This window comes from Janibacter sp. Y6 (genome assembly GCF_040900765.1).
Classification (GTDB): Bacteria; Actinomycetota; Actinomycetes; order Actinomycetales; family Dermatophilaceae; genus Marihabitans; species Marihabitans melonis.
In genome coordinates, this window is sequence record NZ_JAKLYZ010000001.1 from 1 (window position 1) to 230,686 (window position 230,686).

210 protein-coding genes, 2 tRNA genes, 2 rRNA genes, 2 pseudogenes and 1 riboswitch (1 of these 217 cut by a window edge) are annotated in these 230,686 nt (G+C 73.0%); of the genes and pseudogenes, 149 read left to right on the top strand and 67 right to left on the bottom strand.

The annotated features are described in order from the left end of the window. The 17 genes from L6241_RS00005 to L6241_RS00085 all read left to right on the top strand — a co-directional run. Positions 1-110, top strand: a 23S ribosomal RNA gene (locus tag L6241_RS00005); the annotation flags it as partial. Positions 111-216: 106 nt separating this feature from the next. Continuing rightward, positions 217-333 (top strand): 5S ribosomal RNA (gene rrf, locus L6241_RS00010). A 469-nt stretch (positions 334-802) separates the two neighbouring features. Next, positions 803-1,546, top strand: coding sequence for a hypothetical protein (locus tag L6241_RS00015; protein WP_368244287.1), 744 nt, complete (start codon positions 803-805; stop codon positions 1,544-1,546). Next, positions 1,543-2,550 carry an HAD-IIA family hydrolase gene (locus tag L6241_RS00020; protein ID WP_368244288.1) on the top strand — a complete coding sequence of 336 codons (1,008 nt, stop codon included), beginning with the start codon at positions 1,543-1,545 and terminating at the stop codon, positions 2,548-2,550. Before L6241_RS00015 ends, L6241_RS00020 begins: the two co-directional genes overlap by 4 nt. 1,100 nt (positions 2,551-3,650) lie before the next feature. Beyond that, on the top strand, positions 3,651-3,866 hold the full coding sequence (locus tag L6241_RS00025) for a hypothetical protein (protein ID WP_354588194.1): 216 nt from the start codon (positions 3,651-3,653) through the stop codon (positions 3,864-3,866). Next, a complete protein-coding gene (locus L6241_RS00030) occupies positions 3,859-4,710 on the top strand; it encodes a TlyA family RNA methyltransferase (protein WP_368244289.1) in 852 nt (283 codons plus the stop codon). Before L6241_RS00025 ends, L6241_RS00030 begins: the two co-directional genes overlap by 8 nt. After that, complete coding sequence (locus L6241_RS00035) at positions 4,707-5,621, top strand: NAD kinase (RefSeq protein ID WP_368244290.1); 915 nt, start codon at positions 4,707-4,709, stop codon at positions 5,619-5,621. Before L6241_RS00030 ends, L6241_RS00035 begins: the two co-directional genes overlap by 4 nt. Then, the gene (gene recN, locus L6241_RS00040; protein ID WP_368244291.1) at positions 5,618-7,363 is read left to right on the top strand and encodes a DNA repair protein RecN; all 1,746 of its coding nucleotides are present in this window, start codon (positions 5,618-5,620) and stop codon (positions 7,361-7,363) included. Before L6241_RS00035 ends, recN begins: the two co-directional genes overlap by 4 nt. 71 nt (positions 7,364-7,434) lie before the next feature. Beyond that, entirely contained in the window at positions 7,435-8,619 is a 1,185-nt protein-coding gene (gene steA, locus L6241_RS00045) for a putative cytokinetic ring protein SteA (protein WP_123091598.1), read from the top strand. Then, positions 8,616-9,581 carry a copper transporter gene (locus tag L6241_RS00050; RefSeq protein ID WP_123091599.1) on the top strand — a complete coding sequence of 322 codons (966 nt, stop codon included), beginning with the start codon at positions 8,616-8,618 and terminating at the stop codon, positions 9,579-9,581. The genes steA and L6241_RS00050 overlap by 4 nt, the downstream gene beginning before the upstream one ends. Next, a complete protein-coding gene (locus L6241_RS00055) occupies positions 9,578-10,429 on the top strand; it encodes a hypothetical protein (protein ID WP_191563661.1) in 852 nt (283 codons plus the stop codon). Before L6241_RS00050 ends, L6241_RS00055 begins: the two co-directional genes overlap by 4 nt. After that, complete coding sequence (locus L6241_RS00060) at positions 10,426-12,015, top strand: lipid II flippase MurJ (RefSeq protein WP_368244292.1); 1,590 nt, start codon at positions 10,426-10,428, stop codon at positions 12,013-12,015. The genes L6241_RS00055 and L6241_RS00060 overlap by 4 nt, the downstream gene beginning before the upstream one ends. Continuing rightward, a complete protein-coding gene (locus tag L6241_RS00065) occupies positions 12,012-13,136 on the top strand; it encodes a glycosyltransferase family 4 protein (RefSeq protein ID WP_368244293.1) in 1,125 nt (374 codons plus the stop codon). The genes L6241_RS00060 and L6241_RS00065 overlap by 4 nt, the downstream gene beginning before the upstream one ends. A gap of 11 nt (positions 13,137-13,147) precedes the next feature. After that, positions 13,148-14,881: a CTP synthase gene (locus L6241_RS00070; RefSeq protein ID WP_251720212.1), complete on the top strand. Its 1,734-nt coding sequence runs from the start codon at positions 13,148-13,150 to the stop codon at positions 14,879-14,881. After that, positions 14,878-15,522: an NUDIX hydrolase gene (locus L6241_RS00075; protein ID WP_251720214.1), complete on the top strand. Its 645-nt coding sequence runs from the start codon at positions 14,878-14,880 to the stop codon at positions 15,520-15,522. Before L6241_RS00070 ends, L6241_RS00075 begins: the two co-directional genes overlap by 4 nt. Then, entirely contained in the window at positions 15,519-15,950 is a 432-nt protein-coding gene (locus L6241_RS00080) for a YchJ family protein (RefSeq protein ID WP_368244294.1), read from the top strand. The genes L6241_RS00075 and L6241_RS00080 overlap by 4 nt, the downstream gene beginning before the upstream one ends. A 78-nt stretch (positions 15,951-16,028) precedes the next feature. Beyond that, positions 16,029-16,529 carry a PadR family transcriptional regulator gene (locus L6241_RS00085; protein ID WP_123091604.1) on the top strand — a complete coding sequence of 167 codons (501 nt, stop codon included), beginning with the start codon at positions 16,029-16,031 and terminating at the stop codon, positions 16,527-16,529. A 24-nt stretch (positions 16,530-16,553) separates the two neighbouring features. Here the strand turns inward: L6241_RS00085 and L6241_RS00090 are convergent, their stop codons facing one another. After that, entirely contained in the window at positions 16,554-18,098 is a 1,545-nt protein-coding gene (locus tag L6241_RS00090) for a hypothetical protein (RefSeq protein ID WP_368244295.1), read from the bottom strand. Positions 18,099-18,267: 169 nt separating this feature from the next. Here L6241_RS00090 and aspS point away from each other — a divergent pair, with 169 nt between their 5' ends. Genes aspS through L6241_RS00105 form a run of 3 tightly spaced genes read left to right on the top strand, consistent with a single transcriptional unit; the run spans position 18,268 to position 21,432 of the window. Next, positions 18,268-20,091 (top strand): aspartate--tRNA ligase, encoded by a 1,824-nt coding sequence (aspS, locus tag L6241_RS00095; RefSeq protein WP_252974349.1) that lies wholly within the window; start codon positions 18,268-18,270, stop codon positions 20,089-20,091. Then, entirely contained in the window at positions 20,088-20,711 is a 624-nt protein-coding gene (locus L6241_RS00100; RefSeq protein ID WP_252973845.1) for an HAD family hydrolase, read from the top strand. The genes aspS and L6241_RS00100 overlap by 4 nt, the downstream gene beginning before the upstream one ends. A gap of 4 nt (positions 20,712-20,715) precedes the next feature. Continuing rightward, the gene (locus L6241_RS00105; protein WP_252973846.1) at positions 20,716-21,432 is read left to right on the top strand and encodes a thiopurine S-methyltransferase; all 717 of its coding nucleotides are present in this window, start codon (positions 20,716-20,718) and stop codon (positions 21,430-21,432) included. On the opposite strand, the gene L6241_RS00110 is transcribed toward L6241_RS00105, so the two are convergent. From L6241_RS00110 to L6241_RS00125, 4 genes are all read right to left on the bottom strand, one after another. Beyond that, on the bottom strand, positions 21,398-22,237 hold the full coding sequence (locus tag L6241_RS00110; RefSeq protein WP_229298827.1) for an alpha/beta fold hydrolase: 840 nt from the start codon (positions 22,235-22,237) through the stop codon (positions 21,398-21,400). The genes L6241_RS00105 and L6241_RS00110 overlap by 35 nt on opposite strands. Positions 22,238-22,348: 111 nt before the next feature. Further along, positions 22,349-23,110: a GNAT family N-acetyltransferase gene (locus L6241_RS00115; RefSeq protein WP_251720221.1), complete on the bottom strand. Its 762-nt coding sequence runs from the start codon at positions 23,108-23,110 to the stop codon at positions 22,349-22,351. After that, the gene (locus L6241_RS00120; RefSeq protein ID WP_368244296.1) at positions 23,107-25,329 is read right to left on the bottom strand and encodes an MMPL family transporter; all 2,223 of its coding nucleotides are present in this window, start codon (positions 25,327-25,329) and stop codon (positions 23,107-23,109) included. The genes L6241_RS00115 and L6241_RS00120 overlap by 4 nt, the downstream gene beginning before the upstream one ends. Positions 25,330-25,402: 73 nt before the next feature. Next, positions 25,403-25,852: an NUDIX domain-containing protein gene (locus tag L6241_RS00125; RefSeq protein WP_368244297.1), complete on the bottom strand. Its 450-nt coding sequence runs from the start codon at positions 25,850-25,852 to the stop codon at positions 25,403-25,405. A 112-nt stretch (positions 25,853-25,964) separates the two neighbouring features. Between L6241_RS00125 and L6241_RS00130 the strand changes: the two genes are divergently transcribed. Further along, entirely contained in the window at positions 25,965-27,368 is a 1,404-nt protein-coding gene (locus L6241_RS00130; RefSeq protein ID WP_368244298.1) for a replication-associated recombination protein A, read from the top strand. A gap of 19 nt (positions 27,369-27,387) precedes the next feature. Here L6241_RS00130 and L6241_RS00135 read toward each other — a convergent pair whose 3' ends face one another. After that, entirely contained in the window at positions 27,388-28,260 is an 873-nt protein-coding gene (locus L6241_RS00135; protein ID WP_368244299.1) for a hypothetical protein, read from the bottom strand. A 48-nt stretch (positions 28,261-28,308) separates the two neighbouring features. Here L6241_RS00135 and L6241_RS00140 point away from each other — a divergent pair, with 48 nt between their 5' ends. The 10 genes from L6241_RS00140 (at position 28,309) to aroB (ending at position 39,478) form a co-directional block, all read left to right on the top strand. Then, positions 28,309-28,686, top strand: a complete 378-nt coding sequence (locus L6241_RS00140; RefSeq protein ID WP_368244300.1) for a VOC family protein — start codon at positions 28,309-28,311, stop codon at positions 28,684-28,686. A 28-nt stretch (positions 28,687-28,714) separates the two neighbouring features. Further along, positions 28,715-29,359, top strand: a complete 645-nt coding sequence (locus L6241_RS00145) for a LysE family translocator (protein WP_368244301.1) — start codon at positions 28,715-28,717, stop codon at positions 29,357-29,359. Positions 29,360-29,471: 112 nt separating this feature from the next. Next, positions 29,472-31,136, top strand: coding sequence for an HNH endonuclease (locus L6241_RS00150; protein WP_368244302.1), 1,665 nt, complete (start codon positions 29,472-29,474; stop codon positions 31,134-31,136). A 215-nt stretch (positions 31,137-31,351) separates the two neighbouring features. After that, positions 31,352-34,039: an alanine--tRNA ligase gene (gene alaS / locus L6241_RS00155; RefSeq protein WP_368244303.1), complete on the top strand. Its 2,688-nt coding sequence runs from the start codon at positions 31,352-31,354 to the stop codon at positions 34,037-34,039. After that, positions 34,036-34,566 carry a Holliday junction resolvase RuvX gene (gene ruvX, locus L6241_RS00160; RefSeq protein WP_229299533.1) on the top strand — a complete coding sequence of 177 codons (531 nt, stop codon included), beginning with the start codon at positions 34,036-34,038 and terminating at the stop codon, positions 34,564-34,566. Before alaS ends, ruvX begins: the two co-directional genes overlap by 4 nt. After that, complete coding sequence (mltG, locus tag L6241_RS00165) at positions 34,563-35,711, top strand: endolytic transglycosylase MltG (protein WP_368244304.1); 1,149 nt, start codon at positions 34,563-34,565, stop codon at positions 35,709-35,711. Before ruvX ends, mltG begins: the two co-directional genes overlap by 4 nt. An 8-nt stretch (positions 35,712-35,719) precedes the next feature. Further along, positions 35,720-36,586, top strand: a complete 867-nt coding sequence (locus tag L6241_RS00170; protein WP_368244305.1) for a shikimate dehydrogenase — start codon at positions 35,720-35,722, stop codon at positions 36,584-36,586. Between the two features lie 47 nt (positions 36,587-36,633). Further along, positions 36,634-37,875, top strand: coding sequence for a chorismate synthase (gene aroC / locus L6241_RS00175; protein WP_368244306.1), 1,242 nt, complete (start codon positions 36,634-36,636; stop codon positions 37,873-37,875). Then, on the top strand, positions 37,872-38,411 hold the full coding sequence (locus tag L6241_RS00180) for a shikimate kinase (RefSeq protein ID WP_368244308.1): 540 nt from the start codon (positions 37,872-37,874) through the stop codon (positions 38,409-38,411). The genes aroC and L6241_RS00180 overlap by 4 nt, the downstream gene beginning before the upstream one ends. After that, positions 38,408-39,478 (top strand): 3-dehydroquinate synthase, encoded by a 1,071-nt coding sequence (gene aroB, locus L6241_RS00185; RefSeq protein ID WP_368244309.1) that lies wholly within the window; start codon positions 38,408-38,410, stop codon positions 39,476-39,478. The genes L6241_RS00180 and aroB overlap by 4 nt, the downstream gene beginning before the upstream one ends. Before the next feature lie 2 nt (positions 39,479-39,480). Here the strand turns inward: aroB and L6241_RS00190 are convergent, their stop codons facing one another. Next, positions 39,481-40,152, bottom strand: coding sequence for a response regulator transcription factor (locus L6241_RS00190; protein WP_191563668.1), 672 nt, complete (start codon positions 40,150-40,152; stop codon positions 39,481-39,483). Further along, a complete protein-coding gene (locus L6241_RS00195) occupies positions 40,149-41,378 on the bottom strand; it encodes a sensor histidine kinase (RefSeq protein ID WP_368244310.1) in 1,230 nt (409 codons plus the stop codon). Before L6241_RS00195 ends, L6241_RS00190 begins: the two co-directional genes overlap by 4 nt. A 141-nt stretch (positions 41,379-41,519) precedes the next feature. Here L6241_RS00195 and L6241_RS00200 point away from each other — a divergent pair, with 141 nt between their 5' ends. Both L6241_RS00200 and L6241_RS00205 read left to right on the top strand, forming a co-directional pair. Further along, complete coding sequence (locus tag L6241_RS00200) at positions 41,520-42,446, top strand: ABC transporter ATP-binding protein (RefSeq protein WP_368244311.1); 927 nt, start codon at positions 41,520-41,522, stop codon at positions 42,444-42,446. After that, the gene (locus L6241_RS00205) at positions 42,443-43,165 is read left to right on the top strand and encodes an ABC transporter permease (protein ID WP_191563642.1); all 723 of its coding nucleotides are present in this window, start codon (positions 42,443-42,445) and stop codon (positions 43,163-43,165) included. Before L6241_RS00200 ends, L6241_RS00205 begins: the two co-directional genes overlap by 4 nt. A gap of 123 nt (positions 43,166-43,288) precedes the next feature. On the opposite strand, the gene L6241_RS00210 is transcribed toward L6241_RS00205, so the two are convergent. Beyond that, positions 43,289-44,872: a glutamate synthase-related protein gene (locus tag L6241_RS00210; RefSeq protein ID WP_368244312.1), complete on the bottom strand. Its 1,584-nt coding sequence runs from the start codon at positions 44,870-44,872 to the stop codon at positions 43,289-43,291. A gap of 75 nt (positions 44,873-44,947) precedes the next feature. On the opposite strand from L6241_RS00210, the gene L6241_RS00215 reads away from it, so the two are divergent. The 4 genes from L6241_RS00215 (at position 44,948) to L6241_RS00230 (ending at position 48,950) form a co-directional block, all read left to right on the top strand. Continuing rightward, positions 44,948-46,189, top strand: a complete 1,242-nt coding sequence (locus L6241_RS00215) for a lipase family protein (RefSeq protein ID WP_368244313.1) — start codon at positions 44,948-44,950, stop codon at positions 46,187-46,189. 128 nt (positions 46,190-46,317) lie between these two features. Continuing rightward, on the top strand, positions 46,318-46,878 hold the full coding sequence (gene efp / locus L6241_RS00220; RefSeq protein ID WP_068276228.1) for an elongation factor P: 561 nt from the start codon (positions 46,318-46,320) through the stop codon (positions 46,876-46,878). Next, on the top strand, positions 46,879-47,292 hold the full coding sequence (gene nusB, locus L6241_RS00225) for a transcription antitermination factor NusB (protein WP_201466672.1): 414 nt from the start codon (positions 46,879-46,881) through the stop codon (positions 47,290-47,292). 131 nt (positions 47,293-47,423) lie between these two features. Further along, the gene (locus L6241_RS00230; RefSeq protein WP_368244314.1) at positions 47,424-48,950 is read left to right on the top strand and encodes an AI-2E family transporter; all 1,527 of its coding nucleotides are present in this window, start codon (positions 47,424-47,426) and stop codon (positions 48,948-48,950) included. 35 nt (positions 48,951-48,985) lie between these two features. Here the strand turns inward: L6241_RS00230 and L6241_RS00235 are convergent, their stop codons facing one another. The 4 genes from L6241_RS00235 to L6241_RS00250 all read right to left on the bottom strand — a co-directional run bounded on the left by L6241_RS00235 (position 48,986) and on the right by L6241_RS00250 (position 52,687). Continuing rightward, positions 48,986-49,834, bottom strand: coding sequence for a MetQ/NlpA family ABC transporter substrate-binding protein (locus L6241_RS00235; RefSeq protein WP_068276219.1), 849 nt, complete (start codon positions 49,832-49,834; stop codon positions 48,986-48,988). A gap of 85 nt (positions 49,835-49,919) precedes the next feature. Continuing rightward, on the bottom strand, positions 49,920-50,621 hold the full coding sequence (locus L6241_RS00240; RefSeq protein WP_068276216.1) for a methionine ABC transporter permease: 702 nt from the start codon (positions 50,619-50,621) through the stop codon (positions 49,920-49,922). Beyond that, positions 50,618-51,616, bottom strand: coding sequence for a methionine ABC transporter ATP-binding protein (locus L6241_RS00245; protein ID WP_368244315.1), 999 nt, complete (start codon positions 51,614-51,616; stop codon positions 50,618-50,620). Before L6241_RS00245 ends, L6241_RS00240 begins: the two co-directional genes overlap by 4 nt. Positions 51,617-51,730: 114 nt before the next feature. Further along, positions 51,731-52,687 (bottom strand): pirin family protein, encoded by a 957-nt coding sequence (locus tag L6241_RS00250; protein WP_251720245.1) that lies wholly within the window; start codon positions 52,685-52,687, stop codon positions 51,731-51,733. Positions 52,688-52,828: 141 nt separating this feature from the next. Between L6241_RS00250 and pyrR the strand changes: the two genes are divergently transcribed. From pyrR to rpe, 18 genes are all read left to right on the top strand, one after another. Continuing rightward, positions 52,829-53,419, top strand: a complete 591-nt coding sequence (gene pyrR, locus L6241_RS00255; protein ID WP_368244316.1) for a bifunctional pyr operon transcriptional regulator/uracil phosphoribosyltransferase PyrR — start codon at positions 52,829-52,831, stop codon at positions 53,417-53,419. Next, positions 53,416-54,429 carry an aspartate carbamoyltransferase catalytic subunit gene (locus L6241_RS00260; protein ID WP_251720246.1) on the top strand — a complete coding sequence of 338 codons (1,014 nt, stop codon included), beginning with the start codon at positions 53,416-53,418 and terminating at the stop codon, positions 54,427-54,429. The genes pyrR and L6241_RS00260 overlap by 4 nt, the downstream gene beginning before the upstream one ends. After that, positions 54,426-55,745: a dihydroorotase gene (locus L6241_RS00265; protein WP_123091629.1), complete on the top strand. Its 1,320-nt coding sequence runs from the start codon at positions 54,426-54,428 to the stop codon at positions 55,743-55,745. The genes L6241_RS00260 and L6241_RS00265 overlap by 4 nt, the downstream gene beginning before the upstream one ends. Next, the gene (gene carA, locus L6241_RS00270) at positions 55,742-56,920 is read left to right on the top strand and encodes a glutamine-hydrolyzing carbamoyl-phosphate synthase small subunit (protein WP_251720248.1); all 1,179 of its coding nucleotides are present in this window, start codon (positions 55,742-55,744) and stop codon (positions 56,918-56,920) included. The genes L6241_RS00265 and carA overlap by 4 nt, the downstream gene beginning before the upstream one ends. Continuing rightward, positions 56,920-60,225, top strand: a complete 3,306-nt coding sequence (gene carB / locus L6241_RS00275; RefSeq protein ID WP_368244318.1) for a carbamoyl-phosphate synthase large subunit — start codon at positions 56,920-56,922, stop codon at positions 60,223-60,225. The genes carA and carB overlap by 1 nt, the downstream gene beginning before the upstream one ends. Then, positions 60,222-61,133, top strand: coding sequence for a dihydroorotate dehydrogenase electron transfer subunit (locus L6241_RS00280; protein WP_368244319.1), 912 nt, complete (start codon positions 60,222-60,224; stop codon positions 61,131-61,133). The genes carB and L6241_RS00280 overlap by 4 nt, the downstream gene beginning before the upstream one ends. Then, on the top strand, positions 61,133-62,158 hold the full coding sequence (locus tag L6241_RS00285; protein WP_308222085.1) for a dihydroorotate dehydrogenase: 1,026 nt from the start codon (positions 61,133-61,135) through the stop codon (positions 62,156-62,158). The genes L6241_RS00280 and L6241_RS00285 overlap by 1 nt, the downstream gene beginning before the upstream one ends. Beyond that, positions 62,155-63,075 carry an orotidine-5'-phosphate decarboxylase gene (gene pyrF, locus L6241_RS00290; RefSeq protein ID WP_368244320.1) on the top strand — a complete coding sequence of 307 codons (921 nt, stop codon included), beginning with the start codon at positions 62,155-62,157 and terminating at the stop codon, positions 63,073-63,075. The genes L6241_RS00285 and pyrF overlap by 4 nt, the downstream gene beginning before the upstream one ends. 46 nt (positions 63,076-63,121) lie before the next feature. After that, positions 63,122-63,439, top strand: a complete 318-nt coding sequence (gene mihF / locus L6241_RS00295) for an integration host factor, actinobacterial type (RefSeq protein ID WP_123091635.1) — start codon at positions 63,122-63,124, stop codon at positions 63,437-63,439. Further along, complete coding sequence (gmk, locus tag L6241_RS00300) at positions 63,436-64,047, top strand: guanylate kinase (protein WP_251720253.1); 612 nt, start codon at positions 63,436-63,438, stop codon at positions 64,045-64,047. Before mihF ends, gmk begins: the two co-directional genes overlap by 4 nt. 8 nt (positions 64,048-64,055) lie before the next feature. Next, positions 64,056-64,412 (top strand): DNA-directed RNA polymerase subunit omega, encoded by a 357-nt coding sequence (gene rpoZ / locus L6241_RS00305; protein ID WP_068276183.1) that lies wholly within the window; start codon positions 64,056-64,058, stop codon positions 64,410-64,412. Positions 64,413-64,422: 10 nt separating this feature from the next. Continuing rightward, the gene (coaBC, locus tag L6241_RS00310; protein ID WP_368244321.1) at positions 64,423-65,676 is read left to right on the top strand and encodes a bifunctional phosphopantothenoylcysteine decarboxylase/phosphopantothenate--cysteine ligase CoaBC; all 1,254 of its coding nucleotides are present in this window, start codon (positions 64,423-64,425) and stop codon (positions 65,674-65,676) included. Between the two features lie 121 nt (positions 65,677-65,797). Beyond that, on the top strand, positions 65,798-67,021 hold the full coding sequence (gene metK, locus L6241_RS00315; RefSeq protein WP_123091638.1) for a methionine adenosyltransferase: 1,224 nt from the start codon (positions 65,798-65,800) through the stop codon (positions 67,019-67,021). 47 nt (positions 67,022-67,068) lie between these two features. Then, positions 67,069-69,156 carry a primosome assembly protein PriA gene (locus L6241_RS00320; RefSeq protein WP_368244322.1) on the top strand — a complete coding sequence of 696 codons (2,088 nt, stop codon included), beginning with the start codon at positions 67,069-67,071 and terminating at the stop codon, positions 69,154-69,156. 23 nt (positions 69,157-69,179) lie between these two features. Then, positions 69,180-70,127 (top strand): methionyl-tRNA formyltransferase, encoded by a 948-nt coding sequence (gene fmt, locus L6241_RS00325; RefSeq protein WP_368244323.1) that lies wholly within the window; start codon positions 69,180-69,182, stop codon positions 70,125-70,127. Beyond that, positions 70,120-71,610: a transcription antitermination factor NusB gene (locus L6241_RS00330; protein WP_354588154.1), complete on the top strand. Its 1,491-nt coding sequence runs from the start codon at positions 70,120-70,122 to the stop codon at positions 71,608-71,610. The genes fmt and L6241_RS00330 overlap by 8 nt, the downstream gene beginning before the upstream one ends. Continuing rightward, positions 71,610-71,993, top strand: coding sequence for a VOC family protein (locus tag L6241_RS00335; RefSeq protein ID WP_068276167.1), 384 nt, complete (start codon positions 71,610-71,612; stop codon positions 71,991-71,993). Before L6241_RS00330 ends, L6241_RS00335 begins: the two co-directional genes overlap by 1 nt. 14 nt (positions 71,994-72,007) lie before the next feature. Continuing rightward, entirely contained in the window at positions 72,008-72,667 is a 660-nt protein-coding gene (gene rpe / locus L6241_RS00340; RefSeq protein ID WP_368244324.1) for a ribulose-phosphate 3-epimerase, read from the top strand. A gap of 1,089 nt (positions 72,668-73,756) precedes the next feature. Here the strand turns inward: rpe and L6241_RS00345 are convergent. Further along, positions 73,757-74,629 (bottom strand): hypothetical protein, encoded by an 873-nt coding sequence (locus tag L6241_RS00345; RefSeq protein WP_368244325.1) that lies wholly within the window; start codon positions 74,627-74,629, stop codon positions 73,757-73,759. Positions 74,630-74,706: 77 nt separating this feature from the next. Beyond that, positions 74,707-74,832: riboswitch (FMN riboswitch) on the top strand. A gap of 12 nt (positions 74,833-74,844) precedes the next feature. On the opposite strand from L6241_RS00345, the gene L6241_RS00350 reads away from it, so the two are divergent. The 4 genes from L6241_RS00350 (at position 74,845) to L6241_RS00365 (ending at position 77,178) form a co-directional block, all read left to right on the top strand. Next, on the top strand, positions 74,845-75,609 hold the full coding sequence (locus L6241_RS00350; protein ID WP_368244326.1) for a nicotinamide riboside transporter PnuC: 765 nt from the start codon (positions 74,845-74,847) through the stop codon (positions 75,607-75,609). A gap of 10 nt (positions 75,610-75,619) precedes the next feature. Beyond that, on the top strand, positions 75,620-75,883 hold the full coding sequence (locus L6241_RS00355) for a phosphoribosyl-ATP diphosphatase (RefSeq protein WP_068276158.1): 264 nt from the start codon (positions 75,620-75,622) through the stop codon (positions 75,881-75,883). A 15-nt stretch (positions 75,884-75,898) separates the two neighbouring features. After that, entirely contained in the window at positions 75,899-76,738 is an 840-nt protein-coding gene (gene hisG / locus L6241_RS00360; RefSeq protein WP_368244327.1) for an ATP phosphoribosyltransferase, read from the top strand. Between the two features lie 62 nt (positions 76,739-76,800). Continuing rightward, the gene (locus tag L6241_RS00365) at positions 76,801-77,178 is read left to right on the top strand and encodes a PH domain-containing protein (protein WP_368244328.1); all 378 of its coding nucleotides are present in this window, start codon (positions 76,801-76,803) and stop codon (positions 77,176-77,178) included. A 23-nt stretch (positions 77,179-77,201) separates the two neighbouring features. Here L6241_RS00365 and L6241_RS00370 read toward each other — a convergent pair whose 3' ends face one another. Together L6241_RS00370 and L6241_RS00375 are read right to left on the bottom strand one after the other, a co-directional pair. Further along, positions 77,202-78,293, bottom strand: a complete 1,092-nt coding sequence (locus tag L6241_RS00370; RefSeq protein ID WP_368244329.1) for an aromatic acid exporter family protein — start codon at positions 78,291-78,293, stop codon at positions 77,202-77,204. Next, the gene (locus L6241_RS00375; RefSeq protein WP_251720264.1) at positions 78,290-78,850 is read right to left on the bottom strand and encodes a hypothetical protein; all 561 of its coding nucleotides are present in this window, start codon (positions 78,848-78,850) and stop codon (positions 78,290-78,292) included. Before L6241_RS00375 ends, L6241_RS00370 begins: the two co-directional genes overlap by 4 nt. Positions 78,851-78,887: 37 nt before the next feature. Between L6241_RS00375 and hisF the strand changes: the two genes are divergently transcribed. Then, on the top strand, positions 78,888-79,676 hold the full coding sequence (hisF, locus tag L6241_RS00380) for an imidazole glycerol phosphate synthase subunit HisF (protein WP_368244330.1): 789 nt from the start codon (positions 78,888-78,890) through the stop codon (positions 79,674-79,676). 15 nt (positions 79,677-79,691) lie between these two features. Here hisF and L6241_RS00385 read toward each other — a convergent pair whose 3' ends face one another. Further along, positions 79,692-80,330 (bottom strand): TIGR03085 family metal-binding protein, encoded by a 639-nt coding sequence (locus L6241_RS00385; RefSeq protein ID WP_251720267.1) that lies wholly within the window; start codon positions 80,328-80,330, stop codon positions 79,692-79,694. Positions 80,331-80,423: 93 nt separating this feature from the next. Here L6241_RS00385 and L6241_RS00390 point away from each other — a divergent pair, with 93 nt between their 5' ends. The 16 genes from L6241_RS00390 (at position 80,424) to L6241_RS00465 (ending at position 100,399) form a co-directional block, all read left to right on the top strand. Next, the gene (locus L6241_RS00390) at positions 80,424-82,322 is read left to right on the top strand and encodes an ABC transporter ATP-binding protein (RefSeq protein ID WP_368244331.1); all 1,899 of its coding nucleotides are present in this window, start codon (positions 80,424-80,426) and stop codon (positions 82,320-82,322) included. Next, complete coding sequence (locus L6241_RS00395; RefSeq protein WP_368244332.1) at positions 82,319-84,130, top strand: ABC transporter ATP-binding protein; 1,812 nt, start codon at positions 82,319-82,321, stop codon at positions 84,128-84,130. Before L6241_RS00390 ends, L6241_RS00395 begins: the two co-directional genes overlap by 4 nt. 84 nt (positions 84,131-84,214) lie before the next feature. Beyond that, a complete protein-coding gene (hisI, locus tag L6241_RS00400; protein WP_123091651.1) occupies positions 84,215-84,595 on the top strand; it encodes a phosphoribosyl-AMP cyclohydrolase in 381 nt (126 codons plus the stop codon). Further along, complete coding sequence (locus L6241_RS00405; RefSeq protein WP_368244333.1) at positions 84,592-86,169, top strand: anthranilate synthase component I; 1,578 nt, start codon at positions 84,592-84,594, stop codon at positions 86,167-86,169. Before hisI ends, L6241_RS00405 begins: the two co-directional genes overlap by 4 nt. Next, a complete protein-coding gene (locus tag L6241_RS00410; protein WP_251720272.1) occupies positions 86,166-86,747 on the top strand; it encodes a Trp biosynthesis-associated membrane protein in 582 nt (193 codons plus the stop codon). The genes L6241_RS00405 and L6241_RS00410 overlap by 4 nt, the downstream gene beginning before the upstream one ends. A gap of 43 nt (positions 86,748-86,790) precedes the next feature. Then, complete coding sequence (trpC, locus tag L6241_RS00415) at positions 86,791-87,573, top strand: indole-3-glycerol phosphate synthase TrpC (protein ID WP_251720273.1); 783 nt, start codon at positions 86,791-86,793, stop codon at positions 87,571-87,573. After that, positions 87,570-88,850, top strand: a complete 1,281-nt coding sequence (gene trpB / locus L6241_RS00420) for a tryptophan synthase subunit beta (RefSeq protein ID WP_251720274.1) — start codon at positions 87,570-87,572, stop codon at positions 88,848-88,850. The genes trpC and trpB overlap by 4 nt, the downstream gene beginning before the upstream one ends. A 2-nt stretch (positions 88,851-88,852) precedes the next feature. Next, a complete protein-coding gene (gene trpA / locus L6241_RS00425; protein WP_368244334.1) occupies positions 88,853-89,662 on the top strand; it encodes a tryptophan synthase subunit alpha in 810 nt (269 codons plus the stop codon). Further along, positions 89,662-90,168, top strand: a complete 507-nt coding sequence (locus tag L6241_RS00430; protein ID WP_368244335.1) for a DoxX family protein — start codon at positions 89,662-89,664, stop codon at positions 90,166-90,168. The genes trpA and L6241_RS00430 overlap by 1 nt, the downstream gene beginning before the upstream one ends. 48 nt (positions 90,169-90,216) lie before the next feature. Further along, positions 90,217-90,987 (top strand): DsbA family protein, encoded by a 771-nt coding sequence (locus L6241_RS00435; protein ID WP_368244336.1) that lies wholly within the window; start codon positions 90,217-90,219, stop codon positions 90,985-90,987. Continuing rightward, positions 90,987-91,898, top strand: coding sequence for a prolipoprotein diacylglyceryl transferase (lgt, locus tag L6241_RS00440; protein WP_368244337.1), 912 nt, complete (start codon positions 90,987-90,989; stop codon positions 91,896-91,898). Before L6241_RS00435 ends, lgt begins: the two co-directional genes overlap by 1 nt. Before the next feature lie 173 nt (positions 91,899-92,071). After that, a complete protein-coding gene (gltB, locus tag L6241_RS00445) occupies positions 92,072-96,625 on the top strand; it encodes a glutamate synthase large subunit (RefSeq protein WP_368244338.1) in 4,554 nt (1,517 codons plus the stop codon). Continuing rightward, entirely contained in the window at positions 96,618-98,075 is a 1,458-nt protein-coding gene (locus tag L6241_RS00450; RefSeq protein WP_368244339.1) for a glutamate synthase subunit beta, read from the top strand. Before gltB ends, L6241_RS00450 begins: the two co-directional genes overlap by 8 nt. 98 nt (positions 98,076-98,173) lie before the next feature. Beyond that, a complete protein-coding gene (pyk, locus tag L6241_RS00455) occupies positions 98,174-99,619 on the top strand; it encodes a pyruvate kinase (RefSeq protein ID WP_368244340.1) in 1,446 nt (481 codons plus the stop codon). Between the two features lie 37 nt (positions 99,620-99,656). Next, positions 99,657-99,739, top strand: a tRNA-Leu gene (locus L6241_RS00460). A 51-nt stretch (positions 99,740-99,790) separates the two neighbouring features. Beyond that, complete coding sequence (locus L6241_RS00465) at positions 99,791-100,399, top strand: ANTAR domain-containing response regulator (RefSeq protein ID WP_123091662.1); 609 nt, start codon at positions 99,791-99,793, stop codon at positions 100,397-100,399. Positions 100,400-100,445: 46 nt separating this feature from the next. Here the strand turns inward: L6241_RS00465 and L6241_RS00470 are convergent, their stop codons facing one another. Further along, a complete protein-coding gene (locus tag L6241_RS00470) occupies positions 100,446-101,198 on the bottom strand; it encodes a DUF554 domain-containing protein (RefSeq protein ID WP_229298867.1) in 753 nt (250 codons plus the stop codon). Between the two features lie 8 nt (positions 101,199-101,206). Beyond that, positions 101,207-101,563 carry a hotdog fold thioesterase gene (locus tag L6241_RS00475; RefSeq protein ID WP_368245116.1) on the bottom strand — a complete coding sequence of 119 codons (357 nt, stop codon included), beginning with the start codon at positions 101,561-101,563 and terminating at the stop codon, positions 101,207-101,209. A gap of 208 nt (positions 101,564-101,771) precedes the next feature. On the opposite strand from L6241_RS00475, the gene polA reads away from it, so the two are divergent. From polA to L6241_RS00490, 3 genes are read left to right on the top strand one after another with little or no spacing between them, the layout of a single operon-like run. Continuing rightward, positions 101,772-104,447 carry a DNA polymerase I gene (gene polA / locus L6241_RS00480; protein ID WP_368244341.1) on the top strand — a complete coding sequence of 892 codons (2,676 nt, stop codon included), beginning with the start codon at positions 101,772-101,774 and terminating at the stop codon, positions 104,445-104,447. Positions 104,448-104,500: 53 nt separating this feature from the next. Beyond that, a complete protein-coding gene (locus L6241_RS00485; protein WP_368244342.1) occupies positions 104,501-106,057 on the top strand; it encodes a hypothetical protein in 1,557 nt (518 codons plus the stop codon). A gap of 23 nt (positions 106,058-106,080) precedes the next feature. Further along, complete coding sequence (locus L6241_RS00490; RefSeq protein ID WP_191681176.1) at positions 106,081-106,239, top strand: hypothetical protein; 159 nt, start codon at positions 106,081-106,083, stop codon at positions 106,237-106,239. 45 nt (positions 106,240-106,284) lie between these two features. On the opposite strand, the gene L6241_RS00495 is transcribed toward L6241_RS00490, so the two are convergent. Next, complete coding sequence (locus tag L6241_RS00495; RefSeq protein ID WP_318240831.1) at positions 106,285-107,442, bottom strand: glycosyltransferase family 4 protein; 1,158 nt, start codon at positions 107,440-107,442, stop codon at positions 106,285-106,287. 34 nt (positions 107,443-107,476) lie between these two features. On the opposite strand from L6241_RS00495, the gene L6241_RS00500 reads away from it, so the two are divergent. Both L6241_RS00500 and L6241_RS00505 read left to right on the top strand, forming a co-directional pair. After that, positions 107,477-108,256, top strand: coding sequence for a bifunctional 2-polyprenyl-6-hydroxyphenol methylase/3-demethylubiquinol 3-O-methyltransferase UbiG (locus tag L6241_RS00500; RefSeq protein ID WP_251720288.1), 780 nt, complete (start codon positions 107,477-107,479; stop codon positions 108,254-108,256). After that, positions 108,253-112,356, top strand: coding sequence for an alpha-(1->3)-arabinofuranosyltransferase family protein (locus L6241_RS00505; protein ID WP_368244343.1), 4,104 nt, complete (start codon positions 108,253-108,255; stop codon positions 112,354-112,356). Before L6241_RS00500 ends, L6241_RS00505 begins: the two co-directional genes overlap by 4 nt. Before the next feature lie 56 nt (positions 112,357-112,412). Here L6241_RS00505 and L6241_RS00510 read toward each other — a convergent pair. Then, a pseudogene (locus L6241_RS00510) lies at positions 112,413-113,447 on the bottom strand (acyltransferase family protein); the annotation flags it as partial. Beyond that, on the bottom strand, positions 113,444-115,156 hold the full coding sequence (locus L6241_RS00515) for a hypothetical protein (protein WP_368244344.1): 1,713 nt from the start codon (positions 115,154-115,156) through the stop codon (positions 113,444-113,446). The gene L6241_RS00515 and the pseudogene L6241_RS00510, both read right to left, overlap by 4 nt. 144 nt (positions 115,157-115,300) lie before the next feature. On the opposite strand from L6241_RS00515, the gene L6241_RS00520 reads away from it, so the two are divergent. Continuing rightward, positions 115,301-116,359 (top strand): DUF3068 domain-containing protein, encoded by a 1,059-nt coding sequence (locus tag L6241_RS00520; RefSeq protein WP_368244345.1) that lies wholly within the window; start codon positions 115,301-115,303, stop codon positions 116,357-116,359. A 75-nt stretch (positions 116,360-116,434) separates the two neighbouring features. On the opposite strand, the gene L6241_RS00525 is transcribed toward L6241_RS00520, so the two are convergent. Beyond that, on the bottom strand, positions 116,435-117,241 hold the full coding sequence (locus tag L6241_RS00525; RefSeq protein WP_368244346.1) for a class I SAM-dependent methyltransferase: 807 nt from the start codon (positions 117,239-117,241) through the stop codon (positions 116,435-116,437). A 211-nt stretch (positions 117,242-117,452) separates the two neighbouring features. On the opposite strand from L6241_RS00525, the gene rpsA reads away from it, so the two are divergent. Both rpsA and coaE read left to right on the top strand, forming a co-directional pair. Further along, positions 117,453-118,946 (top strand): 30S ribosomal protein S1, encoded by a 1,494-nt coding sequence (rpsA, locus tag L6241_RS00530; protein ID WP_068276069.1) that lies wholly within the window; start codon positions 117,453-117,455, stop codon positions 118,944-118,946. Between the two features lie 89 nt (positions 118,947-119,035). Continuing rightward, positions 119,036-119,968, top strand: a complete 933-nt coding sequence (coaE, locus tag L6241_RS00535; protein ID WP_368244347.1) for a dephospho-CoA kinase — start codon at positions 119,036-119,038, stop codon at positions 119,966-119,968. Here the strand turns inward: coaE and L6241_RS00540 are convergent. Then, positions 119,917-120,540, bottom strand: coding sequence for a CHAP domain-containing protein (locus L6241_RS00540; protein WP_368244348.1), 624 nt, complete (start codon positions 120,538-120,540; stop codon positions 119,917-119,919). The two genes, coaE and L6241_RS00540, sit on opposite strands and share 52 nt — an antisense overlap. 53 nt (positions 120,541-120,593) lie before the next feature. Here L6241_RS00540 and L6241_RS00545 point away from each other — a divergent pair, with 53 nt between their 5' ends. Next, on the top strand, positions 120,594-120,944 hold the full coding sequence (locus tag L6241_RS00545) for a hypothetical protein (RefSeq protein ID WP_368244349.1): 351 nt from the start codon (positions 120,594-120,596) through the stop codon (positions 120,942-120,944). Here the strand turns inward: L6241_RS00545 and L6241_RS00550 are convergent, their stop codons facing one another. After that, positions 120,945-121,958, bottom strand: a complete 1,014-nt coding sequence (locus L6241_RS00550) for a LacI family DNA-binding transcriptional regulator (RefSeq protein WP_368244350.1) — start codon at positions 121,956-121,958, stop codon at positions 120,945-120,947. A gap of 264 nt (positions 121,959-122,222) precedes the next feature. Between L6241_RS00550 and L6241_RS00555 the strand changes: the two genes are divergently transcribed. The 4 genes from L6241_RS00555 to L6241_RS00570 all read left to right on the top strand — a co-directional run bounded on the left by L6241_RS00555 (position 122,223) and on the right by L6241_RS00570 (position 127,367). Then, positions 122,223-122,912 carry a hypothetical protein gene (locus L6241_RS00555; protein WP_368244351.1) on the top strand — a complete coding sequence of 230 codons (690 nt, stop codon included), beginning with the start codon at positions 122,223-122,225 and terminating at the stop codon, positions 122,910-122,912. Then, positions 122,885-123,946, top strand: coding sequence for a glycoside hydrolase family 43 protein (locus tag L6241_RS00560; protein WP_368244352.1), 1,062 nt, complete (start codon positions 122,885-122,887; stop codon positions 123,944-123,946). Before L6241_RS00555 ends, L6241_RS00560 begins: the two co-directional genes overlap by 28 nt. 51 nt (positions 123,947-123,997) lie before the next feature. Beyond that, a complete protein-coding gene (gene uvrB / locus L6241_RS00565) occupies positions 123,998-126,088 on the top strand; it encodes an excinuclease ABC subunit UvrB (RefSeq protein WP_368244353.1) in 2,091 nt (696 codons plus the stop codon). 295 nt (positions 126,089-126,383) lie between these two features. Further along, positions 126,384-127,367: a TerC family protein gene (locus L6241_RS00570; protein ID WP_368244354.1), complete on the top strand. Its 984-nt coding sequence runs from the start codon at positions 126,384-126,386 to the stop codon at positions 127,365-127,367. Positions 127,368-127,605: 238 nt separating this feature from the next. Here L6241_RS00570 and L6241_RS00575 read toward each other — a convergent pair whose 3' ends face one another. The 3 genes from L6241_RS00575 to L6241_RS00585 all read right to left on the bottom strand — a co-directional run bounded on the left by L6241_RS00575 (position 127,606) and on the right by L6241_RS00585 (position 131,062). After that, positions 127,606-128,496: a DMT family transporter gene (locus tag L6241_RS00575; protein WP_229298889.1), complete on the bottom strand. Its 891-nt coding sequence runs from the start codon at positions 128,494-128,496 to the stop codon at positions 127,606-127,608. Beyond that, positions 128,493-129,179: an MBL fold metallo-hydrolase gene (locus L6241_RS00580; protein ID WP_368244355.1), complete on the bottom strand. Its 687-nt coding sequence runs from the start codon at positions 129,177-129,179 to the stop codon at positions 128,493-128,495. Before L6241_RS00580 ends, L6241_RS00575 begins: the two co-directional genes overlap by 4 nt. Positions 129,180-129,268: 89 nt before the next feature. Further along, positions 129,269-131,062 (bottom strand): glycoside hydrolase family 15 protein, encoded by a 1,794-nt coding sequence (locus tag L6241_RS00585; protein WP_252973930.1) that lies wholly within the window; start codon positions 131,060-131,062, stop codon positions 129,269-129,271. 75 nt (positions 131,063-131,137) lie between these two features. On the opposite strand from L6241_RS00585, the gene uvrA reads away from it, so the two are divergent. Together uvrA and L6241_RS00595 are read left to right on the top strand one after the other, a co-directional pair. Next, entirely contained in the window at positions 131,138-134,359 is a 3,222-nt protein-coding gene (gene uvrA / locus L6241_RS00590) for an excinuclease ABC subunit UvrA (protein ID WP_368244356.1), read from the top strand. A 113-nt stretch (positions 134,360-134,472) separates the two neighbouring features. Next, positions 134,473-134,802, top strand: coding sequence for an FAD-binding oxidoreductase (locus L6241_RS00595; RefSeq protein WP_368244357.1), 330 nt, complete (start codon positions 134,473-134,475; stop codon positions 134,800-134,802). Positions 134,803-135,025: 223 nt separating this feature from the next. Here L6241_RS00595 and L6241_RS00600 read toward each other — a convergent pair whose 3' ends face one another. Then, positions 135,026-135,982, bottom strand: coding sequence for an IS481 family transposase (locus L6241_RS00600; RefSeq protein WP_368245117.1), 957 nt, complete (start codon positions 135,980-135,982; stop codon positions 135,026-135,028). Between the two features lie 152 nt (positions 135,983-136,134). Between L6241_RS00600 and L6241_RS00605 the strand changes: the two are divergent. The 4 genes and pseudogenes from L6241_RS00605 to L6241_RS00620 all read left to right on the top strand — a co-directional run bounded on the left by L6241_RS00605 (position 136,135) and on the right by L6241_RS00620 (position 139,012). Beyond that, positions 136,135-136,649, top strand: a pseudogene (locus tag L6241_RS00605) (FAD-binding oxidoreductase). 155 nt (positions 136,650-136,804) lie between these two features. After that, positions 136,805-137,317 (top strand): MFS transporter, encoded by a 513-nt coding sequence (locus L6241_RS00610; RefSeq protein ID WP_368244358.1) that lies wholly within the window; start codon positions 136,805-136,807, stop codon positions 137,315-137,317. A 542-nt stretch (positions 137,318-137,859) separates the two neighbouring features. Next, positions 137,860-138,135, top strand: coding sequence for a hypothetical protein (locus tag L6241_RS00615; protein WP_368244359.1), 276 nt, complete (start codon positions 137,860-137,862; stop codon positions 138,133-138,135). 688 nt (positions 138,136-138,823) lie between these two features. Beyond that, entirely contained in the window at positions 138,824-139,012 is a 189-nt protein-coding gene (locus L6241_RS00620) for a hypothetical protein (RefSeq protein ID WP_368244360.1), read from the top strand. A 137-nt stretch (positions 139,013-139,149) separates the two neighbouring features. Here the strand turns inward: L6241_RS00620 and L6241_RS00625 are convergent, their stop codons facing one another. From L6241_RS00625 to L6241_RS00645, 5 genes are all read right to left on the bottom strand, one after another. Then, positions 139,150-139,863: an ABC transporter ATP-binding protein gene (locus L6241_RS00625; protein ID WP_123091692.1), complete on the bottom strand. Its 714-nt coding sequence runs from the start codon at positions 139,861-139,863 to the stop codon at positions 139,150-139,152. Then, a complete protein-coding gene (locus tag L6241_RS00630) occupies positions 139,860-140,780 on the bottom strand; it encodes an ABC transporter ATP-binding protein (protein ID WP_368244361.1) in 921 nt (306 codons plus the stop codon). The genes L6241_RS00625 and L6241_RS00630 overlap by 4 nt, the downstream gene beginning before the upstream one ends. Next, positions 140,777-142,498, bottom strand: a complete 1,722-nt coding sequence (locus L6241_RS00635) for a branched-chain amino acid ABC transporter permease (protein WP_368244362.1) — start codon at positions 142,496-142,498, stop codon at positions 140,777-140,779. Before L6241_RS00635 ends, L6241_RS00630 begins: the two co-directional genes overlap by 4 nt. After that, positions 142,495-143,478 (bottom strand): branched-chain amino acid ABC transporter permease, encoded by a 984-nt coding sequence (locus L6241_RS00640; RefSeq protein ID WP_368244363.1) that lies wholly within the window; start codon positions 143,476-143,478, stop codon positions 142,495-142,497. Before L6241_RS00640 ends, L6241_RS00635 begins: the two co-directional genes overlap by 4 nt. 140 nt (positions 143,479-143,618) lie before the next feature. Further along, positions 143,619-144,857, bottom strand: a complete 1,239-nt coding sequence (locus tag L6241_RS00645) for a branched-chain amino acid ABC transporter substrate-binding protein (RefSeq protein WP_368244365.1) — start codon at positions 144,855-144,857, stop codon at positions 143,619-143,621. Positions 144,858-145,060: 203 nt separating this feature from the next. Here L6241_RS00645 and L6241_RS00650 point away from each other — a divergent pair, with 203 nt between their 5' ends. The 10 genes from L6241_RS00650 to L6241_RS00695 all read left to right on the top strand — a co-directional run bounded on the left by L6241_RS00650 (position 145,061) and on the right by L6241_RS00695 (position 154,353). Beyond that, complete coding sequence (locus tag L6241_RS00650) at positions 145,061-145,492, top strand: Rieske (2Fe-2S) protein (protein ID WP_251718781.1); 432 nt, start codon at positions 145,061-145,063, stop codon at positions 145,490-145,492. Between the two features lie 44 nt (positions 145,493-145,536). Continuing rightward, entirely contained in the window at positions 145,537-147,549 is a 2,013-nt protein-coding gene (gene uvrC, locus L6241_RS00655; RefSeq protein ID WP_368244366.1) for an excinuclease ABC subunit UvrC, read from the top strand. Next, complete coding sequence (gene rapZ, locus L6241_RS00660; RefSeq protein ID WP_123091697.1) at positions 147,546-148,463, top strand: RNase adapter RapZ; 918 nt, start codon at positions 147,546-147,548, stop codon at positions 148,461-148,463. Before uvrC ends, rapZ begins: the two co-directional genes overlap by 4 nt. Before the next feature lies 1 nt (position 148,464). Continuing rightward, positions 148,465-149,475, top strand: coding sequence for a uridine diphosphate-N-acetylglucosamine-binding protein YvcK (gene yvcK, locus L6241_RS00665; protein WP_123091698.1), 1,011 nt, complete (start codon positions 148,465-148,467; stop codon positions 149,473-149,475). A gap of 9 nt (positions 149,476-149,484) precedes the next feature. Beyond that, entirely contained in the window at positions 149,485-150,465 is a 981-nt protein-coding gene (gene whiA, locus L6241_RS00670; protein WP_068276011.1) for a DNA-binding protein WhiA, read from the top strand. Positions 150,466-150,637: 172 nt separating this feature from the next. Further along, entirely contained in the window at positions 150,638-151,645 is a 1,008-nt protein-coding gene (gene gap / locus L6241_RS00675; protein WP_368244367.1) for a type I glyceraldehyde-3-phosphate dehydrogenase, read from the top strand. A 30-nt stretch (positions 151,646-151,675) separates the two neighbouring features. Continuing rightward, positions 151,676-152,890: a phosphoglycerate kinase gene (gene pgk / locus L6241_RS00680; protein ID WP_368244369.1), complete on the top strand. Its 1,215-nt coding sequence runs from the start codon at positions 151,676-151,678 to the stop codon at positions 152,888-152,890. Then, a complete protein-coding gene (tpiA, locus tag L6241_RS00685) occupies positions 152,887-153,678 on the top strand; it encodes a triose-phosphate isomerase (protein WP_368244370.1) in 792 nt (263 codons plus the stop codon). Before pgk ends, tpiA begins: the two co-directional genes overlap by 4 nt. Before the next feature lie 65 nt (positions 153,679-153,743). Beyond that, a complete protein-coding gene (gene secG / locus L6241_RS00690) occupies positions 153,744-153,989 on the top strand; it encodes a preprotein translocase subunit SecG (protein ID WP_123091700.1) in 246 nt (81 codons plus the stop codon). 10 nt (positions 153,990-153,999) lie between these two features. Next, positions 154,000-154,353: an RNA polymerase-binding protein RbpA gene (locus L6241_RS00695; protein WP_083968861.1), complete on the top strand. Its 354-nt coding sequence runs from the start codon at positions 154,000-154,002 to the stop codon at positions 154,351-154,353. A 12-nt stretch (positions 154,354-154,365) separates the two neighbouring features. Here the strand turns inward: L6241_RS00695 and pgl are convergent, their stop codons facing one another. Genes pgl through tkt form a run of 6 tightly spaced genes read right to left on the bottom strand, consistent with a single transcriptional unit; the run spans position 154,366 to position 162,751 of the window. Continuing rightward, complete coding sequence (pgl, locus tag L6241_RS00700) at positions 154,366-155,109, bottom strand: 6-phosphogluconolactonase (protein ID WP_368244371.1); 744 nt, start codon at positions 155,107-155,109, stop codon at positions 154,366-154,368. Next, on the bottom strand, positions 155,106-156,233 hold the full coding sequence (gene opcA / locus L6241_RS00705; protein ID WP_368244372.1) for a glucose-6-phosphate dehydrogenase assembly protein OpcA: 1,128 nt from the start codon (positions 156,231-156,233) through the stop codon (positions 155,106-155,108). The genes pgl and opcA overlap by 4 nt, the downstream gene beginning before the upstream one ends. After that, the gene (gene zwf / locus L6241_RS00710; RefSeq protein WP_368244373.1) at positions 156,230-157,771 is read right to left on the bottom strand and encodes a glucose-6-phosphate dehydrogenase; all 1,542 of its coding nucleotides are present in this window, start codon (positions 157,769-157,771) and stop codon (positions 156,230-156,232) included. The genes opcA and zwf overlap by 4 nt, the downstream gene beginning before the upstream one ends. After that, positions 157,768-159,384: a glucose-6-phosphate isomerase gene (locus L6241_RS00715; protein WP_368244374.1), complete on the bottom strand. Its 1,617-nt coding sequence runs from the start codon at positions 159,382-159,384 to the stop codon at positions 157,768-157,770. The genes zwf and L6241_RS00715 overlap by 4 nt, the downstream gene beginning before the upstream one ends. Then, positions 159,381-160,508, bottom strand: coding sequence for a transaldolase (tal, locus tag L6241_RS00720; protein ID WP_368244375.1), 1,128 nt, complete (start codon positions 160,506-160,508; stop codon positions 159,381-159,383). Before tal ends, L6241_RS00715 begins: the two co-directional genes overlap by 4 nt. Positions 160,509-160,513: 5 nt before the next feature. Continuing rightward, positions 160,514-162,751 carry a transketolase gene (tkt, locus tag L6241_RS00725; RefSeq protein ID WP_368245118.1) on the bottom strand — a complete coding sequence of 746 codons (2,238 nt, stop codon included), beginning with the start codon at positions 162,749-162,751 and terminating at the stop codon, positions 160,514-160,516. Positions 162,752-162,953: 202 nt separating this feature from the next. Between tkt and L6241_RS00730 the strand changes: the two genes are divergently transcribed. Beyond that, a complete protein-coding gene (locus tag L6241_RS00730) occupies positions 162,954-163,940 on the top strand; it encodes a heme o synthase (protein WP_123091707.1) in 987 nt (328 codons plus the stop codon). Here the strand turns inward: L6241_RS00730 and L6241_RS00735 are convergent. The 6 genes from L6241_RS00735 to L6241_RS00760 all read right to left on the bottom strand — a co-directional run bounded on the left by L6241_RS00735 (position 163,864) and on the right by L6241_RS00760 (position 169,032). Next, a complete protein-coding gene (locus L6241_RS00735; protein ID WP_368244376.1) occupies positions 163,864-165,243 on the bottom strand; it encodes an MFS transporter in 1,380 nt (459 codons plus the stop codon). The two genes, L6241_RS00730 and L6241_RS00735, sit on opposite strands and share 77 nt — an antisense overlap. Continuing rightward, positions 165,240-165,836, bottom strand: a complete 597-nt coding sequence (locus L6241_RS00740; RefSeq protein ID WP_123091709.1) for a helix-turn-helix transcriptional regulator — start codon at positions 165,834-165,836, stop codon at positions 165,240-165,242. The genes L6241_RS00735 and L6241_RS00740 overlap by 4 nt, the downstream gene beginning before the upstream one ends. Before the next feature lie 87 nt (positions 165,837-165,923). Then, positions 165,924-166,850 carry a heme A synthase gene (locus tag L6241_RS00745; protein WP_368244377.1) on the bottom strand — a complete coding sequence of 309 codons (927 nt, stop codon included), beginning with the start codon at positions 166,848-166,850 and terminating at the stop codon, positions 165,924-165,926. A 58-nt stretch (positions 166,851-166,908) separates the two neighbouring features. After that, positions 166,909-167,331 carry a hypothetical protein gene (locus L6241_RS00750; RefSeq protein WP_368244378.1) on the bottom strand — a complete coding sequence of 141 codons (423 nt, stop codon included), beginning with the start codon at positions 167,329-167,331 and terminating at the stop codon, positions 166,909-166,911. 232 nt (positions 167,332-167,563) lie between these two features. After that, positions 167,564-168,331, bottom strand: a complete 768-nt coding sequence (locus L6241_RS00755; protein WP_368244379.1) for an ABC transporter permease — start codon at positions 168,329-168,331, stop codon at positions 167,564-167,566. Continuing rightward, positions 168,328-169,032 (bottom strand): ABC transporter ATP-binding protein, encoded by a 705-nt coding sequence (locus L6241_RS00760; RefSeq protein WP_368244380.1) that lies wholly within the window; start codon positions 169,030-169,032, stop codon positions 168,328-168,330. The genes L6241_RS00755 and L6241_RS00760 overlap by 4 nt, the downstream gene beginning before the upstream one ends. Positions 169,033-169,145: 113 nt before the next feature. On the opposite strand from L6241_RS00760, the gene L6241_RS00765 reads away from it, so the two are divergent. The 11 genes from L6241_RS00765 (at position 169,146) to L6241_RS00815 (ending at position 179,603) form a co-directional block, all read left to right on the top strand. After that, positions 169,146-169,892 carry a metalloregulator ArsR/SmtB family transcription factor gene (locus L6241_RS00765; protein ID WP_068275972.1) on the top strand — a complete coding sequence of 249 codons (747 nt, stop codon included), beginning with the start codon at positions 169,146-169,148 and terminating at the stop codon, positions 169,890-169,892. Continuing rightward, a complete protein-coding gene (sufB, locus tag L6241_RS00770; RefSeq protein ID WP_123091714.1) occupies positions 169,889-171,310 on the top strand; it encodes a Fe-S cluster assembly protein SufB in 1,422 nt (473 codons plus the stop codon). Before L6241_RS00765 ends, sufB begins: the two co-directional genes overlap by 4 nt. Before the next feature lie 2 nt (positions 171,311-171,312). Beyond that, positions 171,313-172,512 carry a Fe-S cluster assembly protein SufD gene (gene sufD, locus L6241_RS00775; RefSeq protein ID WP_368245119.1) on the top strand — a complete coding sequence of 400 codons (1,200 nt, stop codon included), beginning with the start codon at positions 171,313-171,315 and terminating at the stop codon, positions 172,510-172,512. Further along, positions 172,509-172,862: a non-heme iron oxygenase ferredoxin subunit gene (locus tag L6241_RS00780; RefSeq protein WP_123091716.1), complete on the top strand. Its 354-nt coding sequence runs from the start codon at positions 172,509-172,511 to the stop codon at positions 172,860-172,862. The genes sufD and L6241_RS00780 overlap by 4 nt, the downstream gene beginning before the upstream one ends. A gap of 50 nt (positions 172,863-172,912) precedes the next feature. Beyond that, complete coding sequence (sufC, locus tag L6241_RS00785; protein ID WP_368244381.1) at positions 172,913-173,671, top strand: Fe-S cluster assembly ATPase SufC; 759 nt, start codon at positions 172,913-172,915, stop codon at positions 173,669-173,671. Next, positions 173,671-174,975 carry an aminotransferase class V-fold PLP-dependent enzyme gene (locus tag L6241_RS00790; RefSeq protein ID WP_368244382.1) on the top strand — a complete coding sequence of 435 codons (1,305 nt, stop codon included), beginning with the start codon at positions 173,671-173,673 and terminating at the stop codon, positions 174,973-174,975. Before sufC ends, L6241_RS00790 begins: the two co-directional genes overlap by 1 nt. After that, positions 174,975-175,442, top strand: coding sequence for a Fe-S cluster assembly sulfur transfer protein SufU (sufU, locus tag L6241_RS00795; RefSeq protein WP_123091718.1), 468 nt, complete (start codon positions 174,975-174,977; stop codon positions 175,440-175,442). The genes L6241_RS00790 and sufU overlap by 1 nt, the downstream gene beginning before the upstream one ends. Next, positions 175,439-175,765 carry a metal-sulfur cluster assembly factor gene (locus L6241_RS00800; protein WP_123091719.1) on the top strand — a complete coding sequence of 109 codons (327 nt, stop codon included), beginning with the start codon at positions 175,439-175,441 and terminating at the stop codon, positions 175,763-175,765. The genes sufU and L6241_RS00800 overlap by 4 nt, the downstream gene beginning before the upstream one ends. A gap of 39 nt (positions 175,766-175,804) precedes the next feature. Next, the gene (locus tag L6241_RS00805; protein WP_368244383.1) at positions 175,805-176,956 is read left to right on the top strand and encodes a serine hydrolase domain-containing protein; all 1,152 of its coding nucleotides are present in this window, start codon (positions 175,805-175,807) and stop codon (positions 176,954-176,956) included. After that, positions 176,949-177,500 carry an acVLRF1 family peptidyl-tRNA hydrolase gene (locus tag L6241_RS00810; RefSeq protein WP_368244384.1) on the top strand — a complete coding sequence of 184 codons (552 nt, stop codon included), beginning with the start codon at positions 176,949-176,951 and terminating at the stop codon, positions 177,498-177,500. Before L6241_RS00805 ends, L6241_RS00810 begins: the two co-directional genes overlap by 8 nt. Positions 177,501-177,587: 87 nt before the next feature. Beyond that, entirely contained in the window at positions 177,588-179,603 is a 2,016-nt protein-coding gene (locus tag L6241_RS00815) for a BNR-4 repeat-containing protein (protein WP_368244385.1), read from the top strand. 40 nt (positions 179,604-179,643) lie between these two features. On the opposite strand, the gene L6241_RS00820 is transcribed toward L6241_RS00815, so the two are convergent. Next, positions 179,644-180,546, bottom strand: coding sequence for a neutral zinc metallopeptidase (locus L6241_RS00820; protein ID WP_368244386.1), 903 nt, complete (start codon positions 180,544-180,546; stop codon positions 179,644-179,646). Between the two features lie 169 nt (positions 180,547-180,715). On the opposite strand from L6241_RS00820, the gene L6241_RS00825 reads away from it, so the two are divergent. The 7 genes from L6241_RS00825 (at position 180,716) to L6241_RS00855 (ending at position 188,694) form a co-directional block, all read left to right on the top strand. Then, positions 180,716-182,314, top strand: a complete 1,599-nt coding sequence (locus L6241_RS00825; RefSeq protein ID WP_191681759.1) for an ABC-F family ATP-binding cassette domain-containing protein — start codon at positions 180,716-180,718, stop codon at positions 182,312-182,314. Positions 182,315-182,391: 77 nt separating this feature from the next. After that, positions 182,392-184,050: a nitrite/sulfite reductase gene (locus L6241_RS00830; protein ID WP_368245121.1), complete on the top strand. Its 1,659-nt coding sequence runs from the start codon at positions 182,392-182,394 to the stop codon at positions 184,048-184,050. Continuing rightward, positions 184,047-184,229 carry a hypothetical protein gene (locus L6241_RS00835; protein WP_191681761.1) on the top strand — a complete coding sequence of 61 codons (183 nt, stop codon included), beginning with the start codon at positions 184,047-184,049 and terminating at the stop codon, positions 184,227-184,229. The genes L6241_RS00830 and L6241_RS00835 overlap by 4 nt, the downstream gene beginning before the upstream one ends. Further along, positions 184,226-184,972 carry a phosphoadenylyl-sulfate reductase gene (locus tag L6241_RS00840; protein ID WP_368244387.1) on the top strand — a complete coding sequence of 249 codons (747 nt, stop codon included), beginning with the start codon at positions 184,226-184,228 and terminating at the stop codon, positions 184,970-184,972. The genes L6241_RS00835 and L6241_RS00840 overlap by 4 nt, the downstream gene beginning before the upstream one ends. Continuing rightward, the gene (gene cobA / locus L6241_RS00845) at positions 184,969-186,072 is read left to right on the top strand and encodes a uroporphyrinogen-III C-methyltransferase (protein ID WP_368244388.1); all 1,104 of its coding nucleotides are present in this window, start codon (positions 184,969-184,971) and stop codon (positions 186,070-186,072) included. The genes L6241_RS00840 and cobA overlap by 4 nt, the downstream gene beginning before the upstream one ends. Beyond that, complete coding sequence (locus L6241_RS00850; protein ID WP_368244389.1) at positions 186,069-186,752, top strand: sirohydrochlorin chelatase; 684 nt, start codon at positions 186,069-186,071, stop codon at positions 186,750-186,752. The genes cobA and L6241_RS00850 overlap by 4 nt, the downstream gene beginning before the upstream one ends. 70 nt (positions 186,753-186,822) lie before the next feature. Beyond that, positions 186,823-188,694 (top strand): ABC transporter ATP-binding protein, encoded by a 1,872-nt coding sequence (locus L6241_RS00855; protein WP_368245122.1) that lies wholly within the window; start codon positions 186,823-186,825, stop codon positions 188,692-188,694. Between the two features lie 69 nt (positions 188,695-188,763). Here L6241_RS00855 and L6241_RS00860 read toward each other — a convergent pair whose 3' ends face one another. From L6241_RS00860 to L6241_RS00870, 3 genes are read right to left on the bottom strand one after another with little or no spacing between them, the layout of a single operon-like run. Further along, positions 188,764-189,603 (bottom strand): SURF1 family protein, encoded by an 840-nt coding sequence (locus L6241_RS00860; RefSeq protein WP_368244390.1) that lies wholly within the window; start codon positions 189,601-189,603, stop codon positions 188,764-188,766. Further along, the gene (locus L6241_RS00865; RefSeq protein WP_368244391.1) at positions 189,600-189,830 is read right to left on the bottom strand and encodes a hypothetical protein; all 231 of its coding nucleotides are present in this window, start codon (positions 189,828-189,830) and stop codon (positions 189,600-189,602) included. Before L6241_RS00865 ends, L6241_RS00860 begins: the two co-directional genes overlap by 4 nt. Next, complete coding sequence (locus tag L6241_RS00870; RefSeq protein ID WP_123091731.1) at positions 189,827-190,105, bottom strand: DUF3099 domain-containing protein; 279 nt, start codon at positions 190,103-190,105, stop codon at positions 189,827-189,829. Before L6241_RS00870 ends, L6241_RS00865 begins: the two co-directional genes overlap by 4 nt. Positions 190,106-190,255: 150 nt before the next feature. Between L6241_RS00870 and fabG the strand changes: the two genes are divergently transcribed. Together fabG and fabI are read left to right on the top strand one after the other, a co-directional pair. Further along, positions 190,256-190,978, top strand: a complete 723-nt coding sequence (fabG, locus tag L6241_RS00875; protein ID WP_229298910.1) for a 3-oxoacyl-ACP reductase FabG — start codon at positions 190,256-190,258, stop codon at positions 190,976-190,978. Between the two features lie 57 nt (positions 190,979-191,035). Then, the gene (fabI, locus tag L6241_RS00880) at positions 191,036-191,791 is read left to right on the top strand and encodes an enoyl-ACP reductase FabI (protein WP_368244392.1); all 756 of its coding nucleotides are present in this window, start codon (positions 191,036-191,038) and stop codon (positions 191,789-191,791) included. A gap of 107 nt (positions 191,792-191,898) precedes the next feature. On the opposite strand, the gene serB is transcribed toward fabI, so the two are convergent. Beyond that, positions 191,899-192,573, bottom strand: coding sequence for a phosphoserine phosphatase SerB (serB, locus tag L6241_RS00885; RefSeq protein ID WP_368245123.1), 675 nt, complete (start codon positions 192,571-192,573; stop codon positions 191,899-191,901). A gap of 77 nt (positions 192,574-192,650) precedes the next feature. Beyond that, the gene (glgC, locus tag L6241_RS00890; protein WP_368244393.1) at positions 192,651-193,901 is read right to left on the bottom strand and encodes a glucose-1-phosphate adenylyltransferase; all 1,251 of its coding nucleotides are present in this window, start codon (positions 193,899-193,901) and stop codon (positions 192,651-192,653) included. 66 nt (positions 193,902-193,967) lie between these two features. On the opposite strand from glgC, the gene glgA reads away from it, so the two are divergent. Continuing rightward, entirely contained in the window at positions 193,968-195,158 is a 1,191-nt protein-coding gene (gene glgA, locus L6241_RS00895; RefSeq protein ID WP_368244394.1) for a glycogen synthase, read from the top strand. Between the two features lie 13 nt (positions 195,159-195,171). Here glgA and L6241_RS00900 read toward each other — a convergent pair whose 3' ends face one another. Further along, positions 195,172-195,918, bottom strand: coding sequence for a hypothetical protein (locus L6241_RS00900; RefSeq protein WP_368244395.1), 747 nt, complete (start codon positions 195,916-195,918; stop codon positions 195,172-195,174). Between the two features lie 30 nt (positions 195,919-195,948). On the opposite strand from L6241_RS00900, the gene L6241_RS00905 reads away from it, so the two are divergent. From L6241_RS00905 to L6241_RS00930, 6 genes are all read left to right on the top strand, one after another. Continuing rightward, positions 195,949-196,734, top strand: a complete 786-nt coding sequence (locus tag L6241_RS00905) for an ABC transporter ATP-binding protein (RefSeq protein WP_191564882.1) — start codon at positions 195,949-195,951, stop codon at positions 196,732-196,734. Between the two features lie 40 nt (positions 196,735-196,774). Continuing rightward, positions 196,775-197,227: an NfeD family protein gene (locus tag L6241_RS00910; protein WP_123091738.1), complete on the top strand. Its 453-nt coding sequence runs from the start codon at positions 196,775-196,777 to the stop codon at positions 197,225-197,227. Between the two features lie 61 nt (positions 197,228-197,288). Further along, positions 197,289-198,551 carry an SPFH domain-containing protein gene (locus tag L6241_RS00915; RefSeq protein ID WP_368244396.1) on the top strand — a complete coding sequence of 421 codons (1,263 nt, stop codon included), beginning with the start codon at positions 197,289-197,291 and terminating at the stop codon, positions 198,549-198,551. Positions 198,552-198,612: 61 nt separating this feature from the next. Then, positions 198,613-199,383 carry a sulfite exporter TauE/SafE family protein gene (locus L6241_RS00920; protein WP_368244397.1) on the top strand — a complete coding sequence of 257 codons (771 nt, stop codon included), beginning with the start codon at positions 198,613-198,615 and terminating at the stop codon, positions 199,381-199,383. A gap of 13 nt (positions 199,384-199,396) precedes the next feature. Further along, positions 199,397-200,110 (top strand): TSUP family transporter, encoded by a 714-nt coding sequence (locus tag L6241_RS00925; protein WP_368244398.1) that lies wholly within the window; start codon positions 199,397-199,399, stop codon positions 200,108-200,110. 9 nt (positions 200,111-200,119) lie between these two features. Continuing rightward, positions 200,120-200,926 (top strand): TrmH family RNA methyltransferase, encoded by an 807-nt coding sequence (locus L6241_RS00930; RefSeq protein ID WP_368244399.1) that lies wholly within the window; start codon positions 200,120-200,122, stop codon positions 200,924-200,926. 141 nt (positions 200,927-201,067) lie between these two features. Here L6241_RS00930 and L6241_RS00935 read toward each other — a convergent pair whose 3' ends face one another. The 3 genes from L6241_RS00935 to L6241_RS00945 are packed head-to-tail and all read right to left on the bottom strand — an operon-like array spanning position 201,068 to position 202,829. Then, complete coding sequence (locus L6241_RS00935; protein WP_368244400.1) at positions 201,068-201,628, bottom strand: YbhB/YbcL family Raf kinase inhibitor-like protein; 561 nt, start codon at positions 201,626-201,628, stop codon at positions 201,068-201,070. A gap of 50 nt (positions 201,629-201,678) precedes the next feature. Beyond that, positions 201,679-202,059: a DUF3037 domain-containing protein gene (locus tag L6241_RS00940; protein ID WP_368244401.1), complete on the bottom strand. Its 381-nt coding sequence runs from the start codon at positions 202,057-202,059 to the stop codon at positions 201,679-201,681. After that, positions 202,056-202,829, bottom strand: coding sequence for a HipA family kinase (locus L6241_RS00945; protein ID WP_368244402.1), 774 nt, complete (start codon positions 202,827-202,829; stop codon positions 202,056-202,058). The genes L6241_RS00940 and L6241_RS00945 overlap by 4 nt, the downstream gene beginning before the upstream one ends. Positions 202,830-202,970: 141 nt before the next feature. On the opposite strand from L6241_RS00945, the gene L6241_RS00950 reads away from it, so the two are divergent. Further along, positions 202,971-203,056, top strand: a tRNA-Leu gene (locus L6241_RS00950). Between the two features lie 69 nt (positions 203,057-203,125). On the opposite strand, the gene L6241_RS00955 is transcribed toward L6241_RS00950, so the two are convergent. After that, the gene (locus L6241_RS00955) at positions 203,126-204,262 is read right to left on the bottom strand and encodes a serine hydrolase domain-containing protein (RefSeq protein WP_368244403.1); all 1,137 of its coding nucleotides are present in this window, start codon (positions 204,260-204,262) and stop codon (positions 203,126-203,128) included. Positions 204,263-204,409: 147 nt separating this feature from the next. Here L6241_RS00955 and L6241_RS00960 point away from each other — a divergent pair, with 147 nt between their 5' ends. Further along, a complete protein-coding gene (locus L6241_RS00960; RefSeq protein WP_368244404.1) occupies positions 204,410-205,732 on the top strand; it encodes a M20/M25/M40 family metallo-hydrolase in 1,323 nt (440 codons plus the stop codon). Here the strand turns inward: L6241_RS00960 and L6241_RS00965 are convergent. Then, positions 205,716-205,928, bottom strand: coding sequence for a DUF5703 family protein (locus L6241_RS00965; RefSeq protein ID WP_123091748.1), 213 nt, complete (start codon positions 205,926-205,928; stop codon positions 205,716-205,718). The two genes, L6241_RS00960 and L6241_RS00965, sit on opposite strands and share 17 nt — an antisense overlap. Positions 205,929-205,965: 37 nt before the next feature. On the opposite strand from L6241_RS00965, the gene L6241_RS00970 reads away from it, so the two are divergent. Next, complete coding sequence (locus L6241_RS00970; protein WP_368244405.1) at positions 205,966-206,298, top strand: primosomal protein; 333 nt, start codon at positions 205,966-205,968, stop codon at positions 206,296-206,298. A 9-nt stretch (positions 206,299-206,307) separates the two neighbouring features. Here L6241_RS00970 and L6241_RS00975 read toward each other — a convergent pair whose 3' ends face one another. Continuing rightward, a complete protein-coding gene (locus tag L6241_RS00975) occupies positions 206,308-207,351 on the bottom strand; it encodes a magnesium and cobalt transport protein CorA (RefSeq protein WP_191564737.1) in 1,044 nt (347 codons plus the stop codon). A gap of 31 nt (positions 207,352-207,382) precedes the next feature. On the opposite strand from L6241_RS00975, the gene L6241_RS00980 reads away from it, so the two are divergent. Genes L6241_RS00980 through mshC form a run of 4 tightly spaced genes read left to right on the top strand, consistent with a single transcriptional unit; the run spans position 207,383 to position 210,724 of the window. Then, positions 207,383-208,090 (top strand): MSMEG_4193 family putative phosphomutase, encoded by a 708-nt coding sequence (locus tag L6241_RS00980; protein WP_368244406.1) that lies wholly within the window; start codon positions 207,383-207,385, stop codon positions 208,088-208,090. 9 nt (positions 208,091-208,099) lie between these two features. Then, complete coding sequence (locus tag L6241_RS00985) at positions 208,100-208,645, top strand: DUF3090 domain-containing protein (RefSeq protein WP_368244407.1); 546 nt, start codon at positions 208,100-208,102, stop codon at positions 208,643-208,645. A 29-nt stretch (positions 208,646-208,674) separates the two neighbouring features. Continuing rightward, the gene (locus tag L6241_RS00990; RefSeq protein ID WP_368245124.1) at positions 208,675-209,454 is read left to right on the top strand and encodes an SCO1664 family protein; all 780 of its coding nucleotides are present in this window, start codon (positions 208,675-208,677) and stop codon (positions 209,452-209,454) included. A gap of 19 nt (positions 209,455-209,473) precedes the next feature. Further along, a complete protein-coding gene (mshC, locus tag L6241_RS00995; RefSeq protein WP_368244408.1) occupies positions 209,474-210,724 on the top strand; it encodes a cysteine--1-D-myo-inosityl 2-amino-2-deoxy-alpha-D-glucopyranoside ligase in 1,251 nt (416 codons plus the stop codon). 142 nt (positions 210,725-210,866) lie between these two features. Here the strand turns inward: mshC and L6241_RS01000 are convergent, their stop codons facing one another. Together L6241_RS01000 and L6241_RS01005 are read right to left on the bottom strand one after the other, a co-directional pair. After that, positions 210,867-211,391 (bottom strand): putative immunity protein, encoded by a 525-nt coding sequence (locus L6241_RS01000; RefSeq protein WP_368244409.1) that lies wholly within the window; start codon positions 211,389-211,391, stop codon positions 210,867-210,869. A 17-nt stretch (positions 211,392-211,408) separates the two neighbouring features. Continuing rightward, a complete protein-coding gene (locus L6241_RS01005; protein ID WP_368244410.1) occupies positions 211,409-212,266 on the bottom strand; it encodes a PAC2 family protein in 858 nt (285 codons plus the stop codon). Positions 212,267-212,355: 89 nt separating this feature from the next. Here L6241_RS01005 and L6241_RS01010 point away from each other — a divergent pair, with 89 nt between their 5' ends. The 3 genes from L6241_RS01010 (at position 212,356) to L6241_RS01020 (ending at position 215,176) form a co-directional block, all read left to right on the top strand. After that, complete coding sequence (locus L6241_RS01010; RefSeq protein ID WP_368244411.1) at positions 212,356-213,027, top strand: HAD family hydrolase; 672 nt, start codon at positions 212,356-212,358, stop codon at positions 213,025-213,027. Positions 213,028-213,066: 39 nt separating this feature from the next. Beyond that, entirely contained in the window at positions 213,067-214,164 is a 1,098-nt protein-coding gene (locus L6241_RS01015; protein WP_368244412.1) for an alpha/beta fold hydrolase, read from the top strand. Positions 214,165-214,312: 148 nt separating this feature from the next. Further along, on the top strand, positions 214,313-215,176 hold the full coding sequence (locus L6241_RS01020) for a class I SAM-dependent methyltransferase (protein ID WP_368244413.1): 864 nt from the start codon (positions 214,313-214,315) through the stop codon (positions 215,174-215,176). 7 nt (positions 215,177-215,183) lie between these two features. On the opposite strand, the gene L6241_RS01025 is transcribed toward L6241_RS01020, so the two are convergent. Both L6241_RS01025 and metH read right to left on the bottom strand, forming a co-directional pair. Then, complete coding sequence (locus L6241_RS01025) at positions 215,184-216,020, bottom strand: RecB family exonuclease (protein ID WP_368245125.1); 837 nt, start codon at positions 216,018-216,020, stop codon at positions 215,184-215,186. An 18-nt stretch (positions 216,021-216,038) separates the two neighbouring features. Next, entirely contained in the window at positions 216,039-219,707 is a 3,669-nt protein-coding gene (metH, locus tag L6241_RS01030; protein ID WP_368245126.1) for a methionine synthase, read from the bottom strand. A gap of 116 nt (positions 219,708-219,823) precedes the next feature. Between metH and L6241_RS01035 the strand changes: the two genes are divergently transcribed. Genes L6241_RS01035 through arc form a run of 3 tightly spaced genes read left to right on the top strand, consistent with a single transcriptional unit; the run spans position 219,824 to position 223,761 of the window. Beyond that, entirely contained in the window at positions 219,824-220,966 is a 1,143-nt protein-coding gene (locus L6241_RS01035) for a site-2 protease family protein (RefSeq protein WP_368244414.1), read from the top strand. Positions 220,967-221,009: 43 nt separating this feature from the next. Next, a complete protein-coding gene (locus L6241_RS01040) occupies positions 221,010-222,044 on the top strand; it encodes a tRNA (adenine-N1)-methyltransferase (RefSeq protein ID WP_123091759.1) in 1,035 nt (344 codons plus the stop codon). A gap of 46 nt (positions 222,045-222,090) precedes the next feature. Then, positions 222,091-223,761, top strand: a complete 1,671-nt coding sequence (arc, locus tag L6241_RS01045) for a proteasome ATPase (RefSeq protein ID WP_368244415.1) — start codon at positions 222,091-222,093, stop codon at positions 223,759-223,761. A 167-nt stretch (positions 223,762-223,928) separates the two neighbouring features. Here arc and L6241_RS01050 read toward each other — a convergent pair whose 3' ends face one another. The 4 genes from L6241_RS01050 to L6241_RS01065 are packed head-to-tail and all read right to left on the bottom strand — an operon-like array spanning position 223,929 to position 227,587. Beyond that, entirely contained in the window at positions 223,929-224,498 is a 570-nt protein-coding gene (locus tag L6241_RS01050) for a DUF3054 domain-containing protein (RefSeq protein WP_368244416.1), read from the bottom strand. Then, positions 224,491-225,474 (bottom strand): ribose-phosphate diphosphokinase, encoded by a 984-nt coding sequence (locus L6241_RS01055; protein ID WP_191680560.1) that lies wholly within the window; start codon positions 225,472-225,474, stop codon positions 224,491-224,493. Before L6241_RS01055 ends, L6241_RS01050 begins: the two co-directional genes overlap by 8 nt. Beyond that, positions 225,471-226,583 carry an alpha/beta hydrolase gene (locus L6241_RS01060; protein WP_368244417.1) on the bottom strand — a complete coding sequence of 371 codons (1,113 nt, stop codon included), beginning with the start codon at positions 226,581-226,583 and terminating at the stop codon, positions 225,471-225,473. The genes L6241_RS01055 and L6241_RS01060 overlap by 4 nt, the downstream gene beginning before the upstream one ends. After that, a complete protein-coding gene (locus L6241_RS01065; RefSeq protein WP_083968853.1) occupies positions 226,580-227,587 on the bottom strand; it encodes an alpha/beta hydrolase in 1,008 nt (335 codons plus the stop codon). Before L6241_RS01065 ends, L6241_RS01060 begins: the two co-directional genes overlap by 4 nt. 36 nt (positions 227,588-227,623) lie before the next feature. On the opposite strand from L6241_RS01065, the gene dop reads away from it, so the two are divergent. The 3 genes in view from dop to pafA are tightly spaced (at most 42 nt apart) and all read left to right on the top strand, a layout consistent with a single transcriptional unit that may run on beyond the window. Continuing rightward, complete coding sequence (dop, locus tag L6241_RS01070) at positions 227,624-229,114, top strand: depupylase/deamidase Dop (RefSeq protein ID WP_368244419.1); 1,491 nt, start codon at positions 227,624-227,626, stop codon at positions 229,112-229,114. 36 nt (positions 229,115-229,150) lie between these two features. Beyond that, positions 229,151-229,351, top strand: a complete 201-nt coding sequence (locus L6241_RS01075) for a ubiquitin-like protein Pup (RefSeq protein WP_068275815.1) — start codon at positions 229,151-229,153, stop codon at positions 229,349-229,351. A gap of 42 nt (positions 229,352-229,393) precedes the next feature. After that, positions 229,394-230,686 carry the 5' portion of a Pup--protein ligase gene (pafA, locus tag L6241_RS01080; protein WP_368244420.1) on the top strand. Its footprint extends 102 nt past the window's final position, so only the first 1,293 of its 1,395 coding nucleotides appear in the window; it begins with the start codon at positions 229,394-229,396; its stop codon lies off the right edge, out of view.

A 230,686-nucleotide genomic window follows, 5' to 3' on the forward strand; every position in this document is an offset into this window, starting at 1 on the left:
GAGCGCAAGCTCTGAGAGGCTCCCAGTAGACTACTGGGTTGATAGGCCAGATGTGGAAGTGCAGCAATGCATGGAGCTGACTGGTACTAATAAGCCGATAACTTGATACACACCCCCACCCCTCGTGGGTGGGCGTAAAAGAAGAAGTCTTCGCGTCCACTGTCCAGTTCCCGAGATACGGTCGGGAAACAAACAACCGATACATCTCCATAGAGTTTCGGCTGTCATAGCGAAGGGGAAACGCCCGGCTCCATTCCGAACCCGGAAGCTAAGCCCTTCAGCGCCGATGGTACTGCACTGGTGACGGTGTGGGAGAGTAGGACGCAGCCGGACAACCATTCACCACCCCTAATGTGTGGGTGGGCAAGAAACGCCCCGCGAGACCCCTTCTTCTTCACGAAGAAGCGATGGTCTTGCCGGGCGTTTCTTGCATGTCCGGGCCACGGCTAGTCTGAGGGCCCCCGGTAGACGAAGGAGTGAGCTGGTGAGCGATCAGCGGCGTGAAGGCGGTCCCGAGCGCGGTCGAGGCGATCGGGACGGCGGGCCGCGCGGAGCCGGCGGCGGTCGACCCAGCAGCGGCCGACCCGGAGGCGGACGACCTGGCAGTGGTCGACCCAGCAGTGGTCGTCCCGGAAGCGACCGACCGGGCTCGGATCGTCGCGGACGCGACGACCAGGGCCGGGGTCGTGACAGCCGCACGGGCGCAGACCGCCCGGGTGGCCGTGACGCCCAGCGTGATCGCGACGGTCGTCCCTCTCGCGGAGGGGCGGACCGCGACGCACGGGAGAGCGGCCCTCGTCTGGTGCCCAAGCAGGGGCGCAGGCCCGAGCCGGCGATCGACGACGACGTCACCGGTGGGGAGCTCGACCGCTCCGTGCGCGGTCAGCTGCGCACCCTGAGCAAGGAGAACGCCGAAGGGGTGGCCCAGCACCTCGTCATGGTGGCCCGTCGCCTCGAGGAGGAGGACTACGTCGGAGCTCTCGCGCACGCCGAGACGGTCGTGCGTCGTGCCGGCCGGGTGCCCGCGGCTCGTGAGGCCCTCGGCTTCGTCGCGTACCGCTCCGGCGACTACGCTCGTGCGCTCACCGAGTTCCGCACGGTGCGCCGGCTCAGCGGGTCCTCCCACCTCCTGCCCCTCATGGTCGACTGCGAGCGTGGTCTCGGACGGCCCGAGCGAGCCCTGGAGCTGCTCCGCTCCCCGGAGGCTCGTGCGCTCGGCCCGGAGGACCAGGTCGAGATGCTCATCATCGGCTCCGGCATCCGTCGCGACATGGGCTCGCCCCAGGCTGCGGTGCTCGCCCTCCAGGGCAAGCTCGCCGGACCGCCCCGCCCGTGGTCGGCCCGTCTCTACTACGCCTACGCGGACGCCCTGCTCGACGCCGGCCGTCGTGACGAGGCTCGTGAGTGGTTCGGCAAGGCAGCCGTCGCCGACGCCGACGGCGAGACCGACGCCGCGGAGCGCCTCGACGAGCTCGACGGCATCCAGGTCATCGAGGACGGTGTCGAGGCTGGCATCGAGGTCGACGAGGACAGCCCGCCGGCATGACCGACGCGCGTCCCCTCGTCGAGCGGTACGACGCACTCATCTGCGACCTCGACGGGGTGGTCTACAAGGGCGCGGTCGCCGTGCCGCACGCGGTGGACGTCCTCGAGTCGCTGCGCCAGCCGGTCGTCTACGCGACGAACAACGCCTCGCGCACACCGGCTGACGTCGCGGCGCACCTGCGGGAGCTAGGGCTCAGCGCTCTGGACGACGCCGTCGTCACGAGCTCCACCGCCGCCGCGGGAGTGCTGGCCGCAGAGCTCGATCCGGGAGCCCTGGTGCTCGCGGTCGGGGGTCCTGGGGTCGCGGACGCGCTGACCGCTGCCGGGCTCGTCCCCGTGGCGCCGTCGGCTCGTGCAGGACGGCACGTCGCCGCGGTCGTGCAGGGCTACGGCCCCGACGTCACGGCCGCGGACCTCGCCGAGGCTGCCTACGCGATCCAGGACGGCGCACGCTGGGTCGCGACGAACGTCGACCGGACGCTGCCCACCGATCGCGGTGTCGCCCCGGGCAACGGCTCGCTCGTCGGTGCCGTCCGTCTGGCCGTCGACGTCGAGCCCGAGGTGATGGGCAAGCCCGCCGGCCCGATGTACACGATCGCTGCCCGGTCCCTCGAGATCTCGCCCGACCGGGTGCTCGCCGTCGGCGACCGGCTCGAGACAGATCTCGGCGGGGCCGTGGCTGCTGGTACGGCTGGTCTGCTCGTCCTCACCGGTGTCCACGGGTGGGCCGATGCCGCTGCAGCCGGGCCGTCCACCCGGCCGGACCACGTCGTCGAGGACCTGCGCGGCCTGCTCGATCCCTACCCCTACGGACGCGTGGAGGACGGCCGGCATCACCGGGGCTCGGCCGTGGCTGCCGTCCACGGCGGCGAGCTGCACGTCGAGGGCGACGGGGTCGACGCGCTCCGCGCCGCGCTCGACGCGATCTGGGCCGCTCGAGACGCAGGAGCGAGCGAGCAGTGGTGCCGGGACTCCATGGCCGAGCTCGTCGGTACCGCGGGGTAGCGTGATCGCACGACGTGCCCGCCCGGGTGCCGCGACCGACGAAGGAGATGACCGGTGGATCCCGCTCGACAGCTCGTACACCTCTCGCTGACGGTGGCGGACGGGGTGCTCTCCCGCACCCTCGACGTCGTCCGACTCGTCGACGGCCTGCTCGTCTCGGGCGCCCAGGCCAACGCCGCCTCGTCCCGGGAGCAGTCCGTACGACGCTGGCCGGAAGAGGAGCAGGGCGACCTCGCGGGTGCGTCGGCCGCCTTGCGGACCCGCCGCGAGCCGTCCTCGGCCGGTGGCGACGGGTCGGTGCGACCGGCCCGACCGGTCCGCACTCCTGCACGCCGCCCCGCCACGGCGACGACGAGCTCTGACACCCCCCGGCGGGCTCGGTCTGCAGCGACCACCCCGGCGACGACGGCGAGCACCGCGAAGAAGAGCACGCCGAAGAAGACGACGCCGAAGACGACGACGCCGAAGAAGAGCACGGCCAGGAAGAGCACGGCCCAGAAGAGCGCTGCGACGACGACGACCAGCCCGGCCACGTCGTCGAAGAAGAGCACCGCGAAGACGACGACCAGCCCGGCCACGCCGTCGACGAAGAGCACCGCGACGAAGAGCACAGCGACGAAGAGCACCGCGACGAAGAGCACAGCGACGAAGAGCACCGCGACGAAGAGCACCGCGAAGAAGAGCACCGCGACGAAGAGCACCGCGACGAAGAGCACCGCGAAGAAGAGCTCTGCCACGAAGAGCACTGCGAAGAAGGCTCCGGCGTCGGCGACCACCCCGGCGAAGTCCACCCCGGCGAAGTCCACCGCCTCGAAGTCCACCCCGGCGAAGTCCACCCCGGCCAAGCGCTCCGCCTCGAAGGCGTCGGCGACGACGTCCACGGCGAACCGTCCCGCGAAGAAGGCTCCGGCGACCAAGGCCGCCTCGACGAAGGCCACCTCCACGAAGGCCTCGACGTCGACGGCCCCCACTACGAAGACCGGGGCGGGCGCGCCCCCTTCGTCCGCCGCGGCGACGGCCTCCTCCGCACCCAGCACCCCCAGCACCTCCACGACCACGACCTCGTCGGCCGCCCCGTCGACGGGTGCCGACAGCCAGGCATGAGCTCGCACCCGGTGCCGGGGCCGCCGACGCCACGGCCGCCCGGCGTGCCGAGCCCGGCCGACGTCGCCCCGCCCGGCGAGGGAGACGCCGCCGTCGACGCGGCGCTGGCCGAGCTCGACGCCGCCGACCCGGCCGATCTCGACGCGGTGCTCTCGAGCGCCGAGTCGGTGCTCGCGACCCTGCAGCACCGGCTGCGCGACATCGGTGACTGAGCCGACGAGCCCCGCCGACGCGCGGCTCGACGTCGCGCTCGTCGCCCGGGGGCTGGCCCGATCCCGCGGTCAGGCGGCTGATCTCGTCGCCCGCGGCGCCGTGACCGTCGCCGGTCGGCCCGCCTCGAAGGTCTCCCTGCGGGTCCGCGCCGACGAGGAGATCCTCGTCGAGGGCGACGACGCGCGCCTCGTGAGCCGAGCCGCGCACAAGCTGCAGGGCGCCTTCACCACCTTCGGGCCGCAGGGCTGGCAGGTGACCTCGGCCCGCTGCCTCGACCTCGGGGCGTGCACCGGGGGCTTCACCCAGGTGCTCCTCGAGCAGGGTGCCACCGAGGTCCTCGCGCTCGACGTCGGGCACGACCAGCTCGACCCCGAGATCGCCGCGGACCCCCGGGTCGTCGACCTCAGCGGGACCACCGTGCGCGGCCTCGTCCCCGCGGACATCGACGGACGGGTCGACCGGGTCGTCGCCGATCTCAGCTTCATCTCCCTGCGCCTGGCGCTGCCCGCCGTCCGTGACTGCCTGGACGGCGCGGGCGAGGCGATGCTCCTCGTCAAGCCGCAGTTCGAGGTCGGACGCGCCCGGCTCGGCAAGCACGGGGTCGTCACCGACCCGCGAGCACGGGCCGACGCCCTGCACGGCGTCCTCACCGACGCCGCGGAGCTCGGCCTGGGCGTCCTCGGCATCGCGCAGAGCCCGATCGCCGGGGGAGTGGGCAACGTCGAGTACCTGCTGTGGCTGAGCGCGCGGGCCGACGTCGGCATGCCGTGGCAGGCTCAGCTCGAGCAGGTCGCCGCCCTCACCGGCACCCGTACCCGCACCGACACGAAGGGAGCCCGATGAGCACGCGCCGCATCCTCCTCGTCGCCCACCCCGGCCGGCCGGAGGCGCTCGAGATCGCCGGCCAGGTCATCGACCGCCTGCGCGAGGCGGGCATCGAGGTGGCCCTGCCCACGGGAGAGCTCCTCGACGGACCCCTCGGCCGTGACCACGACGTCGTGCCAGCCGATGCCGACCAGCCCGGGGGCTGCGCGGCCGGCGTCGAGCTCGTCGTCGTCCTCGGCGGCGACGGCACGATCCTGCGCGGCGCCGAGATCGCCCGGGGGAGCGAGGTGCCCCTGCTCGGGGTCAACCTCGGCCACGTGGGCTTCCTCGCCGAGGCCGAGCGCGACGACCTCGAGGCGACCGTCGAGCACATCGTGCGACGGGCCTACACCGTCGAGGAGCGGATGGCCCTCGAGGTCACCGGGACCCTCGACGGCGAGCTGCTGTGCAGCAGCTGGGCGCTCAACGAGGTGACGGTCGAGAAGGCGTCGCGCGAGCGGATGCTCACCCTCACGGTCGAGATCGACGGTCGTCCGCTGTCGACCTGGGGCTGCGACGGCGTCGTCATGGCGACCCCCACGGGCTCGACCGCCTACGCCTTCAGCGCCGGCGGTCCGGTCGTGTGGCCCGGCGTCGAGGCCGTCCTCGTCGTGCCGATCAGCGCCCACGCCCTCTTCGCCCGGCCGCTCGTCCTCGCCCCGCAGGCCCACCTCGCCGTCGACCTCGTCGCCGGCACCGAGGGGCACGGGGTGCTGTGGTGCGACGGCCGGCGGGCCGTCGACCTGCCCCCGGGCGCCCGGGTCGAGGTGACCCGCTCGAGCGTGCCGGTGCGACTCGCCCGCCTCACGAGCTCGCCCTTCACCGACCGGCTCGTCGCGAAGTTCGACCTCAGCGTCGCCGGCTGGCGAGGACGGCAGAGCGCGCAGTGATCGAGGAGATCCGCATCCGTGACCTCGGGGTCATCGAGGAGGCGACGGTCTCGCTCCACCCGGGGCTCACCGTGCTCACCGGTGAGACCGGGGCCGGCAAGACGATGCTCGTCTCGAGCATCGAGCTGCTCCTCGGCTCGCGCGCCGACGCGGCCCTCGTGCGCACCGGGGCGCAGGAGGCCGCGATCGACGCGGTCCTCGAGGTCGCCGACCCCGAGCTGGCGCGCGCCGCGGACGACGCCGGCGCCTCGGTCGAGGACGGCGAGCTCACCGTGAGCCGTGTCCTGCGCTCGACCGGACGCAGCCGGGCCTACGCCGGCGGGCGGACCGTGCCCGTCGGCACGCTCGGCGAGATCACCCAGGGCCTCGTCGCCCTGCACGGCCAGGCCGACCAGTGGCGGCTGCGCCAGAGCGCCCAGCACCGCGAGGTGCTCGACGCCTACGGCGGCGACCCGGTGCGGGAGGCAGCGGCCGCCTTCGCGAAGGCGCGGCGGGCCTGGGTCGACGCGCGCCGTGAGCTCGACGAGCTGACGACGAGCGAGCAGGCCCGGGCGCAGGAGCTCGACGCCCTCACCTACCAGCTCGAGCAGGTCGACGGCGTCGACCCCCGCCCGGGCGAGGACCTCGAGCTGCGCGCCGAGAGCGAGCGCCTGGCCCACGCCGACGACCTGCGTCTGGGCTCTGCCCGGGCCCACGCCGCCCTCGCCGACGGCGAGCTGCCGGAGCGACCCGACACCCTCGCCCTGCTCGCCACCGCGGAGCAGTCGCTCGGCCCGCTCGTCGACGCCGACCCCGGGCTGGCCCCCTTGCGCGACCGTCTCGTCGAGCTGCGCGCGCTCGTCGCCGACGTCGCCGCTGATCTCAGCTCCTACTCGGCCTCCATCGAGGTCGACCCCGCCCGGCTCGACGCCGTGCACACCCGCCGGGCCGCCCTCACCGAGCTCACCCGGCGCTACGGGGGAGACGTCGACGCGGTGCTCGCCCGTCGTGACCGCTCCCGCGCCCGCGTCCTCGAGCTGCAGCAGGCCGACGACCGTCTCGGTGGCATGGCCGAGCAGGTCGAGTCCGCGGCCGCCGAGGTCGCCCGCCGCGCTGCCCACCTCACCGCGGCTCGCACGGCCGCGGCCGAGCGGCTCGGCGCCCGCGTGCAGGAGGAGCTGCGCCGCCTCGGCATGCCCCAGGCGGTTGTCGAGGTCTCGGTGACGCCGACGACGGGCGACGGGCCGGACAGCGTCCCGGCCGCCGATCTCGAGCCGGGGGATCGGGTTGTCGTCGGCGCCCACGGCGTCGACGTCGTCGAGATCCGCCTCTCCGCCAACCCCGGCAGCCCGGCCCGTCCAGTCACCCAGGCCGCGTCGGGCGGGGAGCTCTCGCGGATCATGCTCGCCCTCGAGGTCGCCGTCGCCGACGCGGGCGCCAGCGTGCCCACCTTCGTCTTCGACGAGGTCGACGCCGGCGTCGGCGGCAAGGCCGGGATCGACGTCGGCGCCCGCCTGCAGGCCCTGGCCCGCAACGCCCAGGTGCTCGTCGTCACCCACCTCGCCCAGGTCGCCGCCCACGCCGACCGCCATCTCGTCGTGCGCAAGTCGACCGACGGCGAGGTGACGTCGAGCGACGTCAGCGAGGTGAGCGGCGAGGACCGCCTCGCCGAGCTCGCGCGGATGATGGGCGGGGCCGGCACCTCCGCCGGTCTGCGCCACGCCGAGGAGCTGCTCGACGCCTGCCGCCGTCCCGCAGGGTGAGGCCGCACACCCTCGCCCCGCGCGCGCGAGCCTGGACGGGCACGGTCCCCCTTCGTGGGACGATGCCCGGGATGACGCTGCGCCCGAACCGATCTCGCTCCCGTGACGTGGACCCCTCCGGTCTGCACGGCACGGTGCGGGTCGACCGCCGCACGAAGAACCTCACGAAGCGGCTGCGCCCCGGCGACATCGCCGTCATCGACCACGAGGACATCGACCGCGTGAGCGGCGAGGCCCTCGTCGCGTGCCGACCGGCAGCCGTCGTCAACGCCTCGCCGTCGATCACCGGGCGCTACCCGAACCTCGGTCCCCAGGTCATCGTCGACGCCGGGATCCCGCTGCTCGACGACGTCGGCAGCGACGTGCTCGACCAGGTGAGCGAGGGCGACGAGGGGCAGGTCGTCGACGGGGTGCTGCGCTGCGGCGACGTCGAGATCCCCGGCACGCTCCTCACGAGCAGCGGGGTGGCCGACGCGATGGTCGCCGCGCGCGCCGGCCTCACCACCCAGCTCGAGGCTTTCGCCGAGAACACGATGGAGTACATGCTCAAGGAGCGCGACCTCCTCTTCGACGGCGTCGGCATCCCCGACGTGCGCACGGACTTCACCGACCGGCACGCTCTCGTCGTCGTCCGCGGCTACCACTACAAGGAAGACCTGCAGGCGCTGCGCCACTACATCCGCGAGTACAAGCCGGTGCTCATCGGCGTCGACGGCGGCGCCGACGCGCTCCTCGAGCTCGGGCTGCGCCCCGACATGATCGTCGGCGACATGGACTCGGTCTCCGACGCGACGCTCACGTGCGGCGCCGAGGTCGTCGTCCACGCCTACCGCGACGGCCGCGCGCCCGGCGTCGAGCGGGTCGAGCAGCTCGGCGTCGAGGACTTCGTCGTCTTCCCCGCGACCGGCACGAGCGAGGACATCGCGATGCTCCTCGCCGACGACTGCGGGGCCAGCCTCATCGTGGCCGTCGGCACCCACGCCACCCTCGTCGAGTTCCTCGACAAGGGGCGGGCGGGGATGTCGAGCACCTTCCTCACCCGGCTGCGGGTGGGCGGCAAGCTCATCGACGCGAAGGGGGTGAGCCGGCTCTACCGGAGCCGGATCTCCGCCTGGTCGATCGTCGGGCTCGCCCTCGTCGGGCTGCTCGCGGTGCTCGTCGCGATGTCCGCCACGCCCACCGGGCGTGCTCTGCTCCAGATCATCGGTGCCTGGTGGGACGACCTCTGGGCCGCACTCTCGGGGATCGTCACATGATCGACTTCCGCTACCACATGGTCTCGCTCGCGGCCGTGCTCATCGCGCTGTCCATGGGCGTCGTGCTCGGTGCCGGGCCGCTCAACGACGACATCGGCAACACCTTGACCAACGAGGTCACGCGGCTGCGCCAGGACAAGGACGACCTGCGTCGTCAGCTGACCCAGGAGCAGCGCACGGGGGAGGCCCAGGAGTCCTTCGGCGAGGAGGTCCTGCCCCAGCTCGTCTCCGGCGTGCTCGACGGCACGTCCGTCGCCGTCGTGCGCCTGCCCGAGTCCGACGACACCGAGGTCGCCGAGCTGCGCGAGACCCTCGAGCTCTCCGGGGCCAGCGTCGAGCCGACCGTCTCCGTTGCCGCCTCCTGGGTCGCCGGCGGAGAGGACGCCCAGGCGTCCCGCGAGCGCGCCGCCTCCGAGGCGCTCTCCGCGCTCGGGCGCAGCGACGCCGACGGCGCGGGGCTGGACGAGGCGCTCGGCGCCGTGCTCGGCGGTCGCGGCGAGGACGGGATGCCCGCACCGACCGACAGCCAGCGCACCGACGCCTTCGAGCGGCTCTCCGACGCCGGTCTCGTGAGCGGCGACGCCCCGACCTCGGCCGCCGACGTCGTCCTCGTCGTCGCCGGTCCGGTGGCGGGCGACCCCCAGGACTCCCCGGCCGACGCCGATCCAGCAGCCACCGCCTCGGCGACCCGGTGGGTCGAGCTCGCCGCAGCGCTCGACGCCCGCTCCGCGGGGGCGGTCCTCACGTCCGGCCCGGTGACCTACGGCTCCGGCGACGCCTCGCCGGTCACCGTCGCACGCGCCGACAGCGGTCTCAGCGAGGGGCTGAGCACCGTCGACACCCCGGAGAGCGCCGTGGGTCGCGCCGACGTCGTCCTCGGCCTCGACGAGCAGACCCGCGGCGACGCGGGCCACTACGGCCTCGCCGACGACGCCAGCGCCGCCATCCCGGAGGCCCCGTGACCGACCTGCGCTCCCTGGCCCTGCCCGCCGGGGCGGCGGTGCTGGGGGTGCACGGGGTGCTGCGCGCGGTCGAGCGCGGTCCGGCCCGAGTGCGACGCGCGCTCGGCCGCACGAACTTCGCGGGTGACCCGGTCACCCTGGCGCAGGGCCCCGCGTGGGTCGGCGGGGTCGCCCTCGGCGCCCTCCTCGCCGCCGACCCGGTGGCCGCGGCCGCCGTCGCCGTGCCCGGTGCGGTGGGCCTGGTCGACGACCTCGTGGGCGACCGCTCGACGAAGGGGATCCGAGGTCACCTCGGCGCGCTGCGGCGCGGCCGGGTCACGAGCGGTGCGGTCAAGGTCGCCGTCCTCGGCGCGACCGCCCTCGTCGTCGCGGTCGTCGAGCACGACCACGACGCCCCGCTCACCTCGCGGCTGCCGGCTCTCGTCGTCGACGCCGGCGTCGTCGCGGGCACCGCGAACCTCCTCAACCTCTTCGACCTGCGCCCCGGCCGGGCGCTCAAGGTCGCGGCGCTGATCGGGGCGCCGCTGCTCGTCGCCGCTCCGGGCCGTGCCCGGCCCGCCCTCGTCGCCGGTCTCGCCGCGACGGCCGCAGCGCTGCCGGGCGACCTCGCGGGTCGCTCGATGCTCGGTGACTGCGGCGCGAACGCCGCCGGCGCCCTCGTCGGCCAGGGTCTCGTGCGCTCGCTGCCGCTCGCCGGACGCGCCGGTGTGCTCGCCGCGGTGACGGCGCTCACCCTGGCCTCGGAGCGGGTGAGCTTCAGCCGGGTCATCGACCGCACGCCCGCGCTGCGGGCGCTCGACGCGTGGGGGCGCCCCACCCCTGCACCGGTCACACCGGTCACGCCGTGACCGAGGTGAGGACGGCCCCGGGGCTGCGGCGCACCGCCTCGCGGGTCGCCCTCGTCACCGTCGCCGCTCGCGTGGCCGGCCTGCTGCGCTGGGTGGCCTTCGCCCTGGCCGTCGGGGCCTCCGGCGTCGGCACCGTCTACCAGAGCGTCAACGCCGTGCCGAACCTCGTCTACGAGGTCGTCGCCGGGGGCGTCCTCGCCGCGGTCGTCGTGCCGCTCGTCGCCTCCGCCCGACGCACCGGTCGGGCCGACGAGGTCGGCTCGAGCCTGCTGACGCTCGCCGTCGTGCTGCTCCTGCCCGTCACGCTCGTCCTCGCGCTCGGCGCGCCGTGGCTGAGCAGGGTCCTGCTCGACGGGGTCGAGGCGCCCGGGGCCGCCGAGCTCGGCACCCGGCTGCTCGTCCTCTTCAGCCCCCAGGTCGTGCTCTACGGCATCGGCGTCGTCGTCGCCGGTGTGCTCCAGGCGCACGAGCGCCTCCTCGCCGCCGCGCTCGCGCCGCTGCTGTCCAGCCTCGTCGTCATCGGGACCTATCTCGCCTACGCCTGGGGTGTCGAGAGCACCCCGGCGGACACCGCGGTCCTGCCCACCGCCGGATGGCTGGTCCTCGGCATCGGGACGACCCTCGGCGTGGTCGCCCTGTCGCTGCCGCTGCTCGTCGTCGCCGCCCGCGCCGGGATCAGGCTGCGGCCGCGCTGGGCGCTCACCCCGCAGGACCGCACGCGGGCCCGCCAGCTCGCCGGTGCCGGGCTCGTCGGGCTCGTCGCCCAGCAGCTCGCCCTCCTCGCCGTCCTGCGCGTCGCGAACCGCTCGGGCGGTGACGGCACCTTCGTCGTGCACCAGTACGCGCAGACCGTCTACCTCCTGCCCTACGCCGTCCTCGCCGTCCCGGTCGCCACCACGGCCTTCGCCCGTCTCGCCGGCGACCCGGACGGCGAGGGGGCGGCGCGCACGCTCAACAGCGCGCTGCGCGTCGTCCTCGCGCTGTCCGGGGCCGCCGCGGCCGCGCTCGTCGCCGGCGCCCCCGGGGTCGGCACGGTCTTCGGCATGCTCGACCGCAGCGCCGGCCGGGGCGAGCCAGGTCGCGCGCCGCTCGAGGCGATGCCCCAGGCCCTCGCGACGACCGCGGTCGGCCTCGTCGGCTTCAGCCTCGTCGCGCTTGCCCTGCGGGCCCTCCTCGTGCGCGGCAGCGCCCGGCGCGCCGGCTGGTCGGTCGCCGCCGGGTGGGCCGTGCTCGCCGTCGTGCCCGCGCTGTGGCTCAGCCGTGCCGACGGACCGGCCGAGACCCTCACCGTCATCGGCGCGTCGTCTGCCGTCGGCATGACCCTGTCGGCAGCGCTGCTCCTCCACGGGGTACGGCGGGCGTGGGGCGAGGAGAGCACGAGCGGCCTGCTGCGCCTGACCGGTGCCGTCGCCGTGGGCGTGGCGCTCGGCGGCGCGTGCGCGCTGGGGCTCGTCCGGGCCGATCTGACCGGCGCCGCCCAGGTCGGGGCCGCGGCGGGCCTGGGCGTCGTCTGCGCCGCACTGTGCGCGGCGCTGGCCCTCGCGGTCGACCCCACGCTGCGCGAGGCCGTGAGGAGGCGCCGGTGAGCCGGGTCGTCCTCGTGCTCGGCCGCAGCGCCGGGGGCATCGGGGCGCACGTGCGCTCGCTCGCCGCCCAGCTCCTCGCCCTGGGCGACGACGTACGGGTCGTGGCTCCCGAGAGCACCCACGCGGCCTTCGAGCTGCCCGGTGCCGTGCCGTGGTGGCCCGGCCGGACGGGCGCGGGCCCCACCGTCGAGAGCACGACGGCCGTGCGCCGGCTGCTCGCAGGTGCCGACGCCGTCCATGCCCACGGCCACCAGGCGGGGGTCGTCGCGGCCGGACTGCTCACGGGAGTCGGCCGTGCTCGGCCGCGGCTGGCCACGAGCCTGCACAACGAGCTGCGGGGCGACCCGCGCTCCGCCCGGCACCGGCTCGGCACCCTGGCGGTACGGACCGCGCTCTCGCGCGCCGACCTCGTCACCGGGGCGTCCACCGACCTCGTCGACCTCGCCGAGCAGCTCGGCGCCCGGCGGGCCGCGCTCGACGAGGTGCCATCGCCCCTTGTGCCGGACCTCCTCGCCACCGACCGAGGGCAGTGGCGGGCGACCCGTCGCGACGCGCTCCTGCGCGCCCACGGCCTGCCGACCGACCAGCCCGTCGTGCTCACCGTCGCGCGCGTCGCGCCGCAGAAGCGGCTCGAGGACGTCCTCGCTGTCGCCGACCTCGTCGCGCACGGGTCCGGGGAGGGGGGAGGGTCCCCCTTCGTCGTCGTCGGCGGGGGCGACGACGACCTGCGCCGTCGCCTCGTGTCCACGGCCGGACCCGACGTCCACCTCCTCGGGCCGAGCGACTCCGTCGTCGGCTGGCTGCTCGCGGCCGACCTCTTCCTCCTCACGAGCGAGTGGGAGGCTCGGGCGCTCGTCGTGCAGGAGGCGATGGCGGCCGGTCTGCCCGTCGTCGCCACTCGCACCGGGGGGCTGCCCGGTCTCGTCGAGGGGGTCGGTGCGCTCGCCCCCGTCGGCGACGTCGACGCGCTCGCCGCCCGCGTCCGAGACCTGCTGCGAGACACGCAGGCCGGGCATGAGGCCGGGGAGCGGGGGCGCGAGCGGGCGCGCACGTGGCCGAGCACGCACGAGCGGGCGGCCCGCTGGCACACCTGGTACGAGGGCGGCCCGGACGTGCCGTAAGGTGGAAGCCCGTGGCGGCACTCACCAAGCACATCTTCGTGACCGGAGGCGTAGCCTCCTCCCTCGGCAAGGGTCTGACGGCGTCAAGCCTGGGACATCTGCTCCGCGCTCGCGGTCTGAGCGTGACGATGCAGAAGCTCGACCCCTACCTCAACGTGGACCCGGGGACGATGAACCCCTTCCAGCACGGCGAGGTCTTCGTCACCGAGGACGGTGCGGAGTGCGATCTCGACATCGGCCACTACGAGCGCTTCCTCGGCGTCGACCTGCTCGGCAGCGCGAACGTCACGACGGGGCAGGTCTACAACCGCGTCATCGCCCGTGAGCGTCGCGGCGAGTACCTCGGCGACACCGTGCAGGTCATCCCGCACATCACCAACGAGATCAAGGACCGGATGCGGGCCGCGGCGGCCGGCAGCCCGGGGATCTCCGACGTCGACGCGCCCGACATCATCATCACCGAGATCGGCGGCACGGTCGGCGACATCGAGTCGTTGCCCTTCCTCGAGGCCGCGCGCCAGGTGCGCCACGAGATCGGGCGCGACAACTCCTTCTTCCTCCACGTCTCGCTCGTGCCCTACCTCGCGCCGAGCGGCGAGCTGAAGACCAAGCCCACCCAGCACTCCGTCGCCGCGCTGCGCCAGGTCGGCGTCCAGCCGGACGCCCTCGTGCTGCGCGCCGACCGCGAGATCCCCGCCGACATCAAGCGCAAGATCTCGCTCATGTGCGACGTCGACACCGACGCCGTCGCCGCGTGCATCGACGCGCCGAGCATCTACGACATCCCGAAGGTCCTGCACGCCGAGCAGCTCGACACCTACGTCATCCGCCGGCTCAACCTGCCCTTCAAGGACGTCGACTGGGCGTCGTGGGACCTGCTCCTGCGCCGCGTCCACGAGCCCGAGCACGAGGTCGAGGTCGCCCTCGTCGGCAAGTACGTCGACCTGCCCGACGCCTACCTGTCGGTGACCGAGGCGCTGCGCGCCGGCGGCTTCCACCACGACGCGCGGGTCTCGATCCGCTGGGTCGCCTCCGACACCTGCCAGACGCCGGCGGGTGCCCAGCAGGCGCTCGGCGGGGTCGACGCCGTCCTCGTGCCCGGCGGCTTCGGCGTGCGCGGCATCGAGGGCAAGCTCGGCGCACTGCGCTGGGCCCGCGAGCAGCAGGTGCCCACGCTCGGCATCTGCCTGGGCCTGCAGTGCATGGTCATCGAGTACGCCCGCGACGTCGCCGGCATCGAGGGCGCGAGCTCGACGGAGTTCGACCCCGGCACCCCGGCTCCCGTCGTGTCGACGATGGAGGAGCAGAAGAGCTTCGTCGAGGGCGCGGGCGACCTCGGCGGCACGATGCGCCTGGGCTCCTACCCGGCGCAGCTGCTCGAGGGCTCGGTCGCGGCGACCGCCTACGGCGCCACGTCGGTCACCGAGCGCCACCGTCACCGCTACGAGGTCAACAACGAGTACGTCGACCAGCTGACGCAGGCCGGTCTCGTCGTCAGCGGCACGCACCCCGAGCTCGGTCTCGTCGAGTTCGTCGAGCTGCCGACCTCGGTGCACCCGTACTACGTCGCGACCCAGGCGCACCCCGAGTTCAAGTCCCGTCCCGACGCCGCGCACCCGCTCTTCGCCGGGCTCGTCGGCGCCGCCGTCCAGGCGCAGCGCGACGCGCGCCTCGTCGAGGTCGAGCGCCCCCGTCGCGACGAGGACGCCACCCGCGAGGACGACGTCGAGGTCACCCCCGCGTGAGCACGGACGGCGCGGGCCCCGGCCTGCACGACGAGCTCGTCACGCCCGACGTCCGGCGCAGCGAGGTGCTGCACGACGGCGCCGTGTGGGACGTGCGGGCCGACACCTTCGTCTACGAGGGCCAGGAGCTGACCCGGGAGGTCGTCGACCACCCGGGGGCGGTCGCCGTGCTCGCCGTGGACGACGACGACCAGGTCGTCCTCATCCGTCAGTACCGCCACCCCGTCGCCGCGCTGGACTGGGAGATCCCGGCCGGGCTCCTCGACGTCGCCGACGAGGACCCCGTCGTCGGAGCCCGCCGAGAGCTCGCCGAGGAGGTCGACCTCGTCGCCGACCAGTGGGCGGTGCTCACCGACCTGTGGACCTCGCCGGGCGGCATGAGCGAGGCGATCCGCATCTACCTCGCGCGCGGTCTGCGACCCGTGCCCGAGGCCGAGCGCTTCGAGCGCGAGCACGAGGAGGCCCACCTCGTCGTGCGCCGCGTCGACCTCGACGAGGTCCACGCCGCGGTCCTCGCCGGCACGGTGCACAACTCGACGCTCATGATCGCCGTCCTCGCGGCCCATGCCCAGCGGGCCCAGGGCTGGAGCGGGCTGCGCCCGGCCGACAGCCCGTGGCCGGAGCACCCGGGCCGCCGATGACCCCGGCCGCGGACCAGGTCCAGGCCTGCCCGTGCGGGGCGGGCACCCCCTTCGCCGAGCACTGCGGGCCCGTCCTCGACGGCACGCCCGCGGCCACCGCCGAGGCCCTCATGCGGTCGCGCTACACCGCCTACGCACTGCTGCAGCAGGGTGACCAGCGGGCTGCCGACCACCTGTGGCGGACCTGGCACCCGCGCACCCGGCCCGAGGTCGTCGAGCCCGGACCGGGTCTGCGCTGGGTCGGCCTCGAGGTGACGCAGACCCGGGCCGGCGGCCCGCAGGACGACCACGGGGTCGTCGCCTTCGTCGCCCGGTGGACGACCGGCGAGGGAGAGCACCGCCAGGACGGCGAGCTCGTCGAGCGCTCGGACTTCGCCCGCCGCGGCGGGCGATGGGTGTACGTCGGGGCCCTCGCGGAGCAGGCCTGACGGGCCCGTCGTCACGGGTCGTCTCGACTTTGTCCAAACCCGCCACGCGGAGGGGATCACCCGTCCTAGGCTGACGGCGTGGAGAAGGTCTCGACCGCGGGATACCTCGTCCTGGGTCTGATCGACCGACTGGGCGAGGCGACCCCCTATGACGTCAAGCAGGCGGCGCAGCACACGAATGCGTTCTTCGCCCTGCCGCACACGCAGATCTACGTGCAGTGCACGCGGCTCGTGTCCGTGGGCTACCTCGACGAGCAGCAGGAGGAGCACGGCCGCCGCCGCCGGCTGCTCACCGTGACGCCCGAGGGGCAGGCGGCGCTGCGCGACTGGGCGGACAGCGGCGTCGACACCCAGGTCGAGGCGCGCGACATCGCGCTGCTCAAGCTGTACTTCGAGGCCGACCCGGAGCGGCTGGCCCGCCAGCAGCTCACCGCGCACGAGGAGCTGCTCGCCCGGTACGAGGAGATCGCCGGCCAGGCCGAGGGGCTCGACCCCGGGCCGCGTCGCACGCTGCGCTTCGGGCTGGCCTTCGAGCGGATGCAGGTCGACTTCTGGAGCGGGCTCATCGCCGACGCGTGAGCACGCGCCAGGAGTCGAGCCCGTCTACTGGTACGACACGAAGCGGGGGCGCGGCCGGACGTCGAGCATCGTCTGCCGCGGGGTGAAGGTCGGGGTGTCCTCGTCGATGAAGTTCTTCCACCCCAGCTCGACCCCGTCGGGCAGGTCGGCCCGCACGGCGTCCCACGTCTGCTGCTTGAGGTCGGGGGTGCCGTGCCCGTCGGCGTGCACGACGGTGACGAGCTCCGGGCGGTCGGTGCGCAGCTGGTCGCGGTCGCGCAGCATCTGCAGCTGGAACTGGTGGAGCATGAAGACCTTCTGCGGCAGGTCGTGCTCGCGCACGAGCTCGGCGAGCCAGTCGGCGACCTCCTCGACCTCGTCGACCTCGACGTGCCCGATCTGCTCGAGCGGGCGCTGCCCGGGCTCGAGGCGCCACTCGGGGTCGAGGGCGAGACCGACGTGCGGCTCGAGGAGCAGCTCCTCGTAGCGCTTCGCCTGGCTGAGGAAGTCGGCCCGCCCGCTCTGCAGGTCGAGCAGGACGTAGACCCCGTCGTCGTGAGCCGCGTCGACCCAGGGCCGGTAGGTCGACGGGTCGCCCTCGGAGGAGAAGTCGCCGTCGGCGCCGGGGGAGGAGTCGGCGATCGTCGCGATGATCTCGAAGGCCGGCAGGAAGGTGTCGCCCGTCGTCTGTGCGTACTCCTCGACGAGGTCGGTGACCCGCTCGACCGAGGCGTCGACGTCCTGCTCGCCGAGCAGCCCGAAGCCGGGGACGCCGGGGTGGCCGTACAGCGCGATCATCCGGCGGTCGCCGCCGAGCGGCAGCACCCCGCCGGTCGGCAGCTCGGTGGCGCGGGCCGCCATCGCCGCGGCGACGACGAGCGCGTCGCCGCCGAGGTCGTCACTCTCCCCGAGGACGACGAGGGGGGTGTCGTCGAGGCGGCGAAGGGAGGTCATGACCTCGTCCTCGCGCGGGTCGTCGGCCGTGAGGACCTCGCTGTCCCCGTGCTGGCCGAGCACGGCGCGCACCGTCGCGAGCGCAGCGGCGTGGGCGGGCTCGTCGGGCGTCGTCACGACGACGCGCAGCGGGGCGTCACGGGTCACCGGGGGCAGGTCGTCGACGCCCTCCCGGGATGACACGGCCGGCCCGAAGGGGGTCCCGCCCGCCTCCTCGTCCGGCGCACCCATCCGCAGGACCGACTCGACGCCGAGCCGGTCGAGCTCGGCCCCGAGGTCGGGGCCGTCGACGAGGCAGGGGACCCCGGCGGCGACCGCTGCCGCGGCTGCGTCGGTGACGGCCTGCTCCGGTGCGTCCGGGTGGACGACGACGGCGGCGGGGGAGGAGTCGACGAGCGCCGCGGACACCGCGATCGCGCTCGCGGCCGCGTCGCCGGCGGCGACGACGGGCCACGTCGGGTCGGGGACGGGCACCGCTCCCGCGGCGGCCTCGTCGTCGGGCGAGCCACCGGGCAGGTCGACCGAGGTGCAGCCGGCGAGGCCGACAGCGCCGACCGCGCCGGCACCGGCGACCCAGCCGAGCACGGCTCGTCGGGTCGGCCGGGCGGACGGGGATGCGGTGTCGGGCCAGGTCACGGGCCCACGCTAACGATGCGGCCGGGGCCTGGCGTCGGCGCCCCGCCGCAGCGGGACGGCCCCGTGCGGTGGGCGGTCAGGCGTGGCCGAAAACCCCTTCGCGCTGTCCGTAGACTGGCCGGTGCTGCCCGCGACCGCGGTCAGGACCCTCCGCCTCGACAAGGACGACATGCTTCGCACCCACCAGGCCGGCACGCTGCGCGCCGAGCACACCGGGACCACCGTCACCCTCACCGGATGGGTGGCCCGGCGCCGCGATCACGGCGGCGTCGCCTTCGTCGACCTGCGTGACGCGAGCGGTGTCGTGCAGGTCGTCGCCCGTGACGAGGTGCTCACCGGTGCGGCTCACGGGCTGCGCGGCGAGTACTGCATCAAGGTCGTCGGCGAGGTCACCCCGCGCGAGCCCAAGGACGTCAACCCCGGTCTGCCGACCGGCGAGGTCGACGTCGTCGCGAGCACCATCGAGGTCCTCTCGGCCAGCGAGCCCCTGCCCTTCCAGATCGACGAGCGCGTCACCGTCGGCGAGGAGGCGCGCCTCAAGCACCGCTACCTCGACCTGCGCCGCCCGGGCGCGACCTCTGCCGGCGCCGGTCTGCGCCTGCGCAGCAAGGTCAACGCCGCGGCTCGCTCGGTCCTCGCCGAGCGCGACTTCGTCGAGATCGAGACCCCGACGCTCACCCGCTCCACGCCCGAGGGCGCCCGCGACTTCCTCGTCCCCGCGCGCCTCGCGCCCGGCGAGTGGTACGCGCTGCCGCAGAGCCCGCAGCTCTTCAAGCAGCTGCTCATGGTCGCCGGGATGGAGCGGTACTACCAGATCGCGCGCTGCTACCGCGACGAGGACTTCCGCGCCGACCGCCAGCCGGAGTTCACCCAGCTCGACATCGAGATGAGCTTCGTCGAGCAGGACGACGTCCTCGAGCTCGGCGAGGCCGTGGCGAAGGCGGTCTGGGCGACCATCGGGGTCGAGCTGAGCACCCCCTTCGCCCGGATGACCTACGCCGACGCGATGGCGCGCTACGGCAGCGACAAGCCCGACCTGCGCTTCGGCCAGGAGCTGACGGACTGCACCGAGTACTTCGCCGGCACGCCCTTCCGGGTCTTCCAGGCCGAGTACGTCGGTGCCGTCGTCATGCCCGGCGGCGCGAGCCAGCCCCGTCGTCAGTTCGACGCGTGGCAGGAGTGGGCCAAGCAGCGCGGCGCGAAGGGGCTCGCCTACGTCACCGTCGGCGAGGACGGCGAGCTCGGCGGTCCCGTCGCCAAGAACATCTCCGAGGAGGAGAAGGCCGGTCTCGCGGCGCACGTCGGTGCGGCCCCGGGCGACGCGATCTTCTTCGGCGCCGGTGCCCCGAAGAGCAGCCGCGCCCTGCTCGGCGCCGCCCGCGTCGAGATCGGCAAGCGCTGCGGCCTCATCGACGAGTCGGCGTGGGCCTTTGTGTGGGTCCTCGACGCGCCTCTCTTCGAGCCGGCGAGCGAGGCCGTGGCCGCCGGTGACGTCGCCGTCGGCGGGGGTGCCTGGACCGCGGTCCACCACGCCTTCACCAGCCCGAAGGCGGAGTACCTCGACACCTTCGACACCAACCCCGGTGAGGCGCTCGCCTACGCCTACGACATGGTGTGCAACGGCAACGAGATCGGCGGCGGGTCCATCCGTATCCACCGCCGCGACGTCCAGGAGCGCGTCTTCTCCGTCATGGGCCTGGACGCGGAGTCGGCCCGGGAGAAGTTCGGCTTCCTCCTCGAGGCCTTCAAGTTCGGCGCCCCTCCGCACGGCGGCATCGCCTTCGGGTGGGACCGGATCTGCATGCTGCTCCTCGGGGCCGACTCGATCCGCGACGTCATCGCCTTCCCGAAGTCGGGCGGCGGCTACGACCCGCTGACCGACGCGCCCGCCCCGATCACCCCGGAGCAGCGCGCCGAGGCCGGCATCGACGCCACCCCCGAGGGCGACGAGGCCCCGCTCGGTGCGCCCGAGGTGTCGCCGACGCAGTCGTGATCTCGGTCCTGCTGTGGGACTGCGACGGGGTCCTGCAGCACACGGCCCGTGACTGGGGCGCCGCGCTCGACGAGCGCGGCGGCCCCGGTCTGGCTCGCCGGGTCTTCGCGGCAGAGGGTCCGGCCCTGCGCGGGGAGACCACCCTCGCCGCCGCGCTCGAGATCGCCCTCGTCGAGCACGAGGCCGCGACCGGGTCGCGCCCGGTCGAGGTGCCCGAGCTGCTCGCCATGTGGGAGAGCGTGGAGCTCGACCCGCAGGCCGTCGAGGTGCTCGAGCAGGTGCGCTCGCGCGGCGTGAGCTGCCACCTGGCGACCAACCAGCAGGACCACCGCGTGCGTCACATGCGCGAGGTCATGGGGTACGACGCGCTCGTCGACGGCTCCTTCTACTCCTCGCTGCTCGGGGTGGCCAAGCCGGACCCGGTCTTCTTCGAGCGCGTCCTCGACGCGCTCGGCGTGCCCGCCCACGACGTCGGCTTCGTCGACGACGTCGCGGCGAACGTCGAGGCGGCGGCCGCGCTCGGCATCCGCGCCGTGCGCCACGACCCCGCGACCGGGGCCGCGGGGCTGCGACGCGACCTCGAGCCCCTCGTGCCGGGGCTGGTCGCGGTGGGAGCATGAGCAGGTGGAGATCGACCTCGACTTCTGGCGCCAGGCGTGGGCCGAGGGCCGCACGGCCTTCGACCAGCCGCGTCCGAACGACCTGCTCGTCGAGCACCTGCCGACGCTCGGCCTCGCGCCCGGCTCGCGGGTCCTCGTGCCGCTGTGCGGTCGCAGTGTCGACCTCGACCACCTGCTCGCGGTCGGCCACGAGGTCGTCGGCACCGAGCTGAGCGAGATCGCCGTCGGCTCCTTCTTCGCCACGCGCGGCCTCGAGCCCCGGGTCGAGCAGGTGGGGGAGCGGCGGGTCTACGAGGCGCCCGGGATCACGATCTACCAGGGCGACCACTTCGAGCTCACGCCGCACGACGTCGAGGGCGTCGCCGCCGTCTACGACCGGGCCAGCCTCGTCGCGCTGCCCGAGACGCTGCGCGACCGGTACGCCGAGCACCTGCGCTCGGTGCTCCCCGCGCCGGTGCCGATGCTCGTCATCACCTTCGAGTACGACGAGGGCTCCTTCGAGGGCCCGCCGCTCAGCGTGCCCGTCGAGGAGGTCGAGCGGCTCTTCGGCGCGACCCACGACGTCGAGGTCCTCGAGCGGGTCGACCTCGCCGCCCGAGGCGGCTCGTCCCGCCTCGTCGAGGCGGGTGTGCGCGGTGTCGAGGAGGTCGCGACCGCCCTTCGCCCCCGGGCGGGGCTGACACGCGTCAGCGCGAGAGGAAGTCCACGAGGACGCGGTTGAGCTCGTCGGCGTGCGAGACGTTGATCCCGTGCGGCCCGCCGCTGATGACGTGCAGCTCGCTGTGCGGGATCGCCGCGTGGGTGCGGGCGCCCGAGCCCTCGAAGGGGACGGTGCCGTCGCCGTCGCCGTGGACGACGAGGGTCGGCACCGTGACCTTCGGCAGGTCCTCGCGGAAGTCGCTGATGCCGAAGGACTGCATCGCCTCGAGCGCGGCGACCTTGTCGGCCTGCTGGCACAGCGCGATCGCCTCCTGGCGCTGCTCCTCGGTGACCTTGAGCTCGCCGTCGACCGAGAAGAAGTCGGTGGTGAACTGGTCGAAGAAGGCGTCCTTGTCAGCCGTGAGCGAGGCGGTCATCTTCGCCGCCTCGGCGGGCTCGAGCGGCCCGTCGGGGTTGCCCGGGGTCTTCATCATCATCGGGGGCACCGCCGCCGCGAAGACGACGCTGCGCAGCCGCTCCTCGCCGTGGTTGGCGACGTAGCGGGCGACCTCGCCGCCGCCCATGGAGAAGCCGACGAGGGTGACGTCACGCAGGTCGAGCTCGACGAGCAGCGCGTCGAGGTCGCCGGCGAGCGTGTCGTAGTCGTATCCGGTCTTGGGCTTGTCGGACTGCCCGAAGCCGCGGCGGTCGTAGGTGATGACGCGGTACCCGGCCGAGGTGAGCGCGGGGACCTGCTCCGACCAGGAGGCTCCGGAGAGGGGCCAGCCGTGGATGAGGACGACGGGCCGACCGGTCCCTCCGGTGTCCTCGACGTGCACGGAGACGTCGGGGCGGATCGTGCGCTTGTCGACGGTGATGTCGGGCATGCAGGTGCTCCTAGGCAGGGGGTGCGGGACTGTGCTCTGACGACGCTAGTTCGGCGCCGACCCCGCCCGTGGATGGGAGAGCCCCCTTGTCCAGGGTCGCGTCTGCCCAGGTCAGGGCCTCGCGCCCGAGGTCCAGGCCGCGGTCTGCCCGTAGCCCAGATCGGTGTAGAGGTGGCGCGCCACCGCGTTGTCGCTGTAGAGCTCGAGGGTGCACACGGGCGCCTCGGAGAGCCCGAGGCGGGTGAGCGCCCCGGTGAGCTCGCGACCCAGGCCCTGCCCCCGCGCATCGCCGCGCACGACGATGCCGGTGAGGAGCGGGTGGCCGGCTCCGGTGTGCGCGCGGCACCCCGCGGCGAGCAGCTCGCCGGCGGCGTCGCGCACCCCGAGCCATCGCTGCCCGGGCCAGGCGAAGGGTCGGCCGTCGGTGCGTGGGTTCTCGCGCAGGATGAAATCGGTGATCTCCGCGGCGTCCTCCTCGGGCAGGTCGACGACCCGCGCCCTCGGCGCCGGGGGCACCTCGGTGGTGACCATCCACTCCCACTGCACGAAGTCGCGGAGGTCGCCCCCGAGCGTGGCGACGACCGCCGCGGCCCGCTCGGTCTGGATCGTCACACCGGTGCAGCCCGTGCGGTCGAGCCACCGGCTCGTCGCCGGGTCGGTCATGACCTCGACGGCGAGCTCGTCGCAGCTCGCGACGAGGTTCATCGCCGTGCCGTGGGCATGGGTCGGCCGCACGAAGGCTGCCGCCCACCCGGCCGGTGTGCGCACCCCCTTCGCCTCCACGCGCGGGTCGGTGTCCCAGCGCACGTAGGGCAGGTCGTCGGTGAGCGCGAGCAGCTCGGACTTCGAGCCGATGTCCTGCACCCGGCTCACTCGGTGATCCCGACGCGCTCGTGCAGGCCCTTCATCCACCGCGGCGCCCACCAGTTCCACTCGCCGAGGACCGACATCGTCGCGGGCACGAGGAGCATCCGCACGAGCGTGGCGTCGATGACGATGGCGAGCACGAGGGCGACGCCGGTCTGCTTGACGGCGAGCACCTGCGCGAGGACGAAGCCGGAGAAGACGACGACCATGAGCAGCGCCGCGCTCGTGATGATGCGCCCGGAGCGCTGCAGGCCCAGCCGCACCGCCTCGTCCGTCGGGTGACCCTGCTCGTGCAGCTCGACGACGCGCGAGAGCAGGAAGACCTCGTAGTCCATCGACAGCCCGAAGCCGAAGGCGAGGGCGAGGATCGGGATCGAGGCCTCCACCCCGCCGGTCGAGGTGAAGCCGAGGACCCCTTCGAGATGGCCGTCCTGGAAGACCCACACGAGCGCGCCGAGCGAGGCGCCGAGGGAGACGACGTTCATGACGAGCGCCTTGAGCGGCACGACGAGCGAGCCGGTCATGAGGAAGAGGAGCAAGAAGGTCGCGAGCACCACGGTGAGGACCGCGTAGGGCGCCCGCTCGGCGATGACGTCGGTGAAGTCGTGCAGCCCCGAGGCCTGGCCGCCGATGTGCCCGGCGAAGGGGGGCCGCTGCTCGTGCAGGGCGTCGACGAGGTCGCGGCTCGCGTCGCCCAGCCCGCCGTCGCCGGTGCGCAGCTCGACGACGCGCACCTGGGTGCCGGAGCCCGCCTCGCCGACGGTCTCGACGACCGGGTCGATGACGAGACCGGGCAGCTCGCTCGCCGCCCCCTTCGCCCACCGGGTGACCTCCGACTCGGGGGCCGTCGTCACGTAGGTGACGTCGGCGCCGGCGAGGTCGGGGTAGTCCTCGCGGAAGGTCTCGAAGAAGGTCCGCTCGGGCGCCCCCTTCGGCAGCATCTCCGGGCCCGAGGAGGTGAGGTGCAGGCGCAGGGCCGGCAGGGCGAGGGTGACGAGGAGGGCGAGGACGACGGCGATGACCGCCCACGGCGCCCGCTGCACCCCGCTCGCCAGACGGGAGAAGACGCCCTCGTCGGGGGCCTGCTCGGTGCCGCGGCGCAGCAGACGGCGCGCGGAGAGCGCGCACAGCGCCGGGATGAGGCTGACCCCGACGAGCAGTGCGAGGACGACGATGGAGACGCCGGCGGCGCCGGACGCGCGCATGAAGACGACGGGGAAGAAGAGCAGCCCGGTGAGCGAGATCGCCACGGTGACCGCGGAGAAGATCACGGTCCGTCCGGCACGGTCGAGGGTGAGCCCGGTGATGTGGGCGACGTCGGCGGGCGTGAGGGTGTCGGCGGGGGCGCCGTCGAGGACCCCGCGCGCCTCCTCGCGGAAGCGCGAGACGACGAGCAGCCCGTAGTCGATGCACAGACCGAGGCCGAGGACCGTGACGATGTTGACGACCGTCGCGTCGAGGTCGATGACGTGGGCGAAGCCGAAGAGGGTGGCGAGCGCGCCGCCGATCGAGGCGACCGCCCCGAGGATCGGCAGCCCCGCGGCGAGGAAGCCGCCGAAGACGACGACCATGATCGCGAAGGAGACGGGCAGGGCGAGCCCCTCGCCGGTCTTCATGTCCGAGCCGACCTGGCCGATGATCGCGTCGACGAGGGCCTGGACGCTGCCGCGCTGGCTGTCGGTGGCCCGCGACGCGCTGACGACCTCGTCGAGCTGGGTGCTCACCTCGGCGCGGGCCGCCTCGAGCTCGGCGTCGCCGAGCCCGTCGTCGTAGGTGACGACCGTGGCGAAGCCGTCGGGGTCGTCGGCCGGGCCGGTGACGAAGGGGGCGGCCGCCGGGTCGCGCGGACCCTCCTCGAAGACGAAGGGGTTGACGACGGACGCGACGCCGTCGACGTCGGCGATGGCCTGGACCGCGTCGGCGTTGCCGCGGGCCACGTCGCGGTCGGCGAGATCGGCGACGCCCTCGACGAGGAGGGTGTCGGTCGTGAAGCCGCCGCCGCCCGCGCTGTCGAGGAGGGCACTGGCCCGGTCGGCCTCGCCCGGGGCGACGATGTCGCCGGAGTGCAGCCGGTCGAAGAGCCCCTCGCCCGTCACCGCGCCGAGCGCGGTGGCGAAGGAGAGGACGACGAGGACCAGCCAGGTCGTCACGACCGCCCAGGGGCGGCGGCCGGTGAGGACGCCCCACCGGTAGAGCGCCGAGCGGCGGGTGGGGGTGCGCGTCACCGGGACATCGTGCCAGGTGGGCGGGGGTCGCCCGGCGCGGGTGGCTCGGCGCGGGTGGCTCGGCGCTGGTGGCTCAGCGCGGGATCCGGTCGAGGAAGTCGGTCTGTGCCGCGACGAGGCACTCGCGGGCGGCGTCGAGGTCGAGCCACTGCGCCGTGTCGACCTCGGGGAAGGACTGGCGTCGACCGGAGCGGGGCGGCCACTCCATCTCGAAGGTCTCGCTCGCGACGAAGGCGAGCTCGGCGCCCGCCTCGACCGCCCAGACGTGCACGCGCTTGCCGCCGGACTGACGGACCTCGCCGAGGTCGGTGCGGGGACCGGGCGGTGGGTCGACGCCCACCTCCTCGCGGAACTCGCGCTCGGCGGCGGCCAGCGGCTCCTCGTCGGCGTCGTGCTCGCCCTTGACGACGCTCCAGGCACGCTCTCGGCAGGCCCACAGCGGTCCGCCCATCCGGGCGACGAAGACGAGCGTGCGCTCGCCGTCGTGACGGTAGGGGAGGAGTCCGGCGCTCGTGCGGGGCATGCGGCGACGCTACGCCCGTGGTGCGACGACGCCAGGGCGAAGGGGACGGCCCGCCCGGTGCGAAGGGGACGGCCCGCCCGGGCCGTCGGTGCCGGCGGCTAGCCTGCGGGACGTGCCAGACGACCTCTTCGCCGCCGCCGCGGACGACACCGGTGGCCGCAGCGACCTGCGCGCCCCGCTCGCCGTGCGCATGCGGCCGCGCTCCATCGACGAGGTCCGCGGCCAGGCCGAGGTGCTGCGCCCCGGGTCCCCCCTTCGCCGTCTCATCGAGGGGGCGTCCGGGTCGGCCGGCCCCATCTCCGCGATCCTCTGGGGGCCTCCGGGGACGGGCAAGACGACCCTCGCCCACCTCGTCGCGACCGCCGCCGACCGCGACTTCGTCGAGCTGTCCGCGGTGACCGCCGGCGTCAAGGACGTCCGCAAGGTCATGGAGGACGCGGCGGTGTCGCGCTCCCTCTACGGGCGGGCGACGGTCCTCTTCCTCGACGAGATCCACCGCTTCACCAAGGCGCAGCAGGACGCGCTGCTGCCCGGCGTCGAGAACCGCGACGTCATCCTCGTCGCGGCGACGACGGAGAACCCGTCCTTCTCGGTCATCGCGCCGCTGCTCTCGCGCTCGATCCTCGTCACCCTCGAGTCGCTCACCCGCGAGGAGGTCGCCGAGGTGCTCGACTCCGCGGTGGCCGACGAGCGCGGGCTCGAGGGCGAGTACGTCCTGCAGGACGACGCCCGCGACCACCTCGTCGCCGTCGCCGGGGGCGACGCACGCCGCGCCCTGACGAGCCTCGAGGCCGCGGCCGGGGTGGCCCTCGACGACGCCGGGGTGCGCCTCGACACCTCCACCGCTCTGCCGATCACGCTCGCCCATGTCGAGCAGGCCGTCGCGCGGGCGGCGGTGCGCTACGACCGCACCGGCGACCAGCACTACGACGTCGCCTCCGCCTTCATCAAGTCGATGCGCGGGTCTGACGTCGACGCCGCGCTGCACTACCTCGCGCGCCAGCTCGAGGCCGGTGAGGACCCCCGGTTCATCGCGCGGCGGGTCGTCATCTCCGCGAGCGAGGACGTCGGTCTCGGTGACCCGACGGCGCTGCAGACCGCCGTCGCCGCGATGCACGCCGTCGCCCAGATCGGCATGCCCGAGGCGCGGATCATCCTCGCCCAGGCGGTCGTGCACAACGCCCTCGCGCCGAAGTCCAACGCCGCCTACACCGGCATCAACGAGGCGATCGCCGACGTGCGCGCCGGCAAGGTCGGCGCGGTCCCGCCGCACCTGCGGGGGAGCGGGTACACCCAGGCGTCGGACCGGGCGAAGGGGGCGAGCGGCGGCCAGAAGGTCGCCGGCTACGTCTACTCGCACGACGAGACCGACGGCGTCGCCACGCAGCAGTACCTGCCCGACGAGCTGCACACCGAGCTCGCCGACCGCTCGTACTACCGGCCGACCGACCGGGGCTTCGAGGCCCGGTTGCAGGAGCGGTGGAGCTGGCTGCGCGGACGGCTGCGGGGGCGGTAGGGCCCCCAGGCGCCCCGGCTCAGCCGTCGAGACGTGAGGTGCTGATCTCGCGGTGGCCGTCCTCGTCGTCGACGACGAGGGTGGGGGCGCCCAGCATCTCCGCCTGCACCACGGCGCCGGCGAGCAGGGCGTCACGCGTGCCCTCCGGCGCGTCGGGGGTCGTCTCGAGCAGGAGCACGGGCACGACGCCGTCGCGCACCGTGCCGAGGACGACGTGCCCCGCCCACCCGGCGTGCTCGTCGTCGGGCGCGGCCTGCAGCCACGCACCCAGCTCACCCTCCTGCCGAAGCCGGCGGGCGGCCGCCGCGTCGAGACCGGCCTCGGCGAGGTGGGCTCCGTCGGTGAGGCCGTCACCCGGCTCTGCGGTCGCATCGCCCATCCATGCGATCGTCACCGGCCCCTCTACCCCGGACTCGACCATCTGGGCCCACCGCTGGAGGACCTCGGGCGGGACCGCGGGGGAGTACTGGGGGACGGGCGAGATCTCGAGGTCGGTCGTCGGCCGAGGGGCGAGGTCGACGTGCGGCTCGGGCGGCAGCAGCTCGACCCGGTCGCCGTCCGGACGTCGGCGGGCGCGGGCGGTGTAGCCCGTGTCGAGCTCTTCCATGAGCCAGTAGCGCGTGTCGAGGGCCCACGCCTCTGGCCATCCGGGCTCCTCGACGCTCGTCTCCGGGGTCCACACCCCGTAGACGCCGTCATCAGCGGCCAGCCGGATGACGAAGGGGTGGGGAGCGTCGTGCCAGCGGAAGACGATCGCCACCTGCTCGCCCTCGGCACGGACCTCGTCGACGACGCAGCCGTCCGTCGGTGGGCTGGTCAGGAGGTCCTGCGCGGCCTCGGCGCACCGTCGCGCCAGGTCGGTGGTGTCGTCAGTGCCCGTCTCGTCGCTCATGGACCCGATCCTGCCCGGGCTGTCACCCCTTCGCCCTACGGTCGGCAGATGATCGACCACCTCGGGATCACCTGCGCGGACCTCCCGGCCGCGGCTGCCTTCTACGACGAGGTCCTCGCGGTCCTCGGTCACCGCCGGCTCATGGACCACGGCGTCGCCATCGGGTACGGGACGCACCAGCCGACCTTCTGGGTCGCTCGTGCCGAGGGCGACGGGCCGGGCCGTGAGGTGCACGTCGCCTTCTCGGCGCCCGACGCGGCGACGGTGCGCGCCTTCCACGACGCGGCCTTGCGGCACGGCGCCGAGAGCCTTCATGCCCCGCGGATGTGGCCCGAGTACCACGATCACTACTACGGCGCCTTCGTGCGCGACCCCGACGGCAACAACGTCGAGGCGGTGTGCCACACCGCCACGGACGGGGACTGACGAGGTGGTGCGGCCCTAGAGTGCGCTGATGGTGACCATCGAGCAGGTCGTCGGCATCGCGCTGGCGAGCGTCGTCCTCATCGCCGTCCCGGGGCCGTCCGTGATGTTCGTCGTCGGTCGCGCGCTCAGCCATGGCCGTGGCAACGCCCTGGCGAGCGTCGTGGGCAACACGGCCGGCTGCTACCTGGCCGGCATCGCCATCGCTGTCGGTCTGGGGCCCCTGCTGGAGCGCTCCGAGCTGCTCTTCCAGGCGATCAAGTGGGTGGGCATCGCCTACCTGCTCTACATCGGCGTGCAGGCGATCCGACATGCCGGGCCGCTGACGGAGGACGACGGGCGCGAGGTCCGCCCCCGTGACCGCAGCACCTGGGGCGCCGTGCGCACCGGCGTCGTCGTCGGGGTGACCAACCCCAAGACCTTCGTCCTCTTCACCGCTGTCGTGCCCCAGTTCGTCGACCCCGCAGCAGGGGGCACCGCGGTCCAGATGCTCGTCCTGGGCGTCGTCCCGATGCTCATCGGGCTCGTCACGGACACGACGTGGGCGCTCGCAGCCGGCCGTGCTCGGATGTGGTTGGCGAGCTCGCCGCGCCGGATGACGACCGTGGGTCGAGCCGGCGGCGCCTGCATCATCGGGGTGGGTCTCTCCGTCGCCGGTTCAGGCGACCACCGCTGACCGGGCGCAGCAGCGCCGGCGCCATCTGTCTGACACCGCTGATCGCGCCATCTGTCTGACACCGCTGATCGCGCCGCGCAGCGTTGTCGGTGGTCATCAGTAGCGTCGTGACATGGACCTGATGGAGAGGGTGCCGGTGGCGACGCAGCCACCGCTCGACGCGACCGACGTGGCGTCGTGGTGCCAGGCGCTGCGCGCTCTCGGCGGGCCCGTCCCCGAGGACGAGGCGATCGAGCAGGTCGCCGCGCTCGAACGCCTGAAGTCCGCGGCGGCGGCCGCCCAGGCGCGGGTCAGTGCGACCCTCTGGCAGGCGCGGGTCGCCCGTGAGACCGACGCCGGGGTGCCGGCCGACCAGCGCGGCCGGGGTCTGGCCGACGAGATCGCCCTGGCCCGGCGCGAGCACCCGAGCCGGGGCTCGCGTCATCTCGGCCTCGCACGGGCCCTTGTCGAGGAGCTGCCGCGCACCCTCGACCACCTCGCCACCGGCACCACGAGCGAGTGGACGGCGACCGTCATGGCCCGCGAGACGGCCGTGCTCGAGCCCGACGACCGACGCCAGGTCGACGCCGAGCTCGCCGGTCGTCTGTCCGAGATGACCCCGCGGCAGGTCGAGCGGGCCGCTCGTGCCAGGGCGCAGGCGCTCGACGCGGCGGCAGTGGTCCGCCGACGCGCTCGCGCGGTCGCCGAGCGGAGGGTCTCCCTTCGGCCGCAGCCGGACGCCATGGCCTCGCTCACCGGGCTCGTCCCGATGGAGCAGGGGGTCGCCGCCTGGGCGGTGCTGCGGCGCGACGCAGAGGCCCGCAAGGCGGCGGGCGACGACCGTGGCATCGGTCAGCTCATGGCCGACCTCCTCGTCGAGCGGCTGACCGGGCAGGGCACGGCCGACGCCGTCCCCGTCGAGGTGCAGCTCGTCATGACCCCGGGCACCCTGCTCGGCCTCTCCGACGCCCCCGCCGATCTGCCGGGGCACGGCCTGCTCCCGGCGGAGGTGGCCCGGGTCCTTGTGCTCGGCGACGACGTGCCCCCAGGCACTCACGCAGGTATCCGCGCGGGGAGAGCAGGTACCCACGCGGGGGGAGACGCAGGCACTCGCGCGGGGAGAGACGCAGGCACTCGCGCGGGGAGAGCAGGTACCCGCGCGGGGAGAGATGCAGGCACCGACGCTGGCCCCCGCGCAGACATCGACGCGGAGCCAGACGCAGACGCAGACGCAGCTGACCCTGGCGAGGTCTGGGGCGGGCGTCCTGCAGCCAGGGTCTGGTTGCGGCGGGTCTTCACGGACGAGATGGGTCGGGTCTGCGACGTCGACAGCCGTCGACGGCTCTTCCCCGCCGCGGTGCAGCGCCTGCTGCGGGTGCGTGACGGCGTCTGCCGCTTCCCCTTCTGCGACGCACCGGTCCGCCATGCCGACCACGTCGTCGGCGTCGCGCTCGGCGGGTCGACCTCTGCCGCCAACGGCCAGGGCCTGTGCGCCCGCCACAACCTCGTCAAGGCGCTCCCGGGCTGGGCCGCGGTGGTGTCCACGTCGGGCACCGAGGCCGTCGTCGTGACGACGACCCCGACGGGACATCGCTACCGCAGCCCGGTGCCCCCGGTCACGGAGCTGGCGCAGTGGCGTGGGGGCCGGCAGGACGACGACCTCCGGCGCGGCGAGGCTTCGTGGAGGGACGAGGAGTCCCGGGCGCGTGAGGGGGATGAGCTGGGCGCGGAGCCCCACGTCTGGCAGGACGAGTGGGACGACGAGTGGACCGACACCTGGTGGCAGGACACCGGCTGACCCAGGTCGGGCCGGTGGTGCCCGAATGGGCAACCGCCCGGCCGAGCACGCCGAGTACCCTGTCGTGGATGACTGTGCACCCCGGTGCGGCGAGCGCCGCGCGAGCTATGACGGGGGTCGCCGGACCCGGATCGGTCCGCTGACCCCCCTTCGCCCCTGCTCGCACCCTCACCGAACCCCTCACCGCCTGCACCAGACAAGGACTGAAACCCGAGATGGAAACTGCCGAGATCCGGCGCCGTTGGCTCGCCTTCTTCGAGAGCAAGGGGCACACGGTCGTGCCGTCCGCACCGCTCATCCACGAGGACCCGAACCTCCTCTTCGTCAACGCCGGCATGGTGCCCTTCAAGCCCTACTTCCTCGGGCAGGAGACGCCCGCCTGGCAGCGCGCCACGAGCGTGCAGAAGTGCGTGCGCACCGGTGACATCGAGGAGGTCGGCAAGACCTCGCGTCACGGCACGTTCTTCCAGATGAACGGCAACTTCTCCTTCGGCGACTACTTCAAGCGCGACGCCATCACCTTCGCGTGGGAGCTGCTCACCTCGAGCCTCGAGGACGGCGGCTACGGCCTGGACCCCGAGCGCCTGTGGGCGACCGTGTACCAGGACGACGACGAGGCGGCGGCGCTCTGGCTCGAGCACACGTCGATCCCCGCCGAGCGCGTCGTGCGCCGGGGCAAGAAGGACAACTACTGGCACATGGGCGTGCCCGGTCCGGGCGGGCCGTGCTCGGAGATCTTCTACGACCGCGGGCCGGAGTACGGCCAGGAGGGCGGTCCGGAGGTCGACGAGGACCGCTACATGGAGATCTGGAACCTCGTCTTCATGCAGTACGAGCTGTCCGCGGTCCGCGCGAAGGACGACTTCGACGTCGCGGGCCCGCTCCCGGCGCAGAACGTCGACACCGGGATGGGTCTGGAGCGCATCGCGAGCATCCTCCAGGGCGTCGACAACCTCTACGACATCGACGAGGTGCGGCCGGTCCTGGCCAAGGCGGCCGAGATGACCGGCAAGACCTACGGCGCGACCGGCGCGAAGACGGCCGGCGAGTCGCACCCCGACGACGTGCGCCTGCGCGTCGTCGCCGACCACGTCCGCTCCTCGCTCATGCTCATCGGTGACGGCGTCACCCCGGGCAACGAGGGCCGCGGATACGTCCTGCGCCGCATGCTGCGCCGCGCGGTCCGCTCGATGCGCCTGCTCGGCTACGACGAGCCGGCGCTGCCGCACCTGCTGCCCCTCTCGATGGAGCGGATGAGCGCGTCCTACCCCGAGCTGCGCACCGGCTTCGACCGGATCGCCCAGATCGCCTACGCCGAGGAGGAGGCCTTCCGGCGCACCCTCGCGCAGGGCACCCAGATCCTCGACACGGCGGTCGAGAGCACGAAGGGGGGCGGCGGCGACACCCTGTCCGGCGGCGAGGCCTTCCGGCTGCACGACACCTACGGCTTCCCCATCGACCTCACGCTCGAGATGGCGGCCGAGCAGGGGCTGTCCGTCGACCGCGAGGGCTTCGTCGCCCTCATGGACGAGCAGCGCCAGCGCGCGAAGGCCGACGCCCGCGCCAAGAAGGGCGGTCACGCGAACACCGAGGTGTGGAAGCAGCTGCGCGCCGCCGGCGAGACCGACTGGCGTGCCTACGAGGAGCTGAGCTCCGAGGCCCGTGTCGTCGGCCTGGTGCGCGACGGCGAGAGCGTCGAGGAGCTGCTGCCGGGCGAGTCCGGCCAGGTCGTCCTCGACCGCACCCCCTTCTACGCCGAGTCCGGTGGCCAGGTCGCCGACGCCGGTGTCATCGGGGGCGACGGCAGCCACCTCGTCGTCAAGGACGTCCAACGCCCCGTCAAGGGCCTCGTCGCCCACACCGTCGAGGTCGTCACCGGCCCGCTGCGCGTCGGCGGCCAGGTGCTCGCCGAGGTCGACCCGCAGTGGCGCGTCGACGCCTGCCAGGCGCACTCGGGCACCCACGTCGTCCACGCGGCGCTGCGCCAGGTGCTCGGCCCCACGGCCCTGCAGTCCGGCTCGTACAACAAGCCCGGCTACCTGCGGCTCGACTTCGCCTGGGGCCAGGCGCTCTCGGCCGACGCCCGCGCCGAGATCGAGCACGTCGCCAACCTCGCGGTGCGCGACGACCTGCCCGTCTCCGCGGCCTACATGACCCTCCCCGAGGCCCGTGAGCAGGGCGCGCTCGCGCTCTTCGGCGAGACCTACGGCGAGAAGGTCCGCGTCGTCGAGATCGGCGGCCCGTGGTCGCGCGAGCTGTGCGGTGGCACGCACGTGCGCCGGTCCGCCCAGATCGGGGCGATCACCCTCACCGGCGAGTCCTCCGTGGGCTCCGGGGTGCGCCGCGTCGAGGCCTTCGTCGGCATGAACGCGCTGTCCTACCTCGCGACCGAGCGCGCGCTCGTCGCCGAGCTCTCCGAGATCGTCAAGGCACCCGGGCCGCAGCTGCCCGAGCGGGTCGCCGAGCTCGTCGCGCGGCTGCGCGAGACCGAGCGCGAGCTCGAGCGCATGCGTCGTGACCAGGTGACCGCGGCCGCGGGCTCGCTCACCGACGACGCGAAGGACATCTCCGGCGTCACGGTCGTCGCGGCCCATGTCGCCGGGGGAGGCGCCGACGACGTGCGCCGCATGGTGCTCGACACGCGCGGCAAGCTCGGCGAGGAGCGTCCGGTCGTCGTCGCCCTCACCGGTGACGGCGGCGCGAAGCCGGTCGTCGTCGTCGCGACGAACGAGTCGGCCCGGGGGCGGGGGATCAAGGCCGGCGCGCTCGTGCGCGTCGCCGCCCAGACCCTCGGCGGCGGTGGCGGCGGCAAGGACGACATCGCCCAGGGCGGTGGCGCGGACCCGGCGAAGGTCGGGGACGCGCTCGCCGCCGTCGAGCGCGAGATCGGGGCGCTCTCCTGAGCGCCGCCTGGCGACCGGGGACCCGGGTCGGCGTCGACGTCGGCGCTGCCCGGGTCGGCGTCGCCGCGTGCGACCGGGACGGCGTCCTCGCCACCCCGGTCGCCACCCTGGCCCGCGACATGGAGACCGGGTCCGACGTGCGTGAGCTCGTCGAGATCGTCCGCGAGCGCGAGGCGGTCGAGGTCGTCGTCGGCCTGCCCCGCTCCCTCGACGGGACCGAGGGACCGGCCGCCGAGCACGTCCGGGCGTGGTGCGCACAGCTGCACCAGGCCCTCACCGGACCGGGCGGCATCCCGGACACGCCGGTCCGCCTGGTGGACGAGCGCCTGACGACGGTGGATGCTCACCGTGGTTTGCACGCCAGCGGATTGCCGGGGCGCGCGCACCGCCGGGTCGTCGACCAGGCGGCCGCCGTCCTCATCCTCCAGGCCGCGATCGATCGCGAGCGCAGCCTGGGCGAGCCCCTCGGGGAGCTCTTCGCCGGACCCCCTGCTCGCAAGCCGCGACGTAAGGAACGACGAGCATGAACGCCCATCTCGAGGACGACATCTTCGACGACGACCGGCACCACCACTCCCACCGCAGCCGTCGCGACGCCTCCCGCGCCCGCCGGCCGAAGCGGCGCGGACGGACCGCCGTCGCGCTGCTCCTGGCGGTCGCCGTCATCGCCGGTGGCGGCTACCTCGCCTTCGGCTCGCTGCGCGGCATCGTCCCCTCCTTCGGCTCCGACGCCGTCGAGGACTTCGCGGGCCCCGGCGCCGGGCAGGTCGAGATCACCGTCGAGGAGGGTGCCACCGGCTCCGACATCGGCTCGGCGCTCGAGGAGGCCGGGGTCGTCAAGTCCTCCGGCGCCTTCGTCCAGGCCGCCGCGGCCGAGCCCGACAAGGCCGCGAAGATCCAGCCCGGCACCTACGAGCTGAAGAAGGAGATGAAGGCCTCCGACGCCTTCACCTGGCTCGCCGACAACGCCAACCGCGTCGCCCAGGGCGTGACCATCCCCGAGGGTCTGTGGGCGGTCGAGATCTACGAGCGCCTGTCGAAGGCGACGAAGATCCCCGTCGCCCGCTACGAGGCCGCGGCGACGTCGGAGCAGCTGAAGCTCCCGACGGAGGCCGGCGGCTCGATCGAGGGCTGGCTCTTCCCCTCGACCTACGAGTTCCCCAAGGACTCCACCCCCGTCCAGCAGCTCGACACGATGATCGCCAAGACCCAGGAGGAGCTGCAGAAGGCCGACGTGCCGCGCGCCCGCTGGGAGCGCACGCTCACCGTCGCCTCGATCGTCGAGGGCGAGTCCGGTGCCGCGGACCGCGGCAAGGTCGCCCGCGTCGTCGAGAACCGCCTGGCCGACCCCACCGGGCCGACCGTCGGTATGCTCCAGATGGACAGCACGATCCACTACCTGCTGAAGAAGCGCGGCACGATCACGACGTCGGACAAGGAGCGCGAGTCCGACAGCCCGTACAACACGTACAAGAACAAGGGGCTGCCCCCCGGCCCGATCAACAACCCGGGCGCCGCGGCCATCGAGGCCGCCGCCGACCCGGAGCCGGGGAAGTGGATCTTCTTCGTCACCGTCGACCCCGACACGGGCGAGACGAAGTTCGCCACGACCACCGCGCAGCACGAGCGCAACGTCCAGGAGTTCTGCCGCAACACGGGCAGCTGCGAGTGACGCAGCCGGTGACGCGGCGCGCGGCGGTCCTCGGCTCGCCGGTCTCGCACTCGCTCTCACCGGCGCTGCACCACGCGGCCTACGCGGCGCTCGGCCTCGACGACTGGGCCTACGAGCGGCACGAGGTCGACGAAGGGGGGCTCGCCCCCTTCGTCGCGAGCCTCGACCCGTCGTGGGCCGGGCTGAGCCTGACGATGCCGCTCAAGGTCGCCGCCTTCGACGTCGCGGCCGAGGTGAGCCCGCTCGCCCGGGCTACCGGCGCGATCAACACCCTCGTGCGCACCCAGACCGGGTGGTCCGGTGACAACACCGACGTGCACGGCGTCCTCGCCGCGCTGCGCGAAGGGGGAGCAGCCGGCGCACGCAGGGCCCGGGTCCTCGGCTCCGGGGCGACCGCTCGCTCGGCCCTCGCCGCGCTGCAGGAGCTCGGCGTGCAGGAGGTCATGGTCGCCGCCCGCGACGAGATGAAGGCCCAGCAGCTCGTCGACAGCATGGATCTGAGCATCGACGTCACGACCTATGACCTCGCCGTCTGGGTCTACGACTGGCCGCCGGCCGACGTCGTCGTGAGCACGCTGCCCGGGGGACCGGCGAACGAGGCGGCCGCGTCTGTCGTCACGGGGGCCGGCCGGGGTCACATGCGCCGCGGCCGGGTCAGCGAGATCGCCGACGGCGTCCTCCTCGACGTCGTCTACGCCGACTGGCCGACCCCCCTCGCCCGGGCGGCGGCGCGGGGAGGAGCCACGGTCGTGTCCGGCACCCGCATGCTCCTGCACCAGGCCGCCCGCCAGGTCGAGCTCATGACCGGCCGGTCCGTCGACGACGACGTGCTCGCCGCGATGGCGGCCGCGCTGCCCCCGCTGCCCCCCACCTGACGGACACGTGCGCGGGGCACCCCGTACCGGGTGCGAGGATTGGGCCCATGCTGCGTTGGTTGACCGCTGGTGAGTCGCACGGGCAGGCGCTCGTCGCGACCCTCGAAGGACTGCCCGCCGGCGTCGAGGTGACCACCTCCGACGTCGCCGGTGCGCTCGCCCGTCGACGCCTGGGCTACGGCCGGGGCGCGCGGATGACGTTCGAGCAGGACGAGGTGACCTTCCTCGGCGGCGTGCGCCACGGGTCGAGCATCGGCTCCCCGGTCGCCGTGATGATCGGCAACACCGAGTGGCCCAAGTGGCAGACGGTGATGAGCGCCGACCCGGTCGCGGCCGACGCCCTCGCCGCCTCCGACGACATCGGTGCCGAGAAGGAGATCGCCCGCAACAAGCCGCTGACGCGCCCCCGGCCCGGTCACGCCGATCTCGTGGGGATGCAGAAGTACGGCGTCGACGACGCCCGCACGATCCTCGAGCGCGCGTCCGCCCGCGAGACCGCCGCGCGCGTCGCCCTCGGCGAGATCGCCGAGCGCTTCCTCGAGCAGGCCTACGGCATCCGTCTCGTCGCGCACACCGTCGCCATCGGCGAGGCGTCCGTGCCCCAGGACGCCGACCTGCCGACCCCCGACGACACGGCCGCGCTCGACGCGAGCCCCGTCCGCTCGCTCTCGCGCCCCGGCACCGACGCGATGGTCGCCGAGATCGAGGCGGCCAAGAAGGACGGCGACACGCTCGGCGGTGTCGTCGAGGTCCTCGCCTACGGCCTGCCGCCGGGCCTGGGCAGCCACGTCCACTGGGACCGCCGTCTCGACGCGCGGCTGGCCTCCGCCCTCATGGGCATCCAGGCGATCAAGGGCGTCGAGGTCGGCGACGGCTTCACGACCGCCCGTCGCCGCGGCTCGGCGGCGCACGACGAGATCGTGCGCGGCGAGGACGGCGTCATCCGTCGCCGGACCGGCCGTGCAGGCGGGACCGAAGGGGGCATGAGCACCGGCGAGGAGCTGCGCGTGCGGGCCGCGATGAAGCCGATCAGCACCGTGCCCCGCGCGCTGCAGACCGTCGACGTCACCTCCGGCGACTCCGCGACGGCGATCCACCAGCGCTCCGACGTGTGCGCCGTGCCCGCCGCCGGCGTCGTCGCCCAGGCGATGGTCGCCCTCGTCCTCGCCCAGGCCTGCCTGGAGAAGTTCGGCGGCGACTCGCTCGCCGAGACCTCGCGCAACCACCGCGCCTACCTCGACTCGATCCCCGAGCGCATGCGCTCGTGGGACGAGCAGGACGCGCTGTGAGCACCGTGAGCACGGCCCCGCTCGTCGTCCTCGTCGGCCCTCCCGGGGTCGGCAAGTCCACCGTCGCCGCGCTGCTCGCCGAGCGCGTCGGCGCCCCGCTGCGCGACAGCGACGCCGACGTCGAGGCGGCAGCGGGCCGCCCGATCGCCGACATCTTCGTCGAGGAGGGCGAGGAGTACTTCCGCGGTCTCGAGACCGCTGCGGCCGCCGCGGCCCTCGCCGAGCCCGGCGCCGTCGTCTGCCTCGGGGGAGGGGCGGTCATGACCCCGGCGGTCGACGAGGCCGTCTCCGCCGCCGCGTCGGCCGGTGCGCGGGTCGTCATGCTCGACGTCGGCATCGCCGACGCCGCGCGGCGCATCGGCCTCAACCAGTCGCGTCCGCTCCTCGCCATCAACCCCCGCGCCTCCTGGATCGCCATGATGGAGACGCGTCGACCCACGTACGAGCGGCTGGCGACCGATGTCGTCGACACCGCCGGCCGCGACGTCGACAGCGTCGTCGCCGAGGTCGAGGCCCTCGTGCGAGACGCGTCGTGAGCGTCACGACGATCCCTGTCGGCCAGGACTACGACGTCCTCGTCGGCCACGGCGTGAGCGACCAGGTCGCCGGCCTCGTGCCGAAGGGGGCGCAGCGCGCCCTCGTCGTCCACCCGGAGCCGCTCGCCGAGCTCGCCGGACCGGTGATCTCCTCCCTTCGCTCCCTCGGGCTCGAGGTGCTGCCCGCCGCCGTCCCGGACGCGGAGGCGGCCAAGGACATCTCCGTGGCGGCTCGGCTGTGGTCGCTCATGGGCGAGGCCGAGATGACCCGGACCGACGTCGTCGTCGGCGTCGGCGGCGGCAGCGTCACGGACCTCGCCGGCTTCGTCGCCGCCACGTGGCTGCGCGGCGTGCCGGTGATCCACGTGCCGACGACGGTGCTGGGGATGGTCGACGCCGCCGTCGGCGGCAAGACCGGGGTCAACACCCCGGAGGGCAAGAACCTCGTCGGCGCCTTCCACCTGCCCGTGGGGGTCCTGTGCGACCTCGACACCCTGCGCACCCTGCCGCCGGCCGACCTGCGGGCCGGTCTGGCCGAGGCGGTCAAGGGCGGATTCATCGCTGACCCTCGCATCCTCGAGCTCGTCGAGGCCGACCCGGCCGACGTCGTCGACCCGGGCTCCGCGCGCCTGCGCGAGGTCGTCGAGCGCAAGATCGCGGTCAAGGCGCAGGTCGTCGCCGCGGACCTGCGGGAGTCGCACCTGCGCGAGATCCTCAACTACGGGCACACCCTCGGCCACGCGATCGAGCACCACGAGCACTACCGGATGCGCCACGGCGAGGCCGTGGCCGTCGGCATGGTCTTCGCCGCCGAGCTCGCCCACCGCAGCGGTCTGCTCGACGCCGCGGTGCTCGCGCGTCACCGCGACGTGCTCACCTCGCTCGACCTGCCGACCGGGTACGACGGGGCGACCTTCGACGAGCTGCACGCAGCGATGCGGCGCGACAAGAAGACGCGGGGAGCGACCCTGCGCTTCGTCGTCCTCGACGCGCTCGCGAGCCCGACGCGTCTCGAGGGGCCCTCCGAGCAGCTGCTGCGCGAGGCCTACGCCGCGATCTCCGGCTGACCTCAGACCCGGTCGTCGCCGGCGTCGCGGACGACGAGCGCGACCTGCACGCGGTTCTCGACGTCGAGCTTGGTGAAGATCCGCCCGACGTGCGACTTCACGGTGGGCACGGAGAGGTAGAGCTGCTGCGAGATCTCGGTGTTCGACAGTCCCCGCGCGACCGCGCGGGCCACGTCGAGCTCGCGCTCGGTGAGCCGGCCCAGCTGCTCGCGGGCCCGGTCGCGCACCGGGCCCTGCCCCTCGCCGTCGGTCACCGCCGCGATGAGCTGGGCCGTGACCGTGGGCGAGAGGGTGGGCTCGCCCCGCGCGACGGAGTGGATCGCGGCGACGAGCGCGTCGGGGCGGGTGTCCTTGAGCAGGAAGCCGGCCGCCCCGACCTGCAGCGCCCGCAGGACGAGGTCGTCGGCGTCGAAGGTCGTGAGGACGAGCACCCGCGGCGGACGAGGTCGGGCGAGCAGGGCCTGCGTCGCCGCGATGCCGTCCATCCGCGGCATGCGGATGTCCATGAGCACGACGTCGGGCTCGTGCCGGGGCACGACCTCGAGCGCCTCGAGCCCGTCGGCGGCCTCGGCGACGACCTCGACGCCCTGGCTGCCTCCGACCATGAGGGTGAGACCGGCGCGCACGAGCGGGTCGTCGTCGACGACGACGACGCGGACCACCTCGCCGCTCATGCCGGCCACGGCAGCCGGACCTCGAGGGCGAAGCCCCCGCCGGGCCGGGCGCCCGCGCGGGCGCTGCCGCCGAGCAGCTCGGCCCGCTCGCGGATGCCGAGCAGGCCCAGGCCCGAGGGGGTGCCGGACGGGGGAGGGCTCGCCGGGGCGATGTTGACGACGCTCACGAGGACATCCTCCCCGGGCGTGACGTCGACGCGCGCGACGGTCGGCGCGCCGGGGGCGTGCTTGCGCACGTTCGTCAGCCCCTCCTGCACGACGCGGTAGGCGGCCCGCGAGACCTCCTCGGGCACCTGGGCGACGAAGGGGTCGTCGTGCGCCCGTCCGCCGAGGGGGAGCACGAGGTCGACCGGGCCGTGCTCGCGCGCGTCGGCGACGAGCGCGTCAAGGACTGCGAGGGTCGGCTGCGGCGGCTCCTTCTCGGCGGCCCCGACACCGGGGTCGCCCTCGCGGAGCACCCCGAGCACGGATCGCAGGTCGCGCATCGCGGCGCGCGAGCCGTCCTCGATGACGCGGGCGGCGTCCCTCACCTGGTCGGGCGTGAGGTCGGTGCGCGAGGCGAGGGCGCCGGCGTGCATCGTCACGACGGAGATGCGGTGGGCGAGCACGTCGTGCATCTCGCGGGCGATCCGGTTGCGCTCGCCCGTGCGGGCCTGCTCCTCGCGGGCGTGCTGGGCGCGCTCGGCGGCCTCGGCCCGGGCGAGCAGCGAGCCGACGAGCTCGCGGCGCGCGCCGATGTAGTAGCCGATGGCGACGAAGAGCGCGGTGATGACGAGGCTGAGCGCCACGTAGACGAGCAGCGGCATGCCGAGCTCGGTGCTGCTGAAGAAGGCCTCGAAGACGAAGGTCGCCAGACCCGTGGGCGCGAGGACGACGACGACCTCGCGCCACCGGCGCCGGGTCGCCAGCGACATGAGCGCGAGCATCGCGGGACCGGCGGCGACGGTGGAGAAGACCGAGACGACGGAGAGCACGAGCGCGACGGCGACGGGCCACCGCCGGCGGAAGAGGACGAGCGGCGCGGTGACCAGGCCGACGACGAGGTCGACCCAGAGCCGGGCGTCGTTCGCGGGGTCCCACGTCCAGGTCCCGTCGGGGAGGGTGCGGCCGAGCTCGCTGACCTGGATCGCGAAGAGGACGAGCGAGGTGATGCCGACGACGGCCAGGCGCCACGTGTGGCCCCACCACGAGATGCGGGGATGCTGGACGGGCGCGGGTCTGGGCACGCGACCAACCCTAGGCAGCCACGACCGTCCGCGGCAGCGACCCAGGACTCGGGGCGGGCCGCGCGGGCCATACCCAGGTATGACACAGGGTCATCCGTCCGGCCGATGCGCCGGGGGAGGACGGCGGGCGAGGGTGGAGCCATGATCCAGATCGAGCACCTCACGAAACGCTACGGCTCCTTCACCGCCGTCGACGACGTCTCCTTCACCGTCGAGCCCGGCAGGGTCGTCGGCTTCCTCGGCCCGAACGGCGCGGGCAAGTCCACGGCGATGCGCATGCTCGTCGGGCTCACGCCCGCCACCTCGGGCCGGGCGCTCGTCCACGGCCGGCCCTACCGGCTGCTCGAGCAGCCCGGACGCCACGTCGGCGTCATGCTCGACGCCTCCGCCCAGCACCCCGGCCGCACCGGCCGCGAGGTCATCCGTCTCGCCGCGATCCAGATGGGCGCGCGCCGCGGACGGGTCGACGAGGTGCTCGACCTCGTCGGGCTCACGCCGAAGGAGTCCTCGCGCCGGGTGCGCAACTACTCGCTCGGGATGCGTCAGCGTCTCGGGCTGGCCGCGGCCCTCGTCGGCGAGCCCGAGGTGCTCGTCCTCGACGAGCCGGCCAACGGCCTGGACCCGCAGGGCATCCACTGGATGCGCACGCTGCTGCGCGACTTCGCCGACGACGGCGGGACCGTGCTGCTCTCCTCGCACCTGCTCCACGAGGTGCAGGTCATCGCCGACGAGCTCGTGATGATCGGCCACGGCCGGGTCGTCGCCCAGGGCTCGGTCGAGGAGCTGCTCAGCGGGCGCGGGAGCCGGGTGCGCTCGGCCGACGACGACGCTCTCGCCGCTGCCCTGCGCGAGCAGGGTCTCGAGGTCACCGCAGCCGCAGGGGGGCTGCAGGTGGCCGGCGAGAGCGAGGTCGTCGGACGGGTGGCCCTGGCGGCGGGGGTGCCGCTCGTGTCCCTGGCCGCGGCGAGCGAAGGGGCGCTCGAGGAGATCTTCCTCGAGCTCACCTCGGCGCAGGCCCGCTCCGGGCACGACCAGGCGGCCCAGGACCGGGCGGAGGTGGCGGCATGAGCGCCCTCGCCACGACCACGTACGTCGAGCTGCGCAAGATGGTCGACACCCGGGCGGGCCGCTGGCTGCTCGTCGTCATGGCCGCCGTCGGCGGGGCGGCCGTCGCCGCCGTCGCGATCTGGGGCGATGCGCAGGAGCAGAGCCTGCAGACCTACCTCTCCTTCGCAGCCCTGCCGCTCGCCCTGCTCCTGCCCGTCCTCGGCATCATGTCCGCGACCCAGGAGTGGACGCAGCGCACGGGTCTGGTGACCTTCACCCTCGAGCCGCGGCGCGGCCGGGTGGTCCTCGCGAAGTCGCTCGCCGCGCTCGTCCTCGGCGTCGTCGTCCTCGCCGCCGCCGCGCTCGCCTGCGCGGTCGCGACGCTCTTCTCGACCAGCCCGCAGGCGTGGGACCTGCCGGGGGCGATGGCCGGCGGGGTGGTCCTCGCCATGGGGATCTACCTGCTGCAGGGGCTCGCCTTCGGCATGGTCTTCCTCAGCACGCCGCTGGCGATCGTCGCCTCCTTCGTCCTGCCCACCGTGTGGACGATCGTCTCGACGCTCGACGAGCGCTTCGAGACCGCGGCGAGCTGGCTCGACCTCAGCCGGGTCACGGAGCCGCTGCTCGCCGGGCAGATGGCCGGTGACGACTGGGGGCGTCTGGCCACCTCGAGCCTGCTGTGGCTGGGTCTGCCGATGGCGCTCGGCACGTGGCGGGTCCTCACCCGCGAGGTGAAGTAGGAGCCGGCCCGGCGCGTCGAACCACCCGTGCGCCCGTCGTCCACAGGGGGACGGCGGGCGCACGGGTCTGCCGATGGGGTCTGCCGACGGGAGTCTGCGCGGGGTGCCCGTCGCGGCGCCAGGTCAGGAGGTCGGGGCGTCCTGGGGCCGGCGCTCCTCGGGCTCGACGAGGCCGCGCATGAGGTCGACGACCTCGTCGGTCAGGTCCGGCCCGAGCGAGCCCCACCCGTGCTCGTAGCCGTAGATCTCGCGCAGCGGCACACCCGTGCGCGCCTCGCTGACGAGCTCGATGTCGTCGGCGTCGACGAGCCCCGGGTGCCACACGCCGACGGCCTCGGAGACCTTGAGCAGGTCGCGGCGCAGGGTGTTGAGATAGCTCGCGAGACGCACGGCCTTGAGCTGCGGGTCGAGGCCGTGCGCCAGCCACGGCGACTGGGTCGCCACCCCGGTGGGGCAGTGGTCGGTGTGGCACTTCTGCGCCTGGATGCACCCGATCGACAGCATCGCCTCGCGCGCGACGTGGAGCACGTCGCACCCCATCGCCATCGCGACCATCGCGTTGTCGGGCAGGCCGAGCTTGCCGGCGCCGATGAAGGTCACGTCGTCGGCGAGCCCGGCCCGCGCGAAGGTCGCGTAGACGCGGGCGAAGCCGAGGCGGAAGGGCAGGGCGACGCTGTCGGTGAAGATCAGCGGGGCCGCGCCGGTCCCCCCTTCGCCCCCGTCGACGGTGACGAAGTCGACCCCGCGCTGCCGGTCGACCATCGCCTCGGCGAGCTGCTCCCAGAAGACGAGGTCGCCGACGGCGGACTTGATGCCGACGGGCAGCCCGGTGCGCTCGGCGATCTGCTCGACGACGTCGAGCATCGAGTCGACGTCGCTGAAGGCGGTGTGCCGCGACGGGCTCGCGCAGTCCTGCCCGAGGGGGATCCCGCGGATCTGCGAGATCTCCGGCGTGATCTTCGCCGCGGGCAGCATGCCGCCCAGCCCCGGCTTGGCACCCTGGCTCAGCTTGATCTCGACGGCGCGCACCGGAGCCGAGGCGCACAGCTCGACGAGCCGCTCGATGTCGAAGCGGCCGTGCTCGTCACGGCACCCGAAGTACGCGGTGCCGACCTGGAACATGAGGTCGCCGCCCTGGCGGTGGTGGTCCGACAGGCCCCCCTCGCCGGTGTTCTGATAGGCGCCGGCGAGGGCGACCCCGTGGTTGAGGGCCTGGATCGCAGGACCGGACAGGGAGCCGAAGCTCATCCCCGAGACGTTGACGACCGACTCCGGGCGGAAGGCGTGCCGCCGGCCCCGCGGCCGGCCGATGACCTTGGCGGCCGGGAGGCGTACGAGGTCGTCGTGCTGTCCCTTCGCCCCGTGCGCGAGCGCGGAGGAGGGGGCGACGTCGGAGAAGGTCCGGTGCTTGATGATGACGTAGGACTCGCCGCGCTCGACGTCGTTGTCGGTCCCGAAGCCGGTGTAGTTGTTCTCGAGCTTGCTGCTCGCGTAGACCCACGAGCGCTGGTCGCGGCTGAAGGGCCGCTCCTCGTCGTTGCTCGTGACGATGTACTGGCGCAGCTCGGGGCCGACGCGCTCGAGGGCGTAGCGCAGGTTGCCCACGACGGGGTAGTTGCGCCGGATCGCATGGGTGCGCTGGGTGAGGTCGCGGGCGGCGACCGCGGCCACCGCGCCCAGACCGGCCCACAGGGGAGTGCGTGACATGCCCGCAGTCTGCCCCTGCGCAGGTGCGCGTGGGACGATGCGCCGGTCCATCTCCACGACGAGAGGCAGCCGACGGTGAGCCCGACCCCCGATCGTCCTGCGCGCACCCGCGTCCTGCTCGCGGCGCTGCTCGCCGTGGCCCTGCTCGCGGGCGCCGCCGGCTGGTGGGTCGCGCGCGACGACGGCTCTGCCGCCGACGTCGCGACCGGGCTCTCGGGAGCACCGGCCGGCGCGGACTTCTACCGCGCCGGCGCGCAGGAGATCCGCGACGGCGAGCACGGCAGCCTCATCTGGTCGCGGGAGGAGACCGGGACCGGCCTCGAGGGGGCCCGCACCCACCTCGTCCTCTACCGCTCGGTGGGGGCGAAGGGGGAGCCCGTCGCGGTCTCCGGGACCGTCACCCTGCCGCCCGGCGAGCCGCCGGAGGGAGGCTGGCCGGTCATCTCGTGGGGGCACGGCACGACGGGGACGGCCGACACGTGCGCGCCCTCGCTCACCACGCTGCAGGGCCAGGCCCGCTTCTACACGAGCCTGACGCAGCGGGTGCTCGACACCTACCTCCAGCGCGGCTACGTCGTCGTCGCGAGCGACTACGAGGGGCTGGGCACGCCCGGTCCGCACCCCTACCTGCTCGGCGAGAGCGCGGGTCGGGCGATGACCGACATCGTCAGCGCCGCGCGCGAGCTCGACGACCAGGTCTCCGGCACGTGGCTGGCGGCCGGGCACTCGCAGGGCGGCCAGGCGGCGCTCTTCACCGCGCAGTCCGTCGACGGGTACGCCCCCGACCTCGACCTGCAGGGCATCGCCGCGATCGCGCCGCCCTCGCAGCTGCGCCGGGCCCTCACGACCTCGATCCGGGACGACCTCGACCGCTCGACCTTCCTCGGCCCGCTGCTCTCCTCCGCCGCCGCGGTCGCGGGGGTGCCGCGCGACCGGGTCTTCAGCGCCCGGGGTGTCGCCCTGCTGCCCCAGCTCGAGGACCGGTGCCTCGAGGGGCTGTCCGCGCAGGACTCCTTCGGCGGCGTGCGCACGGGCGACCTCGTCCGGCCGGGCGTCGATCTCACGCCGGTGGAGCGGGTCGTCGCCGACAACGACGCGAGCGCGCTCACCCCCGAGGTGCCCGTCCTCGTCGTCCAGGGCACGGCCGACACGACGGTGCCGGTGATCCTCACCGACGCCCTCGCCCGGCAGTGGCGAGCAGACGACGTCGACCTCACCTACCGTCGCGTCGCCGGCAAGGGGCACGTCGACGTGCTCGAGGACGCCCGCACCTCCGTCGACCGCTGGCTCGAGCAGACGGCCCCCGCCCTGCCCTGACCCCCGCACGCCCCGCCCGTCCCTCGCCCCACGCGGTCGGGGCCCGGGCCCGCAGCCGATAGGATGCACGACGTCCCGTGCGCGGGGGCTCCTCCCGCGCGACCCCGAGCACGAAGGCGCATCCCCACGTGGCTAGCACGAACGACCTGAAGAACGGCATGGTCCTCCGCATCGACAACCAGCTCTGGTCGGTGGTGGAGTTCCAGCACGTCAAGCCCGGCAAGGGCCCGGCCTTCGTCCGCACGAAGCTGAAGTCCGTCACCACCGGCAAGGTCGTCGACAAGACCTTCAACGCCGGCACGAAGGTCGAGACGGCCAACGTCGACAAGCGCACGATGCAGTACCTGTACAACGACGGCACCGACTACGTCTTCATGGACCCGGACACCTACGACCAGATCCCGGTCCCGCCCGAGACCGTCGGCGACGCCGCGAAGTACATGCTCGAGAACCAGGAGGCGGTCGTCGCCCGCCACGACGGCTCGGTGCTCTTCATCGAGCTGCCCGCCTCGGTCGTCCTCGAGATCACCTACACCGAGCCGGGCCTGCAGGGCGACCGCTCCACCGGTGGGACCAAGCCGGCGACCGTCGAGACCGGCGCCGAGATCGCGGTCCCGCTCTTCGTCGAGCAGGGCACGAAGATCAAGGTCGACACCCGCGACGGCAGCTACCTCGGCCGCGTGAGCTGAGTGGCGGCTCGCACCAAGGCCCGCAAGCGCGCGCTCGACCTGCTCTTCGAGGCCGAGTCGCGTGGCCTCAACGTCTCGACCCTGCTCTCGCAGCGGGTCGAGGCGCCGGTGACCGAGCACCCGCTGCCCGACTACACCCGTGAGCTCGTCGAGGGCGTCGTCGCGCACTGGAAGGACATCGACGAGCTGCTGTCGACGTACAGCCAGGGCTGGAGCGTCGAGCGCATGCCCGACGTCGACCGCGCGATCCTGCGCATCGGCACCTTCGAGGTGCTGTGGTCGGCGGACGTCCCGGAGTCGGTGGCGATCGCCGAGGCCAAGGCGCTCGCGACCGAGCTGAGCACCGACGAGTCGCCGCGCTTCGTGCACGGCCTGCTCGCCCGGATCGCCGAGGTCAAGCCGACCCTCATCTGAGCCGGCGTACCCCCTCACGGGGTCTCGCCAGCCCTGCCGCAGGCCGCGCCCGACGATCCGGGCGCGGCCTGCGGCGCGTCCCGGCACCGCGCTGGCGCATGCTGGACCTACCGACCCGACGAGGAGCACGCATGGGAGCCCACCGGGCCACCGAGCACGACGGTGACGACGTCACCGAGATCACGCCCGACGACGAGACCCGCCGCAACCCCGGGGCACCGGATCTCGCCGCCGACACCGCGGTCGCGGCGACGGCTGGGGAGCGGACCCGCTCGATGGCCGCGCCCGGCACCGAGCGCGCGCCCCTGCCGGGCATGGAGGACACGACCAACCGCGGCGTCGACCGCGGGGTGATCATCGGCCAGGGGCTCGCAGCCCTCGCCCGCTGGTCCGTGCGGGGCATCGTCGTCGTCCTCGCGCTCGCCGGCTTCCTCTACCTGCTCGGCCGGGTGTGGGTGGGGGTCTTCCCGCTCGTCCTCGCGCTGCTCGTCACGACCGTCCTGTGGCCCCCGACCGCCTGGCTGCGCCGGCACGGGGTGCCGGCGGCGCTGTCGGCCATCATCGTGCTCCTCGGCTCGCTGGCGGTCTTCGCCGGTGTCATCGCGGCCATCGCGCCCTCGCTCGTCGACCAGTCCGGCGAGGTCGCGAGCGCGGCCAGTGGCGGGCTCACCGAGCTGCAGGACCGGCTCGGCGCCCCGCCCTTCAACGTCGACAGCACGACGGTCGACGAGCTGGTCTCGCAGGCCCAGGAGTGGCTGCGGGCCCGCTCGGGCGACATCGCGTCCGGTGTCTTCACCGGGGTGAGCGTCGTCGGCAACGCCCTCGTCACCCTGGCGCTCGTCCTCGTCCTCGTCTTCTTCTTCCTCAAGGACGGGCCGAACTTCCTCCCCTTCGTGCGCCGCGTCTCCGGCCGTACCGCCGGGCGCCACCTCACCGAGGTCTCGGTCCGGTCGTGGAACACCCTGAGCGGCTTCATCCGCACCCAGGCCATCGTGTCTGCGGTCGACGCCGTGCTCATCGCCACGGGGCTCGTCGTCATGCAGGTGCCGCTCGCCTTCGCGCTGGCCGTCCTCACCTTCTTCGGCGGCTTCGTGCCGATCATCGGTGCGGTGACCGCGGGCGCGCTCGCCGTCCTCGTCGCGCTCGTCTCGCAGGGCCTGACGACCGCGCTCGTCGTGCTCGCCATCGTCCTGGCCGTCCAGCAGCTCGAGGGCAACGTCCTGCAGCCGCTGCTCCAGGGTCGCTCGATGCAGCTGCACGCCGGCGTCATCCTCCTGGCGGTCGCCGCGGGCAGCACCCTCTTCGGCATCGTCGGGGCCTTCCTCGCCGTGCCCGTGATCGCGACCGTCGCGGTCGTCATGCGCTACATCAGCGAGCAGGTCGACCTGCGCACCGGCGACCTGCATGCCGACGAGGTGCCCGTGGCGACCAAGGACGGAGAGATCTCCGCGCGGCAGGGCGAGCTCGCCGCCGCGGGCTACGTCGACCAGCCCGACGCGACGACCCTCGCCGAGGAGCTCACGGCAGCGCGTGAGGCCCAGGACGAGGGTCGTCGAGGTCGGTCGGGCGTCGGCTCGCGGCTGGCCCGCACCGTGCGCTCGGCCCGCCAGGCCTGGCGCGAGGACGAGGGCCGTGCGGGGTCCGGCGCGAGCAGCTAGCGGCTGAGGAGGCCGCGAGCTCAGCAGACCGGAGCTCAGTAGGCCGGGAGCACCGAGCCGTCGGACCAGGTGTCCTCGATGTACTTCTTCACCTCGGGGGAGTGCAGCAGGGTGTCGAGCTCCTTGAGGGCCGGGTTGTCCTCCTGGCCGGCCTGCACGGTGAGGAAGTTCGCGTAGACGTTGCCCTCGGCCTTCTCGACGAGCAGGGCGTCCTTCGTCGGGCTGAGGTCGGCCTCGATGGCGTAGTTGCCGTTGATGACCGAGGCGTCGAGGTCGTCGAGCGAGCGCACGAGCTGGGCCGGGTCGGTCTGCTTGAACTCGAGGTTCTTCGGGTTCTCGTCGACGTCGTAGAGCGTGGCCGACGTCGCGTCGACCCCGTCCTTGAGCGTGATGAGGTCGGCGTCGGCGAGCAGCTGGAGCGCGCGGCCCTGGTTCGACGGGTCGTTGTTGATGCCGATCTGGGCGCCGTCGGGCAGGTCCTTCACGTCCTCGACCGAGGTGCTGTACAGCGCGAAGGGCTCGTAGTGGATGCCCTCGAAGTGCGCGAAGTCGTAGCCGCGGTCCTTCACCTGCGCCTCGTAGTACGGCAGGTGCTGGAAGTAGTTCGCGTCGAGCGTGCCCTCGGAGAGCTGGACGTTGGGCTGGACGTAGTCGTCGAAGACGGTGATGTCGAGGTCGAGCTTCGCGTCGGGGGCGAGCTCCTCGTCGACGTACTCGAGGATCTTCGCGTGCGGGGTCGAGCTCGCGCCGACGGTGAGCGTCGTGACGCCGTCGGAGCCGGCGGCCGGGCCCTCGGCGTCGTCGCTGCCCGCGCCGCAGGCGCTGAGCGCCAGGGCGGCGCCGGCGGTCAGGGCGAGCAGGCGGGTGGTGCGGGAGGCGGTCATCGTCGTGCCTTTCGAGGAGATGGGTGTGGCGAAGGGGTGGACGCGGCGCTGCGTCCCGGGAGCCCGGCCCGGGGGCCGGGGCAGGTCAGCGGTGGTCGACCCGGCGGGCGAGCGCGTCGCCGAGCATCTGGACGAGCTGGACGAGCACGAGGAGCAGGACGACGCAGGCGATCATCACGTCGGACTCGAAGCGGTTGTAGCCGTACGTCATGGCGACGGCGCCGAGACCACCGGCGCCGATCGCGCCGGCCATCGCGGTGTAGCCGATGAGCGCGATGACGGTCGTCGTCATGCCGGCGACGAGCCCGGGACGGGCCTCGGCGAGGAGCACCTTGCGGGTGAGCTCCCAGCGGGTGGCGCCCATCATCGTCGCGGCCTCGACGGTCCCGCCGCTCACCTCGCGCAGAGAGGTCTCGACGAGCCGGGCGTAGAAGGGGATGGCCCCGATCGTCAGCGGCACGCACGCCGCCTGCCAGCCCACGGTGGTCCCGACGAGGAGCCGGGTGAGCGGGATGATCGAGATCATGAGGATGAGGAAGGGCAACGAGCGGCCGACGTTGACGACCGCGCCGACGGCCCGGTGGACCGCGGGGCTCGGGCTGATCCCGCCCGGCGAGGTCTGGTGGAGCAGCACGCCGACGGGGATGCCGACGAGCGCGGTGAGCAGCGCGGCGACACCGGTCATCGCGAGGGTCTCCCACGTCGCGGTGAGCAGCCCCTCGCGGATGACGGGGTTGTCGAGCCAGCGGCCGTCCTCGAGCGGGACGAGGGCGAGAGCGGGGGTCATGCCCGGGCCTCCTGCAGGGTGCGCTCGGCGAGGTCGCGGTCGCTGCCGACGGGCAGCAGCAGGCGAGCCCGGCCGAGGGTGACGTCGTCGATCGTCTCGATCGTCGCGGCGTGGACGCGCGCGGGCATGCCCGCGGCGCGCAGGGTGGTGAGGGCCTGCTCGAGCTCGTCGGGCCCGCCGTGCCCGAGGGTGACCTCGACGACGCGGTCGGCCTCGTCGGCCGCGGGCACGGGCAGGGGCAGCAGGTCGCGGTGGACCTGGGTGGCGGGATCGGCGGCGAGCGCGGCGATGGGACCGCTCTCGGTGACCCGGCCGTCCTGGAGCACGGTGACGACGTCGCAGATCTCGCGCACGACGGAGGGCTCGTGGGTGATGACGACGACGGTGATGCCGAGCTCGTCGCGCAGGTCGGACAGCAGCGCGAGCACCGAGCGGGTGGTCGCGGAGTCGAGCGCCGAGGTCGGCTCGTCGCAGATGAGGATGTCGGGCCGGGTGGCGAGCGCGCGGGCGATGCCGACGCGCTGCTGCTGCCCGCCGGACAGCTGCGCGGGATAGCTGTCGCCGCGGCCCTCGAGCCCGACGAGCTCGAGCAGCTCGGCGACCCGTGTGGCCCGCTCGGCCGCCGGACGGCCGGCGATCTCGAGGGGGAGGGCGATGTTCTGCGCCGCGGTGCGCGAGGTGAGCAGGTTCGCGTGCTGGAAGACCATGCCGAAGCGCCGGCGGAAGGCGCGCAGCTCACCGCCCCGCAGCCCGGCGACGTCCGTGCCGTCGAGGTCGACGTGACCGGAGGTCGGGGTCTCCAGACCGGTGATCGTGCGGATGAGGGTGGACTTGCCGGCGCCGGAGCGGCCGATGATCCCGTGGATGGAGCCGCGGTCGACGGTGAGGTCGATGTCGTCGAGCGCCCGGACCTCCCCGGCCCGGGTGCGAAAGCTCTTGCTCAGGGACCGCAGCCGCAGCAGCGGCGTCGGGCTCGGCGTGGGTGTCTCGATCACGAGAGACATAATGCGACGTTATGGGTTCCAGAACCAAATCGGGGGTTGACACACTCGCCCGTCCGTGAGCGGACGTCGGGAGGTGCCCGCCGCGCGGCGCTGCGGAGGTGGTGCTCAGGCGGGCAGCCGGCCCCGGCGGTTCCTCGCCCGCAGCCGGACGGGGGGCAGCGGGGGTGCCGGGATGCGCGTGCGCTCGCCGTCGTACCCCGGGACGGTGCCGAACTGCTCCGAGCCCGCCTCGTAGGCCTCGCGGTAGGCGACGACCTCGTCGTGGGTGCGCCCGACGAAGTTCCACCACATGACGACCTCCTCCTCGAAGGGGGTGCCGCCGATGAGGACGAGCCGGGCACCGCTGTCGCCGGCGACGAGACGCACCGAGCGGGGGCCCGGGTCGAGGCAGGCCAGGTCGGCGGGCGTGAGCGCGACCCCGTCGACGCCCACCTCGCCCTCGTCGAGGAGCACGCCGTGCTCGAAGGCGGGGTCGACGGCGAGGTCGAGCGCGGCACCCGGGGCGAGGTCGAGCTGGGCGCCGAGCAGCGGGGTGCTCGTGCGCACGGGGGAGACGTCGACGCCGGGCAGGGTGCCGAGGAAGACGAGCGCCGTGCCGGCGCCGCCGGGCAGCGGGACCGCCTCCGGGGCGTGGTGCTCGAAGCCGCGCCCGCCGTGCCGGTCGGCGTCGGGCAGGGCGACCCAGAGCTGGACGCCGTGGAGGCGCTCCGACTCGTCGGTGCTCACCTCGGAGTGGGCGATGCCGGACCCGGCGGTCATGAGGTTGACCTCGCCGGGCAGGACCCGGGCGCTCACACCGGCGCTGTCGTCGTGCTGCACGACGCCCTCGAAGAGCCAGGACACGGTCTGCAGGCCGGTGTGCGGGTGCGGGGGCACGTCCATGACGCGCTCCCCGGGCCCGACGGGGACCGGGCCGTAGTGGTCGACGAAGCACCACGCCCCGACGAAGGAGCGGTCGCGGTGGGGGAGCGTGCGGCGCACGGTGAGGGCGCGCTGGCCGCCCAGGGGGACCTCGCGGCCCGCGAGCACCTGGACGTGCCCCGTCTCGTCCTCGCCTGCCATGTCCTCAGGGTAGGCCCCGGGCCCGGGCGTCCCTCGATCCGGACCACGTCGTGGGCAGGGCCCCGGACGTCCTAGAGTGGCTCGCGACCGACATCCTTTAACCGCTGTCCTGTGAGGCAGGCAAGGAGGTCTGAGGCACTGATGTGTCCTGACACCGCACGACCCGGTCCGGCGAGCGACCCCGGACCCCCCGACGGCCGCGAGGTCCTCTCCGAGGACGACGTCGCCCGGGCCCTCAAGCGCATCGCGCACGAGATCATCGAGCACAACCGCGGGGCCGAGGGTCTCGTCCTGCTCGGCATCCCCAGCCGCGGCGTCGAGCTGGCCCGCCGGCTCGCCGCGCTCGTCACCGAGGTCGAGGGCAGCCCCGTGGCCTGCGGCTCGCTGGACGTGACGATGTACCGCGACGACCTGCGCGCCCAGCCGACCCGCGCCCCGGCCCAGACCCAGATCCCCGCCGGCGGCATCGACGGGCGCACCGTCGTCCTCGTCGACGACGTCCTGTACTCGGGGCGCACCGTGCGTGCGGCCCTCGACGCGCTCGCCGACTACGGCCGGCCGCGCACCGTGCGTCTCGCCGCGCTCGTCGACCGCGGCCACCGCGAGCTGCCGATCCGGGCCGACCACGTCGGCAAGAACCTGCCGACCTCGCACACCGAGCGCATCGCCGTCCGGCTGCGCGGGTACGACGGCGTCGCCGACTCCGTGACGATCCGAGGAGGAGCCCGATGACCCGTCACCTGCTGTCCGTCGCCGACCTCGACGCCGCGGGCGTGCGAGAGCTGCTCGACACGGCCGCCGAGATGCACCAGGTGCAGCGCCGCGAGGTCAAGAAGATCCCGACCCTGCGCGGCCGGACCGTCATCAACCTCTTCTTCGAGGACAGCACCCGGACCCGCTCCTCCTTCGAGATCGCGGGCAAGTGGATGTCGGCCGACACGATCAACATCACCGGCAAGGGCTCCTCGACGAGCAAGGGCGAGTCGCTGCGCGACACGACGATGACCATCGCCTCGATGGGCGTCGACGCCATCGTCATGCGCCACCACGCCTCCGGGGCGGCCCACCAGGTCGCCCGCTGGCTCGACGAGCTCGGCACCGGGACGAGCGTCATCAACGCCGGCGACGGCACGCACGAGCACCCGACCCAGGCGCTGCTCGACGCGTACACGGTCGAGCAGCGGCTCGGCTCGCTCGAGGGGCGCCACGTCGCGATCGTCGGCGACGTCACCCACAGCCGGGTCTTCCGCTCCAACCTCGTGAGCCTGCGCCTGCTCGGCGCCCGCGTCACCGTCGTCGCCCCGCCGACGCTCATGCCGAGCGGGGCCCGGGCGTGGGCCGAGCGCGACGGCTTCGCGCTGAGCCATGACCTCGACGCGGTGCTCGCCGGGACGCACGCCCCCGTGCCCGACGTGCTCATGATGCTGCGCGTGCAGCACGAGCGGATGAGCGGCGGGTACTTCCCGACACCGCGCGAGTACACCGTCGGCTACGGCCTGACCCGAGACCGCCTCGCCACCTTCACCGCGGCCAGCCCGGAGGGTGTCATCTGCCACCCGGGCCCGATGAACCGCGGTCTGGAGATCGCGGCCGACGCCGCCGACGCGGCGAGCTCGCTCGTCCTCGACCAGGTGAGCGCCGGTGTCGCGGTGCGGATGAGCGTCCTGTACCACCTGCTGGCCTCGGGAGAGGGCGATGTCCTGAGGCGCGAGGGACGAGCCTCGAAGGGTGCTGCCGCATGAGCCTGCTCGTCACGGGGGCCCGTCTGCTCGACGGCCCCGCCCAGGACCTCTTCGTCGAGGACGGCCGCATCGCCGCCCTCGGAGCCCGGGCCGGCGAGGCCGCGCGGGCCGCGGAGGACGTCGAGGTGCTCGACGCCGACGGCCTGCACGTCCTGCCGGGCCTGGTCGACCTGCACACCCACCTGCGCGAGCCGGGACGCGAGGACGCCGAGACGATCGCGACCGGGTCCGCCGCCGCCGCCGCGGGCGGCTTCACGGCGATCCTCGCCATGGCCAACACCTCGCCGGTCACCGACACCGCCGAGGCCGCCGAGCGCGTCCTCGACCTCGGCCGCACCGCCGGGCTCGTCGACGTCCAGCCGATCGGCGCGGTGACGAAGGGGCTCGACGGCCACGAGCTCGCCGAGCTCGGCCTGATGCACCGCTCCCGGGCCGGTGTCACCGTCTTCTCCGACGACGGGCGGTGCGTCGCCGACGCCCGCGTCATGCGCCGCGCGCTCGAGTACGTCCGCGCCTTCGACGGCGTCGTCTCGCAGCACAGCCAGGACCCGGAGCTCGCCGGGGCGTCGGCGTGCTGCCACGAGGGCGAGCTGTCCGGACGGCTCGGGCTGCCCGGCTGGCCGGCGGCGGCCGAGGCGAGCATCATCGCCCGCGACGCCCAGCTCGCGCTCCTCACCGGCAGCCGGGTGCACGTCGCCCACGTGTCGACCGCCGAGGGCCTCGAGGTCGTGCGCTGGGCCAAGGCCCGCGGCGCCCGGATGACCGCCGAGGTCACGCCGCACCACCTGCTGCTGACGACCGACCTGCTGAGCGGCTACGACCCCGTGTACAAGGTCAACCCGCCGCTGCGCCCCGACGAGGACGTCGCGGCGCTGCGCGAGGGCCTGGCCGACGGCACGATCGACGCCGTGGCCACCGACCACGCCCCGCACGCCCGGCACGACAAGGAGCACGCCTTCGTCGACGCCGCCTTCGGGATGACCGGGCTGGAGACCGCCTTCGCGGTCGTCCACGACGTCATGGTGCGCCAGGGGAGCATGGACCTCGCGGGCCTGGCCCGCGTCATGTCGAGCGCACCGGCCCGCATCGCCGGTCTCGCCGAGCACGGCGGCGAGCTCGTCGTCGGGGCGCCGGCGCACCTCGCGCTCGTCGACCCGGGCGCCACGGTCACCGTCGACCGTGCCGCGACGGCCTCGCTCTCGCGCAACACGCCCTTCCACGGGCGCACCCTCACCGGCTCCGTCGTCGCGACGGTGCTGCGCGGTGCGCTCACCCGCACCAGTCCCGACCGCACGACCACGAAGGTGACCGCATGACGACCCGTACCGACCGGCAGCCCGCCCTCCTCGTCCTCGAGGACGGCCGCACCTTCGCCGGCGACGCCTACGGCGCGGTGGGCGAGACCGTCGGCGAGGCCGTCTTCTCCACCGGCATGACCGGCTACCAGGAGACCCTCACCGACCCGAGCTACCACCGCCAGGTCGTCGTCATGACGGCCCCGCACGTCGGCAACACCGGCTGGAACGACGAGGACGACGAGTCGACCCGGATCTGGGTGAGCGGCTACGTCGTGCGCGACCCCGCGATCCGCCCGAGCAGCTGGCGCAGCCGCCGCAGCCTCGGCGACGAGCTCGCGACGCAGGGCGTCGTCGGCATCAGCGGCATCGACACCCGCGCCCTGACCCGGCACCTGCGCGAGCGCGGCGCGATGCGCGTCGGCATCTTCTCCGGCGACTCCCTCGCCGGCACCGAGGAGCTGCTGCAGCGCGTCCAGGACGCGCCGCAGATGACCGGCGCGGCCCTGGCCGCCGAGGTCGCGACCGCCGAGCCCTACGTCGTCGAGGCGAAGGGGGAGAAGCGCTTCACCGTCGCTGCCATCGACCTCGGCATCAAGTCGATGACCCCCGAGCTCATGGCGCAGCGCGGCATGGAGGTCCACGTCCTGCCCGCGACGACCCCCTTCGAGCGGGTCCGTGAGATCGCGCCCGACGGGGTCTTCTTCTCCAACGGACCCGGCGACCCCGCCGCGGCCACCCATGAGATCGAGCTGCTCCGCGAGGTGCTCGACGCGGGGATCCCGTACTTCGGGATCTGCTTCGGCAACCAGCTCTTCGGCCGGGCGCTGGGCTTCGGGACCTACAAGCTCAAGTACGGCCACCGCGGCATCAACCAGCCGGTCATGGACCGCTCGACCGGCAAGGTCGAGGTGACGGCGCACAACCACGGCTTCGCCGTCGACGCCCCCCTCGACGGGGCGACGGACACCCCCTTCGGCTCGGCCACCGTGAGCCACGTCTGCCTCAACGACGACGTCGTCGAGGGCCTGGAGCTGCGCTCCCCGGAGGGCGACCTGCGCGCCTTCTCCGTCCAGTACCACCCCGAGGCGGCCGCCGGCCCGCACGACGCGGCCTACCTCTTCGACCGCTTCGTCGACCTGCTGAGCTCGAGCGGCGACGCCACCCCCACCACCGACCAGGAGACCCACGCCTGATGCCCAAGCGCGACGACATCCGCAGCGTCCTCGTCATCGGCTCCGGCCCGATCGTCATCGGTCAGGCCTGCGAGTTCGACTACTCCGGCACCCAGGCCTGCCGCGTCCTGCGCGAGGAGGGCATCCGCGTCATCCTCGTCAACTCCAACCCGGCGACGATCATGACCGACCCGGAGTTCGCCGACGCGACCTACGTCGAGCCGATCACGCCCGAGGTCGTCGAGGCGATCATCGAGCGCGAGCGCCCCGACGCGGTCCTGGCCACCCTCGGCGGCCAGACCGCCCTCAACACCGCGATCGCCCTGCACGACGCGGGCGTCCTCGAGCGCTACGGCTGCCCGCTCATCGGCGCCAACGTCGAGGCCATCGAGCTCGGCGAGGACCGCGAGCGCTTCAAGGGCGTCGTCGAGCGCGTCGGCGGCGAGTCCGCCCGCTCGCAGATCTGCCACACGATGGACGAGTGCCTCGCGGCCGTCGACGGCCTCGGCGGCTACCCCGTCGTCGTGCGCCCGTCCTTCACCATGGGCGGCCTCGGCTCCGGCTTCGCCTACGACGAGACCGACCTGCGCCGCATCGCCGGTGCCGGTCTGCAGTACAGCCCGGTCACCGAGGTCCTCCTCGAGGAGTCGATCCTCGGGTGGAAGGAGTACGAGCTCGAGGTCATGCGCGACCACGCCGACAACGTCGTCGTCGTGTGCTCGATCGAGAACCTCGACCCCATGGGCGTGCACACCGGCGACTCCATCACCGTCGCGCCCGCGCTCACCCTCACCGACCGCGAGTACCAGCGCCTGCGCGACATCGGCATCGCCGTCATCCGCGAGGTCGGCGTCGAGACCGGTGGCTGCAACATCCAGTTCGCGGTCAACCCCGCCGACGGCCGGATCATCGTCATCGAGATGAACCCCCGCGTCTCGCGCTCGTCGGCGCTGGCGAGCAAGGCGACCGGCTTCCCGATCGCCAAGATCGCGGCGAAGATGGCCATCGGCTACACCCTCGACGAGGTCCCCAACGACATCACCGCCGAGACGCCGGCCTCCTTCGAGCCCTCGCTCGACTACGTCGTCGTCAAGGTGCCGCGCTTCGCCTTCGAGAAGTTCCCGGCCGCCGACCCCACGCTGACGACGACGATGAAGTCCGTCGGCGAGGCGATGTCGATCGGGCGCTGCTTCACCGAGGCGCTGCAGAAGGCGCTGCGCTCGATGGAGCGCTCGGGCGCCGCCTTCCACTGGGACGGCGACCAGCCCAGCCTCGAGCGCGGGCGCGAGATGCTCGACGAGGCGCGCACGCCCACCGACGGCCGTCTCGTCCTCGTCCAGCAGGCGATGCGCGCCGGCTGCGGCGTCGAGGAGGTCCACGACGCGACGAAGATCGACCCGTGGTTCCTCGACCAGATCGCCCTCATCAACGAGGTCGCGCAGGAGGTCCACGACGCCGACCAGCTGACTGCCGAGGTGCTCGCCGAGGCCAAGCGCCACGGCTTCTCCGACGGCCAGGTCGCCCGCCTGCGCAGGATGCCCGAGCAGGTCGTGCGCGGCGTGCGCCACGCCCTCGGCGTGCGCCCGGTGTACAAGACGGTCGACACGTGCGCGGCGGAGTTCGCCGCCCGCACGCCGTACTACTACTCCGCCTACGACGAGGAGGACGAGGTCGAGCCCCGCGAGCGCGAGGCCGTCATCATCCTCGGCTCGGGGCCGAACCGGATCGGCCAGGGCGTCGAGTTCGACTACTCCTGCGTCCACGCGAGCTTCGCCCTGCGCGAGGCCGGCTACGACACGGTGATGGTCAACTGCAACCCCGAGACGGTCTCGACCGACTACGACACGAGCAGCCGGCTGTACTTCGAGCCGCTGACCCTCGAGGACGTCCTCGAGGTCATCCACGCGGAGACCCAGGCCGGGCCCGTCGCCGGCGTCATCGTCCAGCTCGGCGGGCAGACCCCGCTCGGCCTGGCGCAGGCGCTCAAGGACGAGGGCGTGCCGGTCGTCGGCACCTCGCCGGAGGCCATCGACCTCGCCGAGGACCGGGGCCACTTCGGCCGCGTGCTCGCCGAGGCCGGGCTCAACGCCCCCAAGCACGGCACCGCCTTCAGCGCCGACGAGGCCGTGACGATCGCCGACGAGATCGGCTACCCGGTCCTCGTGCGCCCGAGTTACGTCCTCGGCGGGCGCGGCATGGAGATCGTCTACGACGACGAGACCCTCTCGGAGTACGTCACCCGCGCGGCGATCGCCAGCCCGGAGCACCCGATCCTCGTCGACCGCTTCCTCGACGACGCCATCGAGATCGACGTCGACGCGCTCTACGACGGCGAGGAGATGTATCTCGGCGGGATCATGGAGCACATCGAGGAGGCCGGGATCCACTCCGGCGACTCCAGCTGCACGCTGCCGCCGGCGACCCTCGGCGAGAGCGAGCTGCGCCGAGTGCGCGAGGCGACCCTCGCCCTGGCGAAGGGGATCGGGGTGCGCGGCCTGATGAACGTCCAGTTCGCGCTCGCCCAGGACGTCCTCTACGTCCTCGAGGCCAACCCGCGGGCCAGCCGCACCGTCCCCTTCGTCGCCAAGGCCACCGGTGTCCCGGTCGCCAAGGCCGCCGCCCGGGTCATGCTCGGCGCGAGCATCGCGCAGCTGCGCGACGAGGGCATGCTGCCGCGGCACACCGACGGCGGCTCGATGCCGGCCCACGCGCCGATGTCGGTCAAGGAGGCGGTCCTGCCCTTCAAGCGCTTCCGCACCCGCGAGGGCGACGTCGTCGACAGCCTGCTCGGCCCGGAGATGCGCTCGACCGGCGAGGTCATGGGCATCGACACCGACTTCGGCGCCGCCTTCATGAAGAGCCAGCTCGGCTCGCTGAGCACCGGGCTGCCCACCTCGGGCCGGGTCTTCGTCTCCGTCGCCAACCGCGACAAGCGGGCGATGATCTTCCCCGTCAAGCGTCTGCGCGACCTCGGCTTCACCATCGTCGCGACGGCGGGCACCGCCGAGGTGCTGCGCCGCAACGGCCTCGAGGCCGAGGTGGCCCGCAAGCACAGCGAGCGCAGCGAGGGCGAGCCCGGCATCGTCGAGCAGATCCTCGCCGGCGAGATCGAGATGGTCTTCAACACCCCTTCGGGCCAGGACGCGCGGGCCGACGGCTACGCGATCCGTGCGGCGACCACCGCGATGGACAAGCCGATCGTCACGACCGTGCAGCAGCTCGGCGCCGCGGTCCAGGCCATCGAGGCGCGCATCCACGGCGAGCTGCGGGTCAAGCCGCTGCAGGAGCACGCGGCCGACCTCGACCTCTACGGGGCGAAGGGATGAGCACCGGCTCGATCGGCGCCGAGGCGGCCCGTCCGGGCGCCGGGGTGGTGCAGGTCGAGGCCGAGGTCATCGCCAACCATCGGGTCGGGGCGTACCACCACCTGACGGTGGTGGCGCCCGGGCTGCCCGAGCTCGCCCGGCCGGGGCACTTCGTCGCGCTCGCGGTCGGGGGCACGCACTCGTCGATGCTGCTGCGTCGCAGCTTCTCCATCCACCGGGTGAGCCCGCGCGGCACGTACGGCCCGACCGTCGAGGTCGTCGTCGCCGCGCACGGGCCCGGCACCGAGGAGCTCGTCGGGCTGCCGGTCGGGGCGCACGTCAACGTCGTGGGCCCGCTCGGCCGGCCCTTCCCCGTGCCCAGCACCCCGGTCGCCTGCGTGCTCGTCGGCGGCGGGTACGGCTCGGCCCCGCTCTTCTGGCTCGCCGAGGTGCTCCGCGAGCGCGGCTGCCACGTCGAGGTGGTCCTCGGTGCAGCGAGCGCGGACCGGCTCTTCGGGGTCGTCCAGGCCCGCCGGGTCGCCGACGGCGTGAGCGTCACGACCGACGACGGCTCCGCCGGGACGAAGGGGTGGGTGAGCGACGTCCTGCCCGAGATCATCACGCGCACGGGCGCCTCGGTCGTCTACGGCTGCGGCCCCATGGGGATGCTGCGCTCGCTGCACGAGATCGCGCAGGAGCACGGCGCCGTCGCCCAGGTGGCGGTCGAGGAGGCCATGGCCTGCGGCATCGGCATCTGCATGACGTGCGTCATGCCGGTGCGCGACGACGACGGGGTCACCTCGATGGTCCGCTCGTGCGTCGAGGGCCCGGTCTTCCGCGGCGACCGGGTGCGGTGGGACGCCTTCGTCGACGGGCGCTGCCTCGTGCCGTCCGACGCCGTCGGCGCCCCGCAGGAGGTGGTGCGCTGATGGGTCACGACATCCACGAGGACGCCGAGCCGGAGCTCGCGCCGGTCGCGACGGCGCGCCCCGGTGCCTCCGTCGACATGTCCGTCGACCTCGCGGGGGTGCGGCTGCCGAGCCCGATGATGACGGCCTCCGGCTGCGCGGCCAACGGCCGGGAGATGCACCGCTTCGTCGACATCGCCGAGCTCGGCGCCTTCGTGACGAAGTCGGTCAAGCTCGGTGCCGTCAGCGGGCGCGGGACGCCCCGCATGGCCGAGACCGACTCGGGCATGCTCAACAGCATCGGGCTCCAGGGCCCGGGGGTGCAGGCCTTCGTCGAGCGCGACCTCGCCTGGCTGCACTCGGTCGGGGCGCGGGTCGTCGTCTCGGTCGCCGGGTCGACGGCGAGCGAGTTCGCCGCCGTCGCGCGCACGGTGTGCCGCTCGCCCTACGCCTCGGCGGTCGCGGCGATCGAGGTCAACATCTCCTGCCCGAACGTCGCCAACCGCGGGCTCGTCTTCGCGTGCGACCCGGCGAGCTCGCACAAGGTGCTCACCCTCGTGCGCGAGGAGGTGCCGCGCGGCATCCCCATGCTCGCCAAGCTCAGCCCCGACGTCACCGACATCACCGAGATCGCGGCGGCCGTGCTGCGGGCCGGTGCCCACGGGCTGACGATGATCAACACCTTGCTCGGCGTCGTCATCGACCCGGTCCGGCTGCGCCCCCACCTCGCGGGCACGACCGGCGGCCTGTCCGGGCCGGCGATCCGTCCCGTGGCGGTCCGCGCGATCTGGCAGGTCACCGCGGCGATGCGCGACGGGCGCATCCCCACGGTGCCGGTCGTCGGTGCCGGTGGCGTGCGCACCGGGGCGGACGCCCTCGAGCTCGTCGCCGCCGGCGCGAGCGCGATCCAGGTCGGCACCGCCGCCTTCAACGACCCGACCGCCCCGGTGCGCGTCGGGCACGAGCTCGCCGCCGACCTCGAGCGTCGTGGGATCACCCGGCTCGCCGACGTCGTCGGCATCGCCCACGACGGAGGACTGGGATGAGCGAGACGGCGACCACGGCCTTCGGGGCGCGGCTGCAGGCCGCGATGGCGCAGCACGGACCGCTCTGCGCGGGGATCGACCCGCACCGCTCGCTCGTCGAGTCGTGGGGGCTCACCTACGACTACGCGGGCGTCGAGCGCTTCGCCCTCACCTGCGTCGAGGCCTTCGGGGGAGCGGTCGCGGCGGTCAAGCCGCAGTCGGCCTTCTTCGAGGTCTTCGGCAGCCGGGGCGTCGCCCTGCTCGAGCGCGTGCTCGACGAGCTGCGCGCCGCGGGCACGCTGAGCGTCCTCGACGTCAAGCGCGGCGACATCGGCACGACGGTCGACGCCTACGGCGAGGCCTTCCTCGGCACGCACGCCCCCTCGCCGGCCGACGCGATCACCCTCAGCCCCTACCTCGGCTACGAGTCGCTGCGCCCCGCGATCGACCTCGCCGTGCAGACCGACCGCGGGGTCTTCGTCCTCGCGCTCACCTCCAACCCCGAGGGCGCCAGCGTGCAGCACGCCCGCGACGCGGCCGGTCGCTCCGTCGCGGCCGGTGTCGCGCAGGGCGCGGCCGGGGACAACGCCGCCGCGCGCTCACGGGGTGAGCTGGGCAGCGTCGGCCTCGTCGTCGGCGCCACCGTCGGCGACGCCGTGCGCGAGCTGGGGGTCGACCTGCCCGGGTCCGGCGCGCCGTTGCTGGCCCCCGGTCTCGGGGCCCAGGGCGCGACCGCCGCGGACGTGCGGCGGGTCTTCGCCGGCGCCCTCGGGCAGGTGCTCGCGTCGAGCAGCCGCGACGTGCTCTCGGCCGGCCCGGACGTCGCCTCCCTTCGTGCCCGCGCTCGCTCGGTGGCCGCCTCGGTCGCCGAGGTCGTCGGCGAGGACCTCGCCGATGACGAGGTGGCCGAGGGCGTCCTGGACACGGGCGGCGAGTAGCATCCGACCCATCCCTCGTCCGTCAGCCGTGAATCGGAGTCTCGCCGTGGCCGTCCCACCCCTCACCCCGGAGCAGCGTGCCGAGGCCCTCGCGAAGGCGGCCGCGGCCCGTCGCGAGCGCGCCGCGATCCGTCTGCGGCTCAAGACCTCCGGCGGGTCGATCCGCGAGGTCATCGAGGACCGGCGGGGCAACGAGGCCGTGGCGAAGATGCGCGTGCTCGCGCTCGTCGAGTCGATGCCCGGCATCGGCCGGGTCAAGGCCGAGCGGATCATGGACGAGCTCGGCATCGCCCGCTCGCGTCGCGTGCGCGGCCTCGGCCAGCACCAGGTCGCCGCCCTCGTCGCCCGGTTCGAAGGCTCGTGACCGCCCGCCTGACCGTCCTGGCCGGTCCGACGGCCGTCGGCAAGGGGACCGTCGCCGCCTACATCCGCGAGCACCACCCCGAGGTCTGGCTCTCCGTCTCGGCGACGACGCGCCCGGCGCGACCCGGTGAGGTCGACGGCGTCCACTACCACTTCGTGCCCGGCGAGACCTTCGCCCACATGGTCGCGACCGGCGAGATGCTCGAGTGGGCCGTCGTCCACGGCCGCGCCTCGTACGGCACGCCGCGCGGCCCGGTCGAGCAGGCGCTGGCCGACGGCCTGCTCCCGCTGCTCGAGATCGACCTCCAGGGCGCCCGCCAGGTGCGCGCGTCGATGCCCGAGGCCCAGTTCGTCTTCCTCGCGCCCCCGTCGTGGGACGACCTCGTCTCCCGGCTCGTCGGCCGGGGCACCGAGACGGAGGAGGAGCGGGCCGTGCGTCTCGAGACCGCGAAGGTCGAGCTGGCCGCCCAGAGCGAGTTCGACGCGGTCATCGTCAACGACGACGTTCGGCGTGCGGCCGAGGAACTCGTATCATTGATGAGATCCCCGTCGCGTGAGGCCTCTGCCGGCCTGCGCGTAGGACCGAAGGACCACCACCCCGAGCAGTGAGGACACCCGTGTCTGGCACCCAGGCCAACCCCATCGGCATCACCAACCCGCCGATCGACGACCTCCTGACGAAGGCTGACAGCAAGTACGCCCTCGTCCTCTACGGCGCGAAGCGCGCGCGTCAGATCAACGCCTACTACAGCCAGCTCCAGGAGGGGCTGCTCGAGTACATCGGCCCGCTCGTCGACGCCCAGGTGCACGAGAAGCCGCTGTCGATCGCCCTTCGGGAGATCAACGAGGGGCTGCTCACCAACGAGCCGACCCCCGAGCAGGACGAGTCCGGCGCCGCCGTGGCGGACGCGCCGGCGCTCGAGACGCCCGCCGACAGCGCTCCTACCAGCAGCGCTCCCGCCGACCAGGCCTGAGCGGGCTGACGTGCGCGTCGTCCTCGGCGTGACCGGGGGCATCGCCGCCTACAAGGCGGCGCTGCTCCTGCGTCTGCTCACCGAGTCCGGCCACGAGGTCACCGTCGTGCCCACCGAGGCGGCGCTGCGCTTCGTCGGCGCCCCGACGTGGGAGGCCCTCTCGGGACGCGCGGTCCAGACCGACGTCTGGACGGGCATCACCGACGTCCCGCACGTGCGGATCGGCCAGGAGGCCGATCTCGTCGTCGTCGCCCCGGCGACGGCCGACCTGCTGGCGCGGGCCGCGCACGGCCTCGCGGGCGACCTGCTGACGAACGTCCTGCTCACGGCGCGCTGCCCCGTCGTCATGGCCCCGGCCATGCACACGGAGATGTGGCAGCACGCCGCGACCCAGGCCAACGTCGCGACCCTGCGCGAGCGCGGGGTCGTCGTCGTCGAGCCCGACTCGGGACGTCTCACCGGCGCCGACACCGGACCCGGGCGGCTGCCCGAGCCGGAGGCGATCCACGCCGCGGCGATGGCCGCGGTCGAGGCGCGACGTGTCGACGGGCCCGCCCAGGACCTGCGCGGCCGCCGAGTGCTCGTGAGCGCCGGTGGCACCCGCGAGGCGCTCGACCCGGTGCGCTACCTCGGCAACCGCTCCTCGGGCAAGCAGGGTGTGGCGCTCGCCCGCGCCGCCGCGCAGCGTGGGGCGCACGTCACCCTCGTCGCCGCCTCGGTCGAGGTGCCCCTGCCCACGGCCGCCGAGGGCGTCGACGTCGTGCGCGTCGAGAGCGCCCTCGAGCTCGAGGCCGCCGTGCACGAGCGCGCGCCCGAGCACGACGCCGTCGTCATGGCCGCAGCCGTCGCCGACTTCCGCCCTGCGAGCTATGCCGGCAGCAAGATCAAGAAGACGCACGACGGGCCGCAGGACGACTCGGCGCCGAGCATCACGCTCGTGCGCAACCCCGACGTCCTCGCCGGTCTCGTCGCGTCGCGGGCGGCCTCTGCCGACCCCACGTCGCCGGTCGTCGTCGGCTTCGCCGCGGAGACCGGGGACGACGAGGGCTCGGTCCTCGAGCACGGCCGGGCCAAGCTCGCCCGCAAGGGGTGCGACGCGCTCGTCGTCAACGAGGTCGGGGTCGGCGTGGCCTTCGGCCAGGACACGAGCACCGTCCACCTGCTGCGGCCCGGTCATCCCGAGCGCACGGTCGGACCCGCGGACAAGGGCGTCCTCGCCCACGCCGTGCTGGACCTCCTGCTCGAGCTGCTGCCGGCCACCTAGACTGACCGCGCCCCGCACGACGCCGCGCGTCGTCGGGGCCTGCACTGCCCGCAGTGCGTCTCACCCCCGTACCTCGACACCCTGCCCGACACACACGCCCAACACACACCAGGAGCACCGCGTGGCTGGTCGCCTCTTCACCTCCGAGTCCGTCACCGAGGGTCACCCCGACAAGATCTGCGACCAGATCTCGGACACGATCCTCGACGCGATGCTCGAGCAGGACCCGCACAGCCGGGTCGCCGTCGAGACGATGGTGACGACCGGTCTCGTGCACATCTCCGGCGAGGTGACGACCGAGGGCTACGTCGAGATCCCCAAGCTCGTGCGCTCGCTCGTCGCCGAGGGCGTCGGCTACGACTCCTCCGAGAAGGGCTTCGACGGCCGCTCGTGCGGGGTCTCGGTCTCCATCGGGCAGCAGAGCCCCGACATCGCGCAGGGCGTCGACACCGCCTTCGAGAACCGCACCGGCGGGATCGACCCCAAGGACAAGCAGGGCGCCGGCGACCAGGGGCTGATGTTCGGCTACGCGTGCGACGACACCCCCGAGCTCATGCCGCTGCCGATCTTCCTGGCCCACCGCCTCAGCCAGCGCCTCACCGAGGTGCGCAAGACCGGTGTCCTGGACTACCTGCGCCCCGACGGCAAGACCCAGGTGACGATCGACTACGACGGCGACCGTGCCGTACGGCTGGACACCGTCGTGCTGTCGACCCAGCACAGCGCCGAGGTCGACCACGAGCGCCAGCTGCCGGCCGACATCCAGGAGCACGTCATCGGCCCGGTGATGGACGCCCTGCTCGACTCCGGTGTCGACCTCGACGTCTCGGCCTACCGCACCCTCATCAACCCCACCGGCAAGTTCGTCATCGGCGGTCCGATGGGCGACGCGGGCCTCACCGGCCGCAAGATCATCGTCGACACCTACGGCGGCATGGCCCGTCACGGCGGCGGCGCCTTCTCCGGCAAGGACCCGAGCAAGGTCGACCGCTCCGCCGCGTACGCGATGCGCTGGGTGGCCAAGAACGTCGTCGCCGCCGGTCTGGCGACCCGCTGCGAGGTCCAGGTCGCCTACGCGATCGGCGCCGCGCAGCCCGTCGGCCTCTACGTCGAGACCTTCGGCACCGAGACCGTGCCGGTGGAGAAGATCCAGGCGGCCGTGACCGCGGTCTTCGACCTGCGCCCGCTCGCCATCGTCGAGGAGCTCGACCTGCTCCGCCCGATCTACCGCCCGACGGCCGCCTACGGCCACTTCGGCCGCACGCAGGCCGACGGCTACGAGGACGCCTTCACCTGGGAGCGCACGACGAAGGTCGAGGCCCTCCAGGCAGCCGTCCGGGGCTGACCTCGCCGGGCGGCCGGCTGTCGGGGCCGGCCGCTAGGTTGACGCACGTGCTGGAGATCGAGATGCCGGCCGGGCCGGTGGAGCAGGACCCAGGAGCGCGCCCCGCGCTGCCGGTGGCCCGTGTGCTCGTCGACACCGGGCTGGCGCACCTCGACCGCCCCTTCGAGTACACGGTGCCCGTCGAGCTCGACGAGCGCGCCGTGCCCGGTGCCCGGGTCAAGGTCCGCTTCGCCGGGCAGGACCTCGGCGGCTACCTCCTCGAGCGTGTGCCGGCGGCCGAGCACGAGGGCCGGCTCGCCCCCCTTCGCACCGTCGTCAGCGACGAGGCCGTCCTCGTCCCGCACGTGCTGCAGACCGCGCAGCGGCTCGCCCGCGAGCAGGCCGGCACGGTGATGGACGTGCTCCGCCTCGCCGTGCCACCGCGGCACGCCCGAGCCGAGCGCTCCCTCGCCGAGCGCGCCCCCGAGGCCGTGGACCCGCCCGACGCCCCGGACGCGCCACCCGTGTCGTGGACCCGCTACCGGGCCGGGGCGGCGCTGTGGAGCCGCCTGAGCACCGGGCAGTCGCCGCGGGCCGCGCTCCTCACGACCCCCTCGCACGACCCGCTCACCGACTGGCCCCGCACCCTGGCCGACGCCGCCCTGGCCACCGCCGCATCGGGGCGGGGGAGCGTCCTCGTCGTCCCCGACCGCCGTGACCTCGACCGGGTCGATGCCGCGCTCCTGGCTGCCCTGGGTCCCGACCGCCACGTCGTGCTCCACGCCGACCAGGGGCCTCAGGCCCGCTACACCGCATGGCTGAAGGTGCTGCGCGGTCACGTGCGGGTCGTCGTGGGGACCCGCGCTGCCGCCTTCGCCCCCGTGCACGACCTCGGTCTCGTCGCGTGGTGGGACGACGGCGACGACCTGCACGTCGAGCCGCGGGCTCCCTACCACCACGTGCGGCAGGTCCTGCTCGCGCGGGCCGAGCTCGCCGGGGCCGCGGCGCTCGTCGCGGGCCCGAGCGTGAGCACCGACGTCGTCGAGCTCGTCGAGCGCGGCGAGCTCGTGGCCGTCGGCGGTCTCGGCGAGCGCACGTCGGCCGCTCGCGTGCGGGTCGCGGGCGAGGGACACGACGCCGAGCGCGACGGGCCCGCCGCCCGGGCGCACATCCCCTCCGCCGCGTGGCGTGCGGCCCGGGCCGCGCTCGACCACGGCCCCGTCCTCGTCCAGGTGCCCCGGCGCGGCTACGTGCCCGCCACCCGGTGCGCGACCTGCCGGGCCCCGGCGCGCTGCGCGACCTGCCACGGCCCGCTGTCCCTGCCCGGGTCCGGCGGTCAGCCCGTGTGCGGCTGGTGCCACCGTCGAGACGAGTCCTGGAGCTGCCCCGAGTGCGACGGGCGCACCCTGCGGGCGAGCGTCGTCGGCGCGCGGCGCACGTCCGAGGAGATCGGCCGCGCCTTCCCCGGGGTGCCGGTCGTGCGGTCGGGCGCCCCGGACGTCGTCGCCTCGGTGCCCGCCCGGCCCGCGATCGTCGTGGCGACCCCGGGTGCGGAGCCGGTCGCCGAGGGGGGCTACGCCGCGGCCCTGCTGCTCGACGCCTGGGCCCTGCTCGACCGCCCCTCGTTGCGCGCCTCCGAGGAGAGCGTGCGGCGCTGGCTCGGCGCCGCGGCTCTCGTGCGGTCGTGGGCCGACGGGGGAGAGGTCGTCCTGGCCGGCGCCCCGGAGCACGCCGTCATCCCGGCGGTCGAGGCCCTCGTGCGGTGGGACCCGGCGTGGTTCGCCGCCCGCGAGCTCGCCGAGCGGGCCGAGCTCGACCTGCCCCCGGCCGCGTGGGCGGCGCAGGTGCTCGGCAGCCGCGACCACCTGCGCGAGGTGCGCGACGGGCTGCTCGCCCTCGGGGCCGAGGTGAGCGGGCCGGCGCCGACGACCGGCGCCGGAGCAGGAGCGGGGGCAGCGCATGCTGCCGGGCCGCACGGCGCCGCGTCGACGGCCCCCGCCCGCGAGGAGCACCTCGTCGTCCGGGTGCCGCGCTCGGCCGACCCGGGGCTCGTCGAGCAGGTCCGTGCCCATCTCGCCGGGCTGCGGGCCACCGAGTCGGGGCGCAAGGTCGCCGACCCGGTCCGCGTCCGGGTCGGGCCGCACGTGCTCGACTGACGAGGGCACCTAGACTGCCGCGGGTGCGCGTGATCTTTGCCGGGACCCCTGACGTGGCCGTGCCCTCCCTGCGTCTGCTCCTCGACAGCCCGCACGAGGTCGTCGCGGTCCTCACCCGGCCCGACGCCCGCTCCGGTCGGGGCCGCACCCTCACTCCCTCGCCCGTGAGCGTCGTGGCGCACGAGGCGGGCGTGCCCGTGCTCGCCCCGCGCAGCCTGCGCGACGAGGGGGTCGCCGAGCAGCTGGCGGCGCTGGAGGCCGATGTCGTGGCCGTCGTCGCCTACGGCGCGCTCGTCCCTGCCGCGCTCCTCGCCGTGCCGACCCACGGCTGGGTCAACCTCCACCTCTCCCTCCTGCCCGCCTGGCGCGGTGCCGCCCCGGTGCAGCGGGCGATCATGGCCGGCGACGAGGTGAGCGGGGCGACGACCTTCGTCATCGAGGAGGGCCTCGACACGGGGCCGGTGCTCGGCACGATGACCGAGCAGGTTCGCCCCGACGACACCTCCGGCAGCCTGCTCGCGCGTCTCGGCGGCGCGGGGGCACCGCTCCTGCTCGCCAGCCTCGAGGGTCTCGTCAGCGGCGAGATCACCCCGCAGCCGCAGGGGGCCGACGGCGTGAGCCACGCGCCGAAGCTCACCGTCGAGGAGGCCGAGGTGCGATGGACCGACCCCGGCTTCGCCGTCGACCGGCACGTGCGCGGGTGCACCCCGGACCCGGGCGCGTGGACGACCTTCCGAGGTGACCGGCTGCGGGTCGGCCCCCTGGACCGCTCGACCCAGCGGCTGCCCGACCCCCGACCCGAGCTCGCCCCCGGCGAGCTCGCCGTCGGCAAGTCCTGGGTGCTCGTCGGCACGGCCGACGGGGCGGTCCGGCTCGGCGAGGTGACCCCCGTCGGCAAGCGGCCGATGGCGGCGGCGGACTGGGCGCGCGGCGCCCGGGTCCAGGCAGGAGAGAGGCTCGCAGATGGCTGACCAGCACGAGCGACGGCGCGGCCCCCGGCAGCGCTCCCGCAACGCCCCCGCGCAGCGAGCCCGCCAGGGCGACCCGGCCCGGCTGGCCGCCTACACGGTCCTGCGCGCGGTCGCCGAGGGCGCCTACGCCAACCTCGAGCTGCCGCACGAGCTGCGCCGCCGCCGGCTGTCGGGCCGCGACGCGGGCTTCGCGACCGAGCTGACCTACGGCACCCTGCGGATGCAGGGGCTCTACGACCCGATCATCGCCGTCGCCGCCGACCGACCGGTGAGCCGGCTCGACGGGGGAGTGCTCGACGTCCTGCGCCTGGGCACCCACCAGCTGCTGAGCATGCGCGTGCCCCAGCACGCCGCCGCCGACCAGAGCGTCGCCCTGGCCCGTCAGGTCAACGGCGCCGGCGCCGCGGGGCTCGTCAACGCCGTCATGCGTCGCGTGAGCGAGCGCACCGTGCAGGAGTGGCGCGAGGCGGTCGTGCCCGCCGAGCCGACGAGCACCCGTCTGGCCGTGTCGACGTCTCACCCCGAGTGGGTCGTCAAGGCGCTGCGCCAGGCCCTCGTCGGTCACGGGGCGAGCGACGCCGCCCACGTCGACGCCGATCTCGAGCGCCTGCTCGAGGCGCACAACGCCGCCGCCCCTGTCGCCCTCGTCGCGCGGCCGGGTCTGTCCGACGTCGAGGAGCTGCTCACCGCCGAGCACCTCGAGACCGCCCCGGGCGACCACTCTCCCTTCGCCGTCCTCCTCCTCGGGGGCGACCCGGCGGGCATCCCCGCCGTCCGCGACGGCCGGGCGGCCGTGCAGGACGAGGGCAGCCAGCTGCTCGCCCTCGCTCTCGCGGGGGCGCCGGTCACCACCCCGGCCGGGCGCCGTGAGCGCTGGCTCGACCTGTGCGCCGGACCCGGCGGCAAGGCGGGCCTGCTCGCCGCCCTCGCCCGCGAGCACGGCGCCGACCTCGTGGCCAACGAGATCTCCGAGCACCGCAGCGACCTCGTGCGCGCCACCCTGCGCCCCTCGCTCGAGGCCGCGCGCGAGGCCGGGCTCGAGCTGACCGTGCGCACCGCCGACGGGCGTGAGGCAGGGGCCGACGAGCCCGGTCGGTACGACCGGGTGCTCGTCGACGCGCCGTGCACGGGTCTGGGGGCCCTGCGACGCCGGCCCGAGGCCCGCTGGCGCCGCACCCCGGCCGATCTCGCCGGTCTCGGCCCGCTCCAGCGCGACCTGCTCGCGAGCGGGCTCGACGCCCTGGCGCCCGGGGGCGTGCTCGCCTACGCGACGTGCAGCCCGCACCTGTCCGAGACCTCCTTCGTCGTGCGGGACGTGACCCGCCGGCGTGACGACGTCGAGGCGCTCGACGCCCCGGCCGTCCTGCGCGAGGTCGCGAGCAGCGAGCTCGCCGGTCTCGGCGACGGGCCGGCGGCGCAGATGTGGCCGCACCTGCACGGCACGGACGGCATGTACCTGCACCTGCTGCGCAAGCGGGCCTGATGCACGTCCTCGTCACCGGCGTGCACGTCGACGACCCCGCCCGGGCGTACGCCTTCTACACCGAGGTCCTCGGCTTCCGCGACGTGCTCGTCGTGCCCGGCAGCGACCTCTACATCCTCGGGCCGAGCACCGGGTGGGAGCTCGGCGCGCAGATCAACCTCGAGCCGATCACCGACCCGCTGACCCGCGCCTACCAGCAGCACTGCCTGCGCGAGGCTCGCCCGGTGCTCATGCTCGGGGTCCCCGACGCCGAGCTCGAGTACCGCCGGCTCAAGGAGCGCGCAGACCTCGTCTTCCGCCTCGAGCTCACCCGCGACGCCATCGGTCTGCACTTCCAGATCGAGGACACCGTCGGCAACGTCCTGTCCATCCACGAAGCCTGAGGACACCAGACCCCGTGCAGATCTCCCCGAGCATCCTCTCCGCCGACTTCGCCCACCTCGCGGACGAGCTCGACGCCATCGCGACCGCCGATTGGGCGCACGTCGACGTCATGGACGCGCACTTCGTCCCCAACCTCACCCTCGGCCTGCCGGTCGTCGAGTCGCTGCTCGCCGTGAGCCCGATCCCCATCGACTGCCACCTCATGATCGAGGACCCCGACCGCTGGGCCCCGCCGTACGCCGAGGCGGGCGCGCAGTCGGTGACCTTCCACGTCGAGGCGGCGAAGGACCCCGTGCGCCTCGCCCGCGACATCCGCGCCGCGGGTGCCCGGGCGAGCATGGCGATCAAGCCGGGCACCGACTTCGCGCACTACGAGGACCTGCTGCCCGAGCTCGACATGGTCCTCGTCATGACCGTCGAGCCCGGCTTCGGCGGGCAGTCCTTCATGGCCGACCAGATGCCGAAGGTGCGCCAGGTGCGCGAGGCCGTGCGTCGCCACGGCGGCGAGATCTGGGTGCAGGTCGACGGGGGCGTCTCCGCGCGGACCATCGAGCAGTGCGCCGAGGCCGGGGCCGACGTCTTCGTCGCCGGGTCGGCGGTCTACGGGGCGGACAGCGCGGCCGACGCGGTCGCCGAGCTGCGCGAGCTCGCGCAGCGCCACACCCACGCCTGAGTCCGCTCGACGTAGCCGGACCCGGGGGAGGTACCCGTGCGGGTCTGAGCCCCTCCTCCCGGGTACCACACGCTTCTCGATACGTGCGGAGGCCCCGTGGCCGGTCATTCGGGTGGTGGGGCGGCCCGGAGAGCCGGGATCAAGCGTGCGGTGCCGAGCAGGACGCCGATCACCGGGAGCGGCCATACCCAGCCGAACCCCGCCTGCTCCGGCGCCCCCCGTGCGACGGAGGAGGCGATCCCCGAAGCTGCGGCGACGAGGGCTGGGAGAACTAGAACGCACGCCCATCTGCCCGCAGGGGGGCGACACCTGAACGCCTCATAGCCGGGGCGACGCTCGGCCAGCCACTCTCTACGGCGAACCTCGATGGCGTCACTTGAGACGCCGAGGACGCGTCGTGCCAGCACTCGGCGACGACCTCGACCAGCACGGGGTCGCGGTCTCGGACCCAGGTCGGGGCATCGTCATCCGTCGCCTTCCTCGCTCCCGGGCAGGGCGCCCCGAGCGGGACCTGCTGCCGCGTGGTGCGACCGTCCACCTCGACGACGACCGTCGCGCATCGCGGTGCGTCGACGTAGAACCCGCCCGAGTAGGTCGTCCACTCGTGCCCGCGGCCGGAGTCGCACGGCTCGAAGGAGACCTCGACGCCCGGCGGGTCGGGCGAGGATGCCCAGGAGATGGCCACACCACCCGGCTGTCCCGACGCGACTGACACGACGACCTCGGCGTCCCCGCGGACGGAGACCGGGACCTTGAGGAAATGGGGCAGCCCCGGCTCCGTCGAGCCGCCCAGCTCCGCCGCCGGGCCGGTTCCCTGGAGCACCACGGTGTCCGACACCTCTATCCCGCCCGGCTCCGGAGCCGCGTGCCACACCCCTCTTTCGCACGAGGTCGTCAGGGTCGTCCCGGCCGTCGGCGCCGGGGGCCCCGGCACGGCGGTCGGCGCCGGGGCGGTCCTCTCAGCGGGCGACGTCGGCGCCGGGGGCCCGCCTGCGGTGCCGGAGCATCCCGCGAGGACGCCGACGGCGAGCGACGTGCTCAGTGCGGAACGGCAGCACCTCATCATCCGACCAGCGTCCTCCGAGAGCGCTACCGGCGCCAGCGTCGCGGCGCGAAGAACGCCTCCGGGTGCTCGTCGTCGACCTCGTGGATCGTCACGTCGTGCCGGGCGAAGGGGGGACCCCCGCCCACCGGGTCGACCGCGACGCAGATCCCGGTCTCGACGTCGAGGGCGACGTCGTAGGCCTGCGGGTAGTCCCTCGGCGCGTTCGGCGGCGGTGACCCGTCGTGCTCGAGCCGCTCGGAGACCTCGCCCCACAGCAGGGGGCAGCACGAGCAGCGCGGGTCGTAAGCCCCGGTCGGGACCGCCCGCGCCCACCACGTCCGTCGCCCGCGGCGCTCCTCCTCGCGCACGTCGGCGAGCCAGGTGCCGGGCACCTGGAGGTCCGTCGGCCACCCGAGCTCCGGGAAGGGCTCGGGCTCGATCGAGGGCACGGGCGTGCCGACCGGCAGCTCCTCCTCGACCCCGGTGACGAGGTCGCGCGAGGGCTCGCCGTCGGCGAGCTCGACGGGGTCGAGCATCGCGATCCACAGGTAGCTCTGCCACATCGGGTCCTCGTAGTCCACCGCCCAGCGGCTCGGGCGCACCGCGACGAACCCGTCCGCGTCGAGCACCGGCTCGACCTCCCTCGGACGGGGGAGGTGCACGCGCTCGCCCCGGTGTCGCGACCACAGGCCCCCGCTCGTGTACCGCGCGATCGCCGGCGGCCGGTGCCGCTCGACGTGGACCTCGCCGTCGACTTCCACCCGCAGGACGTCGCGATCTCGGACCCAGGCGAGGGCATCCCCCTTCGCCGCGTCCTCGCTCCCGTGCCAGGTGAGGTGGACGGAGCTCCAGCGCCACGGCGAGCTGCGCGCGAGCGCGCGGAAGCGGGCGTCGTCGACCCGCGGCGTGATCTCCATCGGCACATCATCGCCATCGCCGAGATCACACGCCAGCGACTTTGCCCGCGGCTCCCCTCGGCCGGACAATGGGTCCGCACGTGCCTCGTGACTCGGTGAAACTCCGAACCGGCGGTGAGAGCCCGCGACCCGGCCATGGTGGTCGGTGAACTCTGGTGAGACCCCAGGGCCGACGGTCATAGTCCGGACGAGAGAGGCGCTGCGGGAGGACAGTCATGCCTGCAGAGGGTCAGAACCTCTTCCAGGAGATCATCGCCGCGCACCTGCAGATCGGGCCCTACGCCCTGTACTGGCTCGAGGCGGTCGGGATCCTCATCGGCGTCGTCAGCGCCTACCTCGGGATGAAGCGGTGGGTGTGGGCCTGGCCGGTCGGCATCAGCGCCAACATCATGCTCTTCGCGGTCTACCTCGGCGCGCTCTTCGGCGCCGACGAGCGGATCCCGCTCTTCGGGCAGGCCGGGCGCCAGGTCTTCTTCATCGTCACGAGCATCTACGGCTGGTGGCGCTGGACCCAGATCAAGCGCGAGCGCACCGCGGAGGAGCCGGGCGCGGTCGGCAGCGAAGGGGGAGCCGCGATCGTCCCGCGGTGGGCGACCACGCGCGAGCGCCTCGTCGTCGCCGGCGTGTGGCTCGGTGGCACGGTCGTCGCGCACCAGGCCTTCGTCACGCTGTGGGCCGCGGCGCCGAACCCGTACTGGCAGCCCCAGTGGTGGTACTTCTGGAGCGACTCGTGGATCTTCGTCGGGTCGATGCTCGCGACGTACATGATGGCGCGAGGGTGGAACGAGTTCTGGCTCGCCTGGATCGCCGTCGACCTCGTCGGGGTCCCGCTCGGCGTCGCCACCGGGTACGTGCCCACGGCCGTCATGTACATCGGCTACGGCGCCTTCGTCCTCTACGGCTTCACCCAGTGGGTGGCGGCCACCCGGCGCGCGGCCGCGACCCCGACCGGGTCCGGGGAGCGCGTCGGCGCCGCCTAGACTTCGGGCCGTGAAGACCTTCGACTCCCTCTTCGCCGAGCTCACGGCGACCGCGCAGACCCGGCCCGAGGGCTCGGGCACCGTCGCAGCGCTGGACGCCGGCACCCATGCCATCGGCAAGAAGGTCGTCGAGGAGGCCGCCGAGGTGTGGATGGCCGCCGAGCACGAGGGCAAGGAGCGCCTCGCCGAGGAGATTAGCCAGCTGCTCTACCACCTCCAGGTGCTCATGCTCGCCAACGACCTCGAGCTCGACGACGTCTACACCCACCTCTGACCAGGCAGGACCTCCGTGCGCATCGCCGTCCCCAACAAGGGCTCGCTCTCCGAGCCGTCCGTCGCCATGCTCAAAGAGGCCGGCTACCGCGTGCGCCGGGACTCCAAGGAGCTCGTCGTCGCCGACCCCGACAACGGGGTCGAGTTCTTCTACCTGCGCCCGCGTGACGTCGCCGTCTACGTCGGGCAGGGCCAGGTCGACGCCGGCATCACCGGTCGCGACCTGCTCCTCGACTCGGGCTCGGCCGCCGTCGAGATCATGCCGCTCGGCTTCGGCGGCTCGACCTTCCGCTTCGCCGGTCGGGCCGGCACGGCGAGCGGCGTCGGCGATCTCCAGGGCCGCCGCGTCGCGACGTCCTACGCCGGGCTCGTCGCCGCGCACCTCGCCGACCACGGCGTGCAGGCCGAGGTCGTGCGGCTCGACGGAGCGGTCGAGACGGCGATCACCCTCGGCGTCGCCGACGCGATCGCCGACGTCGTCGAGACCGGCACGACCCTGCGCAACCAGGGCCTCGAGGTCTTCGGCGAGCCGATCCTGCGCAGCGAGGCCGTCCTCGTGCGCCGGGCCGACGCCGCCGAGTCCGCGGTGGAGGTCCTGCACCGCCGGCTCATGGGCGTCGTCACGGCGCGCCACTACGTCATGCTCGACTACGACTGCCCGACGACGATCGTCGAGCAGGCGGTGACCCTCACCCCGGGCCTGGAGTCGCCGACGATCTCGCCGATGCACGACAAGGACTGGGTCGCCGTGCGGGCCATGGTCCCGCGCGGCCGGACCAACGCGATCATGGACGAGCTCTACGACATCGGGGCCCGCGCGATCCTCGTCACCGAGATCACCGCGTGCCGGCTGTGAGCGGCGCAGGACGTCCCGGCGAGGGGACGGACGCCCCCTTCGTCCCACGGCGCGGTCGCCTCGTGGCGACCGTCCTCGCGGTCCTCACGCTCGTCATCTTCCTGCTCGTCGCGATCTTCGTGCCCGAGCGCTTCCACTTCGTCGACCGGCTCGGCTTCTTCCTCATCGGGCTCGGCGTCGCCGGGCTGCTCAGCCGGTACATGACGATCCGGGCGGTGCCGCGGGCCGACGGTCTGCTCGTGCGCAACCTCGGGCCGCAGCAGGTCGTGCCGTGGGAGGACATCGAGGCCGTGCGCTTCTCCGACGGCATGCCGTGGGTGCGCCTCGACCTCGCCGACGGCGACGACATGGCGGTCATGGCGATCCAGCGGGCCGACGGCTCCGGCTCGCTCGCCCAGGCCCAGCGGCTCAGCGACCTCGTCGGCGCCCACCAGCGCTGATCACTCTGCGCGCACCAGCGCTACTACTCCGCGCGCACCAGCGCGACGGCGTCGGCGTACTCGAGCCCGGTGACCATGAGCAGGTCGACGACCATCGAGCGGACCTGCGCCCGGATGAGCTCGGCCGAGAGGGTCGCCCCGGGCTCGCCCCGACCCGCGGCGCGCCCCACCCGCACGAGCTGCTCGCGCACCTCGATGCCCAGCCGCCCCTGGTCGAGCTCGCGGGCGAGCTCCTCGACGACGACCGCGAGACGGTCGACGACCCGCAGGTAGGGCTCGGGCACGGCCTCGCCGACCCTGACGGCGACACCTGTGCGGCGGGCGAGCACGCGCATGTTGCGCACGCACCGGTCGAGCGGGTTGATCGCCGAGGAGATGAGGCGCACCTCGGCGCGGTGGCGTGCGTGCAGCGGCGAGATCGCGGCGATCTCGTTGGCCGCACCGGCGCCGTCGCGCAGCGAGGCGATCATCGCCTCGGTGCCCCGCGCCCGGCGCAGGACGTCGTCGGCGGCCTCGACGTCGCGCTCGCGCACGGCCGACGTGCGCTCGTGCAGGACAGCCCCGATCTCCTCGGCGAGGTCGACGATGTCGCGGCGCGGTCTCGTCACGGGGGCGACCGGCGCGATCATCGCGAGGGTGAGGGCGACGACACCACCGAGCACCGCGTCGAGCCAGCGCGAGAAGGCCTGGTCGGGGGCGGCGACGAGGGTGGTGATGATGATCGACTGCACCCCGGCCTGGATGGTGAGCAGCAGCCCGGCGCCGAGGAAGGTCGCGATGGTCATCGCGAGGGTCGCGACGACGGCGAGCTGCCATACCCCGCTGCCGAAGAGGTAGACGAAGAGGTCGCCTACGAGCACCCCCACGGCGACGCCGACGACGAGCTCGCTGACCCGCCGCAGCCGCTGGCCGTAGCTGAGCCCGAGCGTGACGACGACGGTGACGGGGGCGAAGAAGGGCTGTGGGTGACCGAGCAGGTCGCGGGCCAGCCACCACGCGAGAGCCGCGCCGAAGGCCGCGGTGAGGATGCGCACGCCGCGCTCCTGGACCCGGCGCACCCGGCTGCGCAGGCCCGCCCGGGGTCGCAGCGAGCGCATCTCGGCACGGATGCTCATCCGAGTCCGCTCGTGTCGAGGACGAGGTCGGCGCGCTCGGCCACGCCGCACAGGACCTCGGCCTCCTGCGCGGCCCATCGCTCCCAGTGCGGGGCGAAGGTCTGCCCGTCGCGCGAGAGGGCTCGCTCGCGGCGCAGCCCCTCGGGTGCCTCGAGCCAGACGAGGAGGTCGACGAGCCCGCCCGCGGGCGGCGCGCCGGTGCCGCAGCCCTCGACGAGGACGTGCGGGGTCCACGGCAGGTGGGCGGTCGGGCCGGGAGCACCGGCGACCCAGTCCCACGTCGGCCAGGAGGCGTCGCGCCCGTCGCGAAGGGGGAGGAGCACGTCCGTCGCGAGGACGTCGGGGGCGGTGGCCAGACCGTCCCAGCCCGGGTAGATCTCGTCGAGCCGCACCACCGGCCAGCGAAGCGTCGCGGCGAGCTCCTCGGCCAGGCGGGTCTTGCCCGACCCGCTGCGGCCGTCGAGGCCGACGACGACGGTGCGGGTCGAGGGCGGGAGCGCCCGGACCCGTCGCAGGACCTCGTGCGCGGGCGCGACGTCCGGGGGCTGGGCTCTCACGACGGGCGAGCCTAGCCGGGGCGATACCCTGACCGACGTGTCCGTCGCCGTCCGTGTCATCCCCTGCCTCGACGTCGACGCCGGGCGCGTCGTCAAGGGCGTCAACTTCGCTGAGCTGAGAGACGCGGGCGACCCCGTCGAGCTGGCCCGCCGCTACGGCGCCGAGGGCGCCGACGAGTTGACCTTCCTCGACGTCACCGCGAGCAGCGGCGACCGGGCGACGACCTACGACGTCGTGAGCCGCACCGCCGAGGAGGTCTTCATCCCGCTGACCGTCGGCGGCGGGGTGCGCACGGTCGACGACGTCGACCGGCTGCTGCGGGTCGGGGCCGACAAGGTCGGGGTCAACACCGCGGCGATCACCCGCCCGGAGCTCATCAGCGAGGTCGCCGACCGCTTCGGCGCCCAGGTACTCGTCCTGTCCGCCGACGTGCGCCGTCGCCGGGGCGAGGACGGGGCGCTCGTCGGGGGCTTCGAGGTGACGACCCACGGCGGACGTCGGGGGACCGGCATCGACGCGATCTGGTGGTGCGCGCGGGCCGCCGAGCTCGGCGCCGGCGAGATCCTGCTCAACTCGATGGACGCCGACGGCACGAAGGGCGGCTTCGACATCGAGCTGCTCGCCGCGGTCCGGGCCGAGGTCGGCGTGCCGGTCATCGCGAGCGGGGGAGCGGGCAGCGCCGAGCACTTCGTGCCCGCGGTGGCCGCCGGGGCCGACGCCACGCTGGCCGCGAGCATCTTCCACTTCGGCGAGGTCGGCATCGGCGAGGTCAAGGACGCCCTCGAGGGTGCCGGCTACCCGGTGCGCCGGGGCCGCGCGCTCTGAGCGGCCCCGCCGACCTCACATCCCGAGGTCGGCCTCGGTGAGGGTGGCGACCGCGGCCTTCTCGCCGACGAACTCGACCTGGGCGACGCCCTTGCGCCCCGAGAGGAAGAGCAGGATCTCGCCCGGGTGACCGTGCACCTCGACGACGGGGTGGCCGGTGCCGACCCGCTTGCGGTGCTTGGCCGTGACGAGCTCGACGTCGACCCCCTTCGCCCCGCGCAGGAGCAGGGGGGCCATCTTCGCGAGTTGCTTGCCGAGGGCGGTCGTCAGCTCCTGGGGCAGGTGGCGGGGGTTGGCGTCTGCGGTGCCGCGACGCACGTCCTCGTGGTGGATGAACATCTCGACGAGGTTGGCCGCCTCGTCGACCCGGGCGACGCGGGTGGGGTGCCAGGCCGGCGGCCCGGTGCGCACGCGCTCGACGAGGGTGGCGAAGGGGGTGCGCGCGGCCAGCGACCGGGTGGCGGCGTCGGTGCGCCCGGCGAGGGCCGGGACGACGATGCCCGCGGCGAGGTCGAGACGGGCGCTCTCGCGGATGACGAGGTGCGCGGCGAGGTCGGCGACGCCCCAGGTCCCGCACAGCGTCGGGGCGTCGGGACCGGCTGCGAGCATCGTGTCGCAGAGCGCTCCGCGCTCCTCGTGGGCGAGTCGGCTCATTGGTCTACCTCACTGGGGTGGTCCGGTGTGTGTCCTGCGCTGTCGTCCTGACGTGGGAGGGTATCCCGGCGGAGCAGGCGGAAGGGGTCTGGGATGGGTGAGGTCGCGGTGGAGCAGCAGCTCCGGCGGCGCGGACAGCTCGCGACGATCCTGCGCGCGCTGCGCATCATCGGGTGGGGCGTGCGGGTGACCCCCGGCACCTTCGCCCTCGCGGTCGTCGGCAGCGTGATCTTCGGCGTGGCCACCGCGGGCATGGCCTGGGCCGTCGGCTGGGTCACCGAGCACCACGTGACGCCCGCCGTCACCGCCGGCGAGGTCGACGGGGGCCGCCTGGCGATCATCTTCGGCGCGATCGCGGCCGTCGTCGCCGCGACGACGGTCGGCGTGCTCGGCCGGCGCATCTTCGGGGCGATGGTCATGTACGGCATCGCGGCCGACTACCGACGCCGCGTCACGCGCCAGTACCTGCGTCTGCCCCTCACGTGGCACCACCGCCACCCCTCCGGCCAGCTCTTGTCGAACGCCAACGCCGACGTCGAGGCGACGTGGTTCGTCTTCATGCCGCTGCCCATGGCGCTCGGCGTGCTCGTCATGCTGGCCTTCGGCCTCGTCCAGATGGCTCTCGTCGACCCGGTGATGATGCTCGTCGGGCTCACCTGCTTCCCGCTGCTCATGATCGCCAACGGGGTCTACCAGCGCCGGATGACGCCGCTGGCGACGACGGCCCAGCAGCTGCGCGCCGAGGTGAGCGAGGTCGCCCACGAGTCGCTCGAGGCAGCGCTCGTCGTGAAGTCGATGGGTGCCGAGGAGCGCGAGACGCGCCGTTTCGCCGAGGTCACCGGCCGGCTGCGCCAGGCCAACATCGCCGTCGGTCGCACCCGCGGCACCTTCGACCCCGTCATCGAGGCCATCCCGCAGCTCGCCACGCTCGTCGTCCTGGCCGCCGGCACCGCACGGGTGGGCAGCGGGGCGATGACCCCCGCCGAGGTCGTCCAGGTCGCGTACCTCATCGCCGTCCTCGCCTTCCCCGTGCGTGCCTTCGGCTGGGTGCTCGGCGAGCTGCCGCGCACCGTCGTCGCCTACGAGCGGGTCGAGCGCGTCCTCCAGGAGAGCGGGCACACGACCCACGGGCCGCGGCGCCTCGACGGCCGCGGGCCGGTCGAGCTCGCCCTCGAGGGCGTCTCCTTCCGCTACGAGAGCGCCGAGCGCACCGATCTCGCCGAGCGCGACGAGGACGAGGTCGCCGCGTCCGTCGGCGTCCCGGACCGGCCGCTCGCCGTCGACGGCGTCGACCTGCGCATCGCGCCCGGGCGCACCGTGGCGCTCGTCGGCCCGACCGGGTCGGGCAAGTCGACCCTCGCCGCGCTCACCACCCGCCTGCTCGAGACCACCGCCGGCACCGTGCGCTACGACGGCGTCGACCTCACCGAGCTCGCCGCCGGAGAGGTCAGCCGGGCGGCGGCGCTCGTGCCGCAGGGCACCTTCCTCTTCGACGACACCGTCCGGGGCAACATCACCCTCGGCGAGCAGATCGACGACGACGCGGTCGAGCGCGCCCTGCGCCTGGCGCAGGCGTGGGACTTCGTCGGCCGGCTGCCGCACGGCCTCGACACCGAGGTCGGCGAGCGCGGCGCGTCGCTGTCCGGCGGGCAGCGCCAGCGGCTCGCGCTCGCCCGGGCCGTCGTGCGAGAGCCCCGGCTGCTCGTCCTCGACGACGCCACCTCGGCGGTCGACCCCTCCGTCGAGCTGGCGATCCTCCACGGCCTGCAGGAGCGCAGCGGGGGCTCCACGGTGCTGCTCGTCGCCTACCGGCTCTCGACGATCGCGCTCGCCGACGAGGTCGTCCACCTCGAGGGCGGCCGGGTCGTCGACCGGGGGACCCACGCCGAGCTGCTCGGTCGGGACGCCTCCTACGCCCACCTCGTCACCGCGTACGCGCGCCAGGCCGACGAACGCGCCGAGCGCGCCGAGCGCGCGGAGGTGAGCGCATGAGCACCGACACCCGTCCCGCGCAGGACGAGGCCCTGCCCGGTCTCGTCAGCTCGCAGGGGTCGACGTGGTCGACCCTGCGCCGCGGTCTCGCGCTCTCGCCCGAGCTGACCCGCGGCATCTGGGTGACGATCGGGCTGGCTGGGCTCATGACGCTCGGTCGCGTGGTCATCCCGGTCGCGGTCCAGCAGGTCACCGACCACGGCTTCGGCGCTCCCGGCGGCGTCGACACCGGCTACGTCTGGCGCCTCGTCGCGGTGTGCGCCGTCGTCGTGCTCCTCACCGCGTGGTGCGGCTACCTCGTCAACGTCCGCCTCTTCACGGCCTCCGAGTCGGGGCTGGCGACGCTGCGCACGACGGCCTTCCGGCACATCCACGACCTGTCGATGCTCACCCAGAGCTCCCAGCGCCGCGGGTCGATGACCTCACGGGTGACCTCCGACGTCGACACGATCAGCCAGTTCGCCCAGTTCGGCGGCATCATCCTCGTCGTCAGCACCGGGCAGATCCTCGTCTCGCTGCTCCTCATGGCCTTCTACAGCCCGGTGCTGCTCCTCGTCGTGCTCGTGAGCTTCGTCCCGCTCTTCGTCGCCGTGACGCGGCTGCAGCGGGTCCTCGGCCGGGCCTACCTCGCCGTGCGCGAGCGCGTCGGAGACATGCTCGCCGCCATCTCCGAGTCGATCGGGGGCGCCGAGACGATCCGGGCCCACCACCTCCAGGACCGCACGGCAGCCCGGATCGACGGGGCGGTCGAGGCCCACCGCTCCGCCGCCGTGCGGGCCCACGTCCGCTCCTCGCTCGCCTTCGGCGTCGGGCAGTTCTTCACCGGCCTGACCCTGGGCACCGTGCTCGCGGTCGGCACGTGGCTCGCCGTGCACGGTCACCTCACCCTCGGCGAGCTGCTCGCCTTCCTCTTCCTCGTCAACCTCTTCACCCAGCCGGTGCAGCAGGCCACCGAGATCCTCAACGAGCTGCAGAACGCCGTCGCCGGGTGGCGCCGGGTCCTCGACGTCGTCGAGACCCCGGCCGACATCGCCGACCCGGGCGAGGACGGCGAGGTGCTCCCGCGCGGTCCCGTGGCCGTCGAGCTGAGCGATGTCGGCTTCGCCTACCCGGGCGGACCGCCGGTCCTCACCGACGTCAGCTGGCGGGTCGAGCCGCACAGCCGCGTGGCCGTCGTCGGCGAGACCGGGTCGGGCAAGTCGACGCTGGCCAAGCTGCTCACCCGCCTCGTCGACCCCTCGTCGGGCGAGGTGCGCCTCGACGGCGTCGAGCTGTCGCGGGTGCGCTTCTCCAGCCTGCGCGAGCGCGTCGTCCTCGTGCCGCAGGAGGGCTTCCTTTTCGACGCCGACCTCGCGACGAACATCCGGCTTGGCGCCCCCGACGCGAGCGACGCGCGGATCCAGGCCGCCGTCGACGACCTCGGGCTCGGCCCGTGGCTGTCCGGCCTGCCGGCCGGGCTGGCCTCGCAGGTCGGCCCGCGCGGCGAGTCGCTCTCGGCGGGCGAGCGCCAGCTCGTCGCCATCGTCCGCGCCTACCTCGCCGACCCCGACCTCCTCGTCCTCGACGAGGCGACGAGCGCGGTCGACCCGGCGACGGAGGTGCGAATCCAGGACGCCCTCGACCGGCTGCTCGAGGGCCGCACCTCGGTGACGATCGCCCACCGCCTGTCGACCGCGGAGGCGGCCGACGAGGTCGTCGTCGTCGACGCGGGCCGCATCGTCGAGCGCGGCCCGCACCGCGACCTCGTCGGTGCCGGTGGCACCTACTCCGCGCTGCACGCGTCGTGGGCGGCCCAGCAGCAGCACTGAGGGTCGGTCAGGGCCCAAGGGTCAGGGTGGCCCGGGTGACGGGCGAGTTGTCGGGCGCGGGTGTGGCTGAGGCACGATGTGCGGGTGCCCGAGACCACCCCTTCGCCCCTGCCCGCCGAGATCGCCGACCGGCTCTCGCGCGACCCCGCCGGCCTCGTCGCCGCGGTGATCCAGCAGCACGACACCCGTGAGGTGCTCATGCTCGGGTGGATGGACGACGAGGCCCTGCACCGCACGCTGACGACCGGGCGGGTGACCTTCTGGTCGCGCAGCCGCGGCGAGTACTGGCGCAAGGGCGACACCTCGGGCCATGCCCAGCACGTGCGCTCCGTCGCGCTCGACTGCGACGGAGACGCGCTCCTCGTCCAGGTCGAGCAGGTCGGCGCGGCCTGTCACACCGGGGACCGCACGTGCTTCGACGCGGGCCGGCTCGACGCCGTCGTCAGTGACGGGGGAGCGGCATGACCGCGCTGCCCGAGCTCGGCTACGGACGTACGTGGCCCGATGCCGACACCTTCGGCGTCCTCGCCCGCGACCGGCGCGTCATCCCCGTCGTGCGCCGGCTCATGGCCGACGCCGAGACCCCGCTGTCGGTCTACCGCAAGCTGGCGAAGGGGGAGCCCGGCACCTTCCTGCTCGAGTCCGCCGAGCAGGGCGTGTGGTCGCGCTGGTCGATCATCGGGGCCCGCAGCCGCGCCACCCTCACCGAGCGCTACGGCGAGGCGCTGTGGATCGGCGAGCCGCCGGCCGGGGTGCCGACGACCGGCTCGCCGGTCGAGGTCCTGCGCGCCACCCTCGAGGCCCTGCGCACCGAGCCGGTCGAGGGCCTGCCGCCGCTGACGTCCGGGATGGTCGGCGCGATCTCCTACGACGCGGTCCGGCGCTGGGAGCGGGTCCCGGCGACCCTGCCCGACGTGCTCGGCGTCCCCGAGGTCGGCATGGTGCTCGCCACCGACGTCGCCGTCCTCGACCACTCCGACGGCTCGCTGATCCTCATCGCCAACGCGATCAACTACGACGACACCGACGAGCGGGTCGACCAGGCCTACGACGACGCGGTGGCCCGTCTCGACGAGATGGTGCTCGCCCTCGCCGAGCCGGCGCCCAGCACGGTCGCCACCGTCGACCCCGACGTCGTCGCCGACGCCATGGCCTCGGTGACGAGCGACGTGACCCCCGAGCGCTACCAGGAGATCGTCGAGGAGGCGAAGGAGGACATCCGCGCCGGCGAGGTCTTCCAGGTCGTCCTCTCGCAGCGCTTCTCCATGGACTGCCCGGCCGACCCGACGGAGGTCTACCGCGCGCTGCGGGCGGCCAACCCGAGCCCGTACATGTACTTCTTCCGCCTGCCGCGCGCCGACGGCAGCACCTACGACGTCGTCGGCGGCTCGCCCGAGGCGCTCGTCACCGTCACCGGCCGCGAGGCGCTGACCCACCCGATCGCCGGCACCCGGCCCCGGGGCAAGACGCTCGAGGAGGACATCGCCCTCGCCGAGGAGCTGCTCGCCGACCCCAAGGAGCGTTCCGAGCACGTCATGCTCGTCGACCTCGGGCGCAACGACCTCCAGCGGGTGTGCGAGGCGGGCACCGTCGACTGCCTCGAGCTCATGGACGTCCGGCGCTACAGCCACGTCACCCACCTCGAGTCCACGGTCGTCGGCCGGATGCGCCCCGAGGTCAGCGCCTACGACGTCCTCGTCTCGACCTTCCCCGCCGGCACCCTGTCGGGGGCGCCCAAGCCCCGTGCCCTCGCCCTCATCGAGCACTACGAGCGCAGCCGCCGCGGCGTCTACGGCGGGGTCGTCGGCTACCTCGACTTCCACGGCGACATGGACATGGCCATCGCCATCCGCACCGCGCTCGTCATCGACGGGCGGGCGCACGTCCAGGCCGGCGCCGGCATCGTCGCCGACTCCGTGCCCCACCTCGAGCACGCCGAGTGCGTGGCCAAGGCCGGGGCCGCCCTGCGGGCGGTCGCGACGGCCGGGGCGATGCGCACGGTGGGCCCGACGCAGCGGGGCCACGGGGGCACGGCATGAGGTCCGTGCTCACCCGCAAGCTCGTCGTCCTGCTCCTCGCCCTGCTCGGGGCGCTCGTCGCCCTCGCCGCCACCCGCGGGGTGTGGGTGAGCGGCACCGTCACCGACGTCGCCGGGGCCACCCCCGCCGAGGCGACCGGGGGAGAGGCCGCCCCGGGCCTGGCCGGTGTCGCCCTCGTCGGCGCGGCGGCCGCCGTCGCGGCCCTCACAAGCGGTCGGATCGGTCGCGTCGTCTCCGCGCTGGCCCTCCTCGGCGTCCTCGTCGTCGTCCTCGTGCTCGTCGTTCGGGTCCTGCTCGACCCCGCGGCGGTGCTCGGCTCGGTCGCCGGGGGCCGCTCCGGCACCACGGCGACCCTGCCGGCCGAGGCGTCCGTGACCGCCTGGCCGTGGGTCGCCGTGGCCAGCGTCGTCCCCTTCGCCCTGGCCGCCCTCGGCGTCCTCCTCGCCGGCGGCCGGTGGAGCGCGCTCGGCGCCGACTCCTCCGGCGGGCGCTCCGCGACCGTGGCCGGCGGGAGCGGCACGGGCGCCCCGCGCTCGGACTGGGACCGCCTCAGCGAGGGCGAGGACCCCACGACGTGAGGCAGCGTGCCGGGGGCCCAGCCGCGGAGACTAACCTGGCCCCATGCCCAGCGTCCTGACCCAGATCATCGACGGCGTGCGCGAGGACCTCGCCGCCCGGGAGCTCGATCTCCCGCTGCGCGACGTGCAGCGACGGGCCGAGGAGGCCCCCGCCCCGCGCGACGCGTGGTCGCGGCTGCGCGCCCCCGAGCTGAGCGTCATCTCCGAGGTCAAGCGCTCGAGCCCGAGCAAGGGCCCCCTCGCCGAGATCCCCGACCCCGCAGCCCTGGCGAGCCAGTACGCGCAGGGCGGGGCGACCGCGATCTCCGTGCTCACCGAGCAGCGCCGCTTCGGCGGCTCGCTCGCCGACCTCGACGCCGTGCGCGCCGCGGTCGACGTGCCCGTGCTGCGCAAGGACTTCGTCGTCACGCCCTACCAGGTGTGGGAGGCCCGGGCCCACGGCGCCGACATCGTCCTGCTCATCGTCGCCGCCCTCGACGACCTCCAGCTCGCCGAGCTGCTCGCCCTCACCGGCCGGCTCGGCATGACCGCGCTCGTCGAGGTGCACGACGAGGCGGAGACCGTCCGCGCCGTCGACTCCGGCGCCTCGGTCATCGGCGTCAACAACCGCAACCTCAAGACCCTGGAGGTCGACATCTCCACCTTCGCCAGGCTCGCCCCGCTCGTCCCCGACGGGTGCGTGAAGGTCGCCGAGTCCGGCGTCCGCGACGTCGCCGACGCCGCCACCTTCGCCGCTGCCGGCGCCGACGCGATCCTCGTCGGCGAGGCCCTCGTCACCGGCGGCGACCCGGCCGCCGCGGTCGCCGCGATGCGAGGCGTGCGATGAGCGCCCCCGTCCAGGCCGGCCGCTTCGGCCGCTTCGGCGGCCGGTACGTGCCCGAGGCCCTCATCCCCGCGCTCGAGGAGCTCGACGAGGCCCGCCAGAAGGCCGTCCTCGACCCCGACTTCACCGACGAGCTCGACCGGCTGCACCGCACGTACACCGGTCGTCCGAGCATCATCACCGAGGTGCCGCGCTTCGCCGCGCACGCCGGCGGGGTGCGGATGATCCTCAAGCGCGAGGACCTCAACCACACCGGCTCGCACAAGATCAACAACGTCCTCGCGCAGTGCCTGCTCGCCCAGCGGATGGGCAAGCGCCGCGTCATCGCCGAGACCGGCGCCGGCCAGCACGGCGTCGCGACGGCGACCGCCGCCGCGCTCATGGGTCTCGAGTGCACCGTCTACATGGGCCGGGTCGACACCGAGCGCCAGGCGCTCAACGTCGCCCGCATGCGCATCCTCGGGGCCGAGGTCGTCGCCGTCGAGCACGGCAGCGCGACGCTCAAGGACGCCATCAACGAGGCCCTGCGCGACTGGGTGACCAACGTCGGGCACACCCACTACGTGCTCGGCACGGTGACCGGGCCGCACCCCTTCCCCGAGATGGTCCGCGACTTCCACAAGATCATCGGCGAGGAGGCGCGCGACCAGGTCCTCGGGCTCACCGGTCGTCTGCCCGACGCCGTCGTCGCCTGCGTCGGCGGCGGGTCCAACGCGATGGGGATCTTCCACCGCTTCGTCGAGGACACCGACGTCCGCCTCGTCGGGATCGAGGCCGCGGGCGCGGGGGTCACGACGGGCCGGCACGCCGCCCGCTTCGCCACCGCCGACCCCGGGGTGCTGCACGGCGCGATGAGCTATCTCATGCAGGACCGCGAGGGCCAGACCCTCGAGACCCACTCGATCTCTGCCGGCCTGGACTACCCGAGCGTCGGCCCCGAGCACGCCCACCTGCGCGACACCGGTCGGGCCGAGTACCGGTACGCCACGGACGACGAGGCCATGGAGGCCTTCCGCCTGCTGTGCCGCACCGAGGGCATCATCCCGGCGATCGAGTCGGCCCACGCCCTCGCGGGCGCCCTCGTGCTCGGGCGCGAGCTCGGGCCCGACGGGCTCGTCCTCGTCAACCTCTCCGGTCGCGGCGACAAGGACATGCACACCGCCGCCCAGTACTTCGGGCTCGTCGACGGCGAGCTGCCGCCGCCGAGCGGGGAGGCGACCGCCGACGGCGGCGCCGAGAGCGTCACGCCGGTGCAGGACGACGGGGGAGTGCAGGAGTGAGCGTGCAGACCACGGACCTCGGTGTCGTTGAGGTCCTCGCCCGGTGCCGGGCCGAGGGGCGCGCCGCGCTCGTCGGCTACCTGCCCGTCGGCTACCCCGACGTCCCGACCTCGATCCGCGCGATGGAGGTCATGTGCGCCGCCGGGGTCGACGTCGTCGAGGTCGGCATGCCCTACAGCGACCCCCTCATGGACGGGCCCGTCATCCAGCGCGCGGCCACCGAGGCCCTGGAGCGCGGGGTCCACGTCGACGACGTCTTCGCCGCGACGGCTGCGGTGCGGGCCACGGGCACCCCGCCGCTCGTCATGTCGTACTGGAACCTCGTCCTGCGGCGCGGGGTGGCGCAGTACGCCGCCGACCTCGCCGCCGCCGGGGGAGCGGGTCTCATCACCCCCGACCTCGTGCCCGACGAGGCCCAGGACTGGGTCGAGGCCTCCGACGAGCACGGTCTCGACCGGGTCTTCCTCGTCGCCCCGAGCTCGACCCCGGAGCGGCTCGAGCGGGTCACCGCGGCCTGCCGCGGCTTCGTCTACGCCGCGTCGACGATGGGCGTCACCGGCGCCCGCACGAGCGTCGGCGACACCGCGGGCGAGCTCGTCGCCCGGGTGCGCGAGCACACCGACACCCCGGTCTGCGTCGGTCTCGGCGTGTCGACCCGCGAGCAGGCGGCGCAGATCGCCCGCTTCGCCGACGGGGTCATCGTCGGGTCCGCGCTCGTCGCCACCCTCCAGGACGTCCCGGCGCAGGAGGGCCTGGAGCGCCTCGACGCGCTGACCCGCGAGCTCGCCGCCGGCGTGCGCGGGGGCCGGTGATGACCGGGGCGACGACGACCGCGGACGCGGCGACGACGTCGCGCCGCCCGCTCGTCCTCGACGTCCTCGGGCTGCTCGCCCGGCTCGTCCTCGGCGGGGCGTTCCTGCTCGCCGGCGGGCTGAAGATCGGCAACCCCTCCGGCTCGGCCCGTGCCGTCCAGGCCTACGACGTCCTCCCCTTCGAGGTGGCCCGGCTCGTCGGCTACGGGCTGCCCTACGTCGAGCTGATCCTCGGCCAGCTCCTCGTCCTCGGGCTCTTCACCCGGGCGAGCGCGGTGCTCGGGGGTCTGCTCATGGTGGTCTTCGTCGTCGGCATCGCCCAGGCCTGGGCCCGCGGCCTGACCATCGACTGCGGCTGCTTCGGCGGCGGCGGCCAGGTCGCCGCCGACCAGACCGAGTACGGCACCGAGATCCTGCGCGACCTCGGCCTGGCCCTGTGCGGGGCCTACCTCGTCGTGCGACCGCGCACCCTCGCCGGTCTCGACCGCGCCCTCCTCGGGCGCTGACCCCCCTTCGTCCCCACCCGACCAGACGCATAGCAAGGCAGGCACGTGATGAGCCAGGACAGGCAGGCCAAGATCCAGGCGGCGGCGAAGGGGCAGCGCACCGGCGCCAACCCCCTCCTCGTCGGGGGCGTCGTGCTCATCGTCGCGGTGGTCGTCGTCGTCGCCGGCGTCGTGTGGTCGAGCCAGAAGGACGCCGTCCAGACCGGCGGCCCGCCGCCCGGGACCCAGATGGGACAGCCCTTCGAGCCCTACCCGGACGCCCCGACCGTCGAGGGCGCGCCGACGCTCGACGTCTACGAGGACTTCCGGTGCCCGGCGTGCAAGCTCTTCGAGCAGGCCTTCAGCCAGACCGTCGGTGACCTCGCCCAGGAGGGCAAGATCGAGCTGCGGGTCCACCTCAAGACGGTCATCGACTCCAACTTCGGCCAGGAGGGCTCCTCGGTGGCCGCGAGCAGCGCGCTGTGCGCGGCCGACCAGGGCGGCTGGACCGGCATGCACCAGTGGCTCTTCGCCAACCAGCCGACGGAGCCCGGTGAGTTCACGAAGGACCAGCTCGAGCAGGGCGCGAAGGCCGGGGGCCTGTCCGGCGACCAGCTCGACGCGTGGCAGGAGTGCAGCGACGCGGGTGTCTACCGGGCCTACGTGCGCAGCGTCGACGACCAGTCGGTCAAGGACCAGATCACCTCGACCCCTACGATCGTCGTCGACGGCACCCAGCTGAGCTGGGGCGCCCTCGTGCCCGACGGCCGGCCCGACGTCGACGCATTCACCCGGATCGTCACCAGCGGTGAGGTCCCGAAGAACATGGTGGTCTCCTGATGAGCCTCGCACCCCCGACCGTCGCCGTCCCGGCCGCGCTGCCCAGCCCCGAGGTCGGCGCGTGGAACATCGGCCCGCTGACGATCCACGCCTACGCGCTGTGCATCCTCGCCGGCATCATGGCCGCCGTCTGGATCGCCCAGAAGCGGATCGAGACCCGCGGCGGGCGTGAGGGCGTCGTCCTCGACATCGCCCTGTGGGCGGTGCCCGCCGGCATCATCGGCGCGCGGGTCTACCACGTCATCACCACCCCGGAGCCCTACTTCGGGCCCGGCGGCTCGCTCGTCGCCGCGCTGCAGATCTGGAACGGCGGGCTCGGCATCTGGGGCGCCGTCACCGGGGGAGCGGTCGGCGCGTGGATCGCGGCCCGCCGCTACGACGTGCCGATCGGGGCCCTCGCCGACTCGGTCGCGCCCGCGCTGCCCGTCGCCCAGGCGATCGGGCGCTGGGGCAACTGGTTCAACAACGAGCTCTACGGGCGCGAGACCGACGTGCCGTGGGCGCTGGAGATCCACCGCTGGGACAGCTCCACGGGACGGGCCGTCCTCGACGCCTCCGGCCAGGCCGAGGTCATCGGGACCTTCCACCCGATCTTCCTCTACGAGTCGATCTTCTGCCTGCTCCTCGCCCTCGCCCTGCTCCTGCTCGACCGGCGCCGCTCGCTGCACCCGGGGCAGCTCTTCGGCGCCTACGTCATGGGCTACCCGCTCGGCCGGGTCGTGCTGGAGACGATGCGCACCGACGAGGCGCAGATCGTCCTCGGGCAGCGCCTCAACGTGTGGACCAGCCTCGTCGTCGTCGTCATCGGCGCGGTGATCTGGGTGCTCGCCGGACGGCGGGCGAAGGGCGCGACCGGCGCCCCGGACGCCCCGGAGGACCGGGTCGAGACGCCCTCGTCGACCACCGGCTGAGCCGCGTCTCGCCATTCGAGATCGGGCGGTCACCAGGTAAGACGCTGTCCTGCTACTCTCGCCGCGTGGCCGCTGCCGTCCACGCCGCCCGCACGCCTCGGGCCCGCCTGCACGTCCCATCGCTGCGGCGACGCCAGGGCGTCCCCCTCGAGAGATAAGGACGGTGATCGTCGGTGACGACCTCGCCCTTCCACCGCTTCTCAGCGCACCCGGCCGACACGGGGCTCTACCGCCGTGAGGCCGAGCACGACGCCTGCGGCGTCGCCATGGTCGCCACCATGCGGGGGCACGCAGGCCGCGACATCGTCGACCACGCGCTGCTCGCGCTCATCAACCTCGACCACCGCGGCGCGACGGGGGCCGACCCGCTCGTCGGCGACGGCGCCGGCATCCTCACCCAGGTCCCCGACCGCTTCCTGCGCGAGGTCGTCGACTTCGAGCTGCCGGCTGCCGGCGCGTACGCCGTGGGCACCGCCTTCGTCCCGCGCGAGGACGACCAGCGCGCCGAGGTCGTCGCCGCGATCGAGACGATCGTGCGCGAGGAGGGACTCGTCGTCCTCGGGTGGCGCGACGTGCCCGTCGAGCGCGACATCGTCGGCGACATGGCCCGTGAGGTCATGCCGCTCTTCCGCCAGCTCTTCGTGGCCGCCCCGGAGGGCGAGATCACCGGCATGACGCTCGAGCGCCTCGCCTACTGCGTGCGCAAGCGCGCCGAGCGCGAGGCCGACGTGTACTTCGCCTCGCTCAGCTCGCGCACCATGGTCTACAAGGGCATGCTGACGACCACCCAGCTCGAGCCCTTCTACCCCGACCTGCGCGACGAGCGCTTCGAGACCGAGCTCGCGCTCGTGCACTCGCGCTTCTCGACGAACACCTTCCCGAGCTGGCCGCTCAGCCACCCGATGCGCTTCATCGCGCACAACGGCGAGATCAACACGGTCAAGGGCAACCGCAACTGGATGCACGCCCGGGAGTCGCAGCTGACCTCCCCGCTCATCCCCGGTGACATCTCGCGCCTCTTCCCCATCTGCACCCCGGGCGCCTCGGACTCGGCCTCCTTCGACGAGGTCCTCGAGCTGCTCCACCTCAGCGGACGCTCCCTGCCGCACGCTGTGCTCATGATGATCCCGGAGGCCTGGGAGAACCACGAGAGCATGGACCCGGCCCGCAAGGCCTTCTACGAGTTCCACTCGATGTTCATGGAGCCGTGGGACGGCCCCGCCTGCGTGACCTTCACCGACGGCCGGCTCGCCGGCGCCGTCCTCGACCGCAACGGCCTGCGCCCCGGCCGCTACTGGGTGACCGACGACGGTCTCGTCGTCCTCGCCTCGGAGTCCGGCGTCCTCGACCTCGAGCCCGAGCGGGTCGTGCGCAAGGGCCGGCTCATGCCCGGCAAGATGTTCCTCGTCGACACCCAGGAGGGGCGGATCGTCGAGGACGAGGAGATCAAGTCCCGGCTCGCCGAGGCCAACCCCTACGAGGACTGGCTGCACGCCGGCCGCATCATGCTCGCCGACCTGCCGACGCGCGAGCACGTCATGCACACGCCGGCCTCCGTGCGCCGCCGCCAGCAGACCTTCGGCTACACCGAGGAGGAGCTGTCGATCCTCCTCACGCCGATGGCCAAGCAGGGTGGCGAGGCGCTCGGCTCGATGGGCACCGACACCCCCATCGCCGTGCTCTCGAGCAAGCCGCGCCTCATCTTCGACTACTTCAACCAGATGTTCGCGCAGGTGACCAACCCGCCGCTCGACGCCATCCGCGAGGAGCTCGTCACCGCCCTCGGCACGGCGATCGGCCCGGAGGGCAACGCCCTGACGGCCGAGCCCGCCCACGCGCGCCAGGTGATCCTGCCCTTCCCCGTCATCGACAACGACGAGCTCGCGAAGATCGTCCACATCAACGCCGACGGCGACCTGCCCGGCTACGCGACCCTCGTCGTGCGCGGCCTGTACGACGTCAGCGGCGGCGAGGCCGCCCTGCGCGCCCGGCTCACCGAGATCTGCGCGGAGGTCTCCGCCGCGATCGAGCAGGGCGCCCGCTTCATCGTCCTGTCCGACCGGGACTCGGGGCGCGACCTCGCCCCGATCCCCTCCCTGCTGCTCACCTCGGCGGTGCACCACCACCTCATCCGCGAGAAGACCCGCACCCAGGTGGGTCTGCTCGTCGAGGCCGGCGACGTCCGCGAGGTCCACCACGTCGCCCTGCTCATCGGCTACGGCGCCGCCGTCGTCAACCCCTACCTCGCCATGGAGTCCGTCGAGGACATGGTCCGTCGCGGCGTCATCCAGGGGGTGAGCGAGGAGCAGGCCGTGAAGAACCTCATCAAGGCCCTCGGCAAGGGCGTGCTCAAGGTGATGTCGAAGATGGGCATCTCGACCGTCGCGAGCTACCGCGGCGCGCAGGTCTTTGAGGCGCTCGGCCTCTCGCAGGAGCTCGTCGACGAGTTCTTCACCGGCACGGTCAGCCAGCTCGGCGGCGTCGGTCTCGACGTCGTCGCCGCGGAGACCGCCGCCCGTCACTCGACGGCCTACCCGCCGGACGGGATGGCCCTGCCGCACCGTCACCTCGCCACCGGCGGCGAGTACAAGTGGCGCCGCGAGGGCGAGCCGCACCTCTTCGACCCCGACACCGTCTTCCGCCTCCAGCACTCGACGCGGGCCCGGCGCTACGACATCTTCAAGCAGTACACGCAGCGCGTCGACGACCAGTCCGAGCGCCTCATGACCCTGCGCGGGCTCTTCGAGCTCGGCGGCGGCGAGCGGCGCGAGCCGATCAGCGTCGACGAGGTCGAGCCGGTGAGCGAGATCGTCAAGCGCTTCAACACCGGCGCGATGAGCTACGGCTCGATCAGCCAGGAGGCGCACGAGACCCTCGCCGTCGCGATGAACCGTCTCGGCGGCCGGTCCAACACCGGTGAGGGCGGCGAGGACCTCGAGCGTCTCGTCGACCCGGAGCGTCGCAGCGCGATCAAGCAGGTGGCCTCGGGCCGCTTCGGCGTGACGAGCGCCTACCTGACGAACGCCGACGACATCCAGATCAAGATGGCGCAGGGCGCCAAGCCGGGCGAAGGGGGACAGCTGCCGGGCCACAAGGTCTACCCGTGGGTGGCCAAGACCCGTCACTCGACCCCCGGCGTGGGCCTCATCAGCCCGCCGCCGCACCACGACATCTACTCGATCGAGGACCTCGCCCAGCTCATCCACGACCTCAAGAACGCCAACCCGGCGGCGCGCATCCACGTCAAGCTCGTCTCCGAGGTCGGCGTCGGCACTGTTGCGGCGGGCGTGAGCAAGGCCCACGCCGACGTCGTGCTCATCTCGGGCAACGACGGCGGCACCGGCGCCTCCCCGCTCACCTCGCTCAAGCACGCGGGCGGCCCCTGGGAGCTCGGCCTCGCCGAGACCCAGCAGACGCTCGTGCTCAACGGGCTGCGCGACCGCATCGTCGTGCAGGTCGACGGCCAGATCAAGACCGGCCGCGACGTCGTCATCGCGGCGCTGCTCGGCGCGGAGGAGTTCGGCTTCGCGACCGCACCGCTCGTCGTCAGCGGCTGCATCATGATGCGCGTCTGCCACCTCGACACCTGCCCCGTGGGCATCGCGACGCAGAACCCCGAGCTGCGGGCGCGCTACTCCGGTCAGCCCGAGTTCGTCGAGACCTTCTTCGAGTACATCGCCCAGGAGGTGCGCGAGCACCTCGCCGCCCTCGGCCTGCGTTCCGTCGAGGAGGCCATCGGCCAGATCGGCATGCTCGACACGCGTCGGGCCGTCGAGCACTGGAAGGCCGCCGGGCTCGACCTCGCGCCGGTCCTGGCGAAGGTCGAGGCCTTCGACGGCTCCGGCATCCGCCACACGAAGGCGCAGGACCACGGCCTCGAGCGCGCGCTGGACCACCGCCTCGTCGAGATCGCCCGGCCGACCCTGACGGACGGCGCCCCGTCCCGTGGCGAGGTCGAGATCCGCAACGTCAACCGCACGGTCGGCACGATGCTCGGCCACGAGCTGACCAAGCGCTACCCCGAGGGCCTGCCCGAGGGCACCGTCGACATCACCGCGCGCGGCAGCGCCGGCCAGTCCTTCGGCGCCTTCCTGCCGAAGGGGGTCGCGCTGCGCCTCGTCGGCGACGCCAACGACTACGTGGCGAAGGGGTTGTCCGGCGGCCGCGTCGTCGTCACCCCGCCGGAGGGCTCGGCCCTCATCGCGGAGGACAACGTCATCGCCGGCAACGTCATCGGCTACGGCGCGACCTCGGGCGAGATCTACCTGCGCGGTGTCGTCGGCGAGCGCTTCTGCGTGCGCAACTCCGGGGCGACCGCGGTCGTCGAAGGGGTCGGCGACCACGGCTGCGAGTACATGACCGGTGGCACGGTCCTCGTCCTCGGCGCCACGGGCCGCAACTTCGCCGCCGGGATGTCCGGCGGGCAGGCCTACGTCCTCGACCTCGACGACGCGCTCGTCAACACCGAGCTCGTCGACGTCACCCCGCTGCGCACCGGTGACGAGCCGGTCGTGCGCCGGCTGCTGCAGGCCCACGTCGAGCACACCGGCTCGGTCGTGGCCCAGCGGCTCCTCGACGAGGGGGAGGCGGGTCTGGCCCGCTTCTCGCTCGTCCTCCCTCGCGACTACCAGCGCGTCCTCGACGTGCGGGCCGAGGCCGAGGCCGAGGGCCTCGACGCCGACGGCGCGCAGGTCTGGGACCGGATCATGGAGGCTTCCCGTGGCTGACCCCCAGGGCTTTCTCACCACCCGCGAGCGGGAGCTGCCCAAGCGGCGGCCCGTCGAGGTCCGGATCAAGGACTGGAAGGAGGTGTACGAGGAGCAGGAGCTCGCGCAGCTCGAGCGCCAGGCCGGCCGCTGCATGGACTGCGGCATCCCCTTCTGCCACTCCGGGTGCCCGCTGGGCAACCTCATCCCCGAGTGGAACACCCTCGCGTGGAAGGGCGAGTGGCACGACGCGATCGAGCGGCTGCACGCGACGAACAACTTCCCGGAGTTCACCGGGCGGCTGTGCCCCGCGCCGTGCGAGACCGCGTGCGTCCTCGGCATCAACCAGCCCGCGGTGACGATCAAGCAGGTCGAGGTGACGACGATCGAGGAGGCCTTCGGCCGCGGCGACGTCGCCCCGCAGATCCCCGACCGGCTCACCGGCAAGACCGTCGCCGTCGTCGGCTCCGGCCCGGCCGGCCTCGCCGCCGCCCAGCAGCTGACCCGCGCCGGTCACACCGTCGCGGTCTACGAGCGGGCCGACAAGCCCGGTGGGCTGCTGCGCTACGGCATCCCCGAGTTCAAGATGGAGAAGCGGGTCGTCGACCGCCGCCTGGCGCAGATGCGCTCGGAGGGCACCCGCTTCCGCTCCGGCGTCGACGTCGGCGTCGAGATCACCGGCCAGCAGCTGCGCGACCGCTACGACGCCGTCGTCCTGGCCGTCGGCGCGACCGTCCCGCGCGACCTGACCGTCCCCGGTCGCGAGCTCGAGGGCGTCATGCAGGCGATGGACTTCCTGCCCGACGCCAACCGGGTCGCCGTCGGCGAGGAGGCGCCCGGCCAGGTCACCGCCGAGGGCAAGGACGTCGTCATCATCGGCGGCGGCGACACCGGCGCGGACTGCCTCGGCACGTCCATCCGCCAGGGCGCCCGCTCGGTGACGAGCCTGGAGATCATGCCGCAGCCCGAGCAGGAGCGGGTCGCCGGGCAGCCCTGGCCGACCTACCCCTCGCTCTTCCGGGTCGCCTCGGCCCACGAGGAGGGCGGCGAGCGTCTCTACGCGGTGTCGACCACCGAGATCGTCGGCGACGAGCAGGGCCGCGTCAGCGGGCTGCGTCTCACCGAGGTCGAGCGCGGGGCCGACGGCTTCACCCCGGTGCCCGGCAGCGAGCGCGAGCTGCCCGCGCAGCTCGTGCTCCTCGCGATGGGCTTCCTGGGGCCGCAGGCCCAGGGGCTCGTCGAGCAGCTCGGCGTCGACCTCGACGAGCGCTCCAACGTCGTGCGCGACGCCCAGTACATGAGCACCGTGCCCGGCGTCTTCGTCGCCGGCGACGCGGGCCGGGGCCAGTCGCTCATCGTGTGGGCGATCGCCGAGGGCCGCGCCGCCGCGCACGGGGTCGACCACTACCTCATGGGCAGCTCGAAGCTCCCGCGCCCGGTCAACCCGACCGACCGCCCGCTCATGGCCTGAGCAGGCCGGGGCGACCCCCCTTCGCACGACCGCTGACCCGCACCACGCCCTGTGGTGCGGGTCACGTGCGTCCTGCCCCCGGTCGTAGGATGAGGATCATGCGTCGCGCGAAGATCGTCTGCACCCTCGGCCCCTCGACCTCCACCCCGCAGAAGATCCAGGAGCTCGTCGCCGCGGGCATGGACCTCGCCCGGCTCAACCTCTCGCACGGCGACCACGCCGTCCACGAGGCGAACTACCGCGCCGTGCGCGCCGCGGGCGACGCGGCCGGCCGCGCCGTCGGCACCCTCGCCGACCTCCAGGGGCCCAAGATCCGCACCGGGCGCTTCGCCGACGGGCCGATCACCCTCACGCCCGGCCAGCACTTCACCATCACCACCCGCGACGTGCCGGGCGATCAGCAGGTCGTCGGCACGACGTACGCGGGCCTGCCCGGCGACGTCAGCGCGGGAGACCGCATCCTCGTCGACGACGGCAAGATCTCGCTGACCGTCGAGGAGGTCACCGAGACCGACGTGCGCTGCGTCGTCGTCTACGGCGGGCCGCTGTCGAACAACAAGGGGATCAACCTGCCCGGCGTCGCGGTCTCCGTGCCCGCCCTGTCGGAGAAGGACGAGGACGACCTGCGCTGGGCCGTGCGGCTCGGGGTCGACTTCGTCGCGCTGAGCTTCGTGCGGAGCGCCCGCGACATCGACCGAGTGCACGAGATCATGGACGAGGAGGGAGCCCGCTTGCCCGTCATCGCCAAGATCGAGAAGCCCCAGGCCGTCGAGGACCTCGACGCGATCGTCGACGCCTTCGACGGGATCATGGTCGCCCGTGGCGACCTCGGCGTTGAGATGCCGCTCGAGGAGGTCCCGCTCGTGCAGAAGCGCGCGGTCGACATGGCCCGCCGCAAGGCCAAGCCCGTCATCGTCGCCACCCAGGTGCTCGAGTCGATGATGGAGAGCAGCCGTCCGACGCGGGCCGAGGCCTCCGACGCCGCGAACGCCGTCCTCGACGGCGCCGACGCGCTCATGCTCTCCGGCGAGACCGCCGCGGGGAAGTTCCCCATCGAGGCCGTCACCGTCATGGCCCGGATCATCGAGAGCACCGAGGTCAACGGCCTCGAGCGCATCGACCACCTCTCCGGCATGGGCACCGCCCAGGGCGCGGTCATCACCCGCGCGGCGGCGGAGATCGGCACCGAGCTCGACGTCAAGTACCTCATCGCCTTCACCCAGACCGGCGGCTGCGCGCGTCGGCTGGCCCAGCTGCGGCCCGCGCTGCCGACGCTCGCCTTCAGCCCCACCCAGAGCGTGCGCTCCCAGCTCGCCCTCGTGTGGGGGATCGAGACCTTCCTGACGCCGCCCGTGACGAGCACCGACCAGTACGCGATGATGGTCGACGAGATCCTGCTCGACGCGGGCCGGGTCGAGGAGGGCGACAAGGTCGTCATCGTCGCCGGCTCCCCGCCCGGCATCCCGGGGTCGACGAACGCCGTGCGCGTCCACCGCATCGGCGACGCCCGCAACGGCGTCGCGAGCGCCTACCGCATGATGTAAGCCGCCGGGCGCCCCGGTAGGCTGCCAACCGCCCCCCGCCGGGGTGGTGGAATGGCAGACACGAGGCACTCAAAATGCTTTGCCCGCGAGGGCGTGCGGGTTCAAGTCCCGCTCCCGGCACCCGCTCCACCCCGTCCCCGAGTCCGTCGAGACACGACGAGTGAGGTCACCATGAGCTCCACCGAGACCAGCGCCACCGGCTCCTCCGCCCTGCGGATCCTCATCGCCGAGGACGAGGCGTTGATCCGTACCGACCTCGCCGAGATGCTCACCGAGCAGGGCTACGAGGTCGTCGGCCAGGCGAGCGACGGCCAGCAGGCCGTCTCGCTCGCCGAGCAGCTGAAGCCCGACCTCGCGATCTTCGACATCAAGATGCCCGTCATGGACGGTCTCGCCGCGGCCGAGGCCGTCGGCGGCCAGCGCATCTGCCCGGTCATCATGCTCACCGCCTTCAGCCAGAAGGAGCTCGTCGAGCGCGCCCGTGACGCCGGCGTCATGGCCTACGTCGTCAAGCCCTTCAGCGCCTCCGACGTCCTGCCGGCCATCGAGGTCGCCAGCTCGCGCTGGTCCGAGCTCAAGGCGCTCGAGTCCGAGGTCGCCGACCTCGGCGAGCGTCTCGAGACCCGCAAGGCCGTCGAGAAGGCCAAGGGCGTGCTCATGAAGAAGCTGAAGATCTCCGAGGCCGAGGCCTTCCGCTGGATCCAGAAGACCGCGATGGACCGCCGCATGGGCATGCGCGAGGTCTCCGACGCCGTCGTCGCCGGGATGGACAAGGCCTGAGCGAAGGGGGACCCTCGGGTCCCCCTTCGTGCGTCCGCCCGCAGCCTCAGCGCAGGACGACGACGAGCTGGGTGAGCAGGGGCGCGACGAGGAGCGCGGGCAGCATGTCGCCCACGGGGATCTCGCGGATGCGCAGCAGCCGCAGGGCGATGCCGACGAGGACGAGCCCGCCGGTCGCGGTGAGCGCGAGGATGTGCGGCTCGGGCAGCACGGAGCCGAGGAGCACCCCGGCGAGCGTGAGGGCGCCCTGCACGACGAGGACGCTCACCGCCGAGAAGAGCACCCCGACGCCGAAGGTCGAGGCGAAGGCGAGGGCGGCGAAGCCGTCGAGCACCGACTTGAGGGCGAGCTTGTCGATGCCACGGCCGAGCCCGTCGTCGAGGCTGCCGAGGATCGTGAGCGGCCCGACGCAGAAGAGCAGGCTCGCGGTGAGCCACCCCTCGACGAAGCGCTCCCTCGACTCGTGGCTCGTGCCCCCGCGCCCCACGGCCCGCTGCACGGTGCCGGCGACGCGCTCGAGACGCTCCTCGATGCGCAGCAGCGAGCCGATGATGCTGCCGACGAGCAGCGAGCCGAGGACGACGAGCACGGGGGCGCCCGAGCCGAGGGCATCGCGCAGCACCGGCGAGGTCACCTCGACCGCCGACAGGCCCGCCATGAGGAGGGTGACGAGCCCGAGGCTGTCGGTGACGACGTCCCGGGTGCGCTCGGGCAGGCGGCCGCCGACGAGCATGCCGAGCCCCCCGCCGACGAGCACGGTGAGCACGTTGAGCGCGGTGCCGAGACCGACGAAGGTCATCTCGGGGCTCAGGCGCCGGGAGGGGCGTCGCGCAGCATGCAGGTGATGCGCGAGGTGCACACGCGGCGGTGCTCGTCGTCGGTGATGACGACCTCCCAGGCCGCGACGGAGCGACCGAGCGAGAGCGGCGTCGCGACACCGACGACGTGGCCGGAGCGGGCGGCGCGGTGGTGCGTCGCGTTGATGTCGAGCCCGACGGCGATGCGTCCCTCGCCGGCGTGCAGCGCCGAGCCGATCGACCCGAGGGTCTCGGCGAGGACGACCGAGGCGCCCCCGTGGAGCAGGCCGTACGGCTGGGTGTTGCCGAGGACCGGCATGCGCCCGACGACGCGTTCCGGCGTGGCCTGGAGCAGCTCGATGTCCATCCGCTCGACGAGCGTGCCGCGCCCGGTGGCGGCGAGCTGCTCGCGCTCCTCGTCGGTGAGCGGGGGGAGGTCGGCGAGGGGGTTCTCGGGCACGGTCGGGCTCCTTGGGCGGCGGCGCGGCAACGGGTCGGACCGGGACAGACTACGACCGCGGGCGCGGCGACCCGGACACCCTTCGGTGTCACCCCCACCACCTAGGGTGGTGGCCGTGAGCCGACTTCTCCTCCTCGACGGGCACTCCCTGGCCTACCGCGCGTTCTTCGCCCTGCCGGTGGAGAACTTCTCCACGAGCACCGGGCAGCACACCAACGCGGTGTACGGCTTCACGGCGATGCTCATCAACGTCCTGCGCGACGAGCAGCCGACCCACGTCGCCGTCGCCTTCGACATCTCGCGCCAGACCTTCCGCAGCGAGCAGTACGCGGAGTACAAGGCGACCCGCTCGGCCACCCCCGGCGAGTTCCAGGGCCAGGTCGCGCTGGTGCGCGAGATCCTCGACGCCCTGCGCATCCGGCACGTCGGCATCGAGGGCTTCGAGGCCGACGACGTCATCGCCACGCTGACGACGATGGCGCGCGCGCAGGACATGGACGTCGTCATCTGCACCGGCGACCGCGACGCCTTCCAGCTCGTGAGCCCCCACGTCTCCCTGCTTTACCCCGTGCGCGGGGTCTCCGAGGTGTGGCGGATGGACCCCGAGGCGGTCGAGACGAAGTACCTCGTGCCGCCCGAGCGCTACAGCGACCTCGCCGCCCTCGTCGGCGAGACGAGCGACAACCTGCCGGGCGTGCCGGGCGTCGGCCCCAAGACCGCGGCGAAGTGGCTCGGCCTGTACGGCGACCTCGAGGGCGTCGTCGCCCACGCCGACGAGATCAAGGGCAAGGCGGGGGAGTCCCTGCGGGCCCACCTGCCCGACGTCCTGCGCAACCGGCGGCTCAACCACCTCCTGCGCGACCTCGAGCTGCCGGTCGAGATCGCCGACCTCGAGCGGGCGTCCTGGGACCGCGAGGAGGTCCACCGGGTCTTCGACAGCCTCGAGTTCCGTGTGCTGCGAGACCGTCTCTTCGAGACCTTCGAGACGACGACCGACGAGGTGAGCGGCGGTCTCGAGGTCCAGGGCTCGGTCCTCGCCAGGGGCGAGCTCGCCCCGTGGCTGCAGGAGCACGCGAGCGGGGACGCGCTCGTCGGCCTCGACGTCGTCGGGTCCTGGAGCCGGGGGAGCGGTGAGGTGAGCGCGTTCGGCCTGTCCACCGGCGAGGGCGAGGCGGCCTGGGTCGACGTCGTCGACCTCGACCCGCGCGACGACGCCGCCCTCGCGGCCTGGCTGGCCGACCCGACCCGGCCGAAGGCGATGCACGACGCGAAGGGGCCGATCCACGCCTTGCGGGCCCGCGGGTGGGTCGTCGACGGGCTGACCGTCGACACCGCCCTCGCGGCCTACCTCGTGCGGCCCGACCAGCGCTCCTACGACCTCGGCGACCTCGTCGTGCGCCATCTCGGCCGTGAGCTGCGCGTCGAGGACAGCGGCGACGCCGACCAGGGCCAGCTCGACTTCTCCGCCGACGACGACGAGGCCGCCCAGGCCTCGATGGTCCGGGCCCGAGCGGTCGTCGACCTCGCCGCCGTGCTCGTCGACCAGGTCGAGCAGACGGGTGGCACCGAGCTGCTGCACGGCGTCGAGCTGCCCCTCGTGCACGTGCTCGCGGCGATGGAGCAGGCCGGCATCGCCGCCGACCGTGAGGCGCTGACCACGCTCGAGGCCGACTTCGCCGACAAGGTCGCGCAGGCCCAGCAGGACGCGTGGGAGGCGATCGGCGACGAGCAGATCAACCTCGGCTCGCCCAAGCAGCTCCAGGTCGTCCTCTTCGACACCCTCGGACTGCCCAAGACGCGCCGGACGAAGACCGGGTACACGACCGACGCCGAGGCGCTGGCCGACCTCTACGTCAAGACCGAGCACCCCTTCCTCGAGGCGCTGCTGCGCCACCGCGACGCCGCTCGGCTGCGGATCACCGTCGAGGGGCTCATCAAGTCCGTCGCCGACGACGGGCGCATCCACACGACCTACCAGCAGACGATCGCCGCGACCGGGCGGCTGTCCTCGACCGACCCGAACCTGCAGAACATCCCGATCCGTACCGAGGAGGGCCGACGCATCCGTGAGGTCTTCGTCGTCGGACCCGACGCCGAGTGCCTGCTCTCGGCCGACTACAGCCAGATCGAGATGCGGATCATGGCCCACCTGTCCGGCGACGTGGGGCTCATCGAGGCCTTCCAGTCCGGCGAGGACCTCCATCGCTTCGTCGGCTCGCGCGTCTTCGGCGTGGAGCCCCAGGACGTCACCCCCGAGATGCGCAGCAAGGTCAAGGCGATGAGCTACGGCCTGGCCTACGGGCTGTCCGCCTTCGGCCTCTCGCGCCAGCTGACGATCAGCGCCGGCGAGGCCAAGGCCCTCATGGACGAGTACTTCGAGCGCTTCGGCGGGGTGCGCGACTACCTCCAGGAGATCGTCGTCCAGGCCCGCGCCACCGGGTATACGGAGACGATGCTCGGCCGTCGGCGCTACCTGCCCGACCTCACGAGCTCGAACAGGCAGCGTCGTGAGATGGCCGAGCGGATGGCCCTCAACGCCCCCATCCAGGGATCGGCGGCCGATGTCGTCAAGGTCGCGATGCTCGGTGTCGACACCGCGCTGCGCGAGCAGCGGCTGAGCTCACGGGTGCTCCTGCAGGTCCACGACGAGCTCGTCGTCGAGGTCGCCCACGGCGAGCGCGAGCAGGTCGAGGCGCTGCTGCGCGAGCAGATGGGCCGCGCCGTGCCGATGGACGTCCCGCTCGAGGTGAGCATCGGCTCGGGGCGGTCGTGGCACGAGGCCGCGCACTGAGCCCGAGCGACCCCAGCGCATCCGGTCGAGGCCGCAGGCCGGCCGCCCGCTGGGTGGCCTGGGTCGTCGCCGGGGTCGTCTGCGTGCTGTACTTCGCCGGGACGGCGCGCCCCGGGTACCTGCTCGTCCGAGACTTCGTCACGGTGCCCGACCCGGTCCTCGGCGCGGCCGCTCTCGGACGCGACGGCGCGGCCCCCCGGGCGGTCCCGCTCGACGCGATCACCGCCGTCCTCGACCCCGTCGTGCCGGCAGCGCTGCAGCAACGACTGCTCCTCGTCGGGTCGGTCCTCCTCCTCGGGGCAGGCGTCGGGATGCTGGTCCGCTCGAGGGGATGGCCTGCGGTGGTCACCGCGACCGTCGTCGCGACCTGGAACCCGTACGTCGTCGAGCGTCTGCTCCTCGGGCAGGCGCCAACCCTGCTGGGCGTCGCCGCGCTGCCGTGGCTCGTCATCGCGTGCCGTCCTGGCCCGTACCGGTCACAGCTCGCCCGAGCGCTGCTCGCTGCCCTGCCCGCTGCTCTCACGCCCTTCGGCTCCGTCCTCGCAGTAGCGACCCTGGCCCTCGTCACGACCGCCACGAGCGGTGCGCGGCGAGCCGCCGCGGTCGCCCTGCCGAGCCTGATCCTCTGCGTGCCGTGGGTCGTCCCCGCGCTCGCCGGCGCACCGACCCGCTCTGCCGCCCAGGGGGCCGACGCCTTCGCCGCCCGGCAGGACTCCGGGCTGGGGCTCGTGGGATCCGTGCTCACCTGGGGCGGCATCTGGGCACCGGGAGCCCACCTGTCCTCGCGGGCTGAGGTCGTGCCGATGCTCGCGGCATTGGCTCTCGTCCTCGTCGTCGCAGCCTCCGCGATCCTCGCTGTGCGAGGGGGTGGACGGCGGGCCGCGGCATTGGTGCTGGCCTGGTCGGTGCCCCCGGTCCTCGTCCTCGCCCTCGCCACGCCGGTGGGTCTGTCGGTCATGGAGGTCCTCCAGCAGGTGCCCGGGCTGGCGCTCTTCCGGGACACCCACCGCCTGCTCGGGGTGAGCGTCGTCGGGGGAGCGGTACTCGCCGGTCTCCTCGTGGCGCGGACGACCCGGTCCTTGTCCCCGCCCGCAGTGACGGCTGCAGTCGCCCTGATCGTGTCCGTGGTCGTCACGACGGTGCCGGACGGCCCGCGCCGTCTCCACGCCGCCTACACGCCGGTCGCCTTCCCGTCGGAGTGGGCAGACGCCGTGAGCTCGGTGCCCGCGGAGTCCCGGCATGTGCTCGTCCTGCCGTGGCAGGCGATCCGCCCACCTCTGCCGGGCGGGCGCGTGCCCTTCCTCGACCCCGTCCCGCGTGCCCTCGAGCCACCCACCGTGACGTCGCGTGACCTCGTCGTGCGGCGCGCCGACGGGCCCGTGCTGGTACCGGAGGGCGAGCCGGAGATCCGCCTCGACGACCCCACGCAGGCCCGGCGTGCCCTGGACTCGCGGCAGATCGACGTCGTGTGGTGGTGGGGCGTCCCGGAGAGCGAGCCGCCCCCGGGATTCGTCACGGTCCACGACGGGTCGCAGATCACGGTGTGGCGTCGCGGTGGCGACCCTCGGTCGCAGTTACCGCGTGGTATCCTGCGACCGTCCACAGACTGATCGGGAGGATTAGCATGACTTCGGTGACCGCCGTCATCGCCAGCGTCGTCATCGGTGTGCTCGCGGCCGGAGGGGCGACCTACGCCGTGCTCGGCTCGTCCGCGCCCGACGACAAGACCGCCGTCGAGCAGGGGCCGACTGCCCCGGTCGCGCCGGAGGACCTCCTCACCTACGGGGACTGATCGTCGGGAGGTCTAGGGCCGCCTGATGCTCCAGCGGCCCTACCTCTACCCCACGTGACTGCCGCGAGCGCCGGAGGTGCTCGCGGCAGTGCTGTGCTCGCCCTGCGGGTGACTGCCGCGCAGCAACGCGTCCCAGGCGTCGACCGTCTCCTCCCACGTGAATCGGCCGGCATGCTGGGCTGCTCGGCGCCCCATGGCCTCACGCCGAGACTCGTCTCCCAGGAGCTCGTCGACGACGCGGACCATCTGCGCGAAGGACCGCACGAGCACCCCGGACTCTCCGTCGACGATGGACTCGGACAGACCCCCGGCGTCGTGATAGGCGACGGTCGGGACCCCGTGGCTCGCTGCTTCGACCACGCAGAGTCCCCACCCCTCCTTGATGCTCGGGGCGAGAGCGACCCAGGCCGCCGCGAGCTCGGCGTGCTTGTCGGGCTCGGGCACGAAGCCCAGGACGTCGACGACGTCTGCCGCGCCGGTGGTGCGCGCGTGCTCGAGGATGCGCTCGTGCCACCACCCTTCGCCGATGACGCGCAGCCGTAGACCGGGGTAGGTGGACCTCAGCGCGTTCGTCACGTCGATGGCCTGCTCGACGCGCTTGTGGGGCACGAGGCGACCGAGGACGACGAGGGTCGGGTGCGGCGACCGGGCGAGGGTCGTCCGCAGGGGCCGGTCGGTCCCGTTGTGGATCACGCAGACGTCGGAGACGTCCACCCCGTGCTCGCCGAGCTCCTCGCGAGTGCGCTCGGAGACGGCGACGTGCTCCCTGCCCCGCTGCAGCCTCGGGAGGAGCCGCGACTCCACGTACCAGCCCAGCCGTGCGGTGAGCGGACCGAAGACGACCGGCCACTGCTCCTTGTGCACGTGGTGGACGAGCACGACGACCCGTCGGCGGCGCAGCAGAGACGCGCCGAAGGACAGCCCGTTCTGGGTGTCGATGACGACGTCGAAGTCTCCGGCCCGGCGTTCCTCCCTCCTCAGGGCCATGAGCCCGAGCGGGTACACGGTCTGGCGCCCTCCGTGCCGGCGGACGGTGAAGCCCCGACGCGTCTCCGCGGCCGCAACGCCGTCGACGTGCGCGCAGAAGAGCGTGACGTCGTGCCCGCGAGCGGCAAGACCGGCGCAGACCTCTTCGGCGTAATGCTCGGCCCCGCCACCGTCCGGGTGGCTGGTGTCACGCCAGTTGAGGAATGCGATGCGCACGAGCACCCCGTCCTTCACCTAGGATCTGGCCCCGATGAGCACCGGCGCCCCAGAAGATATTAACCGACGAGTAACCACCCGTCGGGGTGATGCGTCGTTGCGGCGCAGCGTCACCCTCTTCCGTGTCTTCCTGCGAGAGCAGGACGACCCGGACATGTTCTACGGGGTGCTCGCCGCCGACTCCGTGGCCCAGCTCCAGCAGTGGTGCGATCTCGACGGCGCGAGGGTCGTCGACGTCGGGGGCGGTCCCGGTTACTTCGCCGATGCCTTCCGCAGGGCCGGCGCCAGCTACGCCGGACTGGAGCCAGATGCTGGGGAGATCACCGCCACGGGGACCTCGGGCCTCAACCTCGTCCGGGGGTCGGGGATGGCCCTGCCGCTCGCGGACGGGTGCGTGGACCTCGCGTACTCGAGCAACGTCCTCGAGCACGTGCCCGACCCCCGGGCCATGGCCGCCGAGATGGTCCGGGTCGCGGCTCCTGGCGCCCACGTCGTCATCTCCTGGACCCCGTGGCTGTCACCTCACGGCGGCCACGAGACGGGTCTGTGGCACTACCTCGGCGGCCGTCGCGCCGCAGAGCGCTACGCGCGCCGTCACGGCCGACGTCCGAAGAACGACTTCGGCCGCTCGCTCTTCGCGTGCGGGGTCGCCCCGATGGTGCGGTGGGCGCGTGAGGCCGAACGCGCGGGGGATGTCGTCGTCCGGGCCGTCCTGCCCCGCTATCACCCGTGGTGGGCCCGCTGGGTCGTCGACGTGCCGGGGCTGCGTGAGGTGCTCTCGTGGAACGTCATGATCGTCATGGAGCGCCGATGACCGACGGGGGGGACTCCCCCCGGGTGGTCCGCGCTGCCCGTCTGGCCGCCGGCGTCCTCGTGCTGGCCGCCCTGAGCTTTCACCAGGCCCCCGGGCTCGTCGTGCCGGACACGAAGCTCGACCTGACGGTCGACCCCATGCGCTTCCTCGGCCGAGCACTGCACCTGTGGGACCCTGCGGGGTCCTTCGGACAGCTGCAGAACCAGGCCTACGGCTACCTCCTGCCTGCCGGCCCCTTCCACGCCCTCCTGCTGTCGGCAGGCCTGCCCGCGTGGGTCGTCCAGCGGCTGTGGTGGACGCTCCTGCTGTCGGTGGCGCTCGTCGGCATGTGGCGCCTGCTGGGTCACCTCGGGGTGGGCAGTCCCTGGGCGCGGTACGCGGCGGCCATGGCCTTCGCCCTGTCTCCCCGGTTGATCTCCGAGACCGCGATCACCTCCGTCGAGGTGTGGCCGATGGCCCTCGCGCCGTGGGTGCTGCTGCCCCTCGTCGACCCCAGGCCCCGGTCGACGGCCTGGCGGGCCACCCGATCGGGGTGCGCCGTCGCGCTCGTCGGAGGGGTGAATGCCGTCGCCACCGGAGCGGTCCTCGTGCTGCCGGTGCTCTGGATCCTCACCCGTGCGCCCTGGCGCGAGAGCGTGAGGTTGCTGCTCGCCTGGCTCGGGGCGGTGGCACTCGCGGTCAGCTGGTGGCTGCTGCCGTTGCTCGCCCTCGGGCGGTACAGCCCACCGTTCCTCGACTGGATCGAGGACGCGCCTGTCACCACGGCGTTCGCCTCGGTCCTCGACGCAGTGAAGGGGACGACCGCCTGGGTGGGCTACCTCGCGACGGGGGGAGGACCGAGCTGGCCGGCCCAGTGGAGCCACCTCACGGTGCCCGCCCTGATGATCATCGGCATCGCCGTCAGCGGTCTGGGCCTGGGCGGTCTGCGTCTCGTGCGCGAGGAGCTGCGCCTCTTCCTCGTCCTCGGGCTGCTCGCCGGTCTGCTGCTCGTCACAGCGGGCCATCTGGGCGCGGCGGGCTCCCCGGTGGCTGGGTCGCTGCGCGAGCTCCTGGACGGCCCGCTCGCCCCGTTGCGCAACACCCACAAGTTCGAGCTCGTGGTCCGGGTCGTGCTCACGGTGGGGCTGGCCCAGGCGCTCACGTCGCTCGCGCGCCTGTCGCGGCGTCTCGGTCTGGCCCGCCCCCTCGTGCCGGCCGTGACGGTCTGCCTGCTCGTCGGGCTGTCCTCGCCGGCTCTCGCGGGCAGCATGCCGCGGCCCGAGGGGTACGAGGCCATCCCGCAGCACTGGCGCGACGTCGCCCGGTTCCTCGACGACGACCCCGCCCCCGGGACCGCGCTCGTCGTGCCCGGGGCGTCTTTCGCCGACTTCACCTGGGGCTCGACGAAGGACGAGCCGCTCCAGGCGCTCACCTCACGACCCTTCGCCGTACGAGACGCGGTGCCGCTCGGCGGCGCCGGCTCGACTCGCCTCCTGGACGACATCGAGGGGCGCCTGGCGGACGGGCGCGGTGGGCCGGAGCTCGTCTCGGCCCTGCGCTCTGCCGGGGTGCGCTTCCTCGTCGTGCGCAACGACCTGAGGCCCGACGCGGCCTCTCGTCGCCTGCTGCCGCTGCACCAGGCGCTCGCTGACTCCGGCCTGACCCCTGCGCGATCCTTCGGTCCGCGTGTGGGCACCGGTGGGCTCGGGCCGAGCGAGCAGGACTGGCGAACGCGGCTGCCGTACCGCAGCGTCGAGATCTTCGAGATCGGCGGAGCGGCGAGCGCGACGCAGGTGCCGCTCGCGTCGGCGCTGCGTGCACCAGGTGCCGGACCGGAGGACGTGCCGGACATCCGCGGGGCCTTCGGTGCCGACCGACCGATCATCACCGGCTCCGACGCCGAGTCGGCGGGCCTGCGCGAGCTGCCCGGTGTGGTGGTCGACGGGAACCTGCGTCGGGAGCACGGCTTCGGTCGTTCGGTCGACCCCCTGTCCGCGGTCATGGCATCGGACGACCGCCCCTCGAGCGGTCGACGCAGCTGGCAGCTGATCAGCGACGACGGAGCCGCTCGCACCGTGCGGGGCTGGTCGCGAGACGTCGCTTCCGTCCGAGCCTCGTCCTCGGCGTCCGACGCCGACGCCCAGCTCCGTCTCGGCCCGGGGAACGGTCCAGCGGCAGCCTTCGACGGCGACCCGTCGACCCGCTGGGTCTCTGGAGCCCTTGGCCGTGGCCCGGGCGAGTGGCTCGAGGTGCGCCTGCGAACTGCCCGAGATCTCGACGGGCTCCGGGTCCTCTTCGACGGGTCGTCCCCGGTGGGGGCGATGCCCGAGAGGGTCCGCGTCTCCACCGATCGAGGGTCGTCGACCTCAGTCGTCGACGCCTCGACTGGTGTCGTCGACCTGGCTGTCCCGCCCGGCGCCGCTCGCTGGGTGAGGGTCGAGGTCGTCGGCGTCGCAGGGGGTGAGGTCGTCAACGGCGTGGCGATCGCCGAGCTGCAGCTCCCGGGCGTCGACACCCGGAGCCACCTCGACGTCCCCGAGGTCCCCGGTCCCGTGTCAGGCGTGCTCCTGCGCCGGGCGAGCGACGGGCGGTCGGACTGCCTGCGGGCGGGAGACCGACCTCTGTGCGCCCCCTTCTACCGGCGGGACGCGGAGTCCGAGGCGGGGCTGCGCCGTGAGGTGGACATGGAGCGCAGCACCTACGAGATGTCGGGTCGGGTCGTTCCACGCCCCGGCCCCGCCCTGGATCGCCTCATCGCGGCGGAGGGGCGCAGCGTCGTCACGTCGTCGAGCAGCGCGACGCAGTCTCCGGCCGGCTCGGCTCCGGTGCTCCTCGACGGCGATCTCGGGACGGGCTGGCAGGCGGACGTCGACGACGGCGAGCCCACCGTGCGCGTGGAGCTCCCCCGAGCGGTGCGCACCGACGGCCTGCAGCTGCGCTCGGACGCGTACCTGGGAGCATCCCGACCGCGCGAGGTGAGGGTGAGGATCGACGGCGGGCGAGCCGTGGACCTCGCCGTCGCCGCCGACGGCCGCGTCGATCTCGGCTCGGAGCGACGGATCCGTCGGATGAGCCTGCGATTCCTCGAGTGGGACGAGGAGCGCACCCAGGTCGACCGGCGCTTCTCCGAGGTGCTGCCCGTCGGCTTCTCCGAGCTCGTGCTCGACGGCGTCGAAGTCCCTGCGGCGATAGGGCCTCGTGCCGCCCGGACCGGAGCAGCATGCGGCTTCGGGCCCGAGCTGCGCGTCGGCTCGACGACCTACACGACCCGGGTCGTCGGCACGATCGGCGACCTGCTGGACGAGCAGGAGCTGCGGTGGGAGCTGTGCGGCTCACGAGCAGCAGACGGAGTCACCATGCCCGGTGGACCGACGACGGTGGAGGCGGGCGCATCGGCCGAGTTCGAGCCGACCCAGCTCCGCCTGGGCTCGCCGGGCCGAGACCCATCCGCAGGTGAGCGGCAGCTCGCCCGACCCAACCCCGCCCGGGCAGAGGTCCGGACGACGGCATCTGATGTCCCGACCCTGGTCACGATCGCCCAGAACCACAACGCCGGCTGGGTGGCCACCGACGCGGAGGGGGTGTCGCTGGAGCCGGTGCGGGTCGACGGGTGGAAGCAGGGCTGGGTCCTGCCCGCCGGCGGCTCGGGCCCGGTGTCGGCCGTCTTCGAGCCGGACGCGCCGTACAGGTCGTCTCTTGCCATCGGCGGGTTGCTCGTCCTCGTCCTCATCGCCGGTGCCCTGGTGAGCGGTCGCCACCCCGCACGGCAGCTTGCGGCCAGGCGGGTGCCCGGCCCGGTGGGCGTCGTGCTGGCGACCGGGGCGCTCGCCCTGCTGGCCGGCCCGCTCGGGGCCGTGGTCGCCGTGGCAGCCGCGGTCGCGGCTCGACTGGGCCGGTCAGTCGTCGCGGCCATGGCCCTGGTGTGCGTCCTCGGGTCTGCGGTCCTCGTGCTGCCGCTGCGGTGGCCCGAGGGAGACGCGGGTGTCGGGTCGCTCTGGGTTCAGGGCCTCGTCGTCCTCGCAGTGGCGCTGGTCGTCACACCCGCGGTGACGTCCGCGAGCGGGCGATATCGCTCGAGGCTGCGTCCTCGTCTGACGAGGGGGCGCTCCACCCACCGGTAGCTCACCGCTGCGACGACCACGGTGATCGTCACGGTGGGTGCCCACAGCAGCCAGAAGCTCGCGTCGAAGAGGGTGGTCCCGAGCGCGTCCTGGACGAGCTCGAGGACGATGAGGTGGTAGCAGAAGATGCCGTAGGAGATCTCGCCGAGGAACCGTACGGGTCGGGCCTCGAGCGCGACGACCGCCCGGTGGTGCGCCGCACCCGGTGAGGCCGCGGGCAGCAGCACGAGCGCCGCGCAGACGGCGTAGCCGAGGTTCTTGACGACGACCGCCCCGGCGCCTGCCGTCGACAGGTCGTACGGACCGGCGACGGGTGTGGTGAGGAGCAAGAAGAGCGCGCCGGCGAGCGACCACGTCGTCAGGGGGTGGTCGGCCAGCTCGTCGAGCCACCCCCGCCGTGCCAGACCGCGCTCGCGAGCGGCCCGCCACAGGGCGAGCAGCATGCCCAGACCGAACCAACCCACGAGGCCCGGCAGCCAGACGGCTCGCTCCTCCCCTCGCGAGACAAAGACCCACACCGCACCGATCACGGGCGTCAGCAGCAGGGCTGCTGCGACCACGGTCAGCCGGCGGCGACTCACCCCGCCTCGCAGGAGAGCCCAGGCCATGAGCGGGAGCACGAGGTAGTAGGCCCATTCGGTCGACAGGCTCCACATCTGGGTCAGCCCCTCAAGATGATGGACCGGGAGATAGATCTGCAGCAGCGCGGCGTGGGCGAGGTAGTCCGCTGGGCCGGCACCTGTCGGTGTCAGAAGCACCGTCGTCCCGAGCACGGTGAGCCACAGGGCGGGCAGGACCCGCCAGCATCGGCGGCTGAGATAGGTCGCTGTCCGGGGGCGTGACCTGCTCTCGCACCAGGCGCGGGCGTGCGGGCCGAAGAGGAGAAACCCAGACAAGACGAAGAAGATGGCCACGCCGAAGTCCATCCGGGCGAGGAGCCCGGCGAACGGCCCGTTCTGGGCGTCACCAGACTCGAAGCCTACGTGCGTGCTGACGACCATGAGCGCACCGAGGGCACGGAGCGCGTCGAGAGCCGGCAGGTGGCTGTGAGTGGTCGCCGGCTCGTCCTTGCGGCGGGATCTCGCGGTCATGGTGCGACCTCGACGACCCCGACCTGCACGTCCCCGAGGCAGATGTTGGCATCGGCGTCCTGCGAGACGAGGACGAGGGCCCTCATGGTCATGGGCTGCTCGACCATCGCGTAGCCCGAGGACAGACCCGACTCCCAGAAGCCGTCGCCGACGAGCGGCATACGCTCGCCGTCCGCCGTCTCGGCGAAGACCCGCACCGTCGCCTCGGGCCGGGCGAGGTAGGGCAGCTGCACCGCCCAGTCCCCCTCGGGGAGCGTCGAGTCGAGCCGCATCGTCACCTCCGTGGCGCCCTGGACGAGGGCCGAGCACGTCGCGCCGGGCTCGGACCTGACCCCGGCCCACGCACGAAGGGCGGCCGGTCGTACCCTCCCGGTGTCGTCGACGACCTGCGGCTGCGGTCCGGACGCCAGCGTGGTGGCCCCTTCCGCACCCGTGAGGCCGACCAGACCGGAGACCCTGCGGTTCTCGGAGATGTAGGGCATGACCTCGAGGGGAGGACGCGTGTCCCAGAGGCTGACCGACCCGGCCGCGTCGATGTCCGTGGTCAGCCGTTCGAGGTAGTGCCGCGAGGGGTTCTGCCCCCATGGCCCGGCGAACCCGACGAAGGAGACGACCGTCCCGGCGACCCACGTCGCCCCCCACACGCCGACGACGACACGATGACCCCCACGCCAGGGGATCGCGGCCAGGGTGCACACCAGGGCAAGGGACAACGGGATGGCGGCGTCGGCCCAGTAGTGCTGGTGACGGGTGAGGACGTCGCCGAAGGTGGAGTAGCGCCCGAGCGCGACGACGGGAGTCCCGACGATCGCGAAGAGAAGCGTCGCGCCCCACAGGGTGAGGACGCGAGGCCGGTAGCGCCACGAGAGCACGACGGCGGTGAGGAAGAGGGCGACCCCGGCGATGACGACCGCTGTGGTCGGGTCGCTCAGCCCGAAGTACGGCGGGACAGTGGGAGACCAGCGCCACGGGCCGCCGAGGAGGGCGGGCAGGAGGCTCGCACCTGTGCCCTCTGCCGTGAGCCGTGCCACCAGGAAGGGGGAGACCGCCTGGGCGGCCGCACCACCTGACGGGAGGTAGATCGAGGCGAAGACCGCGACACCGGCCCCGACCGCGCCGAGCCACCTGACCCAGGCTCGGCGGCCCGCGGGGACGCGCGCGACGACCACCACGGCAGCCGCCGTGAGGACGACGAGCCCGGACTTCTCCCAGAACATCATCGTCGCGGTGAGGGTCGCGGCGACGACGACGAGGGGACGACGCGAGCTCGTGGTGAAGGCGTCGAGGGTGGCGTGGACGAGGACGAGACCCAGCACCTGCGCGGGGATCGTGTTGACGGCGCTGGAGAGGGACATGAAGGACGGCATCGACACGCTGGAGAACCCGTAGAGCACGGCGGCCCCCGCCGGTGCCCATCGCACCTCGGTGAGCCGGGCGACGAGGGCGACGAAGAGCACGACCGCGAGATACCACAAGGCCGCACGGGTGACGACGGTGAGCCCCCAGCTCGGGCCGTCGACAGTGGCGAAGATCGCATAGGTGAGACGCAGCCCCGGGGCGACGTGGTCGTTGACCGGCGTGAGGAGCAGGTCGGGTGAGAAGCCCCGCCTCCCGTGCACGAGGAAGTCGAGGTCGTCGGTGTACCACCCTCCCCGTGCGGCGAGGGCGGCCAGGACTCCTGCGGGCAGCAGGCAGAGTGCCAGCAGCACCTTCCGCTCGTCGGCCGACCTGGGGAACCACCGCTGCATGCTGGTCCTCTCGTGCGCTCGCCGCGCGGATCTTCGGGGTAGTCCCGCAGCAGGCTACTCGCTGGTATGTTCCCCCCGACGTCCCGATCTACAAAGGAGTGGTCCATGCGTCGGACTGCCGGTGTCATCCTCTGCGCCCTCGGCTCCATGCTTCTCGTGCTCGGGGCCCTCGCGCGCCCGGTGCTCTACGACCGGCTCGCGACCGTCCCGCTCGACCAGGAGACGACGAGCGTCTCCGTCGGGCAGGGCGTCGACGCCCTGTGGGTCCACCGCGACGGCGGGTCGGTCGCCATCGACCGGCTCGAGGACGTGCAGATACGCAGCACGCGTGAGGTGCTCGGCATCCCCGGGCGCACCGCCGATCGCGACGGCGAGGCCTTCTGGCAGACCGCGGTGACCTCGCAGGCAGAGGTGGACGGCGAATGGGTCCCGCTACAGTTCAGCGACGAGGGCGTGTCCTTCGACCGCCGAACGGGCGAGGCGACGAACTGCTGCGGTGACTACGTCTCCGTCGGCACCGTCGACGACCCCGACGCGACGCAGGAGGTCGAGCACGCGGGCAACTTCTTCAAGCTCCCCTTCGGCGTGGAGAAGAAGACGTACGCCTGGTGGGACGGCGACCTCGGTCGGGCGACCGATCTGAAGTTCCTGCGCACGGAGGACATCGAGGGCACGCAGACCTACGTCTTCCAGCAGGTCATCGAGCCTCAGCGCGTGGGGGAGCGCTCGGTGCCGGCCTCCCTCTTCGGTGGCTCGGAGGACGACGGGGACGTCGACGCCGAGGTGGTCTACGGAAACACCCGGACGCTGTGGATCGAGCCGAACACGGGCGTCATCATCAAGGGCCAGGAGGAGCTGAACCGCAATCTCGAGGCCGACGGCTACGACCCGGTGGCGATGACTGTCGGCACCATCGGCTACGACGACCAGACCGTCTCCGACAACGCCAAGACCTGGGGCTCCAAGGGCAGTCTGCTCGGGTTCATCGGAGGAGCGCTGACCCCCGTCGCGCTCGTCCTCGGGCTCGTCCTGCTCGGCCTGGGCCTGTTCCTCCTCCTGGCGGGACGGCGAACACGTGACCGTCGCCGCGACGACTCCCAGGACTACGACCTCGTCGACGCGAGCCCCGGTGCGACCACGGCTCCCGGGAGCCACCGCCGCTGACCGCGACGCACATCGCGAGACCCGCCGACCACGACGGTCGGCGGGTCTCGCCGCGCCGGGACGCCCGTCCTCGCCTCAGAGCGGCTTGTCGGCGACGACGACGAGCGTGCCCGGCAGGTGCTCGCCGCGCAGGGGCGACCAGCCGCCCCACGTCTGCGTGTTGCGCGTCGGCCACTCCGGCTCGACGAGGTCGACGAGGGTCAGCCCGGCGCTGATGACCTCGCGGACGCGGTCGCCGACGGTGCGGTGGTGCTCGACGTAGCTCACCTCGCCGAGGTCGTCGCTCTCGACGTACGGCGTGCGGTCGAAGTAGGAGCCGTGCGCGACCAGCCCCTCCGGGCCGGGGACGTCGGGGAAGGCCCACCGCACGGGGTGGCTCGTCGAGAAGGCCAGCCGGCCGCCGGGGCGCAGGACCCGCGCGAGCTCGTCGACGAGGGCCTGGCTGTCGGCGACGAAGGGGGTCGCGCCGTACGCGCTGAGGACGACGTCGAAGGACTCGTCGGCGAAGGGGAGGCGCTCCGCCGGGCACTGGACGAGGAGGGGGCGGGGTCGGTCGGGCGACGCCGCGTCGATGAGCGCCGCCGTGCGCAGCATCCCCATCGACAGGTCGGTGGAGACGACGCGCGCCCCCTGGTCGGCGGCCCAGCGCCCGCCTTGCGCGCCGCCGCAGCCGAACTCGAGGACGTCGAGCCCGGCGAGGTCGCGCTCGACGCACCCGAGCTCGTGCTCGTGCCAGCCCTCGGGGCCCCACACGAGGTCGCGGTCGCCGAGGAAGGCGCCGTGCTCGAGGTAGTAGTCGAGGGCCTCGGCGTCCCACCACCCGCGGTTGGCGACGGAGGTCTCGTCGGGGTCGGACGGGCGGCGGTCGACGCCGTGGGTCATCGCTCTCCTCGTGCGCTCGGGCGGCTTTTGGTGGTGGGTCCTCGTGTGGCTAAGATGGAGGGGTCTTTCCTGTGCTCCGCCCCGATCCTCCACGGACCGCCGGCGCAGCCCACGGGGACATCGCAACTGTGGCACACGCACCACCTGCCGCAGGCGCACCCCGCACGACCTGTCCGCACAACGAACCTGTCCGCAACGGAGCTCCTACTACATGACTGCCACCACGGTCCCCGCGACCGCCCCCGAGATCGCTGTCAACGACATCGGATCTCAGGAAGACCTCCTCGCTGCCATCGACGCCACGATCAAGGACTTCAACGATGGCGACATCGTCGAGGGCCACATCGTCAAGGTGGACCGCGACGAGGTGCTGCTCGACATCGGCTACAAGACCGAGGGCGTCATCCCCTCGCGCGAGCTGAGCATCAAGCACGACGTCGACCCCGGCGAGGTCGTCGCCGTCGGTGACGCCGTCGAGGCCCTGGTCCTCCAGAAGGAGGACAAGGAGGGTCGTCTCATCCTGTCCAAGAAGCGTGCGCAGTACGAGCGCGCCTGGGGCACGATCGAGAAGATCAAGGAGGAGGACGGCGTCGTCACCGGCTCCGTCATCGAGGTCGTCAAGGGTGGTCTCATCCTCGACATCGGCCTGCGTGGCTTCCTCCCCGCCTCCCTCGTCGAGATGCGTCGCGTCCGCGACCTCCAGCCGTACGTCGGCAAGGAGATCGAGGCCAAGATCATCGAGCTCGACAAGAACCGCAACAACGTCGTGCTCTCGCGTCGTGCGTGGCTCGAGCAGACCCAGTCCGAGGTGCGCACCACCTTCCTCAAGGAGCTGCAGAAGGGCCAGGTCCGCACCGGCGTCGTCTCCTCGATCGTCAACTTCGGTGCCTTCGTGGACCTCGGCGGCGTCGACGGTCTCGTCCACGTCTCCGAGCTGTCCTGGAAGCACATCGACCACCCCGGCGAGGTCGTCGAGGTCGGCGACGAGGTCACCGTCGAGGTGCTCGACGTCGACATGGACCGCGAGCGTGTCTCCCTGTCGCTCAAGGCGACGCAGGAGGACCCGTGGCAGCACTTCGCCCGGACCCACGCGATCGGTCAGGTCGTCCCGGGCAAGGTCACCAAGCTCGTCCCCTTCGGTGCGTTCGTGCGCGTCGAGGACGGCATCGAGGGCCTCGTGCACATCTCCGAGCTGGCCGAGCGCCACGTGGAGCTGCCGGAGCAGGTCGTCCAGGTCGGCGCCGAGATCTTCGTCAAGGTCATCGACATCGACCTCGAGCGTCGCCGCATCTCGCTGAGCCTCAAGCAGGCCAACGAGGACGGCGCCAACCTCACCGAGTTCGACCCGACGCTCTACGGCATGGCCGCCGAGTACGACGAGCAGGGCAACTACAAGTACCCCGAGGGCTTCGACTCGGAGACCAACGAGTGGCTCGAGGGCTACGAGACGCAGCGCGAGGCCTGGGAGAAGCAGTACGCCGAGGCGCACGCCCGTTGGGAGGCGCACCGCGCCCAGGTCGAGAAGTCGGCCGCCGACGACGCGGCCGCTGCCGAGTCGGGCGAGTCGACGAGCTCGTACTCCTCGGACAGCGCCCCGTCCACGAGCAGCCAGGCCGCCCCGGCGTCCTCCGGTGGCTCCGCCGGGGGCACCCTCGCCTCCGACGAGGCGCTCGCGGCTCTGCGCGAGAAGCTCACCGGCAACTGACCTCAGGTCACCCCGTGCGAAGGGGGCCGCGCACCGCTCGGTGCGTGGCCCCCTTCGTCGTCCCTGCGGGCCCGCCTACAGTGGCGGCCATGCTGCACGTGGGACTCACCGGTGGGATCGGGTCGGGCAAGTCGAGCGTCGCGCGACGGCTCGCGGAGCTCGGCGCGGTCGTCGTCGACGCGGACCAGGTGGCCCGCGACGTCGTGGCGAAGGGGGAGCCCGCCCTCGCCGCGGTCGTCGAGCGCTTCGGCCCGCAGGTCCTGCGTCTCGACGGCGAGCTCGACCGGCCGGCGCTCGGACGGGTCGTCTTCGCCGATCCGGAGGCGCTGCGCGCGCTCGAGGGCATCACCCACCCCGCCGTGTGGGAGCGCACCGCACGGCTGCGCGAGGAGGCCGCGGGCGCGGGCGCCGCGGTGCTCGTCCACGACATGCCGTTGCTCGTCGAGAAGCAGATGTCGCCCGAGTACCACCTCGTCGTCGTCGTCGACACCCCCGTGGAGACGCGCGTGCGCCGGCTCGTCGAGCACCGGGGGATGCCCGAGGAGGACGCGCGCGCCCGGATGCGCTCGCAGGCCGACGACGAGGCCCGCCGCGCCGCCGCCGACGTCGTGCTCGACAACGACAGCACCCCGCAGGAGCTCGTCGAGCGGGTCGACCGGCTCTGGCGCGAGCGGCTCGCCCCCTTCGCCGAGAACCTGCGCACAGGGACCCCGGCCGCGCGGGACGACCAGCCGGCGCACGACGGCCCCGACGAGCACCGCGGTGCACGGCTCGCCGCTCGCGTCGCGCACGTGCTGGGGGAGCGGTCCGCGCAGGTCGTGCCGGTGCCGTCGACCAGGGGCGTCGAGCTCGAGGCCGCCCTGCGGCCAGGGGGCGCCGAGGGCGACCTCGTCGGCCTGCTGGCCGCCGCAGGATACGTGCGCGACGACACCTCGGCGGAGGAGCACGTCTACCTCGGGTGCGACCCCGGTCAGACGGTGCGGCTGCGGCTCGTCCCCTCGCCGCGGCCGGGCAGGCCGTAGCCGACGAGACCGGGCTGGGTGAGCGAGAGGTGGCGCACCTTGATCGCGTCGCCCTCGTTGCCGCCGACGGTGACGACGTCGTGCCCGTGCCGGGTGACGAGGAAGTGGACGTGCTCGCCGGGCATCGACCCCTTCGCCCAGACGAGCAGGTCACCGGGGACGGGCGCGTACCTGCTCCCGGCCTCGCGGAAGCGCCCGGTGCCGCGCAGGTGATCGGTGAGGGTGAGGACGCCCGGGATGCGCCAGCCGCCCGAGGCCGGGTTGCGCAGCGGGACCCCGGCCTCGCGCAGGACCCACGAGGCGAAGTCGGCGCACCACGGCTCGACGACCCCCTCGGCGTACCTCGTGCCGGGTCCCTGGTCGGCGTGCTCGGCCCGTGCCGTCGTGAGGACGCGGCGACGCGTGGGCGGCAGCCCGCGGGGGATCGCCGGGAAGTCCGGGTCGACCTGGCCGAGGGTGGGTCGGGCCGGCCGCTGCGTCGCGGCGACCGGTGCGCAGGCCGCGAGCAGGCCGAGCGGTGCGGCGGCGAGCAGCGCCCGCCGACCGGGTCCGCGTCCGTCCCCCCGTGCCATGGACGTGATCGTAGACCTCCGGCGTCGTCGGCCCGCTCGCCTACGCTGCGGCAATGCCGTCCTACCGGGTCGCGATCGACGTCCACGAGACCCACCCGGGTGTCTCCCCGCCGAGCCTGCTCCCGCTCGCCGAGGAGCTCCTCGCGCGCACCCACCGCGTCGAGGACCGGTCGGTCGAGCTCGTCCGGATGCAGCCGCAGATCCACCTGCGTTTCCTCGTCGAGACGAGCACCGACGGCCAGGAGGACGACGAGGCCGAGGGCGCCGTGCGCCGCCTCGTCGCCGATCTCACGGCGTCCGCCGTGCTCGGGCGGTGGGTCCTGCGCCGGGGACCCGGCGGGCACTGGCGGGTCGTGCGCGAGGGGGTCGCCCCGGAGCCGCCGGACGTGCCCGTCGACTTCTGATCAGGTCTGCGCGGCGCGCCCGGTGGTGGACTCGCGGGCCACGAGCGTCCACGGCACCGCGACCTCCTGGCTGGGGGAGGTGTCGCCGTCGATGCGCGAGACGAGCATCTCCAGCGCCCGGCGCGCGAGATGGGTGAGGTCGGGGGAGATCGTCGAGATCGAGGGGTTCGCGTACCGCGTCTCGGCGATGCCGTCGAAGCCGATGACCGCGACGTCCTCGGGCACCCGCACGCCGGCCCCGGCGCACGCCCGCACGGCGCCGACCGCCATGAGGTCGTTGAAGCAGAAGACGGCGTCCGGGGGCGAGGGCAGGGCGAGGAGCTGCTGCATCGCCGCGTACCCGTCGCCCCGCTCGAAGTGGGGCACCCCGACGACGAGCTCGGGGTCGTAGGCGAGGTCGGCGGCGCGCAGCGCCTGCCGGTAGCCGCGCAGGCGCTCCGACGAGGTGCCGCGCACGGTCTCCCGCCCGATCGCCGCGACGCGCCGCCGGCCGAGCGTCAGGAGGTGCTCGGTGGCCGCGCGGCCCGCCGCGACCGAGTCGACGGCGATGTGGTCGTAGCCGGTGAGGGTCGGCCGCTCGCCGAGCAGGACCATCGGCAGGTCGTCGTCGCGACCGGCGATCTCGTCGGCCGAGAGCGCGAGCGGCGAGAAGATCACCCCGTCGATGACGTGCGAGCGCATCCCCTCGAGGACGACGCGCTCCGCGTGCTCGTCGCCCCCGGTGGCGTCGAGCAGCACGATGAAGCCCATCGCGGCCGCCTCGCTCGTCACCTTCGCGGCGAGCTCGGCGAAGTACGGCGAGTCCATCGCCGGCACGGCGAGGGCGAGGAAGCCTGCACGCCCGTCCTTGAGGTTGCGGGCCGAGAGGTTGGGCCGGTAGCGCAGCTCCTCGATGGCCGCGGAGACCTTCGCCCTGGTCGCCTCGGTGACGTGGGGGTGGTTGTTGACGACGTTCGAGACCGTCTTGACCGACACCCCGGCCCGCTCCGCGACGTCCCGCAACCGTGCTGCCACGCCCGACCTCCTCCGCGGCACGTGGTCGTGCCGTCCTCACTCGTACCGCATCACTCGTACCGGATCACGGTTGGGCCCGCACCCTCGGGACCGGCGCACCCCGTCGGGTGCATTTTCGTCCCGACCTCTGGACAAGCGTGTTATCCGTTGTAAAGCTGGCGCCCAGCACCCGCGTTTCCACCGTTGCAAAGGCGACGGCGACAGCGTCGGTGCAGGTCACGGCAATGTCGCCGAACGGTCGAGGAGGACGTCGACAACGTCGTCGTGACCCCGGCGGCGCAGGACGCCCGTGGGCTCGCTCCGGTGCCCCAGGCGGGGGCCCTCATCACGGGCGAGGAGTTCGACGACGCCTCGACCCCGGCGCTGACCTGGGTGCGTGAGAACCCCCAGGCCCGCGTCGAGGACGGGCAGCTGTGCTGGCCGGTCGAGGGCACCGACCTCACCGGCGGGGGCAACCAGGCCGGTCTGCTGCTCCACGACGCGCCCGACGACGGCGACTGGATCGCGCAGACGAAGGTCCACCTCGACCTCGGCACCGACGAGATCCGCAACTACCAGCAGGCAGGCCTCGTCGCGCACGCCACCGACGACGACTTCGCCCGGCTCGGCACCGTCGCGATCTGGAACACCCGGCAGACGGAGTTCGGCCGTGAGGTCGCCGCGGCGCCCGACGGTCGGACGTCGTACGGCGGTGCTCTCGTCGGGACCGCCGCCCCGACGATGTGGCTGCGCCTGGCGCACCACCGCACGGCGGAGGGGGAGCACCTCTACCGCGCGGGGACGAGCCGGGACGGCCGGACGTGGACGTGGGGCGCGACCTGGGCGCTCGGCGCCGGCACTGAGCCGAGGATCGGGCTCTACTCGCACGGCGGGGCGTCCCCGGCCGCCGTGGCCTCTTTCGACCACCTGCGCTTCTACCGCACCCGGTGGCCCTCCGACCCCGGCGCCGGGTGAGCCGGTCACGGGTCCGACGGGCCCGCTCGCGAGGACGGCGCACGGCTGCCGTCCTCGCGGGCGCGTCCCTCGCCCTCGGCGCCTGCCAGTCCCCGACACCCGACGCCGCCCCGCGGCAGGAGAGCGAGAGCATGACCGGCTTCACCAACCCCGTGTGGGCGAGCAACTTCCCCGACCCGCAGGTGCTCGACGCCGACGGCTCGTACGTCGCGATCGCGACGAACGGCAACGGGATGAACGTCCAGACCCTCACGAGCACCGACCTCGTCGACTGGAGCCAGGGCTCGGACGCCATGCCCGAGCTCGCGAGCTGGACGTCGCCGGGCAAGGTGTGGGCGCCCGAGGCCGTGCAGATCCGCGAGCAGTGGGTCATGTACTACACGACCCGCGCCCCGGACCCCGAGATCCAGTGCATCGGCGTCGCCGTCTCCGCGCAGCCGGAGGGGCCCTACGTCGACGACAGCGACGGACCCCTCGTGTGCGAGGAGGACGCGGGTGGGTCGATCGACGCGCACCCCTTCGTCGACACGGACGGCCAGGCCTACCTGTACTGGAAGAACGACGGCAACGCCGTCGGGGTCGACACGTGGATCTCGGTGCAGCGCCTCGGCCCGGACGGGACGACGGTGCTCGGCGAGCCCGAGCGGGTCATCCGCCAGGACCTCGCGTGGGAGGGCGACCTCGTCGAGGGGCCCTTCGTGCGCGAGGAGGACGGGGTGTACCACCTCTTCTACTCCGCCAACGACTTCGGCTCGGACCGGTACGCGGTGGGGCACGCGACCGCGGACGCGCCGACGGGCCCCTTCGTCAAGGACGACGAGCCGGTCCTCGTGAGCAACGAGGTGGCCGCCGGCCCGGGGCACAACTCCCTCGTCGAGCGGGACGGCCGGGTGTGGATGGTCTACCACGCGTGGGCGCCGGACGCGGTGGGCTCCGAGGTGCCCGGACGCACGATGTGGCTCAGCGAGGTGACCTTCGACGGGCGCTCGGTGAGCGTCGACCCGCCGGCGACGACGGTGCCGACGCGACCCTGAACCCGGGCCCTGCCGGAATACGTTGTCGGTGCGTGCGCTTAGGTTGTCCATATGCGTCCCGTGACCGATCTGCAGCGCACGGTGGCCCCCTTCCAGGTGGTCTCCGAGTTCGAGCCCGCCGGCGACCAGCCCGCGGCCATCGCCGAGCTGGCCCGCCGGGTCAATGCGGGGGAGCAGGACGTCGTCCTCCTCGGCGCCACCGGCACCGGCAAGTCGGCGACGACGGCCTGGCTCATCGAGCAGATCCAGCGCCCGACGCTCGTCATGGCGCCGAACAAGACGCTCGCCGCCCAGCTGGCCAACGAGTTCCGCGAGCTGCTGCCCAACAACGCCGTCGAGTACTTCGTCAGCTACTACGACTACTTCCAGCCCGAGGCCTACGTCCCGCAGTCGGACACGTACATCGAGAAGGACAGCTCGATCAACGAGGAGGTCGAGCGGCTGCGTCACTCGGCGACCAACAGCCTGCTCACCCGGCGTGACGTCGTGGTGGTCGCGTCGGTCTCGTGCATCTACGGCCTCGGCACCCCGCAGGAGTACGTCGACCGCATGGTCCGCCTGTCCGTCGGCGACCAGGTCGACCGCGACACCCTGCTGCGCCAGTTCGTCACGATGCAGTACACCCGCAACGACCTCGCCTTCACCCGCGGCACCTTCCGGGTGCGCGGGGACACCATCGAGATCATCCCGGTCTACGAGGAGCACGCGATCCGCATCGAGCTCTTCGGCGACGAGGTGGAGCGCGTCTACACCCTCCACCCGCTGACCGGCGAGGTGATCCGCGAGGAGCAGGAGATGTACGTCTTCCCGGCGACCCACTACGTCGCCGGGCCCGAGCGCATGGAGCGCGCGATCGTCGGCATCGAGCACGAGCTCGAGGAGCAGCTCAAGGTCTTCGAGAGCCAGGGCAAGATGCTCGAGGCGCAGCGGTTGCGCATGCGCACGACGTACGACATCGAGATGATGCGCCAGGTCGGCAGCTGCTCGGGCATCGAGAACTACTCGATGCACATCGACGGCCGCCAGCCCGGGTCCGCGCCGAACTGCCTGCTCGACTACTTCCCCGAGGACTTCGCGCTCGTCATCGACGAGTCGCACGTCACCGTGCCCCAGATCGGCGCGATGTACGAGGGTGACGCCTCGCGCAAGCGCACCCTCGTCGACCACGGCTTCCGGCTGCCGAGCGCCATGGACAACCGACCGCTGACGTGGGAGGAGTTCCTCGAGCGCACCGGTCAGACCGTCTACCTCTCGGCGACCCCCGGCGACTACGAGACGGCCAAGAGCGACGGCGTCGTCGAGCAGATCATCCGCCCGACCGGGCTCGTCGACCCCGAGATCGTCCTCAAGCCGACGAAGGGTCAGATCGACGACCTCCTCGACGAGATCCGCACCCGCACCGAGCGCGACGAGCGCGTCCTCGTCACGACGCTGACGAAGAAGATGGCCGAGGACCTCACCGACTACCTCCTCGACAAGGGCGTGCGGGTCCGCTACCTGCACTCCGACATCGACACCCTGCGCCGCGTCGAGCTGCTGCGCGAGCTGCGGCTCGGCGAGTACGACGTCCTCGTCGGCATCAACCTCCTGCGCGAGGGTCTCGACCTGCCCGAGGTCTCGCTCGTCGCCATCCTCGACGCCGACAAGGAGGGCTTCCTGCGCAGCAGCCGCTCGCTCATCCAGACGATCGGTCGCGCGGCGCGCAACGTCTCCGGTCAGGTGCACATGTACGCCGACAACATCACCGACTCGATGCAGCACGCGATCGACGAGACCCACCGGCGGCGCGAGAAGCAGATCGCCTACAACACCGAGCGCGGCATCGACCCGCAGCCGCTGCGCAAGAAGATCGCCGACATCACCGACATCCTGGGCCGTGAGGACGCCGACACCGACGCCCTCATCGGCTCGGGTCGCACCCAGTCGCGCGGCAAGACCTCGCGCAGCGCGAAGGGGGCGCCCGCCGGCGGCAACCGCGGCAAGGACCTGCCCAGCGGCGAGCTCGCCAGCCTCATCCAGGACCTCACCGACCAGATGCACCAGGCGGCGACCGACCTTCACTTCGAGCTCGCGGCCCGCCTGCGCGACGAGATCTCCGACCTCAAGAAGGAGCTGCGTCAGATGACGCAGGCGACCGGCTGAGGGGACTTCGCACAGGTGAGCCGGGCCCGACCGTCGGGCCCACGGGGTGGGCTCCGGTCGTCACGGGCCCGACGCATCTGCGACGATGGTCTGCGCGGAGGGGAGTATCCCCACGCGGTGTCCTCGTCAGCACGGCACCTCGGCCCCCTTCGGCCGGGAGGCCCGGGGTACCGGCCCCTGGGTGGGAGAGACCTCCGGACATGACCGAACCCTGTCCGGAAGGCGACCCCAGCACGTGACATCGATCCCCGCCAGCATCCCTGGCATCGCACCGAGCATCATCAGCGGCGGCACCATGGACGTGCCGACCTGGGTCTGGCTCCTCACCCTCGGCGTGGCCGCAGCGGTGCTGATCTTCGACGTCGTCCTCATCGCTCGCCGGCCGCACGTGCCGTCGAACAAGGAGGTCGGCACGACCCTCGCCGTGTACGTCTCGGCCGCCATCCTCTTCGGCCTGGGCATCTGGTGGGCCGAGGGCAGCACCCGCGCGGGTGAGTTCTACGCCGGCTGGCTCACCGAGTACTCGTTGTCGATCGACAACCTCTTCATCTTCCTCATCATCATGGCGAGCTTCCAGGTGCCGGCGAAGTACCAGCAGATCGCCCTCATGTGGGGCATCATCATCGCCATCGTGCTGCGGACGATCTTCATCTTCGTCGGCGCCGCGGCGATCAACCGCTTCTCCTGGGTCTTCTACATCTTCGGCGCCTTCCTCATCTACACGGCGATCAAGCTCGCGGTGCAGAAGGACGACGACGACGAGGAGTTCGAGGAGAACCGCTTCCTCAAGTACATGGAGAAGACGATCCCCTCCACCAAGGAGTGGAGCGCGAAGGTCTTCACCAAGGAGAACGGCAAGCGGGTCGCCACCCCGATCTTCTTCGTCATCCTCGCGCTGGGCATGACCGACCTGCTCTTCGCGCTGGACTCCATCCCGGCGATCTACGGCCTGACCAAGGAGCCGTACATCGTCCTCACGGCTAACCTCTTCGCCCTCATGGGTCTGCGGCAGCTGTACTTCCTCATCGGTGGTCTGCTGAAGAAGCTCGTCTACCTGAGCATCGGCCTGGCCGTGCTGCTCGCCTTCATCGGCGTCAAGCTCATCCTCCACGCCCTGCACGAGAACGAGCTGCCCTTCATCAACGGCGGCGAGCACATCCCGGTCCCCGAGATCCCCATCTCGGTCTCTCTGGGCGCCATCGTCGTCATCCTCGGCATCACCACCATCGCCAGCCTGTGGAAGACCCGCAAGGACGAGCGTCAGGGCGTCGAGAGCTGACCCGCCCCACCCGTCACCAGTTTCTCGGGTGACCCGATAAACCCCGGCTCAGCATGGGTAAGAAACTCGTGCTGAGCCGGGGTTTGTCATGTCGAGCGGGCGAAGGGGGAGGGGCCCGCCCGACCGAGCGAAGGGGAAGGAACTCACCTGTCCGGCCGAAGGGGGAGCGAGCCCATCTGTCCGACTGAAGGGGCAGGCGGACCGACCCGGCGACGGGCACCCCCTTCGCCGAGTACATCTAGGCGCCGGTCTCGGTGAGGTGGGCGGGGGTCTCGCCCTCGGAGCGCTCCCGAGGTCGGCCGAGCACGAGGACGCTGGCGACGACGACGAGCGACATGCCGACGAGCTGCGGCCCCGAGAGGACCTGGCCGAGGACGACGAGGCCCGCGAGGGCCGCGACCGCAGGCTCGAGGCTGAGCAGGATCCCGAAGACCGTCGCGCTCATCCGGCGCAGCGCGAGCAGCTCCAGCGAGTACGGCAGCACCGAGCTGAGCAGCGCCAGGCCCAGTCCCTTGAGCAGGTGCTCCGCGGTGACCGTGTGCCACCCGAGGGCACCCGCCGGCAGCACGACGACCATGGCGACGACCATGGCCAGGCTCAGCCCGTCGAGCCGGTCGAAGACGGCGCCGGTTCGCGAGGAGCACACGATGTACGCCGCCCAGAAGCCTCCCGCGAGCAGGGCGAGACCGATGCCCCGCCAGCTGAGCTCGGACAGCGGCAGGTGGGTGACCTCGGAGACGAGGACGACGCCGACCGCCGCGACGGCGACCGCACCGAGGTCACGGACGCGGCGCGACCCGGCAGCGGCGAGGAGCAGCGGCCCGACGAACTCGAAGGTCACGGCGACCCCGATCGGCAGGTAGGCCAGCGAGGCGTAGAAGGCCCAGTTCATCCCTCCGAGCGCGACACCGAAGAGCAGCACGGTGCGCCAGGCGGCGGGGGAGTGGCCGAGCAGCCGGGGCCGCGCGAGGACGAGCATGATCGCCGCGGCGAAGACGAGGCGCAGGAGCACGGAGGTGCTCGCGCCGACCTCGGGGACGAGGGTCGCGGCCAGGGCCCCGCCGAACTGGACGGACAGGACCCCGCCGAGGACGAGGAGAGGTGCCGGGACGGCGTCGGCGCGGCTCACCAGCCCCGCTCGCGCCACTCGTCGAGGTGCGGGCGCTCGGCGCCGATGGTCGAGTCGGCGCCGTGCCCGGGGTAGAAGTGCGTGTCGTCGTCGTAGACCCCGAAGATCCGCTCGACGACGTCGCCGTAGAGCAGCTCGAAGCTCTGCCCCTCCATCTTCGTGTTGCCCACCCCGCCGGGGAAGAGCGTGTCGCCGGTGAAGAGGTGGGTCGAGCCCTGCGGGTCGCGGTAGGCCAGGGCGACCGAGCCGGGGGTGTGCCCGCGCAGGTGCGAGACCTCGAGCACGACGTCGCCGAAACGCACCTCGTCGCCCTGGCGCAGCAGGTGGTCGGGGGCCACGGGCAGCCCGACGGCGTCGTCGACGCCGGCGTAGGTCTCGGCGCCGGTCTCACGGGCCACCTCGGGCAGAGCCCGGTGGTGGTCCCAGTGCTGATGGGTCGTCACGAGGTGCCCGAGCGAGCCCCCGCCGAGGGCGACGAGCGCGAGGCAGCGCTCGGCCTCGTCGGCGGCGTCGACGAGCAGCTGCTCGCCGGTCGATCGGCAGGTGAGCAGGTAGACGTTGTTGTGCATCTGCGACACCGACATCTTGCGGATCGTCAGCGCCGGCAGCTCGCGCACGTGCACGGGCCCGCCCGGGGTGACCTCGCCGGTGTACTCGTGGGTCTCGGTCAGCGTCTCGCTCATGGCGGCACGCTACCGCCGCCCGCCCGGCCGTGGGACCGGGCGTCCGGCGCCCGCCCTGCCGGGCCGAGGACCCGGGCGAAGGGGGAGCCTCAGGCGGTCGCGGTGGCCCGGGCCTTCGCGTCGGCGAGGTGGTAGGCCGCGCCGATGAGGGTGAGGTGCGAGAAGGCCTGGGGGAAGTTGCCCGCCTGCCGGTCGTGCTCGGTGTCGTACTCCTCGGCGACGAGACCGACGTCGTTGAGCAGCCCGACGAGACGGTCCATGAGCTCCTCCGCGCGCTCCACCTGGCCGGTCACCGCGAGCGCGCTGACGAGCCACCAGGAGCAGGCGAGGAAGGGGTGCTCGTCGCCGGCGAGCCCGTCGACACCGGTCTCCGTGCGGTAGCGCAGGAGGAAGCCGCCGCGCATGAGGTCGTGCTCGACGGCCGCGATCGTGCCGTGCACCCGCGGGTCGTCCGGCGGGAGGAAGCCGACGAGCGGGATGAGCAGCAGCGAGGCGTCGACCTCGTCGGTGTCGTAGTGCTGGGTGAAGGTGTGGCGCTCCTCGCTCCACCCGCGCTCGCACACCTCGGCGTGCACGCGGTCGCGCAGCGTCCGCCAGGTCTCGACGTCGCCGCTCAGCCCGTGCTCCTCGACGGCGCGGATGGCGCGGTCGAAGGCGGCCCAGACCATGACCCGGCTGTGGGTGAAGTGCCGCAGCGGGCCGCGGATCTCCCACAGCCCGTTGTCCGGCTCGTCCCAGTGGGTGGCGAGGCTGTCGACGAGGGCCCGCTGGATGGCCCAGGACTGGTGCGACTCCTCGAGCCCGAGCTCGCGGGCGTCCTCGAGGGCGATCATCACCTCGCCGAGGACGTCGGTCTGCTTCTGGTCGACGGCCCCGTTGCCGATGCGCACCGGCCGGCTGCCCGCGTACCCGGGCAGGTGGTCGAGCTCGCGCTCGGGCAGCTCGCGGCCGCCGTCGACCGCGTACATGATCTGCATGTCCTCGGGGTCGCCGGCGACGGCACGCACGAGCCAGTCGCGCCACAGCTTCGCCGTCCCGACGTAGCCCGACTGCAGGAGCGCCTCGAGGGTGAGCGAGGCGTCACGCAGCCAGCAGTAGCGGTAGTCCCAGTTGCGCACCCCGCCGAAGTCCTCGGGCAGGCTCGTGGTCGGCGCCGCGACGATGCCGCCGCGACGGGTGTCGGTGAGCAGGCGCAGCACGAGCAGCGAGCGGACGACGGCCTCGCGGTGCGGCCCTTCGTAGGTGCACCGGCTCGCCCACTCGCTCGACCGCGCGACGGTCGCCTCGACCCGTCCGCCGACGTCGAGCGCCGGGGGCACCTGCTTCCACGACGAGAACCACGTGAGCGTGAAGTCGAGCGTCTCGCCCGCGCGCACCTCGAAGCGGTCGCGGTGGTGGTGGTCGTCGGGATGCGGCAGCCGGCTGCCGCGCAGGACGAGCATGTCGGGCCCGGCGATCGCCGTGAGGAGGTCGTCGCCGTGGTGCGTCGTGTGGGTCACCCACGGGGTGACCTTGCCGTAGCCGAAGCGCACGACCCACTCGTGCTCCATCTCGACGGTGCCGGACACCCCTTCGACCCGGCGGATGATGTCGGCCCGGTTGTCGCCGAGCGGCATGAGATCGGTCACCCGGACCGTCCCGGACGCCGTCTCGTGGGTCGTCTCGAGGACGAAGGAGTCGCCGCGATAGCTGCGCGTGGTGCGCGCCTCGCCGACCGGGCCGATGAGCCAGCGGCCGTGCTCGGGGGTGCCGAGCAGCGCGGTGAAGCACGACGGCGAGTCGAAACGGGGGAAGCAGAGCCAGTCGATGGACCCCCCACGGCTGACGAGGGCGACGGTCTCGGTGTCGCCGATGACGGCGTACTCCTCGATCGGTGTGCTCATCCGCTCACCCTACGGGGGGCCGCCGAGGGGGCCGCAGGCGCAACGCTGTCGGTGGCGAGACATAAAGTTGTGGCCGTGACTTCCGCACCCCACGCCCGGCACGGCTCTGCCCTGCACGACCAGCTCGTCGTGCGAGGCGCCCGCGAGCACAACCTCAAGGACGTCTCGATCGAGATCCCGCGGGACAGCCTCGTCGTCTTCACCGGTCTGTCCGGGTCGGGCAAGTCCTCGATGGCCTTCGACACGATCTTCGCCGAGGGCCAGCGCCGCTACGTCGAGTCCCTGTCCGCCTACGCTCGTCAGTTCCTCGGCCAGATGGACAAGCCCGACGTCGACTTCATCGAGGGCCTGTCCCCGGCGGTCTCGATCGACCAGAAGTCGACGAACCGCAACCCCCGCTCCACCGTCGGCACGATCACCGAGGTCTACGACTACCTGCGCCTGCTCTTCGCCCGCGCCGGCCGCCCGCACTGCCCCCGCTGCGGCGAGCCGATCACCCGGCAGAGCCCGCAGCAGATCGTCGACCGCCTCCTCGAGCTGCCCGAGGGCACCCGCTTCCAGGTCCTCGCGCCCGTCGTCCGCGCGCGCAAGGGCGAGTTCGTCGACCTCTTCTCCGAGCTGCAGACGAAGGGGTACAGCCGCGCCCGCGTCGACGGCACCGTCGTCAGCCTCACCGACCCGCCGAAGCTCGAGAAGCAGGTCAAGCACACCATCGAGGTCGTCGTCGACCGTCTCGTGGCGAAGGGGGCGGAGCGCACCGCCCAGCGTCGGCTCACCGACTCCGTCGAGACCGCGCTGCGCCTCGCCGACGGCATCGTCGTCGTCGAGTTCGTCGACGCGCCGGTCGACGCCGACGAGCCGGGGGAGCGGCCCGCGCCGCTCGACGCGCAGGGCGAGCCGCTGCCGCGTGAGCGTCGCTACTCCGAGCGGATGGCCTGCCCGAACGACCACCCCATCGAGATGGACGAGGTCGAGCCGCGCTCCTTCTCCTTCAACTCCCCCTTCGGCGCCTGCCCGCACTGCACCGGCATCGGCACCGAGCTCGAGGTCGACCCCGAGCTCGTCGTCCCCGACGAGGACCTCACCCTCGAGGAGGGCGCGATCGCCCCGTGGGCGGCCGGCACCCAGTCCGCCCAGTACTTCCAGCGCACGATGAGCGCCCTCGGCGACGACCTCGGCTTCGACATGAGCACGCCGTGGCGGGCCCTGCCGGAGCGGGCGCGCACCGCGCTGCTCCACGGCCAGAACCACAAGGTGCACGTGCGCTACCGCAACCGCTTCGGCCGCGAGCGCTCGTACTCGACGGGCTTCGAGGGGGCGATCTCCTTCATCCGGCGCCGCCACGGCGAGACCGAGTCCGAGTGGAGCCGCGAGAAGTACCAGGGCTACATGCGCGAGATCCCCTGCCCGCACTGCCGCGGCACGCGCCTGAAGCCCGAGGCCCTCGCGGTCCTCGTCGGCGGTCGCAGCATCGCCGAGGTGTCCTCGCTCTCGATCGCCCAGGCGGCGACCTTCCTCCACGACGTCGACTTCACCCAGCGCGAGCGGGCCATCGCCGAGCAGGTCATCAAGGAGATCAACGCCCGGCTGGGCTTCCTGCTCGACGTCGGCCTCGACTACCTCTCGCTCTCCCGGGCCGCGGCGACGCTCTCCGGCGGCGAGGCCCAGCGGATCCGGCTCGCGACGCAGATCGGCTCCGGTCTCGTCGGCGTGCTCTACGTCCTCGACGAGCCGAGCATCGGGCTGCACCAGCGCGACAACCACCGGCTCATCGAGACCCTCACCCGCCTGCGCGACCTCGGCAACACCCTCATCGTCGTCGAGCACGACGAGGACACCATCGAGGTCGCCGACTGGGTCGTCGACATCGGCCCCGGTGCCGGCGAGCACGGTGGTCGCGTCGTCCACAGCGGCGAGGTCGCCGGGCTGCTCGAGAGCGAGGAGTCGCTCACCGGCAAGTACCTCTCCGGCCGCCTGCAGATCCCCGTGCCGGACGTGCGCCGGCCCCAGCAGCCGGGCCGCGAGGTCACCGTGCGCGGCGCCCGCGAGAACAACCTCCAGGGCGTCGACGTCACCTTCCCCCTCGGCAACCTCATCGCCGTCACCGGTGTGTCGGGCTCGGGCAAGTCGACCCTCGTCAACGACATCCTCTACACGGTGATGGCCAACAAGCTCAACGGCGCCCGCCGCGTGCCGGGCCGGCACAAGACCGTCACCGGGCTCCTCGAGAACCTCGACAAGGTCGTCCACGTCGACCAGAGCCCCATCGGACGCACCCCGCGCTCGAACCCCGCGACGTACACGGGCGTCTTCGACAACGTCCGCAAGCTCTTCGCCGACACCGAGGAGGCGAAGGTCCGCGGCTACCAGCCCGGTCGCTTCTCCTTCAACGTCAAGGGCGGGCGCTGCGACGCGTGCTCCGGCGACGGCACGATCAAGATCGAGATGAACTTCCTGCCCGACGTCTACGTCCCGTGCGAGGTGTGCAACGGCGGGCGCTACAACCGCGAGACCCTCGAGGTCCACTTCAAGGGCAAGACGATCGCCGACGTGCTCGACATGCCGATCGAGGAGGCCGAGGACTTCTTCGCCGCGGTCCCGGCCATCGCCCGGCACATGAAGACCCTCAACTCCGTGGGTCTGGGCTACGTGCGCCTCGGCCAGCCGGCGACGACCCTGTCCGGCGGCGAGGCGCAGCGCGTCAAGCTCGCCTCGGAGCTGCAGAAGCGCTCCAACGGGCGCACGGTCTACGTCCTCGACGAGCCGACGACCGGTCTGCACTTCGAGGACATCCGCAAGCTGCTCCTCGTCCTGCAGGGCCTCGTCGACAAGGGCAACACCGTCATCGTCATCGAGCACAACCTCGACGTCATCAAGAACGCCGACTGGGTCATCGACATGGGTCCCGAGGGCGGCGACGGCGGCGGGCAGGTCGTCGCGACCGGCACGCCGGAGAGCGTCGCGGCGCAGCACGAGCGCACCGGGTCGCACACCGGCCGCTTCCTCGCCAAGGTCCTCGCCCGTCACGAGCCGGTCATCGTCGGCGAGCTCGTGAAGCCCGTCGAGATCGCGGCCCCGGTGACGAAGGGATCGAAGAAGAGGGCCGCCTCGAAGAGCACCACGGCGAAGAGCACCACTGCGAAGGCCGCCGCGAAGAAGGCCCCCGCCACGAAGACTGCCGCGAAGAAGAGCGCGGCGACGAAGACGGCGGCGAGCACGACCTCTACATCGAGCTCGACGGGCGAGATTTCCGGGCGCGCCCGAGCTGCCGCCCGGCGGGCACGCAAGGCGGGCTGAGCCTCGGGCTGGCCTGCTCCGCATGGTTATCGACGATCTAGTGAGCAGGCTGGCCCCGGCCGGGTCATCACCGACCCGGCCCTGATGTCGCGCTACGTCGGCGACGAGGCGGAGTGGGCACCGGTCTGTCCGGCGGGGCCAACGCCGTCGAAGGCTGCGTCGTGCTCTGCCTCGAGGCCATCGCCGTGCTCGAGATCGACCCGCGCGAGCGGATCGCCGTCGTCCAGCCCGGGGTCGTCGGCGACCACCTGCGCACCGCGGTCGCCGAGCACGGCCACTGGTACCCGCCCGACCCGGCGAGTTTGCCGTGGTCGACGATCGGCGGCAACGTCGCGACGAACGCCCGCGGGTGTGCTGCGTTTTGTAGGGCGTCACCGGTGACTACGTCCTCGGTCTCGAGGTCGTCACCGGCACCGGCGAGGTGGTCCGGCTCGGCCGCCTGACCGCGAAGGGGTGGCCGGCCTCGACCTGTGCGGGCTCATGGTCGGCTCCGAGGGCACGCTCAGGGTGATCACCGAGATCACGGTGCGGATGCGGCCCACGCGGGCCGCCGAGCGCACGATCGCCGGGCACTTCGCCGATCTCGGCTCCGCGGGGCGGCGATCGCCGCCGTCGGCGCGAGCGGGGTGGTCCCGAGCGCGCTCTAGCTGTACTCAGCTGACACGTTCATGACAGTCGGCTGATCGGGGGTAGGCCTCCGAGGGCTGAGTGGCGTCGGCCAGTGTTGTAGAACTCCAGCCACGGCGCCAGCGCCGCGGCCCGGTCGGCGTTGGTGAGGAAGACCTGCCGGTATGCCCATTCGACCTGCAGGGTGCGGTTGAAGCGCTCGACCTTCCCGTTCTGCCAAGGGCAGTGCGGGCGGATGAACTTATGGGCTGCGCCGAGCGCGGCAACGGCTGCGGCGAAGTCGCGCGAGCGTCGATAGCTGAGGTGGTTGTCGGTAATCACTCGCTCGATCCGGTCGACGCCGTGACCGGCGAAGTAGCGGGCGGCGCGGAGCAAGAACACCGCGCAGGTCGGTCCCTTCTCGTCGGGGAGGATCTCGGAGTAGGCCAGGCGGGAGTGGTCATCGACCATCGAGTGCACGAAGTCGTAGCCGATCCCGCGGCCACGAACTTGCTCGGAGCGCCCATGAGCGCGCCACCCACCGCCGTCGGGGATTCGCCCGACCTTCTTGACGTCGACATGGACCAGCTCGCCGGGGCGATCTCGTTCGTAGCGGACGGTGGTGGTCTTCGATGCTCGGATGACCTCGCCGGTCAACGGGTCGCACTCACGCAGGTAGGGGACCTCGTGGCGGCGCAGGATCGCTGAGACGGTTCGGGCCGGCAGTCCGAGCTCGGGTCCGATCCAGTCCTGTCCCCGACGCTGGTCACGACGCAGCTCAAGGACACGCTGCTCGACCCCTGGGGCAGTGCGTCGCGGACAGTTGTGCGGACGGGAGGACCGGTCGAGCAGACCGGCCTCGCCCTCGGCTCGGAACCGAGCGACCCAGCGGTGGGCGCACTGGCGGGAGACACCGAGCTCTTTCGCGACGTGGGCGACGGGTCGACCATCATCGACCACCCGCATGACGAGCAGACGACGACCATGCAGATTCAGCCGAGCATTAGCGTGGGCCATGAGGACCTCCTGGTTGGTGAAGACGTCAGACATCTCCACTAAGCCGGGAGGTTCTCCTCGTTTACAAGACCCCGAGGGTCACCAACGTCCCTGCCGAGTACATCTAGCTCGTCGACCGCTACTGCCTCGAGGCCATGGACGCGTGGAAGAACATGGGCCTGGCGACGGATGCCGAGGTCCTCCTCCTCGCGCGGGTCGACGCGCCCGGCGCGGCGGGGGTGGCCGAGGCGCAGCGCGTGCTCACCTGCTTTGAGGAGGCCGGCGCCGCCTTCGCCGCCGTGTCCGACGACGAAGACGAGGCGGAGGCGCTCTTCGCCGCCCGCCGCCTCGCCTACCCTGCGCTGGAGCGGCTCGGGCCGATCCTCACCGAGGACGTCTGCGTGCCCATGGCCGCCGTCCCCGAGACGCTGCGCCGCATCCACGACGCCGGCCGCGCCCACGACGTGCTCATCGCCAATATCGCCCACGCCGGCGACGGCAACCTCCACCCCCTGCTGGTCGTGCCGCCGGACGACGAGGCAGCCCCGCCCGGGCGCAGGCCGCCTTCGAGCAGATGATCCACGACGCCCTCGACCTCGGCGGCACCGTCACCGGCGAGCACGGCGTCGGCCTGCTCAAGCGGGCCGGGCTGACCCGCGAGGTGAGCCCGCACGTCGCGCAGATATAGCACGCCGTCGAGTGCGCGCTCGACCCGCACGGCATCCTCAACCCGGGCAAGGCCCTGCCTCTCGTCACCGAGAACGGCACCCCCGGCCCCACCACCACCGCCCCCGACCCCACGACCACCGACCCCGACGCCACCCCCGAACGAGCGCAGCTCCCGTGACCGGCACCACCAGCCAGGACGACCTCGACCTCCAGCGCAGGGTCGTCGGCAAGGTCGCCCGACGGCTCGCCCCCTTCATAGGGGTCATGTACTTCGTCAACTACCTCGACCGCACGAACATTCGCTTCGCGAAGCTGACGATGAGCGAGGACCTCGGTCTCACCGAGACGATGTTCAGGCTCGCGTCCGGGCTCTTCTTCATCGGCTACCTCCTCTTCGAGGTGCCGAGCAATCTCGCCATGCAACGCTTCGGGGCCCGCCGCTGGATGGCGCGGATCCTCGTCTCCTGGGGCACCGTCGCCGCGCTCTTGGCCTTCGTGCCGAGCGCCGGCTGGCTCTACACGCTGCGGGTCCTCCTCGGCATCGCCGAGGCCGGCTTCTTCCCCGGGATGATCCTCTGCCTGACGTACTGGTTCCCCGTGCGGAGCGCGCCCGGATCACCGGCTAGTTCCTCGTCGCCATCCCGCTGTCCTCGGCGCTCGGGGCGACCCTGTCCGGGGCGGTCATAGGTACCTCGACGGCGCCCTCGGCCTCGAGGGCTGGCGGATGATGTTCCTCGTCGAGGACCTGCCGGCGATCGCCCTCGGTGTCGCGGCGTCGTTTTACCTCACCGACCGCCCGCAGGACGCGGGCTGGCTCGAGCCGCAGGAGCGGGACTGGCTGGCCGCGACGATGGCCGTCGCGGACGAGGACACGGCGGCCCGGCACGGGTGGTCCATCCGCCGCTCGCTCACGAGCGGGCGGGTCCTCGCCCTCGCCTTCCAGTACTTCGGCGTCGTCTACGGCCTGAACGCCCTGAGCTTCTTCCTGCCCTCGATCGTCGCGGGCTTCTCCGAGCAGTTCCAGACCGACTTCACCCTGCTGCAGACCGGGCTCATCGTCGCCGTCCCCTTCGTCGTCGGCGCGGTGGCCATGGTGCTGTGGGGCCTCGCTCGGACCGCTTGGGGGAGCGGGTGTGGCACACCGCCGCCCCCGCCCTGCTCGGCGGTGTGGCCATCCCCGTCGCGCTCTACCTCACCTCGCCGCTCGCGGTCATGGCGGCGATCAAGGTGTGCGCGATCGGCATCTTCGCCGCGCTGCCGGTCTTCTGGTCCCTGCCGAGCGCCTTCCTCAGCGGGCCGGGGCGGCGGCGGGCATCGCGCTCGTCAACTCGCTGGGCAACCTTGCCGGCTTCGCCGCCCCCTTCGTCACGGGGTGGGTGCGCGACGGCACCTGCAGCACCCGGCCCGCGTTGTGGCTCGTCGGCACCCTCATGTGCGCGGCCGCCGTCGTCGTCGTGGCCCTGGGCCGCGGACCCCGGGCGGACGACAAGGTCGGGCAACCATGACCAGGGCGCTAGGTAACTATTGCTGGTGCAGGTTCGTGAGGCAGGGCTCGGGCTCGCTTAAGGCTGCATCCGCGCGTTGATGGGTGCTCAACAGTCGTGGTCGACCAGGTGACGACGAGGAGATCTTGTGAAATCGTCACTGCGATCTGAACTATCGACGCGATCTAGCTGCCTTTCCCCTTGCCTATTTTTAGGGTTGCACGTAGCTGGACAAATCACAGTGTGCACGGGCGATGTGCAGAAAATTGTGTTGAGCTGGAGTCGGTCGGCGAGTACCGAAAGCAGCTCACGTCGCAGTGGAGGGGTCAAGTCCCTCGTCGTTCAAGAAGCTTTCAACGATCATTAAAGATTTGGCATGTTCGGTGGATTTTGTCAACCTCGGGCATATTGTAACTTGATCGCCCAATCAGGCGTGCAACCCTCTGTGACGAAGGGAAGATCAATGGGGAAAAAGTTCTGGGCAATCACGATTGCCTTTTGCATCAGCGTCTTGGCCCCGCTGAATTCAGCGTCGGCCTCGCCGCCCGACTCGAGCGAACGCTCCGAGCCAGGCAAGACCAGCAGCTCATACGAGCCAATCTCATACAAGATGTGGTGTCGTGATGTGTATGGGAACACCTACTACGTGAATGAGCTACTCGACTGCACGCGAGGCAACGTCAAATTCAGAAGCACGAAGGATGGGCGGGTGAACGGCACAATCGATGTCGCCAAGGTTCAGGAGTGGGAGGCCAAGAAGGGCGCCATGCCTGCCGAGAAAGCTTGGCAGCAGTGCAAGGCAAACTTCTACTGCTCGAACATCGTCGTCGCGGCCGCAACGTTCGCATTTGGCAAGTTCAAGGTGCTCTGGAAGGTCTTGCGTGGCGCAGTCAGCTGATTGAATAGATGACGTACAAACTGAATCCGACTCTCAACTCGTCTATTAGCTCAATCGGCGGTTCTGAGCGGGATGCGTCAGTAGAAGGGTTGGGTGTCACAGGCCTCATGACACCCAACCCTTCTACCGGTATCGGCTCAGTCCTCGCCGAGGTAGGCCTTGCGGACCTCGTCGCTGGTGAGCAGCTCCTCGCCGGTGCCCTCGGTGACGATCTTGCCGACCTCGAGCACGTAGCCCTTGGTCGCGATCTTCAGGGCGGCCCGGGCGTTCTGCTCGACGAGCAGGATCGTCGTGCCCTGCTCCTGCAGGGTCGTCACCGTGCTCATGATGCGCTTCATCATCAGCGGCGACAGACCCATCGAGGGCTCGTCGAGCATGAGCAGCTTGGGGCGGCTCATCATCGCCCGGCCCATGGCGAGCATCTGCTGCTCGCCGCCGGAGAAGGTGCCCGCCGGCTGCTTCGAGCGCTCCCCGAGGATGGGGAAGAGCTCGTAGGCGGCCTTGAGGTCCTTGCGGATGCCGTCGTCCTTGCGCCCGTAGGCACCGAGGAGGAGGTTCTCCTCGACGCTCATCCGGGGGAAGATCCGCCGGCCCTCGGGGGAGTGGGCCAGGCCCAGACCCACGATGTCGTGCGCGGGCACGGTGGAGATGTCCTGACCCTGGTAGAGGATCTGGCCGGCCACCGGGCGCAGCAGGCCCGAGATCGTGCGCAGCGTCGTCGTCTTGCCGGCACCGTTGGTGCCGATGAGCGAGACGACGTCGCCCTCGTCGACGGTGAAGGAAATGCCCTTGACCGCCTGGATCTTGCCGTAGGCGACCTTGAGGTCCTTGACCTCGAGCATGGGGCTCATCGGCGCTCCTCCTCGGGCTCGTGCCCCTCGTTCTGCTCGGGCAGCTCGCCCTCGGCGCGCAGCACCTCGATCTCCTCGTCGGTGAGGTCGGACGTGTCGATCTCGTCGTCGTCGGCACCGCCGATGTAGGCCTCGATGACGCGCGGGTCGGACTGGACCTCGCCGGGGGAGCCCTCGATGAGGGTCTCGCCCCGGACCAGGCAGAGCACCCGGTCGCAGAGGTTGAAGATGAACCGCATGTCGTGCTCGATGACGACGACGGCCATGCCGAGGTCGCGGATCCGGAAGATGAGGTGCATCGCCTCTTCCGTCTCCTTGGGGTTCATGCCCGCCGTCGGCTCGTCGAGCAGGATGACCTGCGGGTCGGTCGCCAGGGCGCGGGCGATCTCGAGCTTGCGCTGCTCGCCGTAGGGCAGGTTGCGCGCGAGGCTCTCCGCCTTGTGGTCGAGCCCGACGAAGTCGAGCAGCTCGTGCGCCCGGGCGAGGCTCTCGGCCTCCTCCTGCCGGAACTTCGGCCCGCGCAGGATCGAGGTGAGCGCCATCGAGGTCGTGCGGCAGTACCGCCCGACCATGACGTTCTCGAGCGCCGTCATGTTGTTGAAGAGCCGGATGTTCTGGAAGGTCCGGGCCATGCCGGCGGTGACGACCTCCCGAGGTCGCGGCGGGAGCCGCTTGCCCTGGAGGGTCACCTCGCCCGAGGTGGGCTTGTACATGCCGGTGAGGCAGTTGAAGAAGGTCGTCTTGCCGGCCCCGTTGGGACCGATGAGACCGACGATCTCGCCCTCGTGGACGGTGAAGGAGACGTTGTTCACGGCCGTGAGACCGCCGAACCTCATGACGATGTCGCGCGCCTCGAGCACGACGTCGCCGGTCTCGGCGGGCGTGCGCTGCGGGGTGTCGCTCACGGTGGTGCTCATCGGGTCTCCTCCTCGGTCGCGACCTTCCAGTCGCCGACGACGTCGGCCAGCTCCTCGTCGTCCTCGTGGAACTCGAGCTGGCGTCGCTTGCTGGCCACGAGGCCCTCGGGACGGAAGCGCATCATGAGCACGAGCAGCAGCCCGAAGAGCAGCAGCCGGTACTCGCTGAAGAAGCGCAGCTTCTCCGGCATGAGCTTGAGGACCACCGCGCCGAGGATGACACCGGCGATCGTGCCCATGCCGCCGAGGACGACGGCGGCGAGCAGGAAGGCCGACTCGAGGAACTGGTACTGGTCGGGCGTCACCGAGGTGTCGTAGTGCGCCTTGACCGTGCCCGCGATGCCGGCGAGGAAGGCACCACCGGCGAAGGCGAGCAGCTTAAGGCCGAAGACGTTGACGCCCATGGCCTCCGCAGCGCGCTCGTCCTCACGGATGGCCACCCAGCCGCGACCGATCCGGCTGTTGTTCATCCGCGCGAAGACGAGGATGAAGATGCCGGTGAGCAGGAGCATGAGCAGGTAGTAGTTCGCCGCCCGGCTCAGCTCGATGCCCGCGACGGTGTGGGTGGCGCCGAAGTCGAACCCGAAGAGGTTGAGGTTCGGGATGGCCGTGACGCCGTTCGGGCCGTTGGTGATCTTCGGGCCGTTGTTGCCGTCGAGGTTGAACATCGTCAGCCGGAAGATCTCGCCGAAGGCGAGCGTCACGATGGCGAGGTAGTCACCGCTGACCCGCAGCGTCGGCGAGCCGACGACGAGACCGAGCAGGGCGGAGAACAGACCGCCGATGAGCGCCGTGACGATGAAGGGCGGGTGCCAGTCGATCTGCGAGGACGCCGCGCCGGACAGGATCGCCCCGACGTACGCACCGGCGCCGAGGAAGGCGATGTAGCCGAGGTCGAGCAGACCGGCGAGACCGACGACGATGTTGAGGCCGATGGCGGTCGTGGCGAAGATGAGCACGCCCGTCGCGATCGACATGTTGATCTCCGACCCGTCCTGGGTGAACGGGAAGAGGAAGGCCGCGGCGAAGGCGCCCAGGGTGAGGACGTGGCGGTGACGCTGCGCGGCCGCCCCGACGTACCCGAACAAGCCGGCCTTGGCCAGACCGGTCCCGATGACCCCGATCGCCACGAGGAAGAGGACGAAGACCCACGCGTCGTCGCGCCCGAGGGCGTAGGCGGCGATGGCCAGGGCCACCGCGCAGATGATCGCGATGAGCGCGATCTCGACCGTGCTCGGCGCCTTGACCGTGAAGGCGTCACGGGTGGCGACGAGCGGCCGGGCGAGGACGCCGCCGGCGAGGGTGACGAGGGCACCGACGAGGGCGACGTACACCCCTTCGTTGGCGTTGATGAGACCGCCCGCCTGGACCGCGACCCCGACGAGGGAGAGCGCGGCGAAGGCCGTCGACCCGATGCCGAGCGCCAGCAGCGCCGGCCCGGCCGAGAACCAGCCGAGGACGGGGGCGAGCAGGCTGCGCGACAGGGCCACGACGAGCACGGTGATGCCGAGCAGCATCGCGAAGATCTGCAGGCTCACCGGCCAGAAGCGGATGCTGATGTCGCCGAAGATCGGCTCGTAGGACCAGGACAGCAGACCCGAGACGAGCAGCAGGGCGCCGCCGACGAGACCGAGGATCACCCCGAGGCCGGAGCGGTCCGCCGGGGCCGAGGTCTCGGCGTGCTGGGGGTGCTGAGGAGCTGTGGTTGCGGTGCTCATGCGCGGTCGACCACCTTTGCGCCGAGGAGGCCCTGCGGCCGGAAGACGAGGATGAGGATGAGCAGGGCGAAGGCCCACACGTCCTTCCAGCTGGAGCCGCCGAACTGGTCGAGGCCGAAGGGCAGGAGGGTCGTGTACTGGGTCACGAGGGTCTCGACGACGCCGAGCACGAGCCCGCCGACGATCGCGCCCCAGATGTTGCCGATGCCACCGAGGACCGCGGCCGTGAAGGCCTTGAGACCGGCGATGAAGCCCATCTTGAAGTTGATGTTCGTGTTGAGCAGGCCCTGCGAGACACCGGCGATGGCGGCGAGCGCGGCGCCGATGGCGAAGGCCACGACGATCGTGCGGTCGACGTTGATGCCCATGAGGCGGGCGGTGTCGGGGTCCTGCGAGACGGCCTGCATGCCACGACCCGTGCGGGTCTTTCTGACGAAGAACCAGAGCAGAACACCGCAGATGACGAGGCAGGCGATGGTGAAGATCGCCGCGCGCTGGATCGTCAAGCCAAAGGGCTCGAAGGCCGGGCCGGTGACGACGTCGATCTGCGGGAAGGGGATCTTCTGCTTCGCGCTCGGGAAGTCGAGCGGGTTGGCCTCGGTGACGATGAAGGGCCGGTTGTAGAAGAGGCGGACGAACTCCTGGAGGAAGACCGAGATGCCGATGGCCGTGATGAGCGGGGCGAGACGCGGGGCGCCGCGCAGCGGCCGGTAGGCGACGCGCTCGGTGAGGACCGCGACGCCGACCGAGGCGATGATCGCGCCGATGACCATGACCGGCAGGATCCACAGGGCGGTCTGGCCCTGGAAGAGGATGAGGTAGGTGCTCAGCGCGCCGAAGGCGCCGATCATGAAGATCTCGCCGTGAGCGAAGTTGATGAGCTGGACGATGCCGTAGACGACGGTGTACCCGACGGCGATCAGCGCGTAGAGCGAGCCGATCGTCAGCCCGTTCACGAGCTGCTGCAGGAACAGGTCCACGAGGCCTCCTGGGTGTGGGGAGGGACGGGGGAGGGGGCGAGGGTGGCCCCGCGAGGTCGCCGTGGCGACCCGGGGACGGGGCGAGGGCTGTGCGCCCCCGCCCCGTCACCTGCCCGACGGCGAGATGCCGTCGCGCGGGATCACTTCTCGGTGAACTCCTCGGTGGAGACGTCGGTCCACTTGCCGTCCTTGACCTCGTAGGCCGTGAGGACGCGGGTCGTCGTGTCACCGAACTCGTCGAAGGCGACCTTGCCGGTCGCGCCGTCGAAGGAGACGTCCTTCATCGCGTCGATCGTGGCCTGGCGAGCGCCCTCGACGTCGTCGGCGTCCTTGAGGGAGACCTTCATCGCCTCGATGATCGCGTTGGCCGCGTCGTAGGACTGGGCGCCGTAGGCCTCGTAGGGGTCGGAGTAGCCACCGGCCTCGTAGGCGTCGACGAAGGCCTTGGCCGAGTCGAGCTTCTCGGTCGGGGCGCCGATCGAGGTCGCGAGGTCGCCGTTGCTGTTCTTGCCGGCGAGCTTGACGAACTCGGGGCTGAAGATGCCGTCACCACCCATGAGCGGGACGTCGAGGCCCTGGGCCTTCATCTGCTGGCTCAGCGGGCCGGCCTGGGGGTACTCGCCGCCGTAGTACACGGCCTTGGGGTTCTTGGCCTTGACCGAGGTGACGACGGCGTCGTACTTGTCGTCGTCGGGGTTGATCGTCTCGGCCGCCACGACCTTCCCGCCGAGCTTCTCGAACTCGGAGGTGAAGGACTCGACGAGACCCTGGCCGTAGGCCTTCTTGTCGTGGATCGTCGCGACCTCCTTGATGCCCGCCTTCTCGAAGAGGTAGCGCGCGGCGAAGGGGCCCTGGACGGCGTCGGTGGTGCAGGTGCGGAAGTAGTTCGCGTACGGCCGCTGCGGGTTGTTGGGGTCCTCGCCCTTGGTGAGGGAGACACCGGTGTTCGCCGGGGAGACCTCGACGATCTTCGCGGTGTTGAGGACCGGGGCGACCGTGCCCGCCACGGAGGAGTTGAGCGTGCCGACGACGCCGATGACGTCCTTGTCGCCCGCGAGCTTGGAGGCGGCGTTCTTGCCGACGTCGGGGTTGGCCTGGTCGTCCTCGGCCGCGACCTCGATCTTCCAGCCCTCGAGCTCACCGGACTCGTTGGCCTCCTTGACCGCGAGGTCGACGGAGTTCTCGATGCCCTTGCCGAGGGCGGACAGGTCGCCCGACAGGGGCGCGATGACACCGATCTTGACGACCTTCTCGTCGCCACCGCCGCCGCTGCCCGCGCCGTCGCCGCCACCGTCGCCACCGCGGGTCCCGCAGGCGGACAGTGCCATCGACATCGCGAGGAGCGTGGCCCCTGCTGAGATGACGGATCGCTTGGTCACGTTTCCTCCAGATGAAGAGATGCCGGGTCGTGCCCGGGTGATCCACGACTGGCTCGTGGGCTGGCGTCAAGGTAGTGCGGTTCGTCGTCGGGCTGACCTCCCCATGCACGCACCGTGTCCGACCTGTTACCAGCGACGTCCTCCCAGGACCTGCACAGGCCGTTCGGGGCTGATTCCTTGACACGGGCTGCCAGGGTTGGGTCGTGAGCATCCACGAGCAGCCCCTGACCCGTCGTGCCGCCCTCGTCGTGCCCGCCGGCGGCGTCCTCGCGCTCTCCGCGTGCGGGGGTGACTCCGGGGGCTCCGGCGAGAGCACGACCGCCTCAGCCGGCTCCGGTGACGGGGCCGCCGCGGGCGGGGTGTCGGTGCCGACGGCGGACGTGCCCGTCGGCGGCGGGGTCGTCCAGGACCGCGTCGTCGTCACCCAGCCCACCGAGGGCGAGTTCAAGGCCTTCGACGCGACCTGCCCGCACCAGGGCTGCGCGGTGGCGAAGGTCGAGTCCGGCACGATCACCTGCCCGTGCCACGGCAGCACCTTCGACGCCAGCACGGGCGACGTCACGGGCGGGCCCGCGCAGAAGGGGCTCACCGCGAAGGAGGCCACGGTCGACGGGGACACCGTCACCGTCGCCTGAGGGTCACCCCCTTCGCTGTCAGCCCGCCCGCCTAGGGTGAGCGGGTGGCCGACCCAGCGACCTACCGCCCTGCCCCGGGGTCGATCCCGACCGACCCCGGCGTCTACCGCTTCCGTGACGCCCACGGCCGGGTCATCTACGTCGGCAAGGCGAAGTCGCTGCGCTCGCGGCTGTCGTCCTATTTCCAGGACATCTCCGGGCTGCACCCCCGCACCGCGCGGATGGTGCGCACCGGCGCCTCCGTCGAGTGGACCGTCGTGTCGACCGAGGTCGAGGCGCTCCAGCTCGAGTACGCGTGGATCAAGGAGTTCGACCCGCGCTTCAACGTCAAGTACCGCGACGACAAGTCCTACCCCTACCTCGCGGTGACGATGTCCGAGGAGTTCCCGCGGGCGATGGTCATGCGGGGGAGCAAGCGCAAGGGGACCCGCTACTTCGGGCCGTACACCCACGCGTGGGCGATCCGCGAGACCCTCGACCTGCTCCTGCGCGTCTTCCCGGTGCGCACGTGCAGCAACGGCGTCTTCCGGCGCGCCCAGCAGGTCGGGCGTCCCTGCCTGCTCGGCTACATCGACAAGTGCTCGGCGCCGTGCGTCGGCCGGGTCGACCCCGACGAGCACCGCGCCATCGCCGAGGAGCTGTGCGACTTCATGGCCGGCAGCTCCGACCGCTTCGTGCGCCGGCTCCAGGCCCGGATGCGCGAGGCCTCCGCCGAGCTCGACTTCGAGGCCGCCGCACGGCTGCGCGACGACATCGGCGCGCTCACCAAGGCCCTCGAGAAGTCCGCGGTCGTCCTGCCCGACGGCACCGACGCCGACGTCTTCGCCCTCGCCGACGACGAGCTCGAGGTCGCCATCCAGGTCTTCCACGTCCGCGGCGGTCGCATCCGCGGCCAGCGGGGCTGGGTCGCGGAGAAGGACGCCGAGACCCTGCCCGAGGTCGTCGCCCACCTCCTGCAGCGCGTCTACGGCGAGGAGGAGGTGCCGCGCGAGGTCCTCGTCCCGGTGCTGCCGGACGACCCCGACGCGATGACGCAGTGGCTGCGGAGCCGGCGCGGCTCGCACGCCGACCTGCGCGTCCCGCAGCGTGGCGACAAGCGCGCGCTCATGGAGACCGTCGAGCGCAACGCCACCCAGGCGCTCGCCCGCCACAAGGTCGCCCGCGCCGGCGACCTCACGGCGCGCAGCCAGGCCCTCCACGACGTCCAGGAGGCGCTCGGCCTCGACGACGCGCCTCTGCGCATCGAGTGCTTCGACATCTCCCACATCCAGGGCCAGGAGGTCGTCGGCTCGATGGTCGTCTTCGAGGACGGCCTGCCCCGCAAGTCCGAGTACCGCCGCTTCGTCGTGCGGGGCGACGTCGATGGGCGCACCGACGACACCGCGGCGATGCACGAGGTGCTCACGCGACGCCTGCGTCATCTCGTCTCCGTCGACGAGCACGGCGGCGACCGCCCGGGCATCGACGAGGAGACCGGCCGACCCCGGCGCTTCGCCTACCCGCCCAACCTCGTCGTCGTCGACGGCGGCGCGCCGCAGGTGGCCGCCGCCCAGGCGGTCGTCGACCGGCTCGGCATCGAGGACGTCGCCCTCGTCGGCCTGGCCAAGCGGCTCGAGGAGCTGTGGCTGCCCGGCGAGGAGCACCCGGTGATCCTGCCGCGCAGCTCCGAGGGGCTCTACCTCCTGCAGCGGGTGCGCGACGAGGCGCACCGCTTCGCCATCACCTTCCACCGTCAGCGCCGCAGCAAGGCGATGACCGTCTCCGCCCTCGACTCGGTCCCGGGGCTGGGGCAGACGCGCAAGGCCGCGCTGCTGGGCCGCTTCGGCTCGGTGAAGCGGATCCGTGCGGCGAGCGTCGAGGAGCTCGCCGAGGTGCCCGGCATCGGCCCGGCGACCGCAGCCCGGATTGCGGCAGAGTTGGGCGCGCAGGCCCCCGAGCCGGCCGTCGACCCGCGCACCGGCGAGGTGCTCGACGACGCGCCCGCCCCGGTGGCGGGCGCCGACGCCGGGGCCGCGGCAGAGCAGGTCCCCACCCGAGAGCAGGAGGACGCACGATGAGCAGCGACGGGCCGCAGGAGCAGGGCCAGGGCGCCGACGAGCTGCCGGAGGTCTTCGTCGTCACCGGCATGAGCGGCGCGGGTCGCTCGACGGTCGCCAACGTCATGGAGGACCTCGGCTGGTACGTCATCGACAACCTGCCGACGATCATGCTGCCCCAGCTCGTCGAGCTGGCCACCGAGGCCGACGACGGCCGCGCGCAGGGCCTGCGCCCGCGCAAGGTCGCCATCGTCCTCGACATCCGCGCGCGGGGCTTCGCCGACCTCCACGAGTCAGTCGAGAAGCTGCGGGCGAGCGGCTGGACCCTGCGGCTGCTCTTCCTCGACGCCACCGACGAGGCACTCGTGCGCCGCTTCGAGTCCGTGCGGCGCCCGCACCCGCTCCAGGGCACGGGCCGGCTGCTCGACGGGATCCAGCAGGAGCGCGCGCGCCTGGCGGACCTGCGCTCGTCGGCCGACCTCGTCATCGACACCTCGGGCCTGAACGTCCACCAGCTGTCGCGCAAGATCCACCCGCTCTTCACGACGACGGCCGGTCACAAGGTGCGCCTCGCGCTCATGTCCTTCGGCTTCAAGTACGGCGTCCCGCTCGACGCGGACTACGTCTTCGACATGCGCTTCCTGCCCAACCCCTACTGGGTCCCCGAGCTGCGATCGCACACCGGCCGCGAGGCCCCGGTCGCCGAGTACGTCCTGCGTCAGGAGGGAGCCGGCGACTTCCTCGACTCCGTCGAGCGGCTCCTCGAGCCGGTGATCGCCGGCTACCTGCGCGAGAACCGCAAGTACGTGACCCTCGCCGTCGGGTGCACGGGCGGCAAGCACCGCAGCGTCGCCGTCGCCGAGGAGCTGGCCTCCCGGCTCGCCGGCGAGGACGTCGAGACCTTCGTCGTCCACCGCGACCTCGGGCAGGAGTGAGATGACGGCCGCATTCACCCTCCCCGCGTCCATCACCCCCGAGCGTCACCTCGAGGTCGTCGCCCTCGGCGGCGGCCACGGCCTGGCTGCCTCGCTCACCGCGCTGCGCCACATCAGCGACGCCGTGACCGCCGTCGTCACCGTCGCCGACGACGGCGGCTCGAGCGGGCGGCTGCGCGAGGACTTCTCCGTGTTGCCCCCGGGCGACCTGCGGATGGCTCTCACCGCGCTGTGCGACGACAGCGACTGGGGCCACATGTGGTCGGCGGTCCTGCAGCACCGCTTCGACGGCGACGGCGACCTCGGTGGCCACGCCCTGGGCAACCTCCTCATCGTCTCGCTCTGGCAGCTCATCGACGACCCGGTCGCCGGTCTCGACCTCGTCGGACGACTGCTCCAGGCCCGGGGGCGGGTGCTGCCGATGTCGGCCGTCCCGCTCGAGCTCATGGCCCAGGTGCGCGGCGTCGACCCGGCCGACCCCGACGACCGCTCGACCGTCGTCGGTCAGGTCGAGATCGCGCGCACGACGGGGGTCGTCGAGTCGATCGCCGTCCTCCCGCACGACCCGCCGGCCCGCCCGGAGGCCGTCGAGGCCGTCCGCGGGGCCGACGCCGTCATCCTCGGCCCGGGGTCGTGGTTCACGTCCGTCCTCACGCACCTGCTCGTGCCCGAGCTGCGCCAGGCGCTCGTCGAGACCGACGCGCACCGCATCCTCACCCTCAACCTCGAGATGAGCACCGACGAGACCCAGGGCTTCTCCGCCGTCGAGCACATCGAGCGCCTGCGCAGCACGGCGCCCGAGCTCCACGTCGAGACGGTGCTCGCCGACCCCTCGGTCGTCGACGACCGCGAGGGCCTCGAGCGGGCCTGCGCGAGCATCGGCGCCGAGCTCGCCCTCTACGAGGTCGCGCAGCCGGGGCGTCCGGGGCAGCACGATGCGCTGCGACTGGGTGCGGCGTACCGTGACATCCTCGAGCTGCCCCGGAGATCCCGGGGGAGCCGCGAGAGGTAGGACGCACGCATGGCGATGACCGCACGGGTCAAGGACGAGCTGAGCCGGCACGAGGTGACGAAGACCTGCTGCCGCAAGGCCGAGATCGCCTCGGTGCTGCGCTTCGCGGGCGGTCTGCACATCGTCGGCGGGCGGATCGTCGTCGAGGCCGAGCTGGACACCGCTCACGCCGCGCGTCGCCTGCGCCGCGACATCGCCGAGGTCTACGGCCACGAGTCCGAGCTGCTCGTCCTCGCCGCCGGCGGCCTGCGCCGCGGCACCCGCTACGTCGTGCGGGTCGCCCGGGAGGGCGAGGCCCTCGCCCGCCAGACCGGTCTCGTCGACGGCCGCGGGCGGCCCGTGCGTGGTCTGCCCCCCAAGGTCGTCGGCGGCTCGCAGTGCGACGCGGTCGCCGCCTGGCGCGGCGCCTTCATCGCCCACGGCAGCCTTACCGAGCCCGGCCGGTCCTCCTCCCTCGAGGTCACCTGCCCCGGTCCCGAGTCGGCCCTCGCCCTCGTCGGGGCCGCCCGCCGCCTCGGCGTGCCGGCCAAGGCGCGGGAGGTGCGCGGTGTCGACCGCGTCGTCATCCGGGACGGCGACGCCATCAGCGCCCTCCTCGTGCGCCTCGGGGCCCACGACGCCGTCCTCGCCTGGGAGGAGCGGCGGATGCGCCGCGAGGTCCGGGCGACCGCCAACCGGCTGGCCAACTTCGACGACGCCAACCTGCGACGCTCCGCCCGGGCGGCCGTCGCCGCCGGGGCACGGGTGCAGCGCGCGATGGAGATCCTCGGCGAGGACATCCCCGACCACCTCGAGCAGGCCGGCTCTCTGCGCGTCGAGCACAAGCAGGCCTCGCTCGAGGAGCTCGGCCGCCTCGCCGACCCGCCGATGACCAAGGACGCCGTGGCCGGCCGGATCCGCCGTCTGCTCGCCATGGCCGACAAGCGCGCCGCCGAGCTCGGGATCCCCGACACCGAGGCCTCGCTCTCGGCCGACCTCCTCGACGGCTGACACCCCCTTCGCGCCCCTGCCCACCCCCTGTCGGCCACCCGCCGAGCACCTCCCGACCACCCGGTGTCCGCATCGCCGACCGGTGCGACGCACCTCACCCCGACCCCCTAGGGTGGAGGGGCACCCTGGGCCGCGCTGAGGCGGCCGACTCGACCACCTGAGAGGCATCACCGTGACCGTTCGTGTTGGGATCAACGGCTTCGGCCGCATCGGCAAGAACTTCTATCGCGCCGTGCTGGCGTCCGGCGCCGACATCGAGGTCGTCGCCGCGAACGACCTCATGGACAACAAGACCCACGCGCACCTGCTGAAGTACGACTCGATCCTCGGTCGCCTCAGCCAGGACGTCACCTACGACGACGACTCCATCAGCGTCGGCGGCAAGCGCATCCGCATCTTCGAGGAGAAGGACCCGGCGAAGATCGACTGGGCGAGCGAGGGCGTCGACGTCGTCGTCGAGTCCACCGGCTTCTTCACCGACGCGACGAAGGCCAAGGCCCACATCGACGGCGGTGCGAAGAAGGTCATCATCTCGGCCCCGGCCAAGAACGAGGACATCACCATCGTCATGGGCGTCAACGACGACCTGTACGACCCGGAGAAGCACACGATCATCTCCAACGCGTCGTGCACGACGAACTGCCTGGCCCCCATGGCCAAGGCGCTCAACGACGGTCTGGGCATCGAGCGCGGTCTCATGACGACCATCCACGCCTACACCGGTGACCAGCGCCTCCACGACGCCCCGCACAGCGACCTGCGTCGCGCCCGCGCCGCCGCGCTCAACATCGTCCCCACCTCGACCGGTGCGGCCAAGGCCGTCGCCCTCGTCCTCCCCGAGCTCAAGGGCAAGCTCGACGGCTACGCCCTGCGCGTGCCGGTCCCCACCGGCTCGGCCACCGACCTCACCTTCACCGCCGGTCGCGAGACGACCGTCGAGGAGGTCAACGAGATCGTGCGCAAGGCCGCGGAGTCCGGCCCGATGGCCGGCCGTCTCGTCTACACCGAGGACCCGATCGTCTCCAAGGACATCGAGACCGACCCGGCGAGCTGCATCTTCGACGCGGGCCTGACCAAGGTCATCGGCGACCAGGTCAAGGTCGTCGGCTGGTACGACAACGAGTGGGGCTACTCCAACCGCCTCGCCGACCTCTGCCTGCTCGTCGGCCAGAGCCTCTGACCCACCTCGGCTGACAAGGACGCACGGATCGTGAAGACCATCGCCGACCTCGGAGAGCTGCGCGGCCAGCGCGTGCTCCTGCGGTCCGACCTCAACGTCCCGCTCGACGGGAGCACCATCACCGACGACGGACGGATCCGTGCCTCGCTGCCGACGATCCGCGAGCTGACCGAGGCGGGTGCGCGCGTCGTCGTGTGCGCCCACCTCGGTCGGCCCAAGGGCGCTCCCGAGGAGCGCTACTCGCTGCGCCCCGTGGCGCAGCGCCTGGGCGAGCTGCTCGGCCAGGACGTCGCCTTCGCCACCGACACGGTGGGGGAGTCGGCGAAGGGGGTCGTCGCGGACCTCCAGGACGGCAACGTCGCCGTCCTGGAGAACCTGCGCTTCAACCCGGGCGAGACGAGCAAGGACGAGAGCGAGCGCGGTGCCTTCGCCGACGAGCTCGCCGCCCTCGCCGACGCCTACGTCAGCGACGGCTTCGGCGTCGTGCACCGCAAGCAGGCCTCGGTCTACGACGTCGCGACCCGCCTGCCGGCGGCCGTCGGCGGTCTCGTGCGCACCGAGGTCGACGTGCTGCGCCGTCTGACGAGCGAGCCCGAGCGGCCGTACGCGGTCGTCCTCGGCGGCGCGAAGGTCTCCGACAAGCTCGGCGTCATCGACAACCTCCTCGGCACCGCCGACCGCCTGCTCGTCGGCGGCGGGATGGTCTTCACCTTCCTCGCCGCCCAGGGCCACGAGGTCGGCACGAGCCTGCTCGAGGCCGACCAGGTCGACCGGGTCCGCGAGTACCTCGAGCGGGCCGAGCGCGACGGGGTCGAGATCGTCCTGCCCGTCGACGTCGTCGCGGCCACGGAGTTCTCCGCGGAGGCCGACCACGAGGTCGTCGCCGCGGACGCGATCCCCGCCGACCGCATGGGTCTCGACATCGGCCCGCGCTCCGGCGAGCTCTTCGCCTCGCGCCTGGCCGACTGCCGCACCGTCTTCTGGAACGGCCCGATGGGGGCCTTCGAGATGGCCCCCTACGCCGCCGGGACGAAGGCGGTCGCCCAGGCGCTCGTCGACGTCACCGCGACCGGCGCGCTCACCGTCGTCGGCGGTGGCGACTCGGCCGCCGCGGTCCGTCAGCTCGGCTTCGAGGACGCCGACTTCGGGCACATCAGCACCGGGGGCGGCGCGTCCCTGGAGTACCTCGAGGGCAAGGAGCTCCCGGGGCTGCAGGTCCACGAGACCCAGGAGGGCACGCGATGACCGGCCGCACCCCGCTCATGGCGGGCAACTGGAAGATGAACCTCGACCACATGCAGGCCGCGCACCTCGTGCAGAAGCTCGACTGGACGCTGCGCGACGCCAAGCACGACCACGCGGCCGTCGAGGTCGTCGTCATGCCGCCCTACACCGACCTGCGCTCCGTGCAGACCCTCGTCGACGGCGACAAGCTCGCCCTGCGCTACGGCGCGCAGGACCTCTCGCAGCACGACAGCGGCGCGTACACCGGCGAGATCTCCGGCGCCTTCCTCGCGCGCCTCGGCTGCACCTACGTCGTCGTCGGCCACAGCGAGCGACGTGAGCACCACGGCGAGAGCGACGAGGTCGTCGCGGCGAAGGCCGCCGCGGGCTACCGTCACGGGCTCACCCCCGTCGTCTGCGTCGGCGAGGGCCTCGAGGTCCGCCAGGCCGGCGAGCACGTCGCGCACGTCGTCGAGCAGGTGCGCGGCTCGCTCGCGGGCCTGAGCGAGGAGCAGCTGGCCACCGTCGTCGTCGCCTACGAGCCCGTGTGGGCCATCGGCACCGGCGAGGTCGCCACGCCCGAGGACGCCCAGGAGGTGTGCGCCGCGATCCGCGAGGAGCTCGCGCAGATCGCCTCGCCTGAGGTCGCCGACGCGGTCCGGGTCCTCTACGGCGGGTCGGTGAAGTCCGGCAACGTCGCGGCGATCATGGCCGGCGCCGACGTCGACGGCGCGCTCGTCGGCGGGGCCTCGCTCGACGCCGAGGAGTTCGCCGCCATCTGCCGCTACCAGGCGCACCTCACCACCTGATCCGGCGCGGGCAGGTATCCTGCCGTGTCAGACCGACCGCACGACCGACCCGAAGGCCGACAGACGTGGACGCAGTACGCATCGCCCTCCAGGTGATCCTTGTGATCACCGGGCTGATCCTCACCCTCCTCATCCTCATGCACAAGGGCAAGGGCGGCGGCATCTCCGACATGTTCGGCGGTGGCATGACCGCGTCCCTCGGCAGCTCGTCGGTGGCCGAGCGCAACCTCACGCGCTTCACGGTCGTCGTGGGGCTGCTGTGGTTCGTCTCCGTCGTCGGCATCGGCGTCATCGACCGCTTCGACGTCTGAGGAGCAGCACATGGCTGGTGGAGGGAACGCGATCCGGGGCAGCCGCGTGGGCGCCGGACCGATGGGCGAGGCCGAGCGGGGCGAGAGCGCCCCGCGGACCTTTGTCTCGTACTGGTGCGGCAAGGGCCACGAGGTGCGCCCGAGCTTCGCCCTCGAGCCCGGGGTCGAGATCCCCGAGCAGTGGGAGTGCACCCGGTGCGGTCTGCCCGCCGGGCAGGACAAGGACAACCCTCCTGCCCCGCCGCGGGCCGAGGTCTACAAGACCCACCTCGCGTACGTCAAGGAGCGCCGCAGCGACAGCGAGGGCGAGGAGATCCTCGCCGAGCGTCTCGGCGAGCTGCGCCGCCGCCGCGGCACCGAGTAGTCGCCCGCCGCGTCAGCGGCTGAGGCTGGCTGCCTGCGCGGCGTCCTCGTCGAGGAACCACACGGTGCGGACGGTCCCGCGGACCTGCGCCGCCGAGGACACGTCGGGGCCGGCGCCGTCGAGGCCGTCGCGGACGGCCTGAGCCTTGTCCGCGCCCGCGACGACGAACCACACCTCGCGGGTGCGCTCCATCGCCTCGAAGGTCAGCGAGACCCGCTCCGGCGGCGGCTTGGGGGAGTCGTGCACCGCGACCGTGATCGCGTCCTGCGCCATCTGGGCCGGGTGACCGGGGAAGAGCGAGGCGACGTGCCCGTCGGGGCCGACCCCGAGCATGAGCACCTCGAAGCCGCCTCGGCCGACGGAGCGCAGCTCCTCGGCGTACCGGCCGGCGGCGTCCTCGACGTCGTCCGAGCCATCCGGCCCCGGCACGCGATGGACGCGATCGTCCGGCAGCCCGAGCCGCGGCAAGCCGGCCTCGTCGGCCTGGGTGTCATTGCGCTCGGGGTCCCCGGACGGGAGGTAGCGCTCGTCGCCCCACCACAGCCCGACGGCGGAGAGGTCGAGCGGCTCGCGCTCGTGCTCCGCCACGAGGGCCGAGACGCTCGCGCCCCCCATCGAGCCCCCGGTGAGACCGATCTCGACCGGTCGCCCGGCGGCGGTGGCCTCCTCGACCACCGCGCGCAGGCGCCGGCCGACGGCCGCCGCGAGCTCGGTCTTGCCGGGCTCGACGACGACCTCGACCGGCGCGCTGCTCACGAGCCCTCGCTCTTGTCCGCGAGCTTGCGGCGTGCGGCCTGCTTCACCGCTGCCGGCTCTGCCGACTTCTTCTCGGGCTCGGCCTGGACCATCGCCGAGCTGCGGGTCGCCCGGGCCTGCTTCTCCAGGCGCTCCTGGGTCTTGCGGCTCGACGAGGGGGAGGGGACCTCCCCCTTCGCCACGGCCTCGGTCATCGTCAGACGACGCATCGTCACCTGCGGCAGCCCCTTGGTGAGGGCGTCCTCGTAGACCTCGTCGGCGTCGAGCCGCCGCAGCTCGTCGGCGAGGCACTCGGCGTCGCTGCGGTGAGCCAGGGCGATCGCGCGCTGCGGCTGCCCCGTCTGGTCCATCGTCGCCGTCTCGCCGTCCTGCGGGCGCACGAGGTCGATGATCCCCGAGCGCCGCTCGAGGCGCACCGAGATGATCCCGCTGCGGTCGCGCGAGCGCACGACCGACACCGGGCAGCGCAGACGGTGCTGGAGCCAGCCCGCGAGCAGGTCGGTCGACGGCGAGTCGGCGGCACCGGTCACCGTCGCGCTCGTCACGGGCTCGAAGGGGGCCCGGTCCAGCGCCGAGGCGAGCAGCCCTCGCCACAGGGTGACGCGCGACCACGCGAGGTCGGTGTCGCCGGGGCTGTAGGAGCGGGCCAGGGTCTTCAGCACCGGCCCGATGCTCTCCAGCTGGGCCACGTCGGTGATCCGCCGCTGGGCCATCGCGCCGACAGGGTCGTGCGCGGGTGACTTCGGCGGGTCCTTCGGCCACCACGCGACGACGGGGGAGTCGGGCAGCAGCAGCGGGATGACGACGCTGCGGGCATGGGCGACGAGCGGCCCGTAGAGCCGCAGGACGACGACCTCGCTGGCCCCGGCGTCCCCGCCCAGACGGATCTGCGCGTCGAGGCGCGCCTTGCCGCGGGTGTTGCCCGAGGCGACCGCGACGATGCGGCACGGATGCTGGTGGCTCGCGTCGTTGGCGATCTCGACGGCGTCGTCGATGTCGGCCTCGTCGGCGATGACGACGAGGGTGAGGACGCGCGAGAGCGCCATCGACCCCACGTCCTGACGCAGCCGGACGAGCTTCTTCGAGATCGCCTGGGTCGTCGTGCTCGGCAGGTCGATGATCACGGCATCCTCCACTCGCGGCCGTCACGGTGCATCATCGCGTCAGCGCTCGTCGGGCCCCACGTGCCCGCGGGGTACTGATCGATGGAGCGCTGCTTGGCCCAGTACTTCTCGATGGGGTCGAGGATCTGCCAGGACAGCTCGACCTCCTCGTGCCGGGGGAAGAGCGGCGGGTCGCCGAGCAGCACGTCGAGGATGAGCCGCTCGTAGGCCTCCGGGCTCACCTCGGTGAAGGCGCGCCCGTAGCCGAAGTCCATCGAGACGTCGCGCACCTCCATCTGGTTGCCGGGCACCTTCGCCCCGAAGCGCATCGTGATGCCCTCGTCGGGCTGGACCCGGATGACGACGGCGTTCTGCCCCAGCTCCTCGGTCTCGGTGTCGTTGAAGGGCAGGTGCGGCGCCCGCTTGAAGACGACGGCGATCTCCGTCACCCGCTTGCCCAGGCGCTTGCCCGTGCGCAGGTAGAAGGGCACGTTCGCCCAGCGACGCGTGTCGATGTCGAGCCGCATCGCGGCATAGGTCTCGGTCGTCGAGGACTCGCCGACGCCGTCCTCGTCGCGGTAGCCGATGACGTGCTCGCCGCCCTGCCAGCCCTCGGCGTACTGACCACGTGCGGTGTGCTTGCCGAGGTCCTTGGGGATGCGCACCGCGGCGAGGACCTTCTCCTTCTCGGCCCGCAGCGCGTCAGCGGTGAAGCTCGTCGGCTCCTCCATCGCGGTGAGGGCGAGCAGCTGCAGGAGGTGGTTCTGGATGACGTCACGGGCCGCGCCGATGCCGTCGTAGTACCCCGCACGACCACCGATGCCGATGTCCTCGGCCATGGTGATCTGCACGTGGTCGACGTAGTGGCTGTTCCACACCGGCTCGAACATCTGGTTCGCGAAGCGCAGCGCCAGGAGGTTCTGGACCGTCTCCTTGCCGAGATAGTGGTCGATCCGGAAGATCGAGTCGGCCGGGAAGACCGACTCGACGACGTCGTTGAGCTCGCGCGCGCTCTTGAGGTCGTGCCCGAAGGGCTTCTCGATGACGACGCGTCGCCACGAGTCGCCCTCGCCGTGGGTCAGACCGCTGCGCTCGAGCTGCTGGCAGACCGTCGAGAAGGAGCCCGGGGGGATGGAGAGGTAGAAGGCGTGGTTGCCGTCGGTGCCCCGCTGCTCGTCGAGCTCGTGGACGGTCTCGGCGAGCAGGTCGAAGGCCGCGTCGTCGTCGAAGACGCCCGGCACGAAGCGGAAGCCCTCGGACAGCGCCCGCCACACCTCCTCCCGGAAGGGGGTGCGGGCGTGTGCCCGCACCGCCTCGTGGACGATCTTGCCGAAGTCCTGGTCCTCCCAGTCGCGACGGGCGAAGCCGACGAGGCTGAAGCCGGGCGGCAGCAGACCGCGGTTGGCGAGGTCGTAGATCGCCGGCAGGAGCTTTTTGCGGGCGAGGTCGCCCGTGACGCCGAAGAGCACGAGGCTGCACGGCCCGGCGATCTTCGGCAGGCGCTTGTCCCGTGGGTCGCGAAGGGGGTTGTCCGTCGCGGTCACCTTGGCCGGCTTCATGCGTCGCCCTGCGAGACGGCGGAGGTCACGGCGGCGACGCCGCCGTCACCGGTGAGGTGCAGGACGAGGACCGGACGCCCGTGGTCGACGAGCACCGAGGCGTCGCCCCCGGCCTGCGCGGCGACGAACTCGCCGAGCGTGAAGTCCCGGCCCGGGACCGGCAGGTCCGCGCGGGGGGTGTCGGTGACCTGGAGGAAGACCCCGGTCGCGGGCCCGCCCTTGTGGTACTGACCGGTCGAGTGCAGGAAGCGCGGGCCCCAGCCGAAGGTCGTCGGACGACCCGTGCGCTCGGCGAGGGTCGTCGCGACCTGCGCGAGCCCGGCGTGCTCCGCCCGGTCGAGGTAGGCCATGACGGCGACGTAGCCGTGCTCGGGGTCGAGCTGGGCGAGCAGCGCGTCGACCGCGTCGCTCACGGTGCTCGCGTCGCCGAGCCAGTCGCCGCCGAGTGCGCGCACCTCGACGTCTCCGTCGGTGACGTCGGGGGAGGCGGGGGCGTCCCCCTTCGCCTCGAGCAGACCGCGGGCGGCCGCCTTCGCGGACTCGACGTCGGGCTGGTCGAAGGGGTTGATGCTCAGCAGACGGCCGGCGGCCGCGGTCGCGACCTCCCACAGGAGCAGCTGGGCGCCGAGGGTCCCGCCGACGTCGACGACGGACGGGGCGGAGCTGTCCGGCTCCTCCTCGTGGTCGGTGCCGACGAGGCGCACGAGCGTCGCGTCGTCCGGCAGGGCCCGGTCACCGGGCGAGGGCAGGACGACGGGCAGGATCCCGCGCCCCTGCTTGCCGGTGGACTCCGCGATGAGCTGCTCGGCCCAGTCGCCGAAGCCGGCGGCCTGCGTGCCGTGCTCGAGGAGGTAGAGCTTGTCGCGCAGCGGGTCGGTGGCGGCCATCGCCGCGCCGAGGCGCAGGCCGGGGTTGGCCTCGTCGTCCTCGGCGAGCAGGTCGGTCACCGACTCGGCGTCGTCGAGGAGCTCCTCGACGTCGGCTCCGGCCAGACCGGAGGGCACGAGGCCGAAGGCGGTCAGCGCCGAGTAGCGCCCACCGACCTGCGGGTCGGCCGAGACGACGCGGTAGCCCGCGTCGCGGGCCTCCTGCTCGAGCGGGCTGCCCGGGTCGGTGACGACGACGATGCGACGCGCCGCGTCGATGCCGGCGTCGGCGAAGGCCTGCTCGAAGACCCGGCGCTGGCTGTCGGTCTCGACGGTGGAGCCGGACTTGCTCGAGACGACGACGACCGTGCGCTCGAGGTCGGTCACCGCGGCGCGCACGACGTCGGGGTGGCTCGAGTCGAGGACGACGAGCGGGACGCCCGCGGTGGCGCAGATGACCTCGGGCGCCAGCGAGCTGCCGCCCATGCCGCACAGGACGACCCGGTCGACGCCGTCGGCGCGCAGCTCGTCGCGCAGGGCGGCGATCTCGCCGACGAGGGGGCGTGAGGAGCGGGCCAGGCCCACCCAGGCCAGGCGCTTGGACGCCTCGTCCTCGGCCTCGGCGCCCCACAGGGTCGCGTCCTGCGCGAAGAGCCGGCTCGCGAAGCGCTCCTCGACGAGGGCGGGCACGGCGGAGGCGATCGCCTTCGCCGCCGCGCCCGCGGCGGAGACGGACAGGCTGCTCACTTCGTGCCGGCCTTGTCGAGCTCGGTGCGCACGCCGTCGAGCAGCTCGGCCCAGGACGCCTCGAACTTCTCGACGCCCTCGCGCTCGAGCTGGTCGGTGACCTCCGTGTAGTCGACGCCGAGCTCGGCGAGCCGGTCGAGGACCTGCTGCGCCTCCTCGTAGGTGCCGCTCACCTGGTCGCCGCGGACCTCGCCGTGGTCGAGGACCGCGTCGAGCGTCTTCTCCGGCATGGTGTTGACGGTGTTCGGGGCGGCGAGGTCGACGACGTACAGCGTGTCGCTGTAGTCGGGGTTCTTCACACCCGTCGAGGCCCACAGCGGACGCTGCTTGCGCCCGCCCTCGGCCTCGAGGCGCTCCCAGCGCGGGGTCGAGAAGACCTCCTCGTAGGCCTGGTAGGCGAGCCGGGCGTTCGCGACGCCGGCCTTGCCCCGCAGGGCGAGGGCCTCGTCGGTGCCGATCTTCTCGAGACGCCCGTCGATCTCGCTGTCGACGCGGGAGACGAAGAAGGAGGCGACCGAGTGGATCGTCGAGATGTCCTCGCCGGCCGCGAGGGCCTTCTCGAGACCCTCGAGGTAGGCGTTCATCACCGCGCGGTAGCGCTCGAGGCTGAAGATCAGGGTGACGTTGACGCTGATCCCCGCGCCCAGGGTGTCGGTGATCGCCGACAGGCCCTCCTGGGTCGCCGGGATCTTGATGAAGACCTGCGGGCGGTCGACGGTGTCGGACAGCGCCTGGGCGAGCTCCACCGTGCGCGCCGTGTCGCGGGCCGCGCGGGGGTCGACCTCGATCGAGACCCGGCCGTCGACGCCGTCGGTGGACTCGTAGATCGGGCGGAAGACGTCGCACGCCTCGCGCACGTCGTCGGTCGTCAGCGCGAAGACCGCGTCGTCGACGTCCGTGCCGGACGCGGCGAGCTCGCGCAGCTGCTCGTCGTAGGCGTCGCCCTCGGCGAGCGCGGCCTGGAAGATCGAGGGGTTCGTCGTCACGCCGACGATGCCCTTGGTCTCGACGAGCTCGACGAGGTTGCCCGAGCGCAGCCGCTCGCGCGAGAGGTCGTCCAGCCAGACGCTGACGCCGACCTCCTCGAGGTCCTGGATGGGTGCGGGCTTGCTGGAGGTGCTCATGTCGCTCACTTTCCGCTCTCGACGTCGGCCTTGGTGCTCGCCGGCTCCGGGGTGCCGACGTCCGTGCCGGTCTCGACGTCGCGCCGGGGCGCGGTCGCGTCGAGGTCGGGGACGACGGCCCGGTTGCGGGACGCCTTGAGGGAGTCCTTCGCGGCCTTGACGACCGCGGCCGGCGTGAAGCCGAACTTCTCGTACAGGGTCTGGTAGTCGGCGCTCGCGCCGAAGTGCTCGATGCTCACGCACCGGCCGGAGTCGCCGACGAGGTCGTGCCACCCCATGGCGACCGAGGCCTCGACGCTCACGCGGGCGGTGACGGCCGGGGGGAGGACCTCGTCCCGGTAGCGGCGCGACTGCCGCTCGAACCACTCGCGGCAGGGCATCGACACGACCCGGGTCGCGGTGCCCGAGCGCTCGAGCTTCTCCTGCGCCTCCAGGGCGATGGGGACCTCGGAGCCGGTGGCGATGATGATGATCTCGGGCGTGCCCCCCTTCGCCTCGGACAGGACGTAGGCGCCCTTCGCGGCGCCGGCGGCCTTGCCGTAGCGCTCCCGGTCGAGGACCGGGAGGTTCTGGCGCGAGAGCGCGAGGGCCGCGGTCCGGTCGTTCTCGAGGACCTGGCCCCACACGACCGCCGTCTCGTTGGCGTCGGCAGGGCGCACGACGTCGAGACCGGGCATGGCGCGCAGCGACGCGAGGTGCTCGACCGGCTGGTGGGTCGGGCCGTCCTCGCCGAGACCGATGGAGTCGTGCGTCCACACGAAGGTCACGGGCAGCTGCTGCAGGGCCGCGAGCCGCACGGCGGGGCGCATGTAGTCGCTGAAGACGAGGAAGGTGCCGCCGTAGGGGCGGGTGAGCCCCTCGAGCGCGATCCCGTTGAGGATCATGCCCATGCCGTTCTCACGGATGCCGAAGTGCAGCGTGCGGCCGTAGGGCCCGCCGGACCACATGTCGGTCTGCTTGCTCGTGGGGACGAAGGAGGGCTGGCCGTCCATCGTCGTGTTGTTGCTGCCGGCGAGGTCGGCGGAGCCGCCCCACAGCTCGGGCACGAGGTCGGCGAGGGCGGTGAGCACCTTGCCGGACGCGGCGCGCGTGGCCATGCCCTTCTCGCTGTCGGCGGGGAAGGTCGGCAGCGCACGGCGCAGCCCCTTGGGCAGCTCGTGGGCGACGAGGCGGTCGAGCAGCTCGGCGCGCTCGGGCTGGGCCTTGCGCCACGCGGTGTAGGTCTTGTCCCACTCCTTGTGCGCCGCCTTGCCGCGCGCCCCGACCTTGCGGGCGTGGGCGATGACGGAGCGGTCGACGGCGAAGGACTTCGCCGGGTCGAAGCCGAGGACCTCCTTGGTCGCCGCGACCTCGTCGGCGCCGAGCGCCGAGCCGTGGGCCGAGCCGGTGTCCTGCTTGCCGGGGGCCGGCCACGCGATGATCGTGCGCAGCTCGACGAGCGTGGGCCGGCGCGAGCGGCGCGACTTCTCCAGCGCCGTGAGCAGGGCGTCGACGTCCTCGACGTAGGCCGCCCCGTCGCCGTCCTTGCGCCAGTCGACGGTCACCGTCTCCCAGCCGTAGGCCTCGTAGCGCTTCGGCACGTCCTCGCTGAAGGAGATGTCGGTGTCGTCCTCGATGGAGATCTGGTTGTTGTCGTAGATCACCGTGAGGTTGCCGAGCTCCTGGTGGCCGGCGAGCGAGCTCGCCTCGGACGCCACGCCCTCCATGATGTCGCCGTCGGAGGCGATGACCCAGATGTGGTGGTCGAAGGGGGACTCGCCCGCCTTCGCGTCGGGGTCGAGCAGGCCGCGCTGACGGCGCTGCGCCATCGCCATGCCCACGGCGGTGGCCAGACCGGAGCCGAGCGGGCCGGTCGTCACCTCGACGCCCTTGGTGTGGTGGACCTCGGGGTGGCCCGGGGTCTGGCTGCCCCAGGTGCGCAGCGCCCTGAGGTCGTCGAGCTCGAGGCCGTACCCGCTGAGGTAGAGCTGGACGTACTGCGTGAGCGAGGAGTGGCCGCACGACAGGACGAAGCGGTCGCGGCCGAGCCACGTCGGGTCGGCGGGGTCGTGGCGCATGACCTGCTGGTAGAGCAGGTAGGCGACGGGGGCCAGGCTCATCGCCGTGCCGGGGTGGCCGTCGCCCTTGTGCTGGACGGCGTCGGCGGCGAGCAGGCGCGCGGTGTCGACCGCGGCGATGTCGAGGTCGTCCCAGCCGGCCGTGCGCGCGACGGGCTTCTTCAGCTCCGGGCTGCGCCTGCTCACGCTCGTGACCTTCGTCGTGGTCTTCTTCGCCGCCTTCTTCGCGGTCTGCGAGGGGGTCAAGGATGCCTTCTCTCTCGGGGGGCTGCCAGACCTGATCCAGCCTAGACCGGGTGGTGACACAGGTCGCACGTGCCGTCCAGGGCCGTTCCCCGTCGTCTCGTCGTCGACCCGGCGGTCTCGAGCCCGACGCACGGGCGATACCATGGAGGTTCTGCTCCCCACGCTCATCGAGGACCCCTTGACGACGATCGACCGGACGCACGCGCCCGTGCCCGTGACGTCATCTCGTCGACGCAAGGCAGCGGCCTACGTCGCGCTCACCAAGCCCCGGATCATCGAGCTGCTGCTCGTGACGACCGTGCCCGTGATGTTCCTCGCCCAGCGGGGCCTGCCGGACCTGTGGCTCGTCGTGGCCACGCTCGTCGGCGGCTCGCTGAGCGCCGGCGCGGCGAACACCTTCAACATGGTCTACGACCGCGACATCGACGCGCAGATGGGTCGCACGGCGCACCGTCCGCTCGTCACCGGCGAGGTGACGCCGCGGGCGGCGATGGTCTTCGGGGTCCTGCTGACGATCGCCTCCACCGCGTGGCTCGGCCTGCTCGTCAACCCGCTCTCCGCGGCGCTCTCGCTCGGCGCGATCCTCCTCTACGCCGTCGGCTACACGATGATCCTCAAGCGCCGCACCGCGCAGAACATCGTGTGGGGCGGCATCGCCGGGTGCATGCCGACGCTCATCGGCTGGTCCGCGGTGACGAACAGCGTCCAGTGGCCGGCGATCATCCTCTTCCTCGTCATCTTCTTCTGGACGCCGCCGCACTACTGGCCGCTGTCCATGCGCTTCACCGAGGACTACGCCCGCGCCGGCGTGCCCATGCTCCCGGTCGTCGAGGGCAACGTCACCGTCGCGCGCCAGATCGTCGCGTACTCGTGGGTCATGGTCGCGACCTCGCTGGCCCTCGTGCCCGTCGCCGACATGGGATGGCTCTACCTCGGCGCCGCGCTGCTGTCCGGCGCGCTCTTCCTGCGCGAGGCGCACCGGCTGCTCTCCGCCGCGCGCGCCGGCCTCTCGCAGGCGAAGATGCGCCCGATGCGCCTCTTCCACTTCTCCATCACCTACGTCTCGCTGCTCTTCCTCGGCGTGGCGCTCGACCCCCTGCTGCACCTGCCGCTGCCCGGCCTGGCCTGACCCCGCCGCGGTCTCGTGCCTCGTCCCGGCGCCCCGGGTCGTCGAGCCGGCCGGACGGCAGGTCCCGCAGCCTCGCCCAGGGCGAGAGCAGGGTCGCCAGGGTCGCGACGACGTGCAGCCCCGCCATGAGCAGGATCGTCTGACGCAGCCCCACGGCACCGCCGAGGCCGCCCGCGACGAGGGCGCCGAGCGGCATGGAGCCGAAGTTGACGACGGCCGCGGCGCCCGAGGTGCGACCGAGCAGGTCGGCCGGCACCCAGCGCTGGCGGAAGGCCCCGCGCACGACGTTGGCCCCGACGAGACCCAGGCCCACGAGGGCGGAGCCGAGCGGCACCAGCCAGATCCCGTGCCCCGGGCCGGCCAGGCCGACGAGCAGCGCGGGCGGGCCACCGGCGAGCTGGAGCACGAGCATCGCCCGGGCGCTGCCCAGCAGGCGCGACACCCGGGCGGCGACCACCGCGCCGACGAGGCCCCCGGTCGCCCCGAGGGCGAGAAGCAGCCCGACCGAGCCCGGGGTGGCCTCCAGGTCGCGCAGCAGGAGGAGCACGAGGAGCGTCTGGTAGCCGGTGAGCGCGAAGTTGCTCGCCCCGCCCTGGACGGTGAACCACGCGAGGTAGCGGTCGCCGAAGGTCACCCGCAGCCCCTCGCGCACCATCGGCCCGACCCGCTCGCGCTCCTGGCCCGCGGCGGCCCGCTCGGGCCGGCCGCCCCGGATCCGCCACAGGCAGAGCGCGGAGACGAGGAAGCTCACGACGTCGACGACGAGCGCGAGCGCGCCGCCGACGAGCTGGACGAGCAGACCGCCCGCCCCGGGGCCGGCGACCTGCATCGCCGACTCCGTGCCGTAGACCCGCCCGTTCGCCGCCTCGAGGTCCTGCGGGCGCACGAGCCGGGTGAGCAGCCCGGGGTAGGCGGTGCGGAAGACGACGTCCTTGACCCCGCTGCCGAGCGCGGCGAGCACGAGATGGGGCAGGCCGAGCACGCCGAGGGCCCAGGCGAGCGGGACGGAGGCGAGGACGAGCGCGCCGAGCAGGTCGGCGGCGATCATGAGGCGCCGGGTGTCGCCGCGGTCGACCCAGGCGCCGGCGGGCAGCCCGAGGACCAGCCAGGGCAGCCACACGGCAGCGGTGAGGACGCCCATCCAGCCCGCCGAGGCGCCCAGGGAGACGGCGAGGACGGGCAGGACGACGAGGGTCGTCATCGAGCCGAGGACGGAGACCGCCTCGCCGGACCAGAGCAGGGCGAAGTCCCGGTTGCGGCTCAGCGGGGGAGCGGGGGCAACCGGTGCGGGTGCGGTGGTCATGGCCGGCTGGGGAAGCCGCGCGCGGCGACGTAGATCGACTCGCGCTGGACGTCGTCGTCGGGGGTCTCGCGGGTGCTCCACCGCTCGAGGACGTCCATGACCTCCTCGGCGACCTGCCGGAGCTCGTCGGGGCTCAGGCGCAGCCAGTTCTGCGTGGCGAAGGCGGCGTCGGCCCACTCGCCGGTGCCGTCGTCGGCGGCGAGCCACTCCTGGACCCGCTCGGACGTGCGGCGCCACACGAGGGCCTCCGCGGCGTCGGCGGCGGCCAGGGCCGCGGGGTCCGAGATCTCTGACCGGGACCACCGGGTGCCGCGCCCGACGAGACGCCACCAGCGCTCGCGCCGGTCGCGCGCCAGCTCCGGCGCCTCCTCGACGAGCCCCGCCTCGGCGAGGACCTTGAGGTGGTGGCTCGCGCTGCCGACGGCCTGGTCGGTCGCCTCGGCGAGCCGGCTCGCGGTCGCTGGTCCGTCGGCCTTGAGGGCGTCGAGGATGCGGGAGCGAAGGGGGTGGGCCAGGGCGGACAGGGCGCGCGCCTCGGTGAGGGTGCGGATCCCCTCACGGGCACGCCGGGTCTGCGGGGTGGGGTCGTCCATGTCACCGACACTAAACCCACAAGAGTGGTTGCACAAGACATCTTGTAGGTCTCCCCGGGTGCGACGGGGGTGGAGGTGCGGGTGGGGTCAGTCCTCGTCGACGGCGGTGCGCGTGAGCACGACGGCGCGGGTCACGGCGACGACGAGGAGGGAGGCGCCGAGCATGTGCGCGAGGACGAGCGCCTCGGGCAGCTTCGTGAGGTACTGCACGTAGCCGATGAGCCCCTGGGCGAGCGTCACCGCCATGACGACGCCCCAGGCGCGGCTGGCCCGGCTCGTGCGCCCGGTGACCGCGGCCCCGAGCCACACGGCGGCCACGAGGCCGACGAGGAGCATGACGGAGTCGGCGTGGAGCCAGGAGATCGTCCGGGGGTCGAAGCCGGTGCGGGCCGGGGTGTCGGCATCACCGGAGTGCGGGCCCGAGCCGGTGACGACCGTGCCGAGCGCGAGGACGACGACGAGGACGGCGACGACCGCGGCCTGGGCCCGGTCGACGAGGGGGTGCACCTGCGCCCTCCCGGCGGGATGGGTCGAGCGCCACAGCATCCACGACGCGGTGGCGACGAGCACCATCGAGGCGAGGAAGTGGAAGGCGACGATCCACGGGTTGAGCCCGGTGAGGACGGTGATGCCCCCGACGACCGCCTGCGCGGCGATGCCCGCGAGGACGACGAGCGCACCCGTGCGCAGGTCGCGACGCTCGCGCGCGTACCGGAAGAGCGCCCACAGCAGGCCGAGCGCGACGAACCCGAGCAGCCCGGTGAGGGTCCGGTTGCCGAACTCGATGAGCTTGTGGACGCCCTCCTCCTGCTCCACGGTCGGCACGTAGGAGCCGGGGACGCACTGCGGCCACGTCGGGCACCCGAGGCCCGACCCGGTGAGCCGGACGAGCCCGCCGGTGACGACGATGCCGACCTGGCAGACGAGGTTGGCGACGAGCAGCACCCTCAGCAGGGGGTGGACGACCCCCTTCGCCGGGGAGGTCGGGGCGATCGGGGCGGTCTGCACGGGCACCCCCCAACGGTAGGCCGACGTGGGCTGCAGGACCGCATCGGGTCCGCCGACCGGGGGCTCACTCCCCGCCGTGCGGGAGGCCCTGGCTCTGCTGCACGACGTCGCTCCACGCGACCTGGGCCCCGGTGTGGCCGGCGCGGACGACGAACCACAGCGCGGCGAGCGAGACGAGGACGAGGGCCACCCGGACGGCCAGCGCGGCCGCGGGGCTGTCGACCACGGGCAGCCGGGGCACGCGGCCGGAGCGCGAGGGCAGGAGCCACAGCACGGCGAGGACGACGACCACGGCGAAGACGGCGATGACGGTACGGGCGAGGTCGCCGGCCTGCGTGTGCGTCTCGAGCGCGGGGTCCTGCAGCCCCAGCGCCCGCAGCCGGCCCTCGAGCGCCTCGCCGCTCGAGGCGGCGACGACGGCGCTCAGCGCGGAGACGACCGCGAGGGAGAGGGTGGGCCAGGTGAGCGCCGAGCGCCACCGGGGCACGAGGGCGTAGGCCGCGGCCGCGAGGGCGGCCAGGGGGGGGTGAGCACGACGACCGCGTGGATGACGAGGACGTGGACGGGCAGACCGGCGACGGTGTCGAGCATGGGGGACCTCCGAGGAGCAGGGCCGTGGACGTCTCGAACCTCGGGCTGCCAGGCCGTGCCGACCCGGTGGACCCGCTGTGGAGGACCTGTGAGTCCTGACGCCCGTGACCGGGTGCCGACCGCCCGGCTCAGTCGTCCCAGCGGAAGGTGCGCACGGCGACCGCGCTCAGGCCGAGCGCCCAGCCGAGGAGCACGAGCCACGGCGCCCACGGCAGCCCGCCGTCGGCGGACAGGCGCATCGCGTCGCCGAGCGCGCCCGAGGGGAGCCAGCGAGTCACGGCCGCCAGGCCGGGGGAGAAGACCTCAGAGGCGAGCAGCAGCCCGCCGGCACCCGCGAGGAGGACCCACACGAGGTTGGCGAGCGCGAGGACGGCCTCGGCCCGCAGCGTCCCTGCGAGCACGAGGGCGAGGGCGACGAAGGCCCAGGCCCCGAGGGCGACGCTGACCACGCCGGTGGGCAGGCCAGACCAGGCCGGCCGCCAGCCCATCGTCAGGGCGGCCGCCCCGACGACGACGAGCTGACCGACGAGCGCGGCGAGCACCGCGAGCGCCTTGCCCAGGAGCAGGCCGTCGCGGCCGAGCGGCGTCGTGCCGAGCAGCCGCAGGACGCCGTAGCGCCGGTCGAAGCCGGTCTGGATGGCCTGCCCGGTGAAGGCGGTGCTCACGACGACGAGGGCGAGGACCCCCGGGGCGACGGCGTCGACGCGGGGCTCGGGCAGGTCGGGGTAGGGCGCGAGGACCAGCCCGACGAGCGCGAGGAGGGGCAGGACGAGCGAGACGAGGAGCTGCTCGCCGTTGCGCAGCAGCACGCCGGCCTCGTAGCCGGCCTGGGCGAGCACCCGGCGGGACGCCGGGGCGGGAGAGGGACGCGCGGACGGCGGCGTCGCGGTGCTCATGCGGCCTCCCCGCTCGTCAGGGCGAAGTAGCGCTCCTCGAGGGAGTCGCCGCCGACCTCGGAGAGCGTGCCGGCCGCGACGACGCGGCCCGCGTGCATGATGACGACGCGGTCGGCGAGGCGCTCGGCCTCGGCGAAGGAGTGCGTCGTCACGAGGAGCGCCGCGCCCTCGTCGCTCACGCGGCGCAGGAGGGCGTGCACCTCGCGCTGGGCGTGGGGGTCGAGCCCGGCGGCCGGCTCGTCGAGGAAGGCCACCTCGGGGCGGCCGACGAGCGCGGCCGCGAGGGCGAGGCGCTGGCGCTGGCCCCCGCTGAGCCGGCGCACGGCGGTGCGGGCGAAGGGGGCGATGCCCAGGGACTCGACGAGCTCGTCGCGACGGCTGACGCCGCCGTGCAGCCGCTCGAGGTGGGCGAGCAGGCGCTGCGGCGAGACCGACTGTGGCAGCCCGCCGTCCTGGAGCATGACGCCGACCCGCGCGCGGTGCGCGGCATCGGCGTGCCAGGGGTCGGCGCCGAGGACGCGGACCGTGCCGGAGTCGGGCCGCTGCAGGCCCTCGAGGCACTCGACGGTCGTCGTCTTGCCGGCGCCGTTCGGCCCGAGGACGCACGTGATCTCGCCGAGCTCGGCGGTGAGGGTGGCCCCGTCGACCGCGCGCACGGAGCCGAAGGACCGGTGGAGGTCGGTCACGGCTACGGCGGTCACGGGAGGGCAGTCTACGGTCGTCGGGGGCACCCCTTCGCACCCCCTGCCCGGGCCGCGGACGGTAAGGGTCACCTTCCTTTGTGACGCTCTCCCGATTTACGTAACATGGGTGTGTGGTTAATACGCGACGCGCGGCCCAGCCGCACGACCTCGGCCCTGCCGAGAGCGACGCGCGTACCCGCGACCGCGTCCTCGCGACCGTGAGCGAGCGAGGACCGATCACCGCGGCTCGTCTCGCCGCCGATCTCGGCCTCACCCCGCCCGGCGTGCGGCGGCACCTCGACCAGCTCGCCCTCGACGGTCTCGTCGAGGACCGCGACCCCGCGGCCAGCAAGCGCGGCCGCGGACGGCCCGCCCGCGAGTGGGTCGTCACCGGCGCCGGGCACGACGTCCTGCCCGCGGGCTACGAGACCCTCGCCGGCGACGCGGTCCGCTTCCTCGCCGCCGCGGCCGGCCCGCAGGCCGTCGCCGACTTCGCCCGCGCCCGGATGGCCCGGGTCGAGGAGCGCTACGAGGCCGACGTCACCGCGGCCGGCCCCGACCCCCGCGCCCGCACCGAGGCGCTCGTCTCCGCCCTGCGCCGCGAGGGCTTCGCCGCCTCCGCCCGTCCGGTGGGGGCCGGTGGTCTCGCGGGCGTCCAGCTGTGCCAGGGTCACTGCCCGGTGCAGCACGTCGCCGCCGAGTTCCCCGACTTCTGCGAGGCCGAGCGCGAGTCCTTCTCGCGACTGCTCGGCGTGCACGTCCAGCGCCTCGCCACGCTCGCGCAGGGCGACCACGTGTGCACGACCTTCGTGCCCACCCCCGACATCCCCCCGTCCACCAGCTCGTCCACCCACCCTGAAGAGAGGGGCTCACGATGACCACGAACATCGAAGACCTCAACCCCGGCCTCAAGGACATCGGCCGCTACGAGTACGGCTGGGCCGACTCCGACACCGCCGGCGCCTCCGCGCAGCGCGGTCTGAGCCAGGCCGTCGTCGACGACATCTCCGGGCGCAAGAACGAGCCCGAGTGGATGCAGGCCCTGCGCCGCAAGTCCCTCGGCCTGTTCGAGAAGAAGCCCATGCCGAGCTGGGGCAGCGACCTCACGGGCATCGACTTCCAGAACATCAAGTACTTCGTGAAGTCGACGGAGAAGCAGGCCACGAGCTGGGAGGACCTGCCCGAGGACATCAAGGCGACCTACGACCGGCTCGGCATCCCCGAGGCGGAGAAGCAGCGTCTCGTCGCCGGTGTCGCCGCGCAGTACGAGTCCGAGGTCGTCTACCACCAGATCCGCGAGGACCTGGAGGAGAAGGGTGTCATCTTCGTCGACACCGACAGCGGGCTGCGCGAGCACGAGGACCTCTTCCGCGAGTACTTCGGCACCGTCATCCCCGCCGGCGACAACAAGTTCGCCGCGCTCAACACGGCGGTGTGGTCGGGCGGCTCCTTCATCTACGTGCCCCCGGGCGTCCACGTCGACATCCCGCTGCAGGCCTACTTCCGGATCAACACCGAGAACATGGGCCAGTTCGAGCGCACGCTGATCATCGCCGACGAGGGCAGCTACGTGCACTACGTCGAGGGATGCACCGCCCCGATCTACAAGACCGACAGCCTGCACAGCGCCGTCGTCGAGATCGTCGTGAAGAAGAACGCCCGCGTGCGCTACACGACGATCCAGAACTGGAGCAACAACGTCTACAACCTCGTCACCAAGCGCGCGACGTGCGCCGAGGGCGCGACGATGGAGTGGATCGACGGCAACATCGGCTCCAAGGTGACGATGAAGTACCCGGCCGTCTTCCTCATGGGCGAGCACGCCCGGGGCGAGACCCTGTCCATCGCCTTCGCCGGCGAGGGCCAGCACCAGGACGCGGGCAGCAAGATGGTCCACGCCGCCCCGAACACCTCGAGCACGATCGTCAGCAAGTCCGTCGCCCGCGGCGGCGGCCGCACGAGCTACCGCGGTCTCGTCCAGGTCCTCGAGGGCGCGACGAACTCGAAGGCCTCCGTGGTCTGCGACGCGCTGCTCGTCGACACGATCAGCCGGTCCGACACCTACCCCTACGTCGACGTCCGCGAGGACGACGTGCAGATGGGTCACGAGGCGACCGTCTCGAAGGTCTCCGACGACCAGCTCTTCTACCTCATGTCCCGCGGGATGAGCGAGGAGGAGGCGATGGCGATGATCGTGCGCGGCTTCGTCGAGCCCATCGCCAAGGAGCTGCCGATGGAGTACGCCCTCGAGCTCAACCGCCTCATCGAGCTGCAGATGGAAGGAGCAGTGGGTTGAGCCTGCTGACGCAGAACCCGAGCACCCCCAACCCGAGGGCGCACAGCCACGGCGGCCCGGTCGTCCCCGACCAGTCGCGGGCGGAGCGCACGCGCTCCTTCGACCCCGCGGACTTCGCGGTCCCCACGGGCCGCGAGGAGGACTGGCGCTTCACGCCGGTCGCCGACCTGCACTCGCTGCTCGGCGGCGAGTCGACGGGCGGTGCGCTCTCCCGCGAGGAGTCGCTGCCCGAGGGCGTGACCACCTCGGTCATCACCTCGGAGCAGGCCCGCGAGCTCGGCGCGCCCGAGCCGGCCGACCGCGCCGCGGTCCTCGCCGCCAGCGGGTCCGACGGGGTCCTGCACCTGCAGGTCCCCGCCGATGCCGACGTCTCCGCGCCGGTGCACCTGCGCCTGTCCGGCGACGGCGGCACCGCCTACGGCCAAGTCCTCGTCACCGTCGGCCGCTTCGCCCGCGCGACGGTCGTCGTCGAGCACACCGGCGACGCGCGCTACAGCGAGCTGCTGAGCGTCGTCACCGGCGACGGCTCCGACCTCACACTCGTGAGCACCCAGGAGTGGGCCGACAGCGCCCAGCACCTGGCGCAGCACGACGTCGTCGTCGGCCGTGACGCCCGCGTGCGTCACATCGCCGTCACCCTCGGCGGTGGCGTCGTGCGGCTGAGCACGAACGCGACCTACGCCGGCCCCGGGGCCAGCTTCGAGGGTCTCGGCGTCTACTTCGCCGACAGCGGCCAGCACCTCGAGCACCGGCTCTTCGTCGACCACGAGGCGCCGCACTGCACGAGCAACGTCGAGTACAAGGGCGCCCTGCAGGGCGAGACCGCCCGCACCGTGTGGGTCGGCGACGTCCTCATCCGCGCGGCGGCCGAGGGCACCGACACCTACGAGCTCAACCGCAACCTCGTGCTCACCGACGGCGCCCGCGCCGACTCGGTCCCCAACCTCGAGATCGAGACCGGCGAGATCGCCGGCGCCGGCCACGCCTCGACGACCGGCCGGCTCGACGCGCAGCACCTCTTCTACCTCCAGTCCCGCGGGATCCCGGTGGAGGAGGCCCGTCAGCTCGTCGTGCGCGGCTTCTTCGCGAGCACCATCGGGCGGATCGGCGTCCCCGAGGTCACCGAGCGCATCATGGGTGCGATCGAGGCCGAGCTCGCCGGGGCCGACCTCAGTTCGCTCGCCCCTGCGGACGCGTCGTGAGCGCCGTCGCCGAGCCGACGTACGGCGAGCCCGTCCACGTCTGCCACCGGGACGACCTGCCCGAGACCGGGGCCGCCCAGGCCGAGGTCGACGGCCGGCTCGTCGCGATGATCCGCACCGAGGACGGCGCGATCCACGCGATCGACGACACGTGCACCCACGCGGCCGTGTCGCTGTCCGAGGGCGAGCTCGAGGGCTGCCAGCTCGAGTGCTGGCTCCACGGCTCGACCTTCGACGTGCGCACCGGCCAGCCCTCCGGGCTGCCGGCGACGATCCCCGTCGCCGTCCACCAGGTCAGCGTCGACGAGACCGGTGCGGTCTACGTCGCCCTGGCCACCGGCCGCCGCTGAGCGGCCCACCGACATCCCCCTTCGCACGACACGAGAGAAGTGAGCACCGCATGAGCACCCTCGAGATCCGCGACCTGCACGTCAGCGTCGACACCGAGGACGGCCCCAAGGAGATCCTCAAGGGCGTCACGCTGACGATCCGCAGCGGCGAGACCCACGCGATCATGGGCCCCAACGGCTCGGGCAAGTCCACCCTGGCGTACTCCATCGCCGGGCACCCGAAGTACACCGTCACCTCCGGCACCGTGACCCTCGACGGCGACGACGTCCTCGCGATGTCGGTCGACGAGCGCGCCCGCGCCGGGCTCTTCCTCGCGATGCAGTACCCCGTCGAGGTCCCCGGCGTCACGGTGAGCAACTTCCTGCGCACCGCGAAGACCGCCGTCACCGGTGAGGCGCCGAAGCTGCGCACCTGGGTCAAGGACGTCAAGGGCGCGATGGAGGGTCTGAAGATGGACTCCGCCTTCGCCGAGCGCAACGTCAACGAGGGCTTCTCCGGCGGCGAGAAGAAGCGCCACGAGATCCTCCAGATGGAGCTGCTCGAGCCGAAGTTCGCCGTCCTCGACGAGACCGACTCCGGTCTCGACGTCGACGCGCTGCGCATCGTCTCCGAGGGCGTCAACCGCGCCAAGGAGGCCACCGGCGCCGGTGTCCTGCTCATCACGCACTACACCCGGATCCTGCGCTACATCACGCCGGACCACGTCCACGTCTTCGTCGACGGCGCGATCGCCGAGCAGGGTGGCCCCGAGCTCGCCGACGAGCTCGAGGCGAACGGCTACGACCGGTTCATCACCGCGAGCGCCTGATGACCGGCCTCCTCGACGAGCGGGAGCTCGCCGCCCTGCGCGGCGAGTTCCCCATCCTCGGGCGGACGGTGCGCGACGACAAGCCGCTGGTCTACCTCGACTCCGGCGCGACCTCGCACAAGCCGCTCGCCGTCCTCGACGCCGAGCGCGACTTCCTCGTCACGGCCAACTCGGCCCCGCACCGTGGGGCGCACGCGCTCTCGGAGGAGGCCACCGAGGCCTACGAGGACGCCCGGCGCGTCGTCGCCCGCTTCGTCGGCGGCCGTGAGGACGAGGTCGTCTTCACCAAGAACGCGACCGAGGCGCTCAACCTCGTCGCGTACGCCTTCAGCAACGCCGCGCACAGCGACATCCCCGGTCACGAGCGCTTCGTGCTCGGGCCCGGCGACGAGGTCCTCGTCACCGAGATGGAGCACCACGCGAACCTCGTGCCGTGGCAGGAGCTGTGCCGGCGCACCGGGGCGACCCTGCGCTGGATCGGCGTCACCGAGGAAGGCCGGCTCGACCTCACCGACCTCGGCGAGCTCGTCACGCAGCGCACGAAGGTCGTCGCCCTCACCCACGTGAGCAACGTCCTCGGCACGGTCAACCCCGTGCGCGAGGTCGCCGACGCCGCGCATGCCGTGGGCGCGCTCGTCGTCGTCGACGCCTGCCAGTCGGTGCCGCACCTGAGCATCGACGTGAGCACGCTCGGCGCCGACTACATCGCCTTCTCCGGGCACAAGGTCTACGGGCCGTCCGGCATCGGCGTGCTGTGGGGCCGCTCGGAGCTGCTCGCGGCGATGCCGCCCTTCCTCACCGGCGGCTCGATGATCGAGACCGTCCACATGGAGCGCTCGACGTACGCGCCCCCGCCCACCCGCTTCGAGGCCGGCGTGCCCATGACGAGCCAGGCGATCGGTCTCGGCGCCGCGTTGCGCTGGGTCGAGGGCATCGGCATGGACCGCATCGCGGCCCACGAGCAGGCCCTGACCCGGCTCGTCCTCGACGGTCTCGCCGAGCGCCCCTGGGTCCGCGTCGTCGGCCCGACGGACATGATGCACCGCGGCGCGGCCGTGGCCTTCGTCGTCGACGGCGTCCACGCGCACGACGTCGGGCAGATCCTCGACGACTCCGGTGTTGCAGTCCGTGTGGGCCACCACTGCGCCTGGCCGCTGCACCGCCGGTACGGCATCGCGGCCTCCGCGCGGGTCTCGCTCGCCGTCTACAACACCCCCGGCGAGGTCGAGGCCTTCCTCACCGCCCTCGATCGCATCCCCGCGGTCTTCGGCATCGACACGACGACAGGGAGCGTCTCCGTCTGATGGACCTCTACCAAGAGCTGATCCTCGAGCACAGCAAGCGCCCGCACGGCGCCGGGCTGCGCGAGGGGCACGACGCCGAGGTGCACCACGTCAACCCCACGTGCGGTGACGAGGTCACCCTTCGGGTGCACGTCGAGGGCGCCGGTGCCGACGCCCGGATCGCCGACATCTCCTACGAGGCGACCGGGTGCTCGATCTCGACCGCGTCGACCTCGATCCTGGCCACCGAGGTGACCGGGGAGGAGATCGCCGAGGCGATGCGCACCCACGCCGCGATGCGGCACATGCTCACGAGCAAGGGGCAGGACCCCGGCGACGAGGAGGTCATCGGCGACGGCGTCGCCCTGGCCGGCGTCGCGAAGTACCCCGCGCGCGTCAAGTGCGCGCTGCTGGGCTGGATGGCCCTCACCGACGCCCTCGCCCAGGCGGGCGTCGACGTCACCGCGACCGAAGGAGAGCAGGCATGAGCACGACGCAGACCCCCGCCAACGTGGCCGACGTCGAGGAGGCCCTGCGCGACGTCGTCGACCCCGAGCTCGGCATCAACGTCGTCGACCTCGGCCTCGTCTACGGCATCACCGTCGACCCGCAGAACCACGCCGTCGTCGACATGACGCTCACCTCGGCGGCCTGCCCGCTGACCGACGTCATCGAGGACCAGGTAGCCCAGGCCGTCGACGGGCTCGTCACCGGGCATCGCATCAACTGGGTGTGGATGCCGCCGTGGGGCCCGGACAAGATCACCGACGACGGCCGCGAGCAGCTGCGCGCCCTCGGCTTCAACATCTGAGGGCTCGCCCCGCGCGCGTGGCGCTGGCAGGCTGAGCGGATGAGCGAGCTCGCCGACGTCCTGCAGCGCCACGTCGACGACGGCGTCCTCGTCGGGGCGGTGGCGGCCGTCGGCCCCGCCGCCCCGACGCGCGACGGGGGAGCCCGGCCGGTCGGCGCCGGTCGGATGGCGCTCGACGGCCCGCCCATGCCGCCGGACGCGGTCATGAGGGTGCAGTCGATGACGAAGGTCGTCGTCGCGGCGGCCGTGCTGCGGCTCGTCGAGACCGACGGGCTGCGCCTTGAGGACGAGGTTGCGCGCTGGCTGCCCGAGCTCGCCGACCCCCAGGTGCTCGAGCACCCCGGTGCGACCCTGGACCGGACGGTGCCGGCCGAGCGCGCGATCACCGTGCGCCACCTCCTCACGTGCACGAGCGGCTACGGCATCGTCGACGAGACCAGCCCGCTCGGAGCGGCGATGGAGCGCTCCGAGCTCGCCGCCGGCCCTCGGCCGTGGGCGCTCGACGCGAGCACCTGGGTGGAGCGCCTTGGTGCGCTCCCGCTCGTCGGGCAGCCCGGCGAGGTCTGGCGCTACCACCACTCCTTCGGGCTGCTCGGCGTGCTGCTGTCGCGGCGCGCCGGCCGTCCCCTCCACGAGCACCTCCGCGAGGTCCTCCTCGACCCGCTGGAGATGCCCGACACCGGCTCGTGGGTGCCGCAGGACCAGCTGCACCGGCTCCCCGCCGCCTACCGGTGGGACGACGCCCTCGTCGAGACCGACCCCCTCCACGCCGGCTCGTACGCCGGCGACCCCGGCCGCGACGTGAGCCACGGCGAGCTCGTCTCCACGGCCGCCGACGTCCTCGCGCTGCTGCGCATGCTCCACGACGGTCGCGACGCCCAGGGGCACCGCTTCATCGGTGACGAGCTGCGCCGTCTCATGCGCACCGACGCCGTCCCCGACCGGGCCAAGACGCGCGAGAGCTTCCCGTACTCCGAGCGCTTCTGGGAGGGCACCGGCTGGGGGCTGGGCGTCGGCATCCGCACCGCCGGCCCCGGCGCGGGGCGCTTCGGCTGGACCGGTGGGCTGGGCACCGACTGCTGGCTCGACCCCTCGGGCTGGTGCGGCGTCGCGCTCGTCCAGACCGAGATGTCGCCCCCCGTCATGGGTCTGCTGGGCGACGTCGACGCGATCGCCGACCCCCGTGCCTGAGCGCGTCGTCGAGGTCGACGCGCAGCGCTACCCGCGGTGGCGGGAGCGCTTCGAGGAGAGCAACGCCCAGCGGGCCGAGGTCGAGCGCCAGGAGGTCGTCGCGGTCGAGCGCTTCGAGCACGACCCGCTCGCGCTGCTCCTCGTGCGCCGCGGCGGCTACGGCGTCGGCGTGGCCGTCGGTCCCGAGCTCGTCGCGCACAAGGTCGGCACCCGCTACGTGCAGTCCCGCACGAAGAAGGGCGGGTGGTCCCAGCAGCGCTACGCCCGCCGTCGCGGCAACCAGGCCGACGAGCTGGTCGGCGCCTGCGGCGACCACGCGGCCCGGGTCCTGGCCGCCCTGCCCGACGGGGCGAAGGAGGTCCGCGGTCTCGTCCTCGGGGGAGACCGGGCGCTGCTCGCCCAGCTCCTCGAGGACCCGCGGCTGCGCCCCCTTCGCGAGCTGCCACGTCGTGAGCTGCCCGACCTGCCCGACCCCCGCCTGACCGTCCTGCAGGACGCCCTGCGCCGCGCACGTCACGTGAGGATCACGATCCGCGACCCCTGACGACGAGTGTCGCAGGGCACGCACTACCGTGCCCTGCGGAGCCGACGACCTGGGACGGTCGCGGCCGCAGCCAGGGGAGATCACGCAGTGCGCCGTCGGACCACCACCATGCTCGTCGCCGTGCTCGGCACCGCGCTGCTCGGCCTCGCGCCGGCGGCGCCCGGTCGGGCAGCCGGGCCCGACCCGCTGCCCGAGCCGTACATGACCCGAGGTGACGTCGCCCGTGGCGCGCTGAGCTCGACCCGCCAGCCGGTCGTCCGCGCGCGGACGGTCGCGCCCCGGCGCACCGCGACGTCGACGCGGACCGCTCGGGTCGTCACGTCCTCGGCGTGGTCGTGGTACATGGACCCCCGGGTGCTCGGCACGTCGACGGCAACCTACCTCTCGAGCGTGCGCAACAACGGCGACATCCAGGTGACTCGCGTCGCGCGCGGCAGCGCCGAGCTCTCCCACGCCGTCCTGCACGCCCGCTTCCAGCCCGACGACCACAACGCCCCGTCGCTCACCGAGCTGCCGGACGGCCGCATCGCCGCCTTCTGGAACGGTCACGCGGCGGTGCCGGCGCGCTACCGGGTCACCGAGCAGGCGGGGGACGTCACGACCTTCGGACCCACCCAGCGCCTCGTCGGCTCCGGGCTGGAGCGCGACCGGGTGACGTACACGGTGATGCTCCAGCTGAGCGAGGGCGCCTACCGCTACCACCTCTTCACCCGCCGGGCGGTGGACAACGCCTGGGTGATGACCCGCAGCAAGGACCTTGTGCGGTGGACCCCCGCGGTGCGCCTCTTCGACCACCCCACCCGCGAGAACGCGCCCTACCCGAAGTTCGTCACCGACGGGCGGCGCACCATCCACGTCGCCGTCTCCGACACGATGGCGACGCCGACCCAGCTGAGCTCGATGTACCACCTCACGCTCGCCGACGGGGTCTTCCGTCGCAGCGACGGCTCGACGATCCGCACGCTGAGCGAGGTCGCCGGGTCCGGCGGCGCGGCGCCGCGGCCGATCGACCCGCGCGAGGCCACGCTCGTCTACGACGGGCGCAGCGCCGACGGCCGGGCCCGGATCTACGACATCGCCCTCGACGCCGCGGGGCGGCCGGCGCTCGTCCTCACGACGGGCGACGTCGCCACCGACATGTGGACCTACAAGTGGTTCCGCCTCGGCGCCGGCGGCTGGGCCGCGACGACCCTCGACCGGGCCCCCGGCCCGCAGCCGTCCGGCATCACGATGCGCCACGACGACCCCGGTCGGGTCTTCCTCGTCCAGGGACCCGGGTCGGTCGGGGAGCGCGAGCTCGTCGAGTACCGCACCGCGGACGAGGGCCAGACCTGGCAGCGACGACCGGTGACGTCCGGCTCGACCCAGGGCAACCGCACGCCGGCGACCCCCTGGGGAGCCCAGGACGGGCCGGTCGACGTCGCCTGGCTGGCCGGTCCGTACACGACCTTCAACAACGGCCTGTGGGACACCACGGTGACGATGTCGACGAGCGACCCCGCCCCGGTCGACCTCACCTCGACCTGGCCGATCGGGTGGGCCCGTGGGAAGGGGATCACGAGCACGATCACCGAGGGCGTCGACGGCCGCGGCCTGCCCGGGGTGCGCGCCCGGCTCATGGCCCGGCTGCCGGGGCAGCCGGAGCGGGCGATGAGCAGCCGGCTCACCGGTGCCGACGGGAGCGTGCACCTCGCCGTCAACCGCTACTACCCCCGGGGCACCCGCGTGCGCGTCGACGTGCCGTCCGCCGGCGGCTGGGGGAGCGCGACGACGACTGCTGCGGCCGTCGAGACCGACACGACGGCGATCGACCTCGACTCCACGTGGCGCACCGGCTGGGACCGCGGGGTCGGCGTCTCCGCCTCCGTCACCGCCCGGCGCGACGGCTCGCCGCGCGCCGGCACCCCCGCCTGGCTCCTCGTGCGCAAGCCCGGCACGGACCAGCAGGAGTTCCGCACGAGCAGCCGGCTCACCGACGCGGCCGGGTCGGTCCACCTCCCGGTGAACCGGTACTACCCGAAGGGGACGCGGGTGCGCCTCCACGTGCCGGCCCAGGCGCCCTGGGGCTCGGCCACGAGCTCGTCGCACCGGACCGGCAGCTGAGCCGAGGCGTCACGCGCCGCGGCCCCGCGGGCTCACGGGCTCACGGGTTCTCGGGGTCGCTGACCTCGAAGGTGTCGCAGTCGTTGATGCTCTGGGCCTTCATCCCCTTGATGAACCAGCCCTGGCGGGCCTTGGCCGACCCGTGGGTCCAGTCTTCGGGGTTGACCTGACCGCTCGACTTCTTCTGGATCTCGTCGTCGCCGACGGACTTCGCGGCGCCGAGCGCGTTGCGGATCTGCTCGTCCGTGGGCTCCTTCAGCAGCGTGACGCCGTTCGCGTCCTTCGTGCCGCTCGCGTCCTGGACCCACATGCCGGCGAAGCAGTCGGCCATGAGCTCGACGCGCACCGCGCCGGAGTCGGCGCCGCGCGGGTCCTTCTGCGACTCCTCGAGGACGCCGTAGAGGTTCTGCACGTGGTGCCCGTACTCGTGGGCGAGGATGTACAGCTCGGCGAGCGGGCCGTCCTGCGCGCCGAGCTGGCTCTCCATGATCGAGAAGAAGTCGGTGTCGATGTAGATGCCGCGGTCGAGGGGGCAGTAGAAGGGGCCGACCTGGTTGCTCGCGGTCCCGCACTGCGACTGGGTCGTGCCGGAGTAGACGTTGAGCGTCGCGGGCGGGAAGTCCTGGCCCTGCTTCTCCAGAGCCGCCTTGAGCTGCGGCTGGTTGCTCCAGAAGTCGTAGAGGCTGTTCTCGCCGCCGACCATCCGGCACTTCGCGCTGCCGTTGGCATCAGGGCCTTTCTTGCACTCCTCGAAGCCCTGGCTCTGGCCGCCGCCCTGGGGGTCGGCGCCGCCGCCCCCGCCGAAGACGCTGGGGAAGAAGAGGGAGAGCACGAGCACGACGAGGCCGAGCAGCCCGCCGCCGGCGACCACCGGGCCGCGGCCGCCGCCCCCTCCGCCGCCCATCCGGGAGGTGTCGAGGGACGCGTTGTCGTTGAAGCTCATCGGGGGTGCCCTTCCGAGGCCGCGGGCAGGCCGGTCGGCCCGCCGTGAGTGCCGCTTAGACTAGACCTCGGTGGACCCGTGACGAGGCTTGCAGCCCTGCCGTCCGCCGACCCGCCCGCACCGCCGACGAAGGGGGCGCGGGTCCCCCTTCGCCCCCGCCAGGAGACCCATGATCACCGCCACGTCCGTGGAGCTGCGCGCCGGCTCGCGCATCCTCCTCGAGGAGGCGAGCTTCCGGGTCGCCGCGGGCGACCGCGTCGGTCTCGTCGGGCGCAACGGCGCCGGCAAGACCACCCTGACGAAGGTCATCGCCGGGCAGACCCAGGCGGCGGCGGGGACGATCCACTCCAGCGGCGAGGTCGGCTACCTGCCGCAGGACCCCCGCACCGGAGACCTGAGCATCACCGCGCGCCAGCGCATCCTCTCGGCCCGCGGCCTCGACACGATCGTCACCGAGCGCTCCCGCGCCGAGCAGCGGATGGCCAGCGCCGACACCGAGACGATGGAGAAGGCGATGCGCGCCTACGCCCGTCTCGACGCGGAGTTCGACGCCGCGGGCGGGTACGCCGCGGAGTCGGAGGCGAGCGCGATCGCCTCCGCCCTCAACATCGACGCCCACCGGATGGACCAGCCGCTGGAGACCCTCTCCGGTGGTCAGCGCCGTCGCGTCGAGCTCGCGCGGATCCTCTTCAGCGGGGCCGAGACGCTGCTGCTCGACGAGCCGACGAACCACCTCGACGCCGACTCCATCGCCTGGCTGCGCGACCACCTCAAGGGCTACAAGGGCGGGCTGATCATCATCAGCCACGACGTCGAGCTGCTCGAGGTCGTCGTCAACCGCGTCTTCCACCTCGACGCCAACCGCTGCGAGCTCGACCAGTACAACATGGGCTGGAAGGCCTACATCCAGGCCCGCGAGACCGACGAGCGGCGCCGCAAGCGCGAGGTCGCCAACGCCCAGAAGAAGGCCGGCGCCCTCATGGAGCAGGCCGAGAAGATGCGGGCGAAGGCGACGAAGGCCGTCGCAGCCCAGCAGATGATCCGGCGCGCCGAGCGGATGCTCGCCGGCGTCGAGGGGGAGCGGACCCAGGACAAGGTCGCCAAGCTGCGCTTCCCCGAGCCGGCGGCGTGCGGGCGCACCCCGCTGCGGGCGAGCGGGCTGTCGCGCAGCTACGGCAGCCAGGAGATCTTCACCGACGTCGACCTCGCCATCGACCGAGGGAGCAAGGTCGTCGTCCTCGGGCTCAACGGCGCGGGCAAGACGACCCTGCTGCGCATGCTCGCCGGCGTCGACGCCCCCGACACCGGGCAGGTCGAGCCGGGGCACGGGCTCAAGCTCGGCTACTACGCCCAGGAGCACGAGAACCTCGACGTCGACCGCTCGGTGCTCGACAACATGAAGTCGGCCGCGCCCGACCTCGGCGAGACCGACGTGCGCAAGGTGCTCGGCTCCTTCCTCTTCACCGGCGAGGACGTCGAGAAGCCGGCCGGTGTGCTCTCCGGCGGCGAGAAGACCCGGCTCTCGCTCGCGCTGCTCGTCGTCTCCAGCGCCAACGTCCTGCTGCTCGACGAGCCGACGAACAACCTCGACCCGGCGAGCCGGGCCGAGATCCTCGGCGCGCTCTCGACGTACAAGGGCGCGGTCGTCCTCGTGACCCACGACGAGGGGGCCGTCGACGCCCTCCAGCCCGAGCGGATCCTGCTGCTCCCGGACGGCGTCGAGGACCTCTGGGGCGCGGACTACCGCGACCTCGTGGGCCTCGCCTGATGCCTTCCAGAGGTCGTCCAGCGCATAAGACGCGATTATGGGTGGCATAACATGAGGTTTATCCTGAGGCAGTGACTGTGACGCGACCCGAGCGACCGACCCGCACGAAGGCCACCGGTGCCTGGGCCGACGGGGACCGCACCCCGCTCAACCACAACGAGGAGTTCAAGCAGGCGGACGACGGCCTCAACGTCCGCCAGCGGATCCTCGACACGTACAGCCGCGAGGGCTTCGCCTCGATCGCGCCGGACGACCTCACCGGGCGGATGCGCTGGTGGGGCCTGTACACCCAGCGCAAGCAGGGCCTCGACGGCACCCACACGGGTGAGGACGGGCTCGACGACGAGTACTTCATGATGCGCATCCGCTCCGACGGCGGCGCCCTGTCGGTCGAGCAGCTGCGAGCCGTCGCCGACATCAGCACCGACTTCGCCCGCGACACCGCCGACATCTCCGACCGGCAGAACATCCAGCTGCACTGGATACGGGTCGAGGACGTGCCCGCGATCTGGGAGCGCCTCGAGGCCGTCGGCCTCGGCTCGACCCAGGCGTGCGGCGACGTGCCCCGCGTCGTCCTCGGCTCGCCCGTCGCGGGCATCGCCGCCGACGAGGTGGTCGACGGCACCCCCGCGGTCGAGGAGATCCTCTCGCGCTACCTCGGCAGCCCGGAGTACTCGAACCTGCCGCGCAAGTTCAAGACCGCGATCTCCGGCAGCCCGAGCCTCGACGTCGCGCACGAGATCAACGACGTGTCCTTCGTCGGGGTGGAGCACCCCGAGCTCGGCCCGGGCTTCGACCTGTGGGTCGGCGGCGGGCTGTCGACGAACCCGATGTTCTCGCAGCGGCTGGGCACCTTCGTCACCCTCGAGGAGGTCCCGGAGGTCTGGGCCGGCGTCTGCGGCATCTTCCGCGACCACGGCTACCGCCGGCTGCGCAACCGCGCCCGGCTGAAGTTCCTCATGGCCGACTGGGGCCCCGAGCGCTTCCGCGAGGTCCTCGAGCAGGACTACCTCGGCCGTGCGCTGCCCGACGGCCCGGCCCCCGAGGTGCCCGGCGACCTGCGCCGCGACCACGTCGGCGTCCACGAGCAGCAGGACGGTCGGGTCTGGGTCGGCGTCGCGCCGGTCGGCGGCCGCGTGAGCGGCACGACCCTGCACGCCGTCGCGGACGCCGCCGAGGCGGCCGGCTCGGGCCGGGTGCGCCTCACCCCGCACCAGAAGCTGCTCGTCCTCGACGTCGACCCGGCTGCCTCCGACGAGCTCGTCGCGACCCTCGACGGGCTCGGCCTGCCCGCGCGGCCCAGCGAGTGGCGGCGGGGCGTCATGGCGTGCACGGGCATCGAGTTCTGCAAGCTCGCGCTCACCGAGACCAAGGCACGCGCCCGGTGGACCGTCGAGCAGCTCGAGGAGCGTCTGCCCGAGATGGACGTGCCCTTCTCGATCCACCTCAACGGGTGCCCCAACTCGTGCGCCCGCAGCCAGGTCGCCGACATCGGCCTCAAGGGCATGGTGGCGAAGGGGGAGGACGGCGAGGTCGTCGAGCTCTACCAGGTCCACCTCGGCGGTGCCCTCGGCGTCGAGCCGGCGCTGGCCCGCAAGACGCGCGCCCTCAAGGTGCGCGCCGACGAGCTGCCCGACTACGTCGAGCGGGTCGCCCGCACCTACCTCGCGCAGCGCGAGCCGGGCGAGTCCTTCGCCCTGTGGGCGCGCCGCGCCGACGAGGACGACATCCGGTGAGCCGGGTCACCCCCGTCTACCACTGCCCGTTCTGCGCCGAGCAGGACCTGCGTCCCGCGCCCGAGCCCTCGGGCGCCTGGGTCTGCGGGTCGTGCGTGCGCGTCTTCTCCGTCACCCTCCACGGCAGCGACCGCGACCTCGCGGCGCCGCTGCGCTCGACCCCCGAGGAGCCGTCATGACCGAGCCCGTCCGCACCCCCGAGCCGCCCGCCCGCAGTGCCGCCGACGAGGCGCAGCACCGCTTCGCCGCGCTCGAGGCCGAGCGCGGCGGCACCTACGAGGGCCGCGTCGAGCTCGCCCGCGAGACCCTGCGCTGGGCGCACGAGACGTACGGCGCAGGTCTGACGACCGCGTCGTCGATGGGCGACGAGGTGCTCGTGCACCTCCTCGGCACGACCCTCACGGGCGCCGACGTCTTCTTCCTCGACACCGGGTACCACTTCGCCGAGACCCTCGGCACCCGCGACGCCTACGAGGCGATGCTCCCGGTGCAGATCCGCACGATCCTGCCGCGCCTCACCGTCGCCGAGCAGGACGCCGAGCACGGCCCGCGTCTGCACGACCGCGACCCCAACGCGTGCTGCGCCATGCGCAAGGTCGAGCCGATGAACCGCGCCCTCGAGGGCTACGACGCCTGGGTGACCGGCATGCGCCGTGAGGACGCCCCGACCCGCTCTGACATCGAGCTCGTCGGCTGGGACGACCGCCGCGGCATGGCCAAGCTCAACCCCATCGCCGGGTGGACCCAGGACGACGTCGACCGCTACGTCGACGAGCACGGGGTCTTCCTCAACCCCCTTCGTCAGAGCGGCTACGCCTCGATCGGCTGCGCGCCGTGCACCCGACCGGTCGCCGAGGGCGAGGACGCCCGCGCCGGGCGCTGGTCGGGCACCGACAAGGTCGAGTGCGGCCTGCACACGTGAGCCCGGGCGGCTACCGCCTCGGCCTGGACCTCACCGACCGGCTCGTCCTCGTCGTCGGGGGCGGGCCGGCTGAGGTGCGCGAGGCCGGGGCCTGCCTCGACGCGGGTGCCCGGGTGCTCCTCCTCGCGCCCGAGGTCGACCCCGGGCTCGCCGGACGGGACGGGCTGACCTGGCGGGCCGCCCCCTTCGACCCCGCAGATCTCTCCGGGCCGGACCGCGTCTGGCTCGTCCACGCGGCGACCGGCGACCCGGCGACCGACGACGCCGTCGCCCGGGCCGCCGAGGAGGCAGGCGTCTGGTGCGTGCGTGCCGAGGCCGAGCCTCAGGCGGCTCGTGGCCACGGGGACGGGCGGGTCGGGCGGGTCGCCCTCGTCGGCGGCGGGCCGGGCGCACCGGACCTCATCACCGTGCGCGGCGCCCGTCTGCTCGCGCAGGCCGACGTCGTCGTCACCGACCGGCTCGGGCCGGTCGACCTGCTCGCCGAGCTGCCGGCCCACGTCGAGGTCGTCGACGTCGGCAAGCACCGCGACCGTCACCCCGTCCCGCAGGACCAGATCAACGAGATCCTCGTCGACCGCGCCCGCCGCGGGCTCGACGTCGTGCGGCTCAAGGGGGGCGACCCCTTCGTCCTCGGCCGCGGGGGAGAGGAGGCGCTGCACTGCGCCGCCCACGGCATCGCCGTCGAGGTCGTGCCCGGGATCACGAGCGCGATCTCCGTGCCCGCGGCCGTCGGCATCCCGGTGACCCATCGCGGCATCACGACCTCCTTCGTCGTCGCCTCGGCGCACGAGGGGGCCGGCCCGTCGCTCGACGGGCTGCGCGACGCGCCGCAGGACGCGACCCTCGTCCTGCTCATGGGGGTCACCGCGCTGGGCCGGACCGCCGCCGACCTCGTCGCCGCGGGCCGTGCCCCCGGCACCCCCGTCGCGATCGTCGAGCGGGGGTGGATGCCCGGTCAGCGGGTCACCCGGACCACCCTGTCGCGGGCGGCCGCGGACGCCGAGGCCGAAGGGGTGCGAGCCCCCGCCGTCGTCGTCGTCGGCGAGGTGGTCACCGTGCCGGAGCAGGCGGCGCGGCTCCTGGCAGGCTCGACGGCATGACCACCGTCCTGCTCGCCCACGGCTCGCCCGACCCGCGCCACCGCCAGGGGATCGAGGCGGTCGCCGACGGCCTGCGCTCGGCGCGGCCCGGCACGCCGGTCCGCCTGGCCTACCTCGAGACCGACGAGCCGTCCGCGGCCGTGCTCGGCCGCGAGCTCACCGGCGAGGTCGTCGTCGTGCCGATGCTCATCACCCCGGCCTACCACGCGCGCACCGACGTGCCCCGGGCGGCGCGTGAGCTCGCCACCGGGGGTGCCCAGGTCCGGGTCACCGACCCCCTCGCACCGCACCCCCTGCTCCTCGACGCGGTCGTCGAGCGGCTCGCCTCGGCGGGGCACGCTCCCGACCCGGGCACCGACGTCCTGCTCGTCGCCGGCGGCAGCTCCGACGGCACCGCGAGGCGGTCCCTCGACGAGCTGCTCGTCGACCACCCGCGGCCCGGCTGGGGCCGGTGGCGGGGCACGACGTTGCGCGAGCCGGAGGTCGTCGCGGAGGCGGTCGGTCAGGCCGCGCAGGCCGGTCACCGGCTCGTCGTCCTCGCCTTCACCCTCGCCGAGGGCGTCCTGCACGACGCCGCCGAGCGCCTCGCCGGCGAGCACGGGGCCGACTTCGTGCGCGGGGGCCTGGGCCGGACCCGCTCGGTCGTCGAGCTCGTCGCGCTGCGTGCCACCCCGGCTTGACCTCACCCGCACCTGAGGTCGCACGCTGGTCGGCGTCGTCGGTGGTGAGAGGGATGATGAGCGGGTGAGCATGACGAGCTGGCAGCTGATGCGCTCGATGACCCAGGACGCGGGCGCGACACGGTCGCCGCTCCCGCCCGGCACGGGTCGTCGGGTGCTCTCGTACGCACGGGGCATGAGCGGCACCATCGCCGCCTTCCTCGTGCTCGTCGCGCTGTCGTCGAGCACGGTGGTCGCGGCTCCGCTCATCCTCGGGCGTCTCGTCGACGACGGCATCACCCCCCAGCGGCGTGACGTCGTCGTCGGGCTCGCCCTGCTCGTCGCGCTCGTCGCCGTCGTCGAGGCGGTGACGACGATCGCCCAGCGCTGGTACTCCGCGCGGATCGGCGAGGGGCTCATCTACCGGCTGCGCACCCAGGTCTTCGAGCACGTGCTCGCCCAGCCCATCGCCTTCTTCACCAGGGCGCAGACCGGCGCGCTCGTCACCCGGCTCAACACCGACGTCATCGGCGCGCAGAGCGCCTTCACCTCCGTGCTGTCGAGCGTGGTGAGCAACGTCATCTCGCTCGTGCTCATCATCGGCGCGATGGCGCTCCTGTCGTGGCAGCTCACCCTCGCCTCGCTCGCGCTCGTGCCCTTCTTCATCCTGCCGGCGCGGTGGATGGGCCGGCGTCTGGCCGTGCTCACCGCCGAGCAGATGGGCCACAACGCCGACCTCGGCACCCAGATGACCGAACGCTTCAACGTCGGCGGGGCCCTGCTCGTGAAGATCTTCGGCCACCCCGAGCACGAGCTCGCCGAGTACGACAGCCGGGCCTCGCGCGTGCGTGACATCGGCGTCGTCATCGCCGTCAACCGCGCGCTCTTCTTCGTCCTGCTCACCTTCATCGCGGCGCTCGCGACGGCGATGGTCTACGGCGTCGGCGGTGTCATGGCGGTGGACGGCACGCTGTCGGTCGGCACCCTCCTCGCGCTCGCCGCCCTGCTCGGGCGCCTCTACGGCCCGCTGACGGCGATCTCCAACGTGCGCGTCGACATCCTCACGACCCTCGTCTCCTTCGCCCGCCTCTTCGAGGTGCTCGACCTGCGCCCGAGCATCCAGGAGCGCGAGGGCGCGCAGGACCTCCCGCAGGGTGACGCCCTCGACGTCGAGCTCGACGACGTCCACTTCGCCTACCCCTCCGCCGACGAGGTCTCGCTCGCCTCGCTCGAGGCCCGGGCGACCGGGGACCGCGCCGGGTCCGATGAGATCCTGCGCGGCGTGAGCCTCGACGCCCCGGCCGGCACCCTCACCGCCCTCGTCGGGCCGAGCGGGGCGGGCAAGACGACGCTCACCGCGCTCGTCGCCCGCCTCTACGACCCGACCGCCGGCGCGGTCCGGGTCGGCGGGGTCGACCTGCGCGACGCCACGCTGCGCTCGCTGCACGACAGCGTCGCCGTCGTCACCCAGGACGCCCACCTCTTCCACGACACCATCCGGGGCAACCTGCTCTTCGTGCGGCCCGAGGCCACCGACGAGCAGATGGAGCAGGCGCTGCGGGCCGCGCAGATCTGGCACCTCGTCGAGTCGCTGCCGTCGGGGCTCGACACGGTCGTCGGCGACCGCGGGCACCGCCTCTCCGGCGGCGAGAAGCAGCGCCTGGCGATCGCCCGCCTGCTGCTCAAGGCGCCGGCGGTCGTCGTCCTCGACGAGGCCACGGCCCACCTCGACAGCGAGTCCGAGGCGGCGGTCCAGCGGGCACTCGAGATCGCCCTCGCCGGGCGCACGTCGATCGTCATCGCCCACCGGCTGAGCACGATCCGCGGCGCCGACCAGATCCTCGTCGTCGACGGCGGCGAGATCGCCGAGCGCGGCACGCACCACGAGCTGCTCGCCCGGGGCGGGCTGTACGCCGACCTCTACCGCACCCAGTTCGCCGAGGCCGACGCGCCGGTGGGCTGAGCCCGGGTCGAGGTATCCGGGAGTGCTGGGACTCGTCCGGATACCTCCACCCGCGCCGAGGCTGAGCGCTCAGCCGTCCTCCTCGTCCCAGATCCGCACCTTCGCGCGGCGGGGCGGGGGAGCGGGGGCGGTCTCGTCGGGCACCTGCGCGTCCTCGAGCGCCGCCACGGCGTCGCGCTCCTCGCGCCGCACGAAGAACCAGATGAGGACGAAGACCGCGGGGATGACGAGCCACCACTGGATCGCATAGGCCATGTGCGGGCCCGTGCCCGTGTCGGGGGCGTCGAGGTCGAGGGGCGTCGGGTCCGCAGCGGGCTGCTCCTGCTGCCGCACGACGTACCCGCCGAGCAGGGCCTGGTCGCCCCACTCCTGCGATGCCTCGGCGAGGTTGATGCTCGACAGCTGGCCGGGGATCGGGTCGCGGTCGAGGGATCGCTCGCCCTGACGCACCCACCCCGTCACCTCGACCTGCCCCGAGGGCGGGGCCGGCACGTCGGGACGCACCTCGGCCCCCTCGTCGGAGTTGGGGATCCAGCCGCGGTCGACGACGAGCACCGAGCCGTCGTCGAGCTCGAGCCGGGAGAGCACCTCGTAGCCGTACACGCCGTCCCGGGGCCGGTTGCGGGCGAGCAGGTCGCCGTCGAGGTACTCGCCGCGGGCCTGCACCCGGGTCCACTCGCGCTCGAGGGGCATCGGTGAGGTAGCGAGCACCTCGCCCACCGGCTGAGCGGGCGCCGCGTAGTGGCGCTCGATGCGGTCGGCTCGAGCAGCCTTGTCCTCGTAGCGGCCCCACTGCCACTGCCCGAGGTAGTAGCAGGCGACGGCGACGAGGACCGCGACGAGCCACCAGCGCAGCCACGCCGGGGCGACGGCCCGGCGCAGCACGGCCCGGTGCTCGGCGACGCTCATGCCCACGGGTGCCCCTCGGGCGGGATCGCGTCGAGCTCGGCGAGGCGGACGGGGAAGCCACGCACCGAGAGGTGCTCGTGCAGCGTGCTCGTGTGCTCCTCGCAGGCCAGCCAGACCTTGCGCCTCGTCTCGTCGTGCAGCCGGGGGTTGCGCCACACGACGGCACGCACGGCAGCCCGGCGACACCCCTTCGCGCTGCAGACGAACGGCTCGTCCGCGAGGCTCATCGGGTGATCTGTGCCCGGTCGACCGGTCCCGCCGAGGACATCGGGGTGCCACGACGCGGGCCGACGGCGTTGGCGATGACGACGGCGACGTAGGGCAGCAGCACGGCGAGGACGACGCAGGTCCATCGCAGCCAGCCCTCGAAGAGGTAGGCCATGACGAAGCACGCGGTGCGCAGCGCCATCGTCAGCAGGTAGTTGCGGGTGCGGCGACGCCGGTCCACCGAGGCGGGCGGGGCCGCGCTCGTGACCGAGGCGACGTCGGGGGCGTGGGGCACCTCGTCAGCGTACGCCGCGATCCTGGGCGTCCACGGCGCGAGGCGGCTTCACCTACCAGGCGGTAGTGCTCTAGCGTCGGGCAGTGACGCACGGCACAGGCGGTGCGTCATCGACCTGACCGCGACACGAGAGCGAGGCGGAGCGCCGCCATGGCAGCGACACCCACCCCGAGGCGGGTCCTGGTGACCGGTGGCAACCGAGGCATCGGACGGGCGGTCGCCGACCGGCTCGTCGCCGACGGTCACCACGTCGTCGTCACCTCGCGCTCCGGCGACGTCGTAGAGGGCCTCGACGTCGTGGCCTGCGAGGTCGGCGACAGCAGCTCGGTCGACGCCGCCTTCACCGCGGCCGAGGAGATCCTCGGGGGCAGCGTCGAGGTGCTCGTCGCCAACGCCGGCATCACGAACGACACCCTCCTCATGCGGATGACCGAGGACGACTTCTCGCGGGTGGTCGACACCAACCTCACCGGCGCCTTCCGCTGCGTGCGCCGCGCGACGACGGGGATGGTCAAGGGCCGCTTCGGCCGTGTCGTCCTCGTCTCGAGCGTCGTCGGCCTCTACGGCTCACCCGGACAGGTCAACTACGCGGCGAGCAAGGCCGGCCTCGTCGGCATGGCCCGCTCCATCACCCGCGAGCTCGGCGCCCGGGGCATCACCGCCAACGTCGTCGCACCGGGCTTCGTCGAGACCGACATGACCGCCGAGCTCGCCGAGAAGACCCAGGCCGAGTACAAGGCGGCCATCCCGGCCCGCCGCTTCGCCCAGCCGGGCGAGATCGCCGGGGCGGTCTCCTTCCTCGCCTCCGACGACGCCGGCTACATCTCCGGCGCGGTCATCCCCGTCGACGGCGGCCTCGGCATGGGCCACTGACCCGCGTCACCCGACCCACCCCCTTCGTCACCGATCACCCCCTGCGAAAGGCGCACCATGCTCACCGGCAAGACCTTCCTCATCACCGGCGTCCTCATGGAGTCCTCCATCGCCTTCCACGTCGCGATGATCGCGCAGGAGCAGGGGGCGAAGGTCATCCTCACGAGCTTCGGGCGCACGATGCGCATCACCCAGACCATCGCGCGGCGCCTGCCCGAGACCGCGCCGGTGATCGAGCTCGACGTCACCGACCAGGAGCACCTCGACAGCCTCGCCGAGCGCCTCGGCGAGCACTGCGAGCAGCTCGACGGGGTGCTGCACTCGATCGGCTTCGCGCCCGAAGGTGCCTTCAACTTCCTCGAGGCCGGGTGGGAGGACGTGAGCACGGCGCTGCACGTCTCCGCCTACTCGCTCAAGGCGCTCGCCGTCGCGGCGCTGCCGCGGATGAGCGCGGGCGGCTCGGTCGTCGGGCTCACCTTCGACGCCTCCTTCGCCTGGCCGGTCTACGACTGGATGGGCGTCGCGAAGGCGGCCTTCGAGTCGACCAACCGCTACCTCGCGCGTGACCTCGGCCCGAAGGGCGTGCGCTGCAACCTCGTCGCCGCCGGGCCGATCCGCACGACCGCCGCGAAGTCGATCCCCGGCTTCGAGCAGTTCGAGGAGAGCTGGGACAGCCGTGCGCCGCTCGGCTGGGACGTCGGCGACCCGGTGCCCACCGCCCGCGCGTGCGTCGCGATGCTCTCCGACTGGTTCCCCGCGACGACGGGCGAGATCCTCCACGTCGACGGCGGCGTCCACGCGATGGGTCTGTAGCCCCCGCGCGAGACCTCAGCTTTCCCGCCCAGGGCGGGAACGTGCGACCTCGGGAAGGAACATTTCTTTCCCGAGGTCGAGCTTTCCCGCCCTGGGCGGGAAAGTGATCAGACCCGGCGAAGGGGGAGGGGGCCCTCGTCGTCGGGGGACCGCTCTGCGGTGAGACCGAGGGCATCCAGGACGAGGGCGAGGTCGGGCTCGTCGACCCGCACGTCGGCGGCGTCGCGCAGCGCCGGCTTGGCGCAGAAGGCCACGCCGGTGCCCGCCGCCGCGATCATGTCGAGGTCGTTGGCCCCGTCGCCCACGGCGACCGTGCGCTCGAGCGGCACGCCCGAGGCGGCGGCGAGCTCGCGCAGGAAGTCGGCCTTGGCCTCCCGGTCGACGACCGGGCCGTCGACGCGGCCGGTGAGGCGGCCCCCTTCGACATCGAGCCGGTTGGCCCGCACGTGCTCGATGCCCAGGGCCGCGGCGAGCGGCTCGACGACCTCGACGAAGCCACCGGACACCAGCCCCACGGGCCAGCCGCGCTCGCGGAAGGCGCCGACGAGGGTGCGGGCACCCGGGGTGAGCGGGACGGCGGCCCGCACGTCGTCGAGGACCGAGACCGGCAGGCCGGCGAGGGTCGCGACCCGGGCGTGCAGGCTCTGCGCGAAGTCGAGCTCGCCGCGCATCGCTGCCTCGGTCACCGCGGCGACCTCGTCACGCGTGCCGGCGTGCTCGGCGACGAGCTCGATGACCTCGGCCTGGATGAGGGTGGAGTCGACGTCCATGACGAGCAGCATCGGGGCGGTGGTGTCCACGAGCGGCGACGCTAGCCGAGCCGCCGCACGCGCCGACCGCCCGTCCGCGGCCCGGACCGTCAGGGCGTGACGACCTGACCCTTGCCGACGACCGTGAGCCCGCTCTCGGTGACGACGAAGCCGCGTGCCTCGTCGTGCTCGCGGTCGACACCGATCGTCGTGCCCTCGGGGATCGTCACGTCCTTGTCGACGATGACCCGCTGGAGCTGCACGTGCCGGCCGACGTCGACCCGGTCGAGCAGCACCGAGTCCTCGACGGTCGTGTAGCTGTGCAGGTGCACCTGCGGCGACAGGATCGAGTTGTTGACCCGGGCCCCGGAGACGACGACGCCGGGGGCGACGCAGCTGTTGAGCGCCTCGCCGAAGCGGCCCTGGTCGCCGTGGACGAACTTCGCCGGCGGGTGGGGCTGCTGGTGGGTGTAGATCGGCCAGTCGTAGTTGTAGAGGTTGAAGATCGGGTGGATCGACGTGAGGTCCATGTGGGCCTCGTAGTAGCTGTCCAGCGTGCCGACGTCACGCCAGTAGGCGCGGTCTCTGTCGGTCGCGCCGGGCACCTCGTTGGCGTTGAAGTCGTAGGCGTACGCGTCCTGTCGGCTGACGAAGTCGGGGACGATGTCGCCGCCCATGTCGTGCTTGCTGCCCTCCACGGTGTCGTCGCGCGTCACCGCGTCGACGAGCGCATCCGTGGTGAAGACGTAGTTGCCCATCGACGCGTAGACCTCGCCGGGGGAGTCCGGCAGGCCGATCGCGTCGGTCGGCTTCTCGCGGAAGGCCGAGATGCGCGTCGGGTCCGCCGCGTCGACCTCGATGACGCCGAACTGGTCGCTGAGCCCGATCGGCTGACGGATCGCCGCGACGGTGCACCCGGCGCCGCTGTCGAGGTGCTGCTCGACCATCTGCGAGAAGTCCATGCGGTAGACGTGGTCGGCCCCGACGACGACGACGATGTCGGGCCGCTCGTCACGGATCGCGTTGAGCGACTGGTAGATCGCGTTGGCGCTGCCCGTGTACCAGGACTTGTCGAGACGCTGCTGCGCCGGGATCGCCGCGACATAGTTGCCGAGCATCGTCGACATCCGCCAGGCCTGGGAGACGTGCCGGTCGAGGCTGTGCGACTTGTACTGCGTGAGCACGACGACCTGGCGGTAGCCGGAGTTGATGACGTTGCTCAGGGCGAAGTCGATGAGGCGGTAGTTGCCGCCGAAGGGGACGGCCGGCTTGGCCCGGTCGGCGGTGAGCGGCATGAGCCGCTTGCCCTCACCGCCGGCGAGGACGATGACGAGGACCTTCGGTGCTCCGCGGCGAGACATACCGGCTCCCTTGTCTGGGTGTGGGCTCGGGTGACGAACCTATCGCCTTCGCCCTACGGTGGGCACGTGCGCGTCGACATCTTGAGCAAGGAGTACCCGCCGGCGATCTACGGGGGAGCCGGTGTGCACGTCGCCGAGCTCACCCGCGCCCTGCGGGGGCGGGGTGACCTCGACGTCCAGGTGCGCTGCTTCGGCGACCCGAGGGACGAAGGGGGGACCACCGGCTACCCGGACCTCGCCGAGCTCTCGGGGGCGAACCCCGCGCTGCAGACGATGGGCGTCGACCTCACGATGGCCCAGGACTGCGCCGGCGCCGACCTCGTGCACTCGCACACCTGGTACGCCAACCTCGGCGGTCATCTCGCGAGCCTGCTCCACGGGGTGCCCCACGTCGTGAGCGCCCACAGCCTCGAGCCGCTACGGCCGTGGAAGGCCGAGCAGCTCGGGGGCGGCTACGCGCTCAGCTCGTGGGTCGAGCGCACCGCCTACGAGTCCGCCGCCGCGATCGTCGCCGTGAGCCACGGGATGCGGGCCGACATCCTGCGCTCCTACCCCCAGGTCGATCCCGACCGGGTGCGGGTGGTGCACAACGGCATCGACGCCGAGCAGTGGCAGCCCCGCGCCGACGAGTCGGTGCTCGCCCGGCACGGGATCGACCCGGCGCGCCCGAGCGTCGTCTTCGTCGGGCGGATCACCCGGCAGAAGGGCCTGCCCCACCTGCTGCGCGCCGCCCGTCTGCTGCCGCCCGAGGTCCAGCTCGTCCTGTGCGCCGGAGCGCCCGACACCCCCGAGATCCAGGCCGAGGTCGAGGGCCTCATCGCCGAGCTGCGCGAGGTGCGCGACGGCGTCGTGTGGATCGCCGAGATGCTCCCGCGTCACGAGGTCGTCGCCGTCCTCACCTCCGGCACCGTCTTCGTCTGCCCGTCGGTCTACGAGCCCCTCGGGATCGTCAACCTCGAGGCGATGGCCTGCGGCCTGCCCGTCGTCGGCACGGCGACCGGGGGCATCCCCGAGGTCGTCGCCGACGGCACGACGGGGTGGCTCGTGCCCATCGAGCAGGTCCAGGACGGCACCGGCACCCCGGTCGACCCGGACGGCTTCGTGCATGACCTCGCGGCGGCTCTCACCGACGCGGTGAGCGACCCCGAGCGCGCGCGTCAGCGCGGCGAGGCGGGCCGTCGGCGTGCGGTCGAGGAGTTCTCCTGGGGCAGCATCGCCGAGCGCACCCTCGAGGTGTACGCCTCGGTCCTGCGCTAGGGCCGCTCGGGCGTCAGCGGGCGGGGACCCAGCCGGCGAGCTGGGCGCACGCGGCGTTCGTCGCGTCCGCGAGCAGCCGGTCGGCACCGCGTGCCAGCGCGAGCAGCGTCGCGTCTCGGTCGGCCGCGGTCCGCGCGTCGATCGCACCGGAGTGCTCAGAGCCGATCCGGGCGGCGGCCCCCACGGTGCCCGCGAGCGTGATGACCCGGTAGGCCCGGTCGTCGAGCGCGTCGGGCAGGCCCCACGCGCCGCCGAGCCGGTTGTCGGCGATCTCGCGCGCGAGGGAGTCGGCGAAGGGCTGCCCGCCCACCCGCTCGAGGTCGTCGCGGGCGGTCGTCACGAGCTCGAGCAGGTCGCGCTCGAGCTGACGGTGCGAGAGGGCCTCGACCCGGTGCACCGGCACCGGCTCGGCGTCGAAGGCGTGCCAGTCGACCCGTCGGCCGGACGACCCGTACGTCGAGTGCTCGGGGACGAGCACGCCGCCGATGCCCGCGACGTAGAGCGCCTCGCCGGCCTCGACGGCGGCGTCGCGTGCCTCGTCGTCGGTCCGGGGGAGCGAGGCGACGTGACCGGCGCTGGGCAGCGCCACGAGGACCGCTCCCTCGCCGAGGTCGCGCCACAGGGTGAGCCGGTCGAGCAGGCCCGCGACGTGGTCGACGTCGGGCAGGGCCCGGGGGGCGACGCCGGCGAGGTCGCCGCCGCTGCCGATGACGACCGTCGCCCAGAGGGCGACGCGCACACTGCCGGGGAGCTCGAACACCTGCGCATCGTAGGCAGATAGGGTCAGGTCATGAGTGATGTCCTCGCCTTCGCCGGAGTAGGGGTGCGCCGTGGTCGCACCGATCTGCTCGACGGGGTCGACTGGGAGGTCGAGGAGGGCCAGCGCTGGGTCGTCCTCGGACCCAACGGCGCCGGCAAGACCACGCTGCTCCAGCTCGCCGCCGGCCGCATCCACCCGACGACCGGTGTCGCCGGTGTCCTCGGGGAGGTCCTCGGCGCGGTCGACGTCTTCGAGCTGCGGCCCCGCATCGGTCTCGCGTCGTCAGCGCTCGCCTCGGCGATCCCGCCCCAGGAGCTCGTCCGCGACGTCGTCGTCACGGCGTCGTGGGGCGTCACCGGGCGCTGGCGCGAGGAGTACCACGAGCTCGACCACGAGCGCGCGACCGAGCTGCTCGACGCGCTCGGCGCGGCCCACCTCGCGCAGCGCACCTTCGGCACCCTGTCGGAGGGGGAGCGCAAGCGGGTCCAGATCGCCCGCGCGCTCATGACCGACCCCGAGCTCATGCTCCTCGACGAGCCCGCCGCGGGCCTCGACCTCGGCGGTCGTGAGGATCTCGTCGCCCGGCTCGGCGCCATCGCCGAGGACCTCGCGTCGCCGGCCCTCGTCATGGTGACCCACCACGTCGAGGAGATCCCGCCGCACTTCACCGACATCCTCCTGCTGCGCGAGGGCCAGGTCGTCGCGCAGGGTCCGATCGAGATCACCCTCACCGCGCAGAACCTCACCGACACCTTCGGCCTGCCGCTCGAGCTCGAGCAGCACGGCGAGCGATGGGCCGCCCGAGCACGACGATGACCGCGCCGGTCCTGGCCGGGGCAGACGAGAGGACGCTGACATGGAATGGTTGAGCGACAACCTGTGGCTGGCCTGGATCGCGCTGGCGATGATCTTCGTCGCCGTCGAGGCGGCCACCGCCGACTTCGTCTTCATCATGCTCGCCGGGGGCGCCCTCGCCGGCGCGCTCGCCGCCGGCTCCGGGGTGGTCTTCTCCCTCCAGGTCGTCCTCGCGGTCCTCGTGGCCATGCTGCTCATCGGGCTCGTCCGGCCCCTCGTCAAGCGCCAGTTCGCGACGTCCGAGGCCTCCGGGTCCATCGGGTCCGCGGCGCTGCAGGGGAGGCTCGCCCGAGTCATCGAGACCGTGACCGAGACCGACGGCCGCGTCAAGCTCGCCGGCGAGGTGTGGAGCGCGCGGGTCCCCGACGGCGCTCCCGCCTGCGAGCCCGGCGAGGAGGTCCGAGTCCTGCAGATCGACGGCGCCACCGTCGTCGTCACCAACCAGCCCGCCTGACGGGCACCGCAGGGGGACCCGGTCACCGCCGGGGCCACCCACCCCACCCAAAGGACACGACATGGAGAGCATCCCCATCCTCGTCTTCCTGGCCGCGCTCGTCGCCTTCGCGCTGGTCATCCTCTTCAAGACCGTGCGCATCGTGCCGCAGCAGACGGCGCTCATCATCGAGCGGCTGGGTCGCTACTCGCGCACCCTCGAGGGCGGCATCCACATCCTCGTGCCCTTCGTCGACAAGGTCCGCGCGAACATCGACCTGCGCGAGCAGGTCGTCAGCTTCCCGCCGCAGCCGGTCATCACGAGCGACAACCTCGTCGTCAACATCGACACCGTCATCTACTACACGGTCATCGACGCCAAGAGCGCGGTGTACGAGATCGCCAACTTCATCCAGGGCATCGAGCAGCTGACGGTGACCACCCTGCGCAACGTCATCGGCTCGCTCGACCTCGAGCAGACGCTCACCTCGCGCGACCAGATCAACGGCCAGCTCCGTGGCGCCCTCGACGAGGCGACCGGGCGCTGGGGCATCCGCGTCAACCGCGTCGAGCTCAAGGCGATCGACCCGCCGATGTCGATCCAGGAGTCGATGGAGAAGCAGATGAAGGCCGAGCGCGACCGCCGCGCGGCCATCCTCAACGCCGAGGGCACGAAGCAGTCGGCGATCCTCACCGCCGAGGGCGAGAAGCAGAGCCAGATCCTGCGCGCCGAGGGCTCGGCCCAGGCCCGCATCCTCGAGGCCCAGGGACAGGCCCGCGCCATCCAGCAGGTCTTCGACGCGATCCACCGCGGCAAGCCGACGCAGAAGCTGCTCGCCTACCAGTACCTCCAAGTCCTGCCGCAGATCGCGCGCGGCGACAGCAACAAGATGTGGATCATCCCCTCGGAGGTCACCGACGCCCTCAAGGCGATGGGCGGCATGCTCGGCGGCGGCGCGGCCCCCGGCAGCGACGGCGGGCTGGACGACGAGCCCTTCGTCGAGGTCGACGGGCCCGAGGACAACGCCTTCGCCGAGACCGCGCTCGAGGACCCGGCCGAGGCCCTCAAGGAGGCCCGCGGCCAGGCCGGGCAGGCCAGCCGCGAGGCGAGCGAGCACGCGACGCCCGCCAGCCGGGTGCAGCCCTCGAGCGGTCAGGGCCAGGGCGTGCGGCTGCCGCAGCCCCGTCCGGCGAGCGAGGACGCGACGGGCGCAGGTGCACCGGCCGAGAGCGACGCGACGGCGCCGGCGAGCCCGCCGCCCCCGGTCGCCCCGGAGCCCCCGGAGTCCGAGGGCCCGCCCACCGGACCGGCCGGGCCCCCGTCGCCGGGGCGTCCCCCGCTCTGAGCGACACCCCTTCGCCCCACCCCGTGCCGACGACACCCGGGCAGCCACCTAGGCTGTCCGGGTGTCGTGGTGGGAGGTGCTGCTCGTCGTCCTCGCGGGCGTCTGGGCCGGGGGGATCAACACCGTCGTCGGCTCCGGGACGCTCGTGACCTTCCCGACGCTGCTCGCCATGGGCGTGCCGCCCGTCACCGCCAACGTCTCGAACTCCATCGGCCTCGTCGCCGGGGGCATCACCGGCACGTGGGGCTACCTGCCCGAGCTGCGCGGGGCGAAGAGGCTCGTCCTGCGCCTCGTGCCGATGTCGCTCCTCGGTGCCGTCATCGGGGCCCTGCTGCTGCTGTGGCTGCCCGCGGAGGCCTTCGAGACCATCGTGCCGGTCCTCATCGGGATCGGCCTGCTGCTCGTGATCTTCGGCCCGCGCATGCAGCGCTGGGCCGCCCGCCAGCACCACGACGGCGTCGAGCCGCGCTGGCAGGTCGTCGCCCTCATGTCCGGGGTCCTCGTCGCCGGGGTGTACGGCGGCTACTTCGGTGCGGCCCAGGGCGTCATCCTCATCGGCCTGCTCAGCTCGCTGAGCCCCGAGCCGCTGCAACGGCTCAACGGCGTGAAGAACGCCCTGGGCACGGTCGTCAACGCCGTCGGCTCGCTCGTCTTCGTCGTCGTCTCGCCCGAGCTCGTCTCGTGGACGATCGTCCTCGCGGTGGGCTGCGGCGCCCTCGTCGGCGGGCTCGTCGGGGCGCAGGTCGGGCGGCGCCTGCCGCCCGTCGTCCTGCGCTCGGTCATCGTCGTCATCGGGGTCGTCGGCATCGTCAAGATGGTCTTCTTCCCGTGACGACCGCCCCCTCGTGACGACGACGCTCCTGCTCGGCGTCGTCGTGCTCGTGGGCTCCTTCGTCCAGGCCAGCCTGGGCTTCGGGATCGCGGTGGTCGCCGCCCCCTTCGTCGTCCTGCTCGAGCCCGAGCTCATGCCGGCCTCGCTCCTCGTGCTCGGTCTCGTCCTGCCGCTCCTGCAGCTGCTCTCGGGCCCGCGCGACGTCGACCGACGACTTCTCGGCTGGGCCCTGGGCGGGCGGCTCGCGCTCACCCCGGTCGGGGCCTGGCTCGTCCATGTCCTGCCCACGCGCGGCATCGCCGTCGCCGTCGGCCTGCTCGTGCTCGTCTCGACGGTGCTGAGCATCCGCACGGTCGAGACGACCGCCCGGCCCTCGAGCGCGCTCGGGGCCGGGGCCATCACCGGTGTCTCCGGCACGGCCGCCTCGATCGGCGGGCCCTTCCTCGCGATCGTCCTCCAGCACGAGGACCCCGTACGGATCCGCTCGACGCTGTCGGCCTTCTTCGTCGTCGGCTCGTCGGCCTCCCTGCTCTCGCTCGCCGTGAGCGGCCAGGTGACCCGCGAGCAGATGACGACCTCGGCCGTGTGGGTCCCCTTCGTCGTCGCGGGCATGCTCCTCGCCCGGCCGGTCCAGGACCGCCTGCCGCGCACGGCGATGCGCCACGGAGTCCTCGCGCTGTGCGTCCTCTCCAGCGTCGTCGTCACCGGCCGCGCGCTGCTCACCTAGGCTCGCGCCGTGCCCGAGACGATCACCGACCCCGCCGACCCGCGCCTGCGCGACTACGTCGGACTCACCGACGTCGCGCTGCGCCGCGTCCTCGAGCCCGAGGGCGGTCTCTACCTCGCCGAGTCCGAGAAGGTCATCCGGCGCTCGCTCGCCGCCGGCCACCGCCCGCGCTCGCTGCTCATGTCGCCGCGCTGGCTCGACGACCTCGCCGACGTCGTCGCCGCGTGCGAGGAGGACGGGGTGCCGGTGTACGTCGGCGAGCCCGAGGTCGTCGAGGGCATCACCGGCTTCAACCTCCATCGCGGCGCGCTCGCCTCGATGCACCGGCCCGACCTGCCCTCCGTCGCCGAGGTCTGCCGCGACGCCCGCCGGGTGCTCGTCCTCGAGGACCTGGTCGACCACACGAACGTCGGCGCCGTCTTCCGCTCCGCCGCCGCCCTCGGGGTCGACGCGGTGCTCGCCACCCCGCGCTGCGCCGACCCGCTCTACCGGCGCTCCGTGCGCGTGTCGATGGGCACGGTCTTCCAGGTGCCGTGGACCCGGCTCGCGCAGTGGCCGGCGGACGTCGGCGCTCTGCAGGAGCTGGGGCTCGTCGTCGCCGCGCTCGCGCTCGCTGACGACGCCGTCTCGCTCGACGACCTCGCCGCCGACCCGCCGGACCGGCTGGCGCTCGTCGTCGGCACCGAGGGCGACGGGCTCTCGCGGCGCACGCTCGCGCAGGCCGACCTCACCGTGACGATCCCGATGCGCGGGGGAGTGGACTCGCTCAACGCCGCGGCGGCCAGCGCCGTCGCCGCGTGGGCCCTGCGCACCTGAGCGAGCCGACCCCCCTTCGCCCCGCCGTGCACGCCCCCTCGCTCCGACAAAACCCTGCCAGCAGGGTTTTGACGAGCCAGGACCCCTTCGACAGGGTCCTGGCTCGTCGAAGGGCAGCCAGCAGGGTTTCGAAGGGGGAGGTCAGGCGGGGGTCTGGTAGGTCCCGGTGACGACGGCGCGGGCGATGGTCGCGCCGAGGTAGTTGAAGGCGGCCACGGTGCACGTCACCGAGTCGTCGACGGGCAGGGCGTCGGGCTCGACGTCGAGGGCGTGCACCGCGAAGACGTAGCGGTGGGGGCGGTCGCCGGCCGGCGGGGCGGCACCGCCGAAGGCCTTCGTGCCGTAGTCGGTCGCCGTCATGAAGGCGCCGGCGGGCAGGCCCGACCCACCCTCGGCGCCCGCGTCCTCGGCGAGCTCGGTGACATCGGCCGGGATGCCGAGCACGGTCCAGTGCCAGAAGCCCGCGGGCGTCGGCGCGTCGGGGTCGAAGCAGGAGACGGCGTAGCTCTTCGTGCCCTCCGGGGCGCCGGACCACGCGAGGTGCGGGCTGCGGTTGCCGCCCTCGAAGCCCCAGTCGTCGAAGACCTGCGCCTCGGGCAGCGCCTGCCCGTCGGCGAAGGTGTCGCTGCGCACCTCGAAGGAGGGCACCTGCGGCAGGAGGTCGTAGGGCTCGGGGGCGGTGGGGCGGGAGTCGAGATCCATGCGCCCGACCCTAGGACGCGAGGACCCCGTCGGGGCCGGTCGCGGGCACCTCAGCGCACGAGCTCCTCGAGCAGCCGCTCGAGCTCGGCGGCGGGGTCCTGCGTGAGCCCGCCGTGCACCGGTCCCGGTCGCACGACGGTCGAGCGCGGGGCGCTGATCCACCCGAAGCGTCGCCCGTCGCCGTCGAGGTCGGGCCGCCCGCCACCGGTGCGGCCGAGGGCGACGTCGCAGACGACCTCGAGCGCCGCGTGCACCGCGGCGACGTCGAGATCGGGCCACAGGGCATGCAGCCGCTCCTCGTCGAGGGCGAAGGCGGCGCGCAGGTAGTCGTGCCCCTGGCTGCGCAGCACGACGCCGACGTTGACGAACTCCTCGCGCTCGGCTCGCGGCACGCAGCGCAGCACGACGTACTGGTAGGTCTGCAGGGTCATCGGGACGCTCCCGGCAACCAGGCGTCGGGGGAGGCGAGGCGCTGGACGAGGTGGCGCACGTACTCGTCGCGGATCGCCTGCGTCGTCGGCAGGTGCTCGCCTGGGGTGAGCCACTCGTCGGGGACGAGGTCGACGATGTCGGTCAGCCGCTGCGGGGTGAGCACGGCGCAGGCCCGCTCGTGCACCTCGCCGAGGTCACCGGCGAGGTCGCGCAGGACGTGGGTCGACGCGTCGAAGGGCTGGGCGGCGAAGCGATCCGCGCTCGGTGCCTTACGTGCCCACGCGTGGTGGAACCACAGCGCCGCACCGTGGTCGATGGCCCACACCTGGCCACCCCACCGCAGGAGGTTGGGGTTCGCCCACGTGCGGTCGACGTTCGAGGTGCAGGCGTCCAGCCACAGGACGAGCGCGGCGACCTCGGGGTCCGCGGGCTGCGAGCCGTCGTAGCCGAAGGCACCCGGCAGGTAGTCCATCCCGAGGTTGAGCCCGACCGACGCGGTGAGCAGGTCCTGGACCTCCTCGTCGGCCTCGAAGCGGGCGATCTCGCCGGACAGGTCGACCTCGACGAGCTCGGGGACGGCGACGCCGAGCGCCCGCCCCATCTCGCCGACGAGCACCTCGGCGACGAGCACCGGCAGGCCCTGACCGGCGCCACGCATCTTCACGACGTACATGCCCAGGTCGTCGGCCTCGACGAGGCCGGGCATGGATCCCCCTTCGCGCAGGGGGACGGCGTACCGGGTGGCACGGACGTGGCGAAGGGGGGTCACGGCGGCAGCCTACGGCCCGCGCCGAGGACCTCCGGCGGCTCGAGCACGCCTACGGCGAACCCGATTTCGGTCCGCGTCGCACCCGGTGTAGAGTCCTCGACGTTGCCCCGGTGGTCCCCCAGACCGCCGGATGCACCACTCGTCCGGGTGGCGGAATTGGCAGACGCGCTAGCTTGAGGTGCTAGTGCCCGTATTAGGGCATGGGGGTTCAAGTCCCCCCTCGGACACAGGTCGACCAGCACTGGTCGACGAAGGGCGGACCCGGTCGGGTCCGCCCTTCGTCGTCCCCGCGCCGGTCAGCCGACGGCGTCGAGGACCTCGGTGAGGTAGCGCGCCGCCCGGTCCGAGCCGACGATCCCCGGCGCCATCTTGTTCATGACGTACGAGACGGTGAGGGAGCGCTCGGGGAACATCACCGTCATCGACCCGCCCCAGCCGCCCCAGAAGCAGACGCGGCCGTCGGGGATGTAGGGCACGGTCTGCGGCTCGGGCAGCGCGAAGCCGATGCCGAAGCGCAGCGGGACGCCGAGGACGAGGTCGACGCCGCGGGACTGCTCGCGGAAGATCTGCTCGATCGTCTCCGGCGAGAGCAGCCGCACGTCGTCGACCGCACCCCCGCGCGAGATCACGGAGAAGGTGCGGGCGAGCGCCCGGGCGTTCGTGTGGGCGTTGAGCGCCCCGAGCTCGGCCCGGCGCCAGGGGATGGTGTTCGCCGCGGCCGCGCTGGCGACCGGTCCGGTGAAGGTGCGCACCATGGGGGAGTCGGCGGGGACCTGGCTGAGGCCCATCGGCAGCGGGGGAGGCGGCACGATCTCGGCGACCCGGTCGTCGTCGCGCTCCGTGGCGCCGATCTGCAGGTCGACGCCGAGCGGTCCGGCGATCTCCTCGGCGACGAGCTGCGTCAGCGTGCGCCCGCTGGTCCTGCGGATGATCTCGCCGAGGAGGTGCCCCTGGTTCTGGGCGTGGTAGCCCGAGGCCGTCCCGGGCTCCCACCACGGGGCCTGGGCCGCCAGCCGTGCCGTCGCGGTCTCGCGGTCGTACATGTCCTCGAGCACGAAGGGCTGGTCCCAGCCCGAGACGCCCGACGTGTGCGACATGACGTGGCGCACGAGCACGCCCTCCTTGCCGTTCGCGGCGAACTCGGGCCAGTACGTCGCGACCGGCGCGTCGAGGTCGACGAGACCGCGCTCGACGAGCAGGAGGACGGCGAGCGCCGTGACCTCCTTCGTCGTCGACCAGACGTTGACGATCGTGTCGCGCTCCCACGGGCGGGTGCGGGCGACATCGGCGTGCCCGCCCCAGATGTCGGCGAGGGTCTCGCCGTCGAGGTCGACGCTGATCGCGGCGCCGAGCTCCTCGCCCGAGTCGACCATGGCTGCGAGGGCGTCGCGCAGGCCCGTCAGGCGTGGGTCGGTGTGCCCGTGGATGGTCATGAGATCTCCTTCTCGTCAGCCGGTCCGCGCGCCGCCGGGGCCGCTCGTGCGGACGGCTGCGTCGCCTGCTCGCGACGCTAGCGCCTCGCTACCCGTCGGTCACGAGCTTCCGGCGGGCTCGTCCCGCCCGGCCCCTAGGGTGGGTCCATGGAGATCAGCGCGCCGCAGGACGAGGTGGTCCGGCTCTGCCAGGACCTCATCCGGATCGACACGACGAACTACGGGCCCGACGGGGAGGGCCCGGGGGAGCGCGAGGCCGCCGACTACGTCGTGGAGCAGCTGCGCGAGGTGGGCTACGAGCCCCAGCTCTTCGAGTCGCAGCCCGGCCGCGCGAGCGTCGTGCTGCGCATCCCCGGCGCCGACCGGGAGCGCGGGGCGCTGTGCATCCACGGCCATCTCGACGTCGTGCCGGCGAACGCGCAGGACTGGTCCGTCGACCCCTTCGAAGGGGTCATCAAGGACGGCTGCGTCTGGGGCCGCGGCGCCGTCGACATGAAGGACATGGACGCGATGATCCTCGCGTGCGTGCGCCACCTCGCCCGGGCCGGCACCGTGCCGCCGCGCGACCTCGTCGTCGTCTTCTTCGCCGACGAGGAGGCCGGTGGGGTGCACGGCAGCCAGTGGCTGGTGCAGCACCACCCCGAGCTCTTCGAGGGCGTCACCGAGGCGATCAGCGAGGTCGGCGGCTACAGCGTCACCGTGCCGACGCCCGAGGGCGGCGACCGCCGGGCCTACCTGCTGCAGACCGCCGAGAAGGGCATCGTCTGGCTCCGGCTGCGCGCCTCGGGCCGGGCCGGCCACGGCTCGGTGCCCAACGACGACAACGCCGTGCTCCACCTCGCCCAGGCCCTCTCGCGCATCGCCGAGCACAAGTGGCCGCGCGAGTACATCGCCTCCGTGCGCGGTCTGCTCGACGGCCTGTCGGAGATCACCGGCACCGGGTACAGCGACGAGGACCTCGAGGAGCTCGTCGAGCACCTCGGCGGGGCCGCGGGCTTCGTGCGCGGGTCGCTCCAGGACACGGCGAACCCGACGATGCTCACCGCCGGGTACAAGCACAACGTCATCCCCCAGGAGGCCGTCGCCGCCGTCGACTGCCGCTTCCTGCCCGGGCACGAGGAGTCCCTCATGGCGACGATCGCCGAGCTCGCCGGCGACCGGGTCGTCGTCGAGGTCGAGCACCGCGACATCGCCCTGGACTCCCCCTTCGAGGGACCGCTCGTCGACGCGATGAAGGCCGCGCTGCTCGCCGAGGACCCCGAGGCGGCGATCCTGCCCTACTGCCTGTCCGGCGGCACGGACAACAAGGCGCTGTCGACGATGGGCATCACCGGCTACGGCTTCGCGCCGCTGCGCCTGCCCGCCGATCTCGACTTCGCGCCGATGTTCCACGGCATCGACGAGCGCGTGCCCACCGAGTCCCTGGAGTTCGGGGCGAAGGTCCTGCTGCGGCTCATCGAGACCTGCTGAGCCCCAGCGGGTCGTCGCGGCGCGGGACACGGATGATCTTGCGCCGCAGCCACGAGCGCTGCTGACCGCCGACGTAGCGCACCGTGCGGTGCAGCTCCCAGCGGCCGTACTCGGCGTGCTCGGCGAGCGCAGCGCGGATCTGCCCACGGGTGGTCTCGCGGGGGAAGCTGAGGACCTGGAACTCGTACTCGACCATCGTGCGCCATTCTCACCCCTGACGGTACGGTCGTGCGATGACCGCCGACCCGCGCGCCGCGCTGACCAAGCTCATCGCCACCTTCGAGCGGCACCTCGAGGCGTCCTCCGGTCGTAACGGCGAGGACGACCCGCGCGTGGTCGCCGCGTACGAGGACCTCGCCGACGCCTTCGAGGCCTACGACGACGCCCTCAACGAGGCCTACGGGGAGATGACCCCGCTCATCGTCGTCGACGACGCCGACCTCGACGACAGCGGCGACGAGGAGTACGACGACGACGAGGACGACGAGGGCTACTCCGGTCTCGACAACGAGGAGTACGACGACGAGGATAAGGCCGGCGACGAGCAGGCCCCCGGCCGTCGCTGACCCGGCGACCTACAGCCAGCCGCTGCGCTTGAAGAGCCGGTAGAGCACGAGGCAGGCCGTCACCATCACGGCGAGCACGACGTAGTAGCCGTAGTAGACCTCGTGCCCGCTCACCCGCACGCTCGCCGTGAGCTCGGGCATCCGCTCGAAGTTCATGCCGTAGACGCCGGCGATCATCGTCGGAAGGGCGGCGATCGCGACCCACGCCGAGATGCGGCGCATGTCCTCGTTCTGCTTCATCGACACCCTGTTCTGCTCCACCCCGACCTGCGCGAGGTGGGCGCTCAGCACGTCGGTGAGGAGCCGGTCCATCGACTCGAGGCTCTCCAGCGCCTGGGTGAGGTGGTCGGACACGTCGCGGAAGAGCAGGCGCAGCTCGCCGTGGGCCACCGGCGACGACGGCGAGGTGAGGAAGCCCATCGGCCGCGCGAGCGGCAGGGCGGCCCGCTTGAACTCGAGGACCTCGCGCTTGAGGGTGTAGATCTCCTCCGAGGTCAGCCCCGAGCTCGGCTCGAAGACCGCGGTCTCGATGCCCTCGAGATCGACCTGCAGCTCGTCCTCGATGGCGAGGTACTCGTCGACGACGGTGTCGAGCACGGCGTGGAAGACGCCCCACGGTCCGTGCCGCAGCGGGGCCGGGTCCTCCTCGAGACGGTGACGCAGGTCAGCGAGCGGGCTCGCCTCGCCCCGCCGCACCGTGAGCACGAAGTCGGGCCCGACGAAGACCATGAGCTCGCCGGTCTCGACGTCGGAGGTCTCGTCGAGGTAGCGCAGCGGCTTGAGGACGGCGAACCACGTGTCGCCGTAGCGCTCGACCTTCGCGCGCTGGTCCCCGGCGACGGCGTCCTCGATCGCGAGGTGGTGCAGCTCGAGCTCGTCGCCGACGACCCGCTGGAAGGTCTGCGGGCTCGGGTCCTTCAGCCCGATCCACACGAAGTCCGCCGAGCCCTCCGGACGACCGGGCGCCTCGGCCCGCAACCGGGCGATCTCGGTGCTGATGTCCTCGCACGGGAGGCGCACCCCGTCGCGATATCGGGCCTGGTCGACGATCACCGCGTCATCATCGCGCACGTAGCCTGACGTCGTGGCCTACTGCCTGCTGCTCCGACATGCCCGATCCAGCGCCAACGCCGCCGGCCTCCTCGCCGGCTGGTCCGCGGGCGTCTCCCTCGACGACACCGGCCGGGCCCAGGCGCAGGAGGTGGTCGACCGGCTCGGCGAGCTGCCGCTCGTGCGCGTCGTCACCAGCCCCCTCGACCGCTGCCTCGAGACCGTCGAGCCCCTGCGGGCCCGCCTCGGCCTCGACCTCGACGTCGAGCCCGATATCGGCGAGGCGCACTACGGGGGGTGGACGGGGCGCCCGCTCGTCGAGCTCGCGAAGGAGCCGTTGTGGCGCACCGTGCAGAGCACGCCGAGCCAGGCCGTCTTCCCGCCCTCGGACGAGCACGCCCAGGAGTCGATCGCGACGATGGCCCAGCGCGCCGTCGCCGCCATCCGCCGGGTCGACGCGCAGGTCGAGGCGGAGCACGGGGCGCATGCGATGTGGCTCGCCGTGAGCCACGGCGACATCATCAAGTCGGTCGTCGCCGACGCCTCGGCGACACCGCTCGACGACTTCCAGCGCTTCGTCGTCGACCCCGCGTCGGTGAGCGTCCTGCGCTACACGCCCGAGCGCCCCTTCGTCCTGCGGGTCAACGACAGCGGGCCGCTGCGACCGGTGCCGCAGCCCTCGACGACCACCCCCGAGACGACCCCGTCGGGGGACGCCGTCGTCGGCGGGGGAGCGGGCTAGGGTCGGGTCATGAGCGTCATCGAGTACGACCCGCCGGAGCGATTCGTCGTCGGCACCGTCGGCCCTCCCGGGGACCGGACGTTCTACCTCCAGGCCAGCGACGACCACCGCCGTCACCAGATCGCCGTCGAGAAGGTCCACGTCGGCGTCCTCGCGGAGCGGATCGAGACCCTCCTCGACGAGGTGGGCGGGCTCGAAGGGGGAGTGGCCGCGGCCGTCGGGTCGGCCGACAACGCGCCGCTCGACACCCCGATCGCCGAGGACTTCCGCGTCCTCGCGCTCTCGCTCGCCTGGGACGAGGAGCGGCGGGTCGTCGTCATCGAGTGCCACGACCACGACCCGGACGAGCTCGCCGAGGAGGGCGGCCAGCAGGGCGAGCCGTTCGTCGGCGGCCCGAGCACCCTGCGCGTGGTCCTCCCGCCCGCGAAGGCCCGCGCCTTCGCCCGCCGGTGCGAGACCGTCGTGTCCGCCGGTCGTCCGTCGTGCCCCTTCTGCGGCGGCCCGCTCGACCCCGAGGGGCACATCTGCCCCCGCGCGAACGGCTACCGGCGCTGACCGAGCGGCTGGCCCCGCAGCCCTGCGAGATCGAGACCCACCTCGCCGAGGGCGAGCTGACGATGCTCGGCGCCCACCCCGAGGCGAGCAACCTCGCGATCGTCTGCGAGGTCGAGCACGAGGGCGGCACGCTCACCGCGATCTACAAGCCCGTGCAGGGCGAGCGGCCCCTGTGGGACTACCCCGACGGGCACCTCGCCCACCGCGAGCGGGCCGCCTACCTCGTCGCCCGGCTGGGCGGATTCGACTGCGTCCCGGCGACCGTCCTGCGGGCCGGGCCCCTCGGCGAGGGCTCCGTGCAGCGATGGGTCGGCACCCTCGACGAGCCCGCCGACAGCCCCGTCGCCGTCACCCGTCCGGGCCAGATCCCACCGGGCTACCTGCGGGTGCTCTCGGGCGAGGACGAGCGCGGCACGGGCGTCGTGCTCAGCCACCCCGACGACCCGGTCCTGAGGTCGCTGTCGGTGCTCGACGCCGTCATCAACAACAGCGACCGCAAGGGCAGCCACGTGCTCCTCGAGGGCGACGGCGTCTACGGCATCGACAACGGCGTGAGCCTGTCCGTCGAGCCCAAGCTGCGCACCGTCCTGTGGGGGTGGGCGGGGGACCCCCTCACGGACGCGGACCGGGCCCGTGTGGAGCGCCTCGTCGAGGCGATCGAAGGCTCGCCGGAGGCCGGTGAGCTCGACGACCTGCTCACCATGACCGAGGTCGACGCGCTCGTCGCGCGCTGCGAGCGGCTGCTGCGGGCGGGTCGTCATCCCCGGCCCGGGCACGGCTGGCCGAGCGTGCCGTGGCCGCCCGTCTGAGCCACCTTAGGATGGGCGCGTGAAGTCCTGGTCCGCGCCCGCCGTCCCCACTCTCCCAGGCAGCGGTCCCACCCCGCGGCTGCACGACACCCTCACGGACGCCGTGGCCGAGGTGCGTCCCGAGCAGGGCCGGCTCAGCCTCTACGTCTGCGGCGTCACCCCCTACGACACGACCCACATGGGGCACGCCGCCACCTACGTCACCTTCGACGTGCTCCACCGCGCCGCCCTCGACAGCGGGCTCGGCGTCGACTACGTGCAGAACGTCACCGACGTCGACGACCCGCTCCTCGAGCGTGCCGAGCGCGACGGCGTGGACTGGCGCGACCTCGCGACGAGCCAGATCGAGCTCTTCTCGCAGGACATGGCCGCGCTGCGCGTCATCCCGCCGAAGGCCTACGTCGGCGTCGTCGAGGCGATGCCGCGCATCGTCGCCGTCGTCGAGCGGCTCGTCGACGCCGGGGTGACCTACACCCTCACCGAGGACGCCACCGGCGCCCAGGACACCTATCTCGACGTCACCGCCGTCGGCGGTGTCGAGCAGGTGAGCCCGCTGCCCGAGGCGACGATGCTCGAGTACTCCGCCGAGCGCGGGGGAGACCCCGACCGTGCCGGCAAGCGGCACCGTCTCGACCCCATGCTGTGGCGCGGCGAGCGTGACGGCGAGCCCGCGTGGGAGAGCGCCGTCCTCGGCCGGGGACGCCCCGGCTGGCACATCGAGTGCACGGCGATCGCCCTCGACCACCTCGGCGAGACGGTCGGCGTGCAGGGCGGCGGGTCCGACCTCGAGTTCCCGCACCACCCGATGACCGCGCTCCAGGCGGTCGCCGCGACGCGGCGGTCCCCCTTCGCCGCCCACACGACCCACCAGGCGATGGTGGGTCTCGACGGCGAGAAGATGAGCAAGTCCAGGGGCAACCTCGTGCGGGTCTCCGACCTGCGCCGCGAGGGCGTCGACCCGGCGGCGATCCGGCTCGTCCTGCTCGCCCACCACTACCGCACCGAGTGGTCGTGGACCGACGACTCGCTGCGCCAGGCACAGCGCCGCCTCGACCGCTGGCGCCGCGCGACCTCGCTGCCGAGCGGCCCGGGTGTCGGCACGCTCGCCGACGAGGTGCGCACCGCTCTGGCCGACGACCTCGACACGGCGGCCGCGCTCGACGCGGTCGACCGCTGGTGCGAGCAGGCGGAGGCCGGCGAGGGCGCCGACGAGGACGCCCCCGCGCTCGTCGTCGACGTCGTCGACGCCCTGCTCGGCGTCGAGCTGTAGACCTCCTCCGACAAGACCCTGCCAGCAGCCCTTCGATGTGCCAGGACCCTGTCGAGACGGTCCTGCCACATCAAGAGGCAGCCAGCAGGGTTTCGTCAGTGGGTGGGGCGAGGAGGAGCGGGCGAAGGGGGGAGCACACAGGTCAGCGGCGGGGGCCGGCGTCGCCGAAGGCGCCCCAGCAGATCGCGTCGCGCCGCGCCTGGTCCTCGAGGACGAGGTCACGGACGGCGGCGGGCAGCTGCTCGCGCTGCCAGTCGCGCTCGCCGACCCCCGCCGACGGGTCCTGCGGGTGAGCGTGATGCGCGGCGCGGATCGCGTAGGCCGCGGCACCGAGGTCGTGCTCCGCTACGTGCGGCACGCAGGCAGCCTGCCCGGCTGCGTAGGCCGCGAGCCGGGCCGGACCGGTGAGCGGTCGTGCGGCGCCCATGGCGTGACCGCCGACGGCCCGGGCACGCATCATGGGCAGCTCGCCACCGGCCCAGGACCGGACCGCCTCGACGGCCGCCCGGGGCCGCGGGTCGCCGGGCACCTCCTCCTCGACGAGCCCGAGCACGTGCTCGGCGCACAGCGCCGCCCACAGCGCGAGCAACCGGTGGTCCGCGTCGGTGAGGGTGCCGCCGCGCCGCACCGTCACCAGACGTGGGTCGCGCACCTCCGGGAGGATCATCGCGGGCCGGGCGCCGCTCAGCCCGCAGCCGGCGGGTCGTCGCGCCGACGCCGCAGGTAGCGCTCGAACTCCTTGGCGATCGCATCTCCGCTCGCCTCGGGCAGCTGGGCGGTGTCCTGCGCCTGCTCGAGCTGCTCGACGTACTCGCGGATGTCCTCGTCGGCCTCGGCCGCCTCGTCGACGCCGCGCTCCCAGGCCCGGGCCTCCTCCTCGAGCGTGCCGTGAGGCAGGGAGACGTCGAGGAGGCGCTCGAGGGCTCGCAGCACCGCGTACGTCGCCTTTGGCGAGGGAACGTGCCCGGCGTAGTGGGGGATGCCCGCCCACAACGAGATCGAGGCCGTGTCCTCGCGCCGGGCGGCGTCGGCGACGACGCCGATGATGCCGGTGGGGCCCTCGTAGGTGCTCGCCTCGAGGTCGTAGCGGTGGATCGTGCGCTCGTCGTCGCTCGTCGCGCTCACCGGGATGGGCCGGGTGTGCGGCACGTCGGCGAGCAGCGCGCCGATGGAGACGACCGTGCGCACGCCGAGGTCGGAGGCGAGGTCGACGATCTCCTCGCAGAAGGTCCGCCAGCGGAAGGAGGGCTCGATGCCCAGGACGAGGACGACGTCGCGGTCGAGCTCGTCGGGGGAGGCGAGCAGGACCCGGGTCGTGCGCCAGTCGACGCGGCGCTGCCCCGGTCGGCCCATGACGACCGGCCGGGTGACCTGGAAGTCGTAGTAGTCCTCCGGGTCGAGGGCGGCGACCGGGTCGGCGTCCCACGCCTCGGCGAGGTGGAGGAGGGTCGAGGTCGCCGCCTCACCGGCGTCGTTCCACCCCTCGAAGGCGAGGATCATCACCGGGTCGTGCAGCTCGGGGATGTCCTGCAGCTCGATCACGTCGGCTCCTGCTCGCTCGTCCTACCGGTCACCCGCCAGCCTATGTCGCCGTGCTCGTGGTCGGACGGCGCTCGTTACAGTGTCGAGGCGTGAGCATCATCCCCGCCGCGGTCCTGTGGGACATGGACGGCACCCTCGTCGACACCGAGCCCTACTGGATCCGCGCCGAGCACGAGCTCGTCGAGCGCTTCGGCGGGCGGTGGAGCGACGAGCTGGCCCACGAGCTCGTCGGCAACCCGCTCCTCGTGAGCGCGGACTTCATCATCGAGCGCTCCCCGGTGACGCTCACCCCGCACGAGGTCGTCGACGAGCTCATGAGCTCGGTCATCGCCCAGGTGCACGACCATGTCCCGTGGCGGCCGGGCGCGCAGGAGCTGCTCGCCGAGGCCGTCGCCGCCGGGGTGCCCAACGCGCTCGTGACGATGTCGTGGCGCCCCCTCGTCACCGCGGTCCTCGACACCCTCGAGCCCGGGTGCTTCGCCGCCGTCGTCACCGGTGACGAGGTGACCCACGGCAAGCCGCACCCCGAGCCCTACGAGCGGGCCGCGGCGCTGCTCGGCGTCGACCCGGCCGATGCCGTCGCCGTCGAGGACAGCCCGACCGGGGTGCGCTCGGCGACCGCCGCCGGCGTGCCGACGATCGCGGTCCCGCACGTCGTGCCCGTCCCGCCGGTCGAGGGCTCGGTGGAGCTCGAGACGCTCGAAGGGGTGTCGCTGGCCGACCTCGTGACGCGGGCTCGGTCCCCCTTCGCCTCCGCCTAGACCGGTGCGCCCGCGGGGCGCCCGGTCCTACGATGGGGTGTGGCTGCGAACGCACCCGCGCCCCGTCAGCAGATCCGCTTCTGCCGCTCCGTCGACGGGACCCAGATCGCCTACGCCGTGCACGGGTCAGGCCCGCCGCTCGTCGTCGACTCCTGCTGGCTCAGCCACCTCCAGCACGACTGGTCCTCGCCGGTGTGGCGTCACCACCTGCTCGAGTGGGGCCGTGAGCACACGGTCGTGCGCTTCGATGAGCGCGGGCACGGGCTCTCCGACCGCGACGTCACCGACCACGGGCTCGAGGTGCGGGTCGCCGACCTCGAGGCGGTCGTCGACGACGCCGGGATGGAGCGCTTCGACCTGCTCGCCATGGCGCAGGGCGGGCCGGTCGCCATCACCTACGCCGCTCGCCACCCGCAGCGGGTCTCGCGGCTCGTCTTCTACGGCAGCTACTCGGGCCAGCAGTCGAAGGACCCGACCGAGGCGGCGATGGACGACACGCTCGACGCCCTCATCGCGGTGGGGTGGGCGCGGCCCGACTCGACCTTCCGCCGGGTCTTCACCTCGCTGATGATCCCCGGGGCGAGCGAGGAGCAGCGGGTCTGGCTCGACGAGCTGCAGCGCACCTCGACGAGCGCCGAGACCGCCCGGGAGTCGCGCCGCCAGCGCCTCGTCGCCGACGCGTCGCACCTGCTCGCGCAGCTCGACGTGCCGACCCTCGTCATCCACTCGCGGGGTGACCGGATGAACGACTTCTCCGAGGCCCGCTACCTCGCCGCCCACGTCGCCGGCGCCCGGCTGGTGGCGCTCGAGAGCGAGAACCACATCGTCCTCGAGGACGACGACGCCTGGCCGGTCTACCGGGCCGAGCTGAGCCGCTTCCTCGCCGAGCCCGTGCCGGTCCGCGGGGGCACGGCACCCGGTGGAGGCCGCTCGGAGGGGCTCGAGGACCTCTCGCCCCGCGAGCGAGAGATCCTCGCTCTCGCCGCGCAGGGCCGCGACAACGACGAGATCGCCCGCTCCCTCGTGCTGAGCACCCGCACCGTCGAGCGTCACCTGAGCAACGTCTACGCCAAGCTCGACCTGCACGGGAAGTCGGCCCGCACGGCGGCCGTCGCCCGCCTGCTCACCGCCCGCTGAGACCCCCTTCGCCGCTGCGCGCACCCCGCCACGGCAGACGGCCGAGGCCGTCCGCGTCCCCGCGGACTACGTGCACGCACCGATGCGGCGCGCCCCGTCGCGCTCCTAGCGTCGACCTGTCAGGTCGGCACGCACGAAGGAGAGCGCCATGAGCACCATCGCACCCGACGGGCCCGCACCCGTCGACCCGCCCGCCGAGGACGCGGACACCGCCCTCAAGGCACGCCACCGCGCCATGTGGGCGCTCGGCGACTACCCCGCCGTCGCGCGAGAGGTCGTCGCCCCGCTGGGGCCGGTCCTCGTCGAGGCCGCGGGGGTCCACGCCGGGCAGCGCGTCCACGACGTCGCCGCGGGTCCCGGCACCGTGGCCATCCCGGCCGCCCGCACCGGCGCCGAGGTCGTCGCAACCGATCTCACGCCGGAGCTGCTCGAGGCGGGCCGGGCGGCCGCCGAGGCCGAGGGGCTCTGCATCCGGTGGGTCGTCGCGGACGCGGAGCACCTGCCGTGCGACACCGGCGAGTTCGACGTCGCCCTGTCGTGCGTCGGCGTGATGTTCGCCCCGCACCACCAGGCGGTCGCCGACCAGCTGACGCGGGTCGTGCGGCCCGGGGGGACCATCGGGCTCCTCAGCTGGACGCCCGAGGGGTTCATCGGGCAGATGTTCGCCACGATGCGGCCCTACGCGCCCCCGCCGCCGGCCGGCTCCCAGCCGCCGCCGCTGTGGGGGCACGTCGACCACGTCCGCGACCTGCTCGGCGACCGGGCGGAGATCACCACTGCGGTCCAGCAGGACCTCGTCGTCGACCGCTTCGCCGGCCCGCAGGACTTCCTCGACCTCTTCAAGAGCAGCTACGGGCCGACCATCGCGGTCTACCGGGCGCTGGGGGAGGGGTCCGAGCGGGCCGCGGCGCTCGACGCAGAGCTGATCGGTCTCGCCGAGCGCTTCGACGTCGGCGACGGCACGACGGTGCTGCCGTGGGAGTACCTGCTCGTCACCGCGACCTGCCGCTGAGCCGGACCTAGAGGTCCACGGCGTCGAGGACGAGGTCGCCCGACCCGGCGGTGACGCCGTCACGAGGTGGCAGCGGGGGCGGCGTGCCGCCGAAGGCGGGGCACAGCGCTCGGAAGTCGCACCACGAGCACAGCCGCGACGGGCTCGGTCGCCAGTCACCGCTCTCGTGGGCGCGCTGGATCGCGGCCGAGACCGCCCGCACGTTGCGCTCGAGCGCGAGCAGGTCCGCCTCGTCGGGGGAGTAGCGGATGACCTGGGCGTCGCGCAGGTAGACGAGCTGGAGCAGGTCGGGCACCCGGCCCGTGCTGCGCCAGATGATGAGCGCGTAGAAGCGCATCTGGAAGAGCGCCCGGCCCTCGAAGCGCTCCGAGGGGGACCGCCCGGTCTTGTAGTCGACGACCCGCACCTCGCCGGTCGGTGCGACGTCGAGCCGGTCGATGATGCCGCGCAGCCGCAGCCCGTCGACCTCCACCTCGACCTGGCTCTCGCGCTCGTGCGGCTCCAGCCGGGTCGGGTCCTCGAGGGTGAACCACCGGTGGACGAGCGCCTCCGCCTGGGCGTACCAGGCCTGCTCGTCGGGCCCGTCGTCGGTGCCCACGAGCGTCGCGAGCTCAGGACGCTCGGCGAGCATCGCCGCCCAGCGGCCGGGCACGAGGGCCACGGCGGCGTCCGGGGTGCGCTCGGGCGCGGGCAGGTCGAAGAGCGCCTCGAGCACCGCGTGCACGAGCGTGCCCCGGGCCGCCGCGGCCGACGGTGCCTCGTCGAGCCGGTCGACGGCCCGGTAGCGGTACCTCAGCGGGCACGCCTTGAAGTCCGCCGCCCGCGACGGCGAGAGCGAGGGCAGATCGGTCGCGATCGTCGATCAGTCCTCGGGGTGGTAGCCGAGGTTCGGCGAGAGCCAGGTCTCGGCCTCCTTGAGCGTCCACCCCTTGCGCTGCGCGTAGTCCTCGACCTGGTCGCGGCCGATCCGGCCGACGACGAAGTACTGGCTGTCGGGGTGCCCGAGGTACCAGCCGGAGACGGAGGCCCCGGGCCACATCGCCATGCGGTCGGTGAGCTCGATGCCGATCTCGTCGACGTCGAGCATCTCCCACAGCGTCGCCTTCTCGGTGTGCTCGGGGCACGCGGGGTAGCCGGGAGCCGGACGGATGCCGTCGTACTGCTCCTTGATGAGCTGGCGGTTGTCGAGCTGCTCGTCGGGGGAGTAGCCCCACAGCTCGCGACGCACGCGCTCGTGGAGCATCTCGGCCAGGCCCTCGGCGAGGCGGTCGGCGAGCGACTCGAGGAGGATCGCCGAGTAGTCGTCGAGCTCGGCCTTGAGGCGGGCCACGTGCTCCGCCGAGCCCAGGCCGCCGGTCACGGCGAAGGCGCCGACGTGGTCGGGCAGCCCGCTCTCCTTGGGCGCGACGAAGTCGGCCAGGCTGCGGTTGGGGACGCCCTCGCGGTGCTGGCCCTGCTGGCGCAGCATGTGCAGCCGGTGGGCCACCTCCGTGCGCGACTCGTCCGTGTAGACCTCGACCGAGTCGCCGACGGCGTTGGCCGGGAAGAGCCCGACGACGGCGTTCGCGGTGAGCCAGCGCTCGTCGATGACGCGGCGCAGCATGTCCTGCGCGTCCTCGAAGAGCTTGCGGGCCGCCGGGCCGGTCGACGGGGCGTTGAGGATGTCGGGGAAGGAGCCCTTCATCTCCCAGGCGTTGAAGAAGGGCTGCCAGTCGACGTACGGCACGATGTCGGCGAGCGGCACGTCGCGCAGCACGGTGCGCCCGGGCACCTTGGGCGCCGGCGGGACCGAGCCCTCGTCCCACTGCATCGGCGTCGCCCGCTCGCGGGCCTGCTCGAGGGACAGCAGCGGGCGGTCGTTCTGCTTCGCCGCGTGCCGCGCCCGGATCGAGTCGAAGTCGGCCTTGACCTCGCCCATGAGGCGCTCGCGGCCCTCGTCGGACAGCAGGGCGGAGACGACCGGCACCGAGCGCGAGGCGTCCTTGACCCAGATGACGGGGCCGTCGTAGCGCTGGTCGACCTTGACCGCCGTGTGGGCGCGCGAGGTCGTCGCGCCACCGAGCATGAGCGGGATGCTCAGCCCCTGACGCTGCATCTCCTCGGCGACGCCGACCATCTCGTCCAGGCTCGGCGTGATGAGCCCGGACAGGCCGATGATGTCGGCCTTCTCCTCGCGGGCGGCGTCGAGGATCTTCTGCGTCTGGACCATGACGCCGAGGTCGACGACGTCGTAGTTGTTGCACTGGAGGACGACGCCGACGATGTTCTTGCCGATGTCGTGCACGTCGCCGCGCACCGTGGCCATGACGACCTTGCCCTTGCTGCGCTCGGGGGCGTCCGGGTCCTTCTCGGCCTCGATGTAGGGGATGAGGTAGGCGACGGCCTTCTTCATGACGCGGGCCGACTTCACGACCTGGGGCAAGAACATCTTGCCGCTGCCGAAGAGGTCGCCGACGACGTTCATCCCGTCCATGAGCGGGCCCTCGATGACCTCGATCGGCTTGCCGCCGCGCTCGGAGATCTCGCGCCGCAGCTCCTCGGTGTCGCTCTCGGCGTAGTCGTCGATGCCCTTGACGAGCGCGTGGGTGATCCGCTCGGAGACCGGCAGGGAGCGCCACTCGTCGAGCTGCTTGGCCTCGATCTCGCCGCTGCCGCGGTGGGCCTCGGCGATCTCGAGCAGCCGCTCGGTCGCGTCCTCGCGACGGTTGAGCACGACGTCCTCGATCCGCTCGCGCAGCTCGGCGTCGAGGGTGTCGTAGGGCACGAGCGCGCCGGCGTTCACGATGCCCATGTCCATGCCCGCGGCGATCGCGTGGTAGAGGAAGACGGCGTGGATCGCCTCGCGCACGGGGTTGTTGCCGCGGAAGCTGAAGGAGACGTTGGAGACGCCGCCGGACACGAGCGCGTGGGGGAGGTTCTCCTTGATCCAGCGCGTCGCCTCGATGAAGTCGGTCCCGTAGGCCGCGTGCTCCTCGATGCCCGTCGCCACGGCGAAGATGTTGGGGTCGAAGACGACGTCCTCGGCCGGGAAGCCGACCTCCTGGGTGAGGATCGTGTACGCGCGCTGCGCGATCTCGAGACGGCGCTCGTAGGTGTCGGCCTGGCCGTCCTCGTCGAAGCCCATGACGACGATCGCCGCGCCGTACTTGCGGCACAGGCGAGCGTGCTCGACGAAGGGCTCCACCCCCTCCTTCATGGAGATCGAGTTGACGATGCACTTGCCCTGGGCGCGCTGCAGCCCGGCCTCGATGACCTCCCACTTCGAGGAGTCGATCATCAGGGGGACGCGGCAGATGTCGGGCTCGGAGCCGACGAGGTTGACGAAGGTCGACATGGCGGCGACGCCGTCGAGCATGCCCTCGTCCATGTTGATGTCGATGACCTGGGCGCCGGACTCAACCTGCTGGCGGGCGACGGACAGCGCGGCCGGGTAGTCCTCGGCCTGGATGAGCTTGCGGAAGCGGGCCGAGCCGGTGACGTTGGTGCGCTCGCCGACGTTGACGAAGAGCGAGTCACCGGTGATGGTGAAGGGCTCCAGCCCCGACAGGCGCATCGCCGGCTCGACGGTCGGGGGCACCCGCGGCGGCACGCCCTCGACCCGTCGCCCGAGCTCGGCGATGTGCTCGGGCGTCGTGCCGCAGCAGCCGCCGATGATGTTGACGAGGCCGTCGCGCACGAAGCCGTCGATGATCTCGGCCATCTGCTCGGCCGTCTCGTCGTACTCGCCGAAGGCGTTGGGCAGACCGGCGTTGGGGTAGATCGACACGAAGCAGTCGGCGACCCGGGAGATCTCGGCGACGTAGGGACGCATCTCCGCCGCGCCGAGCGCGCAGTTGAGCCCGACGGCCAGCGGCTGGGCGTGCCGGACGCTGTTCCAGAAGGCCTCGGTCGTCTGCCCGGTGAGGGTGCGGCCCGAGGCGTCGGTGATCGTGCCGGAGATGATGACCGGCCAGCGCCGGCCCTGCTCGTCGAAGAGGGTCTCGAGGGCGAAGATCGCCGCCTTGGCGTTGAGGGTGTCGAAGATCGTCTCGACGAGCAGGATGTCGCTGCCGCCGTCGACGAGGCCGCGGGCCTGCTCGAGGTAGGCCTCGACGAGCTCGACGAAGGTGATGTTGCGCGCCGCCGGGTCGTTGACGTCCGGCGAGATCGACGCGGTGCGGTTCGTCGGGCCGAGGGCGCCGGCGACGTAACGCGGGCGCTCGGGGGTCTCGACCGCGTCGCACGCCGCGCGCGCCAGCCGGGCCGCCTCGTAGTTGATCTCGTAGGACAGCTCCTCCATGCCGTAGTCGGCCATGGAGATGCGCTGCGCGCTGAAGGTGTTGGTCTCGATGATGTCCGCGCCGGCGGCGAGGTAGTCGTCGTGGATCGAGCGGATGACGTCGGGCGCGGTGATCGAGAGCAGGTCGTTGTTGCCCTTGAGCTCGCGCTCCCAGTCCGCGAAGCGCTCGCCGCGGAAGTCCGCCTCGCTCAGGCCCCGGCGTTGGATGAAGACACCCATCGAGCCGTCCAGCAGCAGGACGCGCTCGCTCATGAGAGCGGCGAGCGCGTCGGAGGCATCAGGGCGGTGGGCGGGGGAGGTCACGTCTGGGGGAGTCCTGTCGGCAGGGCCATCGGGGGAGGTGCTCATTATCGCCTAGGGTGCCTCGCATGGCCGCATCCCCTGATCGACCGTCCGGCCTTCGAGTCGCGTCGGTCGGCGGCGTGCCGGTCTACGTCGGCTCGTCGTGGCTGATCCTCGCCGTCGTCGTCATCGCCCTCGTCGGTCCGGGCATCGCCGCGGACCGCCCCGACCTCGGGGCCCTCGCCTACGGCGTCGGCGCCCTCTACGCCGTCGGCCTGCTCGTCGCCGTCCTCGTCCACGAGGCCGCCCACGCGGTCGTCGCCCGCGGCGTCGGGCACCGCGTCCACGCCGTCGTCGCCGACATCTGGGGCGGGCACACGACGTACGACCCCTCCCGGGGCACCCCCGGGAGCGCGGCCGCCATCGCCGGCGTCGGGCCGCTGAGCAACCTCGTCCTCGGTCTGCTCGCCTGGGGGGTCCACCCCTTCGCGCCCGAAGGGGTGCCCTCGGGCCTGCTCGGGGCGTTCGCCTTCGTCAACGTCCTCCTCGCCGCCTTCAACCTCCTGCCCGGTCTGCCGCTCGACGGCGGGCAGCTCGTCGAGGCCGCCGTGTGGCGGCTCACCGGCAGCCGTCCGCGCGGCCGGGTCGTCGCCGGCTGGTGCGGGCGCGCCGTCGTCGTCGTGGTCGTCGTGTGGGCGATCGGCCTGCCGCTGCTCTCCGGGGCCAGGCCCGACCTCTTCCGCGTCGTGTGGACCGTGCTCATCTGCGCCTTCCTCTGGCAGGGCGCGACGGCCGCCATCGCCGCCGGTCAGTCCCTCGGCGTGCTCGCCCGCCTCGACCCGGCCCGCGTCATCCGCCCCGCCCGGGCGGTCTCGGAGCGCGCCGTCCTCGCCGACGTCGACCCGCAGGCCGCCCACGGCGTGCCCGTCGTCGTCGACGCCCTCGGTCGTCCGCTCGCCCTGCTCTCGGCCGCCGCGATGGACGGCGTGCCCGCCGACCTGCGCGAGCGCACCCCCGTCTCCGCCGTCATGGCGCGTCAGCCCTCCGAGTGGGTCGTCCCGCTCGAGGGCGACCCCGAGGAGGACCTCATCGCTCTCGTGCGGACCTTCCAGGACACCCGGGCCAGCCATCTCGCGGTGACGCGGGGCGGGGTGCTCGCCGGCGTCGTGTCCGTCCACGAGCTCGGCGCGGCGCTCGACGAGGTCCAGGGACGACCGCCCCGCCCGTGACGCCGTCCGGAGCACCGCCCACGGGTCCGTAGACTCGCGGGCTATGACTGCCACCGGATCCCAGTACCGCCGCGGCCCCTTCCGTGAGGGCGACCGCGTCCAGCTGACGGACCCGAAGGGGCGGATGCACACGATCACCCTCACCCCGGGCAAGCAGTTCCACACCCACCGCGGCCACGTGAAGCACGACGACCTCATCGGCTCGCCCGACGGCTCGACGATCACCAACACCGCCGGCACTGAGTACCTCGCCCTGCGCCCGCTGCTGTCGGACTACGTCATGTCGATGCCGCGCGGCGCGGCCGTCGTCTACCCCAAGGACGCCGGTCAGATCGTCACCATGGCCGACGTCTTCCCCGGTGCGACCGTCGTCGAGGCCGGTGTCGGGTCGGGCGCGCTGTCGATGTCGCTGCTGCGCGCGGTCGGCGAGAGCGGGCGGGTGCTGTCCTTCGAGCGCCGCGCCGACTTCGCCGACATCGCGGTCGCGAACGCCCGGGCCTTCTTCGGCGAGGACCACCCCGCGTGGACCGTCACCGTCGGCGACCTCGTCGAGTCCCTGCCCGGCGCCGTCGAGCCCGGCACCGTCGACCGCGTCGTGCTCGACATGCTCGCCCCGTGGGAGTGCCTCGAGGTCGTCGCCGACGCGCTCGCGCCCGGCGGCGTGCTCATCTGCTACGTCGCGACCGCCACCCAGCTGAGCAAGGTCGCCGAGGCGATGCGCGACTTCGGGACCTTCACCGAGCCCGAGGCGTGGGAGTCCCTCGTGCGCGGCTGGCACCTCGAGGGCCTCGCGGTGCGTCCCCAGCACCGCATGCACGGTCACACCGGCTTCCTCATCACCACCCGGCGCCTCGCGCCGGGCACCACCCCGCCCCTGCGCAAGCGCCGCCCCGGCCGCGGCTACGTGCCGGCCGAGGAGGACCAGGACGGCGCTCCCACGGGGGCCATGCTCGACGCGACGAGCCACCTCGGACCCGAGGGCCAGGACTGGAGCAGCGAGGCGCTCGGCGAGCGGGTCGCGTCGGAGAAGAAGATGCGCAAGCTCGTCCGGGGTGTGGTGCCCCCGACGCCGCGCTGACGTCGTGAGCGAGGATGGGGCTGACGCGACCTAGGAGGACGACCCGATGAGCACCGGAGCCACCGGCGCGGTCCCGCAGGGGCCGAGCCCCGCGGAGCAGCTGCGCACCACCCAGCGCGAGCTGAGCACGAAGACCTCGCAGCTGAGCACGCTGTCCTCGCAGAACGAGCGCCTCGTGCGCACGCTCAAGGACGCCCGGGAGCAGATCGTCACCCTGCGCGCCGAGATCGACCGCCTGGCCCAGCCGCCGTCGGCCTACGCGCAGCTCGTCGGGGTCCATGACGACGGCACCGTCGACGTCCTGAGCAACGGGCGCAAGATGCACGTCGCCGTCTCGCCGACGATCGAGGCCGACGCGCTCGAGGTCGGGCGCCAGGTGCTGCTCAACGAGGCGATGAACGTCGTGTCGGTCCACGACCCCGACGTCGCCGGCGACGTCGTGCTCGTCAAGGAGCTGCTCGACGACGGCCGTCTGCTCGTCCTCGCCCGCCAGGACGAAGAGCGCGTCGTGCGCCAGGGCGCGGCCCTGCGCCGCGAGCGCGTCCGCGTCGGCGACGCCGTGCTCCTCGAGGCCCGCAGCAACATCGCCCTCGAGCTCATCCCCAAGGCCGAGGTCGCCGACCTCGTGCTCGAGGAGGTGCCCGACCTCTCCTACGAGGACATCGGTGGCCTGTCCGGCCAGATCGAGACGATCCGCGACTCCGTCGAGCTGCCCTACCTGCACGCCGAGCTCTACGAGCGCCACCAGCTCAAGCCCCCGAAGGGCGTCCTGCTCTACGGCCCGCCCGGGTGCGGCAAGACGATGATCGCCAAGGCCGTCGCCTCCTCGCTGGCCCGCAAGGTCGCCGAGCGCGACGGGCGCGACGCGGCGACGGCGACGAACGCCTACTTCCTCAACATCAAGGGCCCGGAGCTGCTCAACAAGTACGTCGGCGAGACCGAGCGGCACATCCGCCTCATCTTCCACCGGGCCCGTGAGAAGAGCAGCGACGGCACCCCCGTCGTCGTCTTCTTCGACGAGATGGACAGCCTCTTCCGCACCCGGGGCTCGGGCGTGTCCTCCGACGTCGAGACGACGATCGTCCCGCAGCTGCTCGCCGAGATCGACGGCGTCGAGGGCCTCGAGAACGTCATCGTCATCGGTGCGACGAACCGCGAGGACATGATCGACCCCGCGATCCTGCGACCTGGTCGCCTCGACGTGAAGATCAAGATCGAGCGCCCGGACGCCCAGGCCGCGCGAGAGATCTTCGCGAAGTACCTCACCGCCGACCTGCCGCTGCACCCGCACGACCTCGGCGACCACGACGGCTCGCACGAGCGCACGGTCGTCGCGATGATCGACGCCGTCGTCGAGCGGATGTACGCCCAGATCCCCGAGAACCAGTTCCTCGAGGTCACCTACGCCGGCGGCGACAAGGAGGTCCTGTACTTCAAGGACTTCAGCTCCGGCGCGATGATCCAGAACGTCGTCGACCGCGCGAAGAAGCTCGCGATCAAGGAGTACCTCACCTCCGGCGTCGAGGGCCTGCGCGAGGAGCACCTCCTCGCCAGCTGCCTGGCCGAGCTGCGCGAGAACGAGGACCTGCCGAACACGACGAACCCGGACGACTGGGCTCGGGTCTCGGGCAAGAAGGGGGAGCGGATCGTCTACATCCGCACCCTCGTCGGCACCGCCTCGGGCACGAGCGCCGGCAAGTCCATCGACCTCGGCTGAGCGGATCCCTGCCGAGCAGCTGGCAGATGCTCGGGTTGCAACCAAGGCGGATGCCGACATCTCGGGCAGATCATCCGAGAAGTTGGCAGGTGCTCGGGTTGCAACCAGGGCGGTTGCAACCAGGGCGGATGCCGACATCTCGGGTGCGGCGGGCTCGCCGAGGCCGGCTACTCGCCGGCGTCCGGGCGGTCCGCCTCGGCGTCGGGACGGCGGCCGTAGCGGGCGCGCTCCTGCGGGGGGACGACCCCGCGTCCCGGTGTGGTGATGTCCTGATCGCCGAGCTCGCGCTGCCCGAGGGGGTCGGGGGTGGGCTCGCCGACCACGACGCCCCGGTGCGGTGCCGGTGCCGCCGGGGCCGCCGTGCGCCGTCGCCCGAGCAGGGTCGCGGCGGCCCGCCAGCCGAGCAGCCCGAGGGCGAGCGAGAGCGTCGCGACGACGACGAAGGGGAGCGCGGTGCCCTGACCGGACATGTCGCGCAGCGCCATCCCGCCGAAGACCGTCGCGACCCAGACCGGCAGACCGGTGGCGAGGGTGACGGGGGCCCGGCCCAGGCCGGCGACGACGCCCACCCAGCCCAGGACGAGACCGCCGAGGAAGGGCCAGGCCGTCTCGAGCCACCCGGCGAGGGTCACCCCTTCGGCATGGCTGCGCCGACCGACGACGACGAAGACCGCGACGACGAGGACGTCGAGCGCGAGCGCGGTCGCGGCGGAGCGCGCGGTGTCGCGCTCAGGCACGGTCGAAGAGGGAGGGCTGGGGCGGGGCGTGCGTCGGGTCGACGCCGTCGAAGAGGCTCGAGACCGACTCCCCGGCGTGGATGCGCGAGATCGCCTGGGCGAAGAGGCCGCTCACCGAGCGCACCTGGAGCTGCGGCCAGCCGTCCGGCGCCGGCACCGTGTCGGTCGTCACGACCTCGTCGACCATCGGGTGCTCACGCAGCCGCTCGACCGCACGGCCGGCGAAGAGCCCGTGCGTGCACGCGACGGAGGCGCCCGTGCAGCCGAGCTCCTCGAGCTTGGCGAGCAGCTCGACGATCGAGCCGCCGGTGGCGATCTCGTCGTCGAGGACGACGGCGTGCCGGCCCCGCACGTCGCCGACGACCGACTCGACGACGACCGTGTCGTCGGACGTGCGCTGCTTGCTGCCGGCGGCGACCGGCAGGCCGAGGAGACGGGCGAACTGCGTCGCCTCCTTGGCGTTGCCGAGGTCGGGCGAGACGACGACGGCGTCGTCGAGGTCACGCCCGCGGAAGTGCTCGGCGAGCACCCCGAGCGCGGTGAGGTGGTCGACCGGCACCGAGAAGAAGCCGTGGACCTGGGGTGCGTGCAGCGCCATCGTGATGACGCGGTCGGCCCCGGCGGCGGTGATCATGTCGGCGACGAGCCGCCCGCCGATCGAGATGCGCGAGGCGTCCTTCTTGTCCGAGCGCGCGTACGCGTAGTGCGGCACGACGGCGGTCACCCGCGCGGCCGAGGCGCCCCGGGCGGCGTCGAGCATGAGGAGCAGCTCCATGAGGTGGTCCTGCGTCGGCGCGACGAGCGGCTGGACGACGTAGACGTCGCGCTGGCGGCAGTTCGCCAGCAGCTGGGTCTGGAGGCAGTCGTTGCTGAAGCGGGTCGTACGGCTGGGCGAGAGCGGCACGCCGAGCTGGTCGCAGATCCGCTCGGCGAGCTCTCGGTGGGCGCTGCCGGAGAAGACGACGATCTCTCTCACTGCGCGTGCTCCTGGTCCTCGGCGTCGCCGACGGCGAGCGGGCGCTGCGAGCCTACCGACGCGTGCAGGTGGTGCGCGATCTCGCCCACGAGCTCGGCGTGCGCGGCGTCGGCCCCCGGGCAGGCGCCGGGCATCGAGGCGAAGCCGTGCGGCAGCCGGCTGTAGGTCGTGCACCGCACCGGCACACCGGCCTCGGCGAGGTGCTCCGCGTACCGCGTCGCGTCGTCGCGAAGGGGGTCGAGCTCGCCGGCCTGCACGAGCGCCGGGGCGACCCCGGTCGCGTCGCCGGCCAGGGGAGAGGCGAGCGGGTCGCGGTGGCGCGGGTCGGCCCGGTGGTCCTCGCGCACGCCGAGGGTGCCGTCGAGGTAGAGGGCGCGGAAGGCCGTGATGCCCGCGCGGGTGAGGACCGGGCCGTCGGCGTGCTCGTCGATGGACGGCGAGCTCATCGTGAGGTCGGTCGCCGGGTAGATCAGGGCCTGGTGGCGCAGGACGGGCTCGCCGTCGGGACCGCGCAGGTCGCGCAGCTGCTGGGCGACGACGGCGCCGAGGTTGCCGCCCGCGCTGTCGCCCGCGAGACCGACCCTCGTGAGGTCTGCGTCGGCGAGCACCGGCAGGCTCGCCCCGTGCTCGACGAGCCAGGAGACGACGTCGACGGCGTCGTGGGCGGCGGTGGGGAAGAGGTGCTCCGGGGCCATCCGGTAGTCGACGCTGACGACGACCGCCCCGACCTGCTCGGCCAGGCGCGAGCACAACGGGTCGTACATCGCGGTCGAGCCCTGCACCCACCCGCCACCGTGGAAGAAGACGAGGAGGGGCAGTGGGCCCGGCATCGCGGGCAGGTAGCAGCGAAGGGGGATGCGCGCCCCGTCGCGCACGGGGGCGCTCGCCGTCTCGACCCGCACCCCGCGGCCGACGGGCCCGGTGATCCACGTGAAGGGGGCCCGGGTCGGGTAGACGGTCTCGCGCTTGGCCCGGATGTCGTCGAGGTCGGAGTCCTCCACCGGGCGGCGCCCCAGCCGCTCGAGGAGGTCGGTCACCACCCGGGTGCGCAGCGCCGGTCGTGGGGCACGAGCCGGGCGGGGACGGGCCAGGTGGGGACGCGCGGTCATGCGGGCTCCTTCGTCGGGCGCAGGTGGTGGGCCATCTCGGCGGCGAGCTCCTCGAGGGCGGGGTGCCCGGCGGCCGTGAGCCCGGGCAGGGAGAGGAAGCCGTGGGGCGAGCCGCGGTAGCGGGTGTGCCGCACGGGCACGCCCGCGTCGCGCAGGGCCTGGGCGAAGGCCTCGCCGTCGAGACGGAGGGGGTCGAGCTCGGCGGTCTGCACGAGGGTGGGGGGCAGCCCGGCGAGCTCGCCGCGGGCGGGGGAGACGATCGGGTCGCTGCCGTCGAGGTCGCCGAGGTAGAGGCTGCGGAAGGCGCGCAGCATGTCGGGGGTGATGACGGGGAAGCCGTGCGGCGGCACCTCGACGTCCTCCTGCTCGAGGACGAGGTCGACCTCGCGCTCGGTGAGGTCGGGCGCGGGGTAGGTGAGGGCGAGGTGGCGCAGGGCGCTCACGCCGTCGGCGACGAGCCCCTGGGCCACCGCCGCGGCGAGGTTGCCGCCCGCGCTGTCGCCGGTGAGGGCCAGCCGGTCGGGGTCGGCGCCCAGCTCGGCGGCGTGCGCGAGGACCCACCGGGTGACGTCGGCGCAGTCGTGCACGGCGGTCGGCGCGCGGTGCTCGGGCGCCATGCGGTAGCCCACCGAGACGACGACGGCGCCGGCGACCTGGGCGACGCGCGTGCACACGGGGTCGAAGGCGGTGGGGTGACCCATCGCGAAGCCGCCGCCGTGGAAGTGCATGACGACCGGCAGCGCCCCCTCGACGTAGTCCGGCCGGTGCACCCGGACCCGCACGCGGGCCCCGTCGCGCACCGGGACCTCGCGGACCGTCGTCGTCACCCCCTTCGTCGGGGTGCCGATCGCCCACGTCAGGGGCCGGTGCAGGGGCACCCGTCGACGGGTGCGGGCCAGCCGGGCCGGGCTGATCGTGTCGACCGGGCCGCTCGTCGCGCGCAGCAGGGCGGCCAGCGCCCTCGTCCGCAGCGGCATCCAGGCAGAGGGCGTCGCAGAGGGCATGCGGCCATTGAACCGCGCCCTCCTACGCTGGGGGACATGAGCGTGCGCAGAGTCATGGGGATCGAGACCGAGTACGGCATCACCGTGCCCGGTCAGCCGTGGGCCGACCCCGTCCAGACCTCCGGTCTCGTCGTCTCGCGCTACGCGAGGGAGCACGGGCTGCGCGCGACGCACGGGGCGTGGGACTACTCCGACGAGCAGCCGCTGCACGACGCCCGCGGCTTCTCGATGCCCCGCGACGAGGCCGACCCGACCCAGCTCACCGACGAGGAGCAGCCGGGCCTGGCCAACGTCGTGCTCACCAACGGTGCGCGCCTCTACGTCGACCACGCCCACCCCGAGTACTCCTCGCCCGAGGTGATGACCCCCCACGACGCCGTCGTGCACGACCGGGCCGGCGAGCTCGTCATGCGCGAGGCCGTCGAGCTGCTGTCGACCCGGCCGCCGGGCGTGACGCTCTACAAGAACAACACCGACGGCAAGGGCGCCTCCTACGGCACCCACGAGAACTACCTGCTCGACCGCGCCACCCCCTTCGCCCGGGTCGTGCGCGACCTCACGCCCTTCTTCGTCGCGCGTCAGGTGGTCATCGGGGCCGGCCGCGTCGGCCTGGGCCGCGAGAGCGAGGGCGCGGGCTACCAGATCTGCTCCCGGGCCGACTTCTTCGAGGCCGAGGTGGGCCTGGAGACGACCTTCCGCCGCCCGATCATCAACACGCGGGACGAGCCGCACGCCGACCCCGACCGCTACCGCCGCCTCCACGTCATCATCGGCGACGCGAACCTCGCCGACGTCGCGAACCTGCTGAAGATGGGCTCGACCTCGCTCGTCCTCGCCCTCGTCGAGGCCGACGCGGTGCGCGGCCGGCTCGCCCTGCGCGACCCCCTTCGGGCCCTGCGCGAGGTCTCGCACGACCCGACGTGCACCGCGCTCGTCGAGCTCGCCGACGGCCGGCGGATGACCGCCGTCCAGCTCCTGTGGGCCTACCGCGAGCTCATCGGAGAGCACCTCGGGCGGCACGGCAGCGACGAGGCGACCGACGAGGTCCTCGCCCATCTCGACCGGGTCCTCACGCTCCTCGAGAGCGACCCGATGTCGGCGGCGAAGGACCTCGACTGGGTCGCCAAGCTCTCGATCCTCCAGGGCTACCGCGACCGCGACGGGCTCGCGTGGGGCGACCCGCGGCTGCAGGCGGTCGACATCCAGTACAGCGACATCCGCCCGGCGAAGGGGGTCTTCGCCCGCCTCGAGGCGGCCGGCCGGATCACCCGGCTGACGACGCCCGAGGAGGTCGAGGCTGCGGTGACCACGCCGCCGGCCGACACCCGTGCCTGGCTGCGCGGGCGGCTCGTGCGCGACCACGCCCCCGACGTCATCTCCGCGTCCTGGGACTCCGTCGTGCTGCGCGTCCCGCGCGGGGTCGCGCGCATCTCGATGCCCGAGCCGACCGCCCTGGGCCGTGACGCGACCGCGGCCGCGCTCGCCCACGACACGGTCACCGAGGTCGTCGAGGCGCTCGGGGCATAGGTTGGGGGCTCGACCCGTCGACGAGAGGAGCCGGTGATGGCCGGTCAGGAGCAGGTGCGGCGCAGCGGTGGCGGCGGCGGGGACGAGACCCCCGGCGACGACGCCTTCGGCCAGGTGAGCGCGAGCAACGCCGCGCGCGACGAGGGGCTGGACTCGGTGCTCTCCGACATCGACGGCGTGCTCGAGACGAACGCCGAGGAGTTCGTCAAGAGCTTCGTGCAGAAGGGCGGCGAGTAGCCCCCGGTCCGGGCCGGGGGCGCTGCCCCTAGCCTGGGCGCCATGGAGCGGCGCATCTACGGCATCGAGACCGAGTTCGGCGTGACGTGCACGTCGCAGGGCAGGCGGCGCCTCACGCCCGACGAGGTCGCGCGGTACATGTTCCGCTCGGTCGTGCGGTGGGGCCGCTCGAGCAACGTCTTCCTCGGCAACGGCGCGCGGCTCTACCTCGACGTCGGCAGCCACCCCGAGTACGCGACCGCCGAGTGCGACGACCTGCTCGACCTCGTCGCGCACGACCGCGCCGGCGAGCTCGTCGTCCAGCAGCTCGTCGACGACGCGCAGACGCGTCTGGCCGAGGACGAGGTCGACGGCGAGATCTACGTCTTCAAGAACAACGTCGACTCCGCCGGCAACTCCTACGGCTGCCACGAGAACTTCCTCGTCGCCCGCACCGACGACTTCGGGGCGATCACCGAGGGGCTGCTGCCCTTCCTCATCTCGCGCCAGCTCGTCGCCGGCACGGGCAAGGTGATAACAACGAGCCAGGGACCGGTCTTCTCGGTGAGCCAGCGGGCCGACCACATCTGGGAGGGCGTCTCGTCGGCGACGACGCGCTCGCGGCCCATCATCAACACCCGCGACGAGCCCCACGCCGACGCCGAGCGCTACCGCCGGATGCACGTCATCGTCGGCGACTCGACGATGACCGAGACGACGACGCTGCTCAAGGTGGGGTCCGCCTCGCTCGTCCTGCGGATGCTCGAGTCGGGCGTGCGGATGGACCACCTGCGCCTGGAGAACCCCATCCGGGCGATCCGCGACATCAGCCTCGACATCACCGGGCGGGCCACGGTCCGGCTGGCCGATGGTCGCCAGATGAGCGGTCTGGAGCTGCAGCAGGCCTACCTCGACGGCGTCCTCGAGCTCGTCGAGCGCGAGGGCATCGACGACGCGGTGACCACCCACGTCGTCGAGCTGTGGCAGCGCACGCTCACCGCGATCGAGACCGACCGGCTCGACCTCGTCGCGACCGAGGTCGACTGGGTCGTCAAGCACCGGCTGCTCGACGCCTACGCCGCGAGCAGGGGGGTGGGCATGGAGGACCCCCGCATCGCCCAGCTCGACCTCGCCTACCACGACATCGACCCGCAGCGCGGGGTGCACCACGTGCTCCAGCGGGCCGGGCGGGTCGCCCGCGTCGTCGACGACGCCCGCGTCGCGGCGGCCGTCGACACCCCTCCGCAGACCACGCGGGCCCGGCTGCGCGGCGACTTCGTGCGGGCCGCGCGCGAGCACGGCCGCGACTTCACCGTCGACTGGGTCCACCTCAAGCTCAACGACGCGACCCAGCGC

Excerpts from the sequence above, each read along its gene's own strand:
- L6241_RS00020 (WP_368244288.1), top strand. The coding sequence starts at position 1,543 with ATGACCGACGCGCGTCCCCTCGTCGAGCGGTACGACGCACTCATCTGC.
- L6241_RS00025 (WP_354588194.1), top strand. The coding sequence starts at position 3,651 with ATGAGCTCGCACCCGGTGCCGGGGCCGCCGACGCCACGGCCGCCCGGC.
- L6241_RS00035 (WP_368244290.1), top strand. The coding sequence starts at position 4,707 with ATGAGCACGCGCCGCATCCTCCTCGTCGCCCACCCCGGCCGGCCGGAG.
- steA (WP_123091598.1), top strand. The coding sequence starts at position 7,435 with ATGACGCTGCGCCCGAACCGATCTCGCTCCCGTGACGTGGACCCCTCC.
- L6241_RS00050 (WP_123091599.1), top strand. The coding sequence starts at position 8,616 with ATGATCGACTTCCGCTACCACATGGTCTCGCTCGCGGCCGTGCTCATC.
- L6241_RS00080 (WP_368244294.1), top strand. The coding sequence starts at position 15,519 with ATGACCCCGGCCGCGGACCAGGTCCAGGCCTGCCCGTGCGGGGCGGGC.
- aspS (WP_252974349.1), top strand. The coding sequence starts at position 18,268 with ATGCTTCGCACCCACCAGGCCGGCACGCTGCGCGCCGAGCACACCGGG.
- L6241_RS00110 (WP_229298827.1), bottom strand. The coding sequence starts at position 22,237 with ATGCCCGACATCACCGTCGACAAGCGCACGATCCGCCCCGACGTCTCC.
- L6241_RS00125 (WP_368244297.1), bottom strand. The coding sequence starts at position 25,852 with ATGCCCCGCACGAGCGCCGGACTCCTCCCCTACCGTCACGACGGCGAG.
- L6241_RS00135 (WP_368244299.1), bottom strand. The coding sequence starts at position 28,260 with ATGAGCGACGAGACGGGCACTGACGACACCACCGACCTGGCGCGACGG.
- L6241_RS00140 (WP_368244300.1), top strand. The coding sequence starts at position 28,309 with ATGATCGACCACCTCGGGATCACCTGCGCGGACCTCCCGGCCGCGGCT.
- L6241_RS00145 (WP_368244301.1), top strand. The coding sequence starts at position 28,715 with ATGGTGACCATCGAGCAGGTCGTCGGCATCGCGCTGGCGAGCGTCGTC.
- L6241_RS00150 (WP_368244302.1), top strand. The coding sequence starts at position 29,472 with ATGGACCTGATGGAGAGGGTGCCGGTGGCGACGCAGCCACCGCTCGAC.
- alaS (WP_368244303.1), top strand. The coding sequence starts at position 31,352 with ATGGAAACTGCCGAGATCCGGCGCCGTTGGCTCGCCTTCTTCGAGAGC.
- mltG (WP_368244304.1), top strand. The coding sequence starts at position 34,563 with ATGAACGCCCATCTCGAGGACGACATCTTCGACGACGACCGGCACCAC.
- aroC (WP_368244306.1), top strand. The coding sequence starts at position 36,634 with ATGCTGCGTTGGTTGACCGCTGGTGAGTCGCACGGGCAGGCGCTCGTC.
- L6241_RS00190 (WP_191563668.1), bottom strand. The coding sequence starts at position 40,152 with ATGAGCGGCGAGGTGGTCCGCGTCGTCGTCGTCGACGACGACCCGCTC.
- L6241_RS00200 (WP_368244311.1), top strand. The coding sequence starts at position 41,520 with ATGATCCAGATCGAGCACCTCACGAAACGCTACGGCTCCTTCACCGCC.
- L6241_RS00205 (WP_191563642.1), top strand. The coding sequence starts at position 42,443 with ATGAGCGCCCTCGCCACGACCACGTACGTCGAGCTGCGCAAGATGGTC.
- L6241_RS00210 (WP_368244312.1), bottom strand. The coding sequence starts at position 44,872 with ATGTCACGCACTCCCCTGTGGGCCGGTCTGGGCGCGGTGGCCGCGGTC.
- L6241_RS00230 (WP_368244314.1), top strand. The coding sequence starts at position 47,424 with ATGGGAGCCCACCGGGCCACCGAGCACGACGGTGACGACGTCACCGAG.
- L6241_RS00235 (WP_068276219.1), bottom strand. The coding sequence starts at position 49,834 with ATGACCGCCTCCCGCACCACCCGCCTGCTCGCCCTGACCGCCGGCGCC.
- L6241_RS00240 (WP_068276216.1), bottom strand. The coding sequence starts at position 50,621 with ATGACCCCCGCTCTCGCCCTCGTCCCGCTCGAGGACGGCCGCTGGCTC.
- L6241_RS00250 (WP_251720245.1), bottom strand. The coding sequence starts at position 52,687 with ATGGCAGGCGAGGACGAGACGGGGCACGTCCAGGTGCTCGCGGGCCGC.
- pyrR (WP_368244316.1), top strand. The coding sequence starts at position 52,829 with ATGTGTCCTGACACCGCACGACCCGGTCCGGCGAGCGACCCCGGACCC.
- L6241_RS00260 (WP_251720246.1), top strand. The coding sequence starts at position 53,416 with ATGACCCGTCACCTGCTGTCCGTCGCCGACCTCGACGCCGCGGGCGTG.
- L6241_RS00265 (WP_123091629.1), top strand. The coding sequence starts at position 54,426 with ATGAGCCTGCTCGTCACGGGGGCCCGTCTGCTCGACGGCCCCGCCCAG.
- carA (WP_251720248.1), top strand. The coding sequence starts at position 55,742 with ATGACGACCCGTACCGACCGGCAGCCCGCCCTCCTCGTCCTCGAGGAC.
- carB (WP_368244318.1), top strand. The coding sequence starts at position 56,920 with ATGCCCAAGCGCGACGACATCCGCAGCGTCCTCGTCATCGGCTCCGGC.
- L6241_RS00280 (WP_368244319.1), top strand. The coding sequence starts at position 60,222 with ATGAGCACCGGCTCGATCGGCGCCGAGGCGGCCCGTCCGGGCGCCGGG.
- L6241_RS00285 (WP_308222085.1), top strand. The coding sequence starts at position 61,133 with ATGGGTCACGACATCCACGAGGACGCCGAGCCGGAGCTCGCGCCGGTC.
- pyrF (WP_368244320.1), top strand. The coding sequence starts at position 62,155 with ATGAGCGAGACGGCGACCACGGCCTTCGGGGCGCGGCTGCAGGCCGCG.
- L6241_RS00330 (WP_354588154.1), top strand. The coding sequence starts at position 70,120 with ATGGCTGACCAGCACGAGCGACGGCGCGGCCCCCGGCAGCGCTCCCGC.
- L6241_RS00335 (WP_068276167.1), top strand. The coding sequence starts at position 71,610 with ATGCACGTCCTCGTCACCGGCGTGCACGTCGACGACCCCGCCCGGGCG.
- L6241_RS00345 (WP_368244325.1), bottom strand. The coding sequence starts at position 74,629 with ATGGAGATCACGCCGCGGGTCGACGACGCCCGCTTCCGCGCGCTCGCG.
- L6241_RS00350 (WP_368244326.1), top strand. The coding sequence starts at position 74,845 with ATGCCTGCAGAGGGTCAGAACCTCTTCCAGGAGATCATCGCCGCGCAC.
- L6241_RS00370 (WP_368244329.1), bottom strand. The coding sequence starts at position 78,293 with ATGAGCATCCGTGCCGAGATGCGCTCGCTGCGACCCCGGGCGGGCCTG.
- L6241_RS00385 (WP_251720267.1), bottom strand. The coding sequence starts at position 80,330 with ATGAGCCGACTCGCCCACGAGGAGCGCGGAGCGCTCTGCGACACGATG.
- L6241_RS00390 (WP_368244331.1), top strand. The coding sequence starts at position 80,424 with ATGGGTGAGGTCGCGGTGGAGCAGCAGCTCCGGCGGCGCGGACAGCTC.
- L6241_RS00395 (WP_368244332.1), top strand. The coding sequence starts at position 82,319 with ATGAGCACCGACACCCGTCCCGCGCAGGACGAGGCCCTGCCCGGTCTC.
- L6241_RS00405 (WP_368244333.1), top strand. The coding sequence starts at position 84,592 with ATGACCGCGCTGCCCGAGCTCGGCTACGGACGTACGTGGCCCGATGCC.
- L6241_RS00410 (WP_251720272.1), top strand. The coding sequence starts at position 86,166 with ATGAGGTCCGTGCTCACCCGCAAGCTCGTCGTCCTGCTCCTCGCCCTG.
- trpC (WP_251720273.1), top strand. The coding sequence starts at position 86,791 with ATGCCCAGCGTCCTGACCCAGATCATCGACGGCGTGCGCGAGGACCTC.
- trpB (WP_251720274.1), top strand. The coding sequence starts at position 87,570 with ATGAGCGCCCCCGTCCAGGCCGGCCGCTTCGGCCGCTTCGGCGGCCGG.
- L6241_RS00430 (WP_368244335.1), top strand. The coding sequence starts at position 89,662 with ATGACCGGGGCGACGACGACCGCGGACGCGGCGACGACGTCGCGCCGC.
- L6241_RS00435 (WP_368244336.1), top strand. The coding sequence starts at position 90,217 with ATGAGCCAGGACAGGCAGGCCAAGATCCAGGCGGCGGCGAAGGGGCAG.
- lgt (WP_368244337.1), top strand. The coding sequence starts at position 90,987 with ATGAGCCTCGCACCCCCGACCGTCGCCGTCCCGGCCGCGCTGCCCAGC.
- pyk (WP_368244340.1), top strand. The coding sequence starts at position 98,174 with ATGCGTCGCGCGAAGATCGTCTGCACCCTCGGCCCCTCGACCTCCACC.
- L6241_RS00465 (WP_123091662.1), top strand. The coding sequence starts at position 99,791 with ATGAGCTCCACCGAGACCAGCGCCACCGGCTCCTCCGCCCTGCGGATC.
- L6241_RS00470 (WP_229298867.1), bottom strand. The coding sequence starts at position 101,198 with ATGACCTTCGTCGGTCTCGGCACCGCGCTCAACGTGCTCACCGTGCTC.
- L6241_RS00475 (WP_368245116.1), bottom strand. The coding sequence starts at position 101,563 with ATGGACATCGAGCTGCTCCAGGCCACGCCGGAACGCGTCGTCGGGCGC.
- L6241_RS00500 (WP_251720288.1), top strand. The coding sequence starts at position 107,477 with ATGAGCACCGGCGCCCCAGAAGATATTAACCGACGAGTAACCACCCGT.
- L6241_RS00505 (WP_368244343.1), top strand. The coding sequence starts at position 108,253 with ATGACCGACGGGGGGGACTCCCCCCGGGTGGTCCGCGCTGCCCGTCTG.
- L6241_RS00520 (WP_368244345.1), top strand. The coding sequence starts at position 115,301 with ATGCGTCGGACTGCCGGTGTCATCCTCTGCGCCCTCGGCTCCATGCTT.
- L6241_RS00525 (WP_368244346.1), bottom strand. The coding sequence starts at position 117,241 with ATGACCCACGGCGTCGACCGCCGCCCGTCCGACCCCGACGAGACCTCC.
- rpsA (WP_068276069.1), top strand. The coding sequence starts at position 117,453 with ATGACTGCCACCACGGTCCCCGCGACCGCCCCCGAGATCGCTGTCAAC.
- coaE (WP_368244347.1), top strand. The coding sequence starts at position 119,036 with ATGCTGCACGTGGGACTCACCGGTGGGATCGGGTCGGGCAAGTCGAGC.
- L6241_RS00540 (WP_368244348.1), bottom strand. The coding sequence starts at position 120,540 with ATGGCACGGGGGGACGGACGCGGACCCGGTCGGCGGGCGCTGCTCGCC.
- L6241_RS00545 (WP_368244349.1), top strand. The coding sequence starts at position 120,594 with ATGCCGTCCTACCGGGTCGCGATCGACGTCCACGAGACCCACCCGGGT.
- uvrB (WP_368244353.1), top strand. The coding sequence starts at position 123,998 with ATGCGTCCCGTGACCGATCTGCAGCGCACGGTGGCCCCCTTCCAGGTG.
- L6241_RS00570 (WP_368244354.1), top strand. The coding sequence starts at position 126,384 with ATGGACGTGCCGACCTGGGTCTGGCTCCTCACCCTCGGCGTGGCCGCA.
- L6241_RS00580 (WP_368244355.1), bottom strand. The coding sequence starts at position 129,179 with ATGAGCGAGACGCTGACCGAGACCCACGAGTACACCGGCGAGGTCACC.
- L6241_RS00585 (WP_252973930.1), bottom strand. The coding sequence starts at position 131,062 with ATGAGCACACCGATCGAGGAGTACGCCGTCATCGGCGACACCGAGACC.
- L6241_RS00600 (WP_368245117.1), bottom strand. The coding sequence starts at position 135,982 with ATGGCCCACGCTAATGCTCGGCTGAATCTGCATGGTCGTCGTCTGCTC.
- L6241_RS00625 (WP_123091692.1), bottom strand. The coding sequence starts at position 139,863 with ATGAGCCCCATGCTCGAGGTCAAGGACCTCAAGGTCGCCTACGGCAAG.
- L6241_RS00630 (WP_368244361.1), bottom strand. The coding sequence starts at position 140,780 with ATGAGCACCACCGTGAGCGACACCCCGCAGCGCACGCCCGCCGAGACC.
- L6241_RS00635 (WP_368244362.1), bottom strand. The coding sequence starts at position 142,498 with ATGAGCACCGCAACCACAGCTCCTCAGCACCCCCAGCACGCCGAGACC.
- rapZ (WP_123091697.1), top strand. The coding sequence starts at position 147,546 with ATGAGCAGCGACGGGCCGCAGGAGCAGGGCCAGGGCGCCGACGAGCTG.
- yvcK (WP_123091698.1), top strand. The coding sequence starts at position 148,465 with ATGACGGCCGCATTCACCCTCCCCGCGTCCATCACCCCCGAGCGTCAC.
- whiA (WP_068276011.1), top strand. The coding sequence starts at position 149,485 with ATGGCGATGACCGCACGGGTCAAGGACGAGCTGAGCCGGCACGAGGTG.
- tpiA (WP_368244370.1), top strand. The coding sequence starts at position 152,887 with ATGACCGGCCGCACCCCGCTCATGGCGGGCAACTGGAAGATGAACCTC.
- L6241_RS00695 (WP_083968861.1), top strand. The coding sequence starts at position 154,000 with ATGGCTGGTGGAGGGAACGCGATCCGGGGCAGCCGCGTGGGCGCCGGA.
- zwf (WP_368244373.1), bottom strand. The coding sequence starts at position 157,771 with ATGAAGCCGGCCAAGGTGACCGCGACGGACAACCCCCTTCGCGACCCA.
- tal (WP_368244375.1), bottom strand. The coding sequence starts at position 160,508 with ATGAGCACCTCCAGCAAGCCCGCACCCATCCAGGACCTCGAGGAGGTC.
- L6241_RS00730 (WP_123091707.1), top strand. The coding sequence starts at position 162,954 with ATGGAGGTTCTGCTCCCCACGCTCATCGAGGACCCCTTGACGACGATC.
- L6241_RS00735 (WP_368244376.1), bottom strand. The coding sequence starts at position 165,243 with ATGACCACCGCACCCGCACCGGTTGCCCCCGCTCCCCCGCTGAGCCGC.
- L6241_RS00740 (WP_123091709.1), bottom strand. The coding sequence starts at position 165,836 with ATGGACGACCCCACCCCGCAGACCCGGCGTGCCCGTGAGGGGATCCGC.
- L6241_RS00755 (WP_368244379.1), bottom strand. The coding sequence starts at position 168,331 with ATGAGCACCGCGACGCCGCCGTCCGCGCGTCCCTCTCCCGCCCCGGCG.
- sufB (WP_123091714.1), top strand. The coding sequence starts at position 169,889 with ATGACCACGAACATCGAAGACCTCAACCCCGGCCTCAAGGACATCGGC.
- sufC (WP_368244381.1), top strand. The coding sequence starts at position 172,913 with ATGAGCACCCTCGAGATCCGCGACCTGCACGTCAGCGTCGACACCGAG.
- L6241_RS00790 (WP_368244382.1), top strand. The coding sequence starts at position 173,671 with ATGACCGGCCTCCTCGACGAGCGGGAGCTCGCCGCCCTGCGCGGCGAG.
- sufU (WP_123091718.1), top strand. The coding sequence starts at position 174,975 with ATGGACCTCTACCAAGAGCTGATCCTCGAGCACAGCAAGCGCCCGCAC.
- L6241_RS00800 (WP_123091719.1), top strand. The coding sequence starts at position 175,439 with ATGAGCACGACGCAGACCCCCGCCAACGTGGCCGACGTCGAGGAGGCC.
- L6241_RS00805 (WP_368244383.1), top strand. The coding sequence starts at position 175,805 with ATGAGCGAGCTCGCCGACGTCCTGCAGCGCCACGTCGACGACGGCGTC.
- L6241_RS00820 (WP_368244386.1), bottom strand. The coding sequence starts at position 180,546 with ATGAGCTTCAACGACAACGCGTCCCTCGACACCTCCCGGATGGGCGGC.
- L6241_RS00825 (WP_191681759.1), top strand. The coding sequence starts at position 180,716 with ATGATCACCGCCACGTCCGTGGAGCTGCGCGCCGGCTCGCGCATCCTC.
- L6241_RS00840 (WP_368244387.1), top strand. The coding sequence starts at position 184,226 with ATGACCGAGCCCGTCCGCACCCCCGAGCCGCCCGCCCGCAGTGCCGCC.
- L6241_RS00850 (WP_368244389.1), top strand. The coding sequence starts at position 186,069 with ATGACCACCGTCCTGCTCGCCCACGGCTCGCCCGACCCGCGCCACCGC.
- L6241_RS00855 (WP_368245122.1), top strand. The coding sequence starts at position 186,823 with ATGACGAGCTGGCAGCTGATGCGCTCGATGACCCAGGACGCGGGCGCG.
- L6241_RS00860 (WP_368244390.1), bottom strand. The coding sequence starts at position 189,603 with ATGAGCGTCGCCGAGCACCGGGCCGTGCTGCGCCGGGCCGTCGCCCCG.
- L6241_RS00865 (WP_368244391.1), bottom strand. The coding sequence starts at position 189,830 with ATGAGCCTCGCGGACGAGCCGTTCGTCTGCAGCGCGAAGGGGTGTCGC.
- fabG (WP_229298910.1), top strand. The coding sequence starts at position 190,256 with ATGGCAGCGACACCCACCCCGAGGCGGGTCCTGGTGACCGGTGGCAAC.
- fabI (WP_368244392.1), top strand. The coding sequence starts at position 191,036 with ATGCTCACCGGCAAGACCTTCCTCATCACCGGCGTCCTCATGGAGTCC.
- serB (WP_368245123.1), bottom strand. The coding sequence starts at position 192,573 with ATGCTGCTCGTCATGGACGTCGACTCCACCCTCATCCAGGCCGAGGTC.
- glgC (WP_368244393.1), bottom strand. The coding sequence starts at position 193,901 with ATGTCTCGCCGCGGAGCACCGAAGGTCCTCGTCATCGTCCTCGCCGGC.
- L6241_RS00905 (WP_191564882.1), top strand. The coding sequence starts at position 195,949 with ATGAGTGATGTCCTCGCCTTCGCCGGAGTAGGGGTGCGCCGTGGTCGC.
- L6241_RS00910 (WP_123091738.1), top strand. The coding sequence starts at position 196,775 with ATGGAATGGTTGAGCGACAACCTGTGGCTGGCCTGGATCGCGCTGGCG.
- L6241_RS00915 (WP_368244396.1), top strand. The coding sequence starts at position 197,289 with ATGGAGAGCATCCCCATCCTCGTCTTCCTGGCCGCGCTCGTCGCCTTC.
- L6241_RS00935 (WP_368244400.1), bottom strand. The coding sequence starts at position 201,628 with ATGGATCTCGACTCCCGCCCCACCGCCCCCGAGCCCTACGACCTCCTG.
- L6241_RS00940 (WP_368244401.1), bottom strand. The coding sequence starts at position 202,059 with ATGACCCTGCAGACCTACCAGTACGTCGTGCTGCGCTGCGTGCCGCGA.
- L6241_RS00955 (WP_368244403.1), bottom strand. The coding sequence starts at position 204,262 with ATGACCATCCACGGGCACACCGACCCACGCCTGACGGGCCTGCGCGAC.
- L6241_RS00960 (WP_368244404.1), top strand. The coding sequence starts at position 204,410 with ATGGAGATCAGCGCGCCGCAGGACGAGGTGGTCCGGCTCTGCCAGGAC.
- L6241_RS00965 (WP_123091748.1), bottom strand. The coding sequence starts at position 205,928 with ATGGTCGAGTACGAGTTCCAGGTCCTCAGCTTCCCCCGCGAGACCACC.
- L6241_RS00970 (WP_368244405.1), top strand. The coding sequence starts at position 205,966 with ATGACCGCCGACCCGCGCGCCGCGCTGACCAAGCTCATCGCCACCTTC.
- L6241_RS00985 (WP_368244407.1), top strand. The coding sequence starts at position 208,100 with ATGAGCGTCATCGAGTACGACCCGCCGGAGCGATTCGTCGTCGGCACC.
- L6241_RS01000 (WP_368244409.1), bottom strand. The coding sequence starts at position 211,391 with ATGATCCTCCCGGAGGTGCGCGACCCACGTCTGGTGACGGTGCGGCGC.
- L6241_RS01020 (WP_368244413.1), top strand. The coding sequence starts at position 214,313 with ATGAGCACCATCGCACCCGACGGGCCCGCACCCGTCGACCCGCCCGCC.
- metH (WP_368245126.1), bottom strand. The coding sequence starts at position 219,707 with ATGAGCGAGCGCGTCCTGCTGCTGGACGGCTCGATGGGTGTCTTCATC.
- L6241_RS01035 (WP_368244414.1), top strand. The coding sequence starts at position 219,824 with ATGGCCGCATCCCCTGATCGACCGTCCGGCCTTCGAGTCGCGTCGGTC.
- L6241_RS01040 (WP_123091759.1), top strand. The coding sequence starts at position 221,010 with ATGACTGCCACCGGATCCCAGTACCGCCGCGGCCCCTTCCGTGAGGGC.
- arc (WP_368244415.1), top strand. The coding sequence starts at position 222,091 with ATGAGCACCGGAGCCACCGGCGCGGTCCCGCAGGGGCCGAGCCCCGCG.
- L6241_RS01060 (WP_368244417.1), bottom strand. The coding sequence starts at position 226,583 with ATGACCGCGCGTCCCCACCTGGCCCGTCCCCGCCCGGCTCGTGCCCCA.
- L6241_RS01065 (WP_083968853.1), bottom strand. The coding sequence starts at position 227,587 with ATGCCCTCTGCGACGCCCTCTGCCTGGATGCCGCTGCGGACGAGGGCG.
- dop (WP_368244419.1), top strand. The coding sequence starts at position 227,624 with ATGAGCGTGCGCAGAGTCATGGGGATCGAGACCGAGTACGGCATCACC.
- L6241_RS01075 (WP_068275815.1), top strand. The coding sequence starts at position 229,151 with ATGGCCGGTCAGGAGCAGGTGCGGCGCAGCGGTGGCGGCGGCGGGGAC.